The sequence below is a fragment of the Streptomyces yunnanensis genome (genome assembly GCF_029011865.1).
GTDB lineage: Bacteria > Actinomycetota > Actinomycetes > Streptomycetales > Streptomycetaceae > Streptomyces > Streptomyces yunnanensis.
In genome coordinates this window covers 3,649,335-3,880,020 of record NZ_CP095749.1, presented here as the reverse complement: position 1 = coordinate 3,880,020, position 230,686 = coordinate 3,649,335, and the positions used below count along the sequence as shown (strand labels likewise).

General features: G+C 70.7%; 147 protein-coding genes and 5 pseudogenes (2 of these 152 only partly in view). 86 read left to right on the top strand and 66 right to left on the bottom strand.

What is annotated here, in order from left to right; all coding sequences use genetic code 11:
* Window positions 1–128: the beginning of an NsdA family TPR-like regulatory protein gene (locus MOV08_RS16530; RefSeq protein WP_275307881.1), read on the bottom strand. The gene continues 1,213 nt to the left of window position 1, outside the view; 128 of the gene's 1,341 nt are visible here — the first part of the coding sequence; it begins with the start codon at window positions 126–128; the stop codon falls past the left edge of the window.
* 533 nt (window positions 129–661) lie between these two features.
* On the opposite strand from MOV08_RS16530, the gene MOV08_RS16525 reads away from it, so the two are divergent.
* Entirely contained in the window at window positions 662–859 is a 198-nt protein-coding gene (locus tag MOV08_RS16525) for a hypothetical protein (protein ID WP_275307880.1), read from the top strand.
* A 39-nt stretch (window positions 860–898) separates the two neighbouring features.
* Here the strand turns inward: MOV08_RS16525 and MOV08_RS16520 are convergent, their stop codons facing one another.
* The 4 genes from MOV08_RS16520 to MOV08_RS16505 all read right to left on the bottom strand — a co-directional run bounded on the left by MOV08_RS16520 (window position 899) and on the right by MOV08_RS16505 (window position 4,853).
* Window positions 899–1,417: a CGNR zinc finger domain-containing protein gene (locus MOV08_RS16520; protein WP_275307879.1), complete on the bottom strand. Its 519-nt coding sequence runs from the start codon at window positions 1,415–1,417 to the stop codon at window positions 899–901.
* A 141-nt stretch (window positions 1,418–1,558) separates the two neighbouring features.
* Window positions 1,559–2,770 carry a macrolide-inactivating glycosyltransferase gene (mgt, locus tag MOV08_RS16515; protein ID WP_338057165.1) on the bottom strand — a complete coding sequence of 404 codons (1,212 nt, stop codon included), beginning with the start codon at window positions 2,768–2,770 and terminating at the stop codon, window positions 1,559–1,561.
* A gap of 112 nt (window positions 2,771–2,882) precedes the next feature.
* Window positions 2,883–3,551 carry a peptide-methionine (S)-S-oxide reductase MsrA gene (gene msrA, locus MOV08_RS16510; protein ID WP_275307878.1) on the bottom strand — a complete coding sequence of 223 codons (669 nt, stop codon included), beginning with the start codon at window positions 3,549–3,551 and terminating at the stop codon, window positions 2,883–2,885.
* Between the two features lie 168 nt (window positions 3,552–3,719).
* On the bottom strand, window positions 3,720–4,853 hold the full coding sequence (locus MOV08_RS16505; RefSeq protein ID WP_275307877.1) for a hypothetical protein: 1,134 nt from the start codon (window positions 4,851–4,853) through the stop codon (window positions 3,720–3,722).
* A 199-nt stretch (window positions 4,854–5,052) separates the two neighbouring features.
* On the opposite strand from MOV08_RS16505, the gene MOV08_RS16500 reads away from it, so the two are divergent.
* Complete coding sequence (locus MOV08_RS16500; RefSeq protein WP_039633319.1) at window positions 5,053–6,213, top strand: cystathionine gamma-synthase; 1,161 nt, start codon at window positions 5,053–5,055, stop codon at window positions 6,211–6,213.
* Between the two features lie 355 nt (window positions 6,214–6,568).
* Here MOV08_RS16500 and MOV08_RS16495 read toward each other — a convergent pair whose 3' ends face one another.
* Entirely contained in the window at window positions 6,569–7,069 is a 501-nt protein-coding gene (locus tag MOV08_RS16495; RefSeq protein ID WP_275311800.1) for a MarR family winged helix-turn-helix transcriptional regulator, read from the bottom strand.
* A 186-nt stretch (window positions 7,070–7,255) separates the two neighbouring features.
* Between MOV08_RS16495 and ilvA the strand changes: the two genes are divergently transcribed.
* The 3 genes from ilvA to MOV08_RS16480 all read left to right on the top strand — a co-directional run bounded on the left by ilvA (window position 7,256) and on the right by MOV08_RS16480 (window position 10,767).
* On the top strand, window positions 7,256–8,530 hold the full coding sequence (ilvA, locus tag MOV08_RS16490) for a threonine ammonia-lyase (RefSeq protein WP_203232555.1): 1,275 nt from the start codon (window positions 7,256–7,258) through the stop codon (window positions 8,528–8,530).
* A 318-nt stretch (window positions 8,531–8,848) separates the two neighbouring features.
* Complete coding sequence (locus MOV08_RS16485) at window positions 8,849–9,892, top strand: daunorubicin resistance protein DrrA family ABC transporter ATP-binding protein (protein WP_039633315.1); 1,044 nt, start codon at window positions 8,849–8,851, stop codon at window positions 9,890–9,892.
* A complete protein-coding gene (locus MOV08_RS16480; RefSeq protein WP_275307876.1) occupies window positions 9,889–10,767 on the top strand; it encodes an ABC transporter permease in 879 nt (292 codons plus the stop codon). The genes MOV08_RS16485 and MOV08_RS16480 overlap by 4 nt, the downstream gene beginning before the upstream one ends.
* Window positions 10,768–10,861: 94 nt before the next feature.
* Here the strand turns inward: MOV08_RS16480 and greA are convergent, their stop codons facing one another.
* Both greA and MOV08_RS16470 read right to left on the bottom strand, forming a co-directional pair.
* Window positions 10,862–11,359, bottom strand: a complete 498-nt coding sequence (gene greA, locus MOV08_RS16475) for a transcription elongation factor GreA (RefSeq protein WP_039633310.1) — start codon at window positions 11,357–11,359, stop codon at window positions 10,862–10,864.
* A 240-nt stretch (window positions 11,360–11,599) separates the two neighbouring features.
* The gene (locus MOV08_RS16470; RefSeq protein WP_067347414.1) at window positions 11,600–12,016 is read right to left on the bottom strand and encodes a DUF4307 domain-containing protein; all 417 of its coding nucleotides are present in this window, start codon (window positions 12,014–12,016) and stop codon (window positions 11,600–11,602) included.
* Window positions 12,017–12,148: 132 nt separating this feature from the next.
* Between MOV08_RS16470 and mca the strand changes: the two genes are divergently transcribed.
* Entirely contained in the window at window positions 12,149–13,021 is an 873-nt protein-coding gene (gene mca, locus MOV08_RS16465; protein WP_079142676.1) for a mycothiol conjugate amidase Mca, read from the top strand.
* Between the two features lie 4 nt (window positions 13,022–13,025).
* A complete protein-coding gene (locus MOV08_RS16460; protein WP_039633305.1) occupies window positions 13,026–13,274 on the top strand; it encodes an RAMP4 family protein in 249 nt (82 codons plus the stop codon).
* A 183-nt stretch (window positions 13,275–13,457) separates the two neighbouring features.
* Here the strand turns inward: MOV08_RS16460 and MOV08_RS16455 are convergent, their stop codons facing one another.
* The 3 genes from MOV08_RS16455 to rfbB all read right to left on the bottom strand — a co-directional run bounded on the left by MOV08_RS16455 (window position 13,458) and on the right by rfbB (window position 19,010).
* Entirely contained in the window at window positions 13,458–16,730 is a 3,273-nt protein-coding gene (locus MOV08_RS16455; RefSeq protein WP_275311799.1) for a tetratricopeptide repeat protein, read from the bottom strand.
* A gap of 325 nt (window positions 16,731–17,055) precedes the next feature.
* The gene (gene rfbA, locus MOV08_RS16450) at window positions 17,056–17,931 is read right to left on the bottom strand and encodes a glucose-1-phosphate thymidylyltransferase RfbA (RefSeq protein WP_039633302.1); all 876 of its coding nucleotides are present in this window, start codon (window positions 17,929–17,931) and stop codon (window positions 17,056–17,058) included.
* A gap of 95 nt (window positions 17,932–18,026) precedes the next feature.
* On the bottom strand, window positions 18,027–19,010 hold the full coding sequence (gene rfbB / locus MOV08_RS16445) for a dTDP-glucose 4,6-dehydratase (protein ID WP_039633299.1): 984 nt from the start codon (window positions 19,008–19,010) through the stop codon (window positions 18,027–18,029).
* Window positions 19,011–20,199: 1,189 nt separating this feature from the next.
* Here rfbB and MOV08_RS16440 point away from each other — a divergent pair.
* The 18 genes and pseudogenes from MOV08_RS16440 (at window position 20,200) to MOV08_RS16355 (ending at window position 98,484) form a co-directional block, all read left to right on the top strand.
* The gene (locus tag MOV08_RS16440; protein WP_039633297.1) at window positions 20,200–21,009 is read left to right on the top strand and encodes a TylF/MycF family methyltransferase; all 810 of its coding nucleotides are present in this window, start codon (window positions 20,200–20,202) and stop codon (window positions 21,007–21,009) included.
* A 309-nt stretch (window positions 21,010–21,318) separates the two neighbouring features.
* Window positions 21,319–22,596 (top strand): dTDP-4-dehydro-6-deoxyglucose aminotransferase, encoded by a 1,278-nt coding sequence (locus tag MOV08_RS16435; RefSeq protein WP_338057164.1) that lies wholly within the window; start codon window positions 21,319–21,321, stop codon window positions 22,594–22,596.
* Complete coding sequence (locus tag MOV08_RS16430) at window positions 22,593–31,937, top strand: type I polyketide synthase (protein ID WP_275307875.1); 9,345 nt, start codon at window positions 22,593–22,595, stop codon at window positions 31,935–31,937. Before MOV08_RS16435 ends, MOV08_RS16430 begins: the two co-directional genes overlap by 4 nt.
* A gap of 44 nt (window positions 31,938–31,981) precedes the next feature.
* Entirely contained in the window at window positions 31,982–41,155 is a 9,174-nt protein-coding gene (locus MOV08_RS16425; RefSeq protein WP_275307874.1) for a type I polyketide synthase, read from the top strand.
* Between the two features lie 38 nt (window positions 41,156–41,193).
* Window positions 41,194–46,731, top strand: coding sequence for a type I polyketide synthase (locus MOV08_RS16415; RefSeq protein WP_420834168.1), 5,538 nt, complete (start codon window positions 41,194–41,196; stop codon window positions 46,729–46,731).
* 46 nt (window positions 46,732–46,777) lie between these two features.
* Window positions 46,778–46,855: pseudogene (locus tag MOV08_RS44395) on the top strand (polyketide synthase docking domain-containing protein); the annotation flags it as partial.
* A gap of 27 nt (window positions 46,856–46,882) precedes the next feature.
* Window positions 46,883–57,922 (top strand): type I polyketide synthase, encoded by an 11,040-nt coding sequence (locus MOV08_RS16410; RefSeq protein ID WP_476718408.1) that lies wholly within the window; start codon window positions 46,883–46,885, stop codon window positions 57,920–57,922.
* Window positions 57,922–62,775 (top strand): type I polyketide synthase, encoded by a 4,854-nt coding sequence (locus MOV08_RS16405; protein ID WP_275307872.1) that lies wholly within the window; start codon window positions 57,922–57,924, stop codon window positions 62,773–62,775. The genes MOV08_RS16410 and MOV08_RS16405 overlap by 1 nt, the downstream gene beginning before the upstream one ends.
* A complete protein-coding gene (locus tag MOV08_RS16400) occupies window positions 62,775–68,288 on the top strand; it encodes a type I polyketide synthase (protein WP_275307871.1) in 5,514 nt (1,837 codons plus the stop codon). The genes MOV08_RS16405 and MOV08_RS16400 overlap by 1 nt, the downstream gene beginning before the upstream one ends.
* A 50-nt stretch (window positions 68,289–68,338) precedes the next feature.
* Window positions 68,339–78,421, top strand: a complete 10,083-nt coding sequence (locus MOV08_RS16395) for a type I polyketide synthase (RefSeq protein WP_275307870.1) — start codon at window positions 68,339–68,341, stop codon at window positions 78,419–78,421.
* A gap of 41 nt (window positions 78,422–78,462) precedes the next feature.
* On the top strand, window positions 78,463–88,479 hold the full coding sequence (locus tag MOV08_RS16390; RefSeq protein WP_275307869.1) for a type I polyketide synthase: 10,017 nt from the start codon (window positions 78,463–78,465) through the stop codon (window positions 88,477–88,479).
* A 142-nt stretch (window positions 88,480–88,621) separates the two neighbouring features.
* The gene (locus tag MOV08_RS16385) at window positions 88,622–89,398 is read left to right on the top strand and encodes a thioesterase II family protein (protein ID WP_275307868.1); all 777 of its coding nucleotides are present in this window, start codon (window positions 88,622–88,624) and stop codon (window positions 89,396–89,398) included.
* Window positions 89,398–90,612, top strand: a complete 1,215-nt coding sequence (locus MOV08_RS16380) for a cytochrome P450 family protein (RefSeq protein ID WP_275307867.1) — start codon at window positions 89,398–89,400, stop codon at window positions 90,610–90,612. Before MOV08_RS16385 ends, MOV08_RS16380 begins: the two co-directional genes overlap by 1 nt.
* A 38-nt stretch (window positions 90,613–90,650) precedes the next feature.
* Complete coding sequence (locus MOV08_RS16375; RefSeq protein WP_039633283.1) at window positions 90,651–91,925, top strand: activator-dependent family glycosyltransferase; 1,275 nt, start codon at window positions 90,651–90,653, stop codon at window positions 91,923–91,925.
* Window positions 91,926–91,964: 39 nt separating this feature from the next.
* Window positions 91,965–93,428, top strand: coding sequence for a dTDP-4-amino-4,6-dideoxy-D-glucose ammonia-lyase (desII, locus tag MOV08_RS16370; RefSeq protein WP_275307866.1), 1,464 nt, complete (start codon window positions 91,965–91,967; stop codon window positions 93,426–93,428).
* A gap of 88 nt (window positions 93,429–93,516) precedes the next feature.
* Window positions 93,517–94,728, top strand: a complete 1,212-nt coding sequence (locus MOV08_RS16365) for a cytochrome P450 (protein ID WP_275307865.1) — start codon at window positions 93,517–93,519, stop codon at window positions 94,726–94,728.
* A gap of 18 nt (window positions 94,729–94,746) precedes the next feature.
* Window positions 94,747–95,967, top strand: a complete 1,221-nt coding sequence (locus MOV08_RS16360) for a cytochrome P450 (RefSeq protein ID WP_039633276.1) — start codon at window positions 94,747–94,749, stop codon at window positions 95,965–95,967.
* Between the two features lie 63 nt (window positions 95,968–96,030).
* Window positions 96,031–98,484, top strand: a complete 2,454-nt coding sequence (locus MOV08_RS16355; protein WP_275307864.1) for a glycoside hydrolase family 3 C-terminal domain-containing protein — start codon at window positions 96,031–96,033, stop codon at window positions 98,482–98,484.
* Between the two features lie 79 nt (window positions 98,485–98,563).
* Here the strand turns inward: MOV08_RS16355 and MOV08_RS16350 are convergent, their stop codons facing one another.
* The 4 genes from MOV08_RS16350 to MOV08_RS16335 form a co-directional block, all read right to left on the bottom strand.
* Entirely contained in the window at window positions 98,564–99,415 is an 852-nt protein-coding gene (locus MOV08_RS16350; protein ID WP_275307863.1) for an aldo/keto reductase, read from the bottom strand.
* Window positions 99,416–99,647: 232 nt separating this feature from the next.
* On the bottom strand, window positions 99,648–100,682 hold the full coding sequence (locus tag MOV08_RS16345) for an alpha-ketoacid dehydrogenase subunit beta (RefSeq protein ID WP_039633273.1): 1,035 nt from the start codon (window positions 100,680–100,682) through the stop codon (window positions 99,648–99,650).
* Between the two features lie 14 nt (window positions 100,683–100,696).
* Window positions 100,697–101,659 carry a thiamine pyrophosphate-dependent dehydrogenase E1 component subunit alpha gene (locus MOV08_RS16340; RefSeq protein WP_239010057.1) on the bottom strand — a complete coding sequence of 321 codons (963 nt, stop codon included), beginning with the start codon at window positions 101,657–101,659 and terminating at the stop codon, window positions 100,697–100,699.
* 1,003 nt (window positions 101,660–102,662) lie between these two features.
* Window positions 102,663–103,199 carry a Uma2 family endonuclease gene (locus MOV08_RS16335; RefSeq protein ID WP_275307862.1) on the bottom strand — a complete coding sequence of 179 codons (537 nt, stop codon included), beginning with the start codon at window positions 103,197–103,199 and terminating at the stop codon, window positions 102,663–102,665.
* Between the two features lie 473 nt (window positions 103,200–103,672).
* Here MOV08_RS16335 and MOV08_RS16330 point away from each other — a divergent pair, with 473 nt between their 5' ends.
* The 4 genes from MOV08_RS16330 to MOV08_RS44175 all read left to right on the top strand — a co-directional run bounded on the left by MOV08_RS16330 (window position 103,673) and on the right by MOV08_RS44175 (window position 108,786).
* On the top strand, window positions 103,673–105,742 hold the full coding sequence (locus MOV08_RS16330) for a thioredoxin domain-containing protein (RefSeq protein ID WP_275307861.1): 2,070 nt from the start codon (window positions 103,673–103,675) through the stop codon (window positions 105,740–105,742).
* A 149-nt stretch (window positions 105,743–105,891) separates the two neighbouring features.
* Window positions 105,892–106,896 carry an MDR family NADP-dependent oxidoreductase gene (locus tag MOV08_RS16325; protein ID WP_275307860.1) on the top strand — a complete coding sequence of 335 codons (1,005 nt, stop codon included), beginning with the start codon at window positions 105,892–105,894 and terminating at the stop codon, window positions 106,894–106,896.
* Between the two features lie 115 nt (window positions 106,897–107,011).
* A complete protein-coding gene (locus MOV08_RS16320) occupies window positions 107,012–108,379 on the top strand; it encodes an amidase (protein ID WP_275307859.1) in 1,368 nt (455 codons plus the stop codon).
* 110 nt (window positions 108,380–108,489) lie between these two features.
* Window positions 108,490–108,786 carry a hypothetical protein gene (locus tag MOV08_RS44175; RefSeq protein ID WP_420834295.1) on the top strand — a complete coding sequence of 99 codons (297 nt, stop codon included), beginning with the start codon at window positions 108,490–108,492 and terminating at the stop codon, window positions 108,784–108,786.
* Here the strand turns inward: MOV08_RS44175 and MOV08_RS16310 are convergent.
* Window positions 108,717–109,343 carry a TetR/AcrR family transcriptional regulator gene (locus tag MOV08_RS16310; protein WP_275307858.1) on the bottom strand — a complete coding sequence of 209 codons (627 nt, stop codon included), beginning with the start codon at window positions 109,341–109,343 and terminating at the stop codon, window positions 108,717–108,719. The two genes, MOV08_RS44175 and MOV08_RS16310, sit on opposite strands and share 70 nt — an antisense overlap.
* A 355-nt stretch (window positions 109,344–109,698) precedes the next feature.
* Complete coding sequence (gene trhA, locus MOV08_RS16305; RefSeq protein WP_039633262.1) at window positions 109,699–110,436, bottom strand: PAQR family membrane homeostasis protein TrhA; 738 nt, start codon at window positions 110,434–110,436, stop codon at window positions 109,699–109,701.
* Window positions 110,437–110,674: 238 nt separating this feature from the next.
* On the opposite strand from trhA, the gene MOV08_RS16300 reads away from it, so the two are divergent.
* On the top strand, window positions 110,675–112,510 hold the full coding sequence (locus tag MOV08_RS16300) for a phosphoenolpyruvate carboxykinase (GTP) (RefSeq protein WP_275307857.1): 1,836 nt from the start codon (window positions 110,675–110,677) through the stop codon (window positions 112,508–112,510).
* Window positions 112,511–112,611: 101 nt separating this feature from the next.
* On the opposite strand, the gene MOV08_RS16295 is transcribed toward MOV08_RS16300, so the two are convergent.
* The 4 genes from MOV08_RS16295 to MOV08_RS16280 form a co-directional block, all read right to left on the bottom strand.
* Window positions 112,612–113,031, bottom strand: coding sequence for an SCO4983 family protein (locus MOV08_RS16295; protein ID WP_039633259.1), 420 nt, complete (start codon window positions 113,029–113,031; stop codon window positions 112,612–112,614).
* 84 nt (window positions 113,032–113,115) lie between these two features.
* Window positions 113,116–114,327 (bottom strand): pyridoxal phosphate-dependent aminotransferase, encoded by a 1,212-nt coding sequence (locus tag MOV08_RS16290; protein ID WP_039633257.1) that lies wholly within the window; start codon window positions 114,325–114,327, stop codon window positions 113,116–113,118.
* A gap of 148 nt (window positions 114,328–114,475) precedes the next feature.
* Window positions 114,476–116,101 carry an N-acyl-D-amino-acid deacylase family protein gene (locus MOV08_RS16285; RefSeq protein ID WP_275307856.1) on the bottom strand — a complete coding sequence of 542 codons (1,626 nt, stop codon included), beginning with the start codon at window positions 116,099–116,101 and terminating at the stop codon, window positions 114,476–114,478.
* Between the two features lie 79 nt (window positions 116,102–116,180).
* Entirely contained in the window at window positions 116,181–117,470 is a 1,290-nt protein-coding gene (locus MOV08_RS16280) for an amino acid deaminase (RefSeq protein ID WP_275307855.1), read from the bottom strand.
* Window positions 117,471–117,812: 342 nt separating this feature from the next.
* Between MOV08_RS16280 and MOV08_RS16275 the strand changes: the two genes are divergently transcribed.
* The 4 genes from MOV08_RS16275 to MOV08_RS16260 all read left to right on the top strand — a co-directional run bounded on the left by MOV08_RS16275 (window position 117,813) and on the right by MOV08_RS16260 (window position 121,886).
* Complete coding sequence (locus tag MOV08_RS16275) at window positions 117,813–119,015, top strand: sugar kinase (RefSeq protein WP_275307854.1); 1,203 nt, start codon at window positions 117,813–117,815, stop codon at window positions 119,013–119,015.
* Complete coding sequence (locus tag MOV08_RS16270) at window positions 119,012–119,779, top strand: IclR family transcriptional regulator (protein ID WP_073443704.1); 768 nt, start codon at window positions 119,012–119,014, stop codon at window positions 119,777–119,779. Before MOV08_RS16275 ends, MOV08_RS16270 begins: the two co-directional genes overlap by 4 nt.
* A 20-nt stretch (window positions 119,780–119,799) precedes the next feature.
* A complete protein-coding gene (locus tag MOV08_RS16265) occupies window positions 119,800–120,210 on the top strand; it encodes a RidA family protein (protein ID WP_039633249.1) in 411 nt (136 codons plus the stop codon).
* A gap of 143 nt (window positions 120,211–120,353) precedes the next feature.
* Window positions 120,354–121,886 (top strand): GntP family permease, encoded by a 1,533-nt coding sequence (locus tag MOV08_RS16260; protein WP_275307853.1) that lies wholly within the window; start codon window positions 120,354–120,356, stop codon window positions 121,884–121,886.
* Window positions 121,887–122,016: 130 nt separating this feature from the next.
* Here the strand turns inward: MOV08_RS16260 and MOV08_RS16255 are convergent, their stop codons facing one another.
* Entirely contained in the window at window positions 122,017–123,348 is a 1,332-nt protein-coding gene (locus tag MOV08_RS16255) for a M14 family metallopeptidase (protein ID WP_275307852.1), read from the bottom strand.
* Window positions 123,349–123,625: 277 nt separating this feature from the next.
* Here MOV08_RS16255 and MOV08_RS16250 point away from each other — a divergent pair, with 277 nt between their 5' ends.
* Window positions 123,626–124,507, top strand: coding sequence for a S1 family peptidase (locus MOV08_RS16250; RefSeq protein WP_275307851.1), 882 nt, complete (start codon window positions 123,626–123,628; stop codon window positions 124,505–124,507).
* 102 nt (window positions 124,508–124,609) lie between these two features.
* On the opposite strand, the gene MOV08_RS16245 is transcribed toward MOV08_RS16250, so the two are convergent.
* On the bottom strand, window positions 124,610–125,683 hold the full coding sequence (locus MOV08_RS16245) for a chitinase (RefSeq protein ID WP_420834166.1): 1,074 nt from the start codon (window positions 125,681–125,683) through the stop codon (window positions 124,610–124,612).
* Between the two features lie 312 nt (window positions 125,684–125,995).
* Between MOV08_RS16245 and MOV08_RS16240 the strand changes: the two genes are divergently transcribed.
* The 15 genes from MOV08_RS16240 to MOV08_RS16170 all read left to right on the top strand — a co-directional run bounded on the left by MOV08_RS16240 (window position 125,996) and on the right by MOV08_RS16170 (window position 138,611).
* Window positions 125,996–127,372, top strand: coding sequence for a hypothetical protein (locus MOV08_RS16240; RefSeq protein ID WP_275307850.1), 1,377 nt, complete (start codon window positions 125,996–125,998; stop codon window positions 127,370–127,372).
* Window positions 127,373–127,485: 113 nt separating this feature from the next.
* Complete coding sequence (gene cpaB, locus MOV08_RS16235; RefSeq protein ID WP_039633237.1) at window positions 127,486–128,205, top strand: Flp pilus assembly protein CpaB; 720 nt, start codon at window positions 127,486–127,488, stop codon at window positions 128,203–128,205.
* A gap of 13 nt (window positions 128,206–128,218) precedes the next feature.
* Window positions 128,219–129,640 carry a CpaE/TadZ family protein gene (locus tag MOV08_RS16230; protein ID WP_275307849.1) on the top strand — a complete coding sequence of 474 codons (1,422 nt, stop codon included), beginning with the start codon at window positions 128,219–128,221 and terminating at the stop codon, window positions 129,638–129,640.
* A gap of 3 nt (window positions 129,641–129,643) precedes the next feature.
* Window positions 129,644–130,054 (top strand): TadE/TadG family type IV pilus assembly protein, encoded by a 411-nt coding sequence (locus MOV08_RS16225; protein WP_275307848.1) that lies wholly within the window; start codon window positions 129,644–129,646, stop codon window positions 130,052–130,054.
* Window positions 130,051–130,476: a TadE family protein gene (locus tag MOV08_RS16220; protein WP_275307847.1), complete on the top strand. Its 426-nt coding sequence runs from the start codon at window positions 130,051–130,053 to the stop codon at window positions 130,474–130,476. The genes MOV08_RS16225 and MOV08_RS16220 overlap by 4 nt, the downstream gene beginning before the upstream one ends.
* On the top strand, window positions 130,473–131,813 hold the full coding sequence (locus MOV08_RS16215; protein WP_039633229.1) for a TadA family conjugal transfer-associated ATPase: 1,341 nt from the start codon (window positions 130,473–130,475) through the stop codon (window positions 131,811–131,813). The genes MOV08_RS16220 and MOV08_RS16215 overlap by 4 nt, the downstream gene beginning before the upstream one ends.
* Window positions 131,810–132,757 (top strand): type II secretion system F family protein, encoded by a 948-nt coding sequence (locus MOV08_RS16210; RefSeq protein WP_275307846.1) that lies wholly within the window; start codon window positions 131,810–131,812, stop codon window positions 132,755–132,757. The genes MOV08_RS16215 and MOV08_RS16210 overlap by 4 nt, the downstream gene beginning before the upstream one ends.
* A gap of 28 nt (window positions 132,758–132,785) precedes the next feature.
* Window positions 132,786–133,679, top strand: a complete 894-nt coding sequence (locus tag MOV08_RS16205; RefSeq protein ID WP_039633226.1) for a DUF5936 domain-containing protein — start codon at window positions 132,786–132,788, stop codon at window positions 133,677–133,679.
* A 2-nt stretch (window positions 133,680–133,681) separates the two neighbouring features.
* Window positions 133,682–134,128 (top strand): hypothetical protein, encoded by a 447-nt coding sequence (locus MOV08_RS16200; RefSeq protein ID WP_039633223.1) that lies wholly within the window; start codon window positions 133,682–133,684, stop codon window positions 134,126–134,128.
* 344 nt (window positions 134,129–134,472) lie between these two features.
* Window positions 134,473–134,637: a hypothetical protein gene (locus tag MOV08_RS16195; RefSeq protein ID WP_016573405.1), complete on the top strand. Its 165-nt coding sequence runs from the start codon at window positions 134,473–134,475 to the stop codon at window positions 134,635–134,637.
* A 17-nt stretch (window positions 134,638–134,654) separates the two neighbouring features.
* Window positions 134,655–135,338 carry a pilus assembly protein TadG-related protein gene (locus MOV08_RS16190; RefSeq protein ID WP_275307845.1) on the top strand — a complete coding sequence of 228 codons (684 nt, stop codon included), beginning with the start codon at window positions 134,655–134,657 and terminating at the stop codon, window positions 135,336–135,338.
* A 76-nt stretch (window positions 135,339–135,414) separates the two neighbouring features.
* Window positions 135,415–136,005, top strand: a complete 591-nt coding sequence (locus MOV08_RS16185; RefSeq protein WP_039633217.1) for a hypothetical protein — start codon at window positions 135,415–135,417, stop codon at window positions 136,003–136,005.
* Between the two features lie 10 nt (window positions 136,006–136,015).
* Window positions 136,016–136,615: an OmpA family protein gene (locus MOV08_RS16180; protein ID WP_275307844.1), complete on the top strand. Its 600-nt coding sequence runs from the start codon at window positions 136,016–136,018 to the stop codon at window positions 136,613–136,615.
* Between the two features lie 48 nt (window positions 136,616–136,663).
* Window positions 136,664–137,248, top strand: coding sequence for a TetR/AcrR family transcriptional regulator (locus MOV08_RS16175; protein WP_275307843.1), 585 nt, complete (start codon window positions 136,664–136,666; stop codon window positions 137,246–137,248).
* Window positions 137,249–137,399: 151 nt separating this feature from the next.
* Complete coding sequence (locus MOV08_RS16170; RefSeq protein WP_275307842.1) at window positions 137,400–138,611, top strand: Cmx/CmrA family chloramphenicol efflux MFS transporter; 1,212 nt, start codon at window positions 137,400–137,402, stop codon at window positions 138,609–138,611.
* Window positions 138,612–138,637: 26 nt separating this feature from the next.
* Here the strand turns inward: MOV08_RS16170 and MOV08_RS16165 are convergent, their stop codons facing one another.
* On the bottom strand, window positions 138,638–139,000 hold the full coding sequence (locus tag MOV08_RS16165; RefSeq protein ID WP_275307841.1) for a DUF192 domain-containing protein: 363 nt from the start codon (window positions 138,998–139,000) through the stop codon (window positions 138,638–138,640).
* A gap of 41 nt (window positions 139,001–139,041) precedes the next feature.
* Here MOV08_RS16165 and MOV08_RS16160 point away from each other — a divergent pair, with 41 nt between their 5' ends.
* A complete protein-coding gene (locus MOV08_RS16160) occupies window positions 139,042–139,779 on the top strand; it encodes a prepilin peptidase (protein WP_275307840.1) in 738 nt (245 codons plus the stop codon).
* Between the two features lie 695 nt (window positions 139,780–140,474).
* On the opposite strand, the gene mgrA is transcribed toward MOV08_RS16160, so the two are convergent.
* Entirely contained in the window at window positions 140,475–141,509 is a 1,035-nt protein-coding gene (gene mgrA / locus MOV08_RS16155; protein WP_275307839.1) for an L-glyceraldehyde 3-phosphate reductase, read from the bottom strand.
* 139 nt (window positions 141,510–141,648) lie between these two features.
* On the opposite strand from mgrA, the gene MOV08_RS16150 reads away from it, so the two are divergent.
* The 4 genes from MOV08_RS16150 (at window position 141,649) to MOV08_RS16135 (ending at window position 147,196) form a co-directional block, all read left to right on the top strand.
* The gene (locus MOV08_RS16150) at window positions 141,649–142,428 is read left to right on the top strand and encodes an isoprenyl transferase (RefSeq protein ID WP_205370613.1); all 780 of its coding nucleotides are present in this window, start codon (window positions 141,649–141,651) and stop codon (window positions 142,426–142,428) included.
* 629 nt (window positions 142,429–143,057) lie between these two features.
* Window positions 143,058–144,395 carry a PhoH family protein gene (locus tag MOV08_RS16145; RefSeq protein WP_073443685.1) on the top strand — a complete coding sequence of 446 codons (1,338 nt, stop codon included), beginning with the start codon at window positions 143,058–143,060 and terminating at the stop codon, window positions 144,393–144,395.
* Between the two features lie 407 nt (window positions 144,396–144,802).
* A complete protein-coding gene (locus MOV08_RS16140) occupies window positions 144,803–145,498 on the top strand; it encodes an aggregation-promoting factor C-terminal-like domain-containing protein (protein WP_039633198.1) in 696 nt (231 codons plus the stop codon).
* A 123-nt stretch (window positions 145,499–145,621) separates the two neighbouring features.
* Entirely contained in the window at window positions 145,622–147,196 is a 1,575-nt protein-coding gene (locus tag MOV08_RS16135; protein WP_275307838.1) for an AI-2E family transporter, read from the top strand.
* 110 nt (window positions 147,197–147,306) lie between these two features.
* Here MOV08_RS16135 and MOV08_RS16130 read toward each other — a convergent pair whose 3' ends face one another.
* Window positions 147,307–147,840, bottom strand: a complete 534-nt coding sequence (locus MOV08_RS16130; protein WP_018536447.1) for an alkyl hydroperoxide reductase — start codon at window positions 147,838–147,840, stop codon at window positions 147,307–147,309.
* 5 nt (window positions 147,841–147,845) lie between these two features.
* Window positions 147,846–148,400 carry a peroxiredoxin gene (locus tag MOV08_RS16125; RefSeq protein ID WP_067347329.1) on the bottom strand — a complete coding sequence of 185 codons (555 nt, stop codon included), beginning with the start codon at window positions 148,398–148,400 and terminating at the stop codon, window positions 147,846–147,848.
* A 141-nt stretch (window positions 148,401–148,541) separates the two neighbouring features.
* Here MOV08_RS16125 and MOV08_RS16120 point away from each other — a divergent pair, with 141 nt between their 5' ends.
* Window positions 148,542–149,501, top strand: coding sequence for a hydrogen peroxide-inducible genes activator (locus tag MOV08_RS16120; RefSeq protein ID WP_073443682.1), 960 nt, complete (start codon window positions 148,542–148,544; stop codon window positions 149,499–149,501).
* A gap of 3 nt (window positions 149,502–149,504) precedes the next feature.
* On the opposite strand, the gene MOV08_RS16115 is transcribed toward MOV08_RS16120, so the two are convergent.
* The 8 genes from MOV08_RS16115 to MOV08_RS16080 form a co-directional block, all read right to left on the bottom strand.
* Window positions 149,505–150,131 carry a Uma2 family endonuclease gene (locus tag MOV08_RS16115; RefSeq protein WP_275307837.1) on the bottom strand — a complete coding sequence of 209 codons (627 nt, stop codon included), beginning with the start codon at window positions 150,129–150,131 and terminating at the stop codon, window positions 149,505–149,507.
* Between the two features lie 94 nt (window positions 150,132–150,225).
* A complete protein-coding gene (locus tag MOV08_RS16110; RefSeq protein WP_275307836.1) occupies window positions 150,226–152,643 on the bottom strand; it encodes an FtsX-like permease family protein in 2,418 nt (805 codons plus the stop codon).
* Window positions 152,640–153,326 carry an ABC transporter ATP-binding protein gene (locus MOV08_RS16105; protein ID WP_039633186.1) on the bottom strand — a complete coding sequence of 229 codons (687 nt, stop codon included), beginning with the start codon at window positions 153,324–153,326 and terminating at the stop codon, window positions 152,640–152,642. Before MOV08_RS16105 ends, MOV08_RS16110 begins: the two co-directional genes overlap by 4 nt.
* Window positions 153,323–153,847, bottom strand: a complete 525-nt coding sequence (locus MOV08_RS16100; protein ID WP_039633184.1) for a PadR family transcriptional regulator — start codon at window positions 153,845–153,847, stop codon at window positions 153,323–153,325. The genes MOV08_RS16105 and MOV08_RS16100 overlap by 4 nt, the downstream gene beginning before the upstream one ends.
* A 142-nt stretch (window positions 153,848–153,989) precedes the next feature.
* Entirely contained in the window at window positions 153,990–156,308 is a 2,319-nt protein-coding gene (locus MOV08_RS16095; protein ID WP_275311795.1) for an FtsX-like permease family protein, read from the bottom strand.
* 56 nt (window positions 156,309–156,364) lie between these two features.
* Window positions 156,365–157,051 carry an ABC transporter ATP-binding protein gene (locus tag MOV08_RS16090; protein WP_275307835.1) on the bottom strand — a complete coding sequence of 229 codons (687 nt, stop codon included), beginning with the start codon at window positions 157,049–157,051 and terminating at the stop codon, window positions 156,365–156,367.
* Between the two features lie 209 nt (window positions 157,052–157,260).
* Window positions 157,261–157,551: a type II toxin-antitoxin system antitoxin gene (locus MOV08_RS16085; protein ID WP_039633180.1), complete on the bottom strand. Its 291-nt coding sequence runs from the start codon at window positions 157,549–157,551 to the stop codon at window positions 157,261–157,263.
* The gene (locus MOV08_RS16080; RefSeq protein WP_275307834.1) at window positions 157,548–158,507 is read right to left on the bottom strand and encodes an SPFH domain-containing protein; all 960 of its coding nucleotides are present in this window, start codon (window positions 158,505–158,507) and stop codon (window positions 157,548–157,550) included. Before MOV08_RS16080 ends, MOV08_RS16085 begins: the two co-directional genes overlap by 4 nt.
* A 272-nt stretch (window positions 158,508–158,779) precedes the next feature.
* Here MOV08_RS16080 and MOV08_RS16075 point away from each other — a divergent pair, with 272 nt between their 5' ends.
* The gene (locus tag MOV08_RS16075; protein ID WP_275307833.1) at window positions 158,780–161,107 is read left to right on the top strand and encodes a transglycosylase domain-containing protein; all 2,328 of its coding nucleotides are present in this window, start codon (window positions 158,780–158,782) and stop codon (window positions 161,105–161,107) included.
* 165 nt (window positions 161,108–161,272) lie between these two features.
* Here the strand turns inward: MOV08_RS16075 and MOV08_RS16070 are convergent, their stop codons facing one another.
* From MOV08_RS16070 to MOV08_RS16040, 7 genes are all read right to left on the bottom strand, one after another.
* Window positions 161,273–163,774, bottom strand: coding sequence for a SpoIIE family protein phosphatase (locus tag MOV08_RS16070; RefSeq protein WP_275307832.1), 2,502 nt, complete (start codon window positions 163,772–163,774; stop codon window positions 161,273–161,275).
* Between the two features lie 87 nt (window positions 163,775–163,861).
* A complete protein-coding gene (locus tag MOV08_RS16065) occupies window positions 163,862–164,545 on the bottom strand; it encodes a class I SAM-dependent methyltransferase (protein WP_275307831.1) in 684 nt (227 codons plus the stop codon).
* 243 nt (window positions 164,546–164,788) lie between these two features.
* Complete coding sequence (gene fomD / locus MOV08_RS16060; protein WP_420834165.1) at window positions 164,789–165,526, bottom strand: cytidylyl-2-hydroxypropylphosphonate hydrolase; 738 nt, start codon at window positions 165,524–165,526, stop codon at window positions 164,789–164,791.
* Window positions 165,527–165,606: 80 nt separating this feature from the next.
* Window positions 165,607–167,001: a class II fumarate hydratase gene (locus MOV08_RS16055; RefSeq protein WP_073443668.1), complete on the bottom strand. Its 1,395-nt coding sequence runs from the start codon at window positions 166,999–167,001 to the stop codon at window positions 165,607–165,609.
* A gap of 186 nt (window positions 167,002–167,187) precedes the next feature.
* On the bottom strand, window positions 167,188–167,493 hold the full coding sequence (locus MOV08_RS16050; protein WP_275307830.1) for a hypothetical protein: 306 nt from the start codon (window positions 167,491–167,493) through the stop codon (window positions 167,188–167,190).
* Window positions 167,494–167,657: 164 nt separating this feature from the next.
* Window positions 167,658–167,774, bottom strand: coding sequence for a DUF397 domain-containing protein (locus MOV08_RS16045; RefSeq protein ID WP_239010055.1), 117 nt, complete (start codon window positions 167,772–167,774; stop codon window positions 167,658–167,660).
* Window positions 167,731–168,651 (bottom strand): helix-turn-helix domain-containing protein, encoded by a 921-nt coding sequence (locus MOV08_RS16040; RefSeq protein ID WP_275311793.1) that lies wholly within the window; start codon window positions 168,649–168,651, stop codon window positions 167,731–167,733. The genes MOV08_RS16045 and MOV08_RS16040 overlap by 44 nt, the downstream gene beginning before the upstream one ends.
* Window positions 168,652–168,876: 225 nt before the next feature.
* Here MOV08_RS16040 and MOV08_RS16035 point away from each other — a divergent pair, with 225 nt between their 5' ends.
* On the top strand, window positions 168,877–169,080 hold the full coding sequence (locus MOV08_RS16035; RefSeq protein WP_039633164.1) for a hypothetical protein: 204 nt from the start codon (window positions 168,877–168,879) through the stop codon (window positions 169,078–169,080).
* Between the two features lie 36 nt (window positions 169,081–169,116).
* On the opposite strand, the gene MOV08_RS16030 is transcribed toward MOV08_RS16035, so the two are convergent.
* From MOV08_RS16030 to MOV08_RS16015, 4 genes are all read right to left on the bottom strand, one after another.
* Window positions 169,117–169,425, bottom strand: a complete 309-nt coding sequence (locus tag MOV08_RS16030; RefSeq protein WP_039633162.1) for a hypothetical protein — start codon at window positions 169,423–169,425, stop codon at window positions 169,117–169,119.
* Between the two features lie 712 nt (window positions 169,426–170,137).
* Window positions 170,138–170,551: a hypothetical protein gene (locus MOV08_RS16025; protein ID WP_275307829.1), complete on the bottom strand. Its 414-nt coding sequence runs from the start codon at window positions 170,549–170,551 to the stop codon at window positions 170,138–170,140.
* A gap of 8 nt (window positions 170,552–170,559) precedes the next feature.
* Complete coding sequence (locus tag MOV08_RS16020) at window positions 170,560–171,249, bottom strand: putative T7SS-secreted protein (RefSeq protein WP_275307828.1); 690 nt, start codon at window positions 171,247–171,249, stop codon at window positions 170,560–170,562.
* Between the two features lie 474 nt (window positions 171,250–171,723).
* Complete coding sequence (locus MOV08_RS16015; RefSeq protein ID WP_039633158.1) at window positions 171,724–173,400, bottom strand: fumarate hydratase; 1,677 nt, start codon at window positions 173,398–173,400, stop codon at window positions 171,724–171,726.
* Window positions 173,401–173,700: 300 nt separating this feature from the next.
* On the opposite strand from MOV08_RS16015, the pseudogene MOV08_RS16010 reads away from it, so the two are divergent.
* A pseudogene (locus MOV08_RS16010) lies at window positions 173,701–174,291 on the top strand (DUF1707 SHOCT-like domain-containing protein); the annotation flags it as partial.
* Window positions 174,292–174,625: 334 nt separating this feature from the next.
* Entirely contained in the window at window positions 174,626–174,988 is a 363-nt protein-coding gene (locus MOV08_RS16005) for a WhiB family transcriptional regulator (RefSeq protein ID WP_039633156.1), read from the top strand.
* Between the two features lie 139 nt (window positions 174,989–175,127).
* Here MOV08_RS16005 and glpX read toward each other — a convergent pair whose 3' ends face one another.
* Window positions 175,128–176,159 (bottom strand): class II fructose-bisphosphatase, encoded by a 1,032-nt coding sequence (gene glpX, locus MOV08_RS16000; protein WP_275307827.1) that lies wholly within the window; start codon window positions 176,157–176,159, stop codon window positions 175,128–175,130.
* 228 nt (window positions 176,160–176,387) lie between these two features.
* Between glpX and MOV08_RS15995 the strand changes: the two genes are divergently transcribed.
* Window positions 176,388–176,924, top strand: coding sequence for a DUF4245 domain-containing protein (locus tag MOV08_RS15995; RefSeq protein WP_078875758.1), 537 nt, complete (start codon window positions 176,388–176,390; stop codon window positions 176,922–176,924).
* A gap of 105 nt (window positions 176,925–177,029) precedes the next feature.
* Here MOV08_RS15995 and MOV08_RS15990 read toward each other — a convergent pair whose 3' ends face one another.
* From MOV08_RS15990 to MOV08_RS15975, 4 genes are all read right to left on the bottom strand, one after another.
* A complete protein-coding gene (locus MOV08_RS15990; protein ID WP_039633149.1) occupies window positions 177,030–177,623 on the bottom strand; it encodes a malonic semialdehyde reductase in 594 nt (197 codons plus the stop codon).
* A 238-nt stretch (window positions 177,624–177,861) separates the two neighbouring features.
* On the bottom strand, window positions 177,862–178,131 hold the full coding sequence (locus MOV08_RS15985) for an exodeoxyribonuclease VII small subunit (RefSeq protein WP_275307826.1): 270 nt from the start codon (window positions 178,129–178,131) through the stop codon (window positions 177,862–177,864).
* Window positions 178,132–178,141: 10 nt separating this feature from the next.
* Window positions 178,142–179,398, bottom strand: a complete 1,257-nt coding sequence (gene xseA / locus MOV08_RS15980; protein ID WP_275307825.1) for an exodeoxyribonuclease VII large subunit — start codon at window positions 179,396–179,398, stop codon at window positions 178,142–178,144.
* Between the two features lie 39 nt (window positions 179,399–179,437).
* On the bottom strand, window positions 179,438–180,823 hold the full coding sequence (locus MOV08_RS15975; protein ID WP_275307824.1) for an APC family permease: 1,386 nt from the start codon (window positions 180,821–180,823) through the stop codon (window positions 179,438–179,440).
* A gap of 75 nt (window positions 180,824–180,898) precedes the next feature.
* Here MOV08_RS15975 and MOV08_RS15970 point away from each other — a divergent pair, with 75 nt between their 5' ends.
* Window positions 180,899–181,900, top strand: coding sequence for a 4-hydroxy-3-methylbut-2-enyl diphosphate reductase (locus MOV08_RS15970; RefSeq protein WP_078875757.1), 1,002 nt, complete (start codon window positions 180,899–180,901; stop codon window positions 181,898–181,900).
* Between the two features lie 73 nt (window positions 181,901–181,973).
* Complete coding sequence (ppgK, locus tag MOV08_RS15965; RefSeq protein ID WP_275307823.1) at window positions 181,974–182,918, top strand: polyphosphate--glucose phosphotransferase; 945 nt, start codon at window positions 181,974–181,976, stop codon at window positions 182,916–182,918.
* 58 nt (window positions 182,919–182,976) lie between these two features.
* Here ppgK and MOV08_RS43835 read toward each other — a convergent pair.
* Window positions 182,977–183,270 (bottom strand): annotated as a pseudogene (locus MOV08_RS43835) (DUF6542 domain-containing protein); the annotation flags it as partial.
* 643 nt (window positions 183,271–183,913) lie between these two features.
* Between MOV08_RS43835 and ychF the strand changes: the two are divergent.
* The gene (ychF, locus tag MOV08_RS15960; protein ID WP_039633137.1) at window positions 183,914–185,002 is read left to right on the top strand and encodes a redox-regulated ATPase YchF; all 1,089 of its coding nucleotides are present in this window, start codon (window positions 183,914–183,916) and stop codon (window positions 185,000–185,002) included.
* Between the two features lie 292 nt (window positions 185,003–185,294).
* On the opposite strand, the gene MOV08_RS15955 is transcribed toward ychF, so the two are convergent.
* Both MOV08_RS15955 and MOV08_RS15950 read right to left on the bottom strand, forming a co-directional pair.
* Window positions 185,295–185,513, bottom strand: coding sequence for a hypothetical protein (locus MOV08_RS15955; protein ID WP_275307822.1), 219 nt, complete (start codon window positions 185,511–185,513; stop codon window positions 185,295–185,297).
* Complete coding sequence (locus tag MOV08_RS15950; RefSeq protein ID WP_275307821.1) at window positions 185,510–185,770, bottom strand: hypothetical protein; 261 nt, start codon at window positions 185,768–185,770, stop codon at window positions 185,510–185,512. The genes MOV08_RS15955 and MOV08_RS15950 overlap by 4 nt, the downstream gene beginning before the upstream one ends.
* 278 nt (window positions 185,771–186,048) lie before the next feature.
* Between MOV08_RS15950 and MOV08_RS15945 the strand changes: the two genes are divergently transcribed.
* The 5 genes and pseudogenes from MOV08_RS15945 to MOV08_RS15925 all read left to right on the top strand — a co-directional run.
* Window positions 186,049–187,281 (top strand): NsdA family TPR-like regulatory protein, encoded by a 1,233-nt coding sequence (locus MOV08_RS15945; protein ID WP_275307820.1) that lies wholly within the window; start codon window positions 186,049–186,051, stop codon window positions 187,279–187,281.
* A complete protein-coding gene (locus MOV08_RS15940) occupies window positions 187,278–187,799 on the top strand; it encodes an NUDIX domain-containing protein (protein WP_275307819.1) in 522 nt (173 codons plus the stop codon). Before MOV08_RS15945 ends, MOV08_RS15940 begins: the two co-directional genes overlap by 4 nt.
* Window positions 187,800–188,032: 233 nt before the next feature.
* Window positions 188,033–188,727 (top strand): annotated as a pseudogene (locus MOV08_RS15935) (transposase); the annotation flags it as partial.
* A 298-nt stretch (window positions 188,728–189,025) separates the two neighbouring features.
* Complete coding sequence (locus MOV08_RS15930) at window positions 189,026–192,880, top strand: NACHT domain-containing protein (RefSeq protein WP_275307818.1); 3,855 nt, start codon at window positions 189,026–189,028, stop codon at window positions 192,878–192,880.
* 253 nt (window positions 192,881–193,133) lie between these two features.
* Window positions 193,134–193,772: pseudogene (locus MOV08_RS15925) on the top strand (transposase); the annotation flags it as partial.
* Between the two features lie 104 nt (window positions 193,773–193,876).
* Here the strand turns inward: MOV08_RS15925 and MOV08_RS15920 are convergent.
* Window positions 193,877–194,479 carry a hypothetical protein gene (locus tag MOV08_RS15920; RefSeq protein ID WP_275307817.1) on the bottom strand — a complete coding sequence of 201 codons (603 nt, stop codon included), beginning with the start codon at window positions 194,477–194,479 and terminating at the stop codon, window positions 193,877–193,879.
* Between the two features lie 296 nt (window positions 194,480–194,775).
* On the opposite strand from MOV08_RS15920, the gene MOV08_RS15915 reads away from it, so the two are divergent.
* The 8 genes from MOV08_RS15915 to MOV08_RS15880 all read left to right on the top strand — a co-directional run bounded on the left by MOV08_RS15915 (window position 194,776) and on the right by MOV08_RS15880 (window position 208,517).
* A complete protein-coding gene (locus tag MOV08_RS15915) occupies window positions 194,776–195,735 on the top strand; it encodes an NAD(P)/FAD-dependent oxidoreductase (protein WP_275307816.1) in 960 nt (319 codons plus the stop codon).
* Between the two features lie 442 nt (window positions 195,736–196,177).
* Complete coding sequence (locus MOV08_RS15910; RefSeq protein WP_275307815.1) at window positions 196,178–196,678, top strand: ATP-binding protein; 501 nt, start codon at window positions 196,178–196,180, stop codon at window positions 196,676–196,678.
* A gap of 171 nt (window positions 196,679–196,849) precedes the next feature.
* Complete coding sequence (locus MOV08_RS15905; RefSeq protein WP_275307814.1) at window positions 196,850–197,392, top strand: hypothetical protein; 543 nt, start codon at window positions 196,850–196,852, stop codon at window positions 197,390–197,392.
* A gap of 296 nt (window positions 197,393–197,688) precedes the next feature.
* The gene (locus MOV08_RS15900; protein WP_338057162.1) at window positions 197,689–198,258 is read left to right on the top strand and encodes a hypothetical protein; all 570 of its coding nucleotides are present in this window, start codon (window positions 197,689–197,691) and stop codon (window positions 198,256–198,258) included.
* Window positions 198,259–200,827: 2,569 nt separating this feature from the next.
* Entirely contained in the window at window positions 200,828–201,010 is a 183-nt protein-coding gene (locus tag MOV08_RS15895) for a helix-turn-helix domain-containing protein (RefSeq protein WP_189295141.1), read from the top strand.
* Between the two features lie 40 nt (window positions 201,011–201,050).
* Window positions 201,051–202,232, top strand: a complete 1,182-nt coding sequence (locus tag MOV08_RS15890) for a tyrosine-type recombinase/integrase (protein WP_275307813.1) — start codon at window positions 201,051–201,053, stop codon at window positions 202,230–202,232.
* A 639-nt stretch (window positions 202,233–202,871) separates the two neighbouring features.
* Entirely contained in the window at window positions 202,872–206,708 is a 3,837-nt protein-coding gene (locus MOV08_RS15885) for a DEAD/DEAH box helicase (protein WP_275307812.1), read from the top strand.
* A 294-nt stretch (window positions 206,709–207,002) separates the two neighbouring features.
* On the top strand, window positions 207,003–208,517 hold the full coding sequence (locus MOV08_RS15880; RefSeq protein WP_275307811.1) for an N-6 DNA methylase: 1,515 nt from the start codon (window positions 207,003–207,005) through the stop codon (window positions 208,515–208,517).
* A 21-nt stretch (window positions 208,518–208,538) separates the two neighbouring features.
* Here MOV08_RS15880 and MOV08_RS15875 read toward each other — a convergent pair whose 3' ends face one another.
* Window positions 208,539–209,411, bottom strand: coding sequence for an IS3 family transposase (locus MOV08_RS15875; RefSeq protein ID WP_275307810.1), 873 nt, complete (start codon window positions 209,409–209,411; stop codon window positions 208,539–208,541).
* Window positions 209,408–209,716, bottom strand: coding sequence for a transposase (locus MOV08_RS15870; RefSeq protein ID WP_420834164.1), 309 nt, complete (start codon window positions 209,714–209,716; stop codon window positions 209,408–209,410). The genes MOV08_RS15875 and MOV08_RS15870 overlap by 4 nt, the downstream gene beginning before the upstream one ends.
* On the opposite strand from MOV08_RS15870, the gene MOV08_RS15865 reads away from it, so the two are divergent.
* Window positions 209,609–210,595, top strand: coding sequence for a site-specific integrase (locus MOV08_RS15865; RefSeq protein WP_338057396.1), 987 nt, complete (start codon window positions 209,609–209,611; stop codon window positions 210,593–210,595). The genes MOV08_RS15870 and MOV08_RS15865 overlap by 108 nt on opposite strands.
* 428 nt (window positions 210,596–211,023) lie before the next feature.
* On the opposite strand, the gene MOV08_RS15860 is transcribed toward MOV08_RS15865, so the two are convergent.
* From MOV08_RS15860 to MOV08_RS15845, 4 genes are read right to left on the bottom strand one after another with little or no spacing between them, the layout of a single operon-like run.
* Window positions 211,024–211,647, bottom strand: coding sequence for a DUF4291 domain-containing protein (locus MOV08_RS15860; RefSeq protein WP_420834163.1), 624 nt, complete (start codon window positions 211,645–211,647; stop codon window positions 211,024–211,026).
* A gap of 2 nt (window positions 211,648–211,649) precedes the next feature.
* Window positions 211,650–212,204: a hypothetical protein gene (locus MOV08_RS15855; RefSeq protein WP_275307808.1), complete on the bottom strand. Its 555-nt coding sequence runs from the start codon at window positions 212,202–212,204 to the stop codon at window positions 211,650–211,652.
* Between the two features lie 11 nt (window positions 212,205–212,215).
* Complete coding sequence (locus MOV08_RS15850) at window positions 212,216–216,061, bottom strand: DUF6531 domain-containing protein (RefSeq protein WP_275307807.1); 3,846 nt, start codon at window positions 216,059–216,061, stop codon at window positions 212,216–212,218.
* Window positions 216,058–216,816 (bottom strand): WXG100 family type VII secretion target, encoded by a 759-nt coding sequence (locus tag MOV08_RS15845; protein WP_275307806.1) that lies wholly within the window; start codon window positions 216,814–216,816, stop codon window positions 216,058–216,060. Before MOV08_RS15845 ends, MOV08_RS15850 begins: the two co-directional genes overlap by 4 nt.
* Before the next feature lie 367 nt (window positions 216,817–217,183).
* On the opposite strand from MOV08_RS15845, the gene MOV08_RS15840 reads away from it, so the two are divergent.
* Window positions 217,184–217,390 carry a hypothetical protein gene (locus MOV08_RS15840; RefSeq protein WP_275307805.1) on the top strand — a complete coding sequence of 69 codons (207 nt, stop codon included), beginning with the start codon at window positions 217,184–217,186 and terminating at the stop codon, window positions 217,388–217,390.
* 135 nt (window positions 217,391–217,525) lie between these two features.
* Here the strand turns inward: MOV08_RS15840 and MOV08_RS15835 are convergent, their stop codons facing one another.
* Both MOV08_RS15835 and MOV08_RS15830 read right to left on the bottom strand, forming a co-directional pair.
* Window positions 217,526–217,789, bottom strand: coding sequence for a type II toxin-antitoxin system RelE family toxin (locus tag MOV08_RS15835; RefSeq protein WP_032763468.1), 264 nt, complete (start codon window positions 217,787–217,789; stop codon window positions 217,526–217,528).
* Window positions 217,782–218,051 (bottom strand): type II toxin-antitoxin system Phd/YefM family antitoxin, encoded by a 270-nt coding sequence (locus MOV08_RS15830; RefSeq protein ID WP_039633133.1) that lies wholly within the window; start codon window positions 218,049–218,051, stop codon window positions 217,782–217,784. The genes MOV08_RS15835 and MOV08_RS15830 overlap by 8 nt, the downstream gene beginning before the upstream one ends.
* A 421-nt stretch (window positions 218,052–218,472) precedes the next feature.
* Here MOV08_RS15830 and MOV08_RS15825 point away from each other — a divergent pair, with 421 nt between their 5' ends.
* Complete coding sequence (locus MOV08_RS15825) at window positions 218,473–220,149, top strand: SWIM zinc finger family protein (protein ID WP_275307804.1); 1,677 nt, start codon at window positions 218,473–218,475, stop codon at window positions 220,147–220,149.
* A 205-nt stretch (window positions 220,150–220,354) separates the two neighbouring features.
* Here MOV08_RS15825 and MOV08_RS15820 read toward each other — a convergent pair whose 3' ends face one another.
* A complete protein-coding gene (locus MOV08_RS15820) occupies window positions 220,355–221,116 on the bottom strand; it encodes a PIG-L deacetylase family protein (protein ID WP_039640898.1) in 762 nt (253 codons plus the stop codon).
* 218 nt (window positions 221,117–221,334) lie between these two features.
* Between MOV08_RS15820 and MOV08_RS15815 the strand changes: the two genes are divergently transcribed.
* The 6 genes from MOV08_RS15815 (at window position 221,335) to MOV08_RS15790 (ending at window position 228,548) form a co-directional block, all read left to right on the top strand.
* Window positions 221,335–222,084 carry a GntR family transcriptional regulator gene (locus MOV08_RS15815; protein WP_039633129.1) on the top strand — a complete coding sequence of 250 codons (750 nt, stop codon included), beginning with the start codon at window positions 221,335–221,337 and terminating at the stop codon, window positions 222,082–222,084.
* Between the two features lie 352 nt (window positions 222,085–222,436).
* Complete coding sequence (locus MOV08_RS15810) at window positions 222,437–224,119, top strand: APC family permease (RefSeq protein ID WP_039633127.1); 1,683 nt, start codon at window positions 222,437–222,439, stop codon at window positions 224,117–224,119.
* 236 nt (window positions 224,120–224,355) lie between these two features.
* Window positions 224,356–224,535, top strand: a complete 180-nt coding sequence (locus tag MOV08_RS15805) for an SPOR domain-containing protein (RefSeq protein WP_039633125.1) — start codon at window positions 224,356–224,358, stop codon at window positions 224,533–224,535.
* 63 nt (window positions 224,536–224,598) lie between these two features.
* A complete protein-coding gene (locus MOV08_RS15800; protein WP_039633122.1) occupies window positions 224,599–225,027 on the top strand; it encodes a (deoxy)nucleoside triphosphate pyrophosphohydrolase in 429 nt (142 codons plus the stop codon).
* A gap of 239 nt (window positions 225,028–225,266) precedes the next feature.
* On the top strand, window positions 225,267–225,728 hold the full coding sequence (locus MOV08_RS15795; RefSeq protein WP_420834162.1) for an ATP-binding protein: 462 nt from the start codon (window positions 225,267–225,269) through the stop codon (window positions 225,726–225,728).
* A 231-nt stretch (window positions 225,729–225,959) separates the two neighbouring features.
* The gene (locus MOV08_RS15790) at window positions 225,960–228,548 is read left to right on the top strand and encodes a SpoIIE family protein phosphatase (RefSeq protein ID WP_275307803.1); all 2,589 of its coding nucleotides are present in this window, start codon (window positions 225,960–225,962) and stop codon (window positions 228,546–228,548) included.
* 66 nt (window positions 228,549–228,614) lie between these two features.
* On the opposite strand, the gene MOV08_RS15785 is transcribed toward MOV08_RS15790, so the two are convergent.
* Window positions 228,615–230,012, bottom strand: coding sequence for an amidohydrolase family protein (locus MOV08_RS15785; RefSeq protein WP_275307802.1), 1,398 nt, complete (start codon window positions 230,010–230,012; stop codon window positions 228,615–228,617).
* Between the two features lie 120 nt (window positions 230,013–230,132).
* A protein-coding gene (locus MOV08_RS15780) for a succinate dehydrogenase/fumarate reductase iron-sulfur subunit (RefSeq protein ID WP_275307801.1) crosses the window boundary here: on the bottom strand, window positions 230,133–230,686 show its 3' portion. Its footprint extends 244 nt past the window's final position; the window shows 554 of its 798 coding nt (coding positions 245–798); its start codon lies off the right edge, out of view — the gene reads right to left on this strand; its stop codon occupies window positions 230,133–230,135.

The window sequence follows — 230,686 nt, the reverse complement described above, 5'->3', positions numbered from 1 at the left end:
TCGCGGTACTTGAGCGGGGTTCCCCGCTCGGTCCCGACGCGGTTCACGGCCTGGACGAACTGCCGCAGCGTCCAGCCGGTCTGCCGGTAAAGCCGTTCAAGGTGCCGGTTCGGTTCCCGAGCGCCCACTAGCCCTCAACTCCCCGGTGTGCACGAGCGCTTAAAGCTCTTAAAAGCCGCTGCCGGTGCAACGGTACCGCCGGCTGTAGCGAGGCGGTTGCCTAGAGCGAGCACCGGCCCTCCCCGCGTCATGGCCGCCGACGATCGGCGAGACGACGAGAGGACCCCCGCGACCGTGGTGGACGGTCCGGGGGCGTGGCCGTCAACCAACAAGGAGTTGACGACGTGACCAACGCTACCGCGCGATACTTAATCCCGCTGCTGCGGCTGCTCTTTCCCGCGCGAGGCTGCCACCGGTCGGCCGGTGCACCGCCCGTCGCCCGGCGTGCGGACGCGCCGGCGCGCGTGCGTCCCCGCGTTCCCGTCCGGCATGCGGGACCGCTTCGTGGCGAGGACTCGGCCCTGGTCCGCCCGTACGTGCTGACTCCCGAGGAGTGGCGGAGGCGTCGCCCCGGGCATGCGCAGGGGCGGACGCCGTGGCCGGCCGTGCACGGCGGCGAGGCCGGCCCGCGCCGGATCCACGGGGCGGAGGTGGGGGTCTGATGCCCCGCAACTGCCGTCCCGTCCACCTGGGGGAACCGGTGTCGACGCCGGAGCCCGCGCCGGTCGCCGGGTGCGACGTGTGTGCCGCCCTGGCCGAGCAGCGTGCGGCGGCGCGCGCCATCGGCGACAAGTCGACCGTCATCGACCGCAACATCGAGATCCGCCGCCACCCGCACGCCGAGGTGGCGCGGACATGAGCGCGGCACTCGTCGAGATCCACCGACGGGCTCCGGCCCCTACTGCCGCCGGGCTCGATGCCGCCGTACCGCGTCGCGGTTGGCGCAGGCGTGGGAGCAGTAGCGCTGCCGGCCGCCCCGGGTGAAGTCGGCGTACACCCGGTCGCATTCGGCCAGTGCGCAGCGACCGAGGCGGTCCATGCCGCGCCCGGTCAGGTGCAGGGCCGTGCCGACGCTGACCACCGCACGGACCACGGCGCCCAGGCCGAGGCCGTCGTCGCGGTAGTGGATGTGCCAGCCCCCGTCGGCGTGGTCGGTCACGCGGGGGTGCCCGGCGGAGGAGGCCAGCAACGCGTTGACCAGGGCGGCTCGTTGCCCGTGGGTGTCGGCGTCGGCCACGGCCAGCCAGCGCGGGAGGAAGTCCAGGATCTCCGCCAGGTCGCCCGCGCCCACCGGGCGGTCGATGGCCATGCCCGCTGCCAGGCAGCGCGCAGCGAACTCCTCAGGAGTGCACGGTGGTTCGGCCGCGAGCTGGACCATGAACCGCACGGGGTCTTCTCCGTAAGGGTTTTGCTGCATAAGGGCATTACAGCACCCTTGAGTGAACGGCTCCCGTTCGGAAGGGACCCGTTCGCGGCCCACGCCACCGGCCAGGTCCGCGACGTCATTTCGGTTCGGGCCCGTCACAGACCAGCAGGCCGGAACCGCCCCCTGGCGCCCTTACTCGTCGGGCAATGCCGCCTCGACGAGGTCGGCCGCGCGCCGGGTGCCGCCCTCTGCGGCCATCTCCCGCTGGACGGCCGCGAGGCGGCGTCCCACCTCCGGGTTGGCGACGAGCGCGAGCACCGCCGCACGGAGGGTGGCGGCGTCCGCCTGGTCCATCGGGAGGTGGCGGGCCACACCGAGTCCCTGGAGCATGTCCGCGTTGCCGAACTGGTCGGCGGCCTGCGGGACGGCGACCATGGGTGTGGCGGTGGCCAGACCCTCCTGGCTGCTTCCGGCGCCGGCGTGCGTGATGAAGGCGTCGGCCTGCTTCAGGATCGCCAACTGCGCTACCCACTGATGCACTTCGACGTTTCCGGGGATCTCGCCGAGCTCGTCGGCGGTGACGTGCTTGCCCACTTGGAGCACGACGTGCCAGTCCGACAGACCGCCGAACGCCTTGACGCACTCGCGGTAGAAACCAGGCTGCTTGGTGAAGGACGAGCCGAGCGAGACGAGCAGGACCCGCTCGGCGTCCGCGGGCCGCGCCCAGTCGCCCTGTGCCGTGCGGTCGCCCTGGCAGGCGCCGACGAAGGAGTGGACGTTCTCGTCGACCCGGTCGGCCTGCGGCTGCAGCGCCCTGGGGATGAGCACGATCGACCGGCCGGGGCGACCGACGAACGGGTCGGGGTGCTGCGTGATCCCGTTCTCCACAAGCCAGTTGGTGAACTTCTCGTAGTACGCCCTACCGCGCTCGCTCGCTTTGACTTCCGCCCACATCGGCTCGGCGACCTCCTCCTCGTAACCCTCCCACGCGACGAGGTTCGGCGAGAGGGAGATCGCGGGCACGCCCCAGCGGTGAGCGAGGACGCGTGCCGGATAAGAGGTGATGTCATGCAGCACGAGGTCCGGCTCGTCGCCCCGATACGCCTCGATGAGCTGCGGCAGTGCCTGGATCGCGTCGTCCAGGAACGGCTCGACGTTGTCGAGGAGTGTGGTCCCCCACGCCGACGGGTCGCTGTCGGGCGACGGCAGCGTCGTGCGGTACGGGACCGGCTCGGCACCGGTCTCGGCGATCTCCTCCTTCAAGCGGGGAGGAATGGCGTACGTGACGCGGTGCCCTCGCGCGACGAGCTCCCGGATCACTTCGAGGCTCGGGTTCACATGCCCGTAGGCGGCGATGGAGAACATGGCGATATGGGCGCGCTTGCCGGGCTTTTGGTTCGTCACGCCCTCACGCTAGGCGAGACGAAACGTATCGTTCAATATATTTTCGCCGGCCGGGTCCTTTCTCCGCGTGGCGCACCCTGCGCGCACGGTTTCCGAAGCCCACGCGCTGACCTCAGCCGTCGGCCTTGGCCACCCCGACGGGGCAGGAGACGCCGGTCCCGCCGATGCCGCAGTACCCGGCGGGGTTCTTGTCGAGGTACTGCTGGTGGTACGTCTCGGCCGGGTAGAAGGGGCGGGTGGTGTCGGCGGGGAGGATCTCGGTGGTGATGTCGCCGTAGCCGGAGGAGTGGAGGACGGTGCGGTAGGCGTCGCGGGAGGCTTCGGCGGCCTGCTGCTGGGCGGGGGAGTGGGTGTAGATCGCCGAGCGGTACTGGGTGCCGGCGTCGTTGCCCTGGCGGAAGCCCTGGGTGGGGTCGTGGGACTCCCAGAACAGCTTCAGGAGGGACGTGTACGGGACGACCGCGGGGTCGAAGACGACGCGGACGGCCTCGGTGTGGCCGGTGTGGCCGCTGCAGACCTCTTCGTAGGTGGGGTTCGGGGTGTGGCCGCCCTGGTAGCCGACGAGGGTGGTCCAGACGCCGTCGGCCTGCCAGAACTTCCGCTCGGCGCCCCAGAAGCAGCCCAGCCCGAAGTCGGCGACCTCCAGGCCCTCCGGGTACGGGCCGAGCAGCGGGTTGCCGAGGACGGTGTGCCGGTCGGGGACGGCGAAGGCCCGCTCGGGGCGCCCCTTCAGCGCTTCCTCGGAGGTGGGGAGGTGGGTCTTGAAGCGGGAGAACAGCATCAGGATCGTGCTCCAGGGAGAGGGCGGGCGGGAAGGGGCGGGCGGTGTCCGTGTCCCGTTTCCGTTTCGGTCCCGGGTTCGGTTGCCGTTTCGGTGGAACGTTCGGGGAGCGGTGGGCATTCCGGGCCCGTTCGTTCCTGGGAACTTCGCTAGCGGGGGTGGGGTTGGCTAGTCCTGTGCGCGGAAGTTCGCCGAGGTGCCGCCGAGCTGTTCCCAGCCCGCGATGGCCAGGGCGCGGTACGCGGCGTACTCGGCGGCCGGGCTGCGCCCGTAGGACCAGGGGACGGCGCCCACGTGGCCGTCGACGAGGCGGAGCTGCTCCATCGCCTCGGCGTAGCGCTCCGCGCGGACCAGGAACCAGACCAGCAGGTGGCGGACGTGCGGTGCCACGGGGTGGTCGGCGGGGGCCTCCCGGAGGGCGAAGTGGGCGCCCTCTATGGCGCGTTCGACGACCGCGCTCTGGAAGAGGCTGCGGACCATGTTGGCCTCGGGGAGGTGCTCGTAGACCGCGAACAGCGGGAGGGCCGGCAGCAGGCTCTTCGCCGGGGCCGCGGCGGCGGCGCGCGCGGCGAACTCCTCGGCCTGCTCACGGGAGCCGTGCCACTTCTCCGACCAGTACGAGAGCGCCGCCAGATGCGCGCCCATGTGGTGCGGTGCCCGCTGGCGGACCTTGTTCCAGAGCTCTTCGTAGTCCGCGGGGCGCTCGCCCAGGCCGCGGGCGACGGCCAGCTCCGTGATGTACGGGATCGGGCTGCCGGGGGCCAGCAGCGCCGCGTCCCGGCAGACCGTGCGGGCCTCCTCCAGGATCATCCGGAAGTCCTGCGAGCCGGGGTCGCGCAGGGCCTGGACGACCAGGAACTGGGCGTGCGTCTGGGCGCCGCCGGGGTCCTTGGGGGCCTCCGCGCGCCAGGTGCGCAGCCAGATGCCGCCGGTCCGCACGCCGCCGGGGGCCGCGGTCGCCGGCGGCGTGTCCGCGAGCTCGAACGCGGCCGCGCCGGCCAGCGTCTGCACCCGCTGCCAGCGCAGCTCCCAGTCCTCACCGGTGGACCGCAGCAGTTCGGCGGCCGGGCGCCAGTCGCGCGTCCGACGCATCTCGGCGAGCGCCTCGGCCAGCTGCTCGTCGGGGCCGGGCAGCCGCGCGTCGAGCTGCTCCAGGGGCACGAAGCCGTAGCCGGCCATCGGGTCGGCGGCCACCGCGAGGCCCCGTTCGGTGTGCTGTACGGCCTTCCGGCGCCGCATCCAGGGCAGGAAGACCAGACCGCCGAGCGCGATCGCGGCGAAGAGAAGCAGCAGAGCGTCCATGTCGTGTGTCCTGGTCGGAGGGGCAGGGCGGCGGGTGGGAGGGGTCCGGCGGGCGGTGGCGCGGCGGTGGCCCGCGGTGCGGGCCGAGGCCCCGGTGCCGGTCGCGGTGCGGTCTCCCGTTCTCTCTTATGTATCCACTATCGAGCGAACGGATAAGTTCCGGAAAGTTCAGCCGCGCGGCCGACTACCCTCGGCAGGCATGAGCGATCAGCGCGACAAGCGCCACCAGCACTTCGAAACCCTTGCCATCCACGCAGGTCAGGAGCCTGACCAGGCCACCGGCGCGGTGGTACCGCCCATCTACCAGGTGTCCACTTACAAGCAGGACGGCGTGGGCGGGCTCCGCGGCGGCTACGAGTACAGCCGCAGCGCCAACCCGACCCGCACCGCCCTGGAGGAGAACCTCGCCGCCCTCGACGGCGGTCGCCGCGGCCTGGCCTTCGCCTCCGGCCTCGCCGCCGAGGACTGCCTGCTGCGCACCCTGCTCGCGCCGGGTGACCACGTCGTGATCCCCAACGACGCCTACGGCGGCACCTTCCGCCTGTTCGCGAAGGTCGTCGAGCGGTGGGGCGTGGAGTGGTCGGTGGCCGACACCTCCGACCCGCAGGCCGTGCGGGACGCGCTGCGGCCCCGTACGAAGGTGATCTGGGTGGAGACGCCCAGCAACCCGCTGCTCGGCATCAGCGACATCGCGGCGCTCGCCGGCGTGGCCCGGGACGCCGGGGCCCGCCTGGTGGTCGACAACACCTTCGCCAGCCCCTACCTCCAGCAGCCGCTCGCCCTCGGGGCCGACGTGGTGGTCTACTCCACCACCAAGTACATGGGCGGTCACTCGGACGTGGTCGGCGGCGCGCTGGTCGTGAACGACGACACCCTGGGCGAGGAGCTGGCGTACCACCAGAACGCGATGGGCGCGATCGCCGGCCCCTTCGACGCCTGGCTGGTGATGCGCGGCATCAAGACGCTGGCCGTCCGGATGGACCGGCACAGCGCCAACGCGGCACGCGTCGCCGAGCTGCTGACCTCCCACAAGAAGGTCACCCGGGTCTACTACCCGGGGCTGTCCGAGCACCCCGGCCACGAGGTCGCCGCCAAGCAGATGCGGTCCTTCGGCGGCATGGTGTCGTTCCAGGTGGCGGGCGGTGAGGAGGCGGCGGTGGAGGTCTGCAACCGCGCCAAGCTGTTCACCCTCGGGGAGTCGCTGGGCGGCGTGGAGTCGCTGATCGAGCACCCGGGGCGGATGACGCACGCCTCGACGGCCGGTTCGGCGCTGGAGGTCCCCGCGGACCTGGTGCGCCTCTCGGTGGGCATCGAGTCCGCCGACGACCTGCTGGCCGACCTCACGCAGGCGCTGGGCTGATCCGTCCTTCCCCGGCGCTCGGGCCGCCTTCGTGCCGGGCGGCCCGGCGGCCGGCTGCCCGGCGTTCCGCCTCCGGTCCGCTCGCCACCGCTTCAACACCCCTCTACGGGCGGGGTGGTGCGATCCGGTGGCGGGTGGCGGGCGCCAGGACTGGGTGACTCCCGGCCGGATATGGGGAGTTAGTGGCGACCTGACACGGTGCGGCGGGCGGCCCGCCCGCGGATCGCCCCCGCACGCAGACGCACCGTCAGGCGCCCGTCGGTTGGCGTCCGTCGGTTGGTGCGCGCCGGATGGTGCCCGTCGGGTGGTGCCCGCCGGATGACCGCCGGGTCGCCGTCGGATCCGGCCGGACCCGTCAGGACGGTGCGGGCCCGCCCGGTGCCAGTGCGGTGATCTCGGCGAGCGAGGTGTTGAAGCGCGTCAGGAGCGCGGTGAACGCGTCGCGCTCCTCGTCGGTCCACTTCTCCGTCACCATCGCCATCAGCGCCCGCCGCGAGGCCCGGACCTCCTCCAGCCGGGCGCGGCCGCGCTCGGACAGTTCGAGGACCACGGCGCGGCCGTCCTCGGGGTGGGTGGCGCGGTCGACCAGGCCGGCGTCGACCAGGGGCGCGACCTGCCGGGTGACGGTGGAGGAGTCGATCCCCATCCCGCAGGCCAGGGCCTTGACGCCCATCGGGCCTTCCTGGTCCAGGCGGTTGAGGAGCAGATAGGCGGCGCGGTCCATGGAGTTGCGCGCCTGCCCGACGCCGCCGAGCCGGCTCTGTTCGGCGCGGCGTGCGAAGACGGCCACCTGGTGCTGCAGCGCGTCGAGAAGAGCAGTGTCGGAGTGGGTCGACATGTCCGAAGGGGTGGGCATGGTCGGGGCTCGCTTCATGGAAGTGGGCATGGATGGGAAGACAGCGTACGCGGCCCCGGCGCGGGCCGTACCGGCGCAGGCGCGTACGGTCCGCGCCGGGGCCGGCGAAGTGGCCCTCCGGGCCCGCGGGTGTCCGCCATCCGGCCGGAAACGTCCCGCGGGTGGCCGAACTGCGAGACTGGCCGCATGGCCGACCACACGCCGCGTACGCCGCACCAGCCCACCGGCTCCGGGGCCGCCGCACCGGCGGCGCTCGCCGGGATCACGGTCGACGACGTGCGCGCGGCACAGAAGCTGCTCTCCGGGGTGTCCCGGGCCACCGCCATGGAGGGCAGCCGCTATCTGTCGGAGCTGGTGGGCGCCCCCGTCCACCTGAAGTGCGAGAACCTCCAGCGCACCGGCTCGTTCAAGATCCGCGGCGCGTATGTGCGGATCGCCGGACTCTCGGCGGAGGAACGATCCGCCGGAGTGGTGGCGGCGAGCGCCGGCAACCACGCGCAGGGTGTGGCCCTCGCGGCGTCCCTGCTGGGGGTGGCCTCGACGGTCTTCATGCCGGTCGGCGCCCCGTTGCCGAAGGTCGCCGCGACCCGCGAGTACGGCGCCGAGGTCCGGCTGCACGGGCAGGTCGTGGACGAGACGCTGGCCGCCGCAGAGGAGTACGCGCGGCGGACCGGTGCGGTCTTCATCCACCCCTTCGACCACCGCGACATCATCGCGGGCCAGGGCACGGTCGGCCTGGAGATCCTCGAACAGTGCCCGGAGGTGCGCACCGTCGTCGTGGGGATGGGCGGGGGCGGGCTGGCGGCCGGCATCTCCCTCGCGGTCAAGGCGCTGCGGCCGGATGTGCGGGTGGTCGGGGTGCAGGCGGCGGCCGCGGCCTGTTATCCGCCGTCGCTGGCGGTGGGGCGTCCGGTGGCGATCGAGCCGCTGGCCACGATGGCGGACGGGATCAAGGTGGGGCGGCCCGGCGACGTGCCGTTCGGCATCGTGCGCGAGCTGGTGGACGAGGTCGTCACGGTCACCGAGAACGCGCTGTCCAGCGCCCTGCTGCTGTGCCTGGAGCGGGCGAAGCTGGTGGTGGAGCCGGCAGGCGGGAGCCCGGTCGCGGCGCTGCTGTCCTCGCCCGGCTCCTTCGAGGGGCCGGTCGTCGCGGTGCTCTCCGGCGGCAACGTGGATCCGCTCCTGATGCAGCGGATCCTCCGCCACGGCATGGTCGCGGCCGGCCGTTATCTCTCTTTCCGGGTCCGCCTCACCGACCGCCCGGGGGCGCTGGCCAACCTCCTCGGCGTCCTCACGGTGGCGGACGCCAACGTCCTCGACGTCGGGCACGTCCGCATCGACCCCCGGCTGGGGCTCACCGAGGTCGAGGTCGAGCTCCACCTGGAGACCAAGGGGCCCGAGCACTGTGCCGAGGTGACCGCGGCGCTGCGCGAGGCGGGGTACGACGTGCTCGCGGTCTGAGCCACGGGCGCCCGGCCGCTCCCGCCGGGTCCGGGCGCCGCAGGCGCATCATCTCCCTTTGCAACGCGATGTATCGCGTTTGGGAGTAGAGTGTCGGCGCGGACGCGGGGGTGCCGCGCCACGGCCATGGCGCCCCGCCGCGGACGAGCGCCCGGAGGCGCGCGCCCGGACCATGCGCCCCCCCCGGATCCACCCCGCTCCACCGATCGTCCGGGATCTTTCGAAAACCGGGCTGCGAACGCCGCAAAAACGTACTATTCGGCTTATCCGTCGTATCCGACCTGGAACCCACCGACTCCATGCCATGGGGGTAGCCACATGCCAGGCGCCATTTATGCCGAAGGTCTGGTGAAGACCTTCGGCGAGGTGAGGGCACTGGACGGCGTCGATCTCGACGTTCCCGAAGGAACCGTCCTCGGAATGCTCGGCCCGAACGGTGCCGGCAAAACCACCGCCGTGCGGGTCCTGACGACCCTGCTCCGACCCGACCGGGGCACGGCGCGGGTCGCCGGCATCGATGTCCTCGCGCACCCCGACGCGGTGCGCCGCTCCATCGGCCTGTCCGGTCAATTCGCCGCCGTCGACGAGTACTTGACCGGCCGGGAGAACCTCGTGATGGTCGGCCGGCTCTACCAGATGGGCGGGCGCGAGGCCAAGCGCCGGGCCGAGGAACTGCTGGAGCGGTTCAACCTCGGCGACGCCGCCGACCGCACCGCCAAGACCTACTCCGGCGGGATGCGCCGTCGGCTCGACCTCGCCGCCGCCCTGGTCGTCAGCCCGCCCGTGATGTTCATGGACGAGCCGACCACCGGCCTGGACCCGCGCAACCGCCAGGCGCTCTGGGACGTCATCCAGGAACTGGTCGCCGGCGGCACCACCCTGCTGCTCACCACCCAGTACCTGGAGGAGGCCGACCGGCTCGCGCACGACATCTGCGTCGTGGACCACGGCAAGGTCATCGCCCGCGGCACCTCCGACCAGCTCAAGGCCCGCACCGGCGGCGAGCGGATTGAGGTCGTGGTGCACGCCGCCGACCACCTCACCGTGGCGGAAGGGGTGCTGCGCGCGGTCGCCAAGGGCGAGGGCGCGGTCGATCCGCACACCCGGAAGCTCACGTTCCCGGTGGCCGGCGGCGCCAAGCTGCTCGCCGAGGTCATCCGCGAACTGGACACCCGCGGGGTGGAGATCGACGACATCGGGCTGCGCCGCCCGACCCTCGACGACGTCTTCATCGCGCTGACCGGGCACGCCGCCGAGGCGGCGGAGAACGGCGACGGCAAGGAGAACGGGCACGGGAACGGCAAGGGGGGCGCGAGCGGCGACCGGGCCGGCGCGGCCACGACGAAGGAGGGTGTGCGATGAGTGCGGTCGGTCACGCGGCCGATGAGGCCCCCACCCGGACCCCGCGGTCGCGCGGCGGCGTCACGCGGTCCGTGCGCGACTCCCTGGTGGTCGCCCAGCGCAACCTGATCCGGATGCTGCGCATCCCCGAGGTCGTGATCTTCGGACTGATCCAACCGATCATGTTCGTGGTGCTGTTCACCTACGTCTTCGGCGGATCCATCGCCCTCCCCGGCGCCCAGGCCGGCGACACCCAGGCGTACCGGGAGTTCCTGATGGCCGGGATCTTCGCGCAGACCGTCACGTTCGCCACCGCCGGTGCCGGCGCGGGCATCGCGGACGACATGCACAAGGGGCTGATCGACCGGTTCCGCTCGCTGCCGATGTCCCGCGGCGCGGTGCTCACCGGCCGGACCCTCGCCGACCTGGTGCAGACCGCGCTGACCCTGGTGGTGCTGGCGGTGGTCGCGCTGCTGATCGGCTGGCGCAGTCACGAGAACCCGGCGAGCGTGCTGGGCGGCTTCGCGCTGCTGCTCCTGCTCGGCTACGCCTTCTCCTGGATCGGCGCGCTCATCGGTCTGAGCGTGCGCACGCCCGAGGCGGCCACGTCCGGCGGGCTGATCTGGCTCTTCCCGCTGACGTTCATCTCCAACGCCTTCGTACCGGTCAACGGCATGCCGGCGGTCCTCCAGCACATCGCGGAGTGGAACCCGTTCAGTGCCACGGTCGCCGGCGCCCGGCAGCTGTTCGGCAACACCATCGACAGCGTGCCCCGGTCGGTGACCGGTGCCTGGCCGATGGAGCACCCGGTGCTGGCCTCGGTGATCTGGTCCGTCCTGATCATCGCGGTCTTCCGCACCCTGGCGGTCCGCAAGTACCGCTCGGCGACCGCCTGAGGTTCCCGGCGGCCCGCCCGCACACGCGGAAGCGGCCCGGAGCCGTGTGCTCCGGGCCGCTTCCGCTGCGCTTGATCTCCGTGTGCCCCGAGGCTCAGCCGGTGTAGGGCTTGGCGTCGAGGATCTTCACGGACGCCTTCTTGCCGTTGGGCAGCTCGTACTCGGCGTCGGCACCGATCTTCTTGCCGTTCACGCCGGTCCCCAGGGGCGACTGCGGGGAGTAGGTCTCGATGTCCTCGCTCGCGTACTCCCGCGAGGCCAGCAGGAACTCCAGGGTGTCGTCCGGGTCCCCGTCGAACGCGATGGTGACGACCATGCCGGGAGCGACCACGCCGTTCGCCGCGGGGGCCTCGCCGACCTTCGCGCTCTCCAGCAGCTGCTTGAGCTGACGGACGCGGAGCTCCTGCTTGCCCTGCTCTTCCTTGGCCGCGTGGTACCCGGCGTTCTCCTTCAGGTCACCTTCCTCGCGGGCCGCCTGGATCTTCTCGGTGATCTCGGCGCGTGCGGGACCAGACAGGTACTCCAGCTCCTTCTTGAGCTGGTCATACGCCTCCTGGGTCAGCCAGGTGACGTTCTCACTGGTCTGGGTCACAGGTGCTCCTCGTCGGTACTGGGGATAAATCAAACGCCCTACCAGGAAGGTTTGCGCCTTCACAGGTGGGCGAAACCACGAGCCTAACAATTCCGGCACAAAAGGGGGAAGAGGAAATTCACAGTGGTTGCACGAGAGTGCATCGCCGCTGATCAGAGGCGATCGGACGGGACACGGGGGTCCGCCGTTCGAGTCACCGGGATCTTGCGGAGGGTGAGTGCCGGGGGTGCGCCGCGGCGGTCAGCCGGTGCCGGCCGCGGAGCCCGTGCAGCCGACCAGGATGGCGTTGGTCGCCCGCTTCGTCGTCCGCACCGTGACCTCGGTGTCGACCTGTCCGGTGCGCTGGTCGATGGTCACGTCCTTGCGGCCGACCTCGGAACCGTCGGTGGCCTGCGAACGCAGCGTGCACACCCCGGTGTCGTCCGCGCCCTTGACCACTTCGAGGTGGACCTTGACCTCATGGTCGGAGACCGCTTGCCAGGTGATGATCCGGCCGCTGAGATCCTGCCCGGAGATGTACGAGACGCCCAGCCAGCCGACTACGCCGAGCAGCACCACGCCGAGCACCGCCCCGATGATCTTGAGCTTGCGGTCCGCGCGCTGGTCGGCGGAACGGCCGTAGCGTCCGTCCGGGAGCCCTTCGCGCACCGCGGTCATGATCCATCCTCCTGGTAGGGGACCGGGAAGCCATCAGACCCCTGAGGGGTCCCCGCCCCAGGGAATACAGCGCCCCCTCGCTTCGGTCACTATAGGAGGCATCTTCTCCGGCCTTTCACTGAGGATCGAGTCTTGACTGAGCAGCTGCGATTGATGGCGGTCCACGCACACCCCGACGACGAGTCGAGCAAGGGTGCGGCCACCATGGCCAAGTACGTGTCCGAGGGGGTGGACGTGCTGGTCGTCACCTGCACAGGCGGCGAGCGAGGTTCCATCCTCAACCCCAAACTCCAGGGGGACCCGTACATCGAGGAGCACATCCACGAGGTACGCCGGAAGGAAATGGACGAGGCCCGGGAGATCCTGGGCGTCAAGCAGGAGTGGCTGGGCTTCGTCGACTCCGGGCTCCCCGAGGGCGACCCGCTGCCGCCGCTGCCGGAAGGCTGCTTCGCCCTCCAGGACGTCGAGGCCGCGGCCGAGCCCCTGGTGAAGCTGATCCGGAAGTTCAAGCCGCAGGTCATCACGACCTACGACGAGAACGGCGGCTACCCGCACCCGGACCACATCATGACCCACAAGATCACGATGGTGGCCTTCGAGGCGGCGGGCGACCCGGCGAAGTACCCGGAGGCCGGCGAGCCCTGGCAGCCGCAGAAGCTCTACTACAACCAGGGCTTTAACAAGCCGCGGACCATCGCGCTGCACGAGGCGCTGCTGGAGCGTGGCATGGAGTCGCCCTACGGCGAGTGGCTGGAGCGGTGGAAGCAGTTCGAGCGGCGCGAGCGCACGCTGACCACCTACATCCCCTGCGCCGACTTCTTCGAGATCCGCGACAAGGCACTGATCGCCCACGCCACCCAGATCGACCCCGACGGCGGGTGGTTCCGGGTGCCGATGGACATCCAGCGCGAGGTCTGGCCGACGGAGGAATACGAGCTCGCGAAGTCGCTCGTGGACACTTCCCTCCCCGAGGACGACCTCTTCGCGGGCATCCGCAACAATTGAGCCCATGATGAGCGCGACCAGCACCCTCGCCCTGACGCACTTCGTCACCCTTGCCGACAGCTTCGACAAGGACAAGGTGACCCCCGGCGTCCTCGGCTTCATCGTCTTCGCGGTCATCGGCGGTGCCGTATGGCTGCTGATGAAGTCCATGAACAAGCACATGCGCAAGGTGGACTTCGAGGAGACCCCCGAGGACGGCCAGGCGGGCACCACCGTCCCGGCCGCCGCGGCACCGAAGCCGAAGACCAGCTGACGGCCCGGCGCCGGGCCGCGGATGCGGCGCACGGCGCACGGGCACCAGGACCGGGTGGCGGTCAGTGAACCGGCCGTCTGGCAGCGGCCGGCCGACCGGCCCGGCGGCTCGCTGACCCGAGCGGTCGGCGAGCCGTGCCGCGGGCCGGACGCCGCGGCTGCGGGCCGGCGTGGGCCGGCACCGTCACTCCGTCGTCGCGGACACCGCCATGACCTCCCTGGCGTGGCGGTCCGGCACCATGCCCAGCCGCCAGCCCTGCCACCCCGACTCCGGCTCCACCCCGCGCTCCAGCAGCAGCGCGAAGGTCTGCGCCGAGTCCGCCAGCTTGGCGTCCCGGCCGTCGTGCCGCTCCCGCACGAGCTGCGCCAGCTCCTCCTGCGCCACCGCCGAGCCGACCACCGAACCGCCCGGTGAGGCGAACGGCAGCAGCGTGCACCGCAGGAACCGCGCCCAGTCCTCACCGCGCCGGTCGCCGTAGCCCGCGAAGAGCTGCGCGGCCTCGTCGGCCAGCGCCAGCGCCTGGGCCGTCCGGCCGTTGCCCGCGTCGATGATCACCAGCTCCAGCACGGACCACGCCTCGCCGTGCGCCACCCCGATCCGCTGGAAGTCCTTCCGGGCGTCCTGGAGCAGCTGGCGGGCGAAGCCGCTGTTGCGCAGCGAACCCGTCTGCTCGGCCCGCAGATCACGGGTCACCCGGCCCGCATGGTGCCGGGCGCAGGCCAGGCCGTAGCCGTCCTGCATCCGACTGAACATGTTCCGCGCGCGCTCCAGCTGCCGCAGTGCCTCGTCGCGCTCACCGCGCTCCTCCAGCGCCTGGCCCAGGTAGTACATCGTCCACGCCTCACCGCGGGCGTCCTCGTGCTGGCGGTGCAGCGGCTGCGCCTGGCGCAGCTGGTCCACGGCCGGGCCGGTGTCGCCGGCCACCAGACGGGCCCGCGCCAGCTGGGTCATCGCCCAGGCCGTGCCACGGTCGTCGTGCGTCCGGCCGTACAGCTCCAGCGCGGCGCCCAGCGCGGCCTCGGCGCCCGGCACGTCGCCCCGGCGCAGATGCACCTGGCCGAGCTGGAAGTGCGCCCACGCCTGGCCGTGCAGGCTCTCGCTCTCCTCATGGAGGGCCAGCGACTCCCGCAGCATCTCCAGTGCCTCGGGGAGCCGGGCGCGGTCCCGCTCCACCGCCGCCAGGGCGTGCAGCGTCCAGGCGCGGTCGCCGCGCATCTCGGGGCCGGTCTGGAGGTCCAGCGCCTCCCGCAGCTTGGCCGCGGCCTCGGTGAGACTGCCCTGCTGCTGGAGCGTGATACCCAGATCGCGCAGCGCGCGGGCGGCGCCCACCGGGTGCTGTGCCTCGAAATAGAGATCGACCACCGACGACAGCGTCGTCCGGGCCCGGTCCAGCTCGCCGAGCTGGCGGGCCGCGACGCCGGTGCGCCACTGCACCGAGCGCACCAGCAGACCCTGGCCGGCGGCCCGGGTCAGTTCGCTCAGCTCGCCCAGGCGGTAGAGGTCGCCGCGCAGTAGGCAGTAGTCGCACAGCGCGCCCAGCAGGTGCGAGACGGTGTCCTGGTCGACCTCCTGATCGGCGTGGCGCAGGGCGGCGGTGATGAAGCTGGTCTCGTCGTCCAGCCACTGCAGGGCCGCGTCCAGGGACGCGAAGCCGTGCGGGCCGAAGCGGTCGGCGCGGGTGGAGGTATTGCCGTCGACCAGCCGGATCACCGCGTCCGCCAGTTCCGCATAGCCGCGGATCAGCCGCTCCTGGGCCGCGGCGCGCTCGGCCGGCTCCTCCTCGACGGCCAACCGGGCGTGCGCGAAGCGGTGCACCAGGGGGTGCAGGCGGTAGCGCGCGCCGCGGACGTGCTCGATCAGCCCGGCCTCGGCCAGCGCCGTCAGCTGGCGCTTCGCCTCCGCGTCCGGGACGCCCAGCAGCGCCGCCGCGGCGGCCACCCCCAGGCTCGCCCGGCCCACCAGGGCCAGCCGGCGCAGCAACTGCCGGGCCTGCGACGGCTGGTCGGCGTAGCGCAGCGACAACGCCCGCTCCACCGGCGCCGCTTCGTCGACCGCCGCCAGCTCCCGGGCGAGCACCGCGGGGGAGCGGCTGCCCAGCGAGGAGCCGGCCACCCGCAGCGCCAGCGGCAGTCCGGCGCACAGCTCGGAGATCCGGTCGATCGACTGCGCGTCGTACGGTGCCGTGGCGTCCGCCGGGGCCTCCCCGGTGGGCGCCGCCGACCGCAGGAGTTCCTCGGTGCCCGCCGCGTCCAGTGCCGCCACCGGGAGGTGGTGCACCCGCGCCTGAAGGTCCGCGGGAAGTTCCAGCGGCGTGCGGGAGGTGACCAGGACCAGGCTGTCGGAGCGGTCCGGCACCAGGGCCCGGACCTGCTCGGCGTCCGAGGCGTCGTCCAGCAGCAGCGTCACCGGGAGGCCGGCCAGATGCTGGTGGTAGACCTCGGTGAGTCGTTTGACGTGCTGCTCCTGGGAGGGGCGTTCGCGGAACAGCAGCTGTTCGCGTGGCGCGCCCAGGCGGTTGAGCAGGTGCAGCAGGGCGTCCCGGGTCGGCAGTGGCACCTCGCCGGGGGTGTCGCCGCGCAGATCCACCAGACATGCGCCGCGGAACTGATCGCGCAGCTGGTGCGCCGCGCGCACCGCCAGCGCCGTCCGCCCCGAGCCCGGCTCGCCGTGCAGCACCACCACGATCGGCCGGGTCTCGGTGCTCGCCCGGCCGGCCTGCACCCACTGGGCGAGCTGCGCCAGCTCCGTCCGGCGCCCGGCGAACGGGCCGTCCGGCTGCGGGAGTTGGCCGAAGGACCGCTCCAGGACCGAGCGCCGACGGGCCGCCGCGCTACGGTCCGCGCCGCGCAGCTGCGGCCCCCGGGTGCCCTTCCCCGCCGGCCGGGCGGTGGACGAACCGCCGCCCCGGGATGCCGCGGCCAGCATCCGCTGCTGGTCGAGGAACGGCCGGATGCCCCGCACCTCCAGTGCCGTCAGCCACTGGAGCCGCAACTGCTCGGGCCCGCCGGGCTGGCCCCGCATCCCGGCGTGGCGGTGCTCCGCCGGGAGATGGCCGGCGGTCAGCTTCACGACCGTGGCCGCCGCGCCCGCCACCAGCGCCGCGGCGCCCGCCCCGAGCGCCGGGCCGCCGCCCGTGCCCCACGCCAGGTCGGCACCGAACGCGGCCACCGCGGCCACCGCGGACGCCACCACCGGGGTGCCCAACTCCTTGCGCGACAGACGCTCCCCGAGCGGCCGTCGGCCGACCGCCGCCTCGTCCAGCGCGCGGACGTACGCCCCGTACTCCTCCGCCGCCGAGGCGGCCAGCTCGTCCAGCGCCGCCCGGGCCCGGCCGAGCAGCGCCGCGCCGTCGATCCGGCCGCCCGAGCGGCGCGCCTCCTCCTCGACGGTCCGCGCCAGCAGCCCGTCCGCTTCCTTCCGGTGGCCGTCCCGCAGCCCAGCCAGTTCGCCCGGCATGCCCGTCCCCTCCAGCAGTCGCCAGTAGTCCTGGCGGTCCAGCAGTCGTCGGCGGATCACCGGAACCCGCCGCCGCGGCCCGCCCCCGGCGTGGTCATCGCCGTACGGACAGTGTTCCGCTCCCAGGCAGTTCCCGGCAGGGCTGTGGATAACTCCCGCCCCGCCCGGCACCCGCGGCCCCAGAGGGGGAGGACGGCCTCCTGCCGAACCACCTGGCTCATGAGACTTCCCCGTATCCGCTCCGGCACGCCGGCCCCCGGCGGTCGGACGGGGCGGTTCGGCGTTCCGCCCCGCGTCCCGGCTCCCGCGCCGGCGGGGCGCGACGTCAGGTGCCGGCGAGGTCCATGAGGTAGTGGCCGTAGCCGGAGGCGGAGGTGGCGACGAACTCCTTGCCGAGCGAGGCGAGCTGGTCCTCGTCGATGAAGCCCATGCGGAAGGCGACCTCCTCTATGCACGCCAGTCGGATGCCCTGGCGTTTGGCCAGGACCTGTACGAACAGCGCGGCGTCCATGAGGCTTTCGTGCGTACCGGTGTCGAACCAGGCGCAGCCGCGGCCGAGGTCGACCAGTCGGGCCTTGTTCCGCTCCACGAAGATCCGGTTCAGGTCCGTGATCTCCAGCTCCCCACGGGGGGAGGGCTTCAGCCGGGTCGCGAGGTCGGCGGCCTCGTTGTCGTAGAAGTACATTCCGGTGACCGCCAGGTTGGAGCGGGGAGCCGGCGGCTTCTCCTCCAGCGAGGTGACCCGGCCCGCGTCGTCGATGGTGGCCACGCCGTACCGCTCGGGGTCCGCCACGCGGTATCCGAACAGGGTGCACCCGTCGAGCCGCGCGCGCTCCCGGCGCAGCGTCTCGGTGAGCGCGTTCCCGTAGAAGATGTTGTCGCCCAGGATGAGGGCGAACTGTTCGTCGCCGATGAAGTCGCGTCCGATGCGCAGCGCGTCGGCGAGGCCGCGCGGCTGGTCCTGGACGGCGTAGCTCAGCCGCAGCCCCAACCGGCTGCCGTCGCCGAGCAGGTCGCGGTAGTTCTCGATGTGCTCCGGGTTGCTGATGATGAGGATCTCCCGGATCTCCGCCAGCATCAGGACGGACAGCGGGTAGTACACCATCGGCTTGTCGTAGACGGGAAGCAACTGCTTCGACGATACGGCGGTGATCGGGTGCAGCCGGGTGCCCGACCCTCCCGCCAGGAGTATTCCGCGCATGTGTGTCTCCGTTTCGGTTGCCTGCTGTGCGGGAGGCCGGGCCTCGACGTGGCCCTAGGGCGCTTCTGACGGATCTCCGCGGCGTCAGAAGCGCCCTATGCCGCGGTGGCGCCGTCGCACAGCGGCTGCCACCACTGCGGGTTGTCGCGGTACCAGGCGATCGTGCCGGCGAGTCCGGTCTGGAACGGAACCTGCGGCGCGTACCCCAGTGCCCGCAGCTTGCCGTCGTCCATCGAGTAGCGACGGTCGTGGCCGGGGCGGTCGGGCACGTGCCGGACGCTCTCCTCGTCGGCCCCGCATGCCTGGAGGATGAGCTCGGTGAGGCGCAGGTTGGTGAGCTCCTCGCCGCCGGCGATGTTGTACACCTCGCCGGGTAGGCCCTTCTCCAGCACCAGTTGGATGCCGCGGCAGTGGTCGTCCACGTGCAGCCAGTCGCGGATGCACAGTCCGTCGCCGTACAGCGGGACCGACCTGCCGCGCAGCAGGTTGGTCACGAACAGCGGGATGACCTTCTCCGGAAACTGGTACGGGCCGTAGTTGTTGCTGCACCGGGTGATGCTCACGTCGAGGCCGTAGGTGCGGGCGTAGGAGCGGGCGAGGAGGTCGGCGCTCGCCTTCGTCGCGGCGTAGGGCGAGTTGGGCAGCAGGGGGCTGTGCTCGGTCCATGAGCCGGTGTCGATCGATCCGTACACCTCGTCGGTCGACACATGGACCACCCGCCCGACTCCGGCCAGTCGTGCGGCCTCCAACACGGTGTGGGTGCCGCTGACGTTGGTCCGTACGAAGTCGTCGGCGCCGGAGATCGAACGGTCGACGTGGGTCTCGGCAGCAAAGTTGACCACGGCGTCGTGCCCGGGCAGCAGATCGGCCAGGAGCGGTCCGTCGCAAATATCACCTTCAACGAAGGTGAAACCAGGGTGATTTCGGACAGGGTCGAGATTCGCCGGGTTCCCGGCGTAGGTCAGCTTGTCCAAAGCGGTGACCTTCACCTCGCCCGCCGAGGCGTAGGCCCCGGTCAGCAGCTTGCGAACGTAGTTGGAACCTATGAATCCGGCCGCACCGGTGACGAGTAGACGCACAGGGTCTCCTATGACCTGGGTGAGCGGTTCCTTCCTGGGCAAGCGCTCTCGGCTCGCCGTCGCAGGGGAAGTTCCGCCTGTCTGGTGGTAGATGCCTGGGTTGGGAGGTTGGCAACGGGATCGCAGGGATTGTCCCATCGCCCTGATACGCATCCGGTAGACGGATCCGACGGGAGGGGACCGCTGGGCCGGGTGTCAGCCGAATCACTCTGCGTGAACCGCGACCGGGGTCGGGGAGTGGAGGCGGCCGGCGGCCGGACTCCATGGCGGAGAGCGCACTCTCCGGGATGCGGCAGCCCGTCTCGGTGCGGGTTTCGCCAGGTCCTGAGCGCTTCTACCCCCTTTCAGCGCCCTGGGGACCACATCTGCCGCGGCGGCGACTGGCTGCGTCGGCCCCTCATGTTCCGGCCCGCTTCCGGTTGCTCCGCGCACACACATTAACCCCGGTGTCGCTTTCAGCGTAGGCCGGGAGAACCGGAAGGCGCGCCGGTGGAAGCGTTCCGGGCGGGCCGCGGATATGTTGCGTCGATCACTAATCGGCCGTTCGGTCTTTTTTTGAAAGAGGCGATTGCTTTTTGGCTGGCGGAATGCTTCCCGTCCGGCGGTTCATGGGCAGGGGCGGCTGTCGGTCGGGGTCCGTGGCGCGACGGAGCCCCTGGTCGGCACGCTGAGCCCGCTCGTCAACGGCCGTGGACGGGAGCCCTGTTGGGGAGCGAGGTGCGCCTTGTGCGACGTCCCGCGGGAGGTCGTCGAGTGCCGTGCGCGGCCCGTCCGTGCTCGAGGCGTCGGACGGAACCCACTGGTGCAGGAGGGGGTGCTTCCGGCAAGCTCTGCGCGTCCTCGCCAACCGGGCCCACCGTGGAGTCGGGGGCGCCGTCCGCACCCCTGGTGCGGCAGAAACTTTCCTCAGAAGTACGCTCGAAGTACGCCGAGTTCAACCACGAGCGCGACTGTCGGCGTGGGGCGGGAGAACGCGCTTCACCCGCCTCAAGCAATGGCGGATCCTATGCAAGACCCGCTACCGCACCAACCGGATCGGTCGAACGGTCGCCGCCGTTCACACCATCGAGATGGCCTGGTGAGCAGGGGAAAGTGTTCATTGACTCCCCCTGGGCTTGCTGTTAGGGTCGGCCAAAGGTTAACGAAGTTAATTGAACGACTTGGTTCTTAACCGGGGGATGCTTTGGCTATGCAGAGCTATGAGCTTTATGCCGACCTTATGAAAAAGGTTCTGGCGAACGTTATTTATGAGGACCGCCCGACCTTCCCGTTCGGGATGAATGTCCTCGACAAGGCTCAAGCAGACACCATGCGGCCCGGCGCGGAAGGCTCCACGGAAAAGCGTGGGGCGTTCGACGTCGACCACCGAGCGGCCGGTCTGGACGTCCCGTCGGTCGCGCACACCATGATCGGAATGCGCCGCCTGGACAACATCCAGGAGTGCGTGGAGCAGGTGCTCCGCGACGGTGTGCCCGGCGACTTCATCGAGACCGGCGTGTGGCGCGGCGGCGCCTGCATCCTGATGCGGGCACTGCTCAAGGCGCACGGCGTGGAAGACCGGAATGTGTGGCTCGCCGACTCGTTCGCCGGTGTTCCGGTGACGTCCGACGACAGCCACCCGCTCGACCAGGGCATGGAGTTCCACAACCTGAACTGGGTGCTGAGCTGCTCCGAGGAGCAGGTTCGGGAGAACTTCGCCCGTTACGACCTGCTCGACGACCAGGTCAAGTTCCTGCCCGGCATGTTCGCCGACACGCTGCCGACCGCACCGATCGAGAAGCTCGCGATCCTGCGGATGGACGGCGACCTGTACGAGTCGACCATGGACGCCCTGGTCAACATGTACCCCAAGCTCTCGGTCGGCGGGTTCGCGATCATCGACGACTACGCGATCCCGGCCTGTAAGCAGGCCGTCCACGACTACCGGAGCGAGCACGGCATCGACGAGCCGATCGAGACCGTGGACGTGACCGGCGTCTACTGGCGCCGCAAGCACTGATCGCGGCCTCGCCCCGGCCTTGCCCGGGCTGATCCGATCTCCCCGATGTGGGTCCTTCGCGTGTGCACGGCGGAAGACGTCGCCGTGCACCGCGGCCCCTTGTCCGGCGCGTCCGGAATCTTTGTCGAACTCGAAATCCTCGATTCCCGCCCGTAGCGTGCGCTCCATGCGTGCCGATGACGGCGGTCGCTGTGCTCGCATTCGAGCCGGCGCTTCAGTCACCTTGTGGAACCGCTGATTCTGCGGGGCTTCAACCCTTCCCGGAAGTAGTCCGCGTATTCAAAGGCGCCGCATGTTGTACTGTCTGCCATGAATACCGCGCGTGCGTTTTTCGCATGCGTCGGGGGAGGTGTGACTATGAAACGCAATATTGGCGATCTCGCTATATTCGGCGGTTCTTCGGCATTCCTGCAGCCGCTTTATGTGGGGCGCCCCAATATCGGTGACCGATCTCGGTTCTTCGATCGTGTGAACTGGGCGCTGGACCACCAGTGGCTGACCAACGGCGGACCCCTGGCGCGCGAATTCGAGCAGCGCGTGGCGGAACTGGCCGGGGTGCGGTACTGCGTATCGACCTGCAATGCGACCGTCGCCCTGCAACTCCTGGCCCGCGCCACGGATTTGTCCGGCGAGGTCATCATGCCGTCGCTGACCTTCCCCGCGACCGCGCACGCGTTCCGCTGGCTGGGCCTGACGCCGGTCTTCTGCGACATCGACCCGAGCACCGGCTGCCTGGACCCCGCACTGGTCGAAGCCGCGATCACTCCCCGGACCAGTGCGATCGTCCCGGTCCACCTGTGGGGCCGTCCGTGCGCGGTCGACGAGCTGGCGAAGGTCGCGGCCGACCACGGCGTGAAGCTGTTCTACGACGCCGCACACGGGCTCGGCTGCACCTCGAAGGGCCGGCCGATCGGCGGGTTCGGGCAGGCCGAGGTGTTCAGCTTCCACGCCACGAAGGTGGTCAACGCCTTCGAGGGCGGCGCGGTGGTGACCGACGACGAGGAACTGGCCAGTCGGATCCGCGCGATGCACAACTTCGGGTTCTCCCAAGGGCGCGTCTCCACGGAGGCGGGCATCAACGGGAAGATGACCGAAGCCGCCGCCGCGATGGGCCTGACCTCACTCGACGCCTTCGAGGAAACGGTCCGCCAGAACGAGGCCAACTACGACGGCTACCAGTCGGAGCTGGCCGACCTCGCCGGGCTGAAGGTCGTCGCCTTCGACCCCGAGGAGCGCAACAACTACCACTACCTGATCGTGGAAGTCGACGCCGCGGAGACCGGCGTCCACCGCGACCTGCTCGGCGACGTGCTCCGGTCGGAGAACGTGGTGTGCCAGCGGTACTTCTCCCCCGGATGCCACGAGATGGAGCCCTACCGCTCGGAGCGGCCGGTCACCCTGCCGCACACCGAGCGGCTCGCACAGAAGGTGCTCGCCCTGCCCACCGGCCCCACCGTCTCCCGCGAGGACATCCGCCGGGTCTGCGACATCGTGCGGCTCACCGTGGAGCGGGGACACGAGGTGACCCGCCGGGCGAACGAGCGGGCGGAATCCACGGCCGGCGGCGAAGGCAAGGGGAGCAAATGACCACCGGCAGCGTGCCAGACACCACCGCCAGGCCCGATGACGTCGCCGTGATCGGGCTGTCCTGCCGACTGCCCGGCGCGGCCGACCCGGACGCGTTCTGGCGGCTGCTCACCGGCGGCGAGAGCGCCGTCACCGCAACCGGGTCCGAGCGGTGGGACGCGGCCGCCGCGGCAGCGGAGCCCGCCCTCCGGTTCGGTGCGTTCCTGGACCGCGTCGACACGTTCGACGCGGCCTTCTTCGGCATCTCTCCACGTGAGGCCGAAGCCATGGACCCGCAGCAGCGACTCATGCTGGAGCTCGGCTGGGAGGCGCTCGAAAACGCCGGCATCGTCCCGGCCGACGTCCGGGACAGCCCGCTCGGCGTCTTCGTCGGCGCGGCATCCGACGACTACGCCAAACTGCTGCACCGCGGTGGCGCCGCGGGCATCAACCAGCACACGCTGACCGGCTCGCACCGCAGCGCCCTGGCCAACCGGCTCTCCTACTTCCTCGGCGTGCACGGCCCGAGCCTGGTCGTGGACACCGCCCAGTCCTCCGCGCTGGTCGCCGTCCACCTCGCGTGCGAGAGCCTGCGCCGCGGCGAGTCCACCCTGGCCCTCGCCGCCGGGGTGAACCTCAACCTGGCACCCGAAAGCGCGCTCGGCGCCGCCAGGTTCGGCGGTCTGTCGCCGGACGGCCGCAGCTTCACCTTCGACGAGCGGGCCAACGGCTATGTGCGCGGCGAAGGCGGCGGCGCGGTGCTGCTCAAGCCGCTCGCCGCGGCCGTCGCCGACGGCGATCCGGTCTACTGCGTCATCCGCGGCAGCGCGACCAACAACGACGGCGGGACCGAGAGCCTGACCGTCCCCAGCCCCGCCGCCCAGCAGGCGGTGCTGCACGAAGCGTGCCGCCGGGCCGCGATCGCCCCGACCGACGTGCAGTACGTGGAGTTGCACGGCACCGGTACACGGGTCGGCGACCCCATCGAAGCGGCGGCACTGGGCGCGGTGTTCGGCGCCGACCGGCCGGCCGGCGAACCGCTGCTGGTGGGCTCCGCGAAGACCAACGTCGGGCACCTGGAGGGTGCCGCGGGCATCGTCGGCCTCATCAAGGCCGTCCTGAGCGTGGCCCGCCGGGAACTGCCGCCGAGCCTGAACTTCCAGCAGCCCAACCCGCGCATCCCGCTGACGGACCTCAACCTGAGGGTGCGCACCGAATCCGGCGCCTGGCCGTCGCCGGACCGCCAACTCGTCGCAGGCGTCAGCTCCTTCGGCATGGGCGGCACCAACTGCCACGTCCTGCTCACGGAGTGGGCGACCGCGCCCGTCGAACCCGTCGCACACACCCGTTCCGTGGTGCCCTGGGTGCTGTCGGCACGCACCGAGCCCGCACTGCGGGCCCAGGCGCAACGGCTGCTCGACCACCTCGACACGGCCCACCCGGCCCAACCCCTCGACGTCGCCCACGCGTTGGCGACCACCCGCACGACGTTCGAGCACCGCGCCGTCCTGCTCGGCACGGACCACGAGGAGTTCCGCACCGGACTCGCCGCGCTGGCCGACGGACGACCGGCGGCCGGAGTGCTTCAGGGCAAGGCCGCCCCCGGCCCGGTCGCCTACCTGTTCAGCGGCCAGGGCTCGCAGCGCGTCGGCATGGGCCGGGAACTCCACGCCGAACTCCCCGAGTTCGCCGCGGCGTTCGACGAAGTCTGTGCCGCGTTCGACGCCCACCTGGACCGCCCGCTCAAGCAGCTCGTGTTCGACGGCGATGCGGAACTGCTCGACCAGACCGGCTACACACAGCCCGCACTGTTCGCCGTCGAGGTCGCGCTGTTCCGACTGTTCGAGAAGTGGGGGGTGCGTCCCGACTTCGTCGCCGGACACTCCATCGGCGAGCTGGCCGCGGCGCATGTCGCCGGCGTGCTGAGCCTGCCGGACGCCGCCGCCCTGGTGGCCGCGCGCGCCCGGCTGATGCAGGCACTGCCCGCCGGCGGGGCGATGGTGGCCGTCCAGGCATCCGAGGACGAGGTCCGGCCGCTGCTCTCCCCCGAGGTGGGCATCGCCGCGGTCAACGGACCCACCGCCACGGTGCTCTCCGGCGCCACCGACGCGGTCCTGGAGACCGCCGCACGACTCGCCGCGCAGGGCCGGAAGACCAAGCAGCTGCGGGTCAGCCACGCGTTCCACTCACCGCTGATGGACGCCATGCTGGCGGACTTCCGGCAGGTGGCCGAAGCGCTCACCTACCACGCCCCGGCGCTTCCGGTGATATCCAACGTCACCGGCCGCCCGGCCGGTGACGGCGAACTGTGCACCCCCGACTACTGGGTGCGGCACGTGCGGGAAACCGTCCGGTTCCTCGACGGCGTCCGCTGGCTGGCGGACCAGGGCGTGACCACCCTGGTCGAGCTGGGCCCGGACGGCACCCTCACCGGAATGGCCAGGGACTGCGCACCCGACGCCTCCTGCGTGCCCGCGCTCCGCGCCGACCGGCCCGAACCGGCCGCGCTGAGCGCCGCGCTCGGCGCCCTGCACCTCAGCGGCCTGTCCCCGCACTGGCCCGCCGTCTTCGCCGGTACGGGGGCACGCCCGGTGCCGCTGCCCACGTACGCGTTCCAGCGGCGCCGCTACTGGGCGGACGCGGCGGCCGAGCGCTCCCCGATCCCGGTGGACCCGCCCGCGGCGCAGGAAACCGCGTCGCCGCGGCAGCGCATCGACCAGCTGCCCGAGTCCGAACGGGCCCGGGCGGTACTGGACTTGGTGCGCACCCGGATCGCCGTCGTACTCGGCCATGACGCCGCCGAGGAGGTCGAGGTCGACCGACAGTTCCGGGACCTCGGCTTCACCTCGCTGACCTCCGTCGAGCTGCGCGACCAACTCAGCACGGCAACCGGACTGGCGCTCAGCCCGACCCTGCTGTTCGACTTCCCGACCCCGCAGGCCGTCGCCGACCGCCTGCTGGTCGAACTGTTCGGCACCGGAACCGAGACCGACGGCGACCGGCCGACGGCAGCGGCCGCGGACGAACCCGTGGCGATCGTCGGCATGGCCTGCCGCTTCCCCGGCGACGTCGGCTCCCCGGAGGACCTGTGGCGGCTGGTCGTCACCGGCGGCGACGGCATCACCGAGTTCCCGACCGACCGCGGCTGGGACATCGAGGCGCTCTACGACCCGGACCCGGAGCAGCCCGGCAAGACCTACACGCGATACGGCGGATTCCTGCACGACGCCGGCGAGTTCGACCCGGCGTTCTTCGGCATCTCGCCACGCGAGGCACAGGCGATGGACCCGCAGCAGCGACTGCTGCTGGAAACCTCGTGGGAGGCGTTGGAGCGGGCCGGAATCGCCCCGGCCACGCTGCGCGGCAGCAGGGCAGGCGTGTTCGTCGGCGCCATGTCCCAGGAGTACGGCCCCCGGCTGTACGAAGGCGCGGACGGACACGACGGCTACCTGCTCACCGGCAACACCGCCAGCGTCGCCTCCGGCCGCGTCGCCTACACCCTCGGCCTCGAAGGCCCCGCGGTGACGGTGGACACGGCGTGCTCCTCCTCGCTGGTGGCGTTGCACCTGGCGGCCCAGTCACTGCGACAGGGCGAGTGCACCTTCGCGCTCGCCGGCGGCGCCGCGATCATGTCCGGCCCCGGCATGTTCGTCGAGTTCAGCCGGCAGCGAGGGCTCGCCGCCGACGGCCGCTGCAAGGCGTTCTCGGCGTCCGCCGACGGCACCGCCTGGGCCGAGGGCGTGGGCATGCTGGCGCTGGAGCGGTTGTCGGACGCACGTCGGAACGGGCATCCGGTGCTGGCGGTGCTGCGGGGTTCCGCGGTGAACCAGGACGGTGCGTCCAACGGTCTGACGGCGCCGAACGGTCCGTCGCAGCAGCGGGTGATCCGCCAGGCATTGGCCAACGCGGGCCTCGACGCCTCGGACGTGGACGCGGTGGAGGCGCACGGCACCGGCACCAGTCTCGGCGACCCGATCGAGGCCCAGGCGATCCTGGCCACTTACGGCCAGGAACGTGAACGGCCCGTGTGGCTGGGCTCGTTGAAGTCCAACATCGGACATGCCCAGGCCGCGGCCGGCGTCGGCGGCGTGGTGAAGATGGTGTTGGCGATGCGGCACGGTGTGCTGCCGAAGACGCTGCACGTGGACGAGCCGACGTCCAAGGTCGACTGGTCCGCGGGTGCCGTGTCGTTGCTGACCGAGCAGGTCGCGTGGCCGCGGACGGATGCGCCGCGGCGGGCCGCGGTGTCGTCGTTCGGGATCAGCGGCACGAATGCGCATGTGATTCTGGAGGAGGCGCCGCCGCAGGTTGAGGCGGAGCCGGTTGCGGCGTCGGTGGGTGCGGTGCCGGGTGTGGTGCCGTGGGTGGTCTCGGGCAAGACCGAGGCTGCGCTGCGTGCGCAGGCGTCCCGTCTGCTGTCGTATGTGGACTCGATGCCCGAGCTGGACCCGGTGGATGTGGGCTTGTCGCTCGCTGCGGGGCGTGCTGCTTTTGAGCATCGTGCTGCGGTGGTCGGTGCTGACCTGGCCGCGTTCCGCGGGGGCCTGGCTGCGCTGGCGGATGCGACTGCGGCGCCTGGTGTGGTGCAGGGCACTGTGGCGGGTGACCGTGCGGTGTTCGTCTTCCCTGGTCAGGGCGCTCAGTGGGTGGGCATGGCGGTGGAGCTTCTGGACTCCTCGCCGGTGTTCGCGGACTCGATGCGGGCATGCGCGCAGGCCCTTGCGCCGCACATCGAGTGGTCCCTGTTGGATGTGCTCGCCGACGCCGAGGCGTTGGAGCGGGTTGATGTTGTTCAGCCTGTGCTGTTTGCGGTGATGGTGTCGCTGGCGGCGTTGTGGCGTTCGTACGGTGTTGAGCCGGCTGCCGTCGTCGGTCATTCGCAGGGCGAGATCGCTGCCGCGTGCGTGGCGGGTGCGCTCTCGCTGGATGACGCTGCGCGGGTTGTTGCGCTGCGGAGTAAGGCGCTGCTGGCCCTGTCCGGTCGGGGCGGGATGGTGTCCGTCTCCCTCCCCGCAGACGAGGTCGCCGAGCGTCTTGAGCGGTGGGACGGTCGGATCTCCGTCGCCGCCGTCAACGGCCCGGGCTCGATCGTCGTCTCCGGCGACGTCGATGCGCTCGACGAACTCCTGGCCGACTGTGAGGAGTCCGGTGTCCGGGCTCGCCGTATCCCGGTGGACTACGCGTCGCATTCGGCGCACGTGGAGGAGATCCGCGAGGAGCTCCTGACGATCCTGGCCGGCATCGCTCCGCGCCCGTCGCAGGTGCCGTTCTTCTCGACGGTGACGGTGGAGCGGATCGACACCAGCGTGCTGGATGCCGAGTACTGGTACCGGAATCTCCGGCAGACGGTTCGGTTCGAGGAGACCGTGCAGCTGCTGGCCGAGCAGGGCCATCGCCTCTTCGTGGAGTCCAGTGCGCATCCGGTGCTGGCGATGGGGATTCAGGAGACGTCCGAGCAGATCGTGGCCCTGGGCTCCCTGCGCCGCGATGAGGGTGGTCTGGACCGGTTCTTGCTGTCCCTGGCCGAAGCGCACGTGCAGGGCGTGAGCGTGGACTGGTCGGCTGTCTTCCCCGACGCCCGCCGCGTGGACGACCTGCCCACGTACGCCTTCCAGCGTCAGCGCTACTGGCTGAATGCTCGGGGTGCGCAGGCCGTGAACGTGTCGTCGGTCGGGCTGCGGGAGGCCGGGCATCCGTTGCTGGGTGCGGCGGTGGAGTTGCCGGACTCCGGGGGCGTGGTGCTGACCGGTCTGCTGTCCCTGGCCGCCCATCCGTGGCTGGCCGACCACGGGGTGCGGGACTCGGTGCTGTTGCCGGGCACCGCGTTCCTGGAGCTCGCCATCCGCGCCGGTGACCAGGTGGGTTGCGACCGGGTGGCGGAACTGACGCTTGAGGCGCCGTTGGTGCTGCCGGCGCACGGCGGCATCGCGATACGGGTGTCGGTGGGTGCCGACGACGGATCCGGGACGCGTACGTTGGCGGTGCACGCCCGGAGCGAGGACGACGCGGCGGAGCCGCAGTGGGTCCGGCACGCTGCGGGCGTGCTGGCCAGCGGCCCGACCGACGCCTTCGACCTGAGCGTCTGGCCGCCCGCGGGAGCGGTCGCGGTGGACTGGGACGGCGGTTACGACCGTTGGACGGAGCTGGGTTACCGCTACGGTCCCGCGTTCCAGGGCCTGAAGTCGTGGTGGCGCTCGGGCGAGGACATCTTCGCCGAGGTGGAGTTGGCGCCCGAACTCGCGCCGGATGCCGCCCGGTTCGGACTGCATCCCGCGTTGCTGGACGCCGCCCTGCACGCCGTGGTGGGGGAGGGGCCGGAGTGCCGTCTGCCGTTCGTCTGGAGCGGGGTTTCCCTCCAGGCGACCGGTGCCACGGCGGCCCGCGTGATGATTTCGCCCGCGGGGCCGGACGCGGTGTCGTTGCGGTTGGCCGATGTGGCCGGACGCCCGGTGGCGTCGGTGGAGTCCCTGGCGCTGCGGCCCATGGCGGCCGACCAGGTGCGGACCGGTCTGCCCGAGGCGCTGTTCCGGGTGGACTGGAACGAGCTGGCACCGCCGTCCGAGCCTGCGGGCCGGGCCGGTTCGTGGGCGCTGGTCGGTGCCGATGAGTTCAAGCTCGGCGTGGCACTGGGCGACCTGGAGACCTTCGGCGACATCGGTGCGCTGCCCCACGGGGCCGTGCCGGACGTGGTGCTGGCGGCCTGCGTCGACGACTTCGGGCTGCCCGTCGCGGAGGCGACGCACCGTGCCGTCGCGCGTGCGCTCGAACTGGTCCAGGCATGGTTGGCCGACGAGCGGTTCGCCGACTCGCGGCTGGTCTTCCTCACCCGCGGCGCGGTGGCCGCCGAGCCCGGTAAGGGCGTGCTCGACCTGGTCAACGCCCCGGTGTGGGGTCTGGTTAGGTCGGCGCAGGCGGAGAATCCCGGCCGGTTCGTGCTCGTCGACCTCGACGACCACGACGTGTCCGCCGCACTGCCCGCCGCGCTGGCCAGCGATGAGCCCCAACTCGCCGTACGTGAAGGGGTGTTGTACGCGCCGCGACTGGGTCGGCCGACCGCGGACGAGACGTTGACGCCCCCGCAGGGCTCGACGACCTGGCGGCTGGACATCACGGACAAGGGCACGCTGGAGAACCTGGCGCTGGTCGACCTTCCGGAGGCGTCGCGGCCGCTGGCGGACGGCGAGGTGCGCGTCGGCATCCGCGCGGCCGGTGTGAACTTCCGCGACGTGGTGCTGGCCCTGGGCATGGTGCCCGACCAGGAAGTGCTGGGCAGCGAGGGCTCGGGCGTTGTGCTGGAGGTCGGGCCGGGGGTGACCGGTCTCGCCCCCGGTGACACCGTGATGGGCCTGTTCACGGGTGCGTTCGGCCCGGTCGCGATCGCCGATCGTCGGCTCCTGGTCGGGATGCCGTCGGGTTGGTCGTTCGCGCAGGCGGCCTCGGTGCCGGTGGTGTTCCTCACCGCGTACCACGCACTGCGGCACGACGCCGGGTTGCGCGCGGGCGAGTCGGTGCTGATCCATGCCGCCGCGGGTGGTGTGGGTATGGCCGCGGTGCAGCTCGCGCGGCATTGGGGTGCCGAGGTCTTCGGGACCGCGAGCCCCGGCAAGTGGGACGTGCTGCGTTCGCTGGGTCTCGATGACGCGCACATCGCGTCGTCGCGCACCCTCGACTTCGCGGACAAGTTCTCCTCGGGCCTGGACGTGGTGCTGAACTCGCTGGTCAGGGAGTTCGTGGACGCCTCGCTGCGGCTGCTGCGGAACGACGGCCGGTTCGTGGAGATCGGCAAGACCGACATCCGCGACGCCGACGAGGTCACCGCCGAGCACCCTGGTGTGCGCTACCGCGTCTACGACCTGTTGACCACCGATCCCGATCTCGTCGCCGAGATGTTGGGTGAGTTGGTGGGGTTGTTCGGTCGTGGTGTGTTGCGGCCGTTGCCGGTGCGGGGTTGGGATGTGCGGCGTGCTCCGGAGGCGTTGCGTTTCTTGAGTCAGGCGCGGCATGTGGGCAAGTTGGTGTTGACGGTGCCGCGTGGGGTGGATCCGGAGGGGACTGCGCTGGTCACGGGTGCTACTGGTGTGTTGGGTGGGTTGGTGGCCCGGCATCTGGTGGTGGAGCATGGTGTGCGTCGGTTGGTGTTGGTGGGCCGGCGGGGTGTGGAGGCTCCGGGGGCTGCGGAGTTGGTTGCGGAGCTGACGGGGTTGGGTGCGTCGGTGTCGGTGGCGGCGTGTGATGCGGCTGATCGTGATGAGTTGGCTGGGGTGTTGGCGGGGGTTTCGCGGGAGCATCCGTTGACTGCGGTGGTGCATGCGGCGGGTGTGTTGGATGACGGTGTGGTGGGGTCGTTGTCTGCGGAGCGGTTGGCTGCGGTGTTGCGGCCGAAGGTGGATGCGGCGTGGAATTTGCATGAGTTGACGGCTGGTCTTGATCTGTCGTTGTTTGTGTTGTTCTCGTCGGTGTCGGGGACGTTGGGTGGTGCGGGGCAGGCGAATTACGCGGCGGCGAATGTGTTTCTTGATGGGTTGGCTGCGCATCGTCGTGCGTTGGGTTTGTCGGGTGTGTCGTTGGCGTGGGGGTTGTGGGCTCGTTCGAGTGGGATGACGGGGCATCTTGGGGATGTCGATGTGCAGCGGATGACGCGGGTTGGTGTGGGTGCGTTGTCGGTTGACGAGGGTCTGGCGTTGTTCGACGCGGCGATCGGACGGCCCGAGGCCACCGTCGTACCGATGCGCCTGGACACCCGAACCCTGCGGTCGCAGGACCAGGTCCCCGCGCTGATGAGCGGCATCGTCCGTGGCACCACCCGCCGTACCGCCGCCGTTGCGACGCAGCAGGCGGACGCCTCCTCGCTGGCCGGGCGCCTGTCCGGGCTCTCCGAAGTCGACCGCCAGCAGCTGGTGTTGGACCTGGTGTGCGAGCACACCGCCACCGTGCTGGGCCACGGCACCGCCTCCTCGGTGGACGCCGGCCAGGCGTTCAAGGAGCTGGGCTTCGACTCGCTGACCGCCGTCGAACTGCGCAACCGCCTCAACGCGGCCACCGGCCTGCGGCTGCGCGCCACCTTGGTGTTCGACCACCCCACCCCGGCCGCACTCGCCGCCCACCTGCGGGCCGAACTGCTGCCGGAGGAGGCACCGGCAGCCGTCTCGGTGCTGACGGAGCTGGACCGGCTCGAACGCAGCTTCGCCGCACTGGACCCGGACGACGGCCTGCGCGCCGAAGTACGGGCGCGGCTGCAGGGCCTGCTGTCGAACACACCGGAAGGCACCGAGGACGCGGACGCGGGTGTCGCGACGCGTCTGGAGTCGGCGACCACCGACGAGCTCTTCGACTTCATCGACAGCGAACTGGGGATGTCATGACCGGCAACCGCCGGACGGATCGGAACGTCGAGGAGTTCGGGTAGATGGCCGACGAAAAGAAGCTCGTCGATTACCTCAAGCGGGTTACCGCCGATCTGCACCAGACCCGGCAACGGTTGCAGGAAGTCGAGCAGGCACAGCACGAGCCGGTCGCCATCGTCGGAATGGCGTGCCGCTTCCCCGGCGGTATCGCGTCCCCCGACGACCTGTGGCGGTTCGTGACGTCCGGCGGCGACGCGATCTCGGAGTTCCCCGCGGACCGGGGCTGGGACGTCGAAGCGCTGTACGACGCCGACCCGGAACTGGCCGGGAAGACCTACACGCGCCACGGCGGTTTCCTGCACGACGTGGGCGGGTTCGACGCGGACTTCTTCGGCATCTCGCCCCGTGAGGCGCTGGCGATGGACCCGCAGCAGCGGCTGCTGCTGGAAACCTCCTGGGAGGCGCTGGAGCGGGCCGGGATCGACCCGGGCTCGTTGCGGGGCAGCCGTACCGGCGTGTTCGCCGGCGCGATCGCCCAGGAGTACGGTCCGCGGCTGCACGAGGCGCAGGACGGCACAGAGGCCCACCTGTTCACCGGCACCACGACGAGTGTGGTCTCCGGCCGGGTCGCCTACACGCTGGGCCTGGAAGGCCCCGCCGTCACCATCGACACGGCGTGCTCCTCCTCGCTGGTCGCACTGCACATGGCCGTCCAGTCGGTGCTGCGCGGCGAGTCCTCGCTGGCGCTGGCCGGTGGCGTCACGGTGGTGTCCACGCCGGGCATGTTCCTCTCGTTCAGCAGGCAGCGCGGGCTGGCCCCCGACGGCCGGTGCAAGGCGTTCTCCGCCACGGCCGACGGGTTCGGCCCGGCCGAGGGCGTCGGCATGCTGGTGCTGGAGCGGCTTTCCGACGCCCGCCGCAACGGGCACCGGGTCCTGGCGGTCGTACGCGGCTCGGCGGTCAACTCCGACGGCGCGAGCAACGGGTTGACCGCGCCCAACGGCCCGTCGCAGGTCCGGGTCATCCGGGCGGCGCTGGCGAACGCGCGACTCTCGACGCGCCAGGTCGACGTGGTCGAGGCGCACGGCACCGGCACCACCCTCGGTGACCCGATCGAGGCGCAGGCGATCATGGACACCTATGGGCAGGACCGCGCCCACCCCCTGCTGCTCGGCTCGTTGAAGTCCAACATCGGGCACGCCCAGGCCGCCGCCGGTGTGGGCGGTGTGATCAAGATGGTGCTGGCCCTCCAACACGGTGTGCTGCCCAAGACGCTGCACGTCACCGAACCCTCGACACACGTCGACTGGTCGACCGGTGCCGTCTCCGTGCTGACCGAGCAGGTGGAATGGCCGCAGACCGGCGAGCCGCGGCGTGCCGGGGTGTCCTCGTTCGGCATCAGCGGCACCAATGCGCACGTGGTGCTGGAGCAGTCGCCCGCGGCCGAGACGTCCCCGGAGCCTGTTGCGTCCGGCGTACTGCCCTGGGTGCTGTCGGCGCGCGGCGAGGCGGCGCTGCGTGACCAGGTCGCCCGTGTCCTGTCCCATGTGGACGACAACCCCGGGCTGAACCCCGTGGACGTCGGCTTCACCCTCGCCACCGGCAGGTCCTCCTTCGAGCACCGCGCGGTGCTGATGGCGGCCGACGCCGCCGACTTCCGGAAGGGCCTGGCCGGACTGGCCCGTTGCGTGACGGAACCCGGCGTGGTGCAGGGCACCGTGGCGGACCACCGTGCGGTGTTCGTCTTCCCTGGTCAGGGTTCGCAGTGGGTGGGCATGGCGGTGGAGCTTTTGGACTCCTCGCCGGTGTTCGCGGAGTCGATGCGGGCGTGTGCGCAGGCCCTTGCACCGCATGTCGAGTGGTCGTTGTTGGATGTGCTGGGCGACGCTGAGGCGTTGGAGCGGGTTGATGTTGTTCAGCCTGTGCTGTTTGCGGTGATGGTGTCGCTGGCGGCGTTGTGGCGTTCGTACGGTGTTGAGCCGGCCGCTGTGGTGGGTCATTCGCAGGGTGAGATTGCTGCTGCGTGTGTGGCGGGTGCGTTGTCGCTGGAGGATGCCGCGCGGGTTGTTGCGTTGCGGAGTAAGGCGCTGCTGGCCCTGTCTGGTCGCGGCGGCATGGTGTCTGTCTCGCTGCCGGTTGATGAGGTCACCGGGCGTCTTGAGCGGTGGGACGGTCGGATCTCCGTCGCTGCGGTGAATGGCCCGGGTTCGATCGTCGTCTCCGGCGACGTTGACGCGCTGGACGAGCTCCTGGCCGACTGTGAGGAGTCCGGGGTCCGGGCTCGCCGTATCCCGGTGGACTACGCGTCCCACTCGGCGCATGTGGAGGAGATCCGCGACGAGCTCCTGACGATCCTCGCGGGCATCGCTCCGCGCCCGTCGCAGGTGCCGTTCTTCTCGACGGTGACGGTGGAGCGGATCGACACCAGCGTGCTGGATGCCGAGTACTGGTATCGCAACCTGCGGCAGACGGTCCGGTTCGAGGAGACCGTGCGTGCCTTGGCCGATCAGGGCCACGGGGTGTTCGTCGAGATCAGCCCGCACCCCGTGCTTGCCGTGGCCGTACAGGAGACCGCTGAGCGGGCGGTGGCCGTCGGTTCGCTGCGCAGGGGCGAGGGCGGCTTCGCACGCTTCCTGGAGTCCCTGGCCGAGGCGCATGTGCACGGCATCGACGTCGACTGGTCGGTGATGTTCCCCGGTGGTCGCCGGGTGGAACTGCCGACGTACGCCTTCCAGCGGCGGCGCTACTGGCTGGAGAGCACGCACCCCACGACCGCGCAGGACCCGGTGGACGCCCGGTTCTGGGACGCGGTGGAGCGCGCGGACGTGGCGGAGCTGACCGCCACCCTCGGCATAGCGGCCGAGACCCCGATGACCGAGGTCGTACCGGCGTTGTCGGACTGGCGTCGGGGCCGCCACCAGTTGGCCGCCGCGGAATCCTGGTGGTACCGGGTGGTCTGGCGCCCGGCCGCCGAGCCCGCCGCCGCGGCACTGACCGGGTGCTGGCTGGTGCTCGTCCCGGCCGCGCTGGCCGAGGACGAACTGACCACCACCATCGGCGCTGCACTGACCGGACACGGCGCCGAAGTCGTGCTGCTGCCGGTGGCCGACACCGACCGCGCCGACCTCACCGAGCGCCTTCGCACCGTGTTGGCGGACGGAGCGCCGAACGGCGTGCTGTCCCTGCTGTCCCGCGACGGGCGGCTGTGGCCGAACGTGGTGGCCGCCCAGGCACTGGGCGAGGCCAAGGTGGACGCGCCGCTGTGGTGCGTGACGCAGGACGCGGTGGCCCCCGGACGGTCCGACCGGCTGCACAACGCGGACCAGGCACAGATATGGGGCTTCGGCCGGGTCTTCGGCCTGGAGCACCCGCAGCGCTGGGGCGGCCTGGTCGACCTGCCGGAGCTGGTGGACGACCGGACGCTCGCCAGGCTGGTCGGCGTACTGGCCCGGCGCGGCGGCGAGGACCAGTTCGCGGTCCGCGAGGGCGGAGTGTTCGTCCGCCGCCTGGAACACGCCGGTGGAGCGCGCGCCGCCCAGTCGTGGCAACCGCGCGGCACCGTCCTGATCACCGGTGGCACCGGTGCGCTCGGCACGGAGTTGGCGCGGTGGCTGGCCGCCAACGGCGCCGAGCACCTCGTGCTGGCCGGCCGCCGAGGTCCCGACGCGCCAGGCGCTGCCGAACTCGCCGCCGAGCTGGGCGACCAGGTGACCATCGCCGCATGCGACGTCGCCGACCGCACCGCGCTGGCGGCGCTGCTCGGCAGCATCCCCGCCGAGCGCCCGCTGACCGCGGTGGTGCACGCGGCCGGCGTGCTGGACGACGGGCTGCTCACCGCGCTCACCCCCGACCGGGTCGAAGCCGTGCTGCGTCCCAAGGTGGACGCCGCCCGGGCCCTGCACGAGCTGACCGCGGACCTCGAACTCGACGCCTTCGTCCTGTGCTCCTCGGTCGCCGGTGTCTGGGGCAACGGCGGCCAGGCGGCATACGCGGCCGCCAACGCGTTCCTGGACGCGCTGGCACAACAGCGCCGGGCGGCGGGTCTGCCCGCCACGTCGATCGCACTGGGCCTGCTCGCCGGTGGCGGGCTGGCGGAGGGCGCCGGCGAACAGCACCAACGCCGACTCGGCCTGCGTCCGATGGCACCCGGCACGGTCGCGTCCGCCCTGGCACAGGCCGTGTGCCGCAACGAGTCGGCGCTGCTGCTCGCCGACGTCGACTGGTCGACCTTCGTCCCGGCGATGGGTGCCGTCCGGCCGCTGTCCCTCGTGGACGAACTCCCGGAGGCGCGCATGCTGCCGGCCGCGGAGAAGGTGGAGCTGCGCGACTGGCTCGAAGGGCTGTCGGAAGCCGAGCAGCAGCGGTTGCTGCTGGAGCTGGTGCGTTCGCAGGTGGCGGCGGTACTGGGCCATGACCCGTCCCAAGGCATCGATGCATCGAGGGCCTTCCGCGAGCTGGGCTTCGATTCGCTGACCGGCGTCGACTTCCGCAACCGGCTCGGCGCGGCCACGGGTCTGACCCTGCCCGCCACCTTGGTGTTCGACCACCCCACCCCCATGGTGCTCGTGGACTTCCTGCGCGGTGAGATGCTCGGCCTGGCGCAGCAGACGCCCGCCGCCGCGGTCACCCAGGCAGTGGTCGACGACCCGATCGCGATCGTGGGCATGGCCTGCCGGTTCCCCGGTGGGATCGGCTCACCGGAGGACCTGTGGCGGCTGGTGTCCGAAGGCACGGACACGGTGGGCCCGTTCCCGTCCGACCGTGGCTGGGACCTGGCCGGGCTGTACCACCCGGACCCCGAGCACCCGGGCACCACCTACACCCGCGAGGGCGCGTTCCTGGAGGGGGTCGAGCGGTTCGACCCGGAGTTCTTCGGCATCTCGCCGCGTGAGGCGCTGGCGATGGACCCGCAGCAGCGGCTGCTGCTGGAGACCTCGTGGGAGGCGTTCGAACGGGCCGGGATCGACCCGACCTCGGTGCGCGGACGCCAGATCGGGGTGTTCGCCGGGACGAACGGCCAGGACTACGCCGAACTGCTCGCCGAGACCCCGGAAGGCGCCGACGGCTACCTGCTGACCGGCAACGCGGGCAGTGTGATGTCCGGCCGGGTCTCGTACGTCTTCGGGCTCGAAGGCCCCGCGGTGACGGTGGACACGGCGTGCTCCTCGTCGCTGGTGGCGCTGCACCTGGCCGCGCAGGCACTGCGCCAGGGCGAGTGCGAGCTGGCGCTCGCCGGTGGTGTGACCGTGATGTCCACCCCGGGCGCGTTCCTCAAGTTCAGCCGTCAGCGTGGGCTCGCGTCGGACGGTCGGTGCAAGGCATTCTCGGAGGCGGCGGACGGCACCGGCTGGGGCGAGGGCGTCGGGATGCTCTTGGTCGAGCGGCTCTCCGACGCCCGCCGCAACGGGCACCGGGTGTTGGCCGTGGTGCGGGGCTCCGCGGTGAACCAGGACGGCGCGTCCAACGGCCTGACGGCGCCGAACGGTCCGTCGCAGCAGCGGGTGATCCGCCAGGCACTGACCAACGCGGGGCTGACCCCGTCGGACGTGGACGCGGTGGAGGCGCATGGCACCGGCACCCGGCTCGGTGACCCGATCGAGGCGCAGGCGCTGCTGGCCACGTACGGCCAGGACCGGCAGGGCGACCGGCCGCTGTGGCTCGGTTCCGTGAAGTCCAACATCGGGCACACCCAGGCCGCTGCTGGTGTGGCCGGCGTGCTGAAGATGGTGTTGGCGATGCGGCACGGTGTGTTGCCGCAGACGCTGCATGTGGACGCGCCGTCGTCGAATGTCGACTGGTCCGCCGGTGCGGTGTCGCTGCTGACGGAGCGGGTTGACTGGCCTGAGGCGGGACGGCCGCGTCGGGCCGCCGTGTCGTCGTTCGGGGTGAGTGGCACCAATGCGCATGTGATCTTGGAGCAGGCCCCTGCCGAGGACGACAGTCAGGACGAGGTTGCTGGCGAGGCGCCTGCCGTTGCCGGTGGTGTGGTGCCGTGGGTGGTGTCCGGTAAGTCCGAGGCCGCGTTGCGTGCGCAGGCGGCGCGGTTGCTGTCGTACGTGGATGCCACGCCTGGGCTGAACCCGGTCGATGTGGGGTCCTCGTTGACGACGACGCGCGCCGCGCTGGGTCATCGTGCGGTGCTCGTCGGCGCGGGTCGGGACGACTTCCGCAGCGGGCTGGAAGCGTTGGCCTCGGGGCGTTCGGCCGCGGGCGCGGTGGTGGACCGGGCCGGCGAGGGCCGGTTGGCGTTCCTGTTCAGTGGTCAGGGTTCGCAGCGGGTGGGGATGGGGCGTGAGTTGTATGAGTCCTCTCCGGTGTTTGCGGCGGCGTTGGACGAGGTGTGTGGGCGGTTCGACGCCGATCTCGAACGTCCGCTGAAGGATGTGCTGTTCGGCGAGGGTGAGGGGGCCTTGCTGGATCAGACGGCGTATACGCAGCCTGCGCTGTTCGCTGTTGAGGTGGCGTTGTTCCGGTTGGTGGAGTCGTGGGGTGTGGTCCCCGACTTCCTCAGTGGGCACTCCATCGGTGAGTTGGCGGCGGCGCATGTCGCGGGCGTGTTGTCGTTGGAGGATGCCTGTGTGTTGGTGGCGGCTCGTGGTCGTCTGATGCAGGAGTTGCCGTCGGGTGGTGCGATGGTGGCGGTCCAGGCGTCGGAGGGCGAGGTCGCGCCGCTGCTGGTCGAGGGCGTGAGTGTCGCCGCGGTCAACGGTCCGACGTCGGTTGTCGTCGCGGGTGACGAGGACGCGGTTCTGGAGATCGCGGCCGGTTTTGAGCGGCAGGGTCGTAAGACCAAGCGGCTCGCGGTGAGTCACGCGTTCCATTCGCCGCACATGGACGGGATGTTGGAGGAGTTCCGCAAGGTTGCGGAGGGGCTGGCTTACGCGGCTCCGCGTATTCCGATTGTGTCGAATCTGACCGGTGCGGTGGTGTCCGGTGAGGAGATCGGTACTGCGGAGTTCTGGGTTCGGCATGTGCGTGAGGCTGTTCGGTTTGCTGATGGTGTCGGGGCGTTGGAGGGGTTGGGCGTTTCGACGTTTGTGGAGTTGGGGCCGGATGGTGCGCTGAGTGGTTTGGTGCAGGAGTGCTGTGTCGCCGAGGGGGTGGCGGCGGTTCCGGTGTTGCGTAAGGGCAGGGGTGAGGTGCGGTCGTTGTTGACCGCTGTCGCCTCCGCGTATGCGCGTGGTGTGTCGGTGGACTGGACGCAGGCACTGGGGAACGGCCGTCGGGTGGATCTGCCGACGTACGTCTTCCAGCGGGAGCGGTACTGGCCCGAGGTTCGGGTGCGGTCGGCTGCGGCGGAGAAGTCCACCGTGGACTCCTGGCGGTACCAGGTCACCTGGAAGGCTGTCGCCGGAGAGTCGGGCGCCACGCTGTCCGGACGCTGGCTGGTGGTACTGCCCGCCGGCGAACGGGAGGTCACCGCTTCGGTCATACGTGCCCTGGCCGAGCGCGGTGCCGACACCGTCGTCGTCGAGCCGGGTACCGAGGACCGCGCCGCCCTCGCAGCGCGGATGAGGGCCGAGACCGCCGGGGCGCCGTTCGCCGGAGTGGTCTCGATGCTGGCACTCGACGAGGAACCCGCCACAACAATGCTTCTGGTGCAGGCACTTGGCGATGCCGGTATCGCCGCACCGCTGTGGTGCCTGACCCGTGGTGCGGTGTCCACCGGCCCGGCGGACCGGCTGGCCAGTCCGGCGCAGGCGCAGCTGTGGGGTCTGGGCCGGGTGGCCGCACTGGAGCACGCGGACCGCTGGGGCGGCCTGATCGACCTGCCGGAAGCCCTGGACGACCGGATGGCCGAGTGGCTGGTGGGCGTGCTGAAGGGCACCGGCGAGGACCAGGTGGCGCTACGGGACTCCGGCGTGCACCTGCGCCGCGTGGTGCGGGCGCCGGCCGTCGGCACGTCGTCCACGGAATGGCGGCCGACCGGCACCGTGCTGGTCACCGGTGGTACCGGTGCGCTGGGCGCGCGGGTCGCGCGCTGGCTGGCCGAGAACGGGGCCGAGCACCTGGTGCTCACCAGCCGTCGTGGCGGCGACGCGGACGGGGCGGTGGAGCTGGAGGCCGAACTGCTCGCGCTGGGCGCCAAGGTGACCCTCGCGGCCTGCGATGTGGCCGACCGCGAGGCGTTGGCGGAACTGCTGCGGCAGCTGACCGCCGAGGGGTCCCCGATCCGGGCGGTGGTGCACACCGCCGGAGTGCCGCACTCCGGTGTCCCGCTCACTGAGCTGACCGCGACCGAGCTGGCCGGGGTGCTGTCGGCGAAGGCGGCCGGTGCGGCGAACCTCGATGCCCTGCTGGCCGACGAACCGCTCGACGCCTTCGTGCTGTTCTCGTCGGTCGCGGCGATCTGGGGCAGCGGTGGGCAGGCCGCCTACGCGGCGGCCAACGCCTTCCTGGACGGCCTGGCCCAGCAGCGCAGGGCGGACGGCCGGGTGGCCATGTCGGTGGCTTGGGGGCCGTGGGCCGGCGGTGGCATGGCCGCCGCGGGCGACATCGAGGAACAGCTCCGCCGCCGCGGACTGCCGGCCATGGCGCCGGACACCGCGATCGAGGCGCTGGCCGGGGCCTTGCGGCGACGGGACGACGTCGTCGCGGTCGCGGACGTGGACTGGGACCGGTTCCTGCCCGGTTTCACCACGGCCAGGACCAGCCCGCTGTTCGCCGAGTTGCCCGAGGCGTCGCGACCGGCGGAGTCGGAGTCGGGGACGGAAGGGGAGTCCGCCGGGTCGCAGCTGTCCCGGCAGCTCCAGGCACTGCCCGAGAACGAGCGGCACCGGTTGGTGCTGGAACTGGTGCGCGGGGAGGTCGCGAACGTCCTCGGCCATGCCCGGCCCGACTCCGTGGCGGCCGACCGCGCGTTCAAGGAGCTCGGCTTCGACTCGCTGACCGCGGTGGAGCTGCGCAACCGCCTGTTCCAGGTGACCGGGCTGAAGCTGCCGGCCACGCTGGTCTTCGATCACGCGACGCCGGTCGCGTTGGCCGAGCACCTGCGGTCCGAACTGGGCGCCGGGGACACCGGCACGCCCGGACTGGACGAACTCGACCGGTTGGAGGCGGCACTGTCCGCCGTGTCCGCTGACGACACCGCGCGGGCGGAGATCACCAACCGGCTGCGAACGCTGCTGGCCAAGTGGGACGTCCCGGTCGAAACGGATGAGGTCGAGCAGAAGATCAAGTCGGCGAGCGACGACGAGATCTTCGACTTCCTCGGCGAGGAGTTCGGCATCTCGTGACCGGACAGCGAAACGTTTTCTTTAGGGGGCTGGCGTAAATGGCGAACGAAGACAAGCTGCGGCACTTCCTCAAGGAAGTCACCACCGAACTGCACTCGACTCGCCAGCGCCTGCGCGAACTGGAGTCGGAGGAGCAGGAGCCCCTCGCCATCGTCGGCATGAGCTGCCGGTACCCCGGTGACGTGGAGTCGCCGGAGGACCTGTGGCGCTTGGTCGACGAGGGCCGGGACGCGATCACCGGGTTCCCGGACGACCGTGGCTGGGACGTCGAAGCCCTCTACGACCCGGACAACGAGCGGCCCCGCACGACGTATGCGCGTGAGGGTGGCTTCGTCACCGACGTCGCGGACTTTGACGCCGAGTTCTTCGGGATCTCGCCGCGTGAGGCGCTGGCGATGGACCCGCAGCAGCGGCTGCTGCTGGAGGCGTCCTGGCAGGCCCTCGAAGGGGCCGGGATCGACCCGGCCTCGTTGCGCGGCAGCCGGACCGGGGTGTTCGTCGGGGTGTCCTTCTCCGGCTACGGCGCGAGCATGCACCAGGCGCCGGGCGGCACCGAAGGCCACCTGCTGGCCGGGAACGTGACGAGCGTGGCGTCCGGCCGGATCGCCTACACGTTCGGCTTCGAAGGCCCTGCGGTGACGGTGGACACGGCGTGCTCCTCGTCGCTGGTCGCGCTCCACCAGGCAGGTCAGGTGCTGCGTCAGGGCGAGTGCGGTCTGGCGCTGGTCGGCGGGGTCACGGTGATGCCGACGCCCACCGTCTTCACCGAGTTCAGCCGTCAGGGCGGGCTCGCATGGGACGGTCGGTGCAAGTCGTTCGCGGAGGCGGCGGACGGCACCGGCTGGGGCGAAGGCGTCGGAATGCTGCTGGTCGAGCGGTTGTCCGACGCCCAGCGGAACGGCCATCCGGTGCTCGCGGTGGTGCGTGGCACAGCCATCAACCAGGACGGTGCGAGCAACGGACTGACCGCGCCGAGTGGCCCTGCCCAGCAGCGGGTGATCCGCCAGGCACTGGCCAACGCGGGGCTCACCCCGTCCGATGTGGACGCCGTCGAGGCGCACGGCACCGGGACGACGTTGGGCGACCCGATCGAGGCGCAGGCGCTGCTGGCCACGTACGGCCAGGACCGGCAGGCCGACCGGCCGTTGTGGCTCGGCTCCGTGAAGTCCAACATCGGGCACACCCAGGCCGCCGCCGGAGTCTCCGGCGTGATCAAGATGGTGCAGGCGCTGCGGCATGGTGTGTTGCCGCAGACGCTGCATGTGGATGCGCCGTCGTCGCACGTCGACTGGTCGTCGGGCGCGGTGTCGCTGCTGACGGAGCGGATCGCCTGGCCGGAGACCGGCGACCCGCGACGCGGCGCGGTCTCCGCCTTCGGGGTGAGCGGCACCAATGCGCATGTGATCTTGGAGCAGGCCCCTGCCGAGGACGACAGTCAGGACGAGGTTGCTGGCGAGGCGCCTGCCGTTGCCGGTGGTGTGGTGCCGTGGGTGGTGTCCGGTAAGTCCGAGGCCGCGTTGCGTGCGCAGGCGGCGCGGTTGCTGTCGTTCGTGGATGCCACGCCTGGGTTGAACCCGGTCGATGTGGGGTCCTCGTTGGCGACGACGCGTGCTGCGTTGGGTCATCGTGCGGCGGTGGTGGCCGAGGACGTCGCGGAGTTCCGGGAGGGGCTTGCCGCGTTGGCTTCGGGTGCTTCGGCGTCCGGGGTGGTGCGTGGTGTGGTGTCCGAGGGCCGGTTGGCGTTCTTGTTCAGTGGTCAGGGTTCGCAGCGGGTGGGGATGGGGCGTGAGTTGTATGAGTCCTCTCCGGTGTTTGCGGCGGCGTTGGACGAGGTGTGTGGGCGGTTTGATGCCGATCTCGAACGTTCGCTGAAGGATGTGCTGTTCGGTGAGGGTGTGGGTGCCTTGCTGGATCAGACGGCGTATACGCAGCCTGCGCTGTTCGCTGTTGAGGTGGCGTTGTTCCGGTTGGTGGAGTCGTGGGGTGTGGTCCCCGACTTCCTCAGTGGGCACTCCATCGGTGAGTTGGCGGCGGCGCATGTTGCGGGTGTGTTGTCGTTGGAGGATGCCTGTGTGTTGGTGGCGGCTCGTGGTCGTCTGATGCAGGAGTTGCCGTCGGGTGGTGCGATGGTGGCGGTCCAGGCGTCGGAGGGCGAGGTCGCGCCGCTGCTGGTCGAGGGTGTGAGCGTCGCTGCGGTCAACGGTCCGACGTCGGTTGTCGTTGCCGGTGACGAGGACGCGGTTCTGGAGATCGCGGCCGGTTTTGAGCGGCAGGGTCGTAAGACCAAGCGGCTGCCGGTCAGTCATGCGTTCCATTCGCCGCACATGGACGGGATGTTGGAGGAGTTCCGCAAGGTTGCGGAGGGGCTGGCTTACGCGGCTCCGCGTATTCCGATTGTGTCGAATCTGACCGGTGCGGTGGTGTCCGGTGAGGAGATCGGTACTGCGGAGTTCTGGGTTCGGCATGTGCGTGAGGCTGTTCGGTTTGCTGATGGTGTCGGGGCGTTGGAGGGGTTGGGCGTTTCGACGTTTGTGGAGTTGGGGCCGGATGGTGCGCTGAGTGGTTTGGTGCAGGAGTGCTGTGTCGCCGAGGGGGTGGCGGCGGTTCCGGTGTTGCGTAGGGGCAGGGGTGAGGTGCGGTCGTTGTTGACCGCTGTCGCTTCCGCGTATGCGCGTGGTGTGTCGGTGGACTGGTCGCGGGCGCTGGGGAACGGCCGTCGGGTGGATCTGCCGACGTATGCCTTCCAGCGGGAGCGGTACTGGTTGGACTCCGGTGTGGATGTGGCGGATGTGTCGTCGGCGGGTTTGGTGTCGGCGGAGCATCCGTTGTTGGGTGCGGCGGTGGAGTTGCCTGAGGGGTTGGTGTTCACCGGGCGGTTGGCGGTTTCGACCCATGGGTGGTTGGCCGATCACGTCGTGATGGGTTCGGTGTTGTTGCCTGGTACCGCGTTTGTGGAGTTGGCGGTGCATGCCGGTGTGCGGGTCGGTTGTGGTCTGTTGGAGGAGCTGACCCTTGAGGCGCCGTTGATCCTGCCGGAGCGGGGCGGTGTCCAGCTGCGCGTCACCGTCGGCGAACCGGATGAGTCCGGCCGGTGCTCGCTCGCTGTCCACTCACGTGCCGAGAACGGCGCGACGACATGGACCCGCCATGCGTCCGGCGCGCTGAACGCGGCCGCGCAGCCGGTACCCGTCGTGCCGGGCGCCTGGCCGCCCGCCGATGCGGAGGCCGTCGACCTGGCCGGTCTCTACGACGACCTGGCCGCGGCCGGACTCGGCTACGGACCGGCGTTCCGCGGGCTGCGCGCGGCGTGGCGGCGCGGCGACGAGGTGTTCGCCGAGGTCGCCCTGCCGCAGGCCAACCAGGCCGACGCGGCCCGGTTCGGGCTGCACCCCGCGCTGCTCGACGCCGCACTGCACGCGGTGCGGTTGGGGGATTTCTTCGCCGGCTCCGACGGCGCCCGTCTGCCCTTCGCCTGGCGTGATGTGTGCCTGCACGCCGCAGGTTCCGGCGCCGTGCGCGTCCGTATCGCGCCTGCGGGCCGGGATGCGGTGTCGCTGACCGTGTCGGATCAGCTCGGCCGGTCGATCGCCTCCGTCGAGTCGCTGGCGTTGCGGCCGGTCTCGGCCGAGCAGCTGCGTGCGGCCGACGCGGCGACGCGCGACGCGCTGTTCCGCGTCGACTGGACGACGGTGCCGACGTCGCCCGCCACGACGAGCCGTTGCGCCGTCGTCGGGAACGACGACTTCGGGCTCGACACAACCCGGTACGCGGACCTGGCCTCCCTTGCTGCGTCCCAGGCGGCTGGTGGTGGGTTGCCGGAGCTGGTGTTCGTCGCCGGAGAACCCGGTGCATCAGGTCACCCCGGTGCATCAGTTCAACCCGGTGCATCCGGTGCATCCGGTGAGCGCGGCGACGACGCGCACGCGGCGGTGCATCGGGCGCTGGCGATGGTGCAGGAGTGGCTGGAGGAGGAGCGGTTCGCCTCGTCCCGGCTGGTCGTGCTGACCCGGGGCGCGGTGGCGACCGGCGCTGACGGGGACGTCGCCGACCTCGGCGGCGCCGCGGTGTGGGGTCTGCTCCGCGCGGCACAGTCGGAACACCCGGGCCGGTTCGTGCTGGTGGACCTCGACGAGCACGCGGCCTCGCGTGGCCTGCTGCTCGCCGCGGCGGCCAGTGGTGAACCACAGCTGGCCGTCCGCCAGGGCGCCCTGTACGCCCCCCGACTGGCCAGGGTGGCGCCGCCCGCCGAAGGCATCCGGCGGCCGTTGGACCCGGCGGGCACCGTGCTGATCACCGGCGCCACCGGTGCGCTCGGTGGGCATGTCGCCCGCCACCTGGTGACCGCGCACGGCGTTCGGCACCTGCTGCTGACCAGCCGACGTGGCGAGGCCGCCGCCGGTGCGGCCGAACTCGTCTCAGAACTGGCCGAGTTGGGCGCCAGTGCCCGGATGGCGGCCTGTGACGTCGCCGACCGGGACGAGCTGGCCGCACTGCTGGACGGAGTCCCCGAAGCGCACCCGCTGACCGCCGTCGTGCACGCGGCAGGCGTGCTGGACGACGGTGTGTTGGAGTCGCTGACCCCGGAGCGGATCGACGCGGTGCTGCGGCCGAAGGTGGACGCGGCGCTGCACCTGCACGAGCTGACCCGCGACCTCGACCTGGCCGGGTTCGTGCTGTTCTCCTCGGCGTCAGCCACCTTCGGCAGCGCGGGCCAGGGCAACTACGCGGCGGCGAACGCGTTCCTCGACGCGCTCGCCGTCCGCCGCCGGGCGCTGGGCCTGCCCGCCGTGGCGCTGGCGTGGGGACCGTGGGCGGACGGCGGCATGGCCGACGCCTTGGACGAGGCCGATCGCGCCCGGATGGCACGCCTCGGCATGGTGCCGCTCTCCGCCGACCAGGGACTGGCGCTGCTGGACGCCGCGCAGTCCGTCGACGAGGCGGTGCTGGTACCGATCCGGCTCGACACCGCTGCCCTGCGCACCAAGGCAGGCGGGGTGCCGGCCCTGCTGCGCGGCCTGATCCGCAGCTCGGCGCGGCCGACGGTCAGTACCACCGAAGGCCCCTCGCTCCGCGAGCGGCTGGCCGCACTGACCGACGCGGAACAGGACCGACTGCTGCTCGACCTGGTCCGTACGCACTCCGCCGCCGCCCTCGGCCACAGCACGTCGCACGCGGTCGACGCCGGGCGCGGATTCCTGGAGCTCGGCTTCGACTCGCTCACCGCGGTGGAGCTGCGCAACGGACTCAGCGCGGCCACCGGACTGCGACTGCCCGCCACCCTGCTGTTCGACTACCCGACGCCGAGCGCCCTCCGCGACCATCTGCGCGCGGAGCTCGCACCGCAGGAAACGTCCGTCGCCGCGCCGGCACTCGCCGAGCTCGACCGGCTGGAAGCCCTGCTCGCGGCCGTCCCGGGAGACGACGACGCACGCACCGCGATCACCACGCGGCTGCAGCGCCTGCTGTCGAACTGGACCAGCCCCGGCGAACAACCGGAACACACCACCGACGACCTCTTGTCGGCCAGCGCCGAGGAACTCTTCGACGTGCTCGACCGAGAGTTCGGCAGGTCCTGACGTGATCAACGCACACCGCCCCACCGCCGCAAGGAGCTGACGCCAGATGTCGAACGAGGAGAAGCTTCTCGATTACCTCAGGCGTGCCACCGTCGACCTCGGCGAGGCCCGCCGGCGAGTCCAGGAGCTTGAGGCGGGGGAACAGGAACCCATCGCGATCATCGGCATGAGCTGCCGCTACCCGGGAGGCGTGAACTCCCCGGAAGACCTGTGGCAGCTGGTGGCCGACGGTGGCGACGCGATCTCGCCGTTCCCGACCGACCGCGGTTGGGACCTGGCCGCGCTCTACGACCCGGACCCGGACCACACCGGCACCAGCTACGTCCGGGAGAGCGGTTTCCTGCACGACGCGGCCGAGTTCGACCCGGCGCTCTTCGGGATCTCGCCGCGTGAGGCGCTGGCGATGGACCCGCAGCAGCGGCTGCTGCTGGAGACCTCCTGGGAGGCGTTCGAGCGGGCCGGTATCGCGCCGACCGCGCTGTCCGGCAGCCGGACGGGTGTGTTCGCCGGACTGATGTACCACGACTACGCGACCCGGCTGCACGAAGTACCCGACGGTGTCGAGGGCTACCTCGGCACGGGCAACTCGGGCAGTGTCGTCTCCGGACGCATCGCCTACACCTTCGGTCTGGAAGGTCCCGCGGTCACCATCGACACGGCGTGCTCGTCGTCCCTGGTGGCCCTGCACCTGGCCGCGCAGTCACTGCGCAAGGGCGAGTGCACACTGGCGTTGGCCGGTGGCGTCACCGTGATGTCCACCCCGGCCGCGTTCGTGGAGTTCAGCAGGCAGCGCGGACTGGCCGGGGACGGACGCTGCAAGTCGTTCGCCGGCGCGGCGGACGGCACCGCATGGTCCGAGGGCGCGGGGATGCTGCTGGTGGAGCGGTTGTCCGACGCGCAGCGCAACGGGCATCCGGTGCTGGCCGTGGTGCGCGGCACCGCGGTCAACCAGGACGGTGCGAGCAGCGGCCTGACCGCGCCCAACGGCCCCGCGCAGCAGCGCGTCATCCGCCAGGCACTGGACAGCGCCGGGTTGACGCCCCAGCAGGTGGACGCCGTGGAGGCGCACGGCACCGGCACCACCCTCGGCGACCCGATCGAGGCGCAGGCGATCCTGGCCACCTACGGCCAGGATCGTGAACGGCCCTTGTGGCTCGGGTCGTTCAAGTCCAACATCGGGCACTCCCAGGCCGCGGCCGGCGTCGGCGGCGTGGTGAAGATGGTCATGGCGATGCGGCACGGTGTGCTGCCGAAGACGCTGCACGTGGACGAGCCGACGCCCAAGGTCGACTGGTCGGCCGGTGCCGTCTCTCTGCTGACCGAGCAGATCGAGTGGCCGCAGACCGGCGAACCGCGGCGTGCCGGCGTTTCGTCGTTCGGAGTCAGCGGCACCAACGCGCATGTCGTACTGGAGCAGCCGCCCGCTGCCGAGCCGGAGTCGGAACCGAAGCCGGAGCTGAAGTCGGAGCCGAAGTCGGATTCGCAGTCGAGGCCGGTCACCGGCGTCGTGCCCTTGGTGCTGTCCGGCGCGACCGAGCAGGCGCTGCGCGCGCAGGCCGCCCGCCTGCTGTCCTACGTGGACTCGACGCCCGACCTGCGCCCGACGGACGTGGGCTTCTCACTGGCGACCGGCCGGGTCGCGCTCGAACACCGGGGCGCATTGGTTGCCGCCGACCTGGACTCCCTCCGCGCCGGCCTGGAGGCCCTGGCGACCGGTGACGCAAACGGCGCCGTACGGGGCAGCGCAACGGCAGATGACCGTGCGGTGTTCGTCTTCCCTGGTCAGGGTTCGCAGTGGGTGGGCATGGCGGTGGAGCTTTTGGACTCCTCGCCGGTGTTCGCGGAGTCGATGCGGGCGTGCGCGCAGGCCCTTGCGCCGCATGTCGAGTGGTCCCTGTTGGATGTGCTCGCTGACGCTGAGGCGTTGGAGCGGGTTGATGTTGTTCAGCCTGTGCTGTTTGCGGTGATGGTGTCGCTGGCGGCGTTGTGGCGTTCGTACGGTGTTGAGCCGGCCGCTGTGGTGGGTCATTCGCAGGGTGAGATTGCTGCTGCGTGTGTGGCGGGTGCGTTGTCGCTGGAGGATGCTGCGCGGGTTGTTGCGTTGCGGAGTAAGGCGCTGCTGGCCCTGTCCGGTCGGGGCGGCATGGTGTCCGTCTCGCTGCCGGTTGATGAGGTCGCCGAGCGTCTTGAGCGTTGGGACGGTCGGATCTCCGTCGCTGCGGTGAATGGCCCGGGTTCGATCGTGGTCTCCGGTGACGTTGACGCGCTGGACGAGCTCCTGGCCGACTGTGAGGAGTCCGGGGTCCGGGCTCGCCGTATCCCGGTGGACTACGCGTCCCACTCGGCGCATGTGGAGGAGATCCGCGACGAGCTCCTGACGATCCTGGCCGACATCACCCCGCGCCCCTCGCAGGTGCCGTTCTACTCCACGGTGACGGTGGAGCGGATCGACACCAGCGTGCTGGATGCCGAGTACTGGTACCGCAACCTGCGGCAGACGGTTCGGTTCGAGGAGACCGTGCAACTGCTCGCCGAGCAGGGACACCGCCTCTTCGTCGAGTCCAGCGCACACCCCGTGCTCACGCTGGGTGTGCAGGAGACGTCCGAGCAGGTGACTGCGATCGGCTCCCTGCGGCGTGACGAGGGCGGCCTGGACCGGTTCCTGCTGTCGCTGGCCGAAGCCCACGTGCAGGGCGTGAGCGTCGACTGGCAGACCGTGTTCCCCGGCGCCCGCCGCGTGGACGACCTGCCCACCTACGCCTTCCAGCGCCAGCGCTACTGGCTCGACGCGGGCAGTCCGGCAGGGGCGGTGGATTCGGTCGATGCCGAGTTCTGGCGCGCGGTGGAGCGCGAAGACCTGGAGCGTGTGACGGACACGCTGAACGTGGACGGCGCTGACCCGCTGAGCAAGGTGCTGCCCGCGATGTCCGCATGGCGGCGTGCCCGCGCCGAGGAGTCCACGGTGAACTCCTGGCGTTACGGCGTCGCATGGCATGCGATCGGCGAGACCACCGCCGCGCGCCTGTCCGGGAACTGGCTCGTGGTGCGGCCCGCCGGGCGCACCGACGAGTGGACGACCGCCACCGTCGCGGCGCTGACCGCGCACGGCGCGCACGTGGTCGAGGCCGAGGTGACCGACGTCGACCGGGAGGCCCTGCGGGCCGCTCTGCCGTCCGACATCGAGCTGTCCGGTGTGCTGTCCCTGCTCGGTCCGGCCGATGAGGCGCACCCGCTGCACCCCGCGCTGTCCGTCGGTGTGGCCGGAACGGTCGCGCTGGTGCAGGCCCTGGGGGATGCCGGGATCGACGCGCCCTTGTGGTGCGTCACCCGGGGCGCGGTGTCCGTGGGCGGCTCCGACCAGGTGTTCAACCCGGCGCAGGCACAGGTCTGGGGGCTCGGCCGGGTCGCGGCCCTGGAGCACCCGGAACGCTGGGGCGGACTGGTGGACCTGCCCGAGGCCCTCGACGACCGGGCGGCGACCCGACTGGTCGGCGTGCTGGCCGGTGCGGGTGACGAGGACCAGCTCGCGGTGCGTTCCGCCGGTGTGTTCGTGCGGCGGCTCCAGCCGGCTCCGGTAGCGGAGCGCGGCCTTCGCAAGTGGCGGCCGTCCGGCACCGTGCTGGTGACCGGCGGTACCGAACCGCTGGGTGCCAGGGTTGCGCTGTGGCTCGCCCAACAGGGCGCGGAACACCTGCTGTTGACCAGCCCCGACCCGCGGGACACCGCCGACCTGGAGGCCGAGCTGGCCGAACTGGGCGCGAAGGTCACCGTCGCCGTCTGCGACGTGACCGACCGGGACGCGGTCGCACGGCTGCTGGCCTCGGTGCCCGCCGAGCATCAGCTCACCGCCGTGGCACACTCCTCTCCCGCCGCCGAGATGTCCGCGCTGGCCGAGACCGAACTCGGCGACTTCGCCCAGGTGTTGTCCTCTCGGGTCTCCGGCGCCGCGCACCTCGACGAACTTCTCGACTACGACTCTCTCGACGTCGTTGTCTACTTCTCCTCGGTCGCCGGTGTCTGGGGCAGCGGCCGCCAGAGCGCCTACGCGGCGGGCAACGCGTTCCTGGACGCACTGGCCGAGCGGCGCAGGGCCACCGGTGCGCGGGCCCTTTCGGTGGCCTGGAGCCCGTGGCAGGGCTCGGAGACCGCCGCCGACGCGGACGGTGCGGAGTTCCTGCGCAAGCGTGGCGTGCGGGCGATGGCGCCCGACCTGGCGCTCACCGTGCTCCAGCAGGTCCTCGATCACAACGAGCCGTTCGTGGCGGTCGCGGACGTGGACTGGGACCGGTTCCTGCCGGGGTTCACGGCGCTGCGGCCGAGCCCGCTGTTCGCCGAGCTGCCCGACGTGAAGCGCATCCTGGCCGCGGCGGAACAGGGCAAGGACGAGCAGTCGACGACCGCTTCCGAACTGGTGCGCAGTCTGTCCGGACTGGCCGAGCCGGAGCAGCAGCGGATCGTGCTCGACCTGGTGCGCGACCACTTGGCGGCGGTCCTCGACCACGCCAGCACGGACGCCGTGGCGGTCGAGCGCGCCTTCCGTGAGCTGGGCTTCGACTCGCTGACCGCGGTGGACCTGCGCAACCGGCTCAACACGGCCACCGGACTCAAGCTGCCCGCCACGCTGGTCTTCGACTACCCGACCCCGGTGGCGCTCGCCGAGTTCCTGCGCGCCGAACTGGTCGGTTCGGACCGTGCGGTCGCCGCGGTGGCGACCGTCGCGCCGGTGGACGACGAGCCGATCGCGATCGTGGGCATGGGCTGCCGCTTCCCCGGCGACGTGCGCACACCGGAGGAACTGTGGCAGCTGGTCGAGGGCGGCCACGACGCGGTGACCGGGTTGCCGGAGAACCGCGGCTGGGACATCGACGCGTTCTACGACCCCACCCGCCAGCGGTCCGGTTCCTCCTACGTCCGCCACGGCGGATTCCTGCACGACGCGGACGAGTTCGACCCGGCGTTCTTCGGGATCTCGCCGCGTGAGGCGTTGGCGATGGACCCGCAGCACCGGCTGCTGCTCGAAACCTCCTGGGAGGCGTTCGAACGGGCCGGAATCGACCCGGCGTTGGTGCGCGGCAAGCAGGTCGGCGTGTTCGCGGGTACCAACGGCCAGCACTACATGCCGCTGCTGCAGAGCGACCAGGACACCTTTGACGGCTATCTGGCGACCGGTAACGGTGCGAGTGTGCTGTCGGGCAGGGTTTCGTACACGTTCGGCCTCGAAGGACCGGCGGTGACGGTGGACACGGCGTGTTCCTCGTCGCTGGTCGCGCTTCACCTGGCGGCGCAGGCGCTGCGGCAGGGCGAGTGCGAACTGGCGTTGGCCGGCGGCGTGACGGTGATGTCCACCCCGGACATGTTCTTCGAGTTCAGCCGCCAGAACGGCCTGTCCGAGGACGGTCGGTCCAGGGCCTTCGCCGCCGGGGCGTCAGGCTTCGGCCTCGCCGAGGGCGCGGGCATGCTGGCGCTGGAGCGGTTGTCCGACGCACGTCGCAACGGGCATCCGGTGTTGGCGGTGCTGCGGGGTTCCGCGGTGAACCAGGACGGTGCGTCCAACGGTCTGACGGCGCCGAACGGTCCGTCGCAGCAGCGGGTGATCCGCCAGGCGCTGGCCAACGCGGGCCTTGGCACGTCGGACGTCGATGTGGTGGAGGCGCACGGCACCGGCACGACGCTGGGTGACCCGATCGAGGCCCAGGCACTGCTGGCCACCTACGGTCAGGGTCGCGAACGGGCGTTGTGGTTGGGGTCGTTGAAGTCGAACATCGGGCACACGCAGGCCGCCGCTGGTGTGGCCGGTGTGATGAAGATGGTGTTGGCGATGCGGCACGGTGTGCTGCCGAAGACGCTGCACGTGGACGAGCCGACCCCTGAGGTGGACTGGTCCGCGGGCGCGGTGTCGTTGCTGACGGAACAGGTGGAGTGGCCGCAGACGGGCGCGCCGCGGCGGGCCGCGGTGTCGTCGTTCGGGATCAGCGGCACGAATGCGCATGTGATTCTGGAGGAGGCGCCGCCGCAGGTTGAGGCGGAGCCGGTTGCGGCGTCGGCTGGTGCGGCGCCGGTGGGTGTGGTGCCGGGTGTGGTGCCGTGGGTGGTCTCGGGCAAGACCGAGGCCGCGCTGCGTGCGCAGGCATCCCGCCTGCTGTCGTACGTGGATGCCACGCCTGGTTTGAACCCGGCGGAAGCGGGCCTCTCACTGGCGGCCGGGCGCGCAGCCTTCGAGCATCGCGCTGCGGTGGTCGGGGCCGACCTGGCTGCCTTCCGCTCCGGACTCGCCGCGCTCGCGGACGCCGGTTCCGCTCCCCATCTGGTGCAGGGCGTCGCGGGCGGCCGCAAGGTCGTGTTCGTCTTCCCCGGTCAGGGTTCGCAGTGGGTGGGCATGGCCGCGGAGCTCTTGGACTCCTCACCGGTGTTCGCGGACTCGATGCGGGCATGCGCGCAGGCCCTTGCCCCGCACATCGAGTGGTCCCTGCTGGACGTACTCGCCGACGCTGAGGCGTTGGAGCGGGTTGATGTTGTTCAGCCCGTGCTGTTCGCGGTGATGGTCTCCCTGGCCGCGTTGTGGCGTTCGTACGGCGTCGAGCCGGCCGCCGTCGTCGGCCATTCGCAGGGTGAGATTGCTGCCGCGTGCGTGGCGGGTGCGCTTTCGCTGGATGATGCTGCGCGGGTTGTGGCGTTGCGGAGTAAGGCGCTGCTGGCCCTGTCCGGTCGCGGCGGCATGGTGTCCGTCTCGCTGCCGGTTGATGAGGTCGCCGAGCGTCTTGAGCGGTGGGACGGTCGGATCTCTATCGCCGCCGTCAACGGTCCGGGCTCGATTGTCGTCTCCGGCGACGTCGATGCGCTCGACGAACTCCTCGTTGACTGTGAGGAGTCCGGGGTCCGGGCTCGCCGTATCCCGGTGGACTACGCGTCGCATTCGGCGCATGTGGAGGAGATCCGCGAGGAGCTCCTGAGCATCCTGGCGGGCATCAGTCCCCGTCCGTCGCAGGTGCCGTTCTACTCCACGGTGACGGTGGAGCGGATCGACACCAGCGTGCTGGATGCCGAGTACTGGTATCGCAACCTGCGGCAGACGGTCCGGTTCGAGGAGACCGTGCAGCTGCTCGCCGAGCACGGCCACCGCCTCTTCGTTGAGTCCAGCGCACACCCGGTACTGGCGATGGGCATCCAGGAAACGTCCGAGCAGATCGTGGCCCTCGGGTCCCTGCGCCGCGACGAAGGCGGCCTGGACCGGTTCCTGCTGTCCCTGGCCGAAGCCCACGTGCACGGTGCGACCGTCGACTGGCAGACCGTGTTCCCCGACGCTCGCCGCGTGGACGACCTGCCCACCTACGCCTTCCAGCGCCAGCGCTACTGGCCGGAAGCGGTTGCGGGCCGGATGGGCGACCTCTCCGCCGTTGGTCTCGACTCCGCGGATCACCCGCTGCTGGGTGCCGCTGTCCCGCTGGCGGAGGCGGATGGCTTCCTGTTCGCGGGGCGCTTGTCGCTCGCCACCCACCCGTGGCTGGCCGATCACACCGTGATGGGCTCGGTGCTGTTGCCCGGTACGGCTTTCGTCGAGCTTGCGATCCGCGCCGGGGACCAGGTCGGCTGTGGCCACCTGGAAGAACTCACCTTGGAAGCGCCGCTGGTCTTGCCCGAGCGCGGTGGTGTCCATCTGCAACTGGTGATCGACGCGGCGGACGACTCCGGTCGCCGGGCGCTGCACCTGCACTCCCGCCAGGGTGACGACGGTCCGTGGACGCGGCACGCCACCGGCACGCTGAACGCCGACCAGGGCACCGTGGCCCCCGAAGACGGCAGCTGGCCCCCCGCCGGGGCGGTCGCCGTCGACCTGTCCGGACGCTACGAGTACCTGGCCGCACAGGGCTATGACTACGGCCCGACGTTCCAGGGTCTGCGTGCGGCCTGGCGGCGCGGTGACGAGGTCTTCGCCGAAGTCGCTCTGGCGCCGGAGCAGCAGGACGGCGCGGCCCGGTTCGGGCTGCATCCCGCCCTGCTGGACGCCGCGGTTCAGGCGGTCGGTCTCGGTGACTTCCTGCCGAACGCCGAGCACGGCTACCTTCCGTTCGCCTGGAGCGGGGTGCATCTGCACGCGGCTGGTGCCGCCGCGTTGCGGGTGAAGGTGTCCCGGGCCGGCCAGGACGCGGTGGCGCTCGCGGTCGCCGACAGCAGCGGCGAACCGGTGGCGTCGGTGGCGTCACTGGTGCTGCGTCCGGTGACCGAGGAGCAGTTGGCAGTGGCCGATGCCGCTACGCACGACTCGCTGTTCCGGTTGGACTGGTCGGACATCCCGGTCGCGGAGAACCCGGCTGTCCCGGCGAGCCCGGCGAACCCTGAGGCAGGGCACGGCCGTTGGGCGTTGATCGGTGCGGACGAGCTCAAGCTTCAGGCCGAGCTGGCCACCTCGGGTGTCGAACTCGACGCCTACCCGGACCTGGCCGTCCTCGGCGCAGCGGATGCCGTGCCGGAGCTGGTGTTCGTGACCTTCCCGCCGAACCACGGCGCCGGTCTGTCGCCCGCTGAGGTGCACGGGGCCACGGGTGCCGCGCTGGGGATCGTCCAGGCGTGGTTGGCGGACGAGCGGTTCGCGGAGTCGCGGTTGGTGCTGGTCACCAGGGGTGCCGTCGCCGCCGGAGAGTCGCAGGACGTGTCGGACCTCGTGCATGCCCCGCTGTGGGGCCTGGTCCGGTCCGCGCAGCTGGAGAATCCGGACCGGTTGGTGGCGCTGGACCTGGACGAGCACGACGCCTCGTACCAGGTGGTTGCTGCGGCGCTGGCGACCGGCGAACCCCAACTGGCCGTCCGCGAGGGCGTGGTGTCCGCGCCGCGCCTGGTGCGGGTCACCGGCGACGGTTCGCTGGTGCCGCCGAACAGCCCGGCATGGCGGCTGGACATCGCGGAGAAGGGCACCCTGGAGAACCTGGCCCTCACCGAGTGCACGGCCGACACCGAACCACTGGCCGAGGGCCAGGTGCGGATCGAGGTGCGGGCCGCGGGCCTGAACTTCCGCGATGTGCTGATCGCCCTCGGCATGTACCCGGACGAGGCCCTGATGGGCAGCGAGGGCGCGGGCGTTGTGCTGGAGGTCGGGCCGGGAGTGACCGGTCTCGCCCCCGGCGACACAGTGATGGGCCTGCTCTCCGGCGCGTTCGGCCGGGTCAGCGTGACCGATCACCGACTGGTCACCAGGATGCCGTCGGGGTGGTCGTTCACGCAGGCGGCCTCGGTGCCGGTGGTGTTCCTCACCGCCTACTACGCGCTCAAGGACCTCGCCGGGTTGCGCGCGGGTGAGTCGGTGCTGATCCATGCCGCCGCGGGTGGTGTGGGTATGGCCGCGGTGCAGCTCGCGCGGCATTGGGGTGCCGAGGTCTTCGGGACCGCGAGCCCCGGCAAGTGGGACGTGCTGCGCTCGCTGGGCTTCGATGACGCGCACATCGCGTCGTCGCGCACCCTCGACTTCGAGGAGAGCTTCCGCAGTGCCACGGACGGCCAGGGCGTAGACGTCGTACTGGACTCCCTGGCCCGGGAGTTCGTGGACGCCTCGCTGCGGCTGCTGCCGAGGGGCGGCCGGTTCGTGGAGATGGGCAAGACCGATGTCCGGGACGCCGAGCAGGTCGCTGACTCGCACCCCGGCGTGACCTATCGCGCGTTCGACCTGATGGACGCCGGGCCCGACCGCATCGCCGAGATGTTGGGTGAGTTGGTGGGGTTGTTCGGTCGTGGTGTGTTGCGGCCGTTGCCGGTGCGGGGTTGGGATGTGCGGCGTGCTCCGGAGGCGTTGCGTTTCTTGAGTCAGGCGCGGCATGTGGGCAAGTTGGTGTTGACGGTGCCGCGTGGGGTGGATCCGGAGGGGACTGCGCTGGTCACGGGTGCTACTGGTGTGTTGGGTGGGTTGGTGGCCCGGCATCTGGTGGTGGAGCATGGTGTGCGTCGGTTGGTGTTGGTGGGCCGGCGGGGTGTGGAGGCTCCGGGGGCTGCGGAGTTGGTTGCGGAGCTGACGGGGTTGGGTGCGTCGGTGTCGGTGGCGGCGTGTGATGCGGCTGATCGTGATGAGTTGGCTGGGGTGTTGGCGGGGGTTTCGCGGGAGCATCCGTTGACTGCGGTGGTGCATGCGGCGGGTGTGTTGGATGACGGTGTGGTGGGGTCGTTGTCTGCGGAGCGGTTGGCTGCGGTGTTGCGGCCGAAGGTGGATGCGGCGTGGAATTTGCATGAGTTGACGGCTGGTCTTGATCTGTCGTTGTTTGTGTTGTTCTCGTCGGTGTCGGGGACGTTGGGTGGTGCGGGGCAGGCGAATTACGCGGCGGCGAATGTGTTTCTTGATGGGTTGGCTGCGCATCGTCGTGCGTTGGGTTTGTCGGGTGTGTCGTTGGCGTGGGGGTTGTGGGCTCGTTCCAGTGGGATGACGGGGCATCTTGGGGATGTCGATGTGCAGCGGATGACGCGGGTTGGTGTGGGTGCGTTGTCGGTTGACGAGGGTCTGGCGTTGTTCGACGCGGCGATCGGACGGCCCGAGGCCACCGTCGTACCGATGCGCCTGGACACCCGAACCCTGCGCGCCGCGGATGTGCCGCCGTCGCTGCGAGGTCTCGCCCGCGGTCCGGTCCGGCGGATGGTCGAGGCCGGCGCCACCGCCTCGCACGGCCCGTCGCTGGCACAGCGGCTGGCCGAGACGCCGGAGGCGGATCGCGGTCGGGTCCTGCTCGACCTGGTACGGACCCATGTCGCGACCGTGCTCGGACACGCCTCCGGAGCCGCGATCGAGCCAGGACGGGCCTTCCAGGAGGTCGGATTCGACTCGCTGACCGCCGTCGAACTGCGCAACCGCCTCAACGCGGCCACCGGCCTGCGCCTGCCACCGACGCTGGTCTTCGACTACCCGACCCCGACCGCGCTCGCCGAACTCCTGCGCGCCGAGCTCCTGGGCGACGAGGCCGCTGACGGCAGCTCGTTGCTGACCGAGCTGGAACGCCTGGAGGCGACGCTCGCCGCGCTCGTGCCGGACGACATGAGCGCCATCGCACCGGACGAACAGGCACGCGCCGACATCACCGCGCGCCTGAAGTCCCTGCTGTCCCAATGGGACGACGTGCGGGGCGATGTGGACGGCCGAGGGGTCGCGGAACAGATCGAGTCCGCGTCCGATGACGAGATCTTCGACCTGATCGACAGCAAGTGGGGACGTGAGTTGTGATGGCGAGCGAAGAGAAGCTTCGGGCGTACCTCAAGCGCGTGGTGACCGACCTGGACGACGCCACCGAGCGGCTGCGCCAGGTCAAGGAGAAGGAGCACGAGCCGATCGCGGTGGTCGGCATGGCGTGCCGCTTCCCCGGCGGGGTCGCCTCGCCGGAGGACCTCTGGCAGCTGGTCTCCTCCGGCGGCGACGCGCTCTCGGCCTTCCCGACCGACCGCGGCTGGGACCTCGGCGCCCTGCACGCCGAGGACGCCGAGCGCGGGACCTCGTACACCAAGGAAGGTGGGTTCCTCTACGACGCGGGCGAGTTCGATCCGGCGTTCTTCGGGATCTCGCCGCGTGAGGCGCTGGCGATGGACCCCCAGCAGCGGTTGCTGCTGGAAACCTCCTGGGAGGCGTTCGAACGGGCCGGGATCGACCCGGGCTCCCTGCGCGGCAGCCAGGTCGGTGTCTTCGCCGGCGCCTGGTACTCCGGCTACGTCGAGGGCATCCGGCGATCCGACCAGAACCTCGACGGGTTCCTGCTCACCGGCGGCGCGAGCAGCTTCGTGTCCGGGCGGATCGCCTACGTGCTCGGCTTCGAAGGCCCCAGCTTCACCGTGGACACCGCGTGTTCCTCGTCGCTGGTCGCGCTCCACCTGGCGGCCCAGTCACTGCGCAAGGGCGAGTGCACACTCGCACTGAGCGGTGGCGTCACCGTCATGTCGGGCCCGGACACCTTCATCGAGTTCAGCCGCCAGGGCGGGGTGGCCGCGGACGGCCGCTGCAAGGCGTTCTCGGCCGCCGCGGACGGGTTCGGCCCCTCCGAGGGCGCCGGCATGCTCGTCCTGGAGCGGCTGTCGGACGCCCGCCGGAACGGGCATCCGGTGCTGGCCGTGCTGCGTGGATCGGCGGTGAACTCCGACGGCGCGAGCAACGGGCTGACGGCCCCCAACGGCCCGTCGCAGGTCCGGGTGATCCGGGCGGCGCTGGCGAACGCGCGACTCTCGGCACGCCAGGTCGACGTGGTCGAGGCGCACGGCACCGGTACCAGTCTCGGTGACCCGATCGAGGCCCAGGCGCTGCTGGCCACCTACGGTCAGGATCGCGAACGGGCGTTGTGGCTGGGGTCGTTGAAGTCGAACATCGGGCACACGCAGGCCGCCGCTGGTGTGGCCGGTGTGATGAAGATGGTGTTGGCGATGCGGCACGGTGTGTTGCCGAAGACGCTGCACGTGGACGAGCCGACGCCCAAGGTGGACTGGTCGGCCGGTGCCGTCTCTCTGCTGACGGAGCAGGTGGAGTGGCCGCGGACGGATGCGCCGCGGCGGGCCGCGGTGTCGTCGTTCGGAATGAGCGGCACGAACGCCCATGTGATCCTGGAGGAGGCACCGCCGGTTGAGGCGCAGGCCGTTGCCGCGCCGACGCCGGGTGTGGTGCCGGGTGTGGTGCCGTGGGTGGTCTCGGGCAAGACCGAGGCGGCTTTGCGTGCGCAGGCGGCCCGGTTGCTGTCGTACGTGGACTCGATGCCCGAGCTGGACCCGGTGGATGTGGGCTTGTCGCTCGCTGCAGGGCGTGCTGCCTTCGAGCATCGTGCTGCGGTGGTCGGTGCTGACCTGGCTGCGTTCCGTGGCGGCCTGGCTGCGCTGGCGGATGCGACTGCGGCGCCTGGTGTGGTGCAGGGCACTGTGGCGGGTGACCGTGCGGTGTTCGTCTTCCCTGGTCAGGGTTCGCAGTGGGTGGGCATGGCCGCGGAGCTTCTGGACTCCTCGCCGGTGTTCGCGGACTCGATGCGGGCGTGCGCGCAGGCTCTTGCCCCGCACATCGAGTGGTCCCTGTTGGATGTGCTCGGCGACGCTGAGGCGTTGGAGCGGGTTGATGTTGTTCAGCCTGTGCTGTTCGCGGTGATGGTCTCCCTGGCGGCGTTGTGGCGTTCGTACGGTGTCGAGCCGGCCGCTGTCGTTGGCCATTCGCAGGGTGAGATCGCCGCGGCATGCGTGGCGGGTGCGTTGTCGCTGGAGGATGCCGCGCGGGTTGTTGCGCTGCGGAGTAAGGCGCTGCTGGCCCTGTCCGGTCGGGGCGGGATGGTGTCCGTCTCCCTCCCCGCAGACGAGGTCGCCGAACGCCTTCAGCGTTGGGACGGTCGGATCTCCATCGCCGCCGTCAACGGTCCGGGTTCGATTGTCGTCTCCGGCGATGTTGATGCGCTGGATGAACTCCTCGGTGACTGTGAGGAGTCCGGTGTCCGGGCTCGCCGTATCCCGGTGGATTACGCGTCGCATTCGGCGCATGTGGAGGAGATCCGCGACGAGCTCCTGACGATCCTCGCGGACATCAGCCCGCGTCCGTCGCAGGTGCCGTTCTACTCGACGGTGACGGTGGAGCGGATCGACACCAGCGTGCTGGATGCCGAGTACTGGTACCGCAACCTGCGGCAGACGGTCCGGTTCGAGGAGACCGTGCAGCTGCTCGCCGAGCACGGCCACCGCCTCTTCGTGGAGTCCAGTGCGCATCCGGTGCTGGCGATGGGCATCCAGGAGACGTCCGAGCAGATCGTGGCCCTGGGCTCCCTGCGCCGCGACGAAGGCGGCCTGGACCGGTTCCTGCTCTCGCTGGCCGAAGCCCACGTGCACGGGGCGACCGTCGACTGGACGGCCGTCTTCACCGGCGCCCGCCGCGTGGACGACCTGCCCACGTACGCCTTCCAGCGCCAGCGCTACTGGCTGGAAGCCGGCTATCCGGGACAGGCTGACCCGTTGGACGACGAGTTCTGGGCGGCCGTCGAGCGTGCGGACGTACCGGAGCTGGCGGCTGCGCTGCGGGTTGACGCGGATGCTCCGCTCAGTGCGGTGCTGCCCGCCATGTCCGCCTGGCGCCAGACCCGTCGCGAGAAGAACACGGTGGACTCGTGGCGCTACCGGATCGACTGGAAGCGGGTTGCCAACCCCTCGGCACCGAAGCTTTCCGGTACGTGGCTGGTGGTGACGACCGGCGAGCGGACCGAGACGTTCGACGCGCTCACGGCGCATGGGGCGGAGCTCGTCCACCTGGAGCTCGATCCGGGCTCGGCGGACCGGGCGACGCTCGCCGCACGGCTGCGTGAGCTGGCGGCCGATGCCCAGATCGACGGGGTGTTCTCCTTCCTCGGGCAGACCGGCGTCGCGCATCCGGCGCATCCGGTGTTGCCCGCCCATGTCGCCGCCACGGTGGCTCTGGTGCAGGCGCTCGGTGATGCGGAGGTGTCCGCGCCGCTGTGGATCGGCACCCGGGGCGCGGTTGCCACCGCGTCGGGCGAGGAGGTCGACTCGGAACAGGCCCAAATCTGGGGCCTCGGGCGGGTGTTCGGCCTGGAGCACCCGGAACGCTGGGGCGGCTTGGTCGACCTGCCCGAGGTGCACGATGAGCGGACGGCGACCGTTCTGGCCGGGGTGCTGGCCGGGCTCGACGACGAGGACCAGGTGGCGGTTCGCCCCGCGGGCGTATTCGCGCGTCGCCTGGCACACGCGCCGCTCGGCACCGCGTCCGCGCCGGACTGGCAGCCGCGCGGCACGGTGCTGGTCACCGGCGGCACCGGCGCGCTGGGCGCGCACGTCGCCAGGTGGCTTGCCGGAGCCGGCGCGGAGCGACTGGTGCTGACCAGCCGCCGTGGCCTGGACGCGCCCGGTGCGGTCGAGCTGCGCGACGAACTGGCCGCGCTCGGCCCCGAGGTGCTCGTCGAGGCGTGCGACGTCGCGGACCGGTCGTCGGTGGCGGCGTTGGTGGAGCGACTGACCGCACAGGGCGAACCGATCCGCGCGGTGGTGCACGCCGCCGGTGTCGGCGACGGAGCGCCGCTGGCGGGCACCACGACGGCCGAGTTCGCCGATGTGCTCGCCGCGAAGGTCGGCGGTGCGCTGCACCTGGACGCCCTGCTGGACAACGATGCCTTGGACGCCTTCGTGCTGTTCTCGTCGAACGCGGGGGTCTGGGGCAGCGGCGGGTTGGCCGCCTACGCCGCGGCCAACGCGTTCCTGGACGGGTTCGCACAGCAGCGCCGCGGCCGTGGCCTGCCCGCCACGTCGGTGGCCTGGGGCCTGTGGGCCGGTGCGGGCATGGCCGAGGGGACCAACGAGGAGTTCCTCCTCCGCCGCGGCCTGCGGGCGATGGCGCCGGAACTGGCGATCGCGGCACTGCGCCAGGCGGTCGGCCAGGCGGAACCGTTCGTCGCCGTGGCCGATGTGGACTGGGCACGGTTCGTGCCCGGCTTCACGGCGGCGCGTCGTCGTCCGCTGATCGAGGACCTGCCCGAGGTCCGGGACGCGGCCGGAGCGGAGACCGAGGGCACGGACGCCGGCGCGGCACTGCGGGAGCGACTGGCGGGGCTGCCGGACAGCGAGCAGGCCCGGACCCTCCTGGAGCTGGTGCGGGGCCAGGTCGCCGCTGTGCTCGGCCACTCCTCGGCGGACACGGTGGAGGCCACCAGGGCGTTCCGCGAGCTGGGCTTCGACTCGCTGACCGCGGTGGAACTACGGAACCGGCTGAACGCCGCGACCGGGCTGAAGTTGCCCCCCACGCTGGTGTTCGACCATCCGACGCCCACCGCGCTGGTGGAGCGCCTGCGCGCCGAACTGGCGCCGGAGGGCGACTCCGAGCCGACGCTCGATCCGGAAGAGGCCCGTATCCGGCAGGCGCTCGCCGCGGTTCCGCTGGCCGAACTGCGCGCGGCGGGTCTGCTGGACGCACTCCTGGAACTCGCCGGGGCATCCGACGCCGCAGAGGCCGCGGAGAGCTCGGACAGCCGGGAACGGCTCGACTCGATCGACTCGATGGACCATGACGACCTGTTGCGGATGGCGCTGGGTGAAGCCGAATCCGCCGAACCGTGGAGCTCATGATGGCTGCCTCCAATGAGAAGGTGTTCGAGGCGCTGCGAGCCTCACTGAAGGAGACCGAACGGCTCCGGCAACAACACCGGCAACTCACCGCCGCTGCGCGGGAGCCGATCGCGATCGTGGGCATGGCCTGCCGGTATCCGGGTGACGTGGAGTCGCCGGAGGACCTGTGGCGGCTGGTCGACGAGGGCCGGGACGCGGTCGTCGGACTGCCCGAGGACCGCGGCTGGGACATCGAGGGGCTGTACCACCCGGACCCGGACCACCCCGGCACGTCGTATGCGCGTGAGGGCGGCTTCGTCGCCGACGCCGCCGAATTCGACGCCGAGTTCTTCGGGATCTCGCCGCGTGAGGCGCTGGCGATGGACCCGCAGCAGCGGCTGCTGCTGGAGGCGTCCTGGGAGGTCTTCGAGCGGGCGGACATCGACCTGGCTTCGGTGCGCGGCAGTCGCACCGGGGTGTTCGTCGGCGCGTCGTACCAGGGCTACGGGCCGGGGGCACGGCAGGCGCCGGAGGGCACCGAAGGCTACGTGCTGACCGGCAACGCCTCCGCTGTCCTTTCCGGGCGGGTGGCCTACACCCTCGGCCTGGAGGGTCCCGCGGTCACGTTGGACACCGCGTGTTCGTCGTCCCTGGTCGCCCTGCACCTCGCGTGCCAGGTGCTGCGCCAGCAGGAATGCACCCTGGCGCTGGTCGGCGGGGCCGCGGTCATGGCCAACCCCGGTGCCTTCATCGAGTTCAGCCGTCAGCGCGGGCTCGCGCCGGACGGTCGGTGCAAGTCGTTCGCGGAGGCGGCGGACGGCACCGGCTGGGGCGAGGGCGTCGGTGTGCTGCTGTTGGAGCGGCTCTCCGACGCCCGCCGCAACGGACACCGGGTGCTCGCCCTCGTCCGTGGTTCGGCGATCAACCAGGATGGTGCGAGCAACGGCCTCTCCGCGCCGAGTGGCCCTGCCCAGCAGCGGGTGATCCGCCAGGCACTGACCAACGCGCGGCTGACCCCGTCGGACGTGGACGCGGTGGAGGCGCACGGCACCGGCACCCGGCTCGGTGACCCGATCGAGGCGCAGGCACTGCTGGCCACGTACGGCCAGGACCGCGAACAACCGCTGCTGCTCGGCTCGCTGAAGTCGAACATCGGGCACACCCAGGCCGCATCCGGTGTGGCAGGTGTGATCAAGATGGTGCAGTCCATGCGGCACGGTGTGTTGCCGAAGACCCTGCATGTGGACGCGCCGTCGTCGAATGTCGACTGGACCGCCGGTGCGGTGTCGCTGCTGACGGAGCGGGTTGACTGGCCCGACGCGGGACGGCCGCGTCGGGCTGCCGTGTCGTCGTTCGGGGTCAGCGGCACCAATGCGCATGTGATCTTGGAGCAGGCCCCCGCCGAGGACCAGGACCAGGACGACAACCAGGCCGACAACCAGGACGAGGTTGCTGGCGAGGCGCCTGCCGTTGCCGGTGGTGTGGTGCCGTGGACGGTGTCGGGCAAGTCCCAGTCGGCGCTGCGTGCGCAGGCGGCGCGCTTGCTCTCGTTCGTGGATGCCAGGCCCGGGCTGAACCCGGTCGATGTGGCGTTCTCGTTGGCGACGACGCGTACCGCGCTGGGGCATCGTGCGGTGCTCGTCGGCGCGGGTCGGGACGACTTCCGCAGTGGGCTTGCCGCGTTGGCTTCGGGTGCTTCGGCGTCCGGGGTGGTGCGTGGTGTGGTGTCCGAGGGCCGGTTGGCGTTCTTGTTCAGTGGTCAGGGTTCGCAGCGGGTCGGGATGGGGCGTGAGTTGTATGAGTCCTTTCCGGTGTTTGCGGCGGCGTTGGACGAGGTGTGCGGGCGTTTCGACGCCGATCTCGAACGTCCGCTGAAGGATGTGCTGTTCGGCGAGGGTGAGGGGGCCTTGCTGGATCAGACGGCGTACACGCAGCCTGCGCTGTTTGCTGTTGAGGTGGCGTTGTTCCGGTTGGTGGAGTCGTGGGGTGTCAAGCCCGACTTCGTGGCGGGGCATTCGATCGGTGAGTTGGCGGCGGCGCATGTTGCGGGCGCGTTGTCGTTGGAGGACGCCTGCACGCTGGTGGCGGCTCGTGGTCGTCTGATGCAGGAGTTGCCGTCGGGTGGTGCGATGGTGGCGGTCCAGGCGCCGGAGGGCGAGGTCGCGCCGCTGCTGGTCGAGGGTGTGAGCGTCGCCGCGGTCAACGGTCCGACGTCGGTTGTCGTCGCCGGTGACGAGGACGCGGTTCTGGAGATCGCTGCCGGTTTTGAGCGGCAGGGCCGTAAGACCAAGCGGCTCGCGGTGAGCCACGCGTTCCATTCGCCGCACATGGACGGCATGTTGGAGGAGTTCCGCAAGGTCGCGGAGGGGCTGGCTTACGCGGCTCCGCGCATTCCGATCGTGTCCAATCTGACCGGTGCGGTGGTTACCGGCGAGGAGATCGGCACCGCGGACTTCTGGGTCCGGCACGTCCGTCAGTGCGTCCGCTTCCGTGACGGGATACGGGCGCTGGAAGACGCGGGTGTGACGACGTACGTCGAGCTCGGCCCGGACGGCACGCTGACCGCTCTCGCCCAGGACTGCGTCAGCGAGCCGGACGGTAAGGCGTTCGTCCCCGTCCTGCGCGACGGTCGCCCGGAGGCCGAAGCCCTCACCACGGCGGTCGGTCGTGCGTATGCGCGTGGTGTGTCGGTGGACTGGTCGCGGGCGCTGGGGAACGGCCGTCGGGTGGATCTGCCGACGTATGCCTTCCAGCGGGAGCGGTATTGGTTGGACTCGGGTGTGGATGTGGCGGATGTGGCGTCGGCGGGTTTGGTGTCGGCGGAGCATCCGTTGTTGGGTGCGGCGGTTGAGTTGCCTGAGGGGTTGGTGTTCACCGGGCGGTTGGCGGTGTCCTCCCATGGGTGGTTGGCCGATCACGTCGTGATGGGTTCGGTGTTGTTGCCGGGTACCGCGTTTGTGGAGTTGGCGGTGCATGCCGGTGTGCGGGTCGGTTGTGGTCTGTTGGAGGAGCTGACCCTTGAGGCGCCGTTGATCCTGCCGGAGCGGGGCGGTGTCCAGCTGCGCGTCACCGTCGGCGAACCGGACCAGACGGGGGCGCGCCCGGTACGGGTGCACTCCCGACCCGCACGCGGCGAGGACCAGCCGTGGACCCGGCACGCCAGCGGGACGCTGACCGCGGCCGCGCCGGCGCCGACCAGCGGACTCGGCGGCGTGTGGCCGCCGGCGGAGTCGGTGGCGGTGGACGTCGATGGCTACTACCAGCGCCTGGTGGAGTCCGGTTACGGCTATGGGCCGGCGTTCCAGGGCCTGCGCGCGGCCTGGCGGTGCGGCGACGAGGTGTTCGCCGAGGTCGCCCTGCCGCAGGCCAACCAGGCCGACGCGGCCCGGTTCGGGCTGCACCCCGCGCTGCTCGACGCCGCACTGCACGCGGTCGGCAAGGGCGACTTCTTCGCCGACTCCGGCCCGGTCCGGCTGCCGTTCGCGTGGCGTGGCGTGGCGCTGCACGGCCATGGTGCGGGTGCGTTGCGGGTACGGATCTCACCTGCCGGGCAGGACGCGGTGTCGGTACTGGTGGCCGACGGCACCGGTGCGCCGGTGGCATCGATCGAGTCGCTGGTGCTGCGCCCGTTGTCCGTGGAACAGCTCAACAGCGCCAAGGCCGCGCACCACGACGCGCTCTTCCGGGTGGACTGGTCCGAGCTCCGGACCGGACCGGCCACCGCCCGGGTGGCACTGCTCGACGCCACCGAGGACCTCGCCGCCGGACTGCGGGACGGCGGCTGCGCGGTGCAGGTGGGTGACGACCTGGCCGCTCTCGCCGCGACCGACGTTCCGGAACTGGTGCTGGTCACGGCCGGCGGGACGGCGGGGCCGCCGCACGGCGACGCGGTGCGCGCCGCCACGCACCGGGCGCTGGAACTGGTCCAACGGTGGCTCGCCGACGAGCGGTTCGGCGCGTCACGGCTGGTTCTGATGACCCGAGGCGCGGTCGCCACGGGCGCGGACGACGAACTGTCGGACCTGGCCGGCGCCGCCGTGTGGGGTCTGATCCGCTCGGCGCAGTCCGAGCACCCGGACCGCTTCGTGCTGGTCGACACCGACGGCCGAGCCGTCTCCCACCAGGCCCTCGGGGCCGCGCTGGCCACCGGAGAACCGCAGCTCGCGGTGCGCAAGGGAGCCGTGCTCGGGGCCAGGCTGGCCAGGGTCGGGCAGCCGGTGCAGGACGCGGCGCCGAAGCTGGACCCGGCCGGTACGGCGCTGGTCACCGGCGCCACCGGCACCCTCGGCCGACTGGTCTCCCGGCACCTGGTCACCGCATACGGCGTCCGGCGGCTGCTGCTGACCAGCCGCCGTGGCGAAGCCGCCCCCGGTGCCAAGGAACTCGTCGTAGAACTGGCCGAGTTGGGCGCCGAGGCGCGGGTGGCGGCCTGTGACGTGGCCGATCGGGACGCCTTGGCCGCACTGCTGGCCGAGGTGCCCGCTGAGCATCCGCTCACCGCGGTGGTGCACACCGCGGGCGTGCTCGACGACGGCGTTCTCGAAGGACTGACGCCGGAGCGGATCGACACCGTGCTGCGGCCCAAGGTGGACGCCGCGCTCAACCTGCACGAGCTGACGGGCGACACGGACCTGGCGATGTTCGCGCTGTTCTCGTCGGCCGCGGCCACCATGGGCAGCGCCGGCCAGGCCAATTACGCGGCGGCCAACGCCTTCCTGGACGCGCTCGCACGCCACCGCGCCGACCAGGGGCGCCCCGCGGTTTCGCTGGCCTGGGGCCTTTGGGCGCAGGCCGGCGGCATGGCAGGCGACCTCGGCGACACCGACCTGACCAGGATGCAGCGGTCCGGGGTCGGCGGACTGACCCCGGAGCTGGGCCTGGCGTTGTTCGACGCGGCGCACACCCTGGCCGAGCCTGCGGTGGTGCCGATCAGCCTGGACATCGACGCGGTCCGCGCGCCGGTCCCCGCGCTGCTGCGCGGCCTGATCCGCGGCGCGACACGGCCGGCGGCCGTCGCGACCGAAGGCCCCTCGCTCCGGGAACGGCTGGCCGGGCTGACCGTGGCGGAGCGGGAGGCGGTGCTGCTCGACGTGGTCCGGGCACACGCCGCCACCGTGCTCGGCCACGCGAGTGCCCAGGCCGTCGAGGAGGACAAGACCTTCGGCGACCTGGGATTCGACTCGCTGACCGCGGTGGAACTGCGCAACGGGCTCACCGCGGCCACCGGACTGCGACTGCCGGCCACGCTGATCTTCGACTATCCGACCCCGGCCGCCCTGGCCGACTACCTGCTCACTGAACTACCCGTGGAGAACACGCAGTTGGCGGTGTTCGGGGACCTCGACCGGCTGGAGGTCGCGCTGTCCGCGATCACCGCCGAGGACACCCGCACACAGCTCGCCGGACGGTTGCGGAAGCTGCTCGCGCAGGTGGACACCCCCCGGGCGGACGGCCCGGCGGCGGTCGACAACCTCGACGAGGCGACTGACGACGAGCTCTACGCCCTGCTGGACGGTGATCTCGGTGCGTCCTGAGCAAGCCCCCCAAACCACCGTGGATTTCCGGACGCCCCAAGGGAGTCAAAGTGTCACCGACTAACGAAGACAAGCTGCGCAGCTACCTCAAGCGGGCCATCGCCGATCTGCAACAGACCCGGGACCGCCTGGCCGAGGTCGAGGCAGGGGACCGGGAACCGATCGCGATCATCGGCATGGCCTGCCGCTACCCCGGTGGCGTCGGCTCGCCGGAGGACCTGTGGCAGCTGGTGGCGTCGGGCACCGACGCCATCGCGGCGTTCCCCGACAACCGCGGCTGGGACGTGGACGGGATGTACCACCCGGACCCGGACCACGCCGGCACCACATACGTGCGGGAAAGCGGATTCCTCTACGACGCGGCGGAGTTCGACCCCGCGTTCTTCGGGATCTCGCCGCGTGAGGCCATGGCGATGGACCCGCAGCACCGGCTGCTGCTGGAAACCTCGTGGGAGGCGCTGGAGCGGGCCGGCATCGACCCGGCTTCGGTGCGCGGCAGCCGGACCGGCGTGTTCGCCGGCATGATGTACCACGACTACGCGGCCCGGCTGAACGTCGTGCCGGAGGGCCTGGAGGGCTACCTCGGCAACGGCAGCGCGGGCAGCATCGCGTCCGGCCGGGTGGCCTACACCCTCGGCTTGGAGGGCCCGGCGGTCACCGTGGACACCGCCTGCTCGTCCTCGCTGGTCACCCTGCACCTGGCCGCGCAGTCACTGCGCAAGGGCGAGTGCACGCTGGCATTGGCCGGTGGCGTCACCGTGATGTCCAGCCCCGGCTCGTTCATCGAGTTCAGCCGCCAGCGCGGGCTTTCCCCGGACGGCCGCTGCAAGGCGTTCTCCGCCGACGCCGACGGCACCGGCTGGGGCGAGGGCGTGGGAATGCTCCTCGTGGAGCGGCTCTCCGACGCCCGCCGCAACGGACACCCCGTGCTAGCCCTGGTGCGCGGTTCCGCGGTCAACCAGGACGGTGCGAGCAACGGCCTGACCGCGCCGAACGGCCCTTCACAGCGGCGTGTCATCCAGCAGGCGCTGGAGAACGCCAACCTGACCGCCCAGCAGGTGGACGTGGTGGAGGCACACGGCACCGGCACCCGACTCGGTGACCCGATCGAGGCCCAGGCACTGCTGGCCACCTACGGCCAGGACCGCGAACGGGCGCTGTGGCTCGGGTCGCTGAAGTCCAACATCGGACACACCCAGGCCGCCGCCGGCGTGGGCGGCGTGATCAAGATGGTGATGGCCCTCCAGCACGGCGTGCTGCCGAAGACGCTGCACGTGGACGAGCCGACTCCCGAGGTGGACTGGTCCGCGGGTGCGGTGTCGTTGCTGACCGAGCAGGTCGAGTGGCCGCAGACCGGCGAACCGCGCCGGGCCGCGGTGTCGTCATTCGGCGTGAGCGGCACCAACGCGCACACGATCCTGGAACAGGCACCGCCGGTCGAGGCGCAGGCCGTTGCCGCGCCGGCGCCGGGTGTGGTGCCGGCTGTGGTGCCGTGGGTGGTCTCGGGCAAGACCGAGGCCGCGCTGCGTGCACAGGCATCCCGCCTGCTGTCCTTCATGGACTCGATGCCCGAGCTGAACCCGGCGGATATCGGCATCTCGCTGGCCGCGGGCCGCGCAGCCTTCGAGTACCGTGCCGCGGTTGTCGCCACCGACCTGGCTGCCTTCCGCTCCGGACTCGCCGCGCTCGCGGACGCCGGTTCCGCTCCCCATCTGGTGCAGGGCGTCGCGGGCGGCCGCAAGGTCGTGTTCGTCTTCCCTGGTCAGGGTTCGCAGTGGGTGGGCATGGCCGCGGAGCTCTTGGACTCCTCGCCGGTGTTCGCGGAGTCGATGCGGGCGTGCGCGCAGGCCCTTGCCCCGCACGTCGAGTGGTTGTTGCTGGATGTGCTGGCTGACGCTGAGGCGTTGGAGCGGGTTGATGTTGTTCAGCCTGTGCTGTTTGCGGTGATGGTGTCGCTGGCGGCGTTGTGGCGTTCGTACGGTGTTGAGCCGGCCGCTGTGGTGGGGCATTCGCAGGGTGAGATTGCTGCTGCGTGTGTGGCGGGTGCGTTGTCGCTGGAGGATGCTGCGCGGGTGGTGGCGTTGCGGAGTAAGGCGCTGCTGGCCCTGTCCGGTCGGGGCGGCATGGTGTCTGTCTCGCTGCCGGTTGATGAGGTCACCGGGCGTCTTGAGCGGTGGGACGGTCGGATCTCCGTCGCCGCCGTCAACGGTCCGGGCTCGATTGTCGTCTCCGGCGACGTCGATGCACTCGACGAACTCCTCGTTGACTGTGAGGAGTCCGGTGTCCGGGCTCGCCGTATCCCGGTGGACTACGCGTCCCACTCGGCGCATGTGGAGGAGATCCGCGAAGAGCTCCTGACGATCCTCGCGGACATCAGCCCCCGCCCCTCGCAGGTGCCGTTCTACTCCACGGTGACGGTGGAGCGGATCGACACCAGCGTGCTGGATGCCGAGTACTGGTACCGCAACCTGCGGCAGACGGTTCGGTTCGAGGAGACCGTGCAGCTGCTCGCCGAGCAGGGCCACCGCCTCTTTGTCGAGTCCAGCGCGCACCCCGTGCTGGCGATGGGGATCCAGGAGACGTCCGAGCAGATCGTGGCCCTGGGCTCCCTGCGGCGCGACGAGGGCAGTCTGGACCGGTTCCTGCTGTCCCTGTCCGAAGCCCACGTGCACGGCGCGGCCGTCGACTGGACGGCCGTGTTCCCCGACGCTCGCCGCGTGGACGACCTGCCCACGTACGCCTTCCAGCGCCAGCGCTACTGGCTCGATGCGGACGCCCCGGTGGGCGAGGTGTCGGTGGACCCGGTCGATGCGCGGTTCTGGGCGGCCGTGGAAGGCGAGGACCTGCGAGCGCTGGCCGACGCACTCGGCGTGCGCGGGGACGACGCAGCCGCGCTCGAAGCGGTGCTCCCGGTGCTGTCGGCATGGCGCCGCACCCGCCGCGACAAGTCCACCGTTGATTCCTGGCGCTACCGGATCGGCTGGCAGCGCCTGCCTGAACCGGCATCCGCCGCGCTGTCCGGAAACTGGCTGGTGGTGCTCCCGACGGGCGGCGCCGGGCAGTGGGGCACCGCCGCGGTGGCGGCGCTGGAAGCCGCGGGTGCCGAAGTCACCGAGGTCGAGCTGCCTGCCGAGACCGACCCCGGGGCCGTCGCCGAGCTGCTGAGCGGTGCCGCGCCCGAGGGGGTGCTGTCCCTGGTGGCGTTGGAAGGGACTCCGGTGGGGGCAGCGAACACCGTTTCGCTGCTGCAGGCGCTCGGCACCGCCGGGATCGACGCGCCGTTGTGGTGCGCGACCCGTGGTGCGGTGGCCGTCGCGTCCGGGGAGGGACCGGACAGTCCGGTGCAGGCCCAGGTATGGGGTCTCGGCCGGGTTGCCGCCCTGGAACACCCGCAGCGTTGGGGCGGTCTGATCGACCTGCCGGTGGACGCGGACGACGCGGCACGGCGACGACTCGTCGGCGTGCTGGCCGGCGCGGGTGACGAGGACCAACTCGCCGTTCGTGCCGCCGGGCTGTACGGGCGGAGGCTGGAGCACGCGCCGCTGGCCGACCGGGCCCCGTCGAGGGCGTGGCGGCCGTCCGGCACGGTCCTGGTCACCGGCGGTACCGGTCCGCTGGCCGCGCAGGCCGCGCGGTGGCTGGCCGAGAACGGCGCCGAGCACGTGCTGCTGGCCGGTCCGGTCGAGAAAGAGGGCGAAGAAGGGGGCGAAGAAGGCGTCGGAGGGGGTGTCGCAGGAGGCGAGGCCGCTCTTGAGGCCGAGCTGGCCAACGCGGGCGCGCGGCTGACCATCGTGCCCTGCGAGTCCGACGACCGCGCGACGCTGGAGAAGCTGTTGGCGACGCCGCCCACCGCGGTGGTGCACGCGCCGACCGTGCTCGACCAGGCGCCGCTGGCCGAGACCACTCCGGCCGAGTTCGCCGCGGTGGTCGACGCCAAGGCGGCCATGGCCGCGCACCTCGACGGGCTGCTGGACGCACACGCCCCGGACGCGGTCGTCGTCTTCTTCTCCGCGGTGGCCGGCGTGTGGGGCAGCGGCCGGCAGGGCGCGTACGCGGCGGGCAACGCCTACCTCGACGCACTGGCCCAGCGGCGGCGTGCCCGTGGACTGCCCACGACCTCGGTGGCCTGGAGCCCGTGGGACGGTGGCGCGGACACCGAGGACGGCTTCCTCGACTTCCTGCGCCGTCGCGGCCTGCGCGCCATCGACCCCGCCCTGGCGATCACCGCCCTGCAGCAGGTCATCGACCACGACGAGACGTTCGTCGCGCTCGCCGATGTGGACTGGGAGCGGTTCGTCGCCGGGTTCACCGCGGTGCGGCCGAGCCCGCTGATCGCCGGACTGCCCGAGGTGCGCCGCATACAGGCGGAAGAGGGCGAGACGGCAGGTGCCGAGGGCTCCGTACTGGCCCAGCGGCTGGCCGGCAAGACCGATCTCGAACGCGATCGGATCGTGTTGGAGCTGGTGCGCGACCAGGTGGCAGCGGTGCTCGGCCACTCCGCGCCGGAAGCGGTCGAGGTCGGCCGGGCCTTCCTGGAGCTGGGTTTCGACTCGCTGACCGCGGTGGACCTGCGCAACCGGCTGAACGCGGCGACCGGCCTGAAGCTGCCCGCCACCTTGATCTTCGACTATCCGACGGCCACCGCGCTCGCCGACTACCTCAAGACCGAGGTGCTCGGCGCCCCGGCGACCGCCTCGGCCGTCCCGGCCGTGGCCACGGGGACCGACGAGCCGATCGCCATCGTCGGCATGGGCTGCCGTTTCCCCGGCGGAGTCACGTCGGAGGAGCAGCTGTGGCAGCTGATCTCCGCCGGTACGGACGCCATCAGCGAGTTCCCCACCGACCGTGGGTGGGACCTCGACCAGCTGGTGGACCAGGACGGCGAGCGCGCCAGGACCTCCTATGTCGGAAACGGCGGTTTCCTGCACGACGCGGGCGAGTTCGACCCGGCGTTCTTCGGGATCTCGCCGCGTGAGGCGTTGGCGATGGACCCGCAGCACCGGCTTCTGCTGGAAACCTCCTGGGAGGCGTTCGAACGGGCCGGTGTCGACCCGAACTCCTTGCGCGGACGGCCGGTGGGCGTGTTCGCCGGCACCAACGGCCAGCACTACGCCCCGCTGCTCCAGGGCGCACCGGAGAACCTGGACGGCTATCTGGCGACCGGTAACGGTGCGAGTGTGCTGTCGGGCAGGGTTTCGTACACGTTCGGTCTCGAAGGACCGGCGGTGACGGTGGACACGGCGTGTTCCTCGTCGCTGGTCGCGCTCCACCTGGCGGCGCAGGCACTGCGGCAGGGCGAGTGCGAACTGGCGTTGGCCGGCGGCGTGACGGTGATGTCCACCCCGGACATGTTCCTTGAGTTCAGCCGCCAGAACGGGCTGGCAGCGGACGGGCGTTCCAAGGCATTCGCGGCGGCGGCTGACGGCTTCGCGCTTGCCGAGGGCGTAGGCATGCTGCTCGTGGAGCGGCTCTCCGACGCACGTCGCAACGGGCATCCGGTACTGGCCGTGGTGCGGGGTTCCGCGGTCAACCAGGACGGTGCGTCCAACGGTCTGACGGCGCCGAACGGTCCGTCGCAGCAGCGCGTGATCCGCCAGGCGCTGGCCAACGCGGGCCTTGGCACGTCGGACGTGGACGCGGTGGAGGCACACGGTACCGGCACGACGCTGGGTGACCCGATCGAGGCCCAGGCACTGCTGGCCACCTACGGCCAGGATCGCGAACGGGCGCTGTGGCTGGGGTCGTTGAAGTCGAACATCGGTCACACTCAGGCCGCCGCTGGTGTGGCCGGTGTGATGAAGATGGTGTTGGCGATGCGGCACGGTGTGCTGCCGAAAACCCTGCACGTGGACGAGCCGACCCCTCAGGTCGACTGGTCGGCCGGTGCCGTCTCCCTGCTGACGGAGCAGGCGGAGTGGCCGCGGACGGATGCGCCGCGGCGGGCCGCGGTGTCGTCGTTCGGGATCAGCGGCACGAATGCCCATGTGATCCTGGAGGAGGCGCCGCCGGTTGAGGCGCAGGCCGTTGCCGCGCCGGCGCCGGTGCCGGGTGTGGTGCCGTGGGTGGTCTCGGGCAAGACCGAGGCCGCGCTGCGCGCACAGGCATCCCGCCTGCTGTCCTTCATGGACGCGACGCCCGAGCTGAACCCGGTGGATGTGGGCTTGTCGCTCGCTGCGGGGCGTGCTGCCTTCGAGCATCGTGCTGCGGTGGTCGGTGCTGACCTGGCCGCGTTCCGTGGCGGCCTGGCTGCGCTGGCGGATGCGACTGCGGCGCCTGGTGTGGTGCAGGGCACTGTGGCGGACCACCGTGCGGTGTTCGTTTTCCCTGGTCAGGGTTCGCAGTGGGTGGGCATGGCGGTGGAGCTTTTGGACTCCTCGCCGGTGTTCGCGGAGTCGATGCGGGTGTGCGCGCAGGCTCTTGCGCCGCATGTCGAGTGGTCGTTGCTGGATGTGCTGGCCGACGCTGAGGCGTTGGGGCGGGTTGATGTTGTTCAGCCCGTGCTGTTCGCGGTGATGGTCTCCCTGGCCGCGTTGTGGCGTTCGTACGGTGTCGAGCCGGCTGCCGTCGTCGGTCATTCGCAGGGTGAGATTGCTGCCGCGTGCGTGGCGGGTGCGCTTTCGCTGGATGATGCTGCGCGGGTGGTGGCGTTGCGGAGCAGGGCGCTGCTGGCCCTGTCCGGTCGCGGCGGGATGGTGTCCGTCTCCCTCCCCGCAGACGAGGTCACCGGGCGTCTTGAGCGTTGGGACGGTCGGATCTCCATCGCCGCCGTCAACGGCCCGGGTTCGATCGTCGTCTCCGGCGACGTCGATGCGCTGGATGAACTCCTGGCCGACTGTGAGGAGTCCGGTGTCCGGGCTCGCCGTATCCCGGTGGACTACGCGTCCCACTCGGCGCATGTGGAGGAGATCCGCGACGAGCTCCTGACGATCCTCGCGGACATCAGCCCCCGCCCCTCGCAGGTGCCGTTCTTCTCGACGGTGACGGTGGAGCGGATCGACACCAGCGTGCTGGATGCCGAGTACTGGTATCGGAATCTTCGGCAGACGGTTCGGTTCGAGGAGACCGTGCAGCTGCTCGCCGAGCAGGGCCACCGCCTCTTTGTCGAGTCCAGTGCGCACCCCGTCCTGGCGATGGGTATCCAGGAGACGTCCGAGCAGATCGTGGCCCTGGGCTCCCTGCGGCGCGACGAGGGCAGTCTGGACCGGTTCCTGCTGTCCCTGGCCGAAGCCCACGTGCACGGCGCGGCCGTCGACTGGACGGCCGTGTTCCCCGACGCTCGCCGCGTGGACGATCTGCCCACGTACGCCTTCCAGCGCCAGCGCTACTGGCTCGACGCCCCGGCGGCGGCGAGCGATGTGGCCTCGGCAGGGCTGGGCTCTACGGACCATCCGCTGCTGGGCGCGATGGTGGAGCTGCCGGACTCCGACGGCATGCTGTTCAGCAGCAGGCTGTCCCTGGCCGGTCATCCGTGGCTGGCCGACCACGCGGTGATGGGCTCGACCCTGTTGCCGGGCACCGCCTTCGTGGAGCTGGCGGTTCGCGCCGGTGACCAGGCGGACTGCGGCCATGTCGAGGAACTCACCCTGGAATCGCCGCTGGTGCTGCCGGAACGCGGTGGCCGTCAACTCCGGCTGTCCGTGGGCGAATCGGACGCGACCGGGCGACGCACGCTGGGCATCCACTCGCGGTCCGAGGACGGCGGCGCATGGGTCAGGCACGCCAGCGGTGTGCTGGCTGCGGACGCTCCTGCGGCTCCTGCCCCCTCCGGGGGTGTCTGGCCACCCGCGGGCGCGGTGCCGATCGAGCTCGACGACCTGTACGGCCGGCTGGCCGCCACCGGCTACCACTACGGCCCGGCCTTCCAGGGCCTGCGCGCGGCCTGGCGGCACGGTGACGAGGTCTTCGCGGACGTCGCGCTGCCCGAGGAGCGCCGCTCCGACGCGAGCCGCTTCGGCCTGCATCCGGCCCTGCTGGACGCCGCGGTCCAGGCGGTCGGCCTCGGCGGCTTCCTCGGCGACTCGGGTCAGAGCAGGCTCCCGTTCCTGTGGGGTGGGGTGTCGCTTCGGGCCGTCGGTGCCGCCGCGCTGCGGGTCCGGATCTCGCCCAACGGCCAGGACTCGGTGTCGCTCGCCGTCACGGACACGCTCGGCCAGCCGGTGGCGGAGGTGGACTCCCTTGTGCTGCGGCCGGTTACCGCCGAGCAGTTGCGTGCCGCGCGGGCGGTCCGCCACGACTCGCTGTTCCGCGTCGACTGGGCGGTCGTCCCGGCGCTGCCCGCGGTCGCCGCCGACCGCTGGGCGGTCCTCGGCGCGGATCAGGACAAGCTCGGCGCCGCTCTGCAGGCCGCCGCGCTTCCGGTGGACGTGTTCGCCGACCTGGCTGCGTTCGATGCGGCGCCGGTGCCCGCCGTGGTGCTCGCGCCGTGCACCGTCGACTCCGTCGCGGACGCCGCCGACACGGCCTCGGCGGTGCGCCTGGCGACGCACAAGGCGCTGGCACTGGTCCAGGGGTGGCTCGCCGACGAGCGGTTCGCGCAGTCGCGCTTGGTGCTGGTGACCCGTGGCGCGGTGGCCACCCGGCCCGGGGAGGACGTGCCCGACCTCGCGCACGCCGCGGTCTGGGGGCTGATCCGGTCCGCGCAGGCCGAGCACCCGGACCGGCTGGTGCTGCTGGACCTCGACGAGCACGATGCCTCCTACCAGGCGCTTGCGGCCGCGCTCGGTACCGATGAACCACGACTGGCGGTGCGCGAGGGCACGTTGTACGCGCCCCGGCTGGCCAGGGCCGTGGCCTCCGACGAGGTGCCGCGGGCGCTCGACCAGGACGGCACCGCGCTGATCACCGGCGCCACCGGTGCGCTCGGTGGGCTGGTGGCCCGGCATCTGGTCGTCGAACACGGGGTCCGGCGGCTGGTGCTGGCCGGCCGCCGGGGCATGGAAGCGCCCGGAGCGGCCGAGCTGGCCACCGAGCTGACCGAGCTGGGTGCGACGGTGACGATGGCCGCGTGCGACGTGGCCGAGCGGGACCAGCTCGCCACACTGCTCGCGGACATCCCGGAGGCCCACCCGTTGACCGCGGTGGTGCATGCCGCCGGTGTGCTGGACGACGGTGTGATCGAGTCGCTGACTCCGGAGCGGATCGACGCGGTGCTGCGGCCGAAGGTGGACGCGGCGCTGCACCTGCACGAGTTGACCCAGGACATCGACCTGGCCGCGTTCGTGCTGTTCTCCTCGGCGGCCTCGACCTTCGGTGGTCCGGGGCAGGGCAACTACGCGGCGGCCAACGCGTTCCTGGACGGGCTGTCCCAGCGCCGTCGGGCGAGCGGGTTGCCGGCCAGTTCGCTGGCGTGGGGCCTGTGGGCGCAGCGCGGTGGGATGACCGCCCACCTCGCGGACGAGCAGATCGACCGGCTCGAACGCGGTGGCATGGCCGCACTGTCCACCGCCGAGGGCCTGGCCCTGTTCGACGCCGCCATCGGCTCGGACGAGGCCGTGCTCGTGCCGGTGCGACTGGCCCCGGCGGCCCTGCGTGCCACCGAGGTCGTCCCCGCGCTGCTGCGTGGGCTGGTGAGGGCACCGGCGCGGCGGACCGTCGACGCCGGTTCCGTTCCGGACGCGGCTTCCCTGCGGCAGCGGCTCGGCGGTCTGGCGGAGGCGGAGCGCGACCGGGTGCTGATCGACCTGGTGCGTGGCCAGTTGGCGGCCGTGCTGGGCCACGCCTCACCGGACGCCATCGATGCCGGGCGCGGGTTCCTTGAGCTCGGCCTGGACTCGCTGACCGCGGTGGAGCTGCGGAACCGGCTGAACGCGGCGACCGGACTGCGGTTGCCCGCGACGTTGGTGTTCGACTATCCGACACCGTCCGCCCTCACCGGCTACCTGGCCGCGGAGATCGTGCCGGACACGGCGAACTCCGCTGCGCCGCTCCTCGCCGAACTCGCACGACTTCAGGGCGAGTTGGCCGCGTTCACCGCGAACGAAGAGTCCCGCGGTCAGATCACCGTCCGCCTCAAGGCGCTGATGGCCAGCTGGACCGACGGCGGCGAAACCGAGACCGAGGCCGAGGCCGACCTGGACACGGCCACCGACGACGAGATGTTCGACCTCATTGGCAAGGAGTTCGGGATTTCTTGAGCACCAGCGAATCCGGAACGTCCATCAGAAAGGAACCACCCATGTCCAATGAGGACAAGCTCCGTTACTTCCTCAAGCAGGTGACTGCGGACCTGCGGCAGACCAAGCAGCGTCTGCAGGAGGTCGAGGACGCCGCGGTCGAGCCGATCGCGATCGTCGGGATGAGCTGCCGCTACCCGGGCGGCGTCAACTCGCCCGAGGAACTGTGGAAGTTGGTGGCTGACGGCGGCGACGCCATCTCCTCGTTCCCGCCGGACCGTGGCTGGGACGTCGATGACCTGTACGACACGGACCCGGATAGTTCGGGCAAGTCGTACACCAGTCAGGGTGGGTTCCTCCAGGACGCGAGCCAGTTCGACCCCGCGTTCTTCGAGATCTCCCCGCGCGAGGCGCTGGCCATGGACCCGCAGCAGCGGCTGCTGCTGGAAGCGTCCTGGGAGGCGTTCGAGCGTGCGGGCATCGACCCCGCCGCGGTACGCGGCAGCCGAACCGGTGTCTTCGCCGGGGTGATCTACCACGACTACGCGACTCGGCTGGTCGATCTGCCGGAGGGCGTCGAGGGCTACATAGGCACCGGCAACTCGGGCAGCGTCGCCTCCGGGCGCATCGCCTACACACTGGGACTGGAAGGCCCCGCGGTCACCATCGACACCGCCTGCTCGTCCTCGCTGGTGGCGTTGCACCTGGCCTGCGAGTCGCTGCGCAAGGGGGAGTGCACGCTGGCGCTGGCCGGTGGCGCCACGATCATGGCCACCCCGGCGATCTTCGTGGAGTTCAGCCGTCAGCGCGGTCTGGCGGCGGACGGCCGCTGCAAGGCGTTCGCGGACGCGGCGGACGGCACTGGCTGGGGCGAAGGCGTCGGAATGCTCCTGGTGGAGCGGCTGTCCGACGCGCGACGCAACGGCCATCAGGTGCTGGCCGTGGTGCGCGGCACCGCGGTCAACCAGGACGGCGCGAGCAGCGGCCTGACCGCGCCCAACGGCCCCGCGCAGCAGCGCGTGATCCGCCAGGCACTGCTGAACGCGCAGCTCGCCGCCGACCAGATCGACGTGGTGGAGGCGCACGGCACGGGCACCAGGCTCGGCGACCCGATCGAGGCGCAGGCGATCCTGGCCACGTACGGACAGGACCGGCCCGCCGAACGGCCGTTGCTGCTCGGCGCGGTCAAGTCGAACATCGGTCACACCCAGGCCGCCGCAGGCGTGGCCGGCGTGATCAAGATGGTGCACGCGATGCGGCACGGCCTGGTACCGAAGACGCTGCACGTGGACGCGCCGTCGGGGCAGGTCGACTGGTCCGCCGGCGCGGTCTCGCTGCTCACCGAACCCACCCAGTGGCCCACGACCGGACAGCCGCGCCGCGCCGGCGTGTCCTCGTTCGGCGTGAGCGGCACGAATGCGCACGCCATCCTGGAACAGGCGCCGCCGGTCGACGAGGAGCCCGTTGCCACGCCGGCGAGTGCGGCGCCGGTGCCGGGTGTGGTGCCGTGGGTGGTCTCGGGCAAGACCGAGGCGGCTTTGCGTGCACAGGCATCCCGCCTGCTGTCGTACGTGGATGCCACGCCCGAGCTGAACCCGGCGGATGTGGGCTTCTCGCTCGCTGCGGGGCGCGCTGCCTTCGAGCACCGTGCTGCGGTGGTCGGGGCTGACCTGGCCGCCTTCCGTGGTGGCCTGGCTGCGCTGGCAGACGCCACCGCTGCGCCCGGCATCGTGCAGGGCGTTGCGGGTGCCGGTGATCGTGCGGTGTTCGTTTTCCCTGGTCAGGGTTCGCAGTGGGTGGGCATGGCCGCGGAGCTTCTGGACTCCTCGCCGGTGTTCGCGGACTCGATGCGGGCGTGCGCTGAGGCTCTTGCCCCGCACATCGAGTGGTCCCTGTTGGATGTGCTCGGCGACGCTGAGGCGTTGGAGCGGGTTGATGTTGTTCAGCCCGTGCTGTTCGCGGTGATGGTCTCCCTGGCCGCGTTGTGGCGTTCGTACGGCGTCGAGCCGGCCGCTGTCGTCGGCCATTCGCAGGGCGAGATCGCGGCTGCGTGCGTGGCGGGTGCGTTGTCGCTGGAGGATGCCGCGCGGGTGGTGGCGTTGCGGAGCAAGGCGCTGCTGGCCCTGTCCGGTCGCGGCGGCATGGTGTCCGTCTCCCTCCCCGCAGACGAGGTCGCCGAACGCCTTCAGCGCTGGGACGGTCGGATCTCCATCGCCGCCGTCAACGGACCGGGTTCGATCGTCGTCTCCGGCGATGTTGATGCGCTGGACGAACTCCTCGGTGACTGTGAGGAGTCCGGTGTCCGGGCTCGCCGTATCCCGGTGGACTACGCGTCCCACTCGGCGCACGTGGAGGAGATCCGCGACGAGCTCCTGACGATCCTCGCGGACATCAGCCCGCGCCCGTCGCAGGTGCCGTTCTACTCGACGGTGACGGTGGAGCGGATCGACACCAGCGTGCTGGATGCCGAGTACTGGTACCGCAACCTCCGGCAGACAGTCCGGTTCGAGGAGACCGTGCAGCTGCTCGCCGAGCAGGGACACCGGCTCTTTGTCGAGTCCAGCGCGCACCCGGTGCTGGCGATGGGTATCCAGGAGACGTCCGAGCAGATCGTGGCCCTCGGGTCCCTGCGGCGCGACGAAGGTGGCCTGGACCGGTTCCTGCTGTCCCTGGCCGAAGCCCACGTGCACGGTGCGACCGTCGACTGGCAGACCGTGTTCCCCGACGCTCGCCGCGTGGACGACCTGCCCACCTACGCCTTCCAGCGCCAGCGCTACTGGCTGGAGGCGGCTGCTCCGGAGGCGGGGGTCGTGGTGGACCCGGTGGACGCGCAGTTCTGGGATGCCGTCGAGCGGGAGAATCTGGAGGCCCTGGCCAGCGCGCTCAACGTGGCCGACGACGCCCCGCTCAGCGCGGTACTGCCCGCGATGTCGGCATGGCGTCGCAACCGGCGGGACCAGTCCACCGTGGACTCCTGGCGCTACCGGGCAAGCTGGCAGCCGCTGACCGACCCGCTTCGGCAGCCGCTGTCGGGTACCTGGCTGTTGGTCGTACCAGCCGCAGAGGAACGCGCGGACGAACTCGCGGACGAACGCGCGGACGAGCTCACGGACGAGCTCGCGGACGCGGTCGCGGGGGCGCTGACCGGGCACGGCGCGCAGGTCGCCGTCCTGACGGTGGACGAGCGGGCGGGCCGGGAGGCGCTGGCCGAGCGGCTGCGCGTGATCGCCGCGGAGGAGGCGCCGGCCGGCGTGCTGTCGCTGCTGGGCGAGCGGGTGGACACCGTACTGGCGCTGGTGCAGGCGCTGGGGGACAGCGACATCGAGGCGCCCCTGTGGTGTGCCACCCGGGGAGCGGTCTCCACCGGCCCGGCGGACCGGGTGGCCGGTCCGGTGCAGGCCGCGGTGTGGGGCCTGGGCCGGGTGGCCGCCCTGGAACACCCGCAGCGCTGGGGCGGCTTGATCGACCTGCCCGAGGTGCTCGACGAGCGCGCACTCGGCCGGTTGGCCGGAGTGCTGTCCGGTGCGGGTGCCGAGGATCAGCTGGCCGTGCGGGGTTCGGGTGTGTTCGTGCGCCGCCTGGTGCGGGCTCGCGCCGAGACGGTTGCGGGCCGGGTCTGGAAGCCGCGTGGCACGACGGTGATCACCGGTGGCACCGGCGCGCTGGGCGCCCATGTCGCGCGATGGCTGGCCGGCAGCGGTGCCGAGCACCTGGTGCTGCTGAGTCGTCGTGGCCGCGCGGCCGAGGGGGCCGCGGAACTTGAGGCGGAGCTGACCGGGCTCGGTGCCAAGGTGACCATCGACGCCTGTGATGTCACCGACAAGGCGGCGCTCGCCGCCGCGATCCGGGCGGCCGGTGAGGTGGCGCCGATCCGTGCGGTGGTGCACGCGGCCGGAGTGTTGGACGCGGGTGTGCTCGAAGCGCTCACCCCGGATCGGCTGGACGCGGTGCTGCGGCCCAAGGCCGAGGCCGCCCTGCACCTGGACGAACTGACCGAGGACCTCGACGCCTTCGTCCTCTTCTCCTCCTTCGCCAGCACGTTGGGTGCGGCGGGGCAGGGCAACTACGCCGCCGCCAACGCGGTGTTGGAGGCGCTGGCGCAGCGCCGCAGGGCCGACGGGCTGCCGGCGACCGCGATCGCCTGGGGCCCGTGGGCGGACGGCGGGATGGCCGATGACGCGGCGATCGGTTCGCGGCTGCGCCGCGGCGGGTTGCCGGTGATGAAGCCCGCGATGGCGATCGCCGCGCTGCAGCAGGCGCTGGACCTCGATGAGACGCTGCTCGCGGTCGCCGACGTGGACTGGGCCAGGTTCGCACCCGGCTTCACCGCGGTCCGGCCCAACCGGCTCATCGGCGATCTGCCGGAGGTCCGGGCCCTCGCCGACGCGGAGGCCGAGGCCGAAGCGGGCGAATCCGCCCTGCACGCCCGGCTGTCCGGGATGTCCGGGGCCGAGCGGCGACGTGCCGTGCTGGAGTTGGTCCGCAGCCATGTCGGCGCGGTGCTCGGGCACGGCCCGGGCGAGCTGGTCGAGGCCGACCGCGCCTTCCGCGAGCTGGGATTCGACTCGCTGACCGCGGTGGACCTGCGCAACCGCCTGGCCGGTGCGACCGGGCTGAAGCTGCCCACCACGTTGGTCTTCGACTACCCGTCCCCGTCGGTGCTCACCGACTTCCTGCTGGCCGAGGTCGCCGAGGCTGCCGGGACGCCGTCGACCGTGCTGACCGCGGCGCCGTCCGCGACCGCATCCGTTGACGACGAGCCGATCGCCATCGTCGGCATGGCCTGCCGCTTCCCCGGTGGCGTGCGCACTCCCGAGGAGCTGTGGCGGCTGGTGGCCGACGGCGGGGACGCGATCTCCCTCGTGCCGACGGACCGTGGCTGGGACATCGACGGCCTGTTCGGCGACGGCGAGTCGGGCACCTCGTACACCCGCGAGGGCGGGTTCCTCTACGACGTGGCCGAGTTCGACCCGACGTTCTTCGGGATCTCGCCGCGCGAGGCGCTGTCGATGGACCCGCAGCACCGACTGCTGCTGGAAACCTCGTGGGAGGCGTTCGAGCGCGCGGGCATCGACCCGTCCACTTTGCGCGGCAGCCGGACCGGGGTGTTCGCCGGAGCGAACGGCCAGGACTACGCGGCGCTGCTGATGTCCACTCCGGACGCGTCCGACGGCTATCTGCTGACCGGCAACGCGGGCAGTGTGGTGTCCGGCCGGATCTCGTACACCTTCGGCCTCGAAGGCCCCGCGGTGACGGTGGACACGGCGTGCTCCTCGTCGCTGGTCGCGTTGCACCTCGCCTGCCAGTCGCTGCGGCAGGGCGAGTCCTCGCTGGCACTGGCCGGTGGGGTCACGGTGATGTCCACCCCCGGGATGTTCGTGGAGTTCAGCCGCCAGCGCGGGCTGGCCGCGGACGGCCGCTGCAAGTCCTTCGCCGCCTCCGCGGACGGCACCAGCTGGGGCGAGGGCGTCGGTGTCCTCGTGGTGGAGCGGCTCTCCGACGCCCGCCGCAACGGGCATCCGGTGCTGGCCGTGGTGCGGGGCTCCGCGGTGAACCAGGACGGCGCGTCGAACGGCCTGACCGCGCCGAACGGCCCTTCGCAGCAGCGGGTGATCCGCCAGGCGCTGGGCAGTGCCCGGCTGTCCGCCGAGCAGGTCGACGTGGTGGAGGCGCACGGCACCGGCACGGTGCTCGGCGACCCGATCGAGGCGCAGGCGCTGCTGGCCACGTACGGCCAGGGCCGGTCCGAGGAAAGGCCGCTGCTGCTCGGCTCGCTGAAGTCGAACATCGGGCACACCCAGGCAGCGGCCGGTGTGGCGGGCGTGATCAAGATGGTGCAGGCCATGCAGCACGGCCTGGTGCCCAAGACGCTGCACGTGGACGAGCCGACGCCGGAAGTCGACTGGTCGGCGGGCGCGGTCTCGCTGGTCACCGAGGCGACGCCGTGGCCCGAGACCGACGAGCCGCGCCGGGCCGGCGTGTCGTCGTTCGGCATCAGCGGAACCAACGCGCACGTCATCATCGAGCAGCCGCCGTCGGCCCCCGAGGCCGCCGTCACCGAGCCGTCCGCCGGTGGTGTGGTGCCGTGGGTGGTGTCGGGCAAGTCCGAGGCCGCGTTGCGTGCGCAGGCCGCGCGGTTGCTGTCGTACGTGGATGCCGCGCCCGGGCTGAACCCGGTCGATGTGGGTTCCTCGTTGGCGACGACGCGTGCGGCGCTGGGGCATCGTGCGGTGCTGGTCGGCGGGGGTCGGGACGACTTCCGCGGTGGGTTGGAAGCGTTGGCTTCGGGTGCTTCGGCGTCCGGGGTGGTGCGTGATGTGGTGTCCGAGGGCCGGTTGGCGTTCCTGTTCAGCGGCCAGGGTTCGCAGCGGGTGGGGATGGGACGTGAGCTGTATGCGGCGTTCCCGGTGTTCGCGGACGCGTTCGACGCGGTGTGTGCGCGGTTCGACGCCGAGCTCGCGCGTCCGTTGAAGGACGTGGTGTTCGGCGGCGACAGCGGTAGCGACGTCGAGGGCGGCCTGCTGGATCAGACGGCGTACACCCAGCCCGCGCTGTTCGCCGTCGAGGTGGCGCTGTTCCGGTTGGTGGAGTCGTGGGGTGTGGTCCCCGACTTCCTCAGCGGGCACTCCATCGGCGAGCTGGCGGCGGCGCATGTCGCGGGCGTGTTGTCGCTGGAGGACGCCTGCACGCTGGTGGCGGCCCGGGGCCGGCTGATGCAGGAACTGCCCGCCGGCGGCGCGATGGTGGCCGTCCAGGCATCGGTGGACGAGGTCGCGCCGCTGCTGGTCGAGGGTGTGAGCGTCGCCGCGGTCAACGGTCCGACGTCGGTTGTCGTCGCCGGTGACGAGGACGCGGTGGTGGGCATCGCCGCCGCGTTCGAGCGGCAGGGCCGCAAGACCAAGCGGCTGCCGGTCAGCCACGCGTTCCACTCGCCGCACATGGACGGCATGCTGGACGCGTTCCGCAAGGTCGCCGAGGGCCTGACCTACGCGGCTCCGCGGATCCCGATCGTCTCCACCCTCACCGGCACCGTGGTCGCACCGGACGCCGACCACTGGGTCCGGCACGTGCGCGAGTCCGTCCGTTTCCTGGACGGCATCCGGGCGTTGGAGGCCGCGGGCGTCACGGCATTCGTCGAGTTGGGGCCCGATGGCGCGTTGACCGCGTCGGTGCGGGAGTGCTGCGCCGCGGAGGGTGCGGCGGCCGTGACGGTGCTGCGCAAGGGGCGCGACGAGGTGCGCTCGGCGCTGACCGCGGTCGCCTCGGTGTTCGCCCGGGGTGTGGAGGTGGACTGGCCGGCGGTGCTCCCCGGCGCCCGTCGGGTCGACCTGCCGACGTACGCCTTCCAGCGGGAGCGGTACTGGCCGGAGGTGCCGGAGAAGTCCGCCGCGGCGGTGGAGGACTCGGTGGATGCCGGGTTCTGGGCCGCGGTGGAGCAGGAGAGCCTGGCGGAGGCGCTGTCGGTCGATCCGGACGCTCCGTTGAGTGCGGTGCTGCCGGCGATGGCCGCGTGGCGCACGGCCCGGCGGGAGAAGTCCACGGTGGACTCCTGGCGGTACCAGGCCACCTGGCAGCCGGTGGACGCCACGGCGACCACCCCGCTCTCCGGCCGCTGGCTGGTGGTGTCCCCGACGGGCGCCGGATGGGCCGCGGACCTCGCGGCCGGGCTCACCGCGCGCGGCGTCGAAACGGTCCGTGTGGAGCTCGCAGCCACCGACGTCGACCGGGCGCGGCTCGCCGAACTGCTGCGCGCCGAGGCGGGGCCCGGCGCACCGGCCGGAGTGCTGTCGCTGCTGGCGGCGACCGGGACGGTCCAGCCCAGCCTGGCGCTGCTACAGGCCCTCGGCGACCTCGGGTGGGACGCACCGCTGTGGTGCCTGACCCAGGGCGCGGTGGCGGTCGGCGGATCGGAACGGCTGGCCGATCCGGCCCAGGCGCAGGTGTGGGGGCTCGGCCGGGTGGCCGCGCTGGAGCACCCGCAGCGCTGGGGCGGTTTGGTGGACCTGTCCGGTGCGCCGGACGACCGGACGCTGGACCGCCTGGCCGCGGTGCTGACCGGAACCGGTGAGGACCAGGTGGCCATTCGCCCGTCCGGGGTCTTCGCGCGCAGGCTGCGGCGTGCCGTCGCGGCCCCGGCGCAGGAGTGGCGGCCGAGCGGCACCGTGCTGATCACCGGTGGCACCGGCGCGCTGGGTGCGCAGGTCGCGCACTGGCTGGCGGAGAACGGAGCCGCCCACCTGGTGTTGACCAGCCGGCAGGGAGAAGACGCCCCCGGTGCCGCCGAGTTGGCCGCCGAGCTGCGCGGACGTGGCGTCGAAGTCACCGTCGCGGCCTGCGATGTGGCGGACTCCGGTGCGCTGGGCGCGCTGCTCGCCGGGCTGTCCGGTCCGCCGCTGACCGCGGTGGTGCACGCGGCGGGGGTGCTGGAGCCGGGGCTGCTGGACACCCTCACCGCCGAGCAGGCGGCCAGGGTGTTGCGGCCCAAGGTGGACGCGACGCGGAACCTGCACGAGCTGACCCGCGACCTCGACCTGTCCGCGTTCGTCCTGTTCTCGTCGTTCGCCAGCACGGTGGGCGCGGCCGGACAGGGCAACTACGCGGCCGCCAACGCCTACTTGGACGCACTGGCCGAGCAGCGCCGGTCCGACGGGCTGGTGGCCACGTCCGTCGCATGGGGGCCGTGGGCCGATGCGGGCATGGCCGCGGACGGCGCGCACGAGGATCGGCTGCGCCGTGGCGGACTGCCGGCGATGGCCCCGCAACTGGCCCTGGCCGGGCTGCGGGAGGCGCTGGTGCGGACCGAGCCGGCCGTCGTCGTCGCGGACGTCGACTGGGCCGCGTTCGGCCCGGCGTTCACCGCGCTGCGGCCGAGCCCGCTGCTCGACGGGCTGCTCCCGACCCGGCCGGTGGCCCAGTCGGCGTCGGCGGCGGACGGTGTGCCGCTGGTCGAGCGCCTGGCGAAGCTGCCCGAAGGTGAACGGGGCGCAGTGGTCGGCGAGTTGGTGCGGGGCGAGGTGGCCGCCGTGCTGGGCTATGCGTCGGCCGACCGGGTCCGGCCGGAGCAGGCGTTCCTGGAGCTGGGCTTCGACTCGCTCACCGCGGTCGAACTCCGCAACCGCATCGCCGCCGCCACCGGTCTGGACCTCCCGGCGACCCTGACCTTCGACCACCCCACCCTCGGTGCGCTGACGGACTTCCTGCACGCCGAACTGGTCGGTGCCGGTGCCGGTGCCGGGGCGGCGCCGGCGGAAGGCGCGGCATCCGGGTTCCTGGGGTCGCTGTACCGGCAGGCGGTGCAGCAGGGCACGCTCTCCGACTTCGTCACGCTGCTCGCCGATGCGGCGCGGTTCCGGCCGAGGGTCGACGCGTCCTCGACGCTGACGCCACCGGCCCTGGTGCGACTGGCCGAAGGGCCGGCGAAGCCGGAGCTGATCTGCTGCAGCGGTACCGCGGCCATCGCCGGGCCGCACGAGTTCGCGAGGCTGGCCTCGGCGATGCGCGGGGTGCGGGACGTCTCGGCGCTGCCGCTGCCCGGCTACGGCAGGGACGAACCGCTCCCCGCGGACCTGGAGGACGCGCTGCGCGTGCAGGCCGAGGCCGTGCGCGAGCACACCGCGGGACGGCCGTTCGTGCTGTTCGGGCACTCCGGCGGCGCGACCATGGCGAACGCGCTCGCCTGCCACCTGGAGGAGACCGGCACCGCGCCGGCCGCCGTGGTGCTGGCGGACATCTACTCGTCGGACGACCTGGAGCTGCTCGTGGAGTGGCAGCAGGACCTGGCGAGGTGGACGTTCGAACGGGAGTCGGCGTATGTGTCGATGGATGACTTCCGGCTCACCGCGATGGGTGCGTACGACCAATTCCTGGCAACCAGGAAGAGGTTCCCCACAAAGGCGCCGACGCTGCTGGTCCGAGCCAGCGAGCCGATGGCCGAATGGTCCGGAGAACGTGACTGGCGGTCTTCTTGGGACTTCGCTCACACCACGGTTGATGTGCCTGGAAACCACTTCACCATGATGGCCGAGTACGCTAGCGTGACAGCGGATTCGATTAACCAGTGGCTGACGGGGGTCGTGTGATGACCCGTTCGTTTCCGATCGGCCGTACAAACTCATTCGCGGTATCCGCTGACGGACTCATGAAACCGTTTGCGAGTATGTTTGGAACTGGTCTGCCCACGCCGCTGGGGCAACTGGTGCGCGTGGAAACGGGGGAGCGGTGATGGCGATTTTCGACGAGTTCACGGGCCTGTGGGTGCGGGAGTTCCATCCCGCTTCGCCAGCTGCGGCCACGCTCTCCTGCTTCCCGCACGCGGGCGGTTCGGCGAGCTTCTACTTCCCCTTCTCCCGGCAGCTGTCACCGGCGCTCGCGGTCCGCGCGGTGCAGTATCCGGGGCGACAGGACCGGCTCAAGGAGCCTCGCGAGGAAGACCTGTTGACGCTGGCCCGCCGGGCCTTCGAGGCGCTGCGCCCGATCACGGGCGCCCGACCTGCCCTGTTCGGGCACAGCATGGGGGCGGTACTGGCCTTCGAGGTGGCCAGGATGCTGGAGCAGGAGGCCGGCGTCACTCCCGCCCACCTCTTCGTGTCCGGCCGCCGCGCGCCGTCGATCCACCGGCCGGAATCGGTCCATCGGCGCGATGACGCCGGACTCGTCGCGGAGGTGCGGCGGCTGGCCGGAACCGACAGCCAGGCGCTGGACGACGAGGAAATTCTGCGGATGGCACTGCCCGCCATCCGCGGCGATTACAAGGCGATCGAGACCTATGTCTATCGGCCGGGTCCGCCGCTCTCCTGCCCGATCACCTCGTTCATCGGTGACGAGGATCCCAGGGTGAGCATCGAGGACGCCCGGGCCTGGCGTGAGCACACCACCGGCGAATTCGACATGAAGGTTTTCACCGGTGGCCATTTCTACTTGAACGAACACCGCGAAGCGATTTGTGACCAGATTTCCGGGAAGCTTCTCACGGCGGATTCCCGGCGGCCGGGGGCGTAATGAAAAATCTGACGGACAGCGAACTCGGCGGCATGATGCAGCTGGTCCGCGGCACCCAGTGGTACGTCGGCATGTTCGGCGACCCCTATGCGCTGGTGCTGCGCGCCCAGACGGACGACCCGCACCCGCTCTACGAACAGGCCCGCGCACAGGGCCCGCTGCACCAGAACGCGCTGGGCAGCTGGGTCTGCACCGGCTACGAACTGGCCGCGCAGATCCTGGCGGACCCGCGGTTCGACACCCGCACGGCGGACGGCGGCACCGCCGCGCAGCACGTGCTGGCGCTGGACGACGCGTTCCTCGGCCTGGACCGCACCGCACACGACCGGCTGCGCGAGCGCACCGCTCCGCTGCTCGGGGCCGAGGCGGTCGAGCGGCACCGCGCGGTGGCCGAACGGGTGGCCGGCGACCTGCTCGACGGGCTCGGCGACGGGTTCGACCTCGCCGCCGACTTCGCGACCCCGCTCGCCGTCGGCGTGCTGGCCGAGCTCCTCGCCGTGCCGGCCGCGGACCGGCCGGGCTTCGCCGAGCACTGCACGGCCCTCGGCAACGCGCTGGACGCCGAGGTGTGCCCGCAGCAGCTCGTCCCGGCCCGCGCCCTGATCACCGCGTTGGAGCGGCTGCGCGGCCAGTTCGCCGGACGCCCGGACGGTGGTCTGCTCGGCGAAGTGGCGGCGACCGGTGGCGACCTGGCGGCCGAGGACGCGCTGGCGACGGCGATGCTGCTGGCCGCCACCGGTGTCCAGACCACGTCCAGCCTGGTGTGCAACGCGGCACTGGCGCTGCTGGCCGACCCCGCGCGACGGGACGCGGTGCGCGCCGAACCCGGCCTGCTGCCCCGGGTGATCGACGAGACGCTGCGCAGCGATCCGCCGGTGCACCTGTGCGCCCTGGTCGCCCGCGAGGATGTCGAGATCGCCGGTCAACACCTCGCCGCGGGAAGCCAGTTGGTTGTTCTGCTGGCCGCCGCCAACCGGGACCCCGAGGTCTTCGCCGACCCCGAGCGCTTCGATCCGCACCGCACCGAAGCCGCGCCCCTGCACGGCGGCGCGCATCACGAACTGGTCGCCCCACTGGCCAAGTTGCAGGCCGAAGTCGCGCTTCGCCTGCTGCTCGACCGGTTGCCTGGACTCCGGCAGGACGGGCCGATCGTACGACGGAGGAGGGCACCGGTCAGCCGCGCCATCGCGCGGGTACCGGTGACCGCCGCCTAGTCGTGCCCCAGCCGTCCGAACGTCAAAGGAGATAACCGGTGCGCGTGCTGTTCACCTCGTTCGCACACAACACGCACTTCTACACACTGGCCCCGCTGGCCTGGGCGTTTCGCGCCGCCGGCCACGAAGTCACGGTGGCCAGCCAGCCCTCGCTGACCGACACGATCACGCAGGCCGGACTGCCCGCGGTGCCGGTCGGTGTGGACCACGCCGTGCAGGAATTCGAGCAGCGGCAGAGCAACCGCAACAGCGAGCACCCCGAGATCAACTTCGCCGAGACCCGGCCGGAGATCGTGACCTGGGACTACGCGCTCGGCCTGCAGTCCATGATGACCCCGCTGATGTACGCCAAGGTCAACGACACCATGGTCGACGACCTGGTGGAGTTCGCCCGGCAGTGGCAGCCGGACCTGGTGATCTGGGAGCCGTTCACCTACGCGGGAGCGGTGGCCGCCCGGGTGACCGGTGCGGCGCACGCCCGGCTGCTCTGGGGGCCGGACGTGCAGCTGCGGGCCAGGAAGCTGTTCCTGCAACGGCAGGCCGAGCAGCCGGTCGAGCACCGGGACGACCCGCTCGCCGAGTGGCTGACCTGGACGCTGGACCGCTACGGCTGCACGTTCGACGAGGAGGTCGTCACCGGCCAGTGGACCATCGACTCGACGCCGGAGAGCACCCGGCTGCCGCTGGACCAGCACGTGGTGCCGATGCGCTACGTGCCCTACAACGGCACCTCGGTCATCCCGGACTGGCTGCGCGAGCCGCCCAAGCGGCCGCGGGTGTGCCTGACGCTCGGGGTGAGCGCCCGGGAGGTGCTCGGCGGTGACGCGGTCTCCATCAGCGACCTGATCGAGGCGACCGCCGACCTGGACATCGAGTTGGTGGCCACCCTCGACGCGTCGCAGCGGGACCTGCTGGCCTCGGTGCCGGACAACACCCGCATCGTCGACTTCGTACCGATGCACGCGCTGCTGCCGACCTGTTCCGCGATCATCTACCACGGCGGCGCGGGCACCTGGTCGACCGCGATGCTGGCCGGGGTGCCGCACCTCATGCTCTCCGAGCAGTACGACACGGTGCTGAAGGCCGAACAGATCGAGGAGTTGGGCGCCGGACTGTTCATCCGGCCCAACACGCTGACGGCGCAGGGCCTGCGCGACATGGTCGTGCGGGTCCTGGAAGAACCCTCCTTCCGGGCCGCTGCCGAGCGCCTCCGCCAGGAGGTGCTCGCGGAGCCGACGCCGGGCGAACTCGTCCCCGTGCTGGAACGGCTGACCGCCGAGCACCGGACCCGCCCGGAAGTGCCCGTTGGCTGAGCACATCACCCCAAGCACCGACGAAAGGCACCTGAAGCCATGAGTAGCCCGGTGGATCTGCAACCCAAGCCGAGCGTCATCGAGCGCTGCACTCTGCCGGGCGCCGATCCCGCGTCAGCGGTCGCCGCGCTGCGGCCGCTGGTGAGCGCGGCGGCCGGCACCGGCGAGGCCGACGCGGAGCGACTCGCGGGACACCTGGTCTCGCTGGCCCGCACCTACAGCACCGAGCCCTTCACCCAGCTGGAGGCGGCCCGGCACGGCCTGGGTGTCGAGCGGCCCGAGTTCCGGCTGCTGCTCGACACCTTCGCTCGGATACCGGAGTTGCGGACCGCGGTGGAGCAGGGGCCGGCCGGCAAGTACTGGACCAACACCGTCCTTCCGGTGGAGCGGTCCGGCGCGCTCGACGCGGCGCTGCACGGAAAGCCGTGGTTCCCCAACAGCGTCGGCCTGTACCCCGGCCCGACCTGCATGTTCCGCTGCCACTTCTGTGTCCGGGTGACCGGCGCGAAGTACGAGCACTCCTCGGTGGCCGGCGGCAACGAGATGTTCGCCTCGATCATCGACGAGGTGCCGACCGACAACCCGGCGCGGATGTACCTCTCCGGTGGCCTGGAACCGCTGACCAACCCCGGCCTCGGCGAGCTGATCAGCCGGGCGGCCGGGCGCGGGCTGAAGCTCACCATGTACACGAACTCGTTCGCGCTCACCGAGCAGACCCTGTCCCGCCAGCCGGGCATCTGGGACCTGCACGCGATCCGCACCTCGCTGTACGGCCTCAACGACGACGAGTACCAGGCGACCACGACCAAGCGGGCGTCGTTCAGCCGGGTCAAGAAGAACCTGATGCGGTTCCAGGAGCTGCGCCGGGAACGGCAGGACGCGCCGCGGCTCGGCCTGAGCTACATCATCCTGCCCGGCCGGGCGCACCGACTGCTCGATCTGGTCGACTACATAGCCGAGTTGAACGCGTCCGCCCCCGACCGGCCGCTGGAGTTCCTGACCCTGCGGGAGGACTACAGCGGACGCCCCGACGGCAAGCTGGCACCGGAGGAGCGGGCGCAGATGCAGGAGGCGCTGTCCGCCTTCGACGAGCGGGTCCGCGCCCACACGCCGACGCTGCACGTCGACTACGGCTACGCGCTGGAGAGCCAGCGGATGGGCGTCGACGCGGAGCTGCTGCGGATCCGTCCGGAGACCATGCGTCCGACCGCGCACCCGCAGGTCGCCGTCCAGGTCGATCTGCTGGGCGACGTCTACCTCTACCGCGAGGCGGGCTTCCCCGACCTGAAGGGCGCCGACCGCTACATCGCCGGGCGGGTCACCCCCGACACCAGCCTGGCCGAGGTCGTCGAGCGGTTCGTCGTCGAACGGCGCGAGGTCGAGCCGGTGGCCGGCGACGAGTACTTCCTGGACGGCTACGACCAGGTGATCAGCGCCCGGCTCGGCCAGATGACGGCGGACGTGGCCGCGGGCTGGGGGGACGTGCGCGGATTCCTGCGCTGACCCACCACCGCATCCAGGAACATCCCCGCACCCCCGCACCCCCACACCCCCACCGAAACACCATCCCCCCACACACAAAGGTCAGACCATGAGCGACAACCGATCCGCACCGACACTGCCGACGACGCGGACCCACCTCTTCGACCCGCCCGAGGAGTACGGGCGGTTACGCGAGGAGGAGGCGGTGAGTCGGCTCAGCTTCCCGGACGGCACGCTGGGCTGGCTGGTGACCCGGCAGGAGGACGTCCGCGCGGTGCTGGCCGACCCGAGGTTCAGCACGTACATGGCCCGGAATTCCTCACCGGTCAGGGCGATGCCGCCGGAGGAGCGCGGCGAACTGCCGCCGGGCGTGTTCATCTCGATGGACGCGCCCGACCACACCTACTACCGGCGGCTGCTCACCGGGCAGTTCACGGTGCGCCGGACGCGCGCACTGATCCCGCGGATCGAGCAGATCGTCAACGGTCGACTCGATGTGATGGAACAGGCGGGCGGCACCGTCGACCTGGTGCAGGAGTTCGCGCTGCCCGTCGCGGCGCTGGTCATCTGTGAGTTGCTCGGGGTCTCCTACGACGACCGGGAGTACTTACAGGAGGTCTCCGAGATCATGATGAGCAGTCAGCTCCCCACGTCGGAGCTGGCCGCCGCATCCGCTGGACTGGAGACCTATCTGCTGGACCTGGTGCGCACCAAGCGCTCCCGGCCCGTCGACGACATCATCAGCGGCCTGGTCACCGGGGACAACGAGCTGCCCGACGAGGAAGTCGCCGGAATGGCACTGCCGTTGCTGCTCGCCGGCTACGACGCCACCGCCAACATGCTCTCCCTCGGGACCCTCGCGCTGCTGCTGAACCCCGATCAGCTGGACCCGCTGCGCGGCGACGACCAGGTGGCGCAGGACAACCTGGTGGAGGAGCTGCTGCGCTATCTGACGACGGTGCACCTCGGCACGATCCGGGGCGCGAAGGAGGACATCGAGGTCGGCGGCGAGCTGGTCCGCGCGGGCGAGATCGTGGTGGGCTCGCTGGCCGCCGCCAACCGGGACCCGCGGTGCTACGCCGACCCCGACCGGCTGGACGTCACCCGCGGCCGCACCTCGCATCTGGCGTTCGGCCACGGCGCGCACCAGTGCCTGGGCCAGCAGCTGGCCAGGGTCGTGCTGAAGGTCGGATACCGGGAGCTGTTCCGGCGGTTCCCGGCGCTTCGCCTCGCGGTGCCGCCCGAGGAGATCGAAACCCTTGACGACAAGGTCATGTACGGCGTGTACGCGCTACCGGTGACCTGGTCGGACAGTGATTGAGCAAGGAGCAGGAAAGACATGACGCAGACGCCGGTCTCCCCGCCCGCACGGGCCGAGGAACTGCCCGCCTTCCCGATGGCACGCACGTGCCCGTTCGCGCCGCCGGAGGGGTACGCCGAACTGCGCGCCCAGGGTCCGTTGACCAAGGCCACCTTGTGGAACGGCAAGGAGACCTGGCTGGTCACCGGCTACGACCTGGTGCGCAAGCTGCTGCAGGACCCGAGGATCAGCTCGGAGCCGCCCCGGCTGGCCACGATCGCCGCGAGTGAGGACGGACAGTCCACCAACTTCCGCACGTTCGTGGGGATGGACCCGCCGGAGCACGGCGTCTACCGCCGGATGCTGACCTCGTACTTCACCGTCAAGCGGGTCCAGGCGATGCGCCCGGCGATCCAGCGGACCGCCGACGAGCTGGTGGACGGGATCCTGGCCACCGAGGGCCCCGTGGACCTGGTCGAGGCGCTCGCGATGCCGCTGGCGACCACGGTGATCTGCGAACTGCTCGGAGTGCCCTACGCCGACCGGGAGTTCTTCCACAGCCGTTCGTCGGTGGCGATCCAGAGCAGCACCGCGGAGGAGATCACGTCCGCGTTCATGGACCTCTACCAGTACCTGGACAAGCTGGTCACCGCGAAGGAGGCGGAGCCCGGCGAGGGCGTCATCAGCCGCCTGGTGGTCGAGCAGCTGCGCCCCGGCGCGCTGACCCACCAGGAGCTGGTCAACACCGCCGTGCTGCTGCTGATCGTCGGCCACGAGACGAGCGCCAACATGATCGGCCTCGGCGCGCTGACGCTGATGCGCCGCCCGGACGTGGTGGCCGAACTGCGCGCCGACCCCGAGCTGTGGCCCGCGGCCGTCGACGAGCTGCTGCGCTACCACTCCAGCGCGGACTGGCTGCGCCGGGCCGCAAAGGAGGACATCGAGATCGACGGCACGGTGATCAAGGCGGGCGACAGCGTGATCGGCCTCGCCGCCGCGGCCAACCGGGACGAGCGGTTCGCGAACGCCGACGAGTTCGACATCCACCGCACGGAGCGCCATCACCTCGCCTTCGGCTACGGCCCGCACCAGTGCATCGGCCAGCACCTGGCCAAGGCGGAGCTGGAGATCGCGTTCGGCACGCTGTTCGACAAGATCCCCGACGTCGTGCCCGCCGCCGAGCTGGACGAGCTGCCCTTCAAGCACGACGCGACGCTCTTCGGCCTCTACCGGCTGCCGATCACCTTCGCCCGCCCCTGAGCGCACGTGCCCGACCCACTGCACCCATTGCACCCACCGCACTTACAGAACGGAAGGCACGCCGTGCCCGTACAAGTCACCAGGCGCCGGTCGACGGGGACCCGACTGTTGGCCCTCGTCGCCGTCGGCACCCTGTTGAACGGCGGAGTCGCCGCCGCGGACCAGCGCGTCCGGTCCGACCAGCAGGTGAACCCGCTGGTGGGCAAGATGACGCTGGACGAGAAGCTGTCCTTCGTGCACTGGACGGTGACGTTCTCCGGCCCGTTCAGCGTCGGATACCTGCCCGGCGTCCCCCGCCTCGGCATCCCCGAGATACGGGCCGCCGACGGCCCGGCCGGCATCCGGCTCAACCAGGGCACGGCGGCCGCCCTGCCCGCACCCGTCGCGCTGGCCTCCAGCTTCGACGACGAGCTGGCGAAGTCGTACGGCGCGGCCATGGGGCGGGACGGCCGGGCGCTGGGCCAGGACCTGGTGATGGGGCCCATGATGAACACCATCCGGGTGCCCCAGGCGGGCCGGAACTACGAGACGTTCAGCGAGGACCCGCTGGTCTCCGCCCGCACCGCCGCCGCGGAGATCCAGGGCATCCAGGGCCAGGGCCTGATGGCCACCGCCAAGCACTTCGCGGAGAACAACCAGGAGGACAACCGGGAGACCGTCGACGTCAAGGTCGACGAACAGGCCCTCCACGAGATCGAGCTGCCGGCGTTCCAGAGCGCGGCGAAGGCCGGCGTCAGCTCCCTCATGTGCGCCTACAACAAGGTCAACGGCACCCCGTCCTGTGGCAACGCGGCACTCCTCAACGACGTCCTGCGCACCCAGTGGGACTTCAAGGGCTGGGTGATGTCGGACTGGATGGCCACGCACAGCACCGACGCGATCACCAAGGGACTGGACCAGGAACTCGGTATCGACTGGTCCGGCAGCGTCAACGGCTCGGTGCCCGGCGGCAAGTACTTCGGCGAGCCGCTGAAGAAGGCCGTCCAGGAGGGGCGCATCCCGATGGCCGCCCTGGACACCGCGGTGAGCCGGATCGTCACCCAGCTGCAGCGGTTCGGCCTGGTGGGCGCCAACCCGCCCGCGCGTCCCGCGCGCGACACCGCAGGAGCGGCGAAGGTCGCCCAGCAGGTCGCCGAGGACGGTGCGGTGCTGCTGCGCAACAAGGGCGGGGCACTGCCGCTGACCGGTGACGCCGCGAAGAGCATCGCGGTGATCGGCCCCACGGCCAAGGACCCGAAGGTCTCCGGCCTGGGCAGCGCGCACGTGGAGCCCGACGCGGCGGCCGCGCCGCTCGACACCATCCGGGCCCGGGCCGGCGCCGGCGCCGTGACCTACGCGACCGGCGAGGAACTGGCCGGCAGCGCCCTGCCGAAGGACGCGCTCTCGCCGGCCTTCGCGGGCGGGACGGTGCTGCAGCCCGGCACGGTCGGCCCCATCTACAACGGCACCCTGACCGTGCCCGAGGACGGCGACTACCGACTCGCCGTGCGGGTGACCGGCGGCGCTGCGACCGTGCAGCTGGACGGGGGCGCCCCGATCCAGGCCGGTGAGGCATTCGGCAAGCTGACCAGCGCGCCGGTACGGCTGACGGCCGGTGCGCACAAACTGGCCATCTCCGGGCAGACCACCGGCACCAAGCCCCTGACGCTCGACCTGAGTTGGGTGACGCCGCAGGCCGCCGAGGCCGCCATCGACCAGGCGGTCACCGCGGCCAAGGCGGCACGCACCGCCGTCGTGTTCGCCTTCGACGACGGAGCCGAGGGCGCCGACCGCACCTCGCTGGCCCTGCCGGGCCGCCAGGCGGAGCTGATCTCCCGGGTGTCGAAGGCCAACCCGAACACGGTGGTGGTGCTCAACACCGGATCCGCCGTGAAGATGCCGTGGCTCGACAGCACCGCCGCGGTGCTCGACATGTGGTACCCGGGGGAGTCGGGCGCACAGGCCACGACGGCGCTGCTCTTCGGCGACGCGAACCCCAGCGGCCGGCTCACCCAGACCTTCCCGGTCGACGAGAACAGCACCCCTGTCGCGGGCGACCCGAAGCGCTACCCGGGAGTGGACAACGAGGAGACCTACTCCGAGGGCATCTACGTCGGCTACCGCTGGTACGACAAGAACAAGGTGCAGCCGCTGTTCCCGTTCGGCCACGGCCTGTCCTACACGTCCTTCGAGTACAGCGCTCCGTCGGCGGTCCCGGCGGGCGACGGCTACGACGTCAGCTTCACCCTGCGCAACAGCGGTCAGCGCGCCGGCAAGGAGGTCGCGCAGGTGTACCTGGGGGCGAGCCCCGAGGTGAAGGCACCGCAGGCGGACAAGGCGCTCGCCGGATACGCCAAGGTCGAACTGGCGCCGGGCCAGAGCCGGCGGGTGACCGTCCACGTCGCCGGACAGCAGCTGAAGTACTGGAACAGCGCCACCCACGGGTGGTCCACCGGCGCCGGTACCAGGTCCGTGTACGTCGGCTCCTCCTCGACCAGCCTTCCGCTGGAGACGAAGGTCGTGGTGCCCTCCTCCTGACCGACGGTCCCACCACCCGCCCCGGGGGGAAGTGTCTCGGCACTTCCCCCCGGGGCGCGCGGCTACCCGGGGCGCGCGGTCATCCGAGGGCGTCGAGCCGGGCCAACTGGTCGTCGGAGAACACGATGTCCGACGCGGCGAAGTTCTCCTTGAGATGCACCGGCGAGCTGGTGCCGGGAATGGGGATCACCGTCGGGGAGCGGTGCAGCAGCCAGGCCAGCGCCACCTGGCTCGTGGACACGCCCAGCTCGGTGGCGACGGCGGTCACCGGGCTGCCCTCGGCGGCGAGTTCACCGCGGGCGATCGGCAGCCACGCGACGAACGCGATCGCGTGCTTCTCGCAGTAGTCGACGACCTCGTCGTTGTGCCGGTCGGTCAGGTTGTACAGGTTCTGCACGCTGGCCACGGTGATCTGCTCACGGGCCTGCTCCAGCTCCTCGACGGTGACCTTGGACAGCCCGATGTGCCGGATCTTCCCCTCGTCCTGCAACTCCTTGAGCGCGCCGAACTGCTCGGCCGCCGGCACCTTCGGATCGATCCGGTGCAGCTGGAAGAGGTCGATGCGGTCGAGCCCGAGCCGGCGCAGGCTCAACTCGGCCTGCTGACGCAGGTACTCGGGCCGGCCCAGCGGTACCCACTGCTCGGGACGGGGGCGGCACTGGCCGGCCTTCGTCGCGATCACCAGGCCGTCGCGGTACGGGCGCAGCGCCTCGGCCAGCACTTCCTCGCTGGCTCCCAGCCCGTAGGAGTCGGCGGTGTCGATGAAGGACACGCCGAGGTCGACGGCCAGCCGGGCTATTTCGAGCGCCGCCGCACGGTCCTCGGGCGGACCCCAGTAGCCCGGGCCGGTCAGCCGCAGGGCGCCGAATCCCATCCGGTGAACTGGAAGGTCTCCACCCAGCGCGAAGGTGGTCCGGTCACACTGCGCCATTCGGTTCCTCCTCATCCAGGTTTCCGCCTGGAGACTACCGACGGCCGGTGGGCGACGACCCCGCGGGCAGCGTGCTCACGGCTGCCGTACGCCTCACACGGTGGATCGGCCGGCGCGCACGGCTGCCCGTGCGGTACCGAGGGGCCGGTCCACGGTGACCGCTGCGGGCTACCGTGAACCGGCGGTCCGACGGTCCGACGACCGTCAGCAGGGGCCGATCAGCAGGGGCCGATCAGTAGGGGCCGATGAAGCCGGCCATCACGTCCTCGATCTCCGGCACGGAGTCCTGCGCGGAGCGCAGCGTTTCCAGGCAGGCCCGGGTGATCGTCTCGGCACCGGGGTTGAACGCGTTCTCCAGCGGCCAGGACACCGGCGCCGGGCAGTCCGGCGGGGTGACCCGGCGCACCGGCGCCCGCAGCGCCTGCGGCACGTTCTCCGCCACCACGGCGGCGACCTCCGCCGAGAACCCGTAGCGGGCCCAGCTGGTGTCCGCGACCACCAAGTGGCCGGTCTTCGCGACCGATTCGCAGATCATCGCGTCGTCGAGCGGCCGGATACTGCGCACATCGACCACCTCGGCACTGACGCCGTGGCCGGCCAGCACCTCGGCGGCCCGCTCGGCCTCGTGGACCATCAGCGAGGCCGCCACGATGGTGATGTCGTCACCGGCCCGGGCGATCCGCCCCTTGCCGAACGGGACCGCCACCGGCTCCTCGGGGACCTCGCCCTCCAGGCCGTACAGCCCGCGGTTCTCCAGCAGGATGACGGGGGTGTCCGCCCGCAGCGCGCTGATCAGCAGACCCTTGGCGTCGGCGGGCGAAGCCGGGGTCGCCACGTACAGGCCGGGGAAGTGGCCGAACAGCGACTGGAGGCTCTGCGAGTGGGTGGCGCCCTGGCCCCAGCCGCGGCCGATGATCCCGCGCATCACGACCGGCGCGCTGCCCCGGTTCCCGTACATGTAGCGCCACTTCGCGGCGAGGTTGAAGATGCCGTCCATGGCCAGGAACATGAAGTCGTCCCGGGTGTGCACCACCAGGGGCCGCAGCCCCATCGACGCGGCGCCGACGGCGATGCCCGCGAAGGCGTTCTCGCCGTTGGGGATGTCCATCACCCGCGCGGACCCGAAGCGCGCGAAGGCGTCGCCCGTGGTGCCGTAGACCCCCTTGTGGTCGTCGACGCTCTGGCCGGCCAGCACGATGGACGGGTCGGCCTCCATGCACTGGACCGTCGCCTCGCTGATCGCCTGGCTGTAGGTGAGTTTCCGCATTGTCCGCATCCCCTTCAGTTCTCGTACGTCCCGCTGAGCAGGTCCTCGACACGGGGGAACGGGCTCGCCTTCGCCAGCGCGATCGCCTCGCGCACCTCGGCGCGGAACTCCCGGTCCCAGGCGGCCACCGCATCCTCGATACCGGGGTCGGTGGCGCGCAGTGCCTGGGTGGTCCGGCGGATGGGGCAGCGCTCGATCCAGGACTCCACCTCGTCCCGGGGGCGGACGCCGAGCTCGTGGTCCCAGTGCGGGCCGACGTGCTCGCGCCAGCGGTAGGTGTCCAGCTCCAGGAAGTAGGGGCCGTTGCCCTCGCGGCAGTGCAGCGCCGCCTTGTGCGCGGCCTCGTACACGGCCTGGACGTCGTTGCCGTCGACCTGCTCGGCCCGGATGCCGTAGCCGCGGGCCCGGCCGGTGATGCTGGTGCCCGACGGCTGGCGGGCGGCGACCGGCGAACCCAGCGCGTACTGGTTGTTCTCACAGACGAAGATCACAGGCAACCGGTGCAGGGCGGCGAAGTTTAAGGACTCGTGGAAGACGCCCTCTTCGGAGGCGCCGTCGCCGAAGAAAGTGGCCGCCACACGGGGCGCCCCTTCGCGGGCGAAGGCCCAGGCGGCGCCGGTGGCCACCGAGATCATCTCGCCGAGGATCGCCGACGAGGCCGCGAAGCCCGCGTCCTGGTCGGTCAGGTGCACCGAGCCGCCGCGGCCCGCGGCGCAGCCGGACTCCTTGCCGTAGAACTCGGCGACCATGGCGCGCAGATCGCCGCCCTTGGCCAGGTAGTGGGCGTGACAGCGGTGACCGCTGTAGACGACGTCCTCGCGGCGCAGCGCGGCACACACGCCGACGGCGGTGGCCTCCTGACCGATGGAGAAGTGCACGGGCGTGCGCATCTCCTGCTCATCGCGATAGACGTCGGCTATGACTTCCTCGGCGCACCGGATGCGCACCATGTTGCGCAGCAACTGCCGTGGTTCCACGAAAAGTTCCTCGCTCTCAGAAAGTTCCAAGGGGGGGACAGGGGTCCCGATACGGGGTCGATCGCGGTCGCGGCCGCGGGCACGGCACGGTGACGGTCCGGGATGCCTTGAGGGCGGTCGCCGATGCGCCGACCCGACGGTGCGCTTCGCGCAGGCCCCGCCGCCAGTCGTGCACCCGGGCGTCCCGGTGCCGCTGCTGTTGTCTATGGATCGTGACCGCGGCCGGTGTGCTCTCACCGGACTTGAAGGCCGACTTCGCACAGCCGGCGAGCTACTTCTTCACCTGCGGCATGGTGGCGTCAGTGCTGACGCCGGGATATGCGTGCACGGTCCCCTCGCCCGCGCGGTCGCCGGTGTTGCGTACGGTCACCACGGCCGTCGGACCGTTGTCGGTGCGCTGTACAGCAAGATCACTGTAAACGAATTCGGTGTACAACGGGCGGTATCCGAAAGGGAAGATCGACTCAATGTCTGGCCGCCCCAGTCAGCACTGTTCGACGTCGATCCCCCTGCGCCGCCCTCGCCGACCACCCACGCCGCCGCGGCGCCCTGCCCCCGGCCCGCCGACGCCAGTCATACCGAGGATCGCCAGACACCGGTGCCCGCCAACCCTCTTGGGGCTTCGCCAGTCATCGGGGATCGCCAGACACCGGAGGCTGCCAGGCACCCTTCATCATGACCTCGACTGGGATCCCGTGCGCGTTCAGGAGGGAATGCTTCGCTTCCACCCTCTCCCGATGATCGGCCGTGCCATCCTCAACAGCGCGGAAGCGCACTGGCTCATGGGGTGCTTCACATCCACGGAGTGGTGGCGCCGGCCTGTCGGGCAGAGCGATCTTGCTTGACCCTTGGGGTTCCTGGGAGCTGCCAGTCAGCGGCCACCCTCGCGTGGATACCAACAGCCCTGGTGTGGTGGCTGCATCTGCCGTCGCGCTGGACATGACATGCCCCATCAGTGCAGGTGAGCTGAAGGAGAGCGCAGGGTCGGAATCTTCCAGCGCTGTCAGACGGCTCCCAGGTCGACAGTGACGGAGAAGGGTGCGGCAGCCTTGATCACGCCGGTGAAGATCTCGCCGTCCCTGTAGGCATTGGCGGCGGGGTCGAGAACGTAGGTGTAGACGAGGGGGACACCGGTGGCGGCCTGTTCGACCCGCCAGTAGAAGGGGATGCCGGCCTTGGCGTACTGGTCCACCTTCACGATCCGGTCGGTGGTTTCCGAGCCGGGTGACACGACCTCGGCGACCAGGAGTACGTGTTCGGGGCGGGTGGGCGTGAGGCCGATGGTCTCAGCCCGATAGACGACGACGTCCGGACGGCGGTTGGTGAGTGGAACGTCCTGCGGACGGACGTCGAAGTCCGTGTCGGCGTTCCAGTCCGGGCCTGCGACGGCGTCCAGCGCATTGGCCAGGATTCGGGCCAGCCGGTTGTGCCGCTTTGACGCGCTCGGGCTCGCAACGACCATCCCGTCCACGACCTCGATGCCGGCACACTGCTCCTCGGACCAGGAGTCGTACTGCTCCGCGCTGATCTGCGTATGCATCCACGCGGGCGCCATCACATCGGCGGTTCGAGGAGCTTCGGCAGTTCCAGCGCTGCTGGGCTCAGCCTACTGTCCTGTGATGCCGGGGCGCCCGATTCGGAAGAGTGCCAGGAGATGATCGACATCGACCTGTTCCGCCTGCCATGGCTACCGTCGCAGGCGACCCCGTCCCCGAAGCCGGCGTCTTGCGGGGTTCTAAAACGTTTCCGTGGCGATGAATGCGACTTCGGCGACACCGCAGGAACCCACCGTGTCCGCCTTGCCTAAGGCGCATCCCACCCACGTGGCGCGCTGGGCAGGATGCATGAAGCCCGGGTAGCGACAGTCTCGACAAAATGCTGGCACCAAGCGAGTTGCTACGAGGGGAGGCTGTCGTCCCTCACGTGGTGGCGCGCAAGTGCGGCTCGGCCAAGCGAGGCAGGGCCGGTGCGGGCCTCGTGGACGGGGTTGGGCCTTGTGAGAGGCTGGGCTGTATGAACCGGTTGGCTGGTGTGACCTCGCCTTATCTGCTTCAGCATGCCGACAATCCCGTCGACTGGTGGCCGTGGACGCCGGAGGCTTTCGAGGAAGCGCGGCGGCGCGATGTGCCCGTTCTGCTCTCGGTTGGCTACTCTGCGTGCCACTGGTGCCATGTCATGGCCCGGGAAAGTTTCGCGGACCCGGCGCTCGCCGTGCTGATCAATGAGCACTTCGTGGCCGTCAAGGTCGATCGCGAGGAGCGCCCGGACGTCGACGCGGTCTACATGGAGGCCGTGCAGGCCGCCACCGGTCAGGGCGGCTGGCCGATGACCGTCTTCCTCACCCCCGACGCCGAGCCCTTCTACTTCGGTACGTACTTCCCGCCCGAGCCGCGCCACGGCATGCCGTCCTTCCGGCAGGTCCTCGAAGGGGTCCGCAGCGCCTGGGCCGACCGGCGCGACGAGGTCGGCGAGGTCGCCGGCCGGATCGTGGCCGACCTCGCGGGCCGCTCGCTGGCCGAGTCGCTGGCCAAGGGCGAGCAGCGTCCCCCGCGCCCCGAGGAGCTGGCCGCCGCCCTGTTGGGCCTGACCCGTGAATTCGACGCGGTGCACGGCGGGTTCGGCGGCGCACCCAAGTTCCCGCCGTCCATGGCCCTGGAGTTCCTGCTCCGCCACCACGCCCGGACCGGCTCCGCGGGCGCCCTGGAGATGGTCGAGGCGACCTGCGCGGCGATGGCCCGCGGCGGGCTCTACGACCAGCTCGGCGGCGGGTTCGCCCGCTACTCCGTCGATCGGGAATGGGTCGTTCCGCACTTCGAGAAGATGCTCTACGACAACGCCCTGCTGTGCCGCGTCTACGCCCACCTGTGGCGCGCCACCGCCGGCGACGGAGCCGCTGCGGGAATCAGCGACCTGGCCCGTCGGGTCGCCCTGGAGACCGCCGACTTCATGGTCCGCGAACTCCGCACCGACCAGGGCGGCTTCGCCTCCGCGCTGGACGCCGACAGCGACGACGGGTCCGGCCGGCACGCCGAGGGCGCCTACTACGTCTGGACGCCGGAGCAGCTGCGCGCCGTACTGGGGGAGCGGGACGCCGAGCTCGCCGCCACGTATTTCGGCGTCACCGAGGAGGGCACCTTCGAGGAGGGCGCCTCCGTGCTGCAACTCCCCGACACCGGCGGCCTGGTCGAGGTGGAGCGGGTGGCGTCGGTGAAGCAGCGGCTGCTCGCGGCGCGTGCGGAGCGCCCCCGCCCGGAGCGCGACGACAAGGTCGTCGCCTCCTGGAACGGCCTGGCCATCGCCGCGCTCGCCGAGACCGGCGCCTACTTCGACCGGCCCGATCTGATCCAGGCCGCCACCGACGCCGCGGACCTGCTCGTCCGCGTCCACATGGACTGGCAGGCCCGGCTGCACCGCACTTCCCGGGACGGCACGGCCGGCCCCAACGCCGGTGTCCTGGAGGACTACGCGAACGTCGCCGAGGGCCTGCTCACGCTGGCCTCGGTCACCGGGGAGGGCGTCTGGGTGGAGTTCGCGGGCTTCTTCCTGGACACCGTCCTGGTGCAGTTCACCGCCCCGGACGGCACGCTCTACGACACCGCCGCCGACGCCGAGCGGCTCATCCGCCGCCCCCAGGACCCGACCGACAACGCCACGCCCTCCGGGTGGACCGCCGCGGCCGGCGCGCTGCTCTCGTACGCGGCGCTGACCGGCAGCGCACTGCACCGGGACGCCGCGGAGCGCGCCCTGGGCGTGGTCACCGCCCTCGGCGGCCGGGCGCCGCGCTTCATCGGCTGGGGACTGGCCGTCGCCGAGGCCGCGCTGGACGGGCCGCGCGAGGTCGCGGTGGTCGGCCCGGCGGACGATCCGGCCACCCGCGCGCTGCACCGGGCCGCGCTGCTGGGCACCGCCCCCGGGGCGGTGGTGGCCCTGGGCGCCCCGGGGGAGGACGCCGCCGCGGAGGTGCCGCTGCTCATGGCGCGCCCCCTGGTCGACGGCCGACCGGCCGCCTACGTGTGCCGCCACTTCACCTGCGAGCGGCCCACGACGGACCCGGAGGAGCTGACGGAGCGACTGCGCTCCTGAGGGCGTGCGGAGGGGCCGCGACCCGTAGGCCGGCCCCTCCCGCCCGGACCCGGTCGGCTGCCCCGCCTCAGGTCCGCTGCCCCGCCTCAGGTCCTAGGTCCAGCGACCGGGTTGAACTTGACGTGTGCGTCAGGTTTTAGCCTCGGGGCATGACGAACCGCACGCACCGCGAAGTCCGCCTGACCGCCCGCCCCACGGGGCCGGTCACCGACGACCTCTTCGAGATCGTGGAGGTCCCCGTTCCGGAACCGGCGGACGGCCAGGTACTCGTACGCAACTCCCTGATGTCCGTCACCGCCGTGATGCGCACCCTGATGAACGAGGTCACCGACGTCCCCATGCCGTCCTTCGTGATCGGCCAGCCGCTCCACGGGGCCGCCGTCGGCGAGGTGCTCGCCGCCCCGGGGACCGACCTTCAGCCGGGCGACCTGGTCCAGCACCGCCTCGGCTGGCGCGAGTACGCCCTGGTGGACGCCGCGCAGGCGCAGCGCCTCGACCCCGGACTGCTGCCCGACCCGGCCGGCTACCTCTCGCAGGGGCCCACCGCCCTGATGGGCATCGACCGCGGCGCCGGAGTGCGCCCCGGGGACACCGTGTTCGTCACCGGGGCGGCCGGCGGCGTCGGCTCTCTGGCCGGCCAGATCGCCAAGCTCCGCGGCGCCTCCCGGGTCATCGGCAGTACGGGCTCGCGGGAGAAGGCCGACCGGCTCCGCACGGAATTCGGCTTCGACGCGGTGGTCATTCGCGGCGCCGGGCCCATCGAGGAGCAGCTGCGCGCGGCCGCCCCCGAGGGCATCGACGTCCTCTTCGACAACGTGGGCGGCGAACAGCTCCAGGCCGCGATCGCCGTCGCCCGGCGCGGCGCCCGACTCGCCCTCGTGGGCGCGCTCGCCGCCCAGCTCTCCGACGGGGCCGTGACCACCACGCCGATCGACACCCTGTCGCTGCTCTCCCGCGGCATCACGATGCGCGGTGTGGCCCTCTACGACCACCTGGACATCGTCCCGCAGTGGCACGAACTGTTCGCCCAGGGGCTGCGCGAGGGCACCCTCACCTTCCCGCACACCCGGCTCCACGGCATCGAGCAGGCCCCGCGGGCCCTGCAGGAACTTCTTGCCGGGAAGCATCTGGGCTCGGTACTCGTGGAGTTGTGAGGCCCGGTATACGGGACGGCGGCCAAGCGCGCAGCGGCGGGCGCGGCGGCATCCGGCACTGTCGTTCCCCGGAAGGGAGCCGGAAAGGTTTCCGCCCCGGAGGTAGCCTGCACGGGTGACGACCTTGCTCGGGTGCCGTTCTCTCGTCCAGGAGGCCGCGGCGCTGCGGTCCGGTGCGGACGATCCCGCCGACGCGGTGCGCCGCACCTGTGACCGCATCGACGCCGTGGACCCCCGCCTCCGGGCTTTCGTGCCGGAGCCGGGGCGCCGCGCCCGACTGCTGGCGGCTGCCCGGGAGTTGGCCGCGGCCGGCCCGCCGGGATCCGCCGGACGCCCCGCCCTGTACGGCGTGCCGGTCGGGGTCAAGGACATCGTGCACGTCGACGGGCTGCCCACGCGGGCCGGTTCGGCGCTGCCGCCCGAGGAACTCGCCGGCCCGCAGGCGGCCGTCGTGGAGAGACTGCGCGCCGCGGGGGCGCTGATCGCGGGCAAGACCGTGACCGCGGAGTTCGCGGTGACCGCCCCCGGGCCGACCCGCAACCCTCACAACCTGGCGCACACGCCAGGGGGGTCGAGCAGCGGGTCGGCGGCCGCGGTCGCCGCGGGGATGGTCCCGCTGGCCATCGGGACGCAGACGGTCGGCTCGATGATCCGGCCCGCCGCCTACTGCGGAGTGGTCGGTTTCAAGCCGACCTACGGGCGCATTGCGCTCGACGGGGTCATTCCGAACGCGCTCAGTTTCGACACCCTCGGGTGCTATGCGACGGATGTGGCGGGGATCGCGCTGGCCGCGCCGGTGCTCTGCGACGGGTGGCGCCCGGCGGACGGCGACGGGGCCGCGGATGCGGCCCGCCCGGAGGGGCCGCCGGTGCTGGGCGTACCGTCCGGCCCCTATCTGGAGCGGGCCGACGACGAGGCGCGCAGGGCCTTCGAGGCCCAGCGCACGGCGCTGGCGGCGGCCGGCTACGAGGTGCGCGAGGTGCCCGTGATGGCCGACTTCGCGGCGATCGTCGAGCAGCTCTTCACCATGAACCGCTACGAGGTCGCCCGCGCCCACGCCCAGTGGTTCGCGCGCCACGCCGACCTCTACCGGGAGCAGACCACGGCCGCCATCCGCGAGGGCCGGACGATCGGGGACGCCGCCTACGAGGCCGCCCGGGAGCGCCGCGCCGCCTTCCGCGAACGGCTCGCGGCCGACGGTGCGGACGCCGGCATCGACCTGTGGATCACCCCCGCGGCCACCGGCCCCGCGCCGGCCGACCTGACCACCACCGGTACCTCGATCATGTGCCTGCCGTGGAGCAACGCCGGGCTGCCGTCGCTGAGCCTGCCCGCCGGCCGGGCCGCGGGCGGGCTGCCGTTGGGGCTCCAGTTGGTGGGCCGGTCCGGCGCGGACGAGGCGCTGCTGTCCTGGGCGAGGGGCGTCGAGCGCGTACTGAACGGAGCGGCCGGGGCCGCCGGCGCACCGACGAGCGAACGCTGACGCCGCGGGCGCCACGGGGGACGAAGGGCGGGGCGGATGCGTATCGGGGACGCGGCGGTAGTGGCCGGACTGACGCCGCGGGCTTGCGCTACTACGAGCAGCAGGGGCTGGTGACGGGCCGGAGGACGCCGTCGGGCCATCGGGAGTACGACGCGGAGGACGTCCGCCGGCTGCGGGCCGGGCGCGGAGCGCTGTGCGGCCGCCGAGGTGGTGGCCCGGCGCCGGCTGGCCGAACTGGACGGCCATATCGCGCGGTTGTCCCGGTTGCGGGAGCGCTTGGCGGCGCGCCTGGGGGAGTCCGGCGGGTGGCCGGGCTCGGGGGCGGGGGAGGGCTCGCTCAGAGGGTGAGCCCGCGGGCCAGGACGTCCATCGACCGGTTGATCAGCGCCTCCGGGCTCGCCGCCTGACAGTCCTCGGCCCAGCGCAGCAGTGCCTCCTGGAGGGCGGCCAGGGCCGCCGCGCTGATGACGCGGATCCCCAGGTCGTCCGCCGGGCGGCCGGTGCGCTCGGCCAGTGCGGCGCTGATGACGTCGATGTGGCGGGCGGTGAGTTCGGCGGTGCGGCCGCGGACCGCGGGCACGTCCCGGATCAGCCGGATTCGCTGGAGGAGTTCGTCGCGGTCGGCCGCGCTGATGTCGTGCATGATCCCGACGGTGACGTGCCGCAGCGTCTCGGCTATCGGCTCGCCGGGCGGGCGGGCCCGGATTCCGCACTCCAGCAGGGCGTCGTACTCGCCGGTGAGCACGATGTCCTCCTTGGTCGGGAAGTAGCGGAAGACCGTGCTGGGGGAGACCTCCGCCGCCTGGGCGATCCGGTCGACCGGGGTCGCGTCGTAGCCCCGCTCCGCGAAGAGCCGGAAGGCGGCGCGGCGGATCGCCTGCCGGGTCTGGATCTTCTTCCGCTCGCGCAGCCCGGGTTTCGGTGTGCCGGGCCGCGCTGCGGCGGGGGTGTGTGCGGGGACCATGCGGCCCATTGTCCCCATCCGCCGTGTGGCGGATGTGCGGTGCATTGACAGAGCTCTGACTGTCAGTGGGGTGTGTCACGCTACGACAGGGGAATGATTACCGACGGTGACATTCGAAAGGAGGTTCGTGGTGCGACCCGTGATGCATGTGTACACCGCGTTCGCCGCCGCGCTGTGCGTCGGTGGCTTCCTGCTGGGTGGCGGCCTGCTGGTGACGGCCCTGGTGCTGGCCGGGCTGGCGGCCCTGACGTGGCACGTGGCCGCGGCCTCTCGGCCGCGGCCGAGAGGCCGCGGGGCGGCGGCCGGGAGGGCGGACCGGAGACCCGTGGGGCCGGTCGCGCGGCTCCGGCCCGCCTCAGGAATGCGTATACGCGACGAGCGAGATGCCGACGTAGTGCACGACGAAGGCCGCAAGGGTGAAGGAGTGGAAGACCTCATGGAAGCCGAACCACCGCGGTGAGGGGTTGGGGCGCTTGATGCCGTAGATCACGCCGCCCGCGCTGTAGAGCAGCCCGCCGACGATGACGAGGACGAGGACGGCGATGCCGCCGGTGCGCAGGAAGTCGGGCAGGAAGAAGACGGCGGCCCAGCCCATCGCGATGTAGCAGGGGGTGTACAGCCAGCGAGGGGCGCCGACCCAGAAGACCCGGAAGGCGATGCCGGCCAGTGCGGCGGCCCAGACCGCCCAGAGCAGCACCTGCCCCCGGGTGCCTGTCACCAGGAGCAGCGTCAGCGGCGTATAGGTGCCGGCGATGATCAGGAAGATGTTGGCGTGGTCGAGTCGGCGCAGCACTCCGTCGATCCGCGGGCTCCAATTGCCGCGGTGGTACAGGGCGCTGACGCCGAACAGCAGGCAGGCGCTGATGGTGTAGATCGCGCAGGCCAGTCGGCCGCGGGGGCTGTCGGCGAGCGCCGTCAGCACGATGCCGGAGAGCAGGACGGCCGGGAACATCCCGGCATGCAGCCAGCCGCGCAGCTTCGGCTTGAGCGGCGCCGTCGCGGCGGCGACCGCCGTGGCGACGGGGGACCCGGTATCGGTCCCGGACGGCGCGACAGGGGGGCGGCTTTCGGCGGCGTCGGGCGCGGAAGTCATGGCGCAATGCTACCTACGCAACCGTAAGTTACGGATTCGTCCGGAAGTGGTGACGGTCACCACGGCGCCCCCTGGACAGAACCGAATCAGGGTCGGATGATCAAATGAGTGCGGTCGGCACCGGATGAGCGGTCACGAAGCATCCGGGTCGCAGCCCCCAAGGGGCAGATAAGTAAAAGAAGCGGTCTTCTTGTCTTGTGTGCAGGAAGTCGACCAAACCCCTCATCTAGGAGCGATCGTGGCGCGCGACAACGCGGCTCCCACCCCGACCCGGCACCAGGCCCTGCGCGACTGGGTCGGCGAGATAGCGGCGATCACCCAGCCCGACCGGGTCGTCTGGTGCGACGGCTCGGAAGCGGAGTACGAGCGGCTGTGCGAAGAGCTCGTCGAGAAGGGCACCTTCAAGAAGCTCGACCCGATCAAGCGCCCCAACTCGTACTACGCCGCCTCCGACCCGACGGACGTGGCGCGTGTCGAGGACCGCACCTTCATCTGCTCGGAGAAGGAAGAGGACGCCGGCCCCACCAACCACTGGAAGGCGCCCGCCGAGATGCGGGAGATCTTCGTGGGGGAGCAGGGCGTCTTCCGCGGCGCGATGAAGGGCCGGACGATGTACGTCGTCCCGTTCTGCATGGGGCCGGTCGGCTCCCCGCTCTCCGCCATCGGGGTGGAGATCACCGACTCCGCGTACGTCGCCGTGTCGATGCGCACCATGACGCGGATGGGCCAGGCGGTCCTCGACGAGCTCGGTGAGGACGGCTTCTTCGTCAAGGCCGTGCACACCCTCGGCGCCCCGCTCGCCGAGGGCGAGCAGGACGTGCCGTGGCCGTGCAACTCCACCAAGTACATCTCGCACTTCCCCGAGTCCCGGGAGATCTGGTCCTACGGCTCCGGCTACGGCGGCAACGCCCTGCTCGGCAAGAAGTGCTACGCGCTGCGGATCGCCTCCGTCATGGCCCGTGACGAGGGCTGGCTGGCCGAGCACATGCTCGTGCTCAAGCTGACCCCGCCGCAGGGCGAGGCCAAGTACGTCGCCGCGGCGTTCCCGAGCGCCTGCGGGAAGACCAACCTCGCCATGCTGGAGCCGACCATCCCGGGCTGGACGGTCGAGACCATCGGCGACGACATCGCCTGGATGCGGTTCGGCCAGGACGGCCGGCTCTACGCGATCAACCCCGAGGCCGGTTTCTTCGGCGTCGCGCCCGGCACCGGCGAGCACACCAACGCCAACGCCATGAAGACCCTCTGGGGCAACTCCGTCTTCACCAACGTCGCCCTGACCGACGACGGCGACGTGTGGTGGGAGGGCATGACGGAGGAGACCCCGAAGCACCTCACGGACTGGAAGGGCAACGACTGGACGCCCGATGCCGCCCAAGAGGAAAGCGGATACCGTCCGGCCGCGCACCCCAACGCCCGCTTCACCGTGCCCGCCGCCCAGTGCCCGACCATCGCGCCCGAGTGGGAGGACCCCAAGGGAGTGCCGATCTCGGCCATCCTCTTCGGCGGTCGCCGGGCCAGCGCGGTGCCGCTGGTGACCGAGTCGCTGAGCTGGCAGCACGGTGTCTTCCTCGGCGCCAACGTGGCCTCGGAGAAGACCGCCGCGGCCGAGGGCAAGGTCGGCGAGCTGCGCCGCGACCCGTTCGCCATGCTGCCGTTCTGCGGCTACAACATGGGCGACTACATGGCGCACTGGATCAAGGTGGGGGCCGACAAGGACCAGGCCAAGCTGCCGAAGATCTACTACGTCAACTGGTTCCGCAAGGACGACGAGGGTCGCTTCGTGTGGCCGGGCTTCGGTGAGAACAGCCGGGTGCTCAAGTGGATCGTCGAGCGGCTGGCGGGCACGGCCGGGGGCGTCGAGACCCCGATCGGCGTGCTGCCCACCAAGGACGCGCTGGACACCGAGGGCCTCGAACTCTCCGACAAGGACCTGGACTTCCTGCTCACCGTCGACAAGGAGGTCTGGCGCGAGGAGGCCGCGCTGGTCCCCGAGCACCTGAACACCTTCGGCGACCACACGCCGAAGGAGCTGTGGGACGAGTACCGCGCGCTGGTGCAGCGGCTCGGCTAGTGCCTGTTCGCCGGGCGGCGCGATGCGCACCGCCCGGCGCGTACCTCACCCGTCCGGGGCCCCGTGCGCGATGCGCGGGGCCCCGACGCGTGCGCGGACGGTCAGGCGGTGGCGAGGTCCGGGCTGCTCGCGTCGTGGGCGGCCAGCCGCTCCTCGGCCAGGGCGACGGCGCCGGCGTCGTTCCGGGACGTGGCGACGGCCAGGGCGTTCCCGGCGAGGGTGTGGGCGCGCTGCCGGAGGGCCGGTACCCGGCTCCGGTCGCCGCCGTCGGTGGGCTCGGCGCGCAGCGGATAGTGGCCGCTCAGCCGGGCGACCTCGACGGCGATGCGGTCGGCCGCCGAGGCCAGGGCGGCGCGCTCGGCGCCGCACTCGGTCAGGGCGTGCAGCTCGTCGGTGACGGTGAGCAGGGCGGTCAGCTGTCCGGCGAGCCGGATGTCCAGCTCCTCCTCACGGGAGCGGTGCGGGATCCCCGGGGCGACGGCCATGGTGTGGACCGACTTGGTGCGGATCGGTTCGTACATGGGACGGCCTCCTGAAAACGTCTAGGAGGCCATCCTAGCTTAGACTCTGTCTAAAGTTATGGTCCGTACAGAATTTGCTGCGCCTCAGTACTGTCCGTAACCGTCGAGGAAGGCGCCAATTCGGGTGACGGCGTCCGCCAGATCGTCCTTGTTCGGCAGCGTCACCAGGCGGAAGTGGTCCGGCTCGGGCCAGTTGAAGCCGGTGCCGTGGACGATCATGATCTTCTCGGCGCGCAGCAGGTCCAGCACCATCCGCCGGTCGTCCTTGACCTTGTACACCGCGGGATCCAGCCGGGGGAAGGCGTAGAGCGCGCCCTTCGGCTTGACGCAGCTGACGCCCGGTATCTGCGTGAGCAGCTCGTAGGCGGTGTCCCGCTGCTCCAGGAGTCGGCCGCCGGGCAGCACCAGGTCGTTGATCGACTGTCGGCCGCCGAGGGCGGTGGCGACCGCGTGCTGCACCGGCATGTTGGCGCACAGCCGCATGTTCGCCAGGATCGTCAGCCCCTCGATGTAGGAGGAGGCGTGCGCCTTCGGGCCGCAGACCGCCAGCCAGCCGCTGCGGTAGCCGGCGACCCGGTATGACTTGGACAGGCCGTTGAAGGTCAGTGTCAGCAGGTCCGGGGCGAGCGAGGCGAACGGGGTGTGGGTGACGCCGTCGTAGAGGATCTTGTCGTAGATCTCGTCGGCGCAGACGATCAGGTTGTGCCGGCGGGCGATCTCGGCGATCCCGCGCAGCAGTTCGTCGTCGTAGACCGCGCCGGTGGGGTTGTTGGGGTTGATGACGACGATGGCCTTGGTGCGGTCGGTGACCTTGCGCTCGATGTCGGCCAGGTCCGGCATCCAGTCGGCCTGCTCGTCGCAGCGGTAGTGGACGGCGGTGCCGCCGGAGAGCGAGACCGAGGCCGTCCACAGCGGGTAGTCCGGCGCCGGGACCAGCACCTCGTCGCCGTCGTCCAGCAGTGCCTGCATGGACATCTGGATCAGCTCGGAGACGCCGTTGCCGAGGTAGACGTCGTCGACGGAGAGCTCGATGCCCTGGGTCTCGTAGTGCTGCACCACCGCGCGGCGGGCCGAGAGCAGGCCCTTGGCGTCGCCGTAGCCGTGCGCGGTGCCGACCGAGCGGACGATGTCCTCCAGGATCTCCGGCGGGCACTCGAATCCGAAGGCCGCCGGGTTCCCGGTGTTCAGCTTGAGGATGCGGTGACCCGCCGCCTCCAGCCGCATGGCCTCTTCGAGGACCGGGCCGCGGATTTCGTAGCAGACGTTGGCGAGCTTCGTTGACTGGATCACCTGCATGACGGCCACTCTACGGGCGCGTAGCGGTGCGTGCCGGGTGGTTTTCGCCACGATGTGGCGGAGCGTGCGGTTTCCGTTACCTGACGTGACCGGTGGGGTGGGTGCTGATTTCGTGGCGGGGGTCGGCCGGCGGCCCGCGCCGGCGCGGTCAGCGGCGCCGGCCCGGCGTGCGCCGGATCGTGCGGCCCGCCAGGACGTCTGTACGGCGGCCGTCCTCGATGACGAAGCGGCCGTCGACCAGGACGTGCGGGATGCCGACCGGCAGGGCCCGCGGGGCGTCGAAGGTGGAGCCCGCGGCGACCGTCTCCGGATCGAAGAGGACCAGGTCGGCGCGGTACCCCTCGCGGACCAGGCCGCGGTCGGGCAGCCGCAGCCGGGCGGCGGGGCGGGAGGTCAGGTGGGCGACGGTCTCCTCCAGGGAGAGGACACCGAGGTCGCGGGCGTAGTGGCCGAGGTAGTGCGGAAACGTCCCGTACGCCCGCGGGTGCGGCTTGGTGCCCTGAAGGATGCCGTCGCTGCCGCCCGTGTGGACGGGGTGCCGCATGATGGCGCGGACGTTCTCCTCGTGGCCGACGTGCTGGAGGATCGTCGAGCCGAGGCGGTCGTCGATCAGCAGGCGACGGGCGGTGACCCAGGGGGCCTCGCCGCGCAGCGCCGCGGACCGGGCGACGGTCCGGCCGACGTACGAGCCGAGCCCGGGGTCGCTCACCCCGGAGACCTCGACGGTGTCCCACTCGATCGGTACCCCGTGACAGCCGTCCGAGCCGACCTCCTCGACGTGGTGGCGGATCCGCTCGGCGGTCCCCGCGTCCCTGAGGCGGGCCAGGGTCGCCTCCGGACCGCCCTCGTTGGCCCAGCTCGGCAGCATCGCGACGAGGGTGGTGGAGCCCGGGGTGTAGGGGTAGGTGTCGAGACTGATGTCGGCGCCGCCGGCGAGCGCCGCGTCGAGCAGGGCGAGCAGCTCGGCGGCCCTTCCCTTGTTCACCCCGAAGTTCATCGTGGCGTGCGCGAGGTGCAGGGCGCAGCCCGCGTTCCGGGTGAGCTCGACCATCTCCTCGTAGGCGGCCAGCGCCCCGGCTCCGTAGCTGCGGTGGTGCGGGCAGTAGTAGCCGTCGTACGCGGCCACCACCCGGCACAGCGCGGTGAGTTCGGCGTTCTCGGCGTACATGCCGGGGGTGTAGGTCAGGCCGGAGGACATGCCGACGGCGCCCTGCGCCAGGCCCTCGGCGACGAGTTGCCGCATCGCGTCGAGTTCGGCGGGGGAGGGGGTGCGGTCGTCCCAACCGACGGCGTACATCCGGACGGTGCCCTGCGGGACGAGGTAGGCGGTGTTGACCGCGATGCCCCGGCCGCCGTGGGCGGTGTCGAGGGCGTCGAGGTAGCCGCCGACCGTGCGCCAGGAGAAGTCGATGTCCGCGCCGTCGCCGTTCCAGCCGGTGATGGCCCGGCGGACCTCGGCGAGCGTGCGGTCGTCGACCGGGGCGTAGGACAGACCGTCCTGGCCGAGGACTTCGAGGGTGACGCCCTGGGCGGCCTTGGCGGTGTGCTCCGGGTCGAGCAGCAGCGCCAGGTCGCTGTGCGCGTGCATGTCGATGAAGCCGGGGGCGAGGGCGAGGCCGGCGGCGTCGACGGTGCGGGTGGCGGACGGGCGGGGGCCGGCGTCCGACGCGCGGTGGAGCGCGGCTATCCGGCCGTCGGCCAGGGCGACGTCGGCACGGTAGGAGGGCCCGCCGGACCCGTCGATGACGCGTACGTCGCGGAACACGGTGTCCATGGGCGGGCTGCCTTTCTCGCTGCCGTTCTCGGGCCTGCTCGGGAGGCGGGCGGGGGCGGCCGGACCGCCCCCGCGGGTATCAGAAGAACGTGCGGATGAAATCGACGACCGTTCCGTCCTCCTCGACCAGCGGGATCAACTGCCACTTGTCGAAGGAGGTGCACGGGTGCGACAGGCCCAGGGCGACCCAGTCGCCGACCTCCAGGTCCCCGGCGTGCTCGGTGCGCAGCCAGGCGTGCTGGTCGGACAGGCCGGTGACGGTGATGCCGGCCGCCGGGCGCAGGGTGCCGTCCCGGCCGGAGCGGACGGTCTGGGCCCGCGGCAGATCGAGGTCGTACGCCGCGTCCCGCTTGCCCGCGTTGAGGAACGCCTGCTCGGGGGTGGGTCGGGAGACGACCTGCGCCCAGAGCCGGAAGGCGGGCTGCAGCGCCCCCTCGTCCGGCACCCGGTTGAAGGGGGTGAGGTGGCGGTAGTGCCCGTCGTCGTGCGAGACGTACGCGCCCGAGCGCAGCAGTTTGAGGATCGGCGCGGAGAGCTCGGGGAGGTCGGCGAAGACCTCGGCGACGGTGTCGAACCACGCGCTGCCGCCGGCGCTGACCACGATCTCGTCGAGGTCGGCGAAGCGGCCGCAGGCGTCGAGGTCGGCGGCGAGCGCGACCAGCCGGCGCAGCCAGGCGGTGACCCGCTCCTGGTCCGCGTCGGGCACCTCGCCCTCGTAGCCGGCGACGCCGACCAGGCGGAGGGTGTCCACGCCCGCGATGGCGTCGGCCAGTTCGCGGCACTCGGCCTCGGTGCGGGCCCCGGTCCGGGCCCCCTCGCCGGCGCCCAGTTCGATGACGACGTCCACCGGTCGGGTGGCCTCGGCGGCGCGCAGCGCGGCGTCCATCAGCTCGATGCCGCGCACCGAGTCGACGTAGCAGATGAAGCGGAAGTCCGGGTCGGCGGCCAGCTCGCCGGCGAGCCAGTGCAGCGCGGCGGCGTCGACGACCTCGTTGGCCAGGAAGATCCGCTGGATGCCGAAGTCGCGGTAGACGCGGGCCTGGTGGGGGACGGCGGCGGTGATCCCCCAGGCGCCGTGCGCCAGCTGGCGGGCGAAGAGCTGCGGGGCCATGGAGGTCTTGCCGTGCGGGGCGAAGGCCAGGCCGTGCCGGGCGGTGTAGGTCTCCAGGAGGGCGAGGTTGTGCTCGACCGATGCGGCGGAGAGGGCCAGCACGGGCGTGGTGAAGCCGTCGGTGAAGAGGTTGCGGCGCTCGGCCGCCAGCTCCCCGACGGTGCGTCCGGCGGCATCCGGGGGGAGTGCCTTGAAGCGGTGATCGACCTTCTCGTCCGCGAGGTCGGTGAGTTCCTGCGCGAGCCGCTCGCCGGCCATGGAGCCTCCTCAAAGACCGTGTTGCACCCTCTGCAACACCCGTTGCGCATATCGCTGACAGCTGTCTAACATCCGAGCCATCGCCCGGTCAATGGTGAGAAAACCCGGGGCGAGGCAGGACGAAACGCGCCGCGGGCGGACGGAAAACCGCACGGAAAACCGGCCGCCGGAGGCCGGCACCGGAACCGGGCCGAAGACCGGAGGGACCTCCGGACCGGGAGCCGGTGCCGGACCGGCCGGGAGCCGGCCCGCCGCACCCCGCGGTAAGGCGAACCCTCCCCGAGCGCGTCGAGCGGGGAAAACCCGCAGCGTCGGCGGCACAGCGAAGGAGCGCAACCGATCGTGACCAGGTCCTCGAACGTCAACGACACCCCCGTCCCGGCGGCCGGCGCCGCCCCGGACGTCGATGTCGTCTGCCTCGGCGAGTCCATGGTCACCTTCCTGCCCACCGCCCCCGGGCCGCTCGCCGACGTCCCCGCCTTCGAGCGCGCCATCGGCGGCGCGGAGTCCAACGTCGCCTGCGCCCTCGCCCGGGCCGGCCACCCCACCCGCTGGATCTCCCGGGTCGGCGCGGACGGCTTCGGCGACCACCTCGTCCGCGAGATCGCCGGGTACGGCGTGGACACCCGCGCGGTCCGGCGCGACCCCCTCCGCCCCACCGGCATCTACTTCCGCACCGCCGGCGACCGCGCCACCGCCGCCCACGAGGTCGCCTACTACCGCGCCGGCTCGGCCGCCTCCGCGATGGCCCCCGCCACCGTGGACCTGACCGCCGTCCGCTCCGGCCGGGTGCTCCACCTCTCCGGGATCACCGCCGCGCTCTCCGCGGACTGCCTCGGCCTGCTGCGCGCCGTGATGGCCCGCGCGCCGCACGCCCACGGCGACCCGCCGGCCGGCGCCACCCGCCCGCTGATCTCCTTCGACGTCAACTACCGGCCGCACCTGTGGTCCGGCACGCAGGGCCCGCGGGTCCTCCTCGACCTGGCCCGCACCGCCGACGTGGTGTTCGTCGGCGCCGACGAGGCCCAGGCCGCCTGGGGCCTGCCCGACCCCCGGGCGGTCCGCGCGGCGCTGCCCGAGCCGGAGACCCTGGTCGTCAAGCTCGGCGCGGCCGGGGCGCTGGTCTTCCGCCGCGCCCCCGGCGCCGCCGACCGCGACGAGGCCCCCGCCGGCACCCTCGTCCCCGCCCCCACTGTCGACGTGGTCGCCGCGGTCGGCGCCGGCGACGCCTTCGCCGCCGGCTTCCTCTCCGCCGCCCTGCGCGGACTGCCGCTGCCCACCCGGGTCCGGCACGGCCACCTGTGGGCCGCCGCCGCCCTCACCGTCCCCGGCGACCTCGCCGCGCCCCCCGTCCGGGCCCTGGCCGACCGATTGGCCGCGCTCGACGACGGCGCCTGGGGGACACTGCACCTCGGCCCCGGTTGGACGGACGCCATGGAGGCCGCGGACCAGGAGGGACACGCAGTGGACGAGCGCAGCGGGACGACCGACGAGAGGCACGCCCCCGGCGCCGGCGGGGTCGAGCGAAGCGAGGCACGGACATGAGCCAGACCGTCGACCGTGCGCTGAGCATCCTGCCGCTGCTCGCCGAGGGACCCGCCGACCTCGGGCAGGTCGCCGACCGGCTCGGCGTCCACAAGTCCACCGCGCTGCGCCTGCTGCGCACCCTCCACGAGCACGGCCTCGTCTACCGCCAGCCCGACCAGCGCTACCGCCTCGGCGCCCGGCTCATCGCCCTGGCCCAGGAGGCCGTGGAGAACCTCGACGTCCGCGAGATCGCCCACCCCCACCTCGTCGAACTCAACGAGACGTGCGGCCACACCGTCCACCTCGCGGTCTACGAGGAGAACGAGGTCCTCTACATCGACAAGGTCGACAGCCGCTACCCGGTCCGGATGTACTCCCGGATCGGCAAGCCGGTGGCGATCACCGTCGCCGCGGTCGCCAAGCTGCTCCTGGCCGATCTGCCCGAGCCCGAGCGCCGCGCCCTCGCCGCGAAGCTCGACTACCCCCGCTACACGTCCCGTTCGACGCCCGACGCCGCGGCCTTCCTGGCCGAACTGGCCAAGGTGCGCGAACAGGGCTGGGCCACCGACCTCGGTGGCCACGAGGAGTCCATCAACTGCATCGGCGCCCCCATCCGGGGCGCGGACGGACGGGTCGCGGCCGCCATGTCGGTCTCCGCACCGAACGTCGTCGTCAGCGCGGAGGAACTCCTCGGCCTGCTCCCGCTGGTGCGCCGCACCGCCGACGCCATCAGCCGGGAGTACTCCGGCACCACAAGCCCCGGCCACAAGCCGGCCCCGTGAAGCACGTCTGAAGGACACACATGAGCGAGAAGATCGCCCTCACCCCGGCCACCCACACCACCCCGCCCGCGAAGTTCTCGCACGGCGTCAAGAAGGGCAACATCCTCCAGGTCGCCGGCCAGGTCGGCTTCCTGCCCGCCGTCGAGGGCCAGCCCCCGACGCCGGCCGGCCCGACGCTGCGCGAGCAGACCCTCCAGACCTTCGCCAACGTCCGGGCGATCCTCGAAGAGGGCGGCGCCACCTGGGACGACGTGATGATGATGCGCGTCTACCTCACCGACGTGGACCACTTCGCCGAGATGAACGAGATCTACAACGCCTACTTCGAGGAGCAGGGCCTCAACGAGGCCCCGGCCGCCCGGACCACCGTCTACGTCGGCCTGCCCAAGGGCCTGCTCATCGAGATCGACGCGCTCGCCGTCCTGAGCTGAGGCGTCAACACCCCTTGCACCGCCCGCCGTTAGCGCACCGCCGCGCGCACCGCACGCCGCTCGGCACGGCGCCCCGTCCGACCGGGGCGCCGTGCCGCGGTCCCCCCTGCCTGGACACATCACGCCTGACAACGGAGTCACCCATGGTCCTCGCCGCGCCCACCGCCCCACCGCCACCCCACACCGGCGGACTGCTCGCCCTGATACCGGGCACGCCCGGCCTGCTGACCGTCGCCGCCCTCGGCATCGCCCTGCTGCTCTTCCTGATCATGAAGGTCAGGCTGCAGCCCTTCGTCGCCCTGCTCGGCGTCTCCCTCGCGGTCGGCCTGGCCGCCGGCCTCTCGGTCACCGAACTCCTCGGCACGGTCCAGCTGCATCTATCAGCGCACTCCGCGCGGGCGGACGCGGTCTCCATGATCGAGACCGGCATGGGCGGGATCCTCGGCCATGTCGCCATCATCATCGGCCTGGGCACCATGCTCGGCGCGATCCTCGAAGTCTCCGGCGGGGCCGCAGTGTTGAGCGCCCGGCTGCTGGCCCTCTTCGGCGAGCGGCGGGCACCGCTGGCGATGGGCCTGACCGGCCTGATCTTCGGCATCCCGGTCTTCTTCGACGTCGGCATCTTCGTCCTGGCGCCGATCGTCTACGCCGCCGCCAAGAAGAGCGGCAGGTCGATCGTGCTCTACGCCATGCCGCTGCTGGCCGGACTGTCCATGACCCATGCCTTCCTCCCGCCGCACCCCGGACCGGTGGCCGCGGCCGGCCTGTTCAAGGTCGACCTGGGCTGGGTCATCCTGATGGGCGTGCTGTGCGGGGTGCCCGCGGTGCTCGCAGCCTGGGGGTACGCCGCGTGGATCGGCAAGCGGCTGTTCGTGCCGGTGCCGCAGGAGATGGCCGAGGCCGCCGAGGAGGCCCGGGCCGCGGTCGCCGCCGAGCAGACAGGGGGTGGGGGTTCCCCCTGCTCGGAGCCTGCCGGAGAGCTCGGGGGCGGCACCTCGCCGGAGAAGCCGGTCGCGCTGGGCACCGTCCTCGCCATCATCGGCACCCCGCTGGTGCTGATTCTGCTGGCGACCTTCTCCTCCATCGCGCTGGCCCCTTCCAGGGGCCGCTCGGTCATCGAGTTCCTCGGCCATCCCTTCGTCGCCCTGACCCTCGCCCTGCTGCTGGCGTACTACCTGCTCGGCGTGCGCCGCGGCTGGTCCCGCACGTCCCTGGAGAAGGTCTCCACCTCCTCCCTCAAGCCGGTCGGCAACATCCTGCTGGTCGTCGGCGCGGGCGGGATCTTCGGCGCGGTCCTCAAGGGCAGCGGGGTGGCCACCGCGCTGTCGGACACCTTCCACCACGTCGGCCTGCCGGTGATCGTGCTGGCCTACCTGCTCTCGCTGGCCCTGCGGGTGGCCCAGGGCTCGGCGACGGTGGCGATCGTGACCACCGCCGGGATCGTGCTGCCGCTGGTCGAGGCGCAGGGCTTCTCCCAGGCCCGGTTGGCGCTGGTCATCATGGCGATCTCGGCGGGCTCGATCTTCGCCTCGCACGTCAACGACGGCGGGTTCTGGATGGTCAGCAAGTACTTCGGGATATCCGAACGCGACACGCTGAAGTCCTGGACGGTCCTGGAATCGGTGCTCTCGGTCGTCGGATTCGCGGTGGCGGCGGCGCTCAGCCTGGTCTTCTAGCTGGTCTTCCAGCGAACCGCCGCGAATCGACCATGGAGCCGCGGGGCGGTGTCCCGGAACACCAGGAAGTGTTCCGGGACACCGCCGCGGGCGGTGCGGGTGGTCGCCCGGTCCTTCGCCGTGCCGCGGTTCACTCGGCCTTGCAGTACTGCCCTTCCTTGCCGATCGAGCGGTACATGCAGTCCGCGTTCTCCAGCAGTTGGAGCACCGCCTCGCGATTGCGCGCGGTCTCCCGCGGAATCACCGTGTCCTTGGGGTAGAAACCGCCCGCACCGGCCGACGTCGGATACATCTCGAAGGTGTAGGCGAAGATCTTCTGGTCGCCCCACAGCCAGTCGTCGATCGCCCCGTCGGTGATGTAGAGCTCGCTGGACTGCTCGGGGGTGTAGCCGTTGCTGGCGGCCATCTTCCTGCCGACCGCGGCGAAGGCGTCGTGGTCGTCCTGGGTCATGCCGGGTCCGGTCGGGTCGTCGGTGAACCCGAAGGGCCACATCACCAGTTCGCTGTAGGTGTGGAAGTCGATGGCGGCGGTGATCTGTTGCCGGCCGCCGACCACCCGACCGCGCACGAACTTGGCGACGACCTGCACCTCGGGCGAGGACGCCGCCGAGGGGCCGCGGTAGGTCTCGCTGGAGGGCGAACCGGACGAGCCGCCGCAGCAGCCCCATTTGAATTCCCAGTTGCGGTTGAGGTCGGTGCCCACGCTGCCCGAACCGGAGTTGGGCTGCCGGTTCTTGCGCCAGCTGCGGAACTGCCCGGAGGCGATGTCATAGGCGCCGCCGTCCGGATTCAGGTCCGGGATGATCCAGATCTCGCGGGAGTCCAGGAGTTTGGTGATGCGCGGGTCGGAGCCGTATTTCGAGGTGAGTTCCTTCAGGAGGTAAAGGGACATCTCCACCGTGAGGTGTTCCCGGGCGTGTTGGTGCGCGGTGAAGAGGACCTCGGGCTCCGCCTCGTCCTTGGCGGCGTTCCTGCTGAGTTTGAGGGCGACGATGTCCCGGCCCTCGTGCGACTTCCCGATGACGGTCTTGGTGAGGATGCTCGGATACGCGGCGACCAGGGCGTTGATCTCCTGGGTCGCCTGTTCGTAGGTGTGGTACTTGGTGTATCCGGGCGGGAAGCCCTTGACGCCGGGGGCGGCGGTGGCCGCGTAGGCCGGTGGGTCGGGCAGTCGCCTGACCGGGTGGCCGAGCGCGCGGACGAGGGCGAGTTGACCGCGGTCGGCGGTGACGACCGTGGCGCGGCCGTGCACCTCGTCGACGGAGGCGCCGGTGGCGGCGAGCGCGGAGCGGTCCGAGGGGGTGGCCAGGCCGGTCACCTCGTACTGGTGCGGACGTCCGGTGCCGTCCGCGGGGCCGGCCGGCGGGGTGCCCTGTGCCTGCGCGGCGAGCGGGGCGGCGAGGGCGAGGGCGAAGGCCGCGGCGAGGACGGTGGTCCGGGCGCCGCGTGGACGTGGTCGCATGCGGTCCTCCTGTGGGGGTGTGAGGCGAAGCGACACCACCAGTTTTGGGGCTTGGCATGAGCTGGTCAAGATGTGGTCAAGTCAAGGTGGTCGAGGGGGCGGTGTGGGGTAGAGGGAAAACGGCGCGCGGCGACGGCGAAGGGTCAACTTCCTCTCTCTTCCCGCAAATTCATTGCCGTGGAGCCGGGCTCGGCGAACAATGCGCGTGACAAATCCGGAGTGGCGGCGGGCAACCGACGCCGTGGACCTCCGGACACAGAGCTGAGAGGACCCCCACATGTATCGACCTCTCGTCGGCACCCTGGCCACCGCGGTCCTGGGCGCCGCCGCGTTGGTGACCGCCGCCGCCCCGGCGGGCGCGGCCCCGGTCGGCGCCGCCGCGCACCACAAGCCCAAGCCGCCGCGGACCCAGGCCGTCGACTTCGCGGGCACGGTGGCGCTGGACGACTGTTCCGGATCGATCGTCAAGATGCCCACCTCGCAGCCGAACGACCCGGCGCTGGTGATGACCAACGGCCACTGCCTGGAGAGCGGGATGCCCTCTCCGGGCCAGGTGATAGTCGACCAGCCCTCCAGCCGCAGCTTCACCGTCCTGGACAAGTCGGCCGGCGACCTGGGCTCGATCCAGGCCACCAAGGTCTCCTACGCGACCATGACCGACACCGACGTGACGCTCTACGAGACCGGCTCGACCTACGCGCAGATCGAGCAGAAGTACGGGATCAAGCCGCTGGAGCTGTCCACCGACCACCCCGCCAAGGGGGCCGGGATCACCGTCGTCTCCGGCTACTGGAAGAAGACCTACAGCTGCAGCATCGACGGGTTCGTGCCCACCCTCAAGGAGGGCGACTGGGCCTGGAAGGACTCCGTCCGCTACACCCCCGAGTGCAAGACGATCGGTGGCACCTCCGGTTCGCCGGTGATCGACAACTCCACCGGCAAGGTCACCGCCATCAACAACACGGGCAACGAGAACGGTGAGCGCTGCACCGAGAACAACCCGTGCGAGGTGGACGAGAACGGCAACGTCACCGTCCACAAGGGCATCAACTACGCCGAGGAGACCTACGGCATCCCCAAGTGCTTCGGCACCGGCAACAAGCTCGACCTGAACGCCGCGGGCTGCACCCTGCCCAAGCCGTCGGGCCTGCGCCGCTGACCGGGGACCGCCGCAGCGGAAGTTGTTGAGGAACCGGGTCCCGTGCACCGCGTGCACGGGACCCGGCCCTCTTTTTTGGGGGGTGGCGTCTTGAGGGGCGCCCTAGGGCAGTTGGTGGACGTGCCCGCCCACCTGGCGTGCGAAGGCGCCGCCGTTCGCGGCGTCCCAGTTCGTCGACCAGGCCATCGCGCCCCGCAGCCCCGGATACGTCCGGGACGGTTTGAACGAGCCGCAGTTGCTGCCCGCGGTCAGGCAGTCCAGCGCGGCGTTCACCACGGAAGGGGAGACGTAGCCGCCGCCCGCCGCGCGGGGCGAGGCCGGCACGCCGAGGCCGACCTGCGACGGGTCCAGCCCGCCCTCCAGCTGGGTGCAGGCCAGCGCGGTGAGGAAGTCCACCGAGCCCTGGGCGTAGACCTTGCCGTCGCAGCCGTTCATGGAACCGCTGTTGTAGAACTGCGTGTTGACGACGGTCAGGAAGTCCTTGATGGCCAGCGCCGTCTTGAAGTACTCGTTCTGCGGCGACAGCATGTCGATGGTCTGCGGGGCCATGGTCACCACGACGTCCGGGTGCTTGGCGTGGACGGCCTTCAGTGCCTGCGTCATATAGGTCGAGTTGAGGCCGTTCTCCAGGTCGATGTCGACGCCGTTGAAGCCGTACTCGTCCATCAGGCCGTTGATCGAGTCGGCGAAGTTCCGGGCGGAGGCGTCGTCGCCGACCGCCACCGAGCCCTTCTCGCCGCCGACCGAGAGGACCACCGACTTGCCGGCCGCCTGCTTGGCCTTGATGTCCGCCTTGAAGTCGGCCGCCGAACCGTAGCCGAGCGCCGGGTCGAGGGTGAAGGTGACGGCGCCCGGCTGACCGGTCGCCTCGGCGAAGGCCACCGCGATGATGTCGTAGGCGTCGTCCACGTCCTTCAACTTCTGTACGGTCGCGCCGTTGTCGAAGTTCTGCCAGTAGCCCGTGAGGGCGTGCTTCGGGACGGCCGCGGCGCCGGCCGCCGGGGCGGGCCGCCGCGCCGACGGGCCGGTCGCCCCGGCGGTGCCGGCGGGGCCGGCGGCGACCAGACCGCCGGACGCCAGCACGGCGGTGGCCAGCCCGGCCAGCAGCCGTCCGCGGTCGATCCGGGTCCGCTTCCTCGTTCCGATGCCGGCTCTTCCTCTGCGTGCGCGAGCCACGACTGCCTCCGTGTGGGGGGTGGTTGGGGAGTGGTGCCGTGTGCGTCCAGGGGCCCTGGGCTTGCCGTACAAGGTGGTCCAGACCAATAAACGGTGTCAAGGGTCCGGTCGGAAGAGGGTGTTCCGATGTGCGCCGCTCGGACCGCATGCGGAGTCGCCCCGGGGAACGACGGGCAAGACGAGTAGCCCAGAACGTGTTCTCCGGGACGTATCTCTGTGGATAAAGTGCTGAGCGTATGGCGCCGATGGCGCAGAGCTGTGCCGATCCGCGGTCCCGGGAACCCCGGAGGCCGGAAGGAGTGGGGGAGCGACGTGCCGACCGCGATTGCAGTCACCAGCCCGGACCTCGCGCTGCCCGCCCCCGAGCCCTCGGCCTGGCTCGGGCAGGGTGGGGGTCCCCCCAGCGGTAGTTGGGGGAGCACCCCCCTCGACCGGCAGACCCCCGCCGCGGTCGTCCTGCGCGCCCCGCACCAGCAACCGCTGGACGAGGCCCTGACGGAGACCAGCGCGGTCCTCGAACACCACGGCCACCTCGTCGTCCTGTACTCCGCTGCCTGCCCGCCGGAGCACGTCCGTCGGCTGCACACCCTGCGCGCCGTCCTGGAGAGCGACCGGATCGCGATCCTGCCCAGCGCCCTGCCGCCGCTCGGCGTCGCGGTACTCGCCCGCCAGCTGCGCCAGTTGTCGGTCTGCGGCTTCAGCCCCGGCGTACTGGCCTGCGCGGCCCGGCTGCTGGCGCACTACGTCCACGCCGGCGCCCTGCTGGGCAGCGTCACCGGGCTGGACCGGGTCGAGGTGGACCTGCGCTCCCACATGAAGTCCTGGCTGCCCGGCGCGCACTTCGCGGTGCTGGCCACCCCGCAGCCCCAACTCCTCCACGTCGACCGGCACGGCACCGACGCCGGACTCCGCCCGCCCGGCTTCGCCACCCGACTCGCCGTCGCCCGCGGCCAGCTCACCGCCGACTGGGTCACCTCCGCGCTCGCCCCGGCCTGGCAGGTGCAGGGCGTCTACGAGGCGCACCTGCCCACCGAGTCCGCCCGCTGGTGGGGCACCCAGAAGCTGATCGAATTCGCCGCCGCCATCCCCGACCCGGCGCTGCTCAGCCGCCTGGTGGCCTCCGTCCGGCGGGAGGAGTGCGGCTGGTGCGGCCAGGAAGTCATCGGCGACCGCTGCGCGTTCTGCGCCGCGCCACTGGCCCGCGACCGGGCGGGCGGCGGCTCCGCCGGGCGGGAACCCGCCGCCATAGCCGGGGCGCCGGCCGCGCTCGCGGCGACGGCGCCCGCCCCGGGTGCGCCCCCGCCCCCCGCGGCACCCGCCCCCGATCCGTCCGGCTGCTCAACGCTGCGGCAGCGCGGTCTGTCACCCGTGGCGCCCGCCGGCGTCCCCGGGGTGGTCGGCATCTCGGGAGTGCCGGGCCCGGACGGCGCGCCGCAGGTCCCCGGCCCGCCCCAGATCACCGGCGTACCGCCCGTCACGGGAGCGCCCCACGGCACGGGCGTCCGGTACGGCCCCGGCGTGCCCGGTGTCCGCGGCGGCCCCGGACACCTCGACGTCCGCGGCCCGGACGTCATGGCCGGCGCGGTCCAGCGGCCGACCGCCCCACCGCCCGGCCTGACCGGCGACCCGGACCACCCCGACCTCCGCACCCTCCCCGGCGGCGCGCGGAGGGTGGCCCACGTGCGCTGAACCTCCGAGGCCCCCTCCGCCGCGCCCGGCGCCCGGCCCCGCCGACCGGCGCCCGTCCCGTCCGTCACCCGCCCCGACCGATCCGCCCCCGTCCCGATCGAGGTCCCCCACCCATGAACTCACGCCAGCGCCGCGGAGTGATCCTGCTGCTCCTGTCCGTCCTGTGTGCGGTCGGCGCCTTCATCGGCGTGCTGTCGGTGATCCGGAACGTCGAGTCCAAGGTCGGGTCGGAGCGGACCGCCTATCGGCTCAAGTCGGATGTCGCGGCCTATAAATCCCTGGATCCCGGGCAGTTCGAAGAGGTGAGGATTCCGCAGCGGTGGCTGCCGCCCACCGCCGTGACCGACCTGGACAAGGTCAGCGGCAAGATCGCGGTGACCCCGCTGCGGAAGGGCTCGCTCCTCCAGGACGACATGATCGTCGATCGGCCGGCGCTCAAGCCCGGACAGCAGGAGATCGCCATCATGATCGACGCCGCCACCGGCGTGGCCGGCAAGATCGACCCAGGCTCCCGGGTGAACATCTACGCCACCTTCGACGGCCGCCGCCCCGAGGACAAGCCGGTCTCCAAGGTCATCGTCGCCGGCGCCCAGGTCATCGACGTGGGCAAGCTGACGCCCCTGGAGGCCAAGGACCCCGGCAACACCACCGCCACCGGCCGCCAGCCCGGCCAGGCCGTCCCGATCACCTTCGCGCTGGACACCGAGGACGCCCAACGCGTCGCCTACGCCGAGTCGTTCGCCACCCACGTGCGACTCGCCCTGCTCGCCCCCGGCACCCAGGCCACCATCCCGCCCGGCGAGCGCACCTACACCCTCGACGGCGACAAGTGACCTGGAGGCCCAGGTGACCATCCGCATCCTCCCGGCAGTCGGCGACCCCGACGCGGCCCGCGCCCTGGCCGCCCTCCTCGGCCAGCTGCCGGACGCCGAACCGGCGCCCGCCGTCGCCGACTCCACCGCGCTGCTCAACGCGCTGGCCGGGGCCGCCGGATCGCCCGTCGCGACGCAGCCCCCCGACGGCGGCGCGCCCGCCGGACCGGCCGCCGCCGTCCAGGCGCTCCCCGAGGTCGTCCTGGTCCACGAGCGGATCGGCCCGGTGCCCGCGCTGGAGCTGATCCGCGAGGTGGCGCTCCGCTTCCCGGCCGTCGGCGTCGTCCTGATCACCGCCGACGCCGGCCCCGCGCTGTTCTCCGCCGCGATGGACGCCGGCGCCCGGGGCATCGTCGGACTTCCCCTGGCGTACGACGAGTTGGCCGCCCGGGTGCAGGCCGCGGCCCAGTGGGCGGCCGGGGTGCGCGTCCACCTGGGGGGCAACCCGGACGCGCTGCCCGCGCCGACCGGCACCCTCGTCACCGTCACCGGCGCCAAGGGCGGTGTCGGCACCACCGTCACCGCGGTCCACCTGGCGCTCGCCGCACGGGCCGCCGGCCGCCGGGTCGCCCTGGTCGACCTCGACCTCCAATCCGGCGACATCGGCTCCTACCTCGACGTCCAGTTCCGCCGCTCGGTCGTGGACCTCGCCGGGATCCAGGACCTCTCCGCCCGGGTCCTCCAGGACGCGGTCCACGCCCACCACACCGGACTGGGACTGCTGCTGGCACCCGAGGAGGGCGAACGGGGCGAGGAGGTCGACGACCGTGCGGCCCGGCAGATCGTCACCGCCCTGCGCTCCCGCTACGACGTGGTCGTCGCGGACTGCGGCTCCCAGATGCAGTCCGCCAACGCCGCCGCCGTCGAACTCGCCGACGTGGCCCTGCTGGTGACCACCCCGGACGTGGTCTGCGTGCGGGCCGCCAAACGCCAGGTGCGGCTGTGGGACCGGCTCCGGATCCGCAAGGCCGAGGACACCACCACGGTCGTCAACCGCTTCACCCGCCACACCGAGATCCAGCCGTCGCTGGTCGCCAAGGCCACCGGCACCCAGGTCGCCCGGACCCCGGTGCCGGCGGCCTTCAAGGAGCTCCAGCCCTGCGTCGACGCGGGCCGCATGCAGGACCTCGACGCCCGCTCGACGGTCCGCGCGGCCCTGTGGGAGCTCGCCGGCGAACTGGGCCTGGCCGGCGCTCCGGCCGTCCGGCCCGGCCGCGGCGGCCACCGCACCCGCCCCATGCTCACCGGGCGCAAGCGCAAGGCGCTCACCACCGGGGCGGCTCCCGCGTCCGGGACGCTCCAGGGGCCGCCCCCAGGGGCCGCACCGGGCACCGGCACCGGCCCCGCCGGCCGGTTCGGCCCGTACGACCAGGCCGGCCCCTACGAGGAGGGCTGACCGATGCGGCGTCCCGCAGGGCCCGGCCGGGCGCCGGGCAGTCGCCACCGCGACCGCGGCCAGATCTCCGTCGAGTTCCTCGGACTCCTCCCGCTGATCCTCGTCGTGCTCGTCCTGCTCTGGCAGTTCGCGCTGGTCGGCTACACCTACGCGCTCGCCGCGCACGCCGCCGACCGGGGCGCGCGGGCCGCCACCGCACTCGACGGCGGCGGCGCCGGCGCCTGCCGCACCGTCGCCGCGCACCAGCTCCCGCGCGCCTGGCGGGGTGGTTCCCGCACCAGTTGCACCACCCAGCCGGGCCTGTGGAAGGCCACGGTCCAGATCGAGGTCCCGGTGCTCTTCCCCGGCGCCGGCGCCTTCCCCTGGACGGTCACCGGCACCGCCGGCGCCGCCAAGGAGGCAGCAGACCGATGACCCACCGGCCCCCCGCCGCCCGCTCCCGGACCCGCCGGCGCCCCCGCCCCCGCCCCCGCGACCGCGGCTCCGCCTCCCTGGAGTTCCTCGGCATCCTCCCGGTCCTGCTGATCGTCGCCCTCGCCACCGTCCAACTGGGCCTGGCCGCCTACGCCGTCCAGCAGGCCGGCACCGCCGCGCGCGCCGCGGCCCGCACCGCCGCGATGGACCGCGTCGACCAGGAGACCGACCCGCAGAGCGCCGGCCGGGCCGCGATCAGCGCCTGGGTCGCCCACCGCGCCACCATCTCCGTCGCCGGCTCCGGCGACACGGTCAGCGCCACCGCGACCGTGCGGATCCCCTCGATCGTCCCCGGCGCCGACTTCGGCTCCGCGCGCCGCAGCGCCACCATGCCCCGCCCCGAAGGAGCACCGTCGCGATGAGCCTGAAAGCCCGGATCGTCGCGCCCGAACCGGCCGGCGAGGCCCGCCAGGACGGCCACCTGGTCGCCGTCTACCGCGCCAAGCTGCTGGAGGAGATCGACCTCGCCGAGATGTCCTCGCTGTCCGCCGCCGAGCGCCGCTCCCGGCTGGAACGCGTCCTGGGGCACATCATCAGCCGCGAGGGCCCGGTCCTGTCCACCGCCGAACGCGGCCAGCTCATCCGCCGGGTGGTCGACGAGGCGCTCGGACTCGGGGTCCTCGAACCGCTCCTGGAGGACTCCTCGATCACCGAGATCATGGTCAACGGCCCGGACCAGGTCTACGTCGAACGGCACGGCCGGGTCGAGCCGGTACCCGTCCGCTTCGCCTCCCACGAACAGCTCATGCAGACCATCGAGCGGATCGTCTCCACCGTCAACCGCCGCGTGGACGAGTCCAATCCGATGGTCGACGCCCGCCTGCCCACCGGCGAGCGGGTCAACGTCATCATCCCGCCGCTGGCCCTCAACGGCGCCACCCTCACCATCCGCCGCTTCCCGCGCGCCTACACCCTCGCCGAGCTCATCGGCATCGGCACCCTCGACGAGCAGACGCTGATGCTGCTGGCCGGGCTGGTCCGCGCCAAGTTCAACGTCGTCGTCTCCGGGGCCACCGGCGCCGGCAAGACCACCCTCCTCAACGCCCTCTCCGGCCTGATCCCGGACGGCGAGCGGATCATCACCGTCGAGGACGCCGCCGAACTCCAGCTCCAGCAGAGCCACGTCATCCGGCTCGAATCCCGCCCGCCCAACGTCGAGGGCAAGGGCCGGATCACCATCCGCGACCTGGTCCGCAACTCGCTGCGGATGCGCCCCGACCGGATCATCGTCGGCGAGGTCCGCGGCGGCGAGACCCTCGACATGCTCCAGGCGATGTCCACCGGCCACGACGGCTCGCTGGCCACCGTCCACGCCAACAGCGCCGAGGACGCCCTGATGCGGCTCCAGACGCTGGCCGCCATGTCCGACGTCACCCTCCCCTTCGAGGCGCTGCGCGACCAGATCAACAGCGCCGTCGACTGCCTCGTCCAGCTCACCCGGCACGCCGACGGCTCCCGCCGGATCAGTGAGATCGCCCTGCTGGACTCGCGCGGCCACGAGGACTACCGGATCGTCACGGTCTGCCGCTTCGAGGCCGACCCGATGGGCGCCGACCGCGTGGTGAAAGGCGCCTTCCGCTACTTCCCGCTGCCCCGCCGGGTCGCCGAACGCCTCTTCATGGCGGGCGAGGCCGCCCCGCCCGCCTTCGGCGTGGCGGCCACCGACGACCAACTCGCCACCCGGAAGGCCACCTCATGACCGGCGGGAACGCCCTCGCCCTGCTCGCCCTCGGCGCCACCGTGCTCGCCGGCGCGCTCGCCGTCGCCGGCGTCCGCGTCTACGCCTCCGGGCGCGCCCAGCGCCAGGCCATCGTCGACCGGTTGGACGACGCGCGGGGGCTGCCGGTGGCCGACCGGCGCCGCCGCTTCCCGTCCGTCGACCGCACCCTGCGCACCACCCGGTTCGGCCGCCGACTGGAACTCCGGCTGGCCGCCACCGGACTGGAGCTCACCCCCGGCGAGTTCTTCGTCTACATGGTCGCCACGGTGGTCGGGCTGTGGGTGGCCGCGCAGGCCGTCCTCGCCCCGTTCTTCGGGCCGATCGCCGCGGTGATCGCGGTCTGGGCGGCGTTCGCCTTCCTCAACTGGCAGCGGCAGAAACGGATCGAGCGGTTCATCAACCAGCTCCCCGAACTCTCCCGGATCCTCGCCAACGCCACCCAGGCCGGCCTCGCCCTGCGCACCGCGCTGGCCATGGCGGCCGAGGAACTGGAGGCCCCGGCCGGCGAGGAGCTGGCGAAGGTCTCCGACAAGCTCGCCGTCGGCCACTCCATCGACGACGCCCTCGGGGAGCTGGCCGAACGCCTGCCCTCCCGCGAACTGGTCGTCCTGGTCACCACGTTGGTGCTCGCCAACCGCGCCGGCGGCACCGTCGTCGGCTCGCTGCGCAACCTCACCAAGACCCTGGAGGAGCGCAAGGAGACCCGTCGCGAGGTCCGCACCCAGCTCTCCCAGATCGTGGTCACCGCCTATGTCGTCCCGCTGCTCGGCATCGGCACCCTGCTGCTGATGAACCGCATCGCCCCGGGCGCCATCGACCGGATGACCTCGTCCTTCCTCGGCCAGCTCGCGGTCGTGGCGGCCTTCGTCCTCTACGGACTCGGCTTCTTCCTCATCCGCCGGCTCTCCAAGATCGACGTCTAGGGCCTGTCAGCTGCCGAAAGAAGGACTGATGGCAATCGGAATCCTGCTGGCCCTCGCGCTCGCCCTGTCGGTCGTCGGCATCTGCTGCGGGATCGCGCTCTACCGCCGCGAGGCCCGGCTGCCGCCCGACCTCGCGCTGTCCCTGGAGGTCGGCGCGACCCGGACCACCGCCGTCGGCTCGGCCGTGGACCGCACCGGCATGCGCTACGCCCCGCTCGTCCTGCGGCTGATGGGCGAGAAGCGGGTGGCGCGGGTCCGCCGCCGGATCGACCTGGCGGGCAACCCCGGCGGCCTCACCGTCGACCGCTACGCCGCCCGCCGCGCGGTCTACGGCGGCCTGGGGTTCTTCGGCGCGCTGGTGATGTTCCTCAAGGGCCAGCCGGTGCTGGGCGTCCTGATGGTGCTGTTCGGCCTGTTCTGGACGGAGGTGGGCATCTGGGCGGCCATCCGCCAGCGCAAGGACACCATCGAGCGCACGCTTCCGGACTTTCTCGATGTGCTGGCCGTCGTGGTGAGCGCCGGTCTGGGCTTCCGCCAGGCGCTGGACCGGGTCGCCGAGCGGTACGAGGGCCCCTGGGCCGACGAACTCCGCATCACGCTGCGCCAGATGGACATGGGCGTCAGCCGCCGCGCCGCCTTCGAGGAGCTGCGCAAACGCAACGACTCCGAGCAGGTCGCACAGTTCGTCACCGCCCTCCAACAGGGCGAGGAACTGGGCTCGCCGATCGTCGAGACGCTGATCCAGATCGCCAACGACATGCGCCGCACGGACGCCCAGAACGCCCGCCGGCGGGCCGCCCGCGCGGTCCCCAAGGCCACCATGGTCGTCACCACGTTCATGGTCCCGGCCACGATGATCCTGCTCATCGCCGGCTTCTTCCTGGGCTCCGGCACCGACTTCGGCTCCCTGATGGGCAAGTGACCATGACCCGCACCACACCCTCCGCCGCCCTCTCGGACGCACCCCCGGCGACCTGGCGCCGCTGGACCGCCCTCGGCGTCCCCGGCCTGGTCGCCCTCGGCACCGCCCTCGCCCTCCTCCAGGGCACCGCGTTCGCCCACGACACCTTCCACGACTGCCACTACTTCGGCCCGTCCTTGCGGATGCACATCGCCGCCTGGGCGGGGCTGGCCTGCGGACTCGCCGCGCCGATGCTGTACGTGGCGCTGTGCCGCGGTGCGGCCCGGCGCGGTTGGGACCACACCGCGACCCGCGCCTCCGGGCTCGCCCTGGCCGTCCTGATCCTGGGCGTACTCCCGTTGCTGCTGGAGGTGTTCGGGGTCTGGGTGCTCTACGCGCCCGACCCGTCCGGCGGCTACGACTGCTCGGGGCTGGCGGCACCGGGCCCGGCCGCCCTCCCGGCCGGATGAGACCGGTCCGGGGACCGCGTTCCCTCCAATCCCTTCGCAAGCGCAACGAGTTGTGCCACAGTGGTGGCGCCTGGCGGCCGCCCGCACCGCGATGCGGGCGGCGACCGGAGCGCATGGGCAGGGGGATTTCGGAGGGGGAGCGGGGGTGGCCGAGGTGACGCGCGATGGCCGAAACACGACGCCCCCTCCCTCGTTGGTGGTTTCGGACGAGGGGGAGGTTCGGAACCTCTGTTCCGGGAACGCCGTTCCGGCGTACTTTTCTCGTGTCATGAGCGCGGACGAGCGCACCACGGGGACACACCGGCCGGACCAGAGCGGGACGGCGGCCCATGGAGGGGAAGACGATGGCGAAGCGGATCGTGAGGAACGACCGGGGACAGACCTCGATCGAGTACCTCGGCATCATCGCGGTGGTCGTGGCGATCGTCCTGGTGCTGTCGACCACGGACTTCGGCAGTCAGATCGCCAACGCCATCGCCAACAAGATCTCCGACGTCGTCGGGATCTAGCTCCCGACACTCCGCCCGTGCCGGCCACCACCGTCACGCGCCGCCGCCGGCGCGACGCCGGGCAGACCCTGCCGATCTACCTCGTCGCGATCGGCGGCCTGCTCTTCCTCGCGCTCGCCTTCTTCGCCGTAGGCCAGGCGGCGGCCAGCCGCAACGGCGCGCAGACCGCCGCCGACGCCGCCGCGCTCGCCGCCGGCCAGAAGTACCGCGAGGACCTGCGCGAGGGCTTCCTCGCCGGATTCCGCGACGGCACCGGCGACCCGACGGCCTGGGAGGAACTCCTCGCCGGCCGCGGCGCCCCCTCCGACCCGGCCTGCACGAACGCCGGCTGGTACGCCGGACGCAACGGCGCCGCGGTCTCGTCCTGCACCCCGGACTCCTGGCCGACGTCCTTCGCCGTCACCGTGAAGTCCCGCCGCCCCGTGGGCGATTCGGTCATCCCGGGCACCGGGAGCGCCCACGCCGCCGCCGAGGCGAAGGCGGTCGTCGTCCCCCGCTGCACCTTCGCCGCCGACACCCCCTCGACCCGGCCCACCCCCGTCTCCACCCCCACCCCCACCCCCACTCCCGGCGGCGGCAAGGACCCCAGGCCCGCCCCCCGCACGCTCACCTGCGACGGCAAGGGCCTCACGCTCGACCCCGACCACCTCCAGGACTTCCCCACGGCCGCCGACCTGTTCTCCGTACGCCTGGCCCGGTGACCGCCGCCCACCCCGAGACCCGCCGCCCCGTGAGCCCCACCGACCTCCCGATCGCACTCACCGAAGGAACGGATCCATGAGCATTCGGCGCACCACGAAGGCCGCCAGGGGAGCGGTCGCCACGGCGAGCGCGGTCGGCCTGGCCCTCCTCGTGGCCGGCTGCGGTGGTGGCGACGACGACGGCGGCGCGCAGGCATCGGACCACAAGAAGCCGGCCGCCCACAGCGCCACCCCCGACGACGGCGGCGCCGGCTCCCCGGCGGCCGACGCCGACAAGGTCATCGGCGAGATGAAGGGCCCGGACGGCGTCGTGGTCACCCTGAGCTCCGCGGTCCGCGACGCCGGCGGCTTCGTCACCGTCGAGGGCACCGTCACCAACCACGGCACCCGCGCCTTCAACGCCATCGACTGGCGCTCCAACGAGACCGAGCTGAAGTCGCGTTCGTCCGTCTCGGGCGCCACTTTGGTCGACAAGACGGGCAAGAAGCGCTATCTCGTCCTCCGCGACACCAATGGCGAATGCCTGTGTACGACGGGCCTGAGCGGACTGCTGCCGGGCCAGAGCCGCCCGATCTTCGCGCAGTTCCCGGCCCCGCCCGCCAAGGTGACCGAGGTCGACTTCCAGCTGCCGACCCTGCCGCCGGCCACCATCAAGATCTCCGATTGAGCCGCCCGCCATGACCGCCTCCCGCACGGCCCTCACGGCCGCCGCCGCGCTCCTGCTGACCGTCGCCCTGACCGCCCCCGCCGCCCACGCCGACCCGCCGGGCGTCACCGAGGACACCACCGCCCCGGTCCGCATCGACCCCACCAACCCCAACCTGCGGATGGTCCAGGGCGCCACGCTCGCCCCGCCCAAGGTCCTCAACATCAAGTCCATCGTCGAGACCGACGACGGCTCCGAGCGCCGGCAGGACACCAACGACAACATCACCTTCGCGCTCCAGGCCGAGGTCCTGTTCGGCAAGGACAGTGCCGACCTGTCGACCGACGCGCTGGCCCGGATCAGCGCCATCGCCGACGAGGTCAGGAAGCAACACGCCACCCACCTGCGGGTCTTCGGCTTCACCGACAACCTCGGCTCCGCCGCGCACGGCCTGGTCCTGTCCAAGCAGCGCGCCAACGCCGTCCAGCAGGAACTCGCCGTCGACCTCGGCTCCGGGATCACCTTCGAGATCCGCGGCTACGGCGAGCAGTACCCGATCGCGGACAACAGCACCGAGGCCGGCCGCCGGAAGAACCGCCGCGTCGAGGTCAGCTTCCCGCGTGGCGGCTGACGGCCCCCGTATTGGACCGACTGATCCAATAACTGTTACCGTTGCCCCATGGCCCGACCCAGGAAGTTCGACGAGGTGCGGGCGGTCGACGCCGCGATGGAGGCGTTCTGGGCCGCCGGCTATGAAGCGACGTCCACCCAGGACCTGTGCGACGCCACCGGCCTGGGCCGCAGCAGCATCTACAACACCTTCAAGAGCAAGCACGACCTCTTCGAGCGTGCCCTGGCCCGCTACATGGAGTGCAAGAACGCCGAGCTCACCGAGTTCCTCGACGACGACACCCGCACCGCCCGCCAGAAGCTGCGCGGCGTCCTCCAGCGCATCATCGACGAGGAGTTCACCCGCCACCCCGACGGCCGCGGCTGTCTCGTCGTCAACACCGCCATCGAGGTCGCGTCCCACGACGCCCCGGTGGCCGCCACCCTGGAGCGGGACTACGGCGTGCGCCTGGAGATGGTCCGCGCCGTGATCGAGCGCGGTCAGCGCGACGGCGACATCGCCGCCGACAGGGACTCCCGCACTCTCGCCCACCTCCTCATCGCCGCGATCGGCGGCATTCGCGTCTCGGCCCGCGCCGGCGTCGACCGCGCCGCCCTGGAAGGCGTCGCCGACGCCACCCTCACGGCCTTCTAGCGCCGCCCCGCCCGAAGCCCTCCGACCGCCCTGCCACGGTCCCACCCCTGGCTGCCCCCTGCCCCTGCCTCTGCCTCTGCCTCTGCCTCTGCCTCTGCCCTGATTTTGTACTGATCCATCCAAAACAACCCCACACACCGAGAAGGACCCCATGCCCCTCGCCGTCCACCTCCTCGGCCTGGCGATCTTCGCCCAGGGCACCTCCGAGTTCATGCTCTCCGGCCTCCTCCCCGACATCGCCACCGACCTCGGCGTCTCCATCCCCGACGCCGGCCTGCTGGTCTCCGCCTTCGCCATCGGCATGGTCGTCGGCGCCCCGGTGCTCGCCGTCGCCACCCTCCGGGTCCCGCGCCGCACCGCACTCGTGGCCTTCCAACTGGTCTTCGTCGCGGGCCATGTGATCGGCGCGCTGGCACCCGCCTACGGCGTCCTGTTCGCCACCCGCATCCTCAGCGCCCTCGCCTACGCCGGCTTCTGGGCGGTCGCCGCCGCCACCGCGGCGAGCCTGGTGCCGGCGGAATCACGGGGCAGGGCGATGTCCGTGGTCGGCATGGGACTCACCCTCGCCACCGTCGTGGGTGTGCCCGCCGGCACCCTCCTCAGCCAACACGCCGGCTGGCGCGCGGCGTTCTGGGCGGTGGCGGCCCTGACCGTCCTCAGCACCCTCTCCCTCCTGACCGCCCTCCCCGCCACCCGCCGCACCACCCACATCCCCTCCATACGCCGCGAGTTGACCGGTCTGGCCCGCCCCCAGCTCTGGCTCTCCTTCCTCATCACCACCCTGACCTTCGGCGCCGGCGTGGTCACCTTCAGCTACCTCGCCCCACTCCTGACCGAGGTGACCGGACTCCCCGCGGGCTGGGTCCCCGCCGTCCTCTCGCTCTACGGCGTCGGCGGCCTGATCGGCATCACCGTCGGCGGCCGGTACGCCGACTCCGCACCGCTGCGCACCCTCACCCTCGGCGCCGCCCTCCTCACCCTCGCCTCCGCTGCCCTGGCCCTCGCCGCCGCCGACCTGCCCACCACCCTCGCCCTGGTCCTCCTCCTCGGCTTCACTGCCTACCTCGTCAACCCCGTCGTCCAGTCCCGGGTCTTCCACCTGGCCGCCGACGCCCCCACCCTGGTCCCCGCCGTGAACACCTCGGCCTTCAACGTCGGCATCACCCTCACCCCCATGCTCGGCGGAGCGACCATCGACGCCGGACTCGGCTACCCCTCCGTCGCCTGGGTCGGCGCCGCCACCGGCCTGCTCGGTCTCCTCGCCATCGCCTGGGCCGCCGCCCTCCAACGCCGCACCCGTACCGCGCCCGCACCGCTCCCTGTCCCACCGCGCACCCCGGCGAGCGTCACCACTGAGCGCTGACCCAACACCCCACGCACCAAGGGCGATCACCCCCGGGCGCCCCCGACCCGCACCCGCACCCGCACCCCCGGGCGCAACCCCCACCCGGCCATCGCCCCGGCCTCCGCCTCCACCACGTGCCGGGCCCGCAGCCGCGGCCGCCCCAACCGCCCCGGCCGCAGGGTGCACACGTCGACCACCACGAAGTCCCGGCTCAGATAGGCCACATCGATCGCGAACCGCATCCCGAACGTGTGCACCCCGCTCGCCGGCGTCAGCAGCAGCGCCCCCACGATCCCGTCCCGGCCCAACAACCCCCGGGTCCGGGCCCGGTAGGACGCCGCGACCTCCACCGCAACCTCGACGCCCGCGACCTCCAGAACGCCCCGCCCGTCCACCCAACTCCCCATGCCCGCCGTTGTACCAACCGCCGCGCTCTAGGGTCGAGCCCGTGTCCGTCACGCTGATCGCCCTCGCCGCCGCCTACGGAGCCGCCACCGGCCTCCTCATACCGCGGCCCGCGCACCGCCTCTCCGTGGACCCCGAAGAGGACTGGCGCGCGCACTGCCCGGACGGCCATCCGCTCACCGGCGCGGCCCGGGGCTGGCTGGGCCGCGGCCACTGCCCGCACTGCCGGGCACCGTACGGGCCGCCCGCGCCGCCGATCGCGACCGTCACCGCCCTCGCCTGCGCGGCGCTCGCCACGGCCACCGGAGCCCGCCCGGAACTCGCCGTCTGGCTGCTCATGACGCCCCTCGCGGTCCTCCTGACGCTCGTCGACCGCCGGGTGCAGCGCCTCCCCGACGTGCTGACCCTGCCCCTGGCCGGCACCGCGGCCACCGCCCTCGGCGCCGTCGGCTGGCTCACCGGCGACACCGGCAGCTGGCTGCGCGCCCTCCTCGGCGGCACGGCCCTGGCCGCCTTCTACCTGCTCCTCCACCTCCTCAACCCCGCCGGCCTCGGCCGCGGCGACGTCAAGCTGGCGCTCGGCCTGGGCGTCGCCCTTGGGTGGTACGGCTGGCCCACCCTGCTCACCGGCGGCGCGGCCGGCCTCCTGATCGGCGCGCTCTTCGCGGCCGGCCTCCTCCTGGCCCGCCGCACGGACCGCAAGGCCACCCTCCCGCTCGGCCCCTTCATGATCATCGGAGCCTTCTGCGGCCTCCTCCTGGGCGCCGCGGCATCCCCCTGACCCCACCCCGAGCCACGCCGACCACCCCGCGATGCACGAAGCACCCCTCCCGCGGGGTTATGGTGGAAGCCCCCCCTCGGGCCGGTCCGTATCCCCCCCACGGACCGGCCCGCTTTTCGTTGCACTTGGCTGGCCTCCCACGTAGCCGGCGTTTCCGCCGTGTCCGCCTGACGGCGGTTGTTGCGTTGTCCGCTGCGCGGGGCGGGTCCGCTGCGCGGGGCTGTTGGGTGCGGTGACGGGCCTGCGGGGGTGGTGTGCAGGACTGCTGCGCTTTACGTCCTGCACACCACCCCCTCCGGCCCGTCCCCTCCCGTTGAGGGGTGGGAAAGACAGGTGCGTCCAGCCTCACGCCGGTGGTCCGGTGACGGTCACCACTCCACAACGAAGCCGCAGGGGCCCACCGGCATGCGCCCCGACTCACCGTTTTCATGACCACCAACGGGAGGGGACGGGTCTGCGGGGCAGGGGTTGTCCGGACGTAAAGCGCAGCAGTCCGGACAACCCCTGCCCCGCAGACCCGGCACCGCACCCGAACAGCCCCGCGCAGCGGATTCGCACCGCGGCCGACCAGCCCCGCGCAGCGGATTCGCACCGCGGCCGAACAGCCCCGCGCAGCGGATTCGCACCGCGGCGGACAACGCGACAACCCGCCGTCAGGCGGCACGGCGGGGACGCCGGCTACGTGGGAGGCACCCTCAACGGCGGGCCCAGATGTTCACGCCCTCCGTCGTCTCGGCGAGCGTGTCGATCTCGGCCAGCTCCGCCTCGGTGATCGCGGGGGCGTCGAGCGCCGCGACATTGGCCTCCAGCTGGGCGACGCTGCTGGCGCCGATCAGTGCGGAGGTCATGCGCTGGTCCCGCAGGACCCAGTTCAGCGCGAGCTGGGCCAGCGACTGGCCGCGGCGGGTCGCGATCTCGTTGAGTCCGCGGAGGCGCCGGACGACCTCGTCGGTGAGGAGGTTCGGGTCCAGGGACTTGCCCTGCGAGGCGCGCGAGCCCTCGGGAACGCCGTTCAGGTACTTGTCGGTGAGCATGCCCTGGGCCAGCGGCGCGAAGGCGATGCAGCCCATGCCCGCGTCGTCCAGGGCGTCCAGCAGCCCGTCGTCCTCGATCCAGCGGTTGATCATGGAGTACGAGGGCTGGTGGATCAGCGGGCGCACGCCCATCTCGCGCAGGATCCGGACCGCCTCGCGGGTCTGTTCCGCGTTGTAGGAGGAGACCCCGACGTACAGCGCCTTGCCCTGCTGGACGGCGGACGCCAGCGCGCCCATCGTCTCCTCCAGCGGGGTTTCCGGGTCGAAGCGGTGCGAGTAGAAGATATCGACGTAATCGACGCCCATCCGCTTGAGCGAGGCATCCAGCGACGAGAGCAGATATTTCCGGGAGCCCCATTCGCCGTAGGGGCCGGGGTGCATCAGATATCCGGCTTTCGTCGAGAGAACGAGCTCGTCGCGGTAGCCGCGGAAGTCCTGCGCGAAGATCTTGCCGAAGTTCAGCTCGGCGGACCCTGGCGGCGGTCCGTAGTTGTTGGCCAGGTCGAAGTGGGTGATGCCCAGGTCGAAGGCGCGACGCAGAATCGCCCGCTGGGAGCTCAGGGTGCGATCGTCCCCGAAGTTGTGCCAGAGTCCGAGAGAGATAGCGGGGAGTTTGAGGCCGCTGCGGCCGGTGCGCCGGTACTCCATGGAGGCATAGCGTGAATCCGCGGCGCGGTAGTCAGTGCCAGTGGTCATGGTCCTCTCCCTATCACGGACTTGTGACATACCTGATTGGGCTGTTGAGACAGCCGAGAAGTAAAGTTGCCCCTTTAGGCGACGGGGCGATGGCCATCGGTACGGAGGGGCTGGACCACACATGCTGCGATCTTCCGGGATGCGCATCCCGTATCCGCCTGCACTGCGCGACCTCGTCTACCGGCTGTACGCCCGCAGGGTGGAGGGCCGTCTGGACCACACCCAGGTGCCCAAGCACATCGGCGTCATCCTGGACGGCAACCGGCGCTGGGCGCGGGCCGACGGGTTGTCGGCCGAGCAGGGCCACCTGGCGGGTGCGGCCAAGATCGACGAGCTGCTGGGGTGGTGCGCGGAGACCGATGTGGAGGTCGTCACGCTCTGGCTGCTCTCGACGGACAACCTCGACCGGCCGGCGGCCGAGCTGACCCCGCTGCTGGGGATCATCGAGAACACCGTGCGCAACCTGGCCGCGGACGGCCGCTGGCGGGTCCATCACGTCGGCAACCGCGACCTGCTGCCCGACGCGACCCAGCAGGTGCTCAAGCGGGCCGAGCAGGACACCCTCGACAACAAGGGCGTCCTGGTCAACGTCGCGGTCGGCTACGGCGGCCGGCAGGAGATCGCGGACGCGGTGCGCTCGCTGCTGCTGGAGCACGCCGAGCGCGGCACGACCTTCGAGGAACTGGCCGAGATCGTCGACATCGACCTGATCTCGGAGCACCTCTACACCCGGGGCCAGCCGGATCCGGACCTGGTGATCCGCACCAGCGGTGAGCAGCGACTGTCCGGCTTCATGCTCTGGCAGAGCGCCCACTCGGAGTACTACTTCTGCGAGGTCTTCTGGCCGGCGTTCCGGAAGGTCGACTTCCTGCGGGCCCTGCGCGACTACGCGGCCCGGCACCGACGCCTCGGGCTCTAGCCCGCAACGTTCCCGGCTGCCGGGCGGTGCCCGGCAGTCCCTCCGGGCGGACGACGGGACTTCGGGGACAGGATCGGGGCCCCGCTTCGCTCGCGGGGTCGGATTCCGGTCACGTTGCCCGGTGTGATTCGGCCGTCTTCCGGGGGTGGGCCCGGGCGGCGGGGCGCCGTGTGCGCCCCGACGGCGCCCGGGCACATGTCCCCGATGGCGCGTCTTCCGCGCTCTGACGATGCCTCTCCTGACGCCCCCTCCGGCGCCCCTCCTTCGGGGCGCCTCCGGTGCCGCGTCCCTGTTCGGAGGGTGCTTCGCCCGTCTTTCCGCCGGTCAGCGGGCACCTGTAACCAAAGGTTCATCGAGCGTGCGTCATATGCCGTGGCATGGGCGCGGGGGTTGAAGGGAATATCCCTGGCAGGTCGGTGCCCGGAACAAACAAGCCATCGGGTGCCGGATCTCAGCGGGCGGCATGGGGCCGCCCGCCCGGGAGGCCCTTTGCGCATCACGGACGATCGTGCGTACCGCACGGACGACGCGGAGGGCCGGCGTTCGGCCCGCGCAGCGCGGTCAGAACCCGGTCCTGTCCCCGGCGACGTCGTCGCACCCCGACCTCATCCGAGGGGGTTCGTCCACCCGTGGTGAACAGCAAGAAGCGCCGTGAGAGCGACCGGCGCACCTATGTACTCGACACCAGCGTCCTGTTGGCGGATCCGTCCGCCATGTCCCGCTTCGACGAGCACGAGGTGGTGTTGCCGGTCGTCGTGGTCACGGAGTTGGAGGCCAAGCGGCACCATCCCGAACTGGGCTACTTCGCGCGGCAGGCGCTGCGCCGGCTGGACGAGTACCGCGTGCAATACGGGCGACTGGACGCCCCCATCCCCATCGGGGAACTCGGCGGGACGCTCCGGGTCGAACTGAACCACTCCGACCCGGGACTGCTGCCCGCCGCCTTCCTGAACGGTCCCAGCAGGTTCGGCGACAACGACTCGCGGATCCTCGCGGTCGCCCGCAACCTCCAGGCCGAGGGGTTCGACGTCACCGTCGTCTCCAAGGACCTGCCGATGCGCATCAAGGCGTCCTCGGTGGGTCTGCTGGCCGAGGAGTACCGCGCGGAGCTGGCGATCACCGACTCCGGCTGGACCGGCATGGCCGAACTCGCCCTCTCCGCCGAGCAGGTGGACGACCTGTTCGCGGCCGAGACCGCGCACGTTCCGGGCGCGGAGGAATTCCCGGTGCACACCGGGCTGGTCCTGCTGTCCGAGCGCGGCAAGGCGCTGGGCCGGGTCACCCCGGAGGGCGCGGTCCGGCTGGTGCGCGGCGACCGGGAGGCGTTCGGGATCCACGGCCGCAGTGCCGAGCAGCGGATCGCGCTGGACCTGCTGCTCGATCCGGAGCTCGGCATCGTGTCGCTGGGCGGCCGGGCCGGTACGGGCAAGTCGGCGCTGGCGCTGTGCGCCGGGCTGGAGGCGGTGCTGGAGCGCCGGCAGCACAGCAAGGTGATGGTCTTCCGGCCGCTGTACGCGGTCGGCGGGCAGGAGCTGGGCTATCTGCCGGGCACCGAGGCGGAGAAGATGAGCCCCTGGGCGCAGGCCGTCTTCGACACGCTGTCCGCGGTGACCACCAAGGACGTCATCGAGGAGGTGGTCGCCCGCGGGATGCTGGAGGTGCTGCCGCTGACCCACATCCGCGGCCGATCGCTGCACGACGCGTTCGTGATCGTGGACGAGGCCCAGTCGCTTGAGCGGAACGTCCTGTTGACCGTTCTGTCCCGCATCGGGGCCAATTCCCGGGTCGTACTGACTCATGACGTCGCCCAGCGCGACAACCTCCGGGTCGGGCGGTACGACGGAGTGGTGGCCGTCGTCGAGAAACTGAAGGGGCATCCACTCTTCGCGCACGTCACGCTCAATCGTTCGGAGCGTTCGCCGATCGCCGCACTGGTGACCGAAATGCTGGAGGACGGCAGGATCTGACCCGTTGTGGAACGGCGCGCCGCCCGGCGAAGCGAAGGAGCTTAGCCGGGCGGCGCTCGTGTGCGCTCGGATATCCGGAAATCCCGAGAGGCAAACGAGGTGTGAGCTTTCACACCCGATGGGGAATTGCTTCCCGGTAGCCCGTTCGGGCAGAGTCTGGGTCCTGTCAGGCCCCGCATACGGCCCAGACGCACCCTCGAGGTGTATGGACGACCCGAACTTCATAGCGAGTTGCCGTATGCCGCCCAAGCACCACGCGGACCCCCGAGGGGGACGTACCGGGTCAGTGCCTCCCGTGACCAGCCGACGCCACCGCTCAACAGGCGCCGGAACAAGGGGAGGCCAGCGCCAGGGGCACGATTGCGTCCGCGAGGTCACCTAAGCGGGCGATGCTGGAAGGAAAGCGTGTGAGCCGGATCTCGGTCCGGGGATTCGCAGTGGCCTCTGCCACCGCGGTCACCACCGTCGGCGCCGTCGTCGGCGTTGCGTCGGGCAGCCAGGCATCGGTCGGCAACACCGAGGCCACCGCGGCCGACGCGACGATCGCCGACATCCCCGCGGGCCAACAGGCCCAGGTGCAGACGGCGTCGTTGACGCAGCAGGCGGACTCGGCGTCCACCCAGGCGGACACGGCGGCCCTGAAGTCCGCACAGGAGTCGGCCCGCAAGGCAGCTGCGGAGACCGCGCAGAGCAAGAAGGACGCCGCGGACAAGGCGAAGGCGGAGAAGGACGCCAAGGAGCGTGAGAAGGCGCAGGTCGCCTCCCGCTCGGCCGTCCGCGACGCCAGCGACTTCGTCGCCAAGGCTTCCTACTCCATCGCCGAGACCCAGGCGATGGCGCGCCAGATGATCGCGTCCGACCAGTTCCAGTGCTTCAGCAACATAGTGGAGCGCGAGTCCGGCTGGAACTACCGCGCCACCAACGCCTCTTCGGGCGCCTACGGCCTGGTCCAGGCGCTGCCCGGCTCGAAGATGTCCTCCGCGGGCTCCGACTGGCAGACCAACCCGGCCACCCAGATCAAGTGGGGCCTGAACTACATGAACAGCCGGTACGGCAGCCCCTGCGGTGCCTGGTCGTTCTGGCAGGCGAACAGCTGGTACTAGGCCGCCTGGCAGCTTCACCACGCTCCGAAACCCCCGAACGCGACGCGTCGGGGGTTTCGCGCATCCGGCACAGGTAACGTCGTTACGTCAGTTGTGCCGTAAGGGCGGGGAAGAGGAAGCGACATGTCCAGATTGCCTCAGTGGGTCGGCGGCCTAGGCGCCGGTCTGACGCGGCTCTCGCAGCGGTTGGAGGAGCAGCGCCGCCGTGCCGAGGCCACCGAGGCTGCCGGCGACACGGATGCGCCGGTGCCGGCCGGCCGCGCCAACGGCCTGGACGGGTACGCCCTGCGGGTCCCGACCAAGAGCCTCGCCGCGGAGGGCGGGCCCGACGGGCGCACCGTGCCGGCCGTGTGGGGGCCGGCCGCGATGACCGCCGCCGATGCCGTGGCCACTGTGGACGGTGCGCAGGAGCGGGCGGCGAGCGCGCCGGCGGAGCCCGAGGAGCCCGAGGAGCCGGCGGAGCCGGTCCAGGCCCCCGCCGCCGCCCGGTCGCCCGAGTCGGTCCCCGCGCCGCCGACCTATGCGCCGGCCGTCGCGGCCCGCCCGGATCCGGTGGCCGCGGTGCCCTGGGGCGTCCGGGTCGCGGCCGAGGCCGGCTGGCGGCTGCTGGTGCTGGCCGGGACGGTGTGGGTGCTGGCGAAGGTGATCACCACCATCTCGCTGGTGGTGCTGTCCTTCATCGCGGCGCTGCTGATCACGGCGCTGCTCCAGCCCACCGTGGCGTGGCTGCGGCAGCGCAACGTGCCGCGCGGGCCGGCCACCGCGCTGACCTTCATCGCCGGCTTCGTGGTGATGGGCCTGGTCGGCTGGTTCGTCGTATGGCAGGTCCAGGGCAACATCGACTCGGTGTCCAGCCGCATCCAGGAGGGCATCACCGAGCTGAAGGGCTGGCTGCTCAAGAGTCCGTTCCATGTGACCGAGGGCCAGATCAACCACATCGCCAAGAACCTCCAGGACGCGGTCGGAGCCAACACCGAGGCGATAACGTCGGCCGGGCTGGAGGGCGTCACGGTCGTCCTGGAGCTGTTCACCGGCATCGTGCTGGCGATGTTCACCACGCTGTTCCTGCTCTACGACGGCCGGCGTATCTGGGAGTGGTTCCTCAAGCTCGTCCCGGCCGCGGCCCGGGAGGGGGTGGCGGGCGCCGGACCGCGCGCCTGGCGGACGCTGACCGCCTATATCCGCGGCACGGTCCTGGTCGCCCTGATCGACGCCACCTTCATCGGCATCGGGCTCTACTTCCTCGACGTGCCGCTGGCCGTCCCGCTCGCCGTCTTCGTCTTCCTCTTCGCGTTCATCCCGCTGGTCGGCGCGGTGGTCTCAGGCGCGCTGGCGTGCGTGGTCGCGCTGGTCGCGGGGCACGACGGCGTCTTCACGGCGCTGCTGGTGCTGGCGGTGGTGTTGGCGGTGAACCAGATCGAGAGCCATGTGCTCCAGCCGTTCATCCTGGGCCGGGCGGTCCGGGTGCACCCGCTGGCGGTGATCCTCTCGGTCGCCGCGGGCAGTCTGATCGGCGGCATCGGCGGCGCGGTGGTGGCGGTGCCCCTGGTGGCCGTGACCAATACCGTCGTCGGCTACCTCCGCTCGTACTCCCGGGAGCAGGCGCTGCGGATGACGGTGCCGCCGCGCGGCGCGACCGCGCTCGCGGTGGCACCGACCCCGCCGCCGCGGCACTCCGAGCAGCCGGCGGACGAGTAACGGCCGGCGGTCCCCCCCCGCAACGCACGGAACCCCCGCGGACACCAGGTCCGCGGGGGTTCCGCGTTGTTGCGTGGTGCGGGGGCGTGCGCCGCCCGCTCCGCCGTGCCTTACTCGGCGAGGGCGGCCTCGGCGTCGAGGGTGGCGCCGACGGCCTGCAGGACGGCCGCGATCTTGACGGCCTCCTGGATCGTCTCGCGCTCGACACCGGCCTTGCGCAGCACCTGCTCGTGCGAGTCCAGGCACATGCCGCAGCCGTTGATGGCGGAGACGGCCAGCGACCACAGCTCGAAGTCGACCTTGTCCACGCCGGGGTTGCCGATGACGTTCATCCGCAGACCGGCGCGCAGGTTGCCGTACTCCGGGTCGGAGAGCAGGTGGCGCGTCCGGTAGAAGACGTTGTTCATCGCCATGATGGCCGCGGCCGACTTGGCGGCGGTGTACGCCTCGGCGGAGAGGTTCGCCTTCGCCTCCGGCTCCAGCTCGCGCAGCACCTTGGGGGAGCGCGAGGCGATCGCGCAGGCGAGCACCGTGCCCCACAGCTGCTGCTGCGGCAGGTCGGAGTTGCCGATCACCGAACCGAGGTTCAGCTTCAGGTCCTTGGCGTAGTCCGGAACGGCGGACTTGAGGTCATCGAGAGCCATGGGTGTCACTCACCAGCCAGCAGGGCGACCGGGTCCAGGGTGTCCTCGCCCTTGCTCCAGTTGCAGGGGCACAGCTCGTCGGTCTGCAGGGCGTCCAGGACCCGCAGGACCTCCTTGGGGTTACGGCCGACGGAGCCGGCGGTCACCATGGTGAACTGGATCTCGTTGTTCGGGTCGACGATGAAGACGGCGCGCTGCGCGAAGCCGTCCTCGCCCTCGATGCCGAGGTCGCGCATGAGCTCGTGCTTCGAGTCGGCGAGCATCGGGAAGGGCAGGTCGGTCAGGTCCGGGTGGTCCTTGCGCCAGGCGTGGTGCACGAACTCGGAGTCGCCGGAGAAGCCGAGGATCTGGGCGTCACGGTCGGCGAACTCGTCGTTCAGCTTGCCGAACGCGGCGATCTCGGTCGGGCACACGAAGGTGAAGTCCTTGGGCCAGGCGAAGACGATCTTCCACTTGCCCTCGTAGGTCTTGTGGTCGATCTGCCCGAACTCCTTGCCCTTCTCCAGCGAGACGCAGGCGGTCAGGTCGAACTCGGGGAACTTGTCACCAACAGTGAGCACGCGCTCTCCTTGTTACAAGAAAGTCCCTTGTGGGGCGCTTTCTGGTCTTTCCTTGAGGCTTGGACGGGATCCACAGTGCCACAGCAGGCATTGATCAGGGAAATAGTTAGACTTGTAGATGTTGATCGGAGGCGGTTATCAGTGGCATCCCCCACGAACCCCGGCGGGCGGCCCCGCCAGCCCAGCCTGGCCCAGCTGAGGGCCTTCGCCGCGGTCGCCGAGCACCTGCACTTCCGGGAGGCGGCGGCCGAGATCGGCATGAGCCAGCCCGCGCTCTCCGGAGCCGTCTCCGCGCTGGAGGAAACCCTGGGTGTCCAGCTCCTGGAGCGTACGACCCGCAAGGTGCTGCTCTCGCCGGCGGGGGAGCGGGTGGCGGTCCGCGCCCAGGCCGTCCTGGACGCGGTCGGCGCGCTGATGGAGGAGGCGGAGGCGGCCCGCGCGCCGTTCACCGGCGTGCTCCGCCTCGGCGTCATCCCGACCGTCGCCCCGTATCTGCTCCCCGCCGTCCTGCGGCTGGTCCACGACACCTACCCGGAGCTGGACCTCCAGGTGCACGAGGAGCAGACCACCTCGCTGCTGGACGGACTGGCGCACGGCCGGCTGGACCTGCTGCTGCTCGCGGTGCCGCTCGGCGTCCCCCAGGTCACCGAAATCCCGCTGTTCGACGAGGACTTCGTGCTGGTGGCCCCGAAGGAGCACTGGCTCGGCGGGCGCGGCGACATCCCCCGCGCGGCCCTGAAGCAGCTCGACCTGCTGCTGTTGGACGAGGGGCACTGCCTGCGCGACCAGGCGCTGGACATCTGCCGCGAGGCGGGCCGGGACGAGAACACACCGGTGACGACGAGTGCGGCCGGGCTCTCCACGCTGGTGCAGCTGGTGGCCGGCGGTCTGGGAGTAACTCTCCTGCCGCGTACGGCACTTCGCGTCGAAACCGCCCGCAACGACCTTCTGACCACGGGCTACTTCGCCGACCCGGCACCTTCTCGGCGGATCGCCCTGGCCATGCGCAGCGGCTCGGCCCGGCAGCCGGAGTTCGAGGAGTTCGCGGCGGCGCTGCGGGGGGCCATGCGGGGGTTGCCGGTGCGGGTTGTGGAGGGGTGAGGGTCAGTGGCGTGAGGTGCGGCGCCTGGAATCTTCCAGAATCTGCGCGACATCGAGGGTGACGGTGCCCCCGATCGATTCCGGAAGCGTGACCTTCTCTCCCGCTACATGGATGCGGTGAACGGCGTAGCCGTCCTCCATGGGCTCGGTGAGGACGTGGAGGCGCTCGTGCTTGCGGTCGACGATCACGTACACAGGGACGTTCGCGGATCCGTAGGCGGCGACCTTCTTACGCAGGTCGTTGGTGTAGTTCCCGGACGTGACTTCAAGGACCAACCGGAACACCGCTGGATCGCAGCACTCGAACTCCACGACGTGTTCGTCGAAGTCGGCGTCGACTACAGAGAGATCGGGAATGGCGTAATCCGCCGGACCGTCCGGTAGCCACAGCCCAACGCCTTCGAGGATTTCGGTCTCGCCGCCGTCCAATCCTGCTGTCATGAATGGGCGCCTCAGGCGGCTCAGCCCCAGCGCATGGCCGGGATCCGAGGGGAGGGTCACGGTGAGAACGCCTCCGAGAATCTCGACGCGGTACCCCGGAAGCTGCTCCATGAGCTGGTCGGCCTGCTCAAGGAGCGTCAGCGGCTTGTGGGCCGGCGCGTAGGGACGCTCGACAGCTGCCGCGGACATTGCGTGCCTCCCATGGGCTGGTGTCGAGACCATCATCGTAGGCAGAGGTGGCCGTTCTCGTCCCGTACGACAATGTTCATTCGTTCGGGGACAGTCACTCCGTGCGCAGGCCGTCCGGCCGCATCATCCGCCACAGCGGCGGCAGGCTCAGGGCGGTGACGAAGAGGATGACGCCGCCGCCGATGGCGGTCATGCCGGCGACCACCGGCCAGTCGACGATCACGTCGCTGCCGATGATGGTGAGCAGCAGGGAGCCCAGGGCCAGTCCGCAGGACAGCGCCAGGGCCAGGCCGAGGGCGACCGGCAGGGCGGTCTGCCACAGGACGGACCAGCCCAGGGTGGCGCGGCGGGTGCCGTACGCGTCGAGGGTGGAGAGCAGCCGGCGGCGTTCGTAGAGCTGCTCGACGGTGGAGATGATCAGGCCCGCGCCGATCAGCAGCAGGGTGACGACCGCGCCGATGAAGATCGTGGTGCGGATGCCGTCGTACTGCCGGTCGTGCGGGTTGTCGATGGAGGAGCCCTCCGTCATCGTCGGGTCGATCCGGGCCGCGGTGTTGCGGATGTGCTCGACGGCGTCGGGGGTGTCGCGGTCGAAGCGGACGAGCGCCTCCACGCTGGGCCTGGTGAGCCGGTTCGGGTCGAGGACCGAGGGGGTCAGGAGCAGGTCGTAGTAGAGGCGGTGGCCGTCCTGGAGCGGGGCGAGCTGGGCGGCGCGGGCGGACGGCGGAACCGTCCAGGGGCGGGGGGTCGGGGCGGGCTCGTCGTAGTCCGGCGGGTTGAGGTTGATGGTGGCGCCGGGGGTGAGGCCCCTCTCGGTGCCGGAGTCCCGGTGGCCGTCGGTGACGAAGGCGTCGCCGTCCCGGCAGGACGGCAGGTGGGCCACCTTGCGCAGCTCGGCGCAGGTGCCGACGCCGATGATGCCGGGGAGGTCGCGGCCGGTGTCGTGGTCCGGGGTGGGCATCCGGCCGGCGTTGGCGTCGAGGAGGCCGCGGGCAGTGGTGACCCCCGGGGTGGCGCGCAGCGCGCTCAGCAGTCGTTCGGTCTGCTGCCAGCTCGCCCCGTTGCCCCACAGGCTGATCTGGGGCACCCGCCCGGACTCGGCGTACGCGGCGGCGTAGCCGGCCTGTGAGCCGGTCATCAGCATGTGGATGGCGACGGCGCCGGCCAGCGCGACGGTGATGCCGCTGACCGCGCGGGTCGCCGGGCCGCTGCTCAGCTGGAGCCGGCGGACCGCCAGCTGCCAGGTGACCGGGCCGCCGCGCAGCCGGCCCACGACCCGGTCGACCAGCCAGGGCAGCAGCGCGGTGACGCCGAACAGCAGCAGCGCGGAGCCGCCGGCGAGGCAGCCGGCGGCGAGCGGATCGTCGATCGGGCCCTGCCGGATGGCCATCGGGACCAGCAGGGCCGTGCCGGCGACCGGCAGCGCGACGCGCCACCACAGCCGGCGGCGGACCGGTGGGCGGTTGCGGACGATGCCGAGCGGCTCGACGGTGACGCCGCGCTGGGCGACCAGGGTGACCAGGACGGCGGCGGTCGGCACCAGGACGGCGATCAGCAGCGCGGCGAGCGGGCCGGGGGTGACGTCCGAGGGGTAGACGTTGATGTCCCACAGGGTGATGGACGGGGCCAGCAGACGGCCGGCGAGGAACAGCGCGCCGCCGCCCAACAGCCCGAGCAGCGAGCCGAACAGCACCTCGCCGGAGGCGATCCGCCGGGTGGTGCGGACGTCGGCGCCGACCAGGCGGAGGGCGGCCAGGCGGCGCTCCCGGCGTTCGTTGCCGAAGCGCACGGAGGTGCCGATGAAGACCATCACCGGCGTCATCAGCGCCACACACGTCATGATCACCAGGACCAGGCCGGGCGTGGTCAGCGGCCGTGGGTCCCAGCTCTTGCCGAAGCGGTCGATGCGGTAGCCGGTGAGCTCGCTGAGGGCGTCGCTGTGCGCGAGGTAGGTGAGTTCCCGCGGGCCCTTCAGGCCCTCGTCGCCGATCACGCCGACGACCCGGTAGCTGCTCAGGCGGGCGCGCAGCAGTGCGTTGTCGGGGGCGGCCAGCAGGTCCTTCAGGGCCGGCGAGACCACCATCTCGCCCGGGCCGGGGAGGTGTCGCATGCCGGGCGGCGCCGGCGGGTGCGCGCCGTCCGGGCGGACCAGTCGGCCGCGGATGGCGGTGCCCCGGAAGACGGTGTCCGTGTGGGCGTACAGGACGGTGCGGTCACTGCGCGGCGGCGGGTGCGCCTGGCCGAGGTTCTCGCGGGCCTTCTCCCGGCCGTGCCAGGCGTTCATCAGGGTCGGGGCGGAGGCGCAGAACAGCAGCACCGCCACGCCGAGGGCGACCCCGGCGGCGGTCAGGGCGGTGCGGATCCAGCCCTCCCGCCCGCCGCCGGCCGCGAACCGCATGCCCATGGCGAGGTCGCGGGCCCAGCGGGCCGGGCCGGTGCGCGGGGGCGCGGGCGGCGGTGCGGGTACGGCGGTGTCCCGCTCGCCGTGGGGCCGCGAGCGGAGCAGGGTCATATCCGGCCCGCCATGTCCTTCACCCGGCCGTCCCGGACGACGATCTCCCGGTCGGAGTAGGCGGCGACCCGGGCCTCGTGGGTGACCAGCACCACGGCCGCGTTGGTGTCCCGGGCGGCGTTGGTCAGCAGCGTCAGCACCCGCTCGCCGTTGAGGGAGTCCAGGGCGCCGGTGGGTTCGTCGGCGAAGATCACCCGCGGTCGGGTGGCCAGCGCGCGGGCGACCGCGACCCGCTGGCCCTGGCCGCCGGAGATCTCTCCGGGGCGCTGCCCGTCCACGCCGTCGACCTCCAGCTGCGCCAGCCAGTCGCGGGCCTCTCGCTCGGCGTCCTTGCGCCTGGTGCCGTTCAGCCGCAGCGGCAGCGCGACGTTCTCCAGGCACGTCAACTCCGGGACGAGCTGGCCGAATTGGAAGACGAATCCGAAGTCGGTGCGGCGCAGCGCGCTGCGCTGGGCGTCGGTCAGCTCGGTCAGGGCGTGCGTGCCGTAGCGGACGGTGCCGGAGTCGGGGCGGACGATCCCGGCGAGGCAGTGCAGCAGCGTCGATTTGCCGGACCCGGAGGGGCCCATGACGGCGACCACCTCACCGGGGTGGATGGAGAAGTCGGCGCCGTCCAGCGCGGGCGTGGGGCCGTACGCCTTGCGCAGCCCCTCCGCGGCGAGCAGGGATCCCTCGGGCGTCATCCGCCGACCGCCTCCGCCAGTTTGTCCAGGCGGGCGGCGGTCAGCTCCAGCCAGCGCAGATCGGCTTCCAGGTGGAACAGCGCGTGGTCGCAGATCAGCTGGTCGGCGAGGTCCCCGGCGCGCTTGCGCTCGGTCAGGCCGCGCATCAGCCGCAGGTGCTCGGCGCGCTGGGTGTCGAGGAGTTCGGCGGCGTCCCGGTCGGTCATCAGGGCCAGGACGACCTTGGTGTAGAGCGTGGACTGGAGGTAGGGCTCGGGCTTCTCCGGCCGGGCCAGCCACTGGGCGACGTCGGTGATCCCGGCGTCGGTGATGGCGTACCGCTTACGCTCCGGGCCCGCCCCGGCCTCCACGCCGTCCACCTCGACCAGGCCGTTCTTCAGCAGCCGGGACATCGTGGAGTAGACCTGCCCGTAGTGCAGCGGGCGGTCCTGCCCGAAGTGCTCGTCGAAGGCCCGCTTGAGGTCGTAGCCATGGCGGGGGCCGGACTCCAGGAGGCCCAGCAGCGTATGACCGATTGACATGGCGACCACCTTACTCGGGGCTGTAACGCTGGTGTATACGCACGTGGTATACCGGCTCGCTCTGCGGGGGAGGTGCGGGGCGGCGGCGGTGCGGGGCGGTCGCCGCAGATTTCTGCCGGCGACCGCCCCGCACCGCGTGCGCTCACTCCGTGCGCAGCCCGTCCGGCCGCATCAACCGCCACAGCGGCGGCAGGCTGAGCAGCGTCACCACCAGGACGAGGGCGCCCCCGGCGGCGGTCAGCGGCCAGACCACCGACCAGTCGAAGGTGGTCTTCCCGGCCATCCGCAGCAGCGCCAGGCCCAGCCCGGCGCCGCCGGCCACCGCCAGGGCCAGCCCCAGGGCCACCGGGACGGCGGTCTGCCACAGCACCGACCAGGCCAGCGTGGCCCGCCGGGTGCCGAAGGCGACCAGGACGGACAGCAGCCGGCGGCGCTCGCGCAGCTGCTCCAGCATCGTCACCAGCATGCTGGCGGCGATCAGGGCCAGCATCGCGGTGGCGGCTGCGAGCAGACCGGTGCGCAGGCTGGTGAACTGCTTGTCGCGGGCGGTGTTCTGGAGCGTGAGGACCCTCGTCTGCGGGTCGATCCGGGCCGCGGTGTTCCGGACGTGCTCGACGGCGTCCGGGACGCTCGGGTCGATCTTGACCATGGCGCGGGCCGTCGGACGCTCCAGCAGTTTCAGGTCCAGGGCGCCCGGGGTGACCATGAGGCCGAAGACCGCTTGTCCCGTGGGGTCCTTACGGGCCTCGACGGTGCGGGCCGACGTCGGGATGGTCCACAGCCGGGGGTGGGGCGGCGGTCCGCTCCTTCCGTCGTCCTCTGCGAAGTCCACCGTGGCGCCGGGCCGAGCGACCTCGGTGATGTAGTCCTCGTCGACCGTGCCGGTGCTGTCCTTGACGACGAAGACATCGCCGTCCTTGCAGGGGCCGGTGCGTGCCAGTTCGCTCAGGCTGGGGCAGTCGCCGACGCTGACCAGCGTGCCGGGCCGGAACTCCTCACCCTTGCGGAGCGGACCGGGCCGGCGGGCGGACGAGCCGATGGACGCGATGACGCCCCGGACGCCCTCGGTCGCACGGAACTCGCTGATCATCTTCCGGATCGCGCCGATGTCGTGGGACGGAAGCATGGTCCGCAGCTGCGCCCGGCTCGGGTCCTGTCCGGTGACCTTCATGAAGTCGCCCTGGATGGCGGAGAAGAACAGCTGGAGCGCGATCGCCCCGGCGACCGCGACGGTGATCCCGCTGACCGCGCGGGCCGCCGCACCCCCGCTGAGCTGGAGCCGCCGCACGGCCAACTGCCAGGGCACCGGCCCGCCCCGGAACCGTGCCACCGCCGCGTCCACCGCCCACGGCAGCAGCAGCGTCACACCCACCAGGAACAGCGTCGCGCCGCCCGCCACCAGATACGGATTGACCTCGCCGTCGCGCCCGCCGACCCGCCCGTTGAGCAGCATCAGCGCCAGCCCCGCCAACGGGAACGGCAGTCGCCACCACAGCCGGCGCCGGCGCCCGGCACTGTCGCGTGCCACGCCCAGGGGCTCGATGCTGACCCGGCGCAGCGCGAAGAGCGTGACACCGATCGCGGACAGCGGTACGGCGAGCAGGACCAGCGCCGCCAGACCCGGGACCGGCGTCACATCGGACGGGAAGGCGTTGATGTCCCAGACGGTGACGTCGGCGACGAACTGCCGGGCCACCACGAACAGGCCGGCCCCCACCAGCAGCCCGCACACCGCTCCGAACAGCGCCTCACCGGCCGCCATCCGCCTGGTCGCCCGGGTGTCGGCGCCGATCAGCCGGAGCGCTGCCAGCCGACGGTCCCGGCGCTCGCCGCCGAACCGGACGGCCGTGGCGATGAAGAGGGCGACCGGCATCAGCATCACCACGCAGCCCACGATCATCAGTGTCAGGAGCAGCGGGTCCAACGGATCGCTCTTGACGAGCGCGCCGAAACGGGCGATCCGCCAGCCCCCGTCATCCGTGGTGAGCGTGGCGCTGCCGGCGTAGTAGAGGAGCTCGCCGGGCCCGATCAGCCCGGGTTGGGTGATCGTCCCGACGTCCTTGAAGTGCAGCCGCTCCCGCAGCAGTCGGCCCTCCGGCGAGCCGAGCAACTCGCGCAGGGCGGGGGAGACCACCATCTCGCCCGGCCCCGGCAGCGCGCTCACCCCGGGTGGGGTGGGCGCCTGGTCGCCGTCGGGCCGCAGCAGCATTCCCCGTACGGGATCGCCGCGGAAAACGGTGTCCGCCGCCGCCTCGACCAGCGTCGCCGCCGACGGCGCCATCGCCTCGCTCTCCAGCTCCATGGGAAGCCGGGCCTCGCCGCGCTGCGTGCGCGACTCCATCATGGTCGGTATCGACGCGGCGCCCAGCAGCACCAGCACGCCGAGCCCCACACCGAGCGCGGTGAGCAGGGTGCGGATCCACCCCTCGCGCCCGCCGCCGACCGCGAACCGTACCCCCATGCCGAGGTCCCGGGCCCAGCCGCGCAGCCCGCCCCCGGCGGTCGTCGTGTCGGTGCTCACGCCGCGCCCGCCGTCTCCCGGGCGATGCCGTCCCGCACCACGACCTCGCGGTCGGCGTAGGCGGCGACCCGGGCCTCGTGGGTGACCAGTACCACGGCCGCGTCGGTGTCCCGGGCGGCGTCGGTCAGCAGGCCCATCACGCGCTCGCCGTTGAGGGAGTCCAGGGCGCCGGTGGGTTCGTCGGCGAAGATCACCCGCGGTCGGGCGGCCAGCGCGCGGGCGATCGCGACCCGCTGGCCCTGGCCGCCGGAGATCTCCCCGGGCCGCTTGGTCGCGACCCCGTCGACCTCCAGACGCGTCAGCCAGTCGCGGGCCTGCCGCTCGGCGTCCTTGCGCCTGGTGCCGTTCAGCCGCAGCGGCAGGGCGACGTTCTCCAGACAGGACAACTCCGGGACGAGCTGGCCGAATTGGAAGACGAACCCGAAGTCGGTGCGGCGCAGCGCGCTGCACCGCGCGTCACTGAGCTCGGTCAGGGTGTGCGTCCCGTACCGGACGGTGCCGGAGTCGGGGCGGATGATCCCGGCGAGGCAGTGCAGCAGGGTCGATTTGCCGGACCCGGAGGGGCCCATGACGGCGACCACCTCACCGGGGCGGATGGCGAAGTCCGCGCCGTCGAGCGCGGGCGTCGGGCCGTACGCCTTGTGCAGCGCACGGGCTTCGAGCAGGGAACCGGCCGGGGTCATACACGGGCCTCCGGGAGTACGGGCAGGGCATGGCAAGGGCAGGGCGCGCCGATGGCGGCGCCGTCCCATGAGCACGACCGAACTCTACATGAGGTGTATACGCGGTATGTATAGACGGGGTTTCTAGTGGCGGTGGGTCACGCCTCCGCCCGTCACCGGAAACCCCGTCGTCCGACCGTCGCCCCCGGAAGGCGACGCCCCGCGCCGACTCACTCCGCCGGTCCGTCCGTCCCGTCCTCCGGCTCCCGTCGCTTGGGCGGGCGCCCCCGGCGGGGCGGGGCGCCCGCGCCCCGCGGCAGCCGTCCGGCGTCGGACAGGGCCTTGCGGAGCAGGAACTCGATCTGCGCGTTGGCGCTGCGGAGTTCGTCGTCGGCCCAGCGGGTGAGGGCGTCGTGGAGGAGCGGGTCCAGCCGCAGCAGCACCTGCTTGCGCTGCTGCGGCCGGCGGCCGGCGGGCCGTTCGCGGTCCGCGCCGGCCCCCTGGGGGCTGTCGGTGCTCACTGGTAGAGCGAGCCCGCGTTCAGGACGGGCTGGGCGGCGCGGTCGCCGCACAGCACCACCATCAGATTGCTGACCATGGCGGCCTTGCGCTCCTCGTCCAGCTCGACGATGCCCTGCTCGTTGATGCGCTCCAGGGCCGACTCGACCATGCCCACCGCGCCCTCGACGATCTGCTGGCGGGCCGCGACGACCGCGCCGGCCTGCTGGCGCTGGAGCATCGCGGAGGCGATCTCCGGGGCGTAGGCGAGGTGGCTGAAGCGGGTCTCGATGATCTGCACGCCGGCGGCCTGCACCCGGGCGGTCAGCTCCACGGCGAGCTTCTCGGTGATCTCCTCGGCGTTGCCGCGCAGCGAGAGGTCGCCCTCGTCGTGCGCGTCGTAGGGGTACTCGATGGCGATGTGCCGGACGGCCGCCTCGGTCTGGGTGGCGACGAACTCCAGGAAGTCGTCGACCTCGAAGAGCGCCTGGGCGGTGTCCTCGACCTTCCACACGACGATCGCGGCCAGTTCGATCGGGTTGCCGTAGGCGTCGTTGACCTTGAGGACCGAGGTCTCGTGGTTGCGGATCCGGGTGGAGATGCTGCGGGCCGAGGTGAGCGGGTTGACCCACCGCAGGCCGTCGTTGCGGATGGTGCCGACGTACCGCCCGAAGAGCTGGATCACCCGGGCCTCGCCGGGCGCGACCATCTTCACGCCGGTCATGCAGAAGAGCGAGCCGACCAGGAGCAGGATCCCGACGAGCACCAGGGGGATGGCGGCCGCCTTGTTGCCGTTGTTGCCGGTGATGCCGCCGACGACGATCACGACGACGCCGAGGGCGACGCCCAGGACGGTCAGCAGCAGGGCCAGTCCGCCCGGGATGCTGTGCGCGGCACGCTCGCGGACCTGCGGCGCCGGCATCTCCGGGGCGTCCGCGGAGGCGGCGGGTGTCGGGGTGGCGGGTGTCGTATCGGTCATGGGGTCCCCGTTTCTCGGTTGACGCGCGCCGCGGCACGTGATGTGTGCCGCAGTGCATGCTTTCGCTGGTCTAGCAAAGTGATATCACTTTAACGTGCTGGCCTGCTGGGGTCCACCGGGATTTGGCCAGGTGCCGCGAGGGTTGCGTTCCTTCCTCGTGCTGTATGTCACGTAGGGAAAAGCCTTGGTCGATGAGTATTTGTTGTCAGTTGCGGTGTTAGCTTCAACAGCTGAGTTATGCCGGGGGCGGAACGACTGGAGTTGCACGAGCGATGGGCCGAGCGAACGCGAGGCGGGCGCGGCAGGGCGGCGCCCGCCAGGCCGGAAAGAACGAGAAGAAGTCCGGCATACGCCGCCTCTTCACCTGGAAGAAGATCCTCGGAACCGTCCTCGGCATCTGCCTGTTGGGCATCCTCGGCTTCGTCGGGCTCTACCTCTACGTGGACGTCCCGGCCGGCAACAAGGAAGCCAAGCTCCAGAGCAACGTCTTCAAGTACGCGGACGGCTCGGTCATGGCGCGGGTCGGCCAGGTCAACCGTGAGACCGTCCCGCTGAGCCGGATACCCAAGGAAGTCCAGCACACCTTCGTCGCCGCCGAGAACAAGACGTTCTACGACGACTCCGGCGTGGACCTGAAGGGCACCCTCCGCGGCGTCATCAACACTCTGAGCGGCAAGGGCAAGCAGGGTGGCTCGACGATCACTCAGCAGTACGTCAAGAACTACTACCTGAGCCAGGAGCAGACGGTCTCCCGCAAGCTCCAGGAGATCGTCATCTCCCTCAAGGTGGACAACAAGTTCAGCAAGGACGACATCCTCGCCGGCTACATCAACACCAGCTTCTACGGCCGCGGCGCCTACGGCATCCAGGCCGCCGCGCAGGCGTACTACGGCGTGGACTCCGACAAGCTCACCGTCGCGCAGGGCGCCTACCTCGCCTCGCTGCTGCAGGCGCCCAACCAGTACGACTGGGCCATCGCCTCCGACGCCGGCAAGCAGCGGGTCCAGGAGCGCTGGGCGTACACGCTCGACAACATGGTCGAGATGAAGTGGCTCTCGCCCGAGGAGCGCGCCAAGCAGAAGTTCCCGGTGCCCCAGCCGCCCAAGCCGCTGCCCGGTCTGACCGGCCAGGCCAGCTACATCATCGACGCGGCCAAGAAGGAGCTCTTCGCCCAGGGCGTCGACGAGAACGAATTTGAAGCCGGCGGGTGGACGGTCACCCTCGGCATCGACAAGAAGCGGCAGAAGTCGCTGGAGGGCGCGGTCAAGCAGAAGCTCACCGAAGACCTCAAGCCCGACAGCCGCTCGGTCGACCGGGACGCCCAGCTCGGCGCCGCCTCGGTGGACCCCAAGACCGGTTACGTCGTGGCGCTGTACGGCGGTGCGGGCTACCCCAAGCACTACACCAACAACGCCACCCGCTCCGACTACCAGCCGGCCTCCACCTTCAAGCCGATCATCCTGGCGTCGGCCATGGAGAACCACGCGGTCACGCAGGGCGGCGTCCCGATCACCCCGAACGCGATCTACGACGGCCGCAACCGCCGTCCGGTGGTCGGCGGCACCAAGCCCTTCGCCCCGCCGAACGAGGACGAGCACACCTACGGGCGGATCACCGTCCAGACCGCGACCAACAACTCCGTCAACTCCGTCTTCGCGCAGATGGGCGCCGACGTCGGCCTGGACCAGGTCAAGAAGACCGCGGTCAGCCTGGGCATGAACGGCGCCAAGATGGACGTGCAGCCGGCCATGACGCTGGGCACCATGGGCGCCAGCCCGCTCCAGATGGCCGGGGCGTACGCCACGTTCGACAACCACGGCACGAAGGTCACCCCGACCATGGTCGTCAAGGCCGTCCACACCCAGGACGGCGTCGACAAGGAGGTCAAGCTCCAGGACCCGATCGGCGACCAGGTGCTGTCCCGGAAGACGGCCGACACCCTCACCTCCGTGCTGACCGGCGTGGTCGACGACGGCACCGCGTCGGAAGCGGTGAAGAACACCGACTACAAGGCGGCGGGCAAGACCGGTACCTCCGACGACAACAAGTCGGCCTGGTTCGTGGGCTACACGCCCAAGCTGGTCACCGCGGTCGGCATGTTCGGCGAGTCGCCCAACGGCGGCAAGCAGGTCACCCTCAAGGGCACCGGCGGCGGCGGCCGGGTCAACGGCGGCGGCTACCCGGCCCGGGTCTGGGCCGACTACACCCAGGACGCGGTCGGCGACGGCGCCGGCGGCGACTTCAGCCTGGAGACCGACATGGGCGCCGCGGTGCCGCCGCCCAGCATCCCGACGCCGACCCCGTCCGCGCCGGTCACCCCGACGCCGACCCCGACGCCGAGCCGTACGCCGTCGGGCCCCCCGACGCCGACCGGTACTCCGTCGGACAGCGGGACCGACCGCCCGACCGGCCGGCCCACGCCGCCGACCGGCGGCACCGCGGGCGGCCCGCCGAACGGCGGCACCACCGGAAACGGGGGCACCACAGGCAACGGCGGGACCACTGGCAACGGCGGGACCACCGGCAACGGAGGCACCACCGGCACTCCTGGTGGGGCCAACGGCGCCGGCGGCAACACCGTGCCGAACTTCGGCAACTGACCCGCCCGGTCACCCGGCACCACAGCGGCCCGCGCCCCCACGGGGGTGCGGGCCGCCGCGTTCCCCGCGGGGATCAGCCGCCGTCGACCTTCTTGGCGATCCGGTCGCCGAGGACCCCGCCCGATCCCGGACGAGGTCCTCCCGGAGCATGCCGGTGCGGCCGGCTCAGCGCCGCGTCCCCGGCGGCATCGACAGCTCGAACCAGACGACTTTGCCCATGCTCAGCCGGGTCGCGCCCCACCGCCGGGCCATCCGGTTGACCAGGTACAGCCCCCGACCGCCCTCGTCGGACGGCCGGGCCTGCCGCAGCCGCGGCAGCTGCGGCACGTCGTCCCCGACCTCGCAGCGCAGCACGTCGGTGCGCAGCAGCCGCAGCGTCACCGGCCGCTCGGCGTACCGCACCGCATTGGTCACCACCTCGCTGACCAGCAGCTCCAGCTGATCGGACAGCTCGTCCAGGCCCCAGCGGGCCAGCGCCCGCCGGGCCAGCCGGCGCGCCTGCCCGGCCGTCTGCGCCTTCGGATCGAGGTACCAGTACGCCACGTCGCTCGGTGCGATCCCGTCGAACCGGGCCGCCAGCAGCGCGATGTCGTCATCGCGGTCGCCGGGCCCGAGCATGTCCAACACCTCGTCGCACAGCGGCTCCAGCGGCGGCGGATTGGGCCCGGTCAGCCGGGCCGTCTCGGCCAGCCGCTCGCGCAGCTGCTCGATGCCGGTCCACACGTCCCGGATCCGCGACTCCACCAGGCCGTCGGTGTACAGCACCAGCGTGGCGCCCGCCGGGGCGTCCAGCTCCACCGCCTCGAAGTCCACCCCGCCGACGCCGATCGGCGCGCCCGGCGGCACCCGCAGCACCTCCGCGCGCCCGCCGCGGTGCAGCATCACCGGCGGCGGATGCCCGGCGTTGGCGACGATGATCCGGTGCGCCACCGGGTCGTAGACCGCGTACAGGCAGGTCGCCATCCGGTCCGAGCCCAGCCGCTGGGCCTGCTCGTCGAGGTGGTGCAGCACCTCCTGCGGCGGCAGGTCCAGTCCCGCCAGGGTCTGCGCGGTGGTTCGCAGCTGGCCCATGATCGCGGCCGAGGTCATCGAGTGGCCCATCACGTCGCCGACCACCAGCGCCACCCGGCTGCCCGGCAGCGGGATCGCGTCGTACCAGTCGCCACCGACCCGGGCGGTCTCCGCGGCCGGCAGATAGCGGCTGGCCAGCCGCACGCCGGTGGGCTGCGGCAGCGAGTCCGGCAGCATGGTGCGCTGCAGGGCGTCGGCGATGTACGCCTCGCGGCCGTAGAGCACCGCCTTGTCCACGCCCAGCGCGGTGTGGGTGGCCAGCTGCGCCGCCACCAGCAGGTCGTCCGGCTCGAACGCCGGCCGGTCCGGGCGGCGCAGGAACACCGCCGCGCCGATCACCCGCCGGCGCCCGCGCAGCGGCGCCAGGATCACCCGGTGGCCGCCCGGCAGCCGGGTGTCCGGACCCAGCAGCTCCGGCAGTGCGGTCCGTGCCGCCTGCGCCTCGCCGAACAGCGGCCGGACCCCGCGCAGCACCTCCGCCAGCGGACCGCCCGGCCGCACCTCGGCCAGTTCCGCGGCGCTGCCGCCCATCGCCGGACCCAGATCCGGCTGTGCGGGCAGCACCGGCAGCCGCAGCCCGTTGGTGTCCGGCTCCTCCGGGATCCGGTCGGTACGGCGCAGCCGCAGCACCACCGGGCCGGTCGGCCGCTCGTCGCCCACCGGCAGCGGATCGCGCAGATAGACCAGGATCGCGTCGGCGAAGGTCGGCACCGTCGCCCGGCACAGCCCCAGCACGATCTCGTCGAGGTCGATGCCGCGGGCGATCCGCCGGGTCGCCGCCCCGATGAACCGCAGCCGGTCGCCGCTCGCCTGCCGCGCCGCGGTCACCTCGCTGCTCTCGCCGGGGTGCGCCGACCGCGCGGGCGGCACCACGGGCGGATGCGGCGGCCCCGCCGGAGGCGGCAACTCCGCATCGGCCGGACCGGATCGCCCGCCGCCCCGGGCACCCGGCGGCCCCGGCGGCAGCCCGCCGGCGCCCGGCTCACCGCCGTGCGCGCAGGCCGCCCCGTCGCCCTCGCGGGGGCGCCCGACACCCGCACCGCCGGGGCGCGGCTGTGCATGCCCCGGCTCCTCGCCCGGCTCCGGCGCCCCGGCGCGATCCACCGCGCCCTGCGCCACCGGCCGGCCCGCGCGTACCGCCGCGCGCTCCGCGCCCGACTCCGTATCCGGCCGTCCCTCCGCGGGCATGGCCACCTCCCCGTACGGGCCGTACGAGCCTCCGTACGACCCGGTGTATCCACCGTAGGAACTGTCGCGGGGCGCGCGGGCGGCGCCGTACGCCCGTGCGCCGTCACCGGCCGGGCCGTGGTCGGCGGCCGGCTCGGCGTCCCCCTGCCCGGCCGGCGGCCCCGCGGAGGCCGTGGCGGCCCACGTGCCGGTCGCGCCGCCGAGGCCGTTGTCGTCACCCCCGCGCACGGCGAACCCCGTACCCGGCGCCGGATCGTGGCCGGTGCCGACGGGCTGCTGGAGGGCGCTGCGCGGGTCGGGTACGCCGCCGAGCGGCGCCGTCCCGGCCGTCCCCGCAGCAGGGGATGCCGAGGACGCGGCGGTCGGGGCCGACTGCCGCGTTTCGTGGGAGGTGGGATGCTCCGTCACGCGTGGGATTCCATCCGTCCGGGGCTGGCGCCGGCGCGCCGCGTTCGGTGCGCGCCGCCCGAGCGGACGCGCCTGACGCGGTGCGTCTCAAGCGCGTCGCAGGTGCAGGAAGAGCTGGATTTCGGGTGGTACGTCCGTACTCGCCGGGGCATACGCATACGAGTCCTCCCCGACGATGTCGAAACCCGCGTCGCACACGACCCGGCGCAGGTCGTCCCGCAGATATCCCGATACCCGGATCATGCTGCCGAGGAACGGAATGGGGAAGTCGTCGATATCGCCCTCGACCATTGCCAGGGCCATCAGCCCGCCGGGGCGCAGGAGGTCGTGCAGCATGCCCAGGGCACAGGGGATTTCCGCACGGGGCATCATCAGCAGTGAGAAATAGGCGGTGATTCCGTCGAAGGAACCCGGTCCGCCCAGCCGGCCACCGCGCAGATCGGCGATGTCCAACCGGTGGAATTCGGCACCAGGGGCGTTCGCCCGGGCCAGTTCGACCATCCCGGGGGAGAGGTCGATTCCCACGACCCGGTGGCCCGCGTCGCAGAGTTGACGGGCGGTCGGCAGTCCCGTACCGCATCCGGCGTCGAGGATCCGTGACCCGGCCGGCAGTTCCCCGCTCAACCATACGCCCGAGGCGATCTGGCCTTCCTTATGCGGAAAAGCCGTTTCGTACTGGTTCCCGATCGCGTCGAACGCCTCGGCCTGTCCGGCCCGGTCGAGTGCTAACCGATTCAGGCCCTCGTACGTGTCGTAGCTTGTCGCGCTCACGACCTCGCCCCTCCTGCGACCGCGGTCAAGTTCGTTTTCCCGTTCTGGAGTTGCGCCTGTGCAGTCTTGCGGAGGACGATCCTACGTTTGAAGGCCCAGGGCGCAGCAAGGGGGCTGGGTACCGCTTCTCGTCCGGCGGGAACCCCGGGGGCACCCGGCGGGAAACAGCTTTGCCCATAGGCGCACCTTTCCACCGTTCGCTCCCTTCACTCTCTTCCTGCTGTTCTTTTCGCGTTTGCAACCTCACGGCAGCAAATGATCTGGCAGGCGTTCCCAGTCCTCCGGAAGCGCGGGAACCTCCCAGGCCGGATCGGGCCGCCAATCCTCCCAACCGTCGGCGAACGGCCCGCCCCACGTCGCGATCTGTGCGACCGCGGCGCGTCCGGCGGCTCTGACCTCGGACACCTGCGCGTCCGTCATCAGCCCGTCCCGCCGTGCCTGTGCGAACTCGTCCTCGTCCCGCCACTCCCAGCGCCGGTCCGGATAGACGCAGATGTCGAGAAAATGGTCGAGCGAGTCGATTCCGCCCGACCAACGGCGGCGCGGCTCCTCCAGATTGACGTACCAATTCTTGAAGTGCCAGCCGCTCTCCCAGAACAGCCAGACCGACCACGGATCTTCCGGCCGGGCCAGCTTCAACACACCGCTGCCGAACCACTGGTCACGCAGCGTCCGCCGCGGTTTGGTGTAGCGGGTGGCGAGCGGCTCGCGGTGCACCGGCGTCCCGTCGGCGAGCACCGGCTTGATGCACGGTGTGCCCGGTGCCATCCACACCGCGAGCAGCTCCTCGGTGTCCTGCACAACGGTCATCGGACGACAGATGTGGAACCGGCGGGGATCGCCGTTGTCGCGATAGCGCCACAGGATGTGGTCCCCGGGGGCCCAGCGCCCCCGCTCGGCCGCCGTCTGCCCCGCCCCGGCCGTCGGCCCGGGCACACCGGCCGTCTCGCCTTCCGTCGTCTCCACCATGTCCGCTGTCATGCGCAGATCTTAGGGGCGTCGCGTTACGCGCGCGGTGACATGCGCCGCACCCGTGGTTACGGAGGCGATGACGGCGAGCGTTACGGATGGGTCATCCGCAGCACGTCCAGCGCCTCGTCGAGCTGTTCCACCGTGAGCAGACCGCGCTCGACGTAACCGCTTTCGACCACCACCTCCCGGATCGTCTTGCGCTCCGCCAACGACCGCTTGGCGACCTTCGCGGCCTCCTCGTAGCCGAGGTACTTGTTCAACGGCGTCACCACCGACGGCGACGACTCGGCGTACTCCCGGGCCCGCCCCACATTCGCGGTGATCCCGTCCACCGTCCGATCGGCCAGCAACCGCGACACATTGCTGAGCAGCCGCACCGACTCCAGTACGTTCCGGGCGATCACCGGCAGCATCACGTTCAGCTCGAAATTGCCGGCCGCCCCGGCCGTGGCCACCGTCGCGTCGTTGCCGGTGACCTGCGCGGCGACCATCAGCACCGCCTCCGGAATCACCGGGTTGACCTTCCCCGGCATGATCGACGAGCCGGGCTGGAGATCCGGCAGATTGATCTCGGCGAGCCCCGTACGCGGCCCCGACGCCATCCACCGCAGGTCATTGGCGATCTTCGTCAGCCCGACCGCGATGGTCCGCAACTGACCGCTGGTCTCCACGATCCCGTCCCGCGCCCCCTGCGCCTCGAAGTGATCGCGGGCCTCGGTCAACGGCAGCCCGGTCGTCCGCGCCACCTCGGCGATCACCGCCGCCGAGAACCCCGGCGGCGTATTGATCCCCGTCCCCACCGCCGTTCCCCCCAACGGCAGTTCGGCCAGCCGCGGCAACGAAGCACGCAACCGCTCGACGCCGTACCGCACCTGCGCCGCGTAACCCCCGAACTCCTGCCCCAACGTCACCGGCGTCGCGTCCATCAGATGCGTCCGCCCCGACTTCACCACCTCGGCGAACTCCGTCGCCTTCCGCTCCAGCGCCGCGGCCAGGTGCTCCAGCGCCGGAATCAGGTCGTTCAGGACGGCCGACGTCGCCGCGATATGGATCGACGAGGGAAAGACGTCGTTGGACGACTGGCTCGCATTGACGTGATCGTTGGGGTGCACGTCCCGCCCCAGCCGCTCACCGGCGAGGGTCGCGATCACCTCATTGGCGTTCATGTTCGACGACGTCCCCGACCCCGTCTGGAACACGTCGATCGGGAAGTCCTCGTCCCACCGCCCCTCGGCCACCTCGGCCGCCGCCTCCGCGATGGCCTCCGCGACGTCCTTGCCCAGCACGCCCAGCTCGGCATTGACCTTGGCGGCGGCCCCCTTGATCCGCGCCAGCGCCTCGATGTGCGCCCGCTCCAGCCGCTGCCCGGAAATCGGGAAATTCTCCACGGCCCGCTGGGTCTGGGCCCGCCACTTGGCATGCGCCGGAACCCGCACCTGGCCCATCGAGTCGTGCTCGATCCTGAATGCGCTGTTTTCGCTCATGTCTATGACAGTGCCCGCGCCCGGGGATCTGTTCCCGGATCCGCCGATCCAACGCACCCAACGGGCGCACCGGGGGCATGCCACGGGCCCGGCTCGGGGAGCCGGGCCCGCAACGACGCCGCCGAGCGGTCACACCGCGACATCACCGACCGGGCCCGAACACCGCCCGGCCGTGCACGGCGACCGTCATGAACACTGCTGGGCGTACTTCACCTGGTACGCGTCGGCGGCCTGGTACTCCGCCTTCGCCTTCGCGTTGTACTGGGCGACCTTGTCCTGGTCCGGGTTCGCCTTGCTGGCCTCCACCTTGGCCAGCCCCTGGTACTTGTCTCCGGCCTCCGCGTGCTGCCGGATCGCAGCCCGGATGCTGTCGCACTGCGCGCTGCTCGCGGCCGCCGGCGCGGCAGTGGCGGGAACGGCCCCGGCGACGGTGATGCCGGCGACCGCCAAGGTGGTGACGGCCGCGGCCAACGAGCGACTGATCTTGCGCATGATTCGCTTCCCCCTGTACATGGTGGTGGTGTGCCCGACGGTCATGCACCGGTCGTCCGGCCATGACCCACGGTCAGGTTCGACGGCACGTCCTTGGTCGAGGACTGCCACTCGCACACGTTACCGATCTTGCAAGGGTTCCGTGCCCAGGATGCGCCAGCCGCTCACGCCCGCATGGCATCGACGAAGGCCGCCCAGGCACGGCCGGAAAACACCAGCACGGGCCCCGCAGGATCCTTACTGTCCCGAACGGGGACCACGCCGGGGCGGCCGGCTGCCACTTCTACGCAGTCGCCACCCGCCTGATTGCTGTAGGTGGACCTGCGCCAGACGGTGGCGCTCAGATCGAGGCGGGACGCGTTCACCACGGTAGGTGCCCTCCATCACGGATCGGATCACGTCGAGCGACATATGCGGCGGAAGGGCCAGGCCCCCGAGCCGTTCATAGGCCACACGGTACGCCTTCACCTCCTCCGGCTCCTCGGTGAGTTGGCCGTGGTCGGCGCCTTCGAGATATGCGGCATCGCAGCCGTCCGGCATGGTCAGGATCGTGAGGGAACCACCCATCGCCTCGTGCTTGCCGCTGCTGAACGGCAGGACCTGCAACGTGACGCGTGGATTGTCCGCGGCTTCCAGCAGCCGTGCGAACTGCGCCCGCATGACGGCCGGTTTGCCGACCGGCCGCATCAGCACAGCCTCGTCGAGGACCACCAACAGTTCAGGGCTGTCCGGCTGCTCAAGCCGGGCCTGCCGTCCCAGCCGGGCGGCCACCCGTTCCGCCAATTGCTCGTCGGAGACCAGTGTGCGGTCGAGGCTGAGCAAGTCCCGCGCATACTCCTCGGTCTGGAGCAGACCCGGCACGACGGCCGCCATGTACTGCCGGATGGCGAGCGCTCGTTCCGACAACGCCATGAACTTCCGCGACCAGTCCGGAAACGTCTCCCGGTAGACGTACGGCCAGAGGTCGACGAGCAAGCCGTCCGCCCCCACCGCCTCGTCCAACGCCCGGGCCAGCTCCAGCGTCGGCTTGGCACCTGTGCGCCGCTCGACCTGGTTGATGCGCGTGCTGTGCGTGCGCACGCGGCGACCCAGCGCATCCTGTGTCAGCCCGGCGGCGCGCCGGAGTTTCCGCAGCCGTGTCCCGAACAGCGCCGCCATCGATGACGCCGGATCAATTTCCTTGGCCACGGCCTCACTTCCCATTCTTACGTCTGTAGGAATCAGCACTCACTCCCTTCTCAAGGTTACGTCGGAGAGCAACGATGGGAACACGGAAAGTAACGATCCGCTGAAAGTTAGGGGCATCCCACGACGGAACCCGGCAGCCGCCCTCGCCACCCACGGGACAGCACCAACACCCCCCACCGAACAGGAGCGTCATCCATGGCCACGACCGCCGGCCACACCTCACCGGGCCCGCGATCCCGGCAATCGCTGATGACCCTGCGCGTCTACACCACGACCCGCGACGGCATCGTCGTCCAGGAACGCGCCCAGATCCACGTCGTCGCCGGCGACCGCTTCGACCTCTACGGCCTCTCCCAGGCATGGCCACCGTGCAGGTGCCCCCGCCATCGGCGGTGTTAGCTTCCCGTCGCCATGGCGCGACCAATGCCGCGATGATCACCCGAAGGGCGTGGCAGGCCCTTCGCTCTCGCCGTGGAGTCTCCCCGCGCTGGACGCGGGTGGGGTGGCGGCGTCCGCCCTCGCCCTCTCCGTTCGCGTGCTTGTGTCGAGCGGGATGGATGGTGGCTCGTCGAACGTGATGCTCCGCATCAAGTTGACCAAGTCGTTGCAGTACTCGCCCCAGTGCTCCTCGCTAGGGGTGGTGAAGTTAATGCAGACGAGGCACTGCTGCTGACTCTCGCTCCCCTGTGGGACGGGCAGATAAGCCTGCATTTCCGCCATCGGCAGCTCCAGTTCCTCGTTCAACGGCGATGCTTCAGCGGGTAGTTGGAGGTGAATCCGGCTGGCACAGTGAAGTGCAATGCTAACTCCCAGGCCGGTCGTGCGGCGGGCTCGTTGGGGGCAAGGGTGGCGGTGGAGGGGGCGGAACCCAGAAGCGCGCTGCTTCCTGTCGTCGGAAGTCATCGAGTAGTTGCCGATTCTTCTGTTGACGACGCTTGGCGCAACGAGGGCCGAGAACGGCCCCGATCACGAAGAGGGCTCCGAGGGCGCATGAGCCTGCGCTGACAACTGCTGATCCGCGTGCAGCCAAAGTCATCGAGAAGCAGACGACGGCTCCAAAAATGCACGTAACGACCACCTGGGCGGGGTGCCACCCTTCGTGCGCCCTGGCATTCCGTACTGCCCTTGCTGCACGCAACGGGGTGACCAGAGAGGGGTCGTCCGCCCGGGCGGACGACCGGGCATGGGCTGTCACCGCGCGCCAACTTCCGGTCGCCTGCACACGGGCCATTGCCGCCTGGGCGCGACGGCGAGAGCCGGGGCTGTCATCGCGCGTGAAACTCAACCGGATCGCTCCACGCCCTCGTATTTCCTCGGCGTGGAGGGCGTAACCCAGTTCCATGGCGATCCAGGTGATGTGGTCGACGCGATGTGCTGTGAATCCGGTGAGGTCGATCTCGACGGTCGGTCTCCCGTCGAAACCCGCGGCTATGGCCTCGTCATCCATAAGGCATCATCATCCATCGCTAGCGACGCTATCCTTTTCGCTTCCCTTGTTCCATGCGTTCTCAAGCGCCGGGAGTAAGGGCCCAAATCCCATCTCAATGACCTGCCGTGGATTTTTTGGCAGAAAGTTGTCGAACACGGAGGGGTCGCCGAAAAGGCCGGCAACGGAATCGACGAGACCGAAATTCGAGGCCCCGTCCGCAGTCCGACTCCGGAGTATGGCAGTGCCCAGCTTGCCGCCGACACGAGCACCAGCGGCAAGGGGAACCAAACCCAGTGAATCTTGCGCCAGTGTGCGGTTCGAAACCACGTCTTCACCGCCGGCTGCGCGAGCTACCCCGTGCAGGGCAAGTGCCCCGGCCGAGAACACGGACGACGCGACCCCGATCTCCGCCGCCAGCGGGACATTGCCCAGCAAGCTCACGCCAATGCCTACCGTGCCCACCAAAGCGCTGACAGTGGACAGGACGTCTCCGATCGCCGCGATTGCGTTGGCGTGTTCCTGGACCCAGTGCCCGACCAACCGGAAGAGGGCCTCGTGGTGACGGTTCCGGCGAGTTCCTCGTGCTGGCTGCGGATGTTGTTGGCTGAGGAGACGATGCCGGCCAGTTCCTCGCGTGCCGCGCCGAGTTCGTTGAGTGCCGCGCTGTAGCGCTGCTTGGCGTCCGCGGCCTCCTCGTCGGTCATTCCGATTCCGCCGAAACGGAAGAGGTTCAGGTCGTCGTTCTTCTCGGCCCGTTCGGCGCGTTGGCGGGCGGTCTTGGCATCGGTTTCGTACGAATGCGCCTTGGACTGCATGGCGCTCAGCTCGGTCTGCCATTTCTGTAGCACGCCGTGTGCCAACGCGAAGCTCTTGCCGGCGTCCTCCAGCAGCGCGGGAAGCGCCCGGGTCGTGGCGCGGAACGCGTCCGCGGCGTCGCCGCTCCAGCCGCCTTCGTCGATATGGCGCAGGGTGTCCGATGCGCTGGTGATGTTCTTTTGGGCGCGGTTGAGGTCCTCGACCAGGTCGCTGACCGCCTGGGGGACACCGGGGGCCGGATTGAACCGCAGTCCGGGAAAGTTGCCGTTGTCCTCGTACGGGTCGCCGCCGCCGTATCCCCACAGCTGCTCACCGAGCGACACTGCTGATTACCCCCATTGCCGTTGGTCGGATTCCGAGTTGTGCGCGAGGCGTGATACGTGGGGTGAGATCTCCGGTGGTCGCGCTCCGCAGATCACCGCCCGCGTGTTTCATGGACTCCTTGAAGTGGTCCAGGCGCGTCGCCAGGGAACCCAACTCCTCGACGTCGACCGTGAATTGCCCTGCCCCCGACACCCGTTCCGCCGCCTTGACATGTCGTCATCGGCCGCGTGGCCGGCGAGAGTAACACGTGCGTAATTCCGCGGGTCAAGCGCACGAGGGAGATCGTTCCGGTGGCGGCGGGGAAAGGGAAAGATTCCAGCCATGGCCACAGCCGGCGGGAATGAGCAAAAAATTAACGGCCGTCATTCGCGCGCTGCGAATGACGGCCGTTGAACCGTACCGTCCGGGACGTTGTGCGGGACGTTATACCGGACGTTACGTCAGGACCTTGTGCCGGGAGTGGCGCCGGGGCGTCACGCCCCCGGTCGCATCGGAATGCTGGTGAACGTCGGGGTCGTCGGCGCCGGGTCCTGGAAGAAGTCGTTGCCCTTGTCGTCGACGACGATGAAGGCGGGGAAGTCCTCGACCTCGATCTTCCAGACGGCTTCCATGCCGAGTTCTTCGTATTCGAGGACCTCGACCTTCTTGATGCAGTCCTGGGCGAGGCGGGCGGCCGGGCCGCCGATGGAGCCCAGGTAGAAGCCGCCGTGCGTGCCGCAGGCGTCGGTGACCTGCTGTGAGCGGTTGCCCTTGGCCAGCATGATCTTGGAGCCGCCGGCGGCCTGGAACTGCTCGACGTAGGCGTCCATCCGGCCGGCGGTGGTCGGGCCGAAGGAGCCGGAGGCGTAGCCCTCGGGGGTCTTGGCCGGACCGGCGTAGTAGACCGGGTGGTCCTTGAGGTACTGCGGCATCTCCTCGCCCGCGTCCAGCCGTTCCTTGATCTTGGCGTGGGCGATGTCGCGGGCGACGACCAGGGTGCCGGTGAGCGAGAGCCGGGTCTTGACCGGGTGCTTGGTCAGCTCGGCGAGGACGTCGGCCATCGGGCGGTTGAGGTCGATGGCGACCGCGTCGAGGTCGGCTCCGGCGCCCTTGGTGAGCTCCTCGTCGGTGGTGTCCGGGAGGAAGCGTGCCGGGTCGGTCTCCAGCTGCTCCAGGAAGACGCCCTCGGCGGTGATCTTGGCGACGGCCTGGCGGTCGGCGGAGCAGGAGACGGCGATGGCGACCGGGCAGGAGGCGCCGTGCCGCGGCAGACGGACGACGCGGACGTCGTGGCAGAAGTACTTGCCGCCGAACTGGGCGCCGATGCCGATCTTCTGGGTCAGCTCGAAGACCTTCTCCTCCAGCTCCTTGTCGCGGAAGCCGTGGCCGGTCGGGGAGCCCTCGGCCGGCAGCTCGTCCAGGTAGTGCGCGGAGGCGTACTTGGCGGTCTTCAGCGCGTACTCGGCCGAGGTGCCGCCGACGACGATGGCCAGGTGGTAGGGCGGGCAGGCGGCCGTGCCGAGGGAGCGGATCTTCTGCTCCAGGAACTTCATCATGGACGCCTCGTTGAGGACGGCCTTGGTCTCCTGGAACAGGAAGGACTTGTTGGCCGAGCCGCCGCCCTTGGCCATGAAGAGGAACTTGTAGGCGCCGCCGTCGGTCGCGTACAGCTCGATCTGGGCCGGGAGGTTGGAGCCGGTGTTCTTCTCCTCCCACATGGTCAGCGGCGCCATCTGCGAGTAGCGCAGGTTGAGCTGGGTGTAGGCGTCGTAGATGCCGCGGGAGAGGGCCGCCTCGTCGCCGCCCTCGGTCAGTACCTGCTGGCCGCGCTTGCCCATGACGATCGCGGTGCCGGTGTCCTGGCACATCGGCAGCACGCCGGCGGCGGCGATGTTGGCGTTCTTGAGCAGGTCCAGGGCGACGAAGCGGTCGTTGGCGCTGGCCTCCGGGTCGTCCAGGATCTTGCGCAGCTGGGCCAGGTGGGTCGGGCGCAGGTAGTGCGCAATGTCGTGCATCGCCTCGGCGGCGAGCTTGCGCAGCGCCTCCGGCTCGACCTTGAGGAACGTCCGGCCGTCGGCTTCGAAGGTGCTGACGCCCTCCGAAGTGACCAGACGGTAGGGGGTGTTGTCCTCGCCGGTGGGGAGCAGGTCGGTATAGGCGAATTCCGGCATGGGGGATATGTCCTTACTCGGAGGGGTGGTGGCTGACTTCTACGGCAGCGCCTGAACAGCGTAGAACCCCGGCGTCGGGCCGCCGCTGTGAGGTAAGGCTCAGTCCTTGCGGGCGCGCCCCCGTTCCACTAGTCGCGATCTATCGCGTTTCGGTAGGCTGTGGTCGTGGACGCTTCAGGAAACGGGGGACGACCGGGCCCCGAGACCCCGCCCGGGCCGCTTGCACCGCAGGACCAGCAGGTGGTGAAACTGACCAAGGGCGAGGCGAAGCCGCAGGGCAAGCCCGTGGCCCAGGCCGAGATGCGGGCCTCGGACGCGGACCGCGACCGGGTCGCGGAGATCCTGCGGGAGGCGCTGGCCGAGGGCCGGCTGGACGCCGAGGAGCATTCCGAGCGGATCGACGCGGTCTACCGCGCCAAGACCCTCGGCGAGCTGGAGCCCGTCGTGCGGGACCTGCCCGCCGCCGGCGCCCGGCCGCAGCCGGCCGCGGATGCCTACGAGTACGGCCCGGCCGGCCCGGAGGCCGACCAGAACCTCGTCGCGATCTTCAGCGCGGCCAACCGCAAGGGCCGCTGGCGGGTCCCGCGGCGGATCAACGCGGTCGCGATCTTCGGCAGCGTGGAGATCGACCTGACCGAGGCGGTCTTCCCGCAGCAGCGAGTGCAGATCAACGTCACTTCCGTCTTGGGCAGCGTCGAGATCCGGGTGCCGGAGAACATCACCCTGCGCAGCAGCGGCTCCGGCATCCTGGGCACCTTCGAGGTGGAGACCCACGAGGCGGAGGACGGCAACGCCCCCGAGGTGGACGTGAACGGCTTCGCGCTGCTGGGCAGCGTGGAGGCCAAGCCCAAGCGCGGCGCCTGGATCCGCGATCTGCGGGACCGGCTGCGCGGCGACCGGCGCGAGCGGATGGACGAGCTGCGCGCCGAGCGGCACGAACGGATGGACGAGCTCCGCGCCGAGCGGCACGAGCGGATGGACCAACTGCGGGCGGAGCGCCACGAGCGGTGGGAGGAGCGCCGCAGGCGCCGCCGACTCGGTTAGCCGCAGGGGCCGTTGCGGCACCGGTCGTCACGTCCTCGATCGCCACGGTGTGCATAAGCCCGCGTACAGCGGGTAGGGCTGGTGCATCGTCTCTCGTACGGCTGCGGGGTGCGAAAAGGCCGTGCGCAGCGAGACGGGCAAGGGTGATTTCTCTCGCCGAAGCCGTCGTCAGGAGTAGACCGTGCTGCTACCGCATCAGCCCCTGCAGGATGCCGCTCTCGTCCCGTCCCAGCGAGGGCACGCGCGTGACGAGGCCGGCCCCTGGCATTCGGAGGCGGTGTGCCGCCGGGACGAGGCCGGGCTCTTCTTCGCCCCCTCCAAGGAGCCCACCGCCGCACGGCTGGCCAGGGAGGAAGCCGCGAAGCGGGTCTGCGCCCGCTGCCCGGTGATGGTCGAGTGCCGGGAGCACGCCCTGCTCCAGCCGGAGCCGTACGGCGTCTGGGGCGGGCTGACGGCCGCCGAGCGCCGGGTGGTGCTGACCCGCAGGCGGCGCCGGGAGAACGAACTGCAGCGGGCCGCCGCCCCGATGCCCGCGGCCGGCTGACCGCACGCGAGTCCGCACGGGCTCCCGCACCCGCGGCTGGGCGCACCTCCCAGCGGCAGCTGGGGGAGCAGCTCGCCCCCGCCGGAAGTCGCTTCCGACGGGGGCGAGTTGCGTGCCGGGACGGCCCGGCCGGCCCGGATCAGCTCGGGCGCTCGAAGTCGATCGAGCTGTAGGCCCGCAGCTTGGAGAGGCGGTGCTCGGAGTCGATCTGGCGGATGGTGCCGGACTTGGAGCGCATCACCAGGGACTGGGTGTAGGCGGTCTCCGCGCGGTAGCGGACGCCGCGCAGCAGTTCGCCGTCGGTGATGCCGGTGGCGACGAAGAAGACGTTGTCACCGCGGACCAGGTCCTCGATCTGCAGGACCTTGTCCAGGTCGTGACCGGCGTCGACGGCGCGCTGCCGCTCGTCGTCGTCCTTGGGCCACAGCTTCCCCTGGAAGGTGCCGCCCATGCACTTCAGCGCACAGGCCGCGATGATGCCCTCGGGCGTGCCGCCGATGCCGAGCAGCAGGTCGACGCCGGTGCCCTCGCGGGCCGCCATGATCGCGCCGGCGACATCGCCGTCGGCGATGAACTTGATCCGCGCGCCGGCCTCCCGGACCTCCTTGACCAGGCCGTCGTGGCGCGGCCGGTCCAGGATGACGACGGTGACGTCCTCGACGGCGGACTTCTTCGCCTTGGCGATCCGCTTGATGTTCACCGCCACCGGGGCGGTGATGTCGACGAAGTCCGCCGCCTCCGGGCCGGTGGCGAGCTTGTCCATGTAGAAGACCGCGGACGGGTCGAACATCGAGCCGCGCTCGGCGACCGCCATCACGGAGACCGCGTTGGCCATGCCCTTGGCGGTCAGCGTGGTGCCGTCCACCGGGTCCACGGCCACGTCGCACTCCGGGCCGGTGCCGTCGCCGACCCGCTCGCCGTTGTAGAGCATCGGGGCGTTGTCCTTCTCGCCCTCCCCGATGACCACGACGCCGTTCATGGAGACGGTGTGGATCAGGGCGCGCATGGCCTTCACCGCCGCGCCGTCCGCGCCGTTCTTGTCACCACGTCCGACCCAGCGGCCCGATGCCATGGCACCGGCCTCGGTCACCCGGACCAGCTCCAGGGCGAGGTTGCGGTCCGGGGCTTCCGGGCTGACCTCGAGTGGGGACGGCAGATGATGCTCGGTCATCGAGCGCACCTTTCTGTACGGCGACGGCCGGATTGATGAGGGTGCTCATGACTTTATCGGTAGGTCGCGAAAATGAGCAGGGGGGCCTTCGCATGAGCAAGCCACTGGCTGGGTAACGCCCACGCCGCCCGGTATCCGGACGCCGCTCCGATTGCGCAGGTGGGTGGGGTCCGAGGGGGCCGCGTCCGGTCGCCGACGGGCATGGGGGACGATAGGGACGTGGCTGGTATGCGAGGCAGGCAAAGAGTGACGGACATGGTTCTGTCGCTGGCGGTGATCGGCGTCCTGGTCGGGGCGATCTACTTCTTCATCCCGCACGACGACAGTGCGACCGCGGAGAAGAACGCGGTGCAGACCGTCGACACCCGCGTCGAGATCATCACCGCCCGACGCGCCGCCCCGTACCCGGTCGCCGCCCCCGAGAACCTGCCCAAGACCTGGCGGACCACCTCCGTGACCTACAAGGCCAGCAACGACGGCAAGGGTGGCGCCTGGCACCTGGGGCTGCTCGACCCGGAGCAGCAGTACGCGGCCGTCGAGCAGAGCGACGCGCCCGCCAAGCAGTTCATCCAGGACGTGACCCTGGGCGCGACCAAGGTCGCCGGCCAGCAGGCCGTCGGCGGCAAGAAGTGGGACCGCTACCAGGGCGACACCTACAAGGCGCTGGTCAACGAGGAGCCGGGGGTGACCACGGTCGTCACCGGCACCGCGCCGTACGGGCGGCTGGCGGAGCTGGCCGGGGCCCTGGTCGCCAAGAAGGGCTGAGCGGTCGGCCCGCCCCGTTCGCCGGGCACGCCGCAGGAGCAACGACGAGGCCGCCGCACCCGGGTGGGGTGCGGCGGCCTCGTGGTGCGTCGGGCCGGGGGCGGCTCAGACGGTGGTCGCGGCCTCGTCGAAGGACAGGCGGGGGGAGCGCGGGAAGAAGGCGTCCGCGCCCGGCTTGCCGAGGTTGATGACCAGGAAGGACTTCTGCTTGCCGTCGCCGAAGAACTCCTTGTCGACGCCGGTGAAGTCGAAGCCGGTCATCGGGCCGGCGGCCAGGCCGGCGGCGCGGATGCCGAGGATGAAGTAGCCGGCCTGGAGGGTGGCGTTCTGGGTGCCGGCGACCTCGCGGTACCCGGCCTCGGAGAAGAAGTCGTCCTTGACGTTCGGCAGGGCCGGGAAGAGCCGCGGCAGCTTCTCGTGGAAGTCCAGGTCGACGGAGAGCACCACGGTCAGCGGCGCGGCGAGGGTCTTCGGGCCGTTGGCGCCCATGGCGTGCGCGACCAGGCGCTTGCGAGCGTCCTCGGAACGGATCAGGGTGATCCGCAGCGGCGACTGGTTGAAGGCGGTCGGGGCGTACTTCACCAGGTCGTAGATGGCCTGGACCTGCTCGTCCGTCACCGGCTCGTCCGTGAACGTGTTGGCGGTCTGGGCCTCGCGGAAGAGGAGGTCCTGGGCGGCTGCGTCAAGGGCGAGAGACATCGGGGCACCTCGGGCTTGGGGTGGTTGCGGATCTTCGAAGACTGTGCTGTCTACGGGAACCACTCTAACCGAGATAGATTAAAGTTCAACTAACGGCTGGAAAGTGTGAGGCGCTTCACAGGGTGGGAGTGCCCTTCCGGATTTCGGAATCCGGAAGGGCACTCGGGGCGCCGCCGCTCGGGACGAGGGGCTCAGGTTCACCCCTGGTGCGGCCCTACTCCTGCGCGTACGCCTACGCCTACCCCTGCTCCGCTGCGCCGTTCTCCGGCGACCCCTCCGCCAGTGCCGCGTCCAGGCGCGCCCGGGCGCCGTCCAGCCAGCGGCGGCACACCTTCGCCAGCTCCTCGCCGCGCTCCCACAGGGCGAGCGACTCCTCCAGCGTCGTGCCGCCCGCCTCCAGGCGGCGGACGACCTCGATCAGCTCGTCCCGCGCCTGCTCGTAGCCGAGGGGGGAATCCACCGGCGCTCCGCCGGCCGCCTCGTCCACCACGTCATCCGTCTTCGCCATGTCTCCCACCCTATGAGTCCGCCCCGGTCGGAACCGTCTGCTCGAAATCCGCACCCGGGACCGCGGCCACCCGCACCCGGAACTCGCCCTCGGCCACCCGGGCCCGCAGCTCCTCGTCCACCGCCACCTCGGACGGCGCGCGCACCGCCGCCCCGTCCGGCCGCTGGAGCACCGCGTAACCGCGCTGGAGGGTCGCCTTGGGGGAGAGCGCCACCACCCGCGCCAACGTGTGCACCAGCTCGGAATCGGCGCGGTCCAGCAGATGGCCCAGCGTCCGTCGGCCGCGCTCCAGCAGGGCGGTGACCTGCTCCTCGCGCTGCTCCACCATCCGCTGCGGATGCTGTATCGACGGGCGCTGCAGCGCGGCCGCAAGGCCCCGCTCCTCGCGGTCCAGGAAGCCGCCGAGCGCGCGCCGGGCCCGCTCCCGCAGCTGGTGGACCCGGGCCAGCTCCTCGCCCACGTCCGGCACCACCTTCTTCGCCGCGTCCGTCGGAGTCGAGGCGCGCAGATCGGCGACCAGGTCCAGCAGCGGGCTGTCCGGCTCGTGGCCGATCGCCGAGACCACCGGCGTGTGCGCCTCCGCCACCGCCCGCACCAACTGCTCGTCGGAGAACGGCAGCAGGTCCTCCACGCTGCCGCCGCCGCGCGCCACGATGATCACGTCCACCTCGGGCAGCGCGTCCAGCTCCTGCACCGCGGCGATCACCTGCGGCACCGCGTGCACCCCCTGCACCGGCACATTGCGCACCTCGAAGCGGACCGCCGGCCAGCGGTGCCGGGCGTTCTCCAGCACGTCGCGCTCGGCGGCGCTGGCCCGGCCGCAGACCAGCCCGATCAGCTGCGGCAGGAACGGCAGCGGGCGCTTGCGCTCCGCCGCGAACAGCCCCTCGGCGGTCAGCGTCCGCTTCAACTGCTCCAGCCTGGCGAGGAGTTCACCCACCCCGACCGGTCGGATCTCGGCGGCCCGCAGCGACAGCTGACCGCGCGGGGCGTACCACTCCGGCTTGGCGTGCACCACCACCCGGGCGCCCTCGCTCACCACCTCGGAGACCTTGTCGAAGACCTGGCGGTAGCACGTCACGCCCACCGAGATGTCGTACGACGGGTCGCGCAGCGTCAGGAACACCACGCCCGCGCCCGGCCGCCGCGAGAGCTGGGTGATCTGCCCCTCGACCCACACCGCGCCGAGCCGGTCGATCCACCCGCCGATGAGTCGGGACACCTCGCCGACCGGGATCGGCGCTTCCGGAGACGTAGAGACAGCCATACGAGCGAGAGTAGCGGCGGCCACCGACAGTGCCGGGCCTCACGCGTCGGACGGACCGGCGCCGGCCCTCGCGTACTGCACCGCCAGCACCACCAGACCCACCAACAGCCAGACGCCGCCCACGATCTGCGCGGTCGGGGACGCCTCGACGACCACCGCGACCACCACCGCCAGCCCCAGCAGCGGCACCACCGCATGCCGCAGCACGCTCGGCGGCGCCCCCTGCCGGCGGAGCCGGAACCACCCGATCACCGAGGCGTGCAGCAGCGCGAACGCGCACAGCGCGCCGACGTTCACGATCGACGACAGCCGGTCCAGACCGTCGTCCCGGGCGGCCGCCCAGACCGCCGCCACCAGCGTCACCAGCGCCGCCCCCAACAGCGCCCGGCGCGGCACCCCGCTGCCCGCGTCCACCTTCGCCATCGCCCCCGGCAGCCGCCGGTCCCGGGCCATCGCGAACAGCAGCCGGCCGGCCGCGGCCTGTCCGGCCAGCGCCGCGAACGCCGCCCCGATCGCCTTGCTCACCGCCACCAGGTCGTGCAGCCAGCCGCCCACCGCGGAGTCCACCGTCGTATAGAACGCGGCCCCCTGCTCGCCCGGACGGGCGGCCAGCTCCGCGGCGCTCATCGGGGCCAGCAGCGCCGCCAGGTACGTCTGCACCGCGAACAGCACCCCGGCCACCACCAGGCACGTCACCACGGCCCGCGCCACCCGCCGCGAACCTCCGGAAGCCTCCTCCGCGAACGACGCGATCGCGTCGAAGCCCAGATACGACAGCACCGCCACCGACACCGCCGCCAGCACCGCGTCGAGCGAGAAGCCGCCCTCCCCGGTCAGCGGCACCGCCCAGCCGCGCTGCGCCCCGTGCGCGGCCAGCGCCCACACCGCCGCCACCACGAAGACCACCAGCACCGCGATCTCCAGCGCCAGCACCGCGAACCCGACCACCGCCGCGGTCCGCACCCCCCAGAGGTTCAGCAGTGTGGTGACCACCACCGCGACCGCCGTCCACACCCACTGGTGCACCTGCGGCACCAGGGCGTGCAGCGCGATCCCGGAGAACAGGTACGCCACCGCCGGGATCAGCAGGTAGTCCAACATCGCCATCCACCCGGCGACGAACCCCGCGCCCTCACCCAGGCCGACCCGGGCGTACGCGTAGACCGAGCCGGCCTTCGGGACGACCCGCACCATCTGGGCGTAGGAATACGCGGTGAAGGCCATCGCCACCGTGGCGACGACGTAGACGGCCGTGATCGCGCCGTGCGACGTGGCCTGGAGGGTGCCGAAGATCCCCACCGGCGCCATCGGGGCGATGAACAGCAGCCCGTACACGACCAGATCCCGGAACGACAGCGTCCGCCGCAGCGCTCCGGTGTCGTCGTGCGCCCTCTCACCAACGGTCGCGCCGCCCATACCCGGCATCCCGCCTCCTCACCCGTGCTCCGCACCAGTCTGGGCCACCGCCGGGATCACCCCATGCCGGGGCGCGGCCGTACGATGGGACCCATGTCTGCTACTCCCGGTCCGCAGCCCAGCCGCAAGGTCCTCCTCGCCGCCCCGCGCGGCTACTGCGCGGGCGTGGACCGCGCCGTGATCGCCGTCGAGAAAGCCCTCGAGCAGTACGGCGCCCCGGTCTACGTGCGCCACGAGATCGTCCACAACAAGTACGTGGTGAAGACCCTGGAGAAGAAGGGCGCGATCTTCGTCGAGGAGACGGAGGAGGTGCCCGAGGGCAACATCGTCATCTTCTCCGCACACGGCGTCGCCCCCGTCGTCCACGAGGAGGCCGAGCGCGGCAGGCTCGCCACCATCGACGCGACCTGCCCCCTGGTCACCAAGGTCCACAAGGAGGCCGTCCGCTTCGCCAAGGAGGACTACGACATCCTCCTGATCGGCCACGAGGGCCACGAGGAGGTCATCGGCACCAGCGGCGAGGCCCCCGAGCACATCCAGCTCGTCGACGGCCCCAAGGACGTCGCGAACGTCGAGGTCCGCGACCCGGAAAAGGTCGTCTGGCTCTCCCAGACCACGCTGTCCGTGGACGAGACCATGGAGACCGTCGACGCCCTCAAGGGCCGCTTCCCCAACCTCCTCTCGCCGCCCAGCGACGACATCTGCTACGCCACCCAGAACCGCCAGATCGCGGTCAAGCAGATGGGCGCCCACGCCGACCTCGTCATCGTCGTCGGCTCCCGGAACTCCTCGAACTCCAAGCGCCTGGTCGAGGTCGCCCTCGGCGCCGGCGCCACCGCGTCCTACCTGGTCGACTACGCCGAGGAGATCGACGAGAGCTGGCTTACGGGCGTGACCACGGTCGGCGTCACCTCCGGCGCCTCCGTCCCCGAGATCCTGGTCGACGGGGTCCTGGAGTGGCTGGCCGCCCGCGGCTTCGACGACGTCGAGACGATCACCGCCGCCGAGGAGTCGATCGCCTTCTCGCTGCCCAAGGAGCTCCGCCGCGACCTGCGCGCCGAGGCCAAGGCCGCCGTCGAGGACTGATCGACCACCGTCGCCCGCCCGCCGTCTCGCCATACCGGGAGCGGCGGGCGGAGTACGCGCCTAGCCTTTTCTCATGAGGGTCTTCGGTGTGGACATCGGCGGATCGGGCATCAAAGGCGCCCCGGTCGATCTGGAACGCGGCGAGCTGGCCGACGAGCGTTACAAGGTACTGACGCCGCACCCGGCCACCCCCGAGGCGGTCGCCGACTGCGTCAGGGAGGTCGTGGACCACTTCGGGTGGACCGGCCCGGTCGGCGCGACCTTCCCCGGCGTGGTCACCGGCGGGACGACCAGGACGGCCGCCAACGTCGACAAGCGCTGGATCGGCACGGACGCCGCCGCGCTGCTCACCGGCCGGCTCGGCGGCGACACCGGCGGCAGCCCGGTCACCCTGCTCAACGACGCGGACGCCGCTGGCCTGGCCGAGATGCAGTTCGGTGCCGGCCGGGGCCGCACCGGCACGGTCATCGTCCTCACCTTCGGCACCGGCATCGGCAGCGCCGTCTTCATCGACGGCCGGCTGGTCCCCAACACCGAGCTGGGCCACCTGGAACTGCACGGCCACGACGCCGAGAAGCGTGCCTCCACCAAGGCCAAGGAGGACGAGGAGCTCAACTGGCAGCAGTGGGCGCACCGGGTCCAGAAGTACCTCGCCCACGTGGAGATGCTCTTCTCGCCCGCCCTGTTCGTGATCGGCGGCGGGGTGAGCCGCAAGGCGGAGAAGTTCCTGCCGCTGATCGAGGGGATCAGGGCGGAGATCGTGCCAGCGCGGCTGCAGAACGACGCGGGGATCGTCGGGGCCGCCATGGCCGCGCGGCCCTCCTCCGCCGCCGGCTCCACCGGAGCCGCCCAGGCCGCGCCCGCTACCGGCGCGCCGCCTGCCGCGGGCGGCTCCCCGGCCGGGAACGGTCCGGGGTCCGCGGCGCGGACCCGTCCGGCCCAGGGGCCGACGCCAGCGGACCGGGCCCCGAGCGCCGCTGTCGACTCACCGGTCGGCTGGCCCGACGGCCGGCGATGAGCAGCGCCTTACGGACCAGCACCAGCAGCCCACAGACCAGCGTGCCCCCGTAGAGCCACCCGGCGTTCAGGGCCAGGACGGTGAAGACGCCGATCAGCAGCCCGGTGAGGCCCGCGGGGCCGTGCTGCACCGGCAGCGTGCCGACGGCGAACGCGATCGGCAGCGCGACCGGCGCGGCGACCAGGTCCAGGGGCCGCACCCATGCCCCGGCCGCCACGCTGACCAGCAGGAAGAACACCCCGTACGCGGTCTGTGTGCCGCCGAACAGCCAGCGGTCCAGGAACCCGAAGGCCAGCAGTGCGGCGGTGGCCAGCAGCCCGCAGCCGAGGCCGGTGAGCTTGGCGGCCGGCATCCGGCGGAGCAGCCCGGCCACCGGGGCGGGCGCCGGGGGACGCCGCGGGCCCGCCCGGTAGACGGCCGCGACCTCCTCGCCCTCGGGGGGCGGCCCGGCGGCCGGCCGCGGCATCCACTCGCCCGCCCGCACCGCCGCCGCCCGGAACTCCGCCGGCGTGGGCGCGTAGCCGCGGGCCGTGACCTCGGTGCCGGCCGGTACCGACGCATAGCCGGACGCCCGCATCGCGGACAGGAAGGCGTCGTCGGGATCGGGTCCCACGGCCTCCGCGGGGCGTGGGAGCCGGGCGTCCCGCCCGGTGTCCGGGCCGCCGCCGTGCGGCCGGCCGTGCGGGGACGTGCGCGCTTCGGGTTCCTCCACGTGTTGCTCCACTCGGCCACGGTAGGCCGCTAAGTGGGATTAATCGGTCATGGGACACGCGCTTTGACCTCCCATGGGGGCACTGTTAGGCGGCCCGGCGCACGCCACCGGGGCACGTGGCGCGGCGGGCGCCCTCCCCGGCGCCGCGTGCGGTCCGCCCGGCCCGGCGGGGCCCGCCCAGTAGACTGGTGGATCGGCCCTCCTCGGCCAGGCCCGGTCCCACCGGCCGGATCCGGGAAGCGGCCCGCCCTTCGCCCACCTCCAGCTCCGGGAAGTCGCCACCGTGTCGCTCACGATCGGAATCGTCGGTCTGCCCAATGTCGGCAAGTCGACCCTGTTCAACGCCCTGACCAAGAACGACGTGCTGGCGGCCAACTACCCGTTCGCCACCATCGAGCCGAACGTCGGCGTGGTCGGCGTCCCCGACGCCCGCCTCACCAAGCTCGCCGAGATCTTCGGCTCCGCGCGGATGCTGCCCGCCACCGTCGACTTCGTCGACATCGCCGGCATCGTCCGGGGCGCCTCCGAGGGCGAGGGCCTGGGCAACAAGTTCCTCGCCAACATCCGCGAGTCCGACGCGATCTGCCAGGTCATCCGCGCCTTCAAGGACGAGAACGTCGTCCACGTCGACGGCAAGGTCTCGCCCAAGAACGACATCGAGACCATCAACACCGAGCTGATCCTCGCCGACCTCCAGACCATCGAGAAGGTGCTGCCGCGCCTCCAGAAGGAGTCGCGGATCAAGAAGGACGTGGCCCCCAAGGTCAAGGCCGTCGAGGAGGTCAAGGCCATCCTGGAGGAGGGCCGTACCCTCTTCGCCGCCGGCTACGTCCAGGGCACGGAGAAGACCGAGCTGCTGCACGACCTGCACCTCCTCACCACCAAGCCCTTCCTCTACGTCTTCAACGTCGACGAGGAAGAGCTCACCGACGAGGACTTCAAGAACGAGCAGCGGGCCCTGGTCGCCCCCGCCGAGGCGATCTTCCTCAACGCCAAGCTGGAGGCCGACCTCGCCGAGCTGGACGACGAGGAGGCCCTGGAGCTCCTGCAGTCCGTCGGCCAGGAGGAGCCCGGCCTGGCCACCCTCGCCCGCGTCGGCTTCGACACCCTGGGTCTGCAGACGTACCTGACCGCCGGCCCCAAGGAGAGCCGCGCCTGGACGATCAAGAAGGGCGCCACCGCCCCCGAGGCCGCCGGAGTCATCCACACCGACTTCCAGAAGGGCTTCATCAAGGCCGAGGTCGTCTCCTTCGCCGACCTGGTCGAGACCGGCTCCGTCGCCGAAGCCCGCTCCGCCGGCAAGGCCCGCATGGAGGGCAAGGAATACATCATGCAGGACGGGGATGTGGTGGAGTTCCGCTTCAACGTCTGAGCGGCGCCCTAGCGTTGATGTAGCGATCTGGCAAATGCGCAGGTCAGGCGGGGTCGGTCCCATCCGGGGTCGGCCCCGTTGTCGTGCCCGGTGCTGGATCCGTGCTGGATTTCCTGACGGTTCGTCAGCTGTCGTCATGCGTGGTCATTCGTACCGGTGCTGGATCTGGGCTGGATGTGGTTGATGGCTCGACTGGCCAGATCCGGGCGCGTCTAGCTGTGGATTTCGTTGCGGACGGGGCTGGGGCGGGGGTGCGCTGGCGTCGTTGGCTATGGGCGCCCGACGCGGCCCCTCAAGGCTGGATCCACTCACCGCGGCGGGCGGCCACCGCATACGACACGAGGTCGTCCCGCTCAACGCGCAACTGTTCCCTGCCGGCAGCGCCGTACCGCGGGCGCAGCAGCCATACCGGCCTGCGGGTCTTGGCGCCCGCGATATCCGTGCACACCCACTGCTTGCCGGTCACGATCGCGACGACGAGATCGCCGACCTCGGGAGGCGCGCTGCTCACGGTGCCGCCACCGCGGCGACCGCAGCTTCGATCTCCTCGTCAGCGGCACGGCGCAGCGCGCCCGGCTCGGCCTGCCACGCAGGTCCGCAACCTGCGAGCGGCACCACCAGAACGCAGACGCAGTCCAAGCACCCGCGCGGGTATGCCTTCGGATCGGCCACTCTGCCAACGGCCCCGGCGACGACGTCGTAGACGACGGTGCCCGGCGGGTAGGTGACGACGCTCTGCTGGTCCTGAACGGTGCTGTGTGGGGTCATTGCAGTCTCGGTTCGCTCGCGGTGGATTGGGGGTGGGTGCCGGCCGCCCACTCGCCTCAGGGGGAGAAAACAGCGGTACGCCCTGCCGTCGGTGGTGCACCCACAGGTGCGCTCCCGGGACGGCTGATGGTTAGTCAACGCGCTGGAAGAGCTGTGGGGAGACTCCAGAAGGTGACTCCAACACGGAGTCAGGCCAAGGCCGTTAGCCTTAGCATCGGTTCACTCGCTACTCGGGGGAGCTGCAGATGGGTCTTCCGTCACCGGACCCAGGTGAGGTCATGGCCGGTCTGCTGGGGGATGACCGGCTGCTGCGTGCCTGCACCGATCGGGACATGGGTGCCGTGTTCCGCATGCTCAACAGTCGCGGTGTCAGCACGCGGCGGATCGCCGCAGCCGCCGACATCACCCAAGGGCGGCTCTACGACTACATGAACGGCAAGAGCCGGGTAGAGAAGCTCAGTCTGTTCGAGCAGATCGCGGACGCCTTCCGCATCCCTGGTCATCTGCTTGGGCTGGCACGCCGGTCGTGGGAGCCCGCGCCAGCGACCGCGGAACACCAGCGGGCCGACAGTCCGCCACCGGACGGTGATGACCTGGTTGCGATGGAGCATTTCCGAACCGCCGATCGGCAGACCGGCGGCGGGCGTCTGTACGGCGCGGTCGTGCGGCATCTCAGTGATCGGGTGGCTCCTCGACTCGTTGACACCGACAGTGGGCCGCAGGTTTTCGCTGTGGCAGCGGCGCTGACCGAGATGGCCGGGTGGATGGCCCACGACTCCGGCCACGACGACCGCGCCGCGCGTCACTTCGCCCGCGCGCTTCCCCTGGCCCGCGTCTCCGGTAACCTCCCGCTGGCCGCGAACGTTGCCGCGAGCAGCAGCCATCTGGCCCTCCAGGCCGGGGACGCCGCCCGGGCCGCCGCCTGGGCCCGGACCGGGCTCGACCTCGCCACACAGGGACCGCGTGTTCCCGCACTGACGGCGCGACTGCACACGATGCAGGCGCGTGCCCTGGCCACCGCCGCGCAACGCATTCCGGCCGCCCACGCCCTCGACGCCGCCCAACGTGACCTCGAAGAGGCGGCCGACACCGATCACCCGTGGCTGAGCCCGTTCGACACCGCCGCGCTGGCGAGCGAATCGGCGCTGATCCTTCGCGACTTGGACCAGCTCGACGACGCTCTGACGTATGCCGAACAGGCCGTCGCGCTACGGGAGTCGGGCCGGGAACGGTCGCTGGCGTTGAGCCGGATCACTCTGGCGGACATCCACGTCCGCCGGTGCGACGTGGACGCCGCGGTGAGCGTCGGCCATGACCTGCTCAGCACGAGCCCCACCCTGGGTTCCATCCGGGTGGTGCAGCAGCTCGACGAGCTTCGCCGGCTGCTGGAGCCGCACAGGGCATACGGGCCGGTGCGTGAGTACCTCGTGCGCTTCGACGATGCGCGCCGGGCCAGAATGCTGCTCCTGGCCGACATCATCCCGCCAACACCGGGAGGCACCCCCTTATGAGGCCCATCGCACCCAATCCCGCTGACGTAGAAGCCTGGAACGCCTACCTGGCTGAGGGCAACGCCAAACAAGCCCGCAAACGCGTCGCCGCCGACGTGCTGCTACGCGATCCGGCGGGGCGCGTGCTCCTGGTGAACCCCACCTACAAGCCCGGCTGGGACCTCCCCGGTGGCATGGCCGAGGCAAACGAACCGCCCGAAGACGCGGTGGGCCGCGAACTGGCCGAAGAACTGGGGTTCACGGTCGTGCTCCACGGACTGCTGGTGGTGGACTGGGTCGCCCCGCACGGACCGTGGGACGACCAAATAGCCTTCGTCTTCGACGGTGGAACCCTGACCCAGGACCAAGCCGACGGGCTGCACCCCACCGACTATGAGTTGTCCGAGGCAGCCTTCTTCACAGCCGAGGAAGCCGACAGCCGGCTCGGCGACCGTATCCGGCACCGTTTCGAGGCCTCGCTGCTGGCACTCGGCACGGGAAGGCCGCTGTACCTCCGGGACGGCACACCCGCCGCATGACTGCCCCATCCAGATGTTCCTGCCGGACCGCATGCTCCATACCGCCATGCGGTGCCGGGCTAACTCGCGCTTTCACGAGGTGGCCTGTCCGAGGGTTGATCACAAACGCAGAAACTGCTTCTGACCTGCAACGATAGGACTTGCTGGGGGTCCCGTTGGCTGCGAGGAAAGAAGCACTTCCCAGGTGAAGGTGGGTTGTACCCGCTTGCCCGCATTGGGGCGACGGTCGTGCGGTGGTCTCCCAGGCCGGGGCCGTGCTGTTGGTGGAGACGGTCCGCAAGACCGGCCTGGATGCGGCGATATCGGCGGCACTGGCACCGTGGGGCAAGCCGCGGGCCGTCCACGACCCGGGCAAGGTCCTCCTCGACCTTGCCCGGGCGGTCGCGCTCGGCGGGGACTGCCTTGCGGACATCGGCATGCTGCGGGCCGAGCCGGCCGTCTTCGGCCCGGTGGCGTCCGATCCGACCGTCTCCCGCCTTATCGACACCCTCGCCGCCTCGGGCGAGGAGGCACTGGATGCTATCCGCCGGGCACGGTCTGAAGTCCGCTGGACGTTAGCCGGCGATCGTGCTCCGAATGCAGGAGGTGAGGTGACGGTGGACCTGGACGGTGTCCTCGTCGTCACGCATTCGGACGAACAAGACGCGGCCCCGACCTGGAAGAAGACTTACGGCCACCACCCGCTGATGGGCTTCGTCGATCACGGCCCGGGTGGGACCGGGGAGCCGGTTGCGGCCATCCTGCGGCCAGGCAACGCCGGATCGAACACGGCCGCCGACTACATCACCGCAGCCCGCCTTGCCCTGGCCCAACTCCCCAAGCACCACCGGCGCGGACGCCGGACCCTGATCCGCACGGACTCCAGCGGCGGCACCCACGAGTTCGTCGCCTGGCTCGCCCGGCGGGGCGGTGGCTGTCGTATTCCGTCGTAATCCCTGGCCCTGGACCCACGTCATCACGGCCGGTCTCGACCGGCTCACTCAACTACCGAACCCAGGCTGACCAGCAGATCCCCTGTCCGGACGACAGCACCACACAATCCGGAGCAGTGGAACCCGGCGCCCACCCGACGCGACATCCGGGCCCCCGACATGCCCAACATCAGCCACACAACGCGAAATGGCCTGCCGACAGAGTCGGCAGGCCATCATGCAAGATCGAGGTTAAGCGTGACTTGTTGGCGAAGTGCCCATCGGAGAGACTCCTGATTCGCCATACTGCAAGCCATGAAGTTCGATCTTACGACCCTTGGACCAAGGGAGTTCGAGAACCTGAGCCAGGCTCTCGCCGTAGCCGAGCTCGGATCGGCACTGACCGTTTTCGGGGCGGGGCCAGATGGTGGGCGAGAGGCAACGTTCCGGGGTGAGGTTTCATTCGGAGAGAATGGACCATCCTGGAACGGATACGGCGTAATTCAGGCGAAGTATTGCGAAACGCTCTCTACGCCGCAAAGGGATGCGACTTGGCTCATCAAGCAAATTCACTCAGAGATGAATGCATGGGCGACGTCACCCAAACGCAAGCCGCGTCCTGAATACATCGTTTTCGCAACAAACGTAAGCCTCTCGGCTGTTCCGCGAGCGGGCGGGATAGACCGGGTTTCAAAAGAACTCGATGCCCAATGCAAGGCTCTTGGTTTGAAGGGGTGGCACGTCTGGCACGCCGAGTCCATTCATCGACTGCTTGAAGTCCACGCAGGAGTTCGCACGAGTTACGCTGCCTGGATCTTGCCCGGCGATGTTCTCGCAGAGCTCTACTCGCACCTGTCTGTCAGGAGGCAGGCAACAGCCAGGGCGTTCCAGAGATATCTTGCCCGTGAACTCCTGCGAGATCTCCATGTCAACCTTGATCAAGCTGGCTCAGCTGATGATGTCCAGATCTCCTTGGCTGACGTTTTCATCGATCTGCCCATGGGGCATCACGGGCAGCACTCGCCAGATCAGCCAATGAACACGCTAGAGACTCTCATCTTGAAATGCGACCGAAAAGCTTCCGGTTCGACCTTTAGTCACGAAAAACCCAACATACGTCGTTATGTGCTTGTAGGGGGGCCAGGCCAGGGAAAAAGCACCATAAGTCAATTTCTGTGCCAGCTATATAGAGCTAAAATGATCACAGAGGCAGTCATCGGTAAGACGGCAGATGTCGCAAAGGCCGTTCGTCTCATCAACAGCCATGCCGAGCGCGAGAATTTATCGCCAAAGGCCCATCGGTGGCCGGTCAAAATTCCGCTTACACAACTTGCCGATGACCTTGCACACGGGCGCTCTAAGTCGATTCTTCAATTTCTGGCGCAGCGTGTTACCGACGCGGCTGACTTCGCCATCTCGCCAGCAGATCTCAGGGAATGGCTGGCTAGCTTTCCGTGGCTACTGTTGCTTGATGGCCTCGATGAGGTTCCTCTCTCTAGCAATAGAGACCAGGTCATGCAAGCAATCAATGACTTCTTGATGGAGGTAGAGGAGGCGTCAGCCGACATCGTAATCGTTGCCACCACGCGCCCTCAAGGGTATACGGAGGAATTCTCTCCATCCTTCTTTCGCCACTTCGAATTGAAGCCACTGAATAAAGACCGCGCGCTTCACTATGCCGAGAAGCTCGCAGTAGCGCGCCACGGTGCTGCCTCGGATCGAACCGATCGCCTCATGCGACGCCTCAGCCAGGCTGCGGATGAGGCGGCCACAGCGCGTCTGATGTCCTCTCCGCTACAGGTCACGATTATGGCTGTCCTCTTGGATCGGATCGGAAAAGCCCCCAAGGATCGCTACTCCCTATTTCGTGACTACTACCGCGTTATCTATGAAAGGGAACTAGAGAAAGAGGGTCCGTCGACCAATCTGCTGCAGGATTACAAGGCGGACATTGATTCTATTCACGCCGACGTTGGGCTGCTTCTGCAAATCAGAAGCGAGCGATCCGGAGACACGGAGTCGCGAATCGGAACAGCAGAATTCAAAAAGGTGGTACGGCAGCGCCTTGAAACCGAAGGGCATGGAGGTGCTGGGCTTGACAACCTGACAGACTCCGTTATTCGTGCAGCCACGGATCGTCTCGTATTTCTGGTTCCATCTCGAGCTGACGAAGTCGGCTTCGAGATCAGATCCCTACAGGAATTCTGGGCCGCTGATGCCTTGATGTCCAGTAGTGATGAGAATATTCGAGAGCGACTAGGAGCTATCTCGGCGAGCTCTCACTGGCGAAACGTTCTCTTATTTTCGATTGGTAAGATCTTTGCGGAAAGGCGGCATTTGCGTGATGCTGTGGGCGCAGTTGTAGCGGAGCTGAATAGCTTCTCGGCGCAGCCACACTCCCAAAATCGGCGACTACTCCTAGGGTCTAGGCTTGCGGTTGATATCCTCGCAGACGGCATGGTCAAGGCGCCGAAACATGAAGCAGTTCTAATCGACCAAGCGATGAAGCTGCTTGCGCTACCTGCGGACCCTGTTCTGGAACAACTAGCTAATTGCCTTAGTGAGACGGGTGTTCCCGTGGCCCACGATTGTGTGGACACTTGGCTGCTTGAAAAGCAGAAAGTCACGGAGTCGCTTCTAACCTTCCTGGGTGCCCGGTGTGAAGTGGGGGACACCTGGGCATCTCAACGGCTACACCGCATCCGAGAAATGGCTGATGTTGAGACTAGGCGGAAGCTTCTTGAGCTTGGCTTCGAGATGAACTACACCTCGTTGCTGGAGCTTTCGGCGCGAGACCTCTTGGACGTGCCATCCAGTCAGATCTCACGGCTCTGTAATTTTGGCTGGAGGCGTCGGCAATCCACACGCCTTAGCCCGGTCAAGAACCCTGATTGGTTTAACGAAGTCGTAGCCATATTTGATGGCGCGCGCACGGAGGGGCCTTATGTCACGTCGCTCGCTACGGGATTTGTGCAATTCGGATTTGCGAGTGATGGTTACGCAGGAGACGAGAGGTGGGCTCGTGCGGACTTCACGGAAGTTCCGAAAACCCATTGGATTCGAAAGGTTCAGGACTTTGCTCGGGATCCCTCGACTGGTAGTCTCGGTGCTGCAGTGGCGGCTTGTATCGAGTCGGAATCGAGTGCATGGCAATCTAGCTATGCACTACCGTGGCCAATTGGCGCCGTGCTCCAAGATTTGGTAGATGATCAAATCTCAATTGACAGGATTGCGGACCCTCAATATGTGGGTGATCCCGAGCGATGGCGCGCTATCGAGGATAGCTGGGGTCCCACAATCTCGTGGGAGCAGGCCACAGTCGGTTTCCATCAGTCCATTAGGGATGATCTGCCGTTCTTTCCAATTGGTTGTAGTGCAGTTCGGTTTGCGGACCGGAGACGTAGAGATACTGTTTCGCAGCGCCTTCTCGCGTCCACCTGTGAGGAGCTCGCACGCTGCCCGGAGAACACATCCCGGGCTTTCCTTGCGGAACTGGTACTGGCCGCTATCACGGGATTCGTGTCCAACCGTGATGGCTGGACACCGTCAGAGGTGCGTCACCTTCGGCAAATGACCGAGTACTCACTCTATAAGAGTGACCGCGCCGATCTGGACTGGGTGCATAACATCAGGTCCGTTGATGAAGATTTCTTGGATTGGATCGATAGCATCGAGCGCGAGAAGCCTAGGAGGATCCTTGCCCACGGGGGTTCGAGAGTGCTGGTTCGCGAATGGACTAAAGATTTCCGCAGATCAGGGCTGGGAGCCATTCTCTGCAAGACCCGTTCGTTGAAGCTCACCAAGGCAGCGATGAATAAAATCGCCAAAGAATGGAGACGGGTTGCTGGGCATGCGGAAGTCGACATTCATCACCGCGCCACGGTTTGCCTTGCGCTGTCTTGGTGCGCCCCGCCCGCGGACGAAGCGGACTACAATCGTAGATTGGAGACCTTGCGGGAGGGGGTCCTCGAAGGCGTCTTCGCAGAAGACCATGTAGTTGAGCTGATCGGGTTGTTTCACAATCCGCTTCAGCAGAAGCTCCTTCTTACGCTTCTGGATGAACTCAAAATCCAGAATTCCGCGATTCTGGAGTCAGCCTTTGAGCGGCTGGTTGCAGACCAAATGAGCGTGCCCACCAAGGTTGAGTATTCTGCTCTGGAGTCTGGATGAGGCGCCCAGAGGTAGAGCGCCATTTGCCACAGGAAGTAGGAACGGTGGAACAGAGGGAGCGGAAACGAACCCACGATCGTCAAATGGCGTGAGCTACTGAACTTGACCTCGTGTTGCCTGATAGCACTTAACCTCGCGCTTTCATGAAAAGGGCCGTCCGACAGGCGATCACAGAAATAGAGAGGGCCTCTGGCCAGCAAGAATGAGGATTGTCTAGGTCCTTGTTCCCGCTGAATCCAGAGGCACTTTCCAGGTGAAGAACCTTACCGGTTCCTATCCCCATGTCCGCGCCCAGGGGGACGGCCGGGTCGTGGTCTCGCAGGCCGGTTCGGTCCTGCTGGTCGAAACCGTCCGCAAGAGTGGCCTTGACCAGGCCGTATCCGCTCCCCTGGCCCCATGGCGGAAGCCCCGGGCCGTCCACGACCCCGGCAAGATACTCGTGGACCTCGCGCTGGCGGTCGCGCTCGGCGGGGACTGCCTCGCCGACGTTGCCCTGCTGCGGTCCGAGCCGGCCGTGTTCGGGCCGGCCGCCTCCGATCCGACGGTCTCCCGCTTGATCGACGCCCTCGCCTCCTCGGGCGAGAAGGCGCTCACGGCGATCCGCGCCGCACGTTCCGAAGTCCGCCGACGTGTCTGGGAATTGGTCGGTGACCGGGCTCCGGATGGCCGCGGGCAGGTGACCGTGGACCTGGACGGAGTGCTGGTCCTGGCTCACTCGGACAAGCAGGACGCGGCACCGACCGTCGAATCGGACGGCGAGGTCCGCGACGTGGCCTGGGTCGCCGAGCTCACCGGGCACCTGCTCGACGGCTGGCCGAAGGGGATGCGGCTGATCGTCCGCAAGGAACGTCCCCATCCCGGGGCCCAGTTGAGGATCACCGAAGGCCGGGGCGGAGCGGACCAGTTCCGATGGGAGGAGGCGCTGGAGCTGCTTGCCCCGGAGATCTCGGGGCGGAGCCGCGCGGGCTGGCCTCATCGCCTCGCGGGAAAGAACAGCTAGGACGCCTCTTCGGCGCATGTGGCGACTGCCTTCTGCAGGCCGGCGAAGTCGGTCTCCAGCGGACTGAGGCGTTGCAGACTGGACAGCCTCATCGTCTTCTGGCTCGGGCACCGTTCGTCCAGGACTCGGGTGGGGAGGACATAGAAGGTCCACTGGTCGAGGTCCAGGGGATCGAGGGTCTGCTTGTCCTGGTGGTGCAGTAGGCAGAACACGTACACGTCCGAGCGGCGCAGTACGTCGGTCGAGGTCTTGCCGGTCTGGGCGTCCCAGCCGGAGGCCGGGGCGACGGAGAAGGAGATCTTCGACAGCTGGGACTGTGCCCATGACTGCAGGTATGCCGCCGATTTCACCTCGACGCGCCACTCCTCGGGCGTTCGGATGTCGACGGTGTCCCATTCGGTGCGGGTGCCGGTGGCGGCGCCGAGGGCCGTGGCCACGAGGTACTCGGCCAGGACACCGCGCATGGTGTTGTTGGCCAGGTCGGAGCAAGCCCAGCTCCAGAACTCACCGAGCCTCCCCACCGTTTCACTTCGGGTCCCTATCGGCTCGCTGCCGCTGCGGCGTCCGATGGTCAGCGGGCCAAGACCGGGAGTGCTCATAGTGTCTCCTGGCGAGGGTCTGGGGCGAGTGATGCTCATCCTGACAGCAGCCACTGACAACGGAGTTGGACTCTGAGCGGAGCATGGGTTGCGACCGCTGTACCGGCGTGGGCGAGGATCGCTGCTGCTACCCGGGGCTTGCACAACGGGGCGGCGTCGGGATTGCTGAATGAGCTGGCGACCGAGCTGCGCCGCAAGCAGCGGAACCCCTACGTCCGAGACTTCCTCCCCAGCTTTGAGGAGCGCATCTCACAGCAGCTGACCTCGGGAAGGTCCCGAATAGCTACGGTCGGACGATGACAGCGAGCGAGACGATCGTCGTGGTCGGCGGAGGCGTATCCGGACTCACCACCGGAGTCGTGCTCCTGGAGGCCGGGCTGCCGGTGCGACTGGTGGCCGAGGAGATCCCCGGACGCACGTCACTCGCGGCCGGCGCGATGTGGGGGCCGTACCTCGTCGAACCCTGGGAGAAGGTACGGGAGTGGAGCCTCACGTCCCTCGCCATCTTCCGGACGCTGGCTGAGGCCGGCACGGCAGGCGTCCGTTGGACGAGTGGCGTGGAGGCTGCCCGGCACCCCGCCGAGGCGCCGGGCTGGAGCGATCTGCTCCCCGACTTCCGGCAAGCTGCCGCCTCCGAACTCCCTGACGATTTCGTCTCGGGCCACCGCTTCACCGTCCCGCTCATCGACATGCCGGTCTACCTTGACCATCTGCTTCGCCAGTTCCGTGATCTCGGCGGGGAGATCGAGCAACGTGAGGTCCGTTCGCTCGACGAGTTCGTGGACGCGTCCGCCATCGTGAACTGCGCTGGCTTGGGCGCCGCCGCGCTGGCTGAGGACACCACACTGCGGCCCATCCGCGGACAACACGTGGTCGTTGAGAATCCAGGCATCACCGACTTCGTCTCCGAGGACACCGGGTTGTCGCCCGACCTCGTTTGCTTCTATCCACACGGTGACCCGATCGTTCTCGGGGGCACCGCAATCGACGGCGACGGCGACCTGACGGAGGACGCGGCCGTTGCGAAAGAGATCGTCGAGCGGTGCGCGGCCATCGAGCCGAGGTTGGCGGATGCTCGGGTCATCAGCCAACGGGTCGGCGTCCGCCCGACGCGCCATGAGGTACGAGTCGAGTCCACCCGCCGCGGAGACGGCGTCCGCCTGATCCACAACTACGGGCACGGCGGCGCCGGGGTGACCCGGTCGTGGGGCTGCGCACGGGAGGCGGCACGGCTGGTCGCCGAGGAGTTTCGGTGACGTTGTGGGCGGTCTGACGGAACGGTAGTGGGGCGAAAACGGCTCTCTTCTCTCCGACTTCGCAAGTCGTCGGCGAAATTGGCCGCGCCGAGACGCTGACTCAGTGGTGGCTGCGGTGCTTCCGAGAGGCACCATGTGCTCGCAGTTCCCCGCTCGGCGCAAGCACCTATTGAGTGGGGACCCTCCCGTGTGAACTCTCAAAAGCACTGGTCCGGTAGGTATTCCACTCTTCGTCAAGTCCACGGTGTGGTGGTCGCGTTCCAACGCGATCACAGGGAGTTGTCTGCCGTGGCACCAATTCTTTTCAGTGCTGTGCTGTTGCTGCCCTTTGTGAGGCAGCTGGCTCGTTCGCACTCTTTGAGGTGTGTGAATGCGTCCGTCCCGGCCGGGGCCGTCACCGCCGCGTCGTGCGTGGCCGCCACGCGGCTCGGGGAGGGCGGCGATGATCCCGTACCCGTACCGCACCCACGGCGCTCCAACGTATGTCGTGTGGCGCTGGACGAGCCGCACCCGCAACGCGCCAGCACAGGCCCGAGCCGCGTTGCGATGCGCCCTCGACCAGCTTGGTTACGAGGAAGAGACGATCAATGATGCGGCACTGGCCGTATCCGAGTTCGTCGCCAATGCCACCGAGCATGCGGTGGGGCCCTATGAACTTTGGCTTCGCTGGACACCTGCGGAGATCATCTGCGAAGTGGAGGACCACGATCCCCGCATCCCAACGATTCCAGCCTTTCCGCTGCAGCCACCGTTTTCCCCAGCAGAGGAAGACCGTGGAGGTGGCGTGAAAGCGCTGTGCGCGTTGCTCTCCGAGCGCGGGCGCGGCCTGCATATCGTCAATGAAATGACCTGCGGTGTATGGGGGTTCCGAATCCGAAAGGGAACGAAAACAGCCTGGCTTGCCCTGTCGGCCACTCCCAGCAATCGGTTGTCGTCCATGTAGTCCTTGCCCCTTCGCAGAGCTGACTGCGAGGAACGGGGGAGTGGGCCGCTGGTATCCATCGCTCGTCCGAGCGAATCGCCCCATCTTCCTCGGTAAAGGGGCGTTAAATCAGCGCATCGTCAAGTAGGAGAGAGGGAGTCGGGACGGGCTCAGGTATCAGGAGGCGGGGGCGTGAAGACGCGATGGCGAGCCAATGCGCTGCTTGTAGGGGTGAGTGTGGCGGTCGCCGGGCTACTGGCGTCGGGTTGCTCGGAGGATGTGCCCGATGCTCGGCCATTGCCCAAGGGGACGGGTGGGGTCACGGCGTCTCGTGCACCGGCTACGGGGGAAACCGAAGCGCTCGATGCCTATCGAGCCATGTGGCGGGACCTGACCCGTGCATCGTTGACGTCCGATGCCGACTCGCCGCTGTTGGAGGACCACGCCACCAGCGGCGCTCTGGAGTTGATGAAGCACGGGCTGAGGAAGTCCAAGCACGAGGGCGTGGTCAGCAAGGGGGCGCCCAGGGTAGATCCCCATGTGGTGTCCGCCTCCAGCCAGGAGGTCGTACTGGTGGATTGCGTGGACGACAGGAATTGGCTGCTGTACAAGCAGAACGGCGAACTGAAGAACAACGTTCCAGGAGGACACCTCAAGACCGACGCAACAGTGCGGCGTGCTGACGGAGTATGGAAGGTCTCGAACTTCTACATGCACGAGACCGGGTCGTGCTGAGCGGGGCCCGCGTCTTGGTCTGCTGCGGGGCCGGAGGCTTCCTGGTTCTCCTCGCCACGGCAATTGCTCCTCCGGGTTGGGCGGATGGAACAGGCGGCTTGCAGTACGCCGGCGTCTTCTGCGCACCAGGGGCCTGTGACGTGAAGGCGAAGAGCGTCACGAAGCACTCGGACGACTCGGGCAGGAAGGGGCTCGCTTCGCAGGATCTCGGATAGCACGCTGAACCTGGCAGTGAGGGAACGCTGGGTCCTCCCACAGATGACGCGGGTGATGGCTGGGGGCACAGTCTGGCCACGATGGGTCTGGTGAACGCAGGCAGGGGGATGTTCCCGCGCGTCGATGGTGAGGCGTCGGACGACCCTGCGGCGGGGACCCAACAGAGCGTCCCGGTGAAGTCCGTGATCCAGCAGGCCGTGGCTCGGTTGAAGTCGCCGCGGCCGGTGATTCATACGAGCCCGCGAGAGGACATGGCCCAGTTGGTGCACGTACCGACCTGGATGTGGGTGGAGCGCAAGACGTGGGATCCGGTGACGGCATCAGCGGCTGTGAACGGCGTGGAGGTGACGGCGACGGCCCGGCCATGGCGAGCGGTGTGGTCGATGGGGGAGGGCGGCACGGTGGTGTGCCAAGGGCAGGGGACGCCCTACTCGGACCGGTTCGACCCCAAGGCGTCGTCACCGGACTGCGGTTACACGTATCAGCGGGCGTCGACGTCGGCGCCCGGAAAGACGTACCCGGTGAGGGTGCAGGTGTTCTGGGATGTGGAGTGGGAAGGTGGAGGGCGGTCCGGCGCGGTGCCTGGGCTGGTGATGTCGGCCGAGCGGCGGCTGGTGGTGGGTGAGGTGCAAGCTGTCGTGACGAACTGACCAGCAACCACGGAGATTTCCCGGGTTGATCTAGGTCGCGAACACCCAGCTGGCGGTCGGTTGGCGGAGCAGTACTTGGTTGCCCACGCTTGACTGCAGCACCTGGCCGATTCCCCGCACTTCACCGCGCCGTACGTCGTAAAAGGCGCAGCTCAACGCCACTGCGAGCCACCTGAGGGTGGCCTGAAGTACCCTTTGGCGTTTACCCCGTCGTTTCGGGGGCCGTTTACCCCGTCGTTTCCGTGTACGTCCTTGGATACGACACCCCACCCCGGCCGGTAACCGCAGGCCAGACGGCTAGCGAGCCACCCCGCCGGCGAGGCCGACTGTATATCTGTGCAGCAAAAAGCATCCCGATCTACCTGTAGTGGCCCCGGCGCCTGCGGGCTTCGCGAGCATGCTGGCACTCGCCTCCGTGTCCCAACTCGATGAGTTTCGCTTCCTGTTGTAGCTGGCGAATTGAACGGTGCTGAAGCACCTGGAGGCGTGACGATGCCCAGGCGTAGGCGGAGGTGACGTCGCGCTACGGGATGTCGCATCGCGTTCTGAGTCGGGGCAACAAGGAGCTGGGCGCGTCCCGCGTGGTGTGGGGTGCGCCGGGTCTGGTGGAGGCGGGTGGCTACGGCGTGGTGTCCGTCTGGGGGGCTGGGCGAGCGGAAGGCGCGCTGCTGGTCGGTGACCTGTTCGGCGACTCCGGTGGCGACGAGTTTGGGGAGGGCGTTGGCGGTGGCGCCGGAGGACTTCTCGACGACGCGGCTGATCCGGGTGGCAGTGAATGCCTCGCCCGAGTGTGCCTGGAGGTGGTCGATGACCATCTGCATAGCCAGTTCCGCGGTCAGTGGAGCGTATGTGGGAGTGGCGCTGTGGGCCGGTCCTTGGGCGGTGCGCGGGCGGCCGGTTGGGCTCTGTTCGGTGTGGGCGGTGGGCGGTGGGCGGGGGAGCGGGGTTCGTTTGGTCGGGGGGCGGTCGGTGTGGTGGTTTCGGGTTGGTGGCGGATGCGGTTGGGGCGGTTGAAGCCAAAGTGCAGATCGTTCCGGAGTCATCAGAGGTTTGTGGGTGGGCGGTGGTGGGCGGTGGTGGGCGGTCTGGTCGGGGCGGCAGGGGGCCATAGGGCGGTGTCTGTGGCCCGGATCCCGGGGTGGCGGGGTTCGGGCCGGGGTGCGGGCCGCAGGGCGCGTCGTCGGCTACGTCGGGCGTGGTGGGGCCGGTTCGCCCGTGCGGGGCGATGGGGCTGAACGCGGATTTCGGGTTGGGCGGGTTGTGCTCTGCGGTGGGGTTGCAGGGGGGCGGAGTGGGAAGGGCGGATGTTTGCTGGTCAGCGGGGGCGATAGCCGGGGTGAGGACTGCTGCCCGGTCAGATCGGTGAGTTCGGTCGGACCGCCCCGCCCCCGAGCGACCGCCCGCCCCCTCGGACCGACCGGCCGCCCCCTCCGCCCCCCGTCCGCCCGGTCGGCCGTCCCACCGCCCCACGACCCGCCCGGGCCGGGTTGGTTCAGCTGAGGAGGACGATGGTGGCGCGGTCGAGGGGGGAGGTGGTTTCGGCGGGGCGGTCGGATCGCCGATCCGCTAGCCGTTGGCCGCAGCCTTTTCCAGGCGTTCACGAGGGCGAGTGGTGCCGGCCCCTCGCCGAAGGGCGCTGGGTTGCAGGAACCCAGCTCAGCCTCCTCCGACCAGGGCGAGCCATCCAATGCCGGAGAAGACGGCAGGGCTGGCCTACTGAGGTTCCATCAGAGCGGCTGGGAGGAGCACGAGCGACAGGAACCCGGCCGTTTCGTGAGCGTGATCAAAGCGGCGTGATCTTCGTGCCGCAATGCGGCTGCCGTTACGCCACTTGGTATCGAACAAAGAAAATTCTGCACTGCCTCATATCGGCAAGTGGAGAGGTGGCTCGGCAGTGGCTCGCAGGTGGCTCGGCGCTGGCTCGCATGTGTCTGAGCTGGGGAAACGCGGCCGCATGTCGACTTCGCGTCGGCGGGTGGCCGCGTTCTCCTGTCGCGCAGCATGTCGAACATCCGCGATGGGCGATGACAATTTCGCTCGTCGGTTTCTCTATTACTTTATGTCAGCACCAGACGGATTCGGTCCCGCTTCCCGGGTGCCATCTGCCGATGCCCGTCGCTCCGCCCTGCCCCTTGCCGGCCATGCGACCTCGTACCTCCATCCCACACCGACGACCATCTGACTCCCCACCTCTGACACGTCGCACCCTGCCCCCGCCCTCGGCCCCGGGCCCGTTTGCCGAACGAGTCCGGACCGTGCGGTTGCCCCGATCAATTGCCCACCCCTCTGCTCAGGGTCTTCACCGGTCGGCTGAGCCGTGCACGGACGCCGCCCGCTACCTCCGCGATCCCGACTATCGATGTGGTGCCCGTGGGGCGAGGCGAGCGGTGACCGCCCCACTCCCACGCAACATCACTGCGCAAGATCGCGGGCTTGACGACACGGCCGAGACGGAGCGTCCATCGTCCATGCCCGGTGCGGCAGCCGGGCCGCCACCACGTCATGCACCACTGCTCGAAGCCCCGAACACGAAGGAGATCACCATGCATCCAGACGGGGCGGTGCGCGCATGACGCGAGGTGGAAGCAACCGGCTGCTGACCGTGGAAGAGGTCGCCGCGTGGCTGAGGGTCAGTGAGACCACCGTCAGGAACAAGTACCGCGCCTGGGGGATCAAACCCCAGAAGGTCGGTCGTCTCCTGCGGTTCCGCGAGCGCGACATCGCCAACTACCTGGAGGAGCACTACGGGTGAGGCCGAGTGCCCGAAGCGAGCGAGCAAGGAGTCAGGCTCGATGGCCACCGTCTATCAGAGGTGCAAGAGCGACAAACGCAACGTCAACTACCCCTGCACGCAGTTCCGATGCGGACACCCGTGGACGGTCCGCTACCGAGAACAGGGCGGCGCCGAACGCCAGCCCAGCTTCGAGATGAAACGTCAAGCCGACGCTTTCGCCGACAGGCTGCAGCGCGACAAGTACGAGGGCCTCTACCTCGACCCCAAGCGCGGCGAGATCCCTCTGCGCGCCTACGCCGCGGAGTGGCTTGAGCGCCAGGTCATCAGCGACTCCACGTACCGCAACTACGAGAGCTTCCTGCGGATCCATCTGCTCCCTCGCCTGGGTGACAAGACGATCGCGGGTGTGCAGCGAAAAGACATGGAGGCGTTCGTCGCGGCGCTGGGTAAGAAGCTCGCCGCGAGTACCGTGTGCGACCGCATGAAGATGGTCGCCAGCCTCTTCCAGACCGCGATCAAGGAGAAGAGAAGGGCGGACGACCCCACCGAGGGCATCAAACTGCCCCGCAGCGCGACGCACGCGGTCGACGAGGACGAGATCCCCACCCTGTACGAGGTCGATCTCATCGCCAAGCAGATCTCACCCCAGTACCGGCTGACCGTGTACCTGCAGGCCGGGGCAGGACTGCGCATCAGCGAAACCCTGGCCTTCACCAACGACTGCATCCGGTCCGACTTCCTCCGCGTGCGCCGGCAGGTCAGCTCGAAGGCGCACCGCGACGACTGCAAGACCCGCTTCATCCCGCTCAAGCACCGAGCCGAGGGGGAGTACCGGGACGTCCCCCTGCCTGCGTTCCTTGCCGAGGAGATCGACATGCACCTGCGGGAGCGGGGAACGGCAACGACGGCGGGAATGGAGGTCCTGTTTGCGCCGCGCGACCGGGGCAAGGGCATCATGCCCACGGCGAACACCTACGCCTACCACTTCAGGAAGGCCCTCAAGGCCGCAGGCATCGTCAAGCCGGACGGGAACCCGAAGTACACCCCGCACGGGCTGCGCCACTTCTTCGCCTCCACCGCACTCGCCCACGGCATCCCCATCCACGAGGTCTCCCGCTGGCTGGGCCACAAATCGATCAAGACCACCGTCGACGTCTACGGTCATCTCGTCCCCGCCTCCTGGGACCGCTGCCGGACCGTCATGCAGACCGCACTGCGCCCTGGCGCGCCCGCGGCCTAATCGGGCAGGAACGGGGTCGGTCGCGGGCAGCCCGGACGCTGGATCGTGCCTCGAATTGGATGATCACCGCAGGTGATAGCGGAGTCGTCGATGTTCCGTTTGCACGTGTAGCAGGCGCTATATTGCGACGTCGCTGATCCGGCAGACATGCAGTTCAGAAGAGGTCCGGCCTTTCGGGGCCGGGCCCCTGGTTTTTTCCTGTGCTGGGATGGTGCTGGAAACAGGCCCCCCTCATCACCTGTCATCGCCCCAGCTCATCCCTACTGTGCTGGGGTGTTACGGGGACGCCCGTGCTGGGCCGCGCACTGTCCAATGCCAGGCAGCAGGGAGTGCACGGACGAGCACCCCTCCCTTGACGGCGCTTGACGGAGGACGCGACCAACCCGTCGCCGGGGAGGGCAGGCATAGGTCGTCGTTCAACTCCAGGGCGTACTCGGCGAGGGCATCCAAGTCGCCCGGTCCGGTCTCTGCCCCCTGCCGCGGGCCGTCGGAGCTTCGCGCGCCATGGCTTTTGCAGCGGCGGCGTGCCTCGATCGATGCCGCGGTGGACGTACGGCAACAGGCACGTGGGCAACCGCCGTTGCGCATCCCTGGCCTCTGCTACGGTGCCCGGGGGGGCGACGATCACAGGGGGGACGGATGGGGGCCGTCAATCGATCGAGGGCTGAGCGGCAGCGTCAAGCGCAGATCCTGCGCTATTGGCGGGCCGTGGAGTATTTCTCCCCGCCGAAGGTCGATCCGGCGAATCCAAGCAAGAACCTCTTCGCCGTGGGGCCGAAGAGGCCATTGCCCTGGGAACCCGGCTCCGCCATCAGTCGGACCCGGTCCCGGCCGAACCTCGTGTGGCAGCACACGGTCTACGCAGGGATCTTCGCGGTCGACAAGGTGCGTGACGTCTTGTTGCAGGCGTTCCGTGCTCCGGAGTCCGAGCAGGACTTCGATGGCCGGATCGGCGGCGACAGCGCTGTGCTCTGCTTCACCGTGAACCAGGACGGGCTGCTGATCAAGGACAGTGTCACCCTGTCCTCGTGTGCCTGGGCGGTCGGGCAGACCCTGCACCCCGGGCCGCACAGCGACCAGTGGCTGACTGGTTTCGACGAGGACAGCACGCAGCGGCTGCTGGACCTTGGCGACGGGAGGATCGACGTCGATCGCCGGCCCGTGGCCGGCTCTGCGTCGCCGCAGTCGGGGCTTGGCCCGGTCGCGGGGCTGATGTCCCGCCTCGTCGTCAGCGCGGCGAAGGGTGGGCTTGGGGCGGCGGCCGGTGCGGTGGGTGCCGGGCTGGGGCCCGTGGCGGGGGCGGTGGCCGCGAAGGTGATCGAGCAGGTCGGCGGTGACTTGATCGATTCCGCTGCTGCCCGGTTCACCGACCACCCCCAAGGCGACAGCGCAGTATCTGGCCAAGGTCTGGACAGCGGTGAAGTGGAGGAAGCGGAGCAGCGCGAGGCGGAGCCGGAGGGACCGCCGCCCGAGGTGGGTACGAAGGTCCTGGATGTGTACGACTTGGCGGCCATCACCCGGTGGGTGGCCGAGCAGCTCGGCGTCGCCGAGGTTCTCCTGCCCAACGCGATCCGTGTCAAGAGCTATCAGGTCGCGGCCCGGCACGCGGATGAGGCGGGCGGTGATGTCTTCCTCAACAGCTTCTACGCCGACGATCTGGAACAGGTCGCTGGTGTCCTCGAGGCCGGACAGGCCGGCACCGCCCTGCTGGATTACCTGCGCGCCGAGGCGGATCTGGATGCGATGAACCGCTTTGACGTGCGGCGTCTGCCCGAGATCGTGCTGGAGAGCGTGCAGCCGTCGAGCATGCCCTTGGGCCGGTGGCCGGCGGATGCCGACAAGCCGCTGGTGCTCAGCCAGCAGTTCGCGGTCAACCGCATCCTGGCGAGTCTCGGGCAGGACTACGGCCGCGGCCTCTACGCAGTCAACGGACCGCCCGGAACCGGCAAGACGACCATGCTGCGCGACCTGATCGCGGCCTTGGTGGTCCAGCGGGCCGAGCGGTTGGCGGTCCTGGAGCGGCCGGAGGATGCCTTCGCTCGGAAGCCGCGCACCTGGCGCACGGAGGAGAACGCCGGCAAGACCTACCCGCGCACCATCCACCCCCTGATCCCCGAACTCACCGGCTTCGAGATCGTGATCGCTTCGTCCAACAACGGAGCGGTGGAAAACGTCACCCTGGAAGTCCCCGGAGCACGGGCGATCGGCGACGCATGGCAAGGACGCGCCGACTACCTTGCCGGCCCCGCCAGCCTGGCGCTGGAGGAAGACGCCTGGGGTGCGATCGCCGCACGCCTGGGACGGCGCAGCAACCGCTCCGACTTTGTCCAGCGCTTCTGGTGGGGCGACCAGGCCAAGGGCACCAGCAGGCCAAGGCCGGAAGCGAGCGACGACCGCCCGCTCCTGGGTCTGCACAAGATCCTGCAGCTACAGGCCAATTACCTCTCTGCCTCCTCACAGAACGCCCAGAGCGCGAGCCCTGATGCCGACGCGGCGGCGCCGCTGGGGCAAGAGACCTGGACGCAGGCGGTCCGGCGCTTCACCCAGGCCCGGAGCCACGTGCACGCGCTGGCCGCGGAGCGGCAGGAGATCGCGGATCTGCTCACCCGGCTTGCCGGTCCCGATGCCCTCCTGGACGAGCTGGTGGCCTGGGAGTCCGGCGCCCATGACACGCTGCTGCTCCTGCAACAGGAGCAGCGCCGCGTCGAGGACGAACTTGCCGGCCACCGCGAGGAGCACGCCCGGCGCCAGGGCGCGATGTCTGCTGAGCGGAGGCAACTCGACCTGGCCGAAGCCGCAGTCCGCTACGGCGAGGAAGGCGTCAGGGCAGCCGAGTCGGCACTCCACGCCCACGACGCGGGCAAACCCGGCCTGATCAGGAGACTGGTCACCCGCGAGCCCATGCGGCGCTGGGAGACCGGGCGCCTTCCGCTCCAGGCGGATGTGGAGGCCGCAGATGCCCGTCTTGCCGAGCTTGAATCCGCTCGGGTCGCACGGCACGCGGCTATGCGCTCTGCCCAGGGGGAACTGGATCAGGCATTGGGCGCGATCATGCGCACTGAGGCCCGGCTGACCGCGTGCAAGCAGGCACGTGAGCGACAGGTCACCACCACCGCCGAGGCCGGACAGCAAGTGGCCCGCCGGCGCCGCGAGCGGGAAGCCGAGCAACGCCGGCTGGCCGCGGCCAAGGGGCGGTGGGGCGACTGCGTGCCGGGAGCCGAATGGCGGGCGGCCCTCGATGACCGTCAGGCGATGGAGACTCGGGAGCAGTCAGCGCCCTGGATGGACGCCGCGTTCGCCGAGGCACGCTCGGAACTCTTCCTCGCGGCCCTGGATCTGCACCGTGCGCTGCTGGCCACCGCGCCCGAGCGCATGCGCAAGAATCTGCAGGCCGTGATGGAGGTGGTCAAAGGTCAGGCGCCGGCGGACCTGGACGCTGAAACGGTGCTGGCCGCCTGGCAGTTGCTGTTCGTGGTGGTTCCTGTGGTCTCGACTACCTTCGCGTCGGTGGGCCGCATGTTCGCCCAGCTGGGCAGCGAGGCCCTGGGCTGGCTGTTCGTCGATGAGGCCGGCCAAGCCGCGCCGCAGGAGGTGGTCGGTGCCCTGTGGCGAGCCCGCCGCGCTGTCGTTGTCGGCGACCCGCTGCAGCTCGAACCCGTGGTCACCCTCCCGTGGACGGGCCAGCGGCGCTTGGCCGGACACTTTGCGGTGGACCGCCAGTGGGCCCCGGCCGCCGCCTCCGTCCAGGCACTTTCCGACCGCCTCAACCCGTACGGCACCTGGCTGAAGGACCAGGACGGCGAGGACATCTGGCTCGGCTCGCCCCTGCGGGTGCACCGCCGCTGCGATCGCCTGATGTTCGACATCAGCAACAAGATCGCCTACGACGGGATGATGGTCTACGGAGTCCATCGGGACCAGGACGACTTCCCGCTGGCGCAGCGCAGTGTGTGGTGGGACGTCCGCGCTCTACCGGGTGAGGAGAAGTGGAACCCCGAGGAAGGACGGGCCCTGAAAATCACCCTCGACTTGATCCGCACCCGCATTGACGAGGCGATCCGCCAGGAGCGCCCGCACGCCGGCGAGGCGTTCCCCGGCGATGCTGTGGGAGGCGACTCTGCCGCAGAGTGGAAGCGCCGTCTGAACGATTCCGTCTTCGTCATCAGCCCGTTCCGCGACGTCGTCCACGGCCTCGGCAAGGTGGCGGGCGGGCCTCTCACCTCCAAGCGCTATGGCACGGTGCACACCACGCAAGGCAAGGAAGCGGACATCGTGATCCTGGTGCTGGGCACCGGCGCCGGCCAGGTGGGGTCTCGGAACTGGGCCGCCCAAAAGCCCAACCTCCTCAACGTCGCCGTCACCCGCGCCCGTCGGCGCCTCATCGTCATCGGCGATCTCGATGCCTGGTCGCGGCACCGCTATTTCAAGGACCTGGCGCAGCACGAGCTGATCCACAGATGGACCCCTGAGCGCTGAGCCGATGCCGCATTCTTCACGCGGCGCGGCCAGCATGGTTCGCAAGTCGACGCACCTATCCACGTTTGAGGCTGGCCGCCAGGGCTCTGCGGTGACTAAGTCGGGTAGCCGGGTTACGGCAACGTGACCCGGCTACCCGACTAAGCCATCGGCCTTATGGCGGGCGATCTATGAGTACGTGACCTCATCTGCCCTCCATAGAGCCTCAGTTGGCTGCTGGCGCCTGTCGTGATCGACGGCTCCCTGTCATACTCTCAGTGAGATCGTGAGTGGGGAATCGTGGGGGCGCGTGACGTGGTGGAGACCCAGCGCAGGTGGTTAACGAGCGCCGTGTCGGACTTCGGCGCATCGTGCAAGGCGATGCTCGCTGGCCCAGGGTGGCCCGAATTCGCCATCCGTGCACCGCTCGAGAAGCTGCTGCAGACCGCCGGCGCCCAGTACGCCCTGCAGGATGTCCTGTGGCACACCGAGACGCCGCTGCCTGATCTCGGGGTACGCCCCGACTATGCAGTCGAGGTCCACGGCGCCATCATCGGCTACGTTGAGATCAAGAGGCCCGGGCAGAGCGTTGACCCGAGCAAGTTCACTGGCAGGAACAAGGAGCAGTGGGAGCGCCTGCGCGACCTGCCGAACCTTCTCTACACGAACGGCACCGAATGGCGCCTGTTCCGGCATGGTGCGCCGGTTGGCGACCCCGTCACCTTCGAGGCTGATCTAGAGCAAGCCGGCGCCGCCCTGAAGGTTGTTTCCCCGGACGCGTTCCACTCCTTGTTGCAGACTTTCCTGCACTGGTATCCCGAAGAAATCCGCCAAGTCTCCGTGCTGGTACGGCGGATAGCCCCGCTGTGTCGCCTCCTGCGGGCCGCGGTACTGGAGCAGTTGGAGGCCGAACGGCGCGCGGCAGCCGATGGGGCGCGTCAGAGGGATCTTCGGTTCACCGGTCTGATGGGTGATTGGCGCAAGCTTCTCTTTCCGACGGCAGACGACGCCACCTTCGCGGACGGATACGCGCAGGCAGTCACCTTCGCGCTGCTGCTGGCCCGCACGGAGGATCTCCGCCTGACGGACACCGGGCTGCACGAGATCGGCCGACGACTCGATGACGGGCATGCCCTGATGGGCAAGGCTCTCCAGCTACTCACCGATAACGTCACCGAAAACTTCGAGGTGACGCTGGACTTGCTCGTGCGCGTGATCGACGCGGTGCGCTGGGAGTCCATCCGCAAGGGCCGTCGTGATGCCTATCTGCATCTGTATGAGTCGTTCCTTGAGGTGTACGACGAGCAGCTGCGGCAGGAGAGCGGCTCGTACTACACGCCACGCGAGGTCGTGGAGGAGATGGTGCGGCTGACCGAGGACGTGTTGCGTACACGCCTTGAGCGGCCGCAGGGTTATGCCAGCCAGGACGTGCGCATCGTCGATCCGGCCATGGGGACGGGCACTTACCTCCACGCGATCATCGAGCATGTGGCTGAGTGGGCCGAGCAGCACACCGGCCCCGGGGCAGTGCCGGAGGCCGTCAGCGGTCTCGCTCGTCGCCTGGTCGGATTCGAACTGCAGATGGGTCCGTACGCGGTGGCTGAGCTGCGTACTTCTGACTTGTTGAAGCGTCATCGTGCGGCGCAGCCGAAAGAGGGTCTGCAGCTCTACGTCACGGACACGCTGGACAATCCGTATGTGGCCGAGGAGTCCCTGGCTTCCACATACGGGGTGATATCGGAGTCGCGGAAGCGTGCGAACCAGGTGAAGGCCACCACGCCGGTGACCGTGGTCATCGGCAACCCGCCGTATGGGCTTGCTCCGCTTTGACGGACACGTTGGTCGTGTCGGTCAGGCCGCGATAGCGGCTTCGTATTCGGCGGGACTGCGGTAGCCGAGGCCGCTGTGCAGACGACGCGAGTTATACCAACCCTCGATGAAGTCGAAGACCGCCGTTCGGGCGAGTGCACGGCTGGGCCAGGGGTCCGTTCCGAGCAACTCCCGTTTGATGGTGGCGAAGAAGGATTCGGCGAGCGCGTTGTCCCAGCACTGGCCGGTGCGGCCGACCGAGAGCCGGATCCCGAACTGTGCACTGATCAAGGCGAATTCGGTGCTTGTGTACTGACAGCCGCGGTCGGAGTGAAAGACCGCCTCACAGGCCGGACGACGCTGCCGGCAGGCGGCCCTGAGGGCGTCGGAGACCAGCTCGGTCCGCAGGTGGTCGGCGGTGGCCCAGCCGATCACCCGCCGGGAGGTGATGTCGATGACCGTCGCCAGGTACAGCCAGCCCTCGTCGGTGGGGATGTAGGTGATGTCGCCGCACCAGCGGGTGCCGGGTGCGGTGGTGCCAGGGGCGAAGTCACGTCCGATGAGGTCGGGCCTGGTGCCTGCTCGTGGGTCGGGGACAGTGGTGCGGTGCCGCCTTCGGTAGTGGCTGCCGTGCAGCCCGGCAGCTCTTATCAGCCGGGCGACGCGGCGGCGGCCGCACCTGATGTCCTCGCGCCGCAGAACGGCGTGGACGCGCGGGGCTCCGTAGGTACCGCGCGAGCCGCGGTGGACCTCGGTGATTTTCTCGGTCAGCTCCGCGTCCCGCACCGCACGCGGGCCCGGGGTGCTGGTGCGGCGGGCATAGAAGGCGGCACGGGAGACCTTCAGCAGCTCACACGCCCGTTTGACGTTGTGACCTGCCTGCTTCTCCGCCTCGATGAACGGGTGCACCGTCACCGGGTCTCCGTTGCGAAGAAAGCCGTGGCGCGTTTGAGGACCTCGACGTCCTCGCGCAGCCGGCGGTTCTCCCGCCGCAGCGCGGCCAGCTCGGCCCGCTCGCTGCTGGTCAGGGCCTCGCGCTCTCCCGCGTCGGTCTCGGCCTGGGCGACCCACAGGCGCACTGCTGTCTCGGTCAGGTCGAAGTCCTTGGCGACCTGACCGACCGAGCGGTCACCACGCCGGCACAGCTCGACGATCTCGGTCTTGAACCCCGGCGTGAACGAGCGGCGAGGACGCGGCTTCTTCTTGGCCATGCTCTCCATGGAGGACATCCTTCCGGGGACAGGTCCCCTGATCTCGGATGTCCGTCAAACCGAACCAAGCCCAGTACCGGCGCGGTCGACGAGGACGCGATCCCGACCCGGGAAGAGGTCGACCTCATCGCCCGGCACATCGGGCCGTACTATCGACTGTCGGTCTACCTGCAGGCCGGCGCGGGCCTGCGGGTCAGTGAGGCCCTCGCCTTCGCCACCCAGTGCCGCCGGGCCGGCGTCCTGCGGGTGCGGGAGCAGGTGAGCAGCACTGCGCACCGCGCCGACTGCCCGGACCGCTTCGGCCCCCTCAAACACCGCACCCCCGGCGCCTATCGGGATGTGCCGTTGCCCGTCTTCCTGGAGCGGGAAATCGACGGGCACTTGCGGCGCTGGGGCGCCGCGCCGGTGGGGGAGCGGGACGTGCTCTTTGCCCGGCGCGGAGCGGCGGCGGGCACCCTGCCGACGGCGACCACCTACGGTCCCGATTTTCGGCGGGCGGTGCGGGCGGCCGGCCTCCTCGGCCGGGACCGGACCCCCAAGTACACCCCGCACACCCTGCGTCACTTCTTCGCCTCCACGGCGCTGGCGCATGGGGTCCCGATCCACGAGGTCTCCCGGTGGCTCGGGCACGCGTCGATCAAGACGACGGTCGACATCTACGGGCACCTGGTGCCCGCCGCGTGGGAGCGCTGCCGGCAGGCCCTGGAGCAGGCGCTGGGCCCCGGTGCCGGTCGCCGCGCCCGTGGCGGCGCCGCAGGCGGTCGCCTGCCGGACCGCCCTGGCTGCTGGGTCGCCGCTGGATCCGGTCGACGGAATTCGGGCTCGTGCAGTTCACAGCGGTGGTGCTCAACGTGTGTTGCACGCCGCAGCGTCGGTGTAGTGATCTGACAACACGCGGGTCAGACCTGGGCAGCCCTAGATAGGATCGGCCCCTTTGCCGCGCCGGTTGCTGGATCCGTGCTGGGTTTGCTGACGGTTCGTCATCTGCCATTGTCCCTGGCCATTCGTACCGCTGCTGGATCCGGGCTGGATCCGGCTGACGGTCTGTCCGCTGGATCGGGACGCACTCGGCTGTGGATTTCGTCGCGGCCGGGCGGCGCGGGGTGGTCGGAGCCGCTGGGTGTGCCCGTTGCCCCTAGATGTCGGCGATGGGCTGGCATGGGGCCCGTAGCGCCGTAGGGCTTTGGAGAGGTGTGCGCAGCGTCAGTCGTATGCCATGGCGCGGAAGGCGTTGCGGATGTCGGTCAGGGGTTGTCGATCGCGGGTGTAGTAAATCGCGTTCGTCAGCCGTCGTGCTGCGGGCGGTCTGCCTGCTCTCACCCGGAGGAGCCCAGTCGGCTGCGAATGTCCGCGGGAAGTGGGTAGTGCACCTCTGCGGGGATTGCGGCGTCGGCTCTGTCTTGTCTTCCGGCTCGTATGTCCTCGTGGATGGCGTGTACCAGGGGCGTGATGTCGCGGAGTTCGACGATCCATTGGTCCACGTACAGGTTGACGGCCTCGCCGGACAATCCCACTTGGATCGCGCGGTCGGCCAGAGGTGAGAGGTCAGTGGCGCGCTCGGGGTCCCATTGCACTCGTACCGGGCTGGTTGCCTTCAGGGACCGCCAGGCGGATTCGCTGTCGTGCAGTCCTGGTTCGAAGTGGCTCAGACAGGCGTGGCGCAGGGCCCATTCGAATCCGGCTCGGCTGATCTGAATCGCGAGAACTCGTTCTTGGCCGGGCTTGGTTGCCCAGCCGGAGCGGTACATCATCCAGCGAAACGACGGCTTGATCCAGGTCATGCGGTCGCGTTTGAAGGGTGCCACGAACGTGCCGGCGGCGACTGCCGGCAGCGCGATCTGCGGCGGGTACGCCTGGTAAACGGTGATCGTTTCCGCGGTGTACTTGGCGCGGACGAGGCGGCTGCCGGAAACTTTCACGGGCTCGTCTGTGGGTCTCATTCTCACTGTCCAGTGATTTCTTGCGCCCATTCCGAGGTGTCTGCGAGGAAGGGCCCCGAGACCTCGTCCGCGCCAGCCGTGTACAGGAGCCAGCGCAATTCGTCACAAGCGAAAAATGATTCGCCCCAGCTATCGGTCCAGACGCGTACCTGTCGGTCCCCGACCTGAGTGACGTCCCACCACGCCCAACCCCTGAACTCGTTGTCGGGATCGAATTCGAAAAGCCACCACTGCAGGTCCCAAGATTTTTCGTTGACTGCCGCGTGGTAGCGATCCGTGCCGCGACGGGAGAACTCCGCGGTCTCACTCCCGGCGCCGCTCGCTGCCGCGAACCATTCGGGTATGCCCTCGGTCGGCAGGTCTTCATCGTCGAAAGACTCGGTAATGGCGAGATCGAGCGCGGCGGACAGTACCGTCCGTACCCGACGGATGTAGTCCTGCGGGTCGACCGCTGTAACGACATCGAAGACGGTGAGTACGGGTGGGGCTCCCTCGGTCGAGGGTCGGGCCTCCACTCGCTGCCGTTCCTGACGCAGGTCATCAATCTCGTGAAGCATCCACACTCCCATTACATAGTCTTGATCATCCTACCAGAGTTGGGCTTGATTTCCCCCATGAATTCATCGAGCAGCTTGGCCGGAATTCCATACAGGTCGGGCCCCTTGGTCGGGTCTGATATCTCTGGTTTATCGCTCTTGTACTTCTTCCAATCTTGCTTGGTGCCCTCCCAATTGTCCGGGGCGCCTTGTGGAACGGCGGTTTCGCGCACTTTTTCAAGATAGGACTTGGGCATATCGAAGGCGACGATCTCGTCGGGCCTTGATTGCCCACTCCGATATTCCGTGGTGTGCTTGATGTCGTTGCTCATGTTCACGTACAGGGACTGCTTCCCCTGGAGGGTGACCTCGCCGTTCGGGCCGATCTTGATCCGCTGGCTTCCAGGGTGATCGGTTTGTTTCCGGTAGACGGTGATGTAGTCGGGGGAGAGGCCGAGGGGGTCCGCCCAGGTGTGCGGATTGTGTACGTAGGTGGCGGGGTTGGGGGCCGGTGCAAGGCCCAGGGGATCCGGCGTGGTGTAACGCGCGGTCTCCGGGTCGTAATAACGGTGCAGGTTGTAGTGGAGCTGGGTCTCTGCGTCGAAGTACTGGCCGGGGAACCTGATCGGCGTGTAGGCGGTGTCCTCGTTGCGCCACGTGGTGGTGCCCCAGAGGGTGGACCTGGCGCGCCACGCGATGTCGCCCGTCTCGTCGACGAGTTCCCGCGGCGCGCCGACCAGGTCCGTGACGATGGCGTAGAAGCGCCGATCGATCTCCTCTTGGGGCGCGGTGCCGGCCGGCGACTTGTGTTCGCTCTGCGCTATCGGGCCCTGGCCGTCGTAATCCCAGGTCAGAGTGACGGTATCGGGGCGGCCGGCTGCCTGCTGGGTTTCTTCGACGAGGGTGGAACCGTCCCAGGTGAAATCCGTTCGCTGGAGAACGGTGCAGCCGTCGACGCCCAGCCGCTCCTTGGCCGTCCGGCGACCCAGCGGGTCGTAGCGGTAGCGCCAGCGCGTGCCGCCGGGAGTGACCACCGAGGTGAGCCGGTCCTGGGCGTCCCACTCGTAGGACCAGACATCCGGCTTGCGTGACAGCCGGTTCTTGATGCGGGTGGTGACGCGGCCCTGGGCGTCATAGGAGTAGCGGATGCGCCCGGCCGTGATCAGCCTGTTGTGGTCGTAGGTCCGTTCGCCCTGCGCGTCATTGGCCGGATGCCGGTCAGGCCACTGTCCCTCGGTCTGGTTACCCGCTTCGTCGTAGGCATACCGCTCCGACCACCCATGCGCCTGTACGGAGACGACCCGCCCACCCGCGTCCAGCTCGTAGGCTCGGTTCCCGTTCAACTGGTCGGTGATAGCAGTGAGATGGTCATCGGGGCGATAGGAGTACGTACGCTCTTGGAGCTGCCGACCGCGTCCCGTGAGCGTCTGCGTGGTGATGCGGCCCCGGGGGTCCCAACCATGGGTGAGGGCGATCGCGTCACCGAAGTGCCGAGCTGTCTCTTGGCCCGCGTGATCGAAGTCGAAGGTGAACGCATGCCCGGAGGCGGACATCGCGGTGCGGTTGCCGGCGGCGTCATACGTCCACGTGCTGACGGCTCCGGAGGGGGTAGTACGTCGAATGCGGCGCCCCAGGGCGTCGTAGGCGGAGGAGACGGTGCGACCGTCGCATTCCTCCGCCAGGACCCGGCCGAGCTGGTCACGCTCGTAGGTCACCGTCGATTCCCGGCCAGCGGCCCTCAGCAGATGACCGGCCGCATCGTAGAGGAACTCGACGGCATCGTCCTCGGTGTGCTTCAGTGCGATCCTGCCGAGGGCGTCACGCTCGTAACGCGTTATCTGGCCCAGGCCGTTGGAGCGTGAGACGAGCCGGCCGGCGGCGTCGTGGGTGTACTGCAGGGTGCGGCCGTCGAAGTCGGTCTCCCCGACGAGGCGTCCGGCCGGGTCGTAGTCATACGTCCAGCGCAGCCCGCGGGGGTCGGTGACTTCGGTCAGCCGCAGATGTGCGTCATGGGTGTATGTGTAGCGGGCTCCGTCAGGAGCGATGCGGGCGGCCAGGACGTCGAAGTGGGTCCACTCGTAGTGAGTGGTGTTCCCGGCCTGATCCGTGTAGCTCGTGCAGTTGCCCTCGCCGTCATACGTCCAGTTCTCCTCGGACGCGTCCGGGTGGATACGTGCCGTCAGCTTGCCATCTGCCGTCCGTGCCAGTCGCGTGGTGGCGCCTAGAGGGTCGGTGATGGCGATGACGCGCCCAAAGGAGTCGCGTTGACAGCTTGTCCGAGCGCCGGCCGGATCAACGGTGCTGAGCACCCGGCCCGCTTCGTCGGAGGACAGTTGAGTGACGTGTCCCAGCGCGTCGGTGACCGAGGTGAGGTGGCCATGGCTGTCGTAGGTGTACCGCGTGGTGGCGCCGGTGGGATCCACGACCGCGGTGCGGTTACCGCGTGAGTCGTACTCCTGCCGCCACACGGCGCCGTCCGGTGCTGTGACTTCTACGGGTAGGTGCAGGTCGGAGTAGGCAACGGTGGTCTGTGTGCCATCCGGGCGGTGTATGGCTGTCGTTCGCCCGTGCTCGTCATGGTCGAACGTGGTCCGCCGGCCGAGGGCGTCTGTGACTGCCGTGATCCGGTCATGGCTGTCGTGTTCGGTGCGGATCGTGTTGCCGAGCGGATCCGTCTCGGCGACGATCTGTAGCCGTTCGTTGACCGTGTAGCGGGTGGTGTTCCCGTCGGCGTCGGTGGCGGTGGTGACGCGCAGCCCAGTGACGAGATCGGCGGCACTGTAGCTGAAGCGAAGGCTGACGTGCCCGTCCTCGCCGCCTTCGGCGGTGCAGCGGTCCTGATCGTCGTAGTGGTACTCGTAACGGCGATGGTTGCTGTCTGTCCAGGAGGTGACGCGGCCCCGGGTGTCGTAGCTGAAGTTCAGGGGCTGCCCGGCGGCGTTGGTGACGGCGGTGAGGTGACCGTCGGTGTACTGGTACCGCCTGATCAGATGGTCGCCGCCATCGGGTGCCGCCCCTGCGAGATGGAGGGCGGTGATCCGGTCGTCCTCCGTGGTGAGGAGGAGGTGATGGCCGGCTCCGTGGCGAATGGCGACCGGTGCTCCTGTCCGGTCGTCGTAGTCGAATGTGATCCGGTTGCCGTTGCGGTCGCTGATTTCGTCCAGCAGCGCCAGTCCGTCATCGTGTGAAGCCTGGAGGAAATACCGGGTGTGACCGGTGTCGGGACGGTGCAGCGCCCAGTCACCCTGCTCGGTCAGCGTCAGGGGCCATTGCGGACCGCGGACGGGCAATACCTCCTCGCCCGCTTCGGGATGCGGGTAGGACAGGAGGAGTCCGTCTTCGGCGACGAAGATGATTCCCTGGTCGTCGATCTCCAGGCGCTGGTCGGCCGTCGACGACCACGAGGGCCCGAACCAGCGGCCGGCCCGATAGCCCGACTCCACACGACGGGTGAAGTCCAGGGGTAGCGTCCCCTCCAGCGCGATATCCCGTTGCGGCAGGAACATCTTGCCGCTGGCCATGTCCACCGGGTCGCTCTTCCCGGAGTTGACCGTGTCGGACGGCCGTGTGTGGCTGTTGGGATGGCTGTTGTTTGTCTGCTCACGACCGGGCCCCTTGCCCCGCTTGTTTCCGGCGGATTTGGGGGAGGTGCCAGGACCGGTGTGGGGTGCCTTCGGGTCTTTCGTGTGCTCCTTGAGGAGCTTGTCGAGTTCTGAGGCGTGCTTGGCGTCGTTCTCGGCGTGGTTGGTGGCGACCTTCTTCAGCCGTGTGCCCGTCCCGTGGTACAGGTCCTGGACTGCCTTGCCCGCGTCCTTCCCCAGTGTCTGAGCCAGCTTTGCCGCGCCGTGCTCCAGTGCCTTGACGATCGGATTGCTCATTCGAAGCTCACCCCCGCGGCCTTCGTCTCGAACTCGGCGGCATGCGACGCGATCGTCCGCGCATGCCCGTGCAGCTTCTCCGCGCGAGCGTGCAGCGCCTCCGGGTGGATGGAGAAGCTTTCTCCCGCACGGCCCCCGCCCCCGCCGGCGGAGACCCCGAGGACTGTCTCAGCGGCCTGGAAGACCAGGCCGCCCACCGCCTTGCCGACCGTCTCGACAAGGGGATTGATGGCCGCCTCGATGACCTGGCCGATGATGTACTGCTCCAGCTGCTGTACCAGGTAATCCATGAGCTTCTCGGCAGCCTCAACGACCAGCGCCTCGGCCGCCTCCGCGATGCCGAGGGTGGCCACCGCGGCGGCCTGGTCGGCCACGAAAGTGATCGCCAGCACCGTCAGTTCGGCGATCGCCTCCAGCTTCATCGCCACGATCGTGTCCGCCGCGATATCCAGAGCGTCGGCCACCGTGTGACAGGCGTTGACCAGCTCCGTCATGTGGCTGTCGGACATCTGGCCCCATTTGGCCAGCAGCGCCTCGTACGACGCGCCCTGATACACGTCCTCCAACTGCTTGACCGTTGCAGTGGAATCCTTGTGGGTGTCATCCACCTTCTGCGCGAAATCCCGCACGTGAGAGCCGAATTCGCGGACCTTGTCCTCGTTGATGTTCGGCCAGTTCACCCCGATGAACTGAAGGAACGACACCACCTGCTCAGGCAGCTCGATCGCCATGCTGATCCCCCCGATCGCATCCATGACAGCTCATCAGACGTCTCTCAAGAGAGGGTAATAGGAGGGTAAATATGCACCCTTGGGGTCGCCATCAGTACATATGGGGGCAAGCGTTCTGGTGATCGCCAAGCGGGACTCGTTGGGCCGGCATGCCCAGCGGGCCACCCGCAGTCCTTCAACGACGCTGACGCACTTCCGGCGAGAAGTTGGGCTGCCCCAACCTGAGCGGCTGCCCGGCCGCAACGGTGCGTAGGGAGAGCGGCGATGGTCGCTCCGCGGGGCCGGAAGGGCAGGGCCAGCGGGGCCGCTCCGGTCGGCTGGGCAGTGGCTTCCACCTGATAGTCGTGATCATCGACGGTCACGCGGTCGCCGATCCGGCAGCCGCCCGGCTGTGGCAGCCTTGCCCGTCGCGTGGGAGCGCTGCTGGCAGGCCCTGGAGCAGGCGCTGGGCCCGGCACCGGCCGACGCGTCCGCGGCGGCGCGGCCCGGGGCCGCCCACCGGTGCGTCCGGTTGCTGGATCGACGCTGGATCGCGCCCGGAATCGTGCGATCGCCTCAGGTCACTGCGGAGTCGTCGATGTTCCGCTTCAACGTCTGAGCGGATGGGGCGACACCACGTTGCTCGACGTGGCAAACGTGCAGGTCAGAAGGGGCCGGACTCGTGAGCGGTCGGCCCCTTCGTCCATCCCGTGCTGGATCGGTGCTGGATGTTCTGACCCGACGTCAGGCGTGCTCAGGTGTCGTACACAGTGGAGCGATGCCCGACATGCACGACCCACACCACCAGCTCGCCGTTGTCGATCGTGTAGATCACGCGGTAGTCGCCCACGCGTAGGCGGCGGCGGTCGGGTTGGGAGACGAGGGCGGTGGTGTTGAACCCCAGAGGGTCACTCTCCAGCTCGGTCAACTTGGCCAGAATGCGGAGGGCCATGTCTCGCGGCACCTTGCGGAGTTCGGCCTGAGCCTCGGGCCGGAAGACGGTGCGGTACTCACTCACTGCGCGCCAGCGTCTCCCTCATGATGTCCTCGATCGGGATACCGGGCGCCGGATTGGCCATGCGCTCGTCGATGATCCGGTTGATCTCGCGCTCTTCCCACTCCTGGTATTTCCGGAGCACGTCGATGGACACCACGGCAGCCACCTCCTTGCCTCGGCGCGTGATTACCGTCGGCACGTCGTCGCGGTCGGCTCGTTCCACGACCTCGGCCAGGTGCGCCCGGACATCGCGGATGGACTCTATGGGCAGCGGCTGTGTCATGCGCCCAAGCGTACCGAGTGTGCCATGTGTACACAATGGCTCATGGTTGCTCGCGTGGGCTGGACAGCTCTTGACCGTGCTGGATCTGTGCTGGATGCGGCCTGAGGAAGGTACGTTTCCGCAGGTGGCAGCGCTGTGCTAAGGATTCCGCTTCAACGTCTGAGCGGATGAGGCAACACCACGTCGCTGACTTTGTAGGCATACAGGTCGCCAAGGGTTCGGCTCTCTGGAGGCGGGCCCTTGGGTGTTTCCCGTGCTGGGTTGCCGCTGAGTTGATTCCCTCAGGTGCCTGAGCCCGGCCGGCGGAGCCCGGGCGTTCGCGCAGCATCGGTCCGCGGTCTTGGAGTGCAGGATCAGGCTCACTGACAGTCATAAGCTGGTTACCGCAGTGGACAGGTTCAGGGGCAGGGGGAAAGAGACCATGCGTGGCTTCACCGAGGCGAAGCTCAAGGCGTTGGCCGGTGTCCGTTCCTTCGAGCGCGGGCGCGGGTACGTGGATGCGGTGTCCGGGGTCGAGGTCGGTGACGGCTGGATCAGTGCGAGCGTCCACGGTACGGCGCGGTACGAGGTGGAGTTGTCCCTGGACGGGCCCGGTGGGCTGTCCGGCGTGTGCGATTGCCCGTATGGCCTTGAGGGCAATTTCTGCAAGCATCTGGTCGCCCTCGGCCTGACGGTGCTCGCCCGGCCGGAGAGCCTGCCGCGGCAGCGGAAGGCGGCGCGGGACCGGGCGCAGGACCTCGACGGGTGGTTGTCCGCCCTGACCAGGGACGAGTTGCTTGCTCTGGTGCGGGAACAGGTGGGCGAGGACCGGCAGTTGCGGCGCCGCCTGGAGCTGCGGGCCGCGAGCGCCCGTGGGGATCTCGCCGCGGTCCGGGCCCGTATCCGTGAGCTGCTCGACATCGGCCCGTTCGCACAGCACGGGTACGTCGAGTACGCCGATGCTCGCGCCTACGCGGACCAGGCCGGGCAGGCGGTGTCGGCGATCGGCGCGCTCACCGGCTCCGGACGGGCAGCCGACGCGATCATCCTGGTGGGGGAGGCGATGAAGTCGCTGGCCCAGGCGGTGGAGTGCGTCGACGACTCCGACGGATGGCTCGGTCAGGTGGGCGCCGGCCTCGCCGACGCCCACCTCGACGCGTGCCGTGCGGCGCGCCCCGACCCGGGGGAGCTCGCTCGCTGGCTGGTCGGCCATGCGCTGGGTGAGCTGGACGACGGCCTCACCGACATCGATCCGCTCGACTACGAGGACGTTCTCGGAGATGAGGGGATGGCCCTCCTGCGGAAGCGGGCGGTCGAGGCGTGGCAGGGCAACCGCCGTGGCTGGGCGGAGAAGTACCTGATGGAGCGCCTGGCCAAGGCGGGAGACGACGTCGACGCGGTGATCGCCGTGCATGCGGCCGACCTCGCGCCGAACGGCCACACGCACCTGGTCATCGCCCGTGAGCTGGATGCCGCCCGGCGCCCCGACGAGGCCCTGGGATGGGCGGAACGCGGCGTCCAAGAGGCCGGGGACCTCGCTGCCGTCGACACCGCGCTCGTCGACCACCTCTGCGATCGCTACGCGCAGGCGGACCGGCTCGACGACGCCGTCGCCCTGCGCCGCGACCACTTCGGTGCCCGCCGCACCCTGCTCACCTACCAGCAGCTGCGTGCCGCGGCCCGGGCCGCGGACTGCTGGTCGGCCGAGCGCGAGGGCGCGCTGGCCGTGCTGCGCGCCGACGCGGGGCGGCGGCAACGGGGTTGGTACGACGGCCCCGTCCTGGTCGACGCGCTGCTCGACGACAAGGACGTCGACGCCGCCTGGCAGGCCGCCACCGGGAGCGGCGCCCATGACCGGCAGTGGCTCACCCTTGCCGACCAGGCCCGCGCCACCCGTCCCGGCGACGCGCTCGGGGTCTATCTGCGCCTGGTGGAGCCGCTGACCGAGCGGACCGGCAACGCGGTCTACGAGCAGCTCGTCAGCCTGCTGCTGAGCATCCGGGACTGCCACCGCCGCCTGGGATCGTCGGGGGAGTTCAACGGTTATGTCACCGCCCTGCGTACCGGCCAGAAGCGCAAGCGGAACCTGATGCGCTTGATGGACGAGCACGGTCTGTGAGCCGGGCGACGCCTCGCAGGTGCGGCCGCTAGGGCCTGTCGTCGAACTCCCGTCGTTCGCCCGGAGGGTGGGCCTCGCGGCGTCTGGTGCGTGCGATCTCAAGGCGGAGGGTCATCCCGGTACCGGGCGTACCGGGATGAGCCCGACAACGCAGAGAGCGTGCGTGCCAGGCGTCGCGAGGCAGGCGGGAGTTTGACGACAGGCCCTAATGCCGGAACACCTCGAAGAGGACCGCGGGGCGGCCGTGGTGGCGGGCGGCGGCCCTGGCGAAGGAGCGGTCGAGGAAGTCGCGGGCGTAGGCGTGCGGGTCCTGGTCGGGGGCGGTGAGGGCCTTGATGTAGGTGGTGTGGGCGGCCAGGGAGGCGACGGCGCGGGGGATGCCGGGGCCCACTTCGGCGGCGTGGGTGGGGCGCGGGGAGCCGGCCACGGCGGTCCAGCGGACGCCGGACCAGGGGGCGAGGCCCTGGGTGTCGGCGAGTTCGGGGAAGATCCAGCGGTTGCCGGCGTCGGCGGGGGCGTCCAGGACGGCGCGGCCCACCACCCGGTGGTCGGGGGTGTTCCACTGCGTGCCGAACCAGGTGTCGCGGTGGTTGAGGGTGATCAGCAGCTCGGGGCGGTGCCGGCGGACCGCGGCGGCCAGGTCGCGGCGGAGCGCCGTGCCGGCCTCGATCACGCCGTCCCGGTGGCCGTCGAGGAACTCGACGGTGTGCACGCCGACATGGGCCGCGGCGGCGCGCTGCTCGGCCTCGCGGACCGCCGCGCACGCGGGCGGCGCCAGGCCGTCGATGCCGGCCTCACCGCGGGTGACCAGGAGGTAGCTGATCTCCCGGCCGGCGTCGGCCCATTCGGCGATGGCCGCCGCCGCGCCGTATTCGAGGTCGTCGGGGTGGGCGACGACGGCCAGTGCCCGCTGCCAGTCGTCGGGCATCGGCCGGAGGGAGCTGACGGCGGCGTTCTCGGTCGGCATCGCGGCCCCTTTCTGGTCGGTGACGATGGTGGCACGGCCGGCCACGGACAGATAGCCACGCACCGTGCTGGAACGGGTGTTTCGGTGCGGGCGGGATGGGGGCTTGAGGCGGTGTTGAGCTGCGTTCATTGCCGGAAGTGAAGGTTTGGCCAGAGCTTGCGGTCGGCGACGCGCGGTTGCCACGCTGTCGCTGACTGTCAAGCTGTTGGGAGGGGCCTGTGCCTTTCGGTGAGCAGCCCGCGTACCTCCGCGTCGCCGGTGACCTGCGTCAGAAGATCGTCGACGGGGTGCTGGCCCCGCACACCCGGCTCCCTTCCCAGGCCCGCATCCGCGAGGAGTACGGCGTCTCGGACACCGTCGCGCTGGAGGCGCGCAAGGTCCTGATGGCCGAGGGTCTGGTGGAGGGCCGGTCCGGGTCCGGGACGTATGTGCGGGAGCATCCGGTGCCGCGCCGGATCGCCCGCGGCGGTTATCACACCCTGGGGTGCACGCCGTTCCGCCAGGAGCAGACGGACGAGCGGGTGCGGGGCACCTGGGAGTCCAACAGCGAGCAGGAGGCGGCCGGTTCGGCGGTGGCGGCCCGGTTGCGGATCCCGGTGGGCGCCCGTGTGATGCGCACGCGGTACGTGTTCCGCGCGGAGGGGGAGCCGTCGATGCTCTCCACCTCCTGGGAGCCGCTGGAGATCACGGGACGCACGCCGGTGATGCTGCCGGAGGAGGGCCCGCTGGCGGGGCGCGGGGTGGTCGAGCGGATGGCGGCCATCGACGTGGTGGTGGACAACGTCGTCGAGGAGGTCGGGGCGCGGCCGGGCCTGGCCGAGGAGGCGATGGCGCTGGGCGGGGTGCCGGGCCATGCGGTGCTGGTCATCTCGCGCACCTACTTCGCGGGTGGCCGGCCGGTCGAGACGGCGGACGTGATCGCGCTCGCGGCGCGCCATCGGGTGGCCTACCACCTGCCGGTGAAGTGACCTGTCGGCCGCCTTCCCCGCCCGACCGACCGGTGGGGCGGGGAAGGCGGCGGTCTTCGAGGGTGTTCCGGGGGCCGGTGAGTGCCCTGCGAACTCCCTGTGTTCGTCAAGTCGACGGCCGGTATGGGGATCCTGCGCTATCCGCAGGGCTGTTGGGGATGACTTTCGGCCGACTTGGCTGTCCGATTTGCGGGGGTTCGCCCCGGAAAGTCGTCCGAATATCGGTGTTGGAAACCTCACAGAGGCTCAACTCGGCGGGATTTTTTGGCCGGTGTGGGAACCGGATCTTCGGATTCGCTCATACGATGGCGAAGTTTGTGCACGGCACGGGGGAAGATCAGGAGACCAGCACGTGACCACGACGAAGACGACGAGTGCGGAGCAGGGCTCGCACTCGTCGAATTACCGTCGGTCCCTCGGGACCATCGCCCTGACCGCCACTGGTCTCGGATCCATCATCGGTTCCGGCTGGCTGTTCGGGGCCGAGCGCGCCGCGGCCATCGCCGGCCCGGCCGCGATCCTCGCCTGGGTCATCGGCGCGGTCGTCGCCCTGACCATCGCGCTGACCTACACCGAGCTCGGCTCGATGTTCCCCAAGGCGGGCGGCATGGTCCGCTACGGCCAGTACTCGCACGGTTCCCTCGCGGGCTATCTGGCGGCCTGGGCCAACTGGATCGCCATCGTGTCCGTGATCCCGGGCGAGGCGACCGCCTCGGTGCAGTACATGAGCTCGTGGGACTTCGGCTGGGCCAAGGCGCTGTTCGACGGCAAGGAGCTCACCGGCTCCGGCGTCGCGGTGGCCAGCGTCCTGCTGATCTTCTACTTCTTCATGAACTGGTTCGCGGTCTCGCTGTTCGCCAAGACCAACACCGCGATCACGGTCTTCAAGATCGTCGTGCCGGCGCTCACCGCGGGCGCCCTGATCTTCGCGCACTTCGACACCAGCAACATCCAGCGCGCCGGCGGTTTCGCCCCCAACGGCTGGAGCGCGGTCTTCAGCTGTGTGGCGCTCTCCGGCATCGTCTGGGCCTACAACGGCTTCCAGTCGCCGCTCAACCTCGCCGGTGAGGCGCGCAACCCGGGCCGCTCGCTGCCCAAGGCCGTCACCTTCTCGATCGTCATCGCGCTGGTCATCTACCTCGCGTTGCAGGTCGCCTTCCTCTTCGCGGTGCCCGCCGCCGACCTGAGCAAGGGCTGGGGCGGTCTGTCCTACCACTCCCCGCTCGCCGAACTGGGCCTCGCCTGGGGCCTGAACTGGCTGGCGCTGCTGCTGTACGCGGACGCGTTCGTCTCGCCGTCCGGCACGGGCATGATCTACGCCGCCACCACCTCGCGCATGATCCAGGGCGTCCAGGAGAACGGTCACCTGCCGGGCGTCTTCGGCAAGGTGGACCCCAAGACCGGCATTCCGCGCCCGGCCCTGGTGCTCAACCTCGTCGTCGCGTTCATGTTCCTCGCGGTCTTCCGCGGCTGGGGTTCGCTCGCCGAGATCGTCTCGGTCGCGACCGTCATCTCGTACATCACCGGGCCGGTCGCGGTGATGGGTCTGCGGCGGCTGGCGCCGCAGATGAAGCGGCCGGTGAAGCTGCGCGCCATGCCGGTCATCGCGCCGATCGCGATGATCTTCGGTTCGCTGGTCCTGTACTGGGGCAAGTGGCCGCTCACCGGCAAGGTCATCTTCATCATGGCCATCGGGCTGCCGGTCTGGGCCTGGTACGAGATCGTCCGGCCGTGGAAGCAGGGCCGCAGCCCGCTGCGCGAGCTGATGCCGCACCTCAAGGCGGGCGCCTGGATGGTGATCTACCTCGTGGTGATGGCGGCCGTCTCCTACCTGGGCGGCAAGGAGTTCGGCGGCCAGGGCTACCTCCCGCCGGGCATCGACCTCGGGGTCGTCGCGGCGATCGCGCTGGCCTTCTACTACTGGGGCGTGCGCAGCGCCTGGCGCAACCCCTCGCTGGTCGCGGTCGAGGCCGAACTGGCCGCGGAGGAGAGCGCAGCGGAGGCCGCGGGCGACAAGGCCCCGACCACCGCCTGAGCGGCCGTTCGCGGCGCGCTTTCTTCCCCCAACGCACAAACCCTCACCGGCCACTCGCGGGCCGTACCTGGTACGTCCAGGGCCCGCGAGTGGCCGGTTCGGTCTCTCTTTGTGTAAATCCATAACCGGTGCGTGAAGGTCGGGCGTAGGCTCGGGCATATGCGGATTGCGATTTCGGCATCAGCACAGGAGGGGCGCGCCGCCGCGGCGCGCTGCGCGGCGGACGGAGGGGCGCAATGACCGATAACGAGACCGCGCTGCCCTGGCTCGTCATCCGCCAGGACGAAGGCGGTAACCGCTATCGCGTCGGCCGCTATGCCACCCGAGCGGAGGCGGAGCGGGTCGCCGAGCGCCTGGACACCCGTGGCAATCAGCGGCTCTACGTGGTCGAGCGGGTCGGGCAGGGGGCCTCGTAGGGAGTGGCATGAGGGGAGCGGAGCGGGGAGCGGGAGTCCGGCGGGGGACGTAGGCTGCCGCGCATGACGACGGTGCGCGTAGTGGTGGGCGGCGCGGTGTGCGAGCGGGGGCGGTTGCTGGCCGCCCGACGGAGCGCGCCGCCCGCGTTGGCCGGCCGCTGGGAGCTGCCCGGCGGCAAGGTGGAGGACGGCGAGACGCCGGAGCAGGCGCTGGTCCGCGAGCTGCACGAGGAGCTGGGCGTGGACGTCGCCCCCGTGGAGCGGATCCCGGGCGAATGGGTGCTGCGGCCCGGCTTCGTGCTCCAGGTGTGGACCGCCCGGCTGGTCACCGGCCGGCCGGAGCCGCTCCAGGACCACGACGAGCTGCGCTGGCTGCGGCCCGGCGAGGAGCGCGAGGTGGACTGGCTGGACCAGGACCGCCCGGCGGTCGCCGAGGTGATGCGCCGGCTGGGCTCCAGGCCCGCGGTGGGGATCCCGGGCGCCCGGCTGTAGCGGGCCGGGGTGCCGTCCGGTGTGCCTCTCGTGGGCGCGGGCCGGGTGGCGCTCGTGGTGGGCCTTCGTGCTCCGCCGTTCCGCGGGTGTGCGCGGCACGCTGACACTTTGCCGGGATATGGGCCATTTGTGCCACAGTGCACGGTTGATGGCGGTACTTGCCGCTCGATATCGGGTATGTCCTGATTGGCCCCTTTCGGTGTGGGCCGGGTACGACGGGGGACCCCTCGGCCTGGGAAGTGATCGGCGTGAGCGACAGCGCAGCGGCAGCGGCCCCGGAACCCGGCTCCGCCGATGTCCGCAGGCGCGGCAGGATCTCCGGTGCACCGAGCGCGGAATGGAGCTTCCCCGCCGATCCCGGCGCGGTGCGCACCGCCCGCACCATGGTCCGTCAGGTGCTCGACGACTGGGGGTTGAACGGCGCCGCCGACGTCGCGGTGCTGCTGGTCAGCGAGCTGGTCACCAACTCCCTGCGCTATGCCAGCGGTCCCATCGGCGTGCGCATGGTGCTGCTCGGCGCCGGGGCGCTGCTCATCGAGGTCTCCGATCCGCTGCCCGACCCGCCGCGGACCCGTTCCGCCGCCCCCGACGACGAGGGGGGGCGCGGACTCCAGCTGGTTGCGCACAGTTCGCGGCGCTGGGGCACCCGGCAGGGAAAGAGCGGCAAGACAGTGTGGTTCGAGCTGGCTGTGGCTGGTTAGGACTCATGAGGGGTCCTGATCGTTGCCATTTCATCGACATTTTGTAGATGGCCTGCGATCGAGACTGTGCTGTGATCGTGAAGACCGTGTTCCGGATAGCCGAGGTGCTGGAATACTCGGCAGGTCCGGTCCGGGCACGATGAGCTGGAGGGGACGGGGCTCGTGAGCGAGAAGTCATCTGGCGGGGTGGTACCCGCGCGGGACGGTGGCCGGGGCGGTGCGGTCGGTCCGGTGGACCCTGGCGAACGTCGCCATGCCCGCGAGCCGCAGGGCGCGCCCGTGTGGCAGAGCAGCCGGCCCGGATCGATCTACGACTACATCAAGGTCGCCTCGTTCTCGCTCGGGCCCGACGGGCGCGTCGACCAGTGGAGCGAGCGGGCCGAGCAGATGCTCGGCATCCCGGCCCGCCACGCCCTCGGCAAGGACCCCGTCGAAGCCTTCGTCCTCAGCGAGTTCCGGGAGACCGGGCGCCGCAAGGTGTGCGAGATCCTCGACGGCCGGGAGTGGACCGGTCTGGTGCCCTACCGCAGGGAAGCGGGCGGCGCGGCCGAGGGGCTCGCCGAGATCTATGTGATGCCGGCCGAGAACGAGCACGGCGAACGCGGCGCGGTCTGCCTGGTCGTCGACGTCAGGGCGCTCCGCGGCATCGAGACCGACCTCGCCGCCGCGCAGGCCGTTTTCGGTCAATCCCCCATGGGCTTCACCCTGTTCGGCACCGACCTGAAGCTGCTGCGGGTCAACGAGCGCTTCGCCACCGTCTTCGGCGGCCCGGCCGGCAAGTACCGCGGCGGCACCCCGCACGACTTCCTGCCCCGCCCCGAGGCCGAGCGGATGACCGTCGCGCTGCGCCGGGTGCTGGAGACCGGCGAACCGGTCAGCGAGATGCAACTGGTCGGCCGCGTCCCCGGCGAGGAGGACCGCCGTCGCTGGTCGGTCTCGCTGTACCGGCTGCACGGCGCCAGCGGCCGTCCCATCGGCGTCGCCGCGCTCGCCTCCGACGTCACCGGCCGCCGCCGCGCCGAACGCGAGGCGGCCAACGCCCGCCGCAATCTCGCGCTGCTCAACGAGGCCGGTGCCCGGATAGGCAATTCGCTCGACCTGGAGACCACCGCCCGCACCCTGCTGGACGTCGCGGTACCGCAGTTCTGCGACCTGGCGTCGGTGGACCTCTACCAGGGGCTGCTGGCCGGCGACGAGGAGCAGCCGGGGATGAGCGACGGCAGCGCGGAGCTGCGCCGGGTCGCCTTCGCCAGCGCGGTCTCCGACGCCCCGCTCCCCGGCAAGGCGCCGGAGGAGGATCCGGTCGCGGTCGGCGCGGTCCACCGCTACCCGTTCAACTCCCCGTGCGCGGCCGCCCTGCGGACCGCCCAGGCGCAGATCATCCCCGGCCGGGAGAGCGAGGAGGGGCCGGAGCTGGGCGCGGTGGTGCACTCCACCCTCGCGGTGCCGATGGTCGCCCGGGACACCGTCGTCGGCCTGGTGCAGTTCTCCCGTACGAAGGGCAGCGAGCCGTTCGGCGAGCGGGACACCGCGCTGGCGGTGGAACTGGCCGCGCGGGCCGCGGTCTGCATCGACAACGCCCGCCTCTACCGCCGGGAGCACGAGCGGGCCCTGATACTGCAGCGCAGCCTGCTGCCGCCCGGCGACCCCGAGGCGGCCGGCCTCGACATCGCCTGCCGCTATCTGCCCGGCACCACCGCCACCGAGGTCGGCGGCGACTGGTTCGACGTCATCGAACTCCCCGGACACCGCACCGCGTTGGTGGTCGGCGACGTCATGGGGCGGGGCCTGCGGGCCGCGGTCGCCATGGGCGAACTCCGTACCGCGGTGCGGACCTTGGCGCTGCTGGACCTGGAGCCGGCCGAGGTGCTCGGAGCGCTGGACGAGATCGCCCGAGGGCTGGGCGGCAGCGGGGACCGGGGGGCCGCGCGCAGCCGCTCGGGGGCCGCGTCCGGCGGGGCCGCCCAGGGCCGCTCGGCCCGGACCGCCGACCTCTCCGAGGTCTACCTCGCCACCTGCGTCTACGCCGTCTACGACCCGATCACCCGGGTGTGCACCTTCGCCAACGCCGGGCATCTGCCGCCGGTGCTGGTCGAGGAGGGCGAGGAGGCGCTGCTGCTGGACGTCCCGCCGGGGATGCCGCTGGGCGTCGGCGGGGAGCCGTTCGAGGAGATCGAGGTCGAGCTGCCGGACGGCGCGCTGCTCGCGCTGTACACCGACGGCCTGGTGGAGTCCCGGCACCATCCGCTGGACGAGGGGCTGCAGGCGTTCCGGCGGGCGCTGTCGGACTCCGGCCGGCCGCTGGAGGACGTCTGCGACCACGTCCTGAGCGCCCTGGACACCTCGCACGGCGAGGACGACATCGCGCTGCTGATGGCCCGGGTGCACGGGCTGCCCAAGGACGCGGTGGGCGACTGGAGCCTGGCGCCGGAGCCGCGTTCGGTCGCCCGGGCGCGGGAACTGGCCCGCGACCAGCTGAACGACTGGGGGCTGCAGGCCCTGGTCGACACCACCGAGCTGCTGGTCAGCGAGCTGGTGACGAACGCCCTGCGGCACGGGCACGGGGAGATCCGGCTGCGGCTGCTGCTGGACCGGACGCTGGTCTGCGAGGTCTGGGACGCCGATCTGGCCCAGCCGCGGCGACGGCGGGCCCGGGACACGGACGAGGGCGGCCGCGGTCTGCAGCTCGTCGGCCTGCTGAGCGAGCGCTGGGGGAGCCGGCGCACTCCGCGCGGCAAGACCGTCTGGTTCGAGCTCGCCCTGCCGGACGGCGACGCGACGCCGGTGGACCCGGCAGAGGCGCTGCTGAGCCTCTTCTGAGGGCCCGCGGGGCACAGCCCGGGGCCGTGGGCCCCGGGTGGACGGACCCGGGCGCGGTGCGGCGGGTCAGGCGGTGCGGACGTGGGCGGCGGCAAGCTCGGCCTCGCGGACGACGCGGGCGGTGTCCACGTGCAGCAGTTCGCCGCGGGCCTTGCGCAGATGGCCGTCGACGAAGACCTCGCTGACGTTCGGCGGCTGGCCGTTGAGGACGATCTGGCTGGTCCAGTCGAAGCGCGGGGCGAAGTTGAGGGTGCCGGGGTCGAGGACGACGACGTCGGCGCGCTTGCCCGGTGTCAGCGACCCGACCCGGTCCGCCATCCCGATGGCCTCCGCGCCGCCCAGGGTCGCCATCCGCAGCACCGCCGGGATGGTGGGGTGGATCGCGGCGTCCTCGTGGCGGGCCCGCTGGAGGCCGACCGCGGCCTTCATCACGTTGAACATGTCCGAGGTGTCGTTGGTCCCGCCGTCGTGGCCGAGCCCGGCCTTGACGCCGTGCCGGTGGAACGCCGGCAGCGGGCAGATGCCGGACGCCAGCCGCATGTTGCTCAGCGGGCAGTGCGCGATCCGCACGTCGTGCTCGCCGGTCAGCGCGATCTCCTCGTCGGTGAGGTGGATCGCGTGGTTCATCAGTAGCCGCGGGCCGAAGGCGCCGGCCTCGCGCAGCGAGCGGATCGGGTCGTCCTTGCGGTCGCCGCGGTTCTCCAGGACGTGGGAGTTGAGCATCACGCCGAGGTCCCGGGCGAGCGCGTGCAGCGTGCGCAGGTCCGCCAGCTGTGACATCCCGGCGCGGGCCGCCACCTGGACGGAGGCCAGCGGCAGCGGGTCCAGGAGGTCCCTTTTGATCCTGGGGATGAGGTGGGCGTCGGCGGCGCTCTGGGCCGAGGCGTAGACGAAGCGCAGCCCGGCGTCGTCCAGCGCCCTGACGTAGCGCTCGCTGGTGTCGTAGGGGATGGGGTGCACCCAGTCGACGACGGTGGTGACGCCCGCCTGGAGGGCGTCGAGCGCGGCCAGGTGGACGAAGCGGTACATGTCCTGGGGGTCGATCTTGGGGAGGGTGGCGCGGTTGCAGTCGTGCATCCAGCCGTAGAGGCCCTCGTTCGCGCAGCCGCCGCGGATGCTGGACTGCCACAGGTGGTTGTGCAGGTCGACGAAGCCCGGCAGGACGATCCGGCCGCGGGCGTCCAGCACGCGGGCGCCGTCGGGGGCGGCCAGGCCGTGGCCGACCGCGGCGACGGTGCCGTCCCGCAGCAGCACGTCCACGCCGTTCTCCAGCTGGCCCAGGGGGCCGCTGCCCAGGCGGGGGTCCATGGTGAGGACCAGGTCCGCGCCGCGCAGCAGGGTCGTGCGGCGGTGGCCGGGGTCCTCCGCCGGGCGGCCGGGGCGGTCCTGGGCGAGCTCGGGGAAGCCGGCAGCGGCGGCCAGGGGAACGGTGCTCAGGCCGGCCAGGACGCTCCGCCGGCTCATATGTGGAAGATTCATTCCGTTCTTATACCGCGGCTGTTCGAATTCACCGTAAGGGGGTTTTGAGTCATGCGACGTGACGTCAGAAGTACGGCAAGTCGGGCGACTTGGGCGCCGCCCGGGTCATTCGGCCCGTCGCCGGATCTTGTTCCCGAGCCACACCAGAGGGTCGTACTTGCGGTCCGCAGTGCGCTCCTTCAGCGGGATCAGCGCATTGTCGGTGATCTTGATGTTCTCCGGGCAGACCTCCGTGCAGCACTTGGTGATGTTGCAGTAGCCGAGCCCGTGTTCGTCCTGCGCGGTGCGCTTGCGGTCCACGCCACCGGCCGGCGCGGCGTCCAGCGGGTGCATGTCCAGCTCGGCGATCCGCATCAGGAACCGCGGGCCGGCGAAGGCGCCCTTGTTCTCCTCGTGGTCCCGGACGACGTGGCAGGTGTTCTGGCACAGGAAGCACTCGATGCACTTACGGAACTCCTGCGACCGGTTCACGTCCTCCTGCTTCATCCGGTACTCGCCCGGCCCCAGTTCCGCGGGCGGCATGAACGCCGGGATCTCCCGTGCCTTGGTGTAGTTGAAGGAGACGTCGGTGACCAGGTCGCGCAGCACCGGGAAGGTCCGCATCGGGGTGACGGTGATGGTCTCGGCGCGCCCGAAGACCGACATCCGGGTCATGCACA

Excerpts from the sequence above, each read along its gene's own strand:
- MOV08_RS16225 (WP_275307848.1), top strand. The coding sequence starts at position 129,644 with ATGCGGCGTCCCGCAGGGCCCGGCCGGGCGCCGGGCAGTCGCCACCGC.
- MOV08_RS16105 (WP_039633186.1), bottom strand. The coding sequence starts at position 153,326 with ATGACGCCCGAGGGATCCCTGCTCGCCGCGGAGGGGCTGCGCAAGGCG.
- MOV08_RS16015 (WP_039633158.1), bottom strand. The coding sequence starts at position 173,400 with ATGCCGGAATTCGCCTATACCGACCTGCTCCCCACCGGCGAGGACAAC.
- MOV08_RS16100 (WP_039633184.1), bottom strand. The coding sequence starts at position 153,847 with ATGTCAATCGGTCATACGCTGCTGGGCCTCCTGGAGTCCGGCCCCCGC.
- xseA (WP_275307825.1), bottom strand. The coding sequence starts at position 179,398 with ATGGCTGTCTCTACGTCTCCGGAAGCGCCGATCCCGGTCGGCGAGGTG.
- mgrA (WP_275307839.1), bottom strand. The coding sequence starts at position 141,509 with ATGACCACTGGCACTGACTACCGCGCCGCGGATTCACGCTATGCCTCC.
- MOV08_RS16295 (WP_039633259.1), bottom strand. The coding sequence starts at position 113,031 with ATGTACGAACCGATCCGCACCAAGTCGGTCCACACCATGGCCGTCGCC.
- MOV08_RS16080 (WP_275307834.1), bottom strand. The coding sequence starts at position 158,507 with ATGACCGATACGACACCCGCCACCCCGACACCCGCCGCCTCCGCGGAC.
- MOV08_RS16270 (WP_073443704.1), top strand. The coding sequence starts at position 119,012 with ATGAGCCAGACCGTCGACCGTGCGCTGAGCATCCTGCCGCTGCTCGCC.
- MOV08_RS16470 (WP_067347414.1), bottom strand. The coding sequence starts at position 12,016 with ATGACCGCGGTGCGCGAAGGGCTCCCGGACGGACGCTACGGCCGTTCC.
- MOV08_RS16280 (WP_275307855.1), bottom strand. The coding sequence starts at position 117,470 with ATGGCCGGCGAGCGGCTCGCGCAGGAACTCACCGACCTCGCGGACGAG.
- MOV08_RS16050 (WP_275307830.1), bottom strand. The coding sequence starts at position 167,493 with ATGCGCAAGATCAGTCGCTCGTTGGCCGCGGCCGTCACCACCTTGGCG.
- MOV08_RS16385 (WP_275307868.1), top strand. The coding sequence starts at position 88,622 with ATGGCGATTTTCGACGAGTTCACGGGCCTGTGGGTGCGGGAGTTCCAT.
- MOV08_RS16255 (WP_275307852.1), bottom strand. The coding sequence starts at position 123,348 with ATGCGACCACGTCCACGCGGCGCCCGGACCACCGTCCTCGCCGCGGCC.
- trhA (WP_039633262.1), bottom strand. The coding sequence starts at position 110,436 with ATGACTTCCGCGCCCGACGCCGCCGAAAGCCGCCCCCCTGTCGCGCCG.
- fomD (WP_420834165.1), bottom strand. The coding sequence starts at position 165,526 with ATGACAGCGGACATGGTGGAGACGACGGAAGGCGAGACGGCCGGTGTG.
- MOV08_RS16290 (WP_039633257.1), bottom strand. The coding sequence starts at position 114,327 with ATGCAGGTGATCCAGTCAACGAAGCTCGCCAACGTCTGCTACGAAATC.
- MOV08_RS15785 (WP_275307802.1), bottom strand. The coding sequence starts at position 230,012 with ATGAGCCGGCGGAGCGTCCTGGCCGGCCTGAGCACCGTTCCCCTGGCC.
- MOV08_RS15940 (WP_275307819.1), top strand. The coding sequence starts at position 187,278 with ATGAGGCCCATCGCACCCAATCCCGCTGACGTAGAAGCCTGGAACGCC.
- MOV08_RS15870 (WP_420834164.1), bottom strand. The coding sequence starts at position 209,716 with ATGGAGAGCATGGCCAAGAAGAAGCCGCGTCCTCGCCGCTCGTTCACG.
- MOV08_RS16210 (WP_275307846.1), top strand. The coding sequence starts at position 131,810 with ATGACCGGCGGGAACGCCCTCGCCCTGCTCGCCCTCGGCGCCACCGTG.
- MOV08_RS15820 (WP_039640898.1), bottom strand. The coding sequence starts at position 221,116 with ATGCCGACCGAGAACGCCGCCGTCAGCTCCCTCCGGCCGATGCCCGAC.
- MOV08_RS16265 (WP_039633249.1), top strand. The coding sequence starts at position 119,800 with ATGAGCGAGAAGATCGCCCTCACCCCGGCCACCCACACCACCCCGCCC.
- MOV08_RS16095 (WP_275311795.1), bottom strand. The coding sequence starts at position 156,308 with ATGGGGGTACGGTTCGCGGTCGGCGGCGGGCGCGAGGGGTGGATCCGC.
- MOV08_RS15900 (WP_338057162.1), top strand. The coding sequence starts at position 197,689 with ATGGGTCTGGTGAACGCAGGCAGGGGGATGTTCCCGCGCGTCGATGGT.
- MOV08_RS16485 (WP_039633315.1), top strand. The coding sequence starts at position 8,849 with ATGCCAGGCGCCATTTATGCCGAAGGTCTGGTGAAGACCTTCGGCGAG.
- MOV08_RS16170 (WP_275307842.1), top strand. The coding sequence starts at position 137,400 with ATGCCCCTCGCCGTCCACCTCCTCGGCCTGGCGATCTTCGCCCAGGGC.
- MOV08_RS16500 (WP_039633319.1), top strand. The coding sequence starts at position 5,053 with ATGAGCGATCAGCGCGACAAGCGCCACCAGCACTTCGAAACCCTTGCC.
- glpX (WP_275307827.1), bottom strand. The coding sequence starts at position 176,159 with ATGACCGAGCATCATCTGCCGTCCCCACTCGAGGTCAGCCCGGAAGCC.
- MOV08_RS16040 (WP_275311793.1), bottom strand. The coding sequence starts at position 168,651 with ATGGCGGCGCTGTTCGGGACACGGCTGCGGAAACTCCGGCGCGCCGCC.
- MOV08_RS16035 (WP_039633164.1), top strand. The coding sequence starts at position 168,877 with ATGGCCACGACCGCCGGCCACACCTCACCGGGCCCGCGATCCCGGCAA.
- MOV08_RS16365 (WP_275307865.1), top strand. The coding sequence starts at position 93,517 with ATGAGCGACAACCGATCCGCACCGACACTGCCGACGACGCGGACCCAC.
- rfbA (WP_039633302.1), bottom strand. The coding sequence starts at position 17,931 with ATGCGCGGAATACTCCTGGCGGGAGGGTCGGGCACCCGGCTGCACCCG.
- MOV08_RS16400 (WP_275307871.1), top strand. The coding sequence starts at position 62,775 with ATGGCTGCCTCCAATGAGAAGGTGTTCGAGGCGCTGCGAGCCTCACTG.
- MOV08_RS15970 (WP_078875757.1), top strand. The coding sequence starts at position 180,899 with ATGGGACCCATGTCTGCTACTCCCGGTCCGCAGCCCAGCCGCAAGGTC.
- MOV08_RS16220 (WP_275307847.1), top strand. The coding sequence starts at position 130,051 with ATGACCCACCGGCCCCCCGCCGCCCGCTCCCGGACCCGCCGGCGCCCC.
- MOV08_RS16495 (WP_275311800.1), bottom strand. The coding sequence starts at position 7,069 with ATGCCCACCCCTTCGGACATGTCGACCCACTCCGACACTGCTCTTCTC.
- MOV08_RS16390 (WP_275307869.1), top strand. The coding sequence starts at position 78,463 with ATGTCCAATGAGGACAAGCTCCGTTACTTCCTCAAGCAGGTGACTGCG.
- MOV08_RS15850 (WP_275307807.1), bottom strand. The coding sequence starts at position 216,061 with ATGAGCAATCCGATCGTCAAGGCACTGGAGCACGGCGCGGCAAAGCTG.
- MOV08_RS16185 (WP_039633217.1), top strand. The coding sequence starts at position 135,415 with ATGAGCATTCGGCGCACCACGAAGGCCGCCAGGGGAGCGGTCGCCACG.
- MOV08_RS15990 (WP_039633149.1), bottom strand. The coding sequence starts at position 177,623 with ATGTCTCTCGCCCTTGACGCAGCCGCCCAGGACCTCCTCTTCCGCGAG.
- MOV08_RS16215 (WP_039633229.1), top strand. The coding sequence starts at position 130,473 with ATGAGCCTGAAAGCCCGGATCGTCGCGCCCGAACCGGCCGGCGAGGCC.
- MOV08_RS16200 (WP_039633223.1), top strand. The coding sequence starts at position 133,682 with ATGACCCGCACCACACCCTCCGCCGCCCTCTCGGACGCACCCCCGGCG.
- MOV08_RS15800 (WP_039633122.1), top strand. The coding sequence starts at position 224,599 with ATGACGACGGTGCGCGTAGTGGTGGGCGGCGCGGTGTGCGAGCGGGGG.
- MOV08_RS16205 (WP_039633226.1), top strand. The coding sequence starts at position 132,786 with ATGGCAATCGGAATCCTGCTGGCCCTCGCGCTCGCCCTGTCGGTCGTC.
- MOV08_RS16165 (WP_275307841.1), bottom strand. The coding sequence starts at position 139,000 with ATGGGGAGTTGGGTGGACGGGCGGGGCGTTCTGGAGGTCGCGGGCGTC.
- msrA (WP_275307878.1), bottom strand. The coding sequence starts at position 3,551 with ATGCTGTTCTCCCGCTTCAAGACCCACCTCCCCACCTCCGAGGAAGCG.
- MOV08_RS15975 (WP_275307824.1), bottom strand. The coding sequence starts at position 180,823 with ATGCCGGGTATGGGCGGCGCGACCGTTGGTGAGAGGGCGCACGACGAC.
- MOV08_RS16150 (WP_205370613.1), top strand. The coding sequence starts at position 141,649 with ATGCGCATCCCGTATCCGCCTGCACTGCGCGACCTCGTCTACCGGCTG.
- MOV08_RS16360 (WP_039633276.1), top strand. The coding sequence starts at position 94,747 with ATGACGCAGACGCCGGTCTCCCCGCCCGCACGGGCCGAGGAACTGCCC.
- MOV08_RS16135 (WP_275307838.1), top strand. The coding sequence starts at position 145,622 with ATGTCCAGATTGCCTCAGTGGGTCGGCGGCCTAGGCGCCGGTCTGACG.
- MOV08_RS16520 (WP_275307879.1), bottom strand. The coding sequence starts at position 1,417 with ATGCAGCAAAACCCTTACGGAGAAGACCCCGTGCGGTTCATGGTCCAG.
- MOV08_RS15825 (WP_275307804.1), top strand. The coding sequence starts at position 218,473 with ATGCGTGGCTTCACCGAGGCGAAGCTCAAGGCGTTGGCCGGTGTCCGT.
- MOV08_RS15890 (WP_275307813.1), top strand. The coding sequence starts at position 201,051 with ATGGCCACCGTCTATCAGAGGTGCAAGAGCGACAAACGCAACGTCAAC.
- MOV08_RS16405 (WP_275307872.1), top strand. The coding sequence starts at position 57,922 with ATGGCGAGCGAAGAGAAGCTTCGGGCGTACCTCAAGCGCGTGGTGACC.
- MOV08_RS16110 (WP_275307836.1), bottom strand. The coding sequence starts at position 152,643 with ATGACCCTGCTCCGCTCGCGGCCCCACGGCGAGCGGGACACCGCCGTA.
- MOV08_RS16330 (WP_275307861.1), top strand. The coding sequence starts at position 103,673 with ATGAACCGGTTGGCTGGTGTGACCTCGCCTTATCTGCTTCAGCATGCC.
- MOV08_RS16440 (WP_039633297.1), top strand. The coding sequence starts at position 20,200 with ATGCAGAGCTATGAGCTTTATGCCGACCTTATGAAAAAGGTTCTGGCG.
- MOV08_RS16260 (WP_275307853.1), top strand. The coding sequence starts at position 120,354 with ATGGTCCTCGCCGCGCCCACCGCCCCACCGCCACCCCACACCGGCGGA.
- MOV08_RS15910 (WP_275307815.1), top strand. The coding sequence starts at position 196,178 with ATGATCCCGTACCCGTACCGCACCCACGGCGCTCCAACGTATGTCGTG.
- MOV08_RS15985 (WP_275307826.1), bottom strand. The coding sequence starts at position 178,131 with ATGGCGAAGACGGATGACGTGGTGGACGAGGCGGCCGGCGGAGCGCCG.
- MOV08_RS16285 (WP_275307856.1), bottom strand. The coding sequence starts at position 116,101 with ATGGACACCGTGTTCCGCGACGTACGCGTCATCGACGGGTCCGGCGGG.
- MOV08_RS16435 (WP_338057164.1), top strand. The coding sequence starts at position 21,319 with ATGAATACCGCGCGTGCGTTTTTCGCATGCGTCGGGGGAGGTGTGACT.
- MOV08_RS16115 (WP_275307837.1), bottom strand. The coding sequence starts at position 150,131 with ATGTCCGCGGCAGCTGTCGAGCGTCCCTACGCGCCGGCCCACAAGCCG.
- MOV08_RS16250 (WP_275307851.1), top strand. The coding sequence starts at position 123,626 with ATGTATCGACCTCTCGTCGGCACCCTGGCCACCGCGGTCCTGGGCGCC.
- MOV08_RS15805 (WP_039633125.1), top strand. The coding sequence starts at position 224,356 with ATGACCGATAACGAGACCGCGCTGCCCTGGCTCGTCATCCGCCAGGAC.
- MOV08_RS16380 (WP_275307867.1), top strand. The coding sequence starts at position 89,398 with ATGAAAAATCTGACGGACAGCGAACTCGGCGGCATGATGCAGCTGGTC.
- MOV08_RS15945 (WP_275307820.1), top strand. The coding sequence starts at position 186,049 with ATGGCCGGTCTGCTGGGGGATGACCGGCTGCTGCGTGCCTGCACCGAT.
- MOV08_RS16350 (WP_275307863.1), bottom strand. The coding sequence starts at position 99,415 with ATGGCGCAGTGTGACCGGACCACCTTCGCGCTGGGTGGAGACCTTCCA.
- MOV08_RS15930 (WP_275307818.1), top strand. The coding sequence starts at position 189,026 with ATGAAGTTCGATCTTACGACCCTTGGACCAAGGGAGTTCGAGAACCTG.
- MOV08_RS16090 (WP_275307835.1), bottom strand. The coding sequence starts at position 157,051 with ATGACCCCGGCCGGTTCCCTGCTCGAAGCCCGTGCGCTGCACAAGGCG.
- ppgK (WP_275307823.1), top strand. The coding sequence starts at position 181,974 with ATGAGGGTCTTCGGTGTGGACATCGGCGGATCGGGCATCAAAGGCGCC.
- MOV08_RS15830 (WP_039633133.1), bottom strand. The coding sequence starts at position 218,051 with ATGACACAGCCGCTGCCCATAGAGTCCATCCGCGATGTCCGGGCGCAC.
- MOV08_RS16430 (WP_275307875.1), top strand. The coding sequence starts at position 22,593 with ATGACCACCGGCAGCGTGCCAGACACCACCGCCAGGCCCGATGACGTC.
- MOV08_RS16195 (WP_016573405.1), top strand. The coding sequence starts at position 134,473 with ATGGCGAAGCGGATCGTGAGGAACGACCGGGGACAGACCTCGATCGAG.
- MOV08_RS16075 (WP_275307833.1), top strand. The coding sequence starts at position 158,780 with ATGGGCCGAGCGAACGCGAGGCGGGCGCGGCAGGGCGGCGCCCGCCAG.
- MOV08_RS16505 (WP_275307877.1), bottom strand. The coding sequence starts at position 4,853 with ATGGACGCTCTGCTGCTTCTCTTCGCCGCGATCGCGCTCGGCGGTCTG.
- MOV08_RS16325 (WP_275307860.1), top strand. The coding sequence starts at position 105,892 with ATGACGAACCGCACGCACCGCGAAGTCCGCCTGACCGCCCGCCCCACG.
- cpaB (WP_039633237.1), top strand. The coding sequence starts at position 127,486 with ATGAACTCACGCCAGCGCCGCGGAGTGATCCTGCTGCTCCTGTCCGTC.
- MOV08_RS16175 (WP_275307843.1), top strand. The coding sequence starts at position 136,664 with ATGGCCCGACCCAGGAAGTTCGACGAGGTGCGGGCGGTCGACGCCGCG.
- MOV08_RS15855 (WP_275307808.1), bottom strand. The coding sequence starts at position 212,204 with ATGCTTCACGAGATTGATGACCTGCGTCAGGAACGGCAGCGAGTGGAG.
- MOV08_RS15845 (WP_275307806.1), bottom strand. The coding sequence starts at position 216,816 with ATGGATGCGATCGGGGGGATCAGCATGGCGATCGAGCTGCCTGAGCAG.
- MOV08_RS16180 (WP_275307844.1), top strand. The coding sequence starts at position 136,016 with ATGACCGCCTCCCGCACGGCCCTCACGGCCGCCGCCGCGCTCCTGCTG.
- MOV08_RS16415 (WP_420834168.1), top strand. The coding sequence starts at position 41,194 with ATGGCGAACGAAGACAAGCTGCGGCACTTCCTCAAGGAAGTCACCACC.
- ilvA (WP_203232555.1), top strand. The coding sequence starts at position 7,256 with ATGGCCGACCACACGCCGCGTACGCCGCACCAGCCCACCGGCTCCGGG.
- MOV08_RS15950 (WP_275307821.1), bottom strand. The coding sequence starts at position 185,770 with ATGACCCCACACAGCACCGTTCAGGACCAGCAGAGCGTCGTCACCTAC.
- MOV08_RS15885 (WP_275307812.1), top strand. The coding sequence starts at position 202,872 with ATGGGGGCCGTCAATCGATCGAGGGCTGAGCGGCAGCGTCAAGCGCAG.
- MOV08_RS15915 (WP_275307816.1), top strand. The coding sequence starts at position 194,776 with ATGACAGCGAGCGAGACGATCGTCGTGGTCGGCGGAGGCGTATCCGGA.
- MOV08_RS16335 (WP_275307862.1), bottom strand. The coding sequence starts at position 103,199 with ATGCATACGCAGATCAGCGCGGAGCAGTACGACTCCTGGTCCGAGGAG.
- MOV08_RS16460 (WP_039633305.1), top strand. The coding sequence starts at position 13,026 with ATGATGAGCGCGACCAGCACCCTCGCCCTGACGCACTTCGTCACCCTT.
- MOV08_RS15995 (WP_078875758.1), top strand. The coding sequence starts at position 176,388 with ATGCGAGGCAGGCAAAGAGTGACGGACATGGTTCTGTCGCTGGCGGTG.
- MOV08_RS16455 (WP_275311799.1), bottom strand. The coding sequence starts at position 16,730 with ATGCCGGGCGAACTGGCTGGGCTGCGGGACGGCCACCGGAAGGAAGCG.
- MOV08_RS16310 (WP_275307858.1), bottom strand. The coding sequence starts at position 109,343 with ATGGTCCCCGCACACACCCCCGCCGCAGCGCGGCCCGGCACACCGAAA.
- desII (WP_275307866.1), top strand. The coding sequence starts at position 91,965 with ATGAGTAGCCCGGTGGATCTGCAACCCAAGCCGAGCGTCATCGAGCGC.
- MOV08_RS16055 (WP_073443668.1), bottom strand. The coding sequence starts at position 167,001 with ATGAGCGAAAACAGCGCATTCAGGATCGAGCACGACTCGATGGGCCAG.
- MOV08_RS15920 (WP_275307817.1), bottom strand. The coding sequence starts at position 194,479 with ATGAGCACTCCCGGTCTTGGCCCGCTGACCATCGGACGCCGCAGCGGC.
- MOV08_RS16425 (WP_275307874.1), top strand. The coding sequence starts at position 31,982 with ATGGCCGACGAAAAGAAGCTCGTCGATTACCTCAAGCGGGTTACCGCC.
- MOV08_RS15860 (WP_420834163.1), bottom strand. The coding sequence starts at position 211,647 with ATGAGACCCACAGACGAGCCCGTGAAAGTTTCCGGCAGCCGCCTCGTC.
- MOV08_RS15895 (WP_189295141.1), top strand. The coding sequence starts at position 200,828 with ATGACGCGAGGTGGAAGCAACCGGCTGCTGACCGTGGAAGAGGTCGCC.
- MOV08_RS16345 (WP_039633273.1), bottom strand. The coding sequence starts at position 100,682 with ATGCGGAAACTCACCTACAGCCAGGCGATCAGCGAGGCGACGGTCCAG.
- MOV08_RS16525 (WP_275307880.1), top strand. The coding sequence starts at position 662 with ATGCCCCGCAACTGCCGTCCCGTCCACCTGGGGGAACCGGTGTCGACG.
- MOV08_RS16130 (WP_018536447.1), bottom strand. The coding sequence starts at position 147,840 with ATGGCTCTCGATGACCTCAAGTCCGCCGTTCCGGACTACGCCAAGGAC.
- MOV08_RS16480 (WP_275307876.1), top strand. The coding sequence starts at position 9,889 with ATGAGTGCGGTCGGTCACGCGGCCGATGAGGCCCCCACCCGGACCCCG.